The 187336-nt window shown below is 48.1% G+C and carries 189 protein-coding genes, 2 tRNA genes and 2 pseudogenes (1 of these 193 running past the window's edge); 94 read left to right on the forward strand and 99 right to left on the reverse strand.

Going from position 1 to position 187336, the window contains the following annotated elements:
* Both gmd and KME11_09700 read left to right on the forward strand, forming a co-directional pair.
* Positions 1 to 197, forward strand: the end of a protein-coding gene (gene gmd / locus KME11_09695; protein ID MBW4515485.1) for a GDP-mannose 4,6-dehydratase. The gene continues 880 nt to the left of window position 1, outside the view; the window shows 197 of its 1077 coding nt (coding positions 881-1077); its start codon lies off the left edge, out of view; the stop codon is at positions 195 to 197.
* Positions 198 to 219: 22 nt separating this feature from the next.
* Entirely contained in the window at positions 220 to 1170 is a 951-nt protein-coding gene (locus KME11_09700; GenBank protein MBW4515486.1) for a GDP-L-fucose synthase, read from the forward strand.
* A 79-nt stretch (positions 1171 to 1249) separates the two neighbouring features.
* Here the strand turns inward: KME11_09700 and KME11_09705 are convergent, their stop codons facing one another.
* The 7 genes from KME11_09705 to KME11_09735 all read right to left on the reverse strand — a co-directional run bounded on the left by KME11_09705 (position 1250) and on the right by KME11_09735 (position 5938).
* On the reverse strand, positions 1250 to 2092 hold the full coding sequence (locus KME11_09705; GenBank protein ID MBW4515487.1) for an ion transporter: 843 nt from the start codon (positions 2090 to 2092) through the stop codon (positions 1250 to 1252).
* Positions 2093 to 2111: 19 nt separating this feature from the next.
* Positions 2112 to 2567 carry a glyoxalase gene (locus KME11_09710; protein MBW4515488.1) on the reverse strand — a complete coding sequence of 152 codons (456 nt, stop codon included), beginning with the start codon at positions 2565 to 2567 and terminating at the stop codon, positions 2112 to 2114.
* 113 nt (positions 2568 to 2680) lie between these two features.
* Complete coding sequence (locus tag KME11_09715; protein ID MBW4515489.1) at positions 2681 to 3493, reverse strand: DUF3153 domain-containing protein; 813 nt, start codon at positions 3491 to 3493, stop codon at positions 2681 to 2683.
* Positions 3494 to 3505: 12 nt separating this feature from the next.
* On the reverse strand, positions 3506 to 4036 hold the full coding sequence (locus tag KME11_09720) for an NUDIX domain-containing protein (GenBank protein MBW4515490.1): 531 nt from the start codon (positions 4034 to 4036) through the stop codon (positions 3506 to 3508).
* 32 nt (positions 4037 to 4068) lie between these two features.
* The gene (locus tag KME11_09725) at positions 4069 to 4305 is read right to left on the reverse strand and encodes a hypothetical protein (GenBank protein MBW4515491.1); all 237 of its coding nucleotides are present in this window, start codon (positions 4303 to 4305) and stop codon (positions 4069 to 4071) included.
* A gap of 35 nt (positions 4306 to 4340) precedes the next feature.
* Positions 4341 to 5651 (reverse strand): TldD/PmbA family protein, encoded by a 1311-nt coding sequence (locus KME11_09730; GenBank protein ID MBW4515492.1) that lies wholly within the window; start codon positions 5649 to 5651, stop codon positions 4341 to 4343.
* The gene (locus tag KME11_09735; GenBank protein MBW4515493.1) at positions 5648 to 5938 is read right to left on the reverse strand and encodes a hypothetical protein; all 291 of its coding nucleotides are present in this window, start codon (positions 5936 to 5938) and stop codon (positions 5648 to 5650) included. Before KME11_09735 ends, KME11_09730 begins: the two co-directional genes overlap by 4 nt.
* Positions 5939 to 6106: 168 nt before the next feature.
* Here KME11_09735 and KME11_09740 point away from each other — a divergent pair, with 168 nt between their 5' ends.
* Both KME11_09740 and KME11_09745 read left to right on the forward strand, forming a co-directional pair.
* Positions 6107 to 6406, forward strand: coding sequence for a type II toxin-antitoxin system HigB family toxin (locus KME11_09740; protein MBW4515494.1), 300 nt, complete (start codon positions 6107 to 6109; stop codon positions 6404 to 6406).
* A complete protein-coding gene (locus KME11_09745; GenBank protein ID MBW4515495.1) occupies positions 6390 to 6800 on the forward strand; it encodes a transcriptional regulator in 411 nt (136 codons plus the stop codon). The genes KME11_09740 and KME11_09745 overlap by 17 nt, the downstream gene beginning before the upstream one ends.
* Before the next feature lie 120 nt (positions 6801 to 6920).
* On the opposite strand, the gene KME11_09750 is transcribed toward KME11_09745, so the two are convergent.
* Positions 6921 to 7121 (reverse strand): hypothetical protein, encoded by a 201-nt coding sequence (locus KME11_09750; protein ID MBW4515496.1) that lies wholly within the window; start codon positions 7119 to 7121, stop codon positions 6921 to 6923.
* Between KME11_09750 and KME11_09755 the strand changes: the two genes are divergently transcribed.
* The 3 genes from KME11_09755 (at position 7112) to KME11_09765 (ending at position 8792) form a co-directional block, all read left to right on the forward strand.
* On the forward strand, positions 7112 to 7270 hold the full coding sequence (locus KME11_09755; protein ID MBW4515497.1) for a hypothetical protein: 159 nt from the start codon (positions 7112 to 7114) through the stop codon (positions 7268 to 7270). The two genes, KME11_09750 and KME11_09755, sit on opposite strands and share 10 nt — an antisense overlap.
* Positions 7271 to 7274: 4 nt before the next feature.
* Positions 7275 to 7436 carry a hypothetical protein gene (locus KME11_09760; GenBank protein ID MBW4515498.1) on the forward strand — a complete coding sequence of 54 codons (162 nt, stop codon included), beginning with the start codon at positions 7275 to 7277 and terminating at the stop codon, positions 7434 to 7436.
* 261 nt (positions 7437 to 7697) lie between these two features.
* Entirely contained in the window at positions 7698 to 8792 is a 1095-nt protein-coding gene (locus KME11_09765; protein ID MBW4515499.1) for a site-specific DNA-methyltransferase, read from the forward strand.
* Here KME11_09765 and KME11_09770 read toward each other — a convergent pair.
* Positions 8762 to 9766, reverse strand: a complete 1005-nt coding sequence (locus KME11_09770; protein MBW4515500.1) for a BstXI family restriction endonuclease — start codon at positions 9764 to 9766, stop codon at positions 8762 to 8764. The two genes, KME11_09765 and KME11_09770, sit on opposite strands and share 31 nt — an antisense overlap.
* Positions 9767 to 9817: 51 nt before the next feature.
* Positions 9818 to 10063: a helix-turn-helix transcriptional regulator gene (locus KME11_09775; GenBank protein ID MBW4515501.1), complete on the reverse strand. Its 246-nt coding sequence runs from the start codon at positions 10061 to 10063 to the stop codon at positions 9818 to 9820.
* A gap of 191 nt (positions 10064 to 10254) precedes the next feature.
* Between KME11_09775 and KME11_09780 the strand changes: the two genes are divergently transcribed.
* The 3 genes from KME11_09780 to KME11_09790 all read left to right on the forward strand — a co-directional run bounded on the left by KME11_09780 (position 10255) and on the right by KME11_09790 (position 12858).
* Positions 10255 to 10512: a hypothetical protein gene (locus tag KME11_09780; GenBank protein MBW4515502.1), complete on the forward strand. Its 258-nt coding sequence runs from the start codon at positions 10255 to 10257 to the stop codon at positions 10510 to 10512.
* Between the two features lie 93 nt (positions 10513 to 10605).
* The gene (locus tag KME11_09785; protein MBW4515503.1) at positions 10606 to 11772 is read left to right on the forward strand and encodes an FIST C-terminal domain-containing protein; all 1167 of its coding nucleotides are present in this window, start codon (positions 10606 to 10608) and stop codon (positions 11770 to 11772) included.
* Positions 11773 to 12858, forward strand: coding sequence for a HAMP domain-containing histidine kinase (locus KME11_09790; protein ID MBW4515504.1), 1086 nt, complete (start codon positions 11773 to 11775; stop codon positions 12856 to 12858). It begins immediately after the preceding gene.
* A 55-nt stretch (positions 12859 to 12913) separates the two neighbouring features.
* Here KME11_09790 and KME11_09795 read toward each other — a convergent pair whose 3' ends face one another.
* Entirely contained in the window at positions 12914 to 15325 is a 2412-nt protein-coding gene (locus KME11_09795) for an endonuclease MutS2 (protein ID MBW4515505.1), read from the reverse strand.
* A gap of 197 nt (positions 15326 to 15522) precedes the next feature.
* Here KME11_09795 and KME11_09800 point away from each other — a divergent pair, with 197 nt between their 5' ends.
* On the forward strand, positions 15523 to 18147 hold the full coding sequence (locus KME11_09800; GenBank protein ID MBW4515506.1) for a 5'-nucleotidase C-terminal domain-containing protein: 2625 nt from the start codon (positions 15523 to 15525) through the stop codon (positions 18145 to 18147).
* Positions 18148 to 18383: 236 nt separating this feature from the next.
* Here KME11_09800 and ureC read toward each other — a convergent pair whose 3' ends face one another.
* Complete coding sequence (gene ureC, locus KME11_09805) at positions 18384 to 20093, reverse strand: urease subunit alpha (protein ID MBW4515507.1); 1710 nt, start codon at positions 20091 to 20093, stop codon at positions 18384 to 18386.
* A gap of 455 nt (positions 20094 to 20548) precedes the next feature.
* On the opposite strand from ureC, the gene KME11_09810 reads away from it, so the two are divergent.
* The gene (locus tag KME11_09810) at positions 20549 to 21727 is read left to right on the forward strand and encodes an FIST C-terminal domain-containing protein (protein ID MBW4515508.1); all 1179 of its coding nucleotides are present in this window, start codon (positions 20549 to 20551) and stop codon (positions 21725 to 21727) included.
* A 32-nt stretch (positions 21728 to 21759) separates the two neighbouring features.
* Entirely contained in the window at positions 21760 to 22800 is a 1041-nt protein-coding gene (locus tag KME11_09815) for a sensor histidine kinase (protein ID MBW4515509.1), read from the forward strand.
* Between the two features lie 33 nt (positions 22801 to 22833).
* On the opposite strand, the gene KME11_09820 is transcribed toward KME11_09815, so the two are convergent.
* From KME11_09820 to leuC, 5 genes are all read right to left on the reverse strand, one after another.
* Positions 22834 to 23955, reverse strand: a complete 1122-nt coding sequence (locus KME11_09820) for an aldo/keto reductase (GenBank protein ID MBW4515510.1) — start codon at positions 23953 to 23955, stop codon at positions 22834 to 22836.
* Between the two features lie 30 nt (positions 23956 to 23985).
* Positions 23986 to 24495, reverse strand: coding sequence for a bifunctional nuclease family protein (locus tag KME11_09825; protein MBW4515511.1), 510 nt, complete (start codon positions 24493 to 24495; stop codon positions 23986 to 23988).
* 376 nt (positions 24496 to 24871) lie between these two features.
* Entirely contained in the window at positions 24872 to 25474 is a 603-nt protein-coding gene (gene leuD, locus KME11_09830; protein ID MBW4515512.1) for a 3-isopropylmalate dehydratase small subunit, read from the reverse strand.
* Between the two features lie 41 nt (positions 25475 to 25515).
* On the reverse strand, positions 25516 to 25890 hold the full coding sequence (locus KME11_09835; GenBank protein ID MBW4515513.1) for a Uma2 family endonuclease: 375 nt from the start codon (positions 25888 to 25890) through the stop codon (positions 25516 to 25518).
* 121 nt (positions 25891 to 26011) lie between these two features.
* The gene (gene leuC, locus KME11_09840) at positions 26012 to 27415 is read right to left on the reverse strand and encodes a 3-isopropylmalate dehydratase large subunit (GenBank protein MBW4515514.1); all 1404 of its coding nucleotides are present in this window, start codon (positions 27413 to 27415) and stop codon (positions 26012 to 26014) included.
* A 246-nt stretch (positions 27416 to 27661) separates the two neighbouring features.
* Here leuC and KME11_09845 point away from each other — a divergent pair, with 246 nt between their 5' ends.
* Positions 27662 to 28246 carry a Uma2 family endonuclease gene (locus tag KME11_09845; GenBank protein ID MBW4515515.1) on the forward strand — a complete coding sequence of 195 codons (585 nt, stop codon included), beginning with the start codon at positions 27662 to 27664 and terminating at the stop codon, positions 28244 to 28246.
* Positions 28247 to 28250: 4 nt separating this feature from the next.
* Here KME11_09845 and trpS read toward each other — a convergent pair whose 3' ends face one another.
* Positions 28251 to 29261, reverse strand: a complete 1011-nt coding sequence (gene trpS / locus KME11_09850) for a tryptophan--tRNA ligase (protein MBW4515516.1) — start codon at positions 29259 to 29261, stop codon at positions 28251 to 28253.
* A 101-nt stretch (positions 29262 to 29362) separates the two neighbouring features.
* A complete protein-coding gene (locus KME11_09855) occupies positions 29363 to 29812 on the reverse strand; it encodes a DUF29 domain-containing protein (GenBank protein ID MBW4515517.1) in 450 nt (149 codons plus the stop codon).
* A 138-nt stretch (positions 29813 to 29950) separates the two neighbouring features.
* Here KME11_09855 and KME11_09860 point away from each other — a divergent pair, with 138 nt between their 5' ends.
* The 6 genes from KME11_09860 to KME11_09885 all read left to right on the forward strand — a co-directional run bounded on the left by KME11_09860 (position 29951) and on the right by KME11_09885 (position 36964).
* Positions 29951 to 31402: a 1-acyl-sn-glycerol-3-phosphate acyltransferase gene (locus KME11_09860; protein ID MBW4515518.1), complete on the forward strand. Its 1452-nt coding sequence runs from the start codon at positions 29951 to 29953 to the stop codon at positions 31400 to 31402.
* A 45-nt stretch (positions 31403 to 31447) separates the two neighbouring features.
* On the forward strand, positions 31448 to 32095 hold the full coding sequence (locus KME11_09865) for a Uma2 family endonuclease (GenBank protein ID MBW4515519.1): 648 nt from the start codon (positions 31448 to 31450) through the stop codon (positions 32093 to 32095).
* A gap of 31 nt (positions 32096 to 32126) precedes the next feature.
* Entirely contained in the window at positions 32127 to 32807 is a 681-nt protein-coding gene (gene ispD / locus KME11_09870; protein MBW4515520.1) for a 2-C-methyl-D-erythritol 4-phosphate cytidylyltransferase, read from the forward strand.
* A 345-nt stretch (positions 32808 to 33152) separates the two neighbouring features.
* Positions 33153 to 33989 carry a FecR family protein gene (locus KME11_09875; GenBank protein ID MBW4515521.1) on the forward strand — a complete coding sequence of 279 codons (837 nt, stop codon included), beginning with the start codon at positions 33153 to 33155 and terminating at the stop codon, positions 33987 to 33989.
* 43 nt (positions 33990 to 34032) lie between these two features.
* Positions 34033 to 34374, forward strand: a complete 342-nt coding sequence (locus tag KME11_09880) for a hypothetical protein (protein MBW4515522.1) — start codon at positions 34033 to 34035, stop codon at positions 34372 to 34374.
* 151 nt (positions 34375 to 34525) lie between these two features.
* The gene (locus KME11_09885; protein MBW4515523.1) at positions 34526 to 36964 is read left to right on the forward strand and encodes a CHASE2 domain-containing protein; all 2439 of its coding nucleotides are present in this window, start codon (positions 34526 to 34528) and stop codon (positions 36962 to 36964) included.
* Positions 36965 to 36972: 8 nt separating this feature from the next.
* Here KME11_09885 and KME11_09890 read toward each other — a convergent pair whose 3' ends face one another.
* On the reverse strand, positions 36973 to 37638 hold the full coding sequence (locus tag KME11_09890; GenBank protein MBW4515524.1) for an MBL fold metallo-hydrolase: 666 nt from the start codon (positions 37636 to 37638) through the stop codon (positions 36973 to 36975).
* A 177-nt stretch (positions 37639 to 37815) separates the two neighbouring features.
* On the opposite strand from KME11_09890, the gene KME11_09895 reads away from it, so the two are divergent.
* Both KME11_09895 and KME11_09900 read left to right on the forward strand, forming a co-directional pair.
* Positions 37816 to 39285 (forward strand): site-2 protease family protein, encoded by a 1470-nt coding sequence (locus KME11_09895; GenBank protein MBW4515525.1) that lies wholly within the window; start codon positions 37816 to 37818, stop codon positions 39283 to 39285.
* A 72-nt stretch (positions 39286 to 39357) separates the two neighbouring features.
* A complete protein-coding gene (locus KME11_09900) occupies positions 39358 to 39963 on the forward strand; it encodes a hypothetical protein (GenBank protein ID MBW4515526.1) in 606 nt (201 codons plus the stop codon).
* On the opposite strand, the gene KME11_09905 is transcribed toward KME11_09900, so the two are convergent.
* From KME11_09905 to KME11_09920, 4 genes are all read right to left on the reverse strand, one after another.
* The gene (locus tag KME11_09905) at positions 39908 to 41029 is read right to left on the reverse strand and encodes a threonine synthase (GenBank protein ID MBW4515527.1); all 1122 of its coding nucleotides are present in this window, start codon (positions 41027 to 41029) and stop codon (positions 39908 to 39910) included. The two genes, KME11_09900 and KME11_09905, sit on opposite strands and share 56 nt — an antisense overlap.
* 54 nt (positions 41030 to 41083) lie before the next feature.
* Entirely contained in the window at positions 41084 to 41335 is a 252-nt protein-coding gene (locus KME11_09910; GenBank protein ID MBW4515528.1) for a hypothetical protein, read from the reverse strand.
* A gap of 11 nt (positions 41336 to 41346) precedes the next feature.
* Positions 41347 to 42588, reverse strand: a complete 1242-nt coding sequence (argJ, locus tag KME11_09915) for a bifunctional ornithine acetyltransferase/N-acetylglutamate synthase (protein MBW4515529.1) — start codon at positions 42586 to 42588, stop codon at positions 41347 to 41349.
* A gap of 194 nt (positions 42589 to 42782) precedes the next feature.
* Positions 42783 to 43202: a peptidylprolyl isomerase gene (locus tag KME11_09920; protein ID MBW4515530.1), complete on the reverse strand. Its 420-nt coding sequence runs from the start codon at positions 43200 to 43202 to the stop codon at positions 42783 to 42785.
* 183 nt (positions 43203 to 43385) lie between these two features.
* On the opposite strand from KME11_09920, the gene KME11_09925 reads away from it, so the two are divergent.
* The 3 genes from KME11_09925 (at position 43386) to KME11_09935 (ending at position 45560) form a co-directional block, all read left to right on the forward strand.
* Positions 43386 to 44228 (forward strand): alpha/beta fold hydrolase, encoded by an 843-nt coding sequence (locus KME11_09925; protein MBW4515531.1) that lies wholly within the window; start codon positions 43386 to 43388, stop codon positions 44226 to 44228.
* Between the two features lie 145 nt (positions 44229 to 44373).
* Positions 44374 to 44940 carry a pantetheine-phosphate adenylyltransferase gene (gene coaD, locus KME11_09930; GenBank protein MBW4515532.1) on the forward strand — a complete coding sequence of 189 codons (567 nt, stop codon included), beginning with the start codon at positions 44374 to 44376 and terminating at the stop codon, positions 44938 to 44940.
* Positions 44937 to 45560 (forward strand): hypothetical protein, encoded by a 624-nt coding sequence (locus KME11_09935; GenBank protein MBW4515533.1) that lies wholly within the window; start codon positions 44937 to 44939, stop codon positions 45558 to 45560. The genes coaD and KME11_09935 overlap by 4 nt, the downstream gene beginning before the upstream one ends.
* A 139-nt stretch (positions 45561 to 45699) precedes the next feature.
* Here the strand turns inward: KME11_09935 and KME11_09940 are convergent.
* The 3 genes from KME11_09940 to KME11_09950 form a co-directional block, all read right to left on the reverse strand.
* A tRNA-Ser gene (locus KME11_09940) sits at positions 45700 to 45784 on the reverse strand.
* 69 nt (positions 45785 to 45853) lie between these two features.
* Entirely contained in the window at positions 45854 to 46804 is a 951-nt protein-coding gene (locus tag KME11_09945; GenBank protein ID MBW4515534.1) for a TIGR04168 family protein, read from the reverse strand.
* A gap of 47 nt (positions 46805 to 46851) precedes the next feature.
* A complete protein-coding gene (locus KME11_09950) occupies positions 46852 to 47358 on the reverse strand; it encodes an NYN domain-containing protein (GenBank protein ID MBW4515535.1) in 507 nt (168 codons plus the stop codon).
* Between the two features lie 528 nt (positions 47359 to 47886).
* Between KME11_09950 and KME11_09955 the strand changes: the two genes are divergently transcribed.
* The gene (locus KME11_09955; GenBank protein MBW4515536.1) at positions 47887 to 48495 is read left to right on the forward strand and encodes a hypothetical protein; all 609 of its coding nucleotides are present in this window, start codon (positions 47887 to 47889) and stop codon (positions 48493 to 48495) included.
* Positions 48496 to 48885: 390 nt separating this feature from the next.
* Complete coding sequence (glmU, locus tag KME11_09960) at positions 48886 to 50325, forward strand: bifunctional UDP-N-acetylglucosamine diphosphorylase/glucosamine-1-phosphate N-acetyltransferase GlmU (GenBank protein MBW4515537.1); 1440 nt, start codon at positions 48886 to 48888, stop codon at positions 50323 to 50325.
* Here glmU and KME11_09965 read toward each other — a convergent pair.
* Positions 50276 to 52114, reverse strand: a complete 1839-nt coding sequence (locus tag KME11_09965; protein MBW4515538.1) for a penicillin-binding protein 2 — start codon at positions 52112 to 52114, stop codon at positions 50276 to 50278. The genes glmU and KME11_09965 overlap by 50 nt on opposite strands.
* Before the next feature lie 47 nt (positions 52115 to 52161).
* Entirely contained in the window at positions 52162 to 52704 is a 543-nt protein-coding gene (locus KME11_09970; GenBank protein ID MBW4515539.1) for a hypothetical protein, read from the reverse strand.
* A 467-nt stretch (positions 52705 to 53171) separates the two neighbouring features.
* Between KME11_09970 and cofH the strand changes: the two genes are divergently transcribed.
* Positions 53172 to 54305, forward strand: a complete 1134-nt coding sequence (gene cofH, locus KME11_09975) for a 7,8-didemethyl-8-hydroxy-5-deazariboflavin synthase subunit CofH (protein ID MBW4515540.1) — start codon at positions 53172 to 53174, stop codon at positions 54303 to 54305.
* 86 nt (positions 54306 to 54391) lie between these two features.
* Here the strand turns inward: cofH and KME11_09980 are convergent, their stop codons facing one another.
* Positions 54392 to 54565, reverse strand: coding sequence for a hypothetical protein (locus KME11_09980; GenBank protein ID MBW4515541.1), 174 nt, complete (start codon positions 54563 to 54565; stop codon positions 54392 to 54394).
* Positions 54566 to 55054: 489 nt separating this feature from the next.
* On the reverse strand, positions 55055 to 55546 hold the full coding sequence (locus KME11_09985; GenBank protein MBW4515542.1) for a M67 family metallopeptidase: 492 nt from the start codon (positions 55544 to 55546) through the stop codon (positions 55055 to 55057).
* Between the two features lie 214 nt (positions 55547 to 55760).
* Here KME11_09985 and KME11_09990 point away from each other — a divergent pair, with 214 nt between their 5' ends.
* The 5 genes from KME11_09990 to KME11_10010 all read left to right on the forward strand — a co-directional run bounded on the left by KME11_09990 (position 55761) and on the right by KME11_10010 (position 61969).
* Complete coding sequence (locus tag KME11_09990) at positions 55761 to 56855, forward strand: putative 2-aminoethylphosphonate ABC transporter substrate-binding protein (protein ID MBW4515543.1); 1095 nt, start codon at positions 55761 to 55763, stop codon at positions 56853 to 56855.
* A gap of 143 nt (positions 56856 to 56998) precedes the next feature.
* Entirely contained in the window at positions 56999 to 58210 is a 1212-nt protein-coding gene (locus KME11_09995) for a putative 2-aminoethylphosphonate ABC transporter ATP-binding protein (protein MBW4515544.1), read from the forward strand.
* A gap of 73 nt (positions 58211 to 58283) precedes the next feature.
* Positions 58284 to 60065: a putative 2-aminoethylphosphonate ABC transporter permease subunit gene (locus tag KME11_10000; GenBank protein MBW4515545.1), complete on the forward strand. Its 1782-nt coding sequence runs from the start codon at positions 58284 to 58286 to the stop codon at positions 60063 to 60065.
* Positions 60066 to 60090: 25 nt separating this feature from the next.
* The gene (locus KME11_10005; GenBank protein MBW4515546.1) at positions 60091 to 60813 is read left to right on the forward strand and encodes an HAD hydrolase-like protein; all 723 of its coding nucleotides are present in this window, start codon (positions 60091 to 60093) and stop codon (positions 60811 to 60813) included.
* A gap of 34 nt (positions 60814 to 60847) precedes the next feature.
* On the forward strand, positions 60848 to 61969 hold the full coding sequence (locus KME11_10010) for a TIGR03364 family FAD-dependent oxidoreductase (GenBank protein MBW4515547.1): 1122 nt from the start codon (positions 60848 to 60850) through the stop codon (positions 61967 to 61969).
* A gap of 70 nt (positions 61970 to 62039) precedes the next feature.
* On the opposite strand, the gene KME11_10015 is transcribed toward KME11_10010, so the two are convergent.
* The 5 genes from KME11_10015 to KME11_10035 all read right to left on the reverse strand — a co-directional run bounded on the left by KME11_10015 (position 62040) and on the right by KME11_10035 (position 65686).
* Positions 62040 to 63524, reverse strand: a complete 1485-nt coding sequence (locus KME11_10015) for a hypothetical protein (GenBank protein ID MBW4515548.1) — start codon at positions 63522 to 63524, stop codon at positions 62040 to 62042.
* Between the two features lie 109 nt (positions 63525 to 63633).
* Positions 63634 to 64389: a Uma2 family endonuclease gene (locus KME11_10020; GenBank protein ID MBW4515549.1), complete on the reverse strand. Its 756-nt coding sequence runs from the start codon at positions 64387 to 64389 to the stop codon at positions 63634 to 63636.
* A gap of 106 nt (positions 64390 to 64495) precedes the next feature.
* A complete protein-coding gene (locus KME11_10025; protein ID MBW4515550.1) occupies positions 64496 to 64834 on the reverse strand; it encodes a TMEM165/GDT1 family protein in 339 nt (112 codons plus the stop codon).
* Between the two features lie 57 nt (positions 64835 to 64891).
* Entirely contained in the window at positions 64892 to 65254 is a 363-nt protein-coding gene (locus tag KME11_10030) for a TMEM165/GDT1 family protein (GenBank protein MBW4515551.1), read from the reverse strand.
* A gap of 81 nt (positions 65255 to 65335) precedes the next feature.
* A complete protein-coding gene (locus KME11_10035) occupies positions 65336 to 65686 on the reverse strand; it encodes a YkgJ family cysteine cluster protein (GenBank protein ID MBW4515552.1) in 351 nt (116 codons plus the stop codon).
* A 140-nt stretch (positions 65687 to 65826) separates the two neighbouring features.
* Here KME11_10035 and KME11_10040 point away from each other — a divergent pair, with 140 nt between their 5' ends.
* Together KME11_10040 and KME11_10045 are read left to right on the forward strand one after the other, a co-directional pair.
* Positions 65827 to 65958, forward strand: a complete 132-nt coding sequence (locus KME11_10040) for a photosystem II reaction center protein Ycf12 (protein ID MBW4515553.1) — start codon at positions 65827 to 65829, stop codon at positions 65956 to 65958.
* 355 nt (positions 65959 to 66313) lie between these two features.
* Positions 66314 to 67306, forward strand: a complete 993-nt coding sequence (locus tag KME11_10045) for a ribose-phosphate pyrophosphokinase (protein MBW4515554.1) — start codon at positions 66314 to 66316, stop codon at positions 67304 to 67306.
* A gap of 6 nt (positions 67307 to 67312) precedes the next feature.
* On the opposite strand, the gene KME11_10050 is transcribed toward KME11_10045, so the two are convergent.
* Positions 67313 to 68089: an MOSC N-terminal beta barrel domain-containing protein gene (locus KME11_10050; GenBank protein ID MBW4515555.1), complete on the reverse strand. Its 777-nt coding sequence runs from the start codon at positions 68087 to 68089 to the stop codon at positions 67313 to 67315.
* Between the two features lie 125 nt (positions 68090 to 68214).
* Here KME11_10050 and rpiA point away from each other — a divergent pair, with 125 nt between their 5' ends.
* A complete protein-coding gene (rpiA, locus tag KME11_10055; protein ID MBW4515556.1) occupies positions 68215 to 68925 on the forward strand; it encodes a ribose-5-phosphate isomerase RpiA in 711 nt (236 codons plus the stop codon).
* Between the two features lie 60 nt (positions 68926 to 68985).
* Here rpiA and KME11_10060 read toward each other — a convergent pair whose 3' ends face one another.
* Positions 68986 to 70035 carry a DUF2325 domain-containing protein gene (locus KME11_10060; protein ID MBW4515557.1) on the reverse strand — a complete coding sequence of 350 codons (1050 nt, stop codon included), beginning with the start codon at positions 70033 to 70035 and terminating at the stop codon, positions 68986 to 68988.
* Positions 70036 to 70251: 216 nt separating this feature from the next.
* Between KME11_10060 and KME11_10065 the strand changes: the two genes are divergently transcribed.
* Entirely contained in the window at positions 70252 to 71433 is a 1182-nt protein-coding gene (locus KME11_10065; protein ID MBW4515558.1) for an aldo/keto reductase, read from the forward strand.
* A 2-nt stretch (positions 71434 to 71435) separates the two neighbouring features.
* Here the strand turns inward: KME11_10065 and KME11_10070 are convergent, their stop codons facing one another.
* From KME11_10070 to KME11_10095, 6 genes are read right to left on the reverse strand one after another with little or no spacing between them, the layout of a single operon-like run.
* Complete coding sequence (locus KME11_10070; GenBank protein ID MBW4515559.1) at positions 71436 to 72152, reverse strand: molybdopterin-dependent oxidoreductase; 717 nt, start codon at positions 72150 to 72152, stop codon at positions 71436 to 71438.
* A 58-nt stretch (positions 72153 to 72210) separates the two neighbouring features.
* Positions 72211 to 72816, reverse strand: coding sequence for a cytochrome b/b6 domain-containing protein (locus KME11_10075; protein ID MBW4515560.1), 606 nt, complete (start codon positions 72814 to 72816; stop codon positions 72211 to 72213).
* A 30-nt stretch (positions 72817 to 72846) separates the two neighbouring features.
* The gene (gene msrA / locus KME11_10080; GenBank protein MBW4515561.1) at positions 72847 to 73557 is read right to left on the reverse strand and encodes a peptide-methionine (S)-S-oxide reductase MsrA; all 711 of its coding nucleotides are present in this window, start codon (positions 73555 to 73557) and stop codon (positions 72847 to 72849) included.
* Positions 73558 to 73573: 16 nt separating this feature from the next.
* Entirely contained in the window at positions 73574 to 74257 is a 684-nt protein-coding gene (locus KME11_10085; GenBank protein ID MBW4515562.1) for a sulfite exporter TauE/SafE family protein, read from the reverse strand.
* Between the two features lie 3 nt (positions 74258 to 74260).
* A complete protein-coding gene (locus tag KME11_10090; GenBank protein ID MBW4515563.1) occupies positions 74261 to 74857 on the reverse strand; it encodes a thioredoxin family protein in 597 nt (198 codons plus the stop codon).
* A 13-nt stretch (positions 74858 to 74870) separates the two neighbouring features.
* Positions 74871 to 75278 (reverse strand): pentapeptide MXKDX repeat protein, encoded by a 408-nt coding sequence (locus KME11_10095; GenBank protein MBW4515564.1) that lies wholly within the window; start codon positions 75276 to 75278, stop codon positions 74871 to 74873.
* Between the two features lie 377 nt (positions 75279 to 75655).
* On the opposite strand from KME11_10095, the gene KME11_10100 reads away from it, so the two are divergent.
* Positions 75656 to 76222, forward strand: a complete 567-nt coding sequence (locus KME11_10100) for a GNAT family N-acetyltransferase (GenBank protein MBW4515565.1) — start codon at positions 75656 to 75658, stop codon at positions 76220 to 76222.
* A gap of 405 nt (positions 76223 to 76627) precedes the next feature.
* Positions 76628 to 76807, forward strand: coding sequence for a hypothetical protein (locus KME11_10105; protein ID MBW4515566.1), 180 nt, complete (start codon positions 76628 to 76630; stop codon positions 76805 to 76807).
* A 50-nt stretch (positions 76808 to 76857) separates the two neighbouring features.
* Here the strand turns inward: KME11_10105 and KME11_10110 are convergent, their stop codons facing one another.
* From KME11_10110 to KME11_10125, 4 genes are all read right to left on the reverse strand, one after another.
* Complete coding sequence (locus tag KME11_10110) at positions 76858 to 77814, reverse strand: threo-3-hydroxy-L-aspartate ammonia-lyase (GenBank protein MBW4515567.1); 957 nt, start codon at positions 77812 to 77814, stop codon at positions 76858 to 76860.
* A 36-nt stretch (positions 77815 to 77850) separates the two neighbouring features.
* Positions 77851 to 78069, reverse strand: coding sequence for a hypothetical protein (locus KME11_10115; protein MBW4515568.1), 219 nt, complete (start codon positions 78067 to 78069; stop codon positions 77851 to 77853).
* Positions 78070 to 78261: 192 nt separating this feature from the next.
* The gene (gene leuB, locus KME11_10120; protein MBW4515569.1) at positions 78262 to 79341 is read right to left on the reverse strand and encodes a 3-isopropylmalate dehydrogenase; all 1080 of its coding nucleotides are present in this window, start codon (positions 79339 to 79341) and stop codon (positions 78262 to 78264) included.
* Between the two features lie 60 nt (positions 79342 to 79401).
* Complete coding sequence (locus tag KME11_10125) at positions 79402 to 79740, reverse strand: hypothetical protein (protein ID MBW4515570.1); 339 nt, start codon at positions 79738 to 79740, stop codon at positions 79402 to 79404.
* Positions 79741 to 79835: 95 nt separating this feature from the next.
* On the opposite strand from KME11_10125, the gene KME11_10130 reads away from it, so the two are divergent.
* Positions 79836 to 80729: a CoB--CoM heterodisulfide reductase iron-sulfur subunit B family protein gene (locus KME11_10130; GenBank protein MBW4515571.1), complete on the forward strand. Its 894-nt coding sequence runs from the start codon at positions 79836 to 79838 to the stop codon at positions 80727 to 80729.
* Here the strand turns inward: KME11_10130 and KME11_10135 are convergent.
* From KME11_10135 to KME11_10145, 3 genes are all read right to left on the reverse strand, one after another.
* Positions 80726 to 81379: a superoxide dismutase gene (locus KME11_10135; protein MBW4515572.1), complete on the reverse strand. Its 654-nt coding sequence runs from the start codon at positions 81377 to 81379 to the stop codon at positions 80726 to 80728. The genes KME11_10130 and KME11_10135 overlap by 4 nt on opposite strands.
* A gap of 303 nt (positions 81380 to 81682) precedes the next feature.
* Entirely contained in the window at positions 81683 to 82126 is a 444-nt protein-coding gene (locus tag KME11_10140) for an Hsp20/alpha crystallin family protein (protein ID MBW4515573.1), read from the reverse strand.
* Between the two features lie 204 nt (positions 82127 to 82330).
* Positions 82331 to 83161 carry a class I SAM-dependent methyltransferase gene (locus KME11_10145; GenBank protein MBW4515574.1) on the reverse strand — a complete coding sequence of 277 codons (831 nt, stop codon included), beginning with the start codon at positions 83159 to 83161 and terminating at the stop codon, positions 82331 to 82333.
* A gap of 373 nt (positions 83162 to 83534) precedes the next feature.
* Here KME11_10145 and KME11_10150 point away from each other — a divergent pair, with 373 nt between their 5' ends.
* On the forward strand, positions 83535 to 85280 hold the full coding sequence (locus tag KME11_10150; protein ID MBW4515575.1) for a T9SS type A sorting domain-containing protein: 1746 nt from the start codon (positions 83535 to 83537) through the stop codon (positions 85278 to 85280).
* Between the two features lie 34 nt (positions 85281 to 85314).
* Here KME11_10150 and KME11_10155 read toward each other — a convergent pair whose 3' ends face one another.
* Positions 85315 to 85575, reverse strand: coding sequence for a DUF2584 domain-containing protein (locus KME11_10155; GenBank protein ID MBW4515576.1), 261 nt, complete (start codon positions 85573 to 85575; stop codon positions 85315 to 85317).
* 312 nt (positions 85576 to 85887) lie between these two features.
* Here KME11_10155 and KME11_10160 point away from each other — a divergent pair, with 312 nt between their 5' ends.
* The 6 genes from KME11_10160 (at position 85888) to KME11_10185 (ending at position 91160) form a co-directional block, all read left to right on the forward strand.
* Entirely contained in the window at positions 85888 to 86040 is a 153-nt protein-coding gene (locus KME11_10160) for a hypothetical protein (GenBank protein MBW4515577.1), read from the forward strand.
* 74 nt (positions 86041 to 86114) lie between these two features.
* Positions 86115 to 88316, forward strand: a complete 2202-nt coding sequence (gene recQ, locus KME11_10165) for a DNA helicase RecQ (GenBank protein ID MBW4515578.1) — start codon at positions 86115 to 86117, stop codon at positions 88314 to 88316.
* Positions 88317 to 88357: 41 nt separating this feature from the next.
* Positions 88358 to 89134 (forward strand): Uma2 family endonuclease, encoded by a 777-nt coding sequence (locus tag KME11_10170; GenBank protein MBW4515579.1) that lies wholly within the window; start codon positions 88358 to 88360, stop codon positions 89132 to 89134.
* Complete coding sequence (locus KME11_10175) at positions 89124 to 89708, forward strand: shikimate kinase (GenBank protein ID MBW4515580.1); 585 nt, start codon at positions 89124 to 89126, stop codon at positions 89706 to 89708. The genes KME11_10170 and KME11_10175 overlap by 11 nt, the downstream gene beginning before the upstream one ends.
* Positions 89709 to 89741: 33 nt before the next feature.
* Positions 89742 to 90623 carry an acetylglutamate kinase gene (gene argB / locus KME11_10180; GenBank protein MBW4515581.1) on the forward strand — a complete coding sequence of 294 codons (882 nt, stop codon included), beginning with the start codon at positions 89742 to 89744 and terminating at the stop codon, positions 90621 to 90623.
* 18 nt (positions 90624 to 90641) lie between these two features.
* Positions 90642 to 91160, forward strand: coding sequence for a hypothetical protein (locus tag KME11_10185; protein MBW4515582.1), 519 nt, complete (start codon positions 90642 to 90644; stop codon positions 91158 to 91160).
* 68 nt (positions 91161 to 91228) lie between these two features.
* On the opposite strand, the gene KME11_10190 is transcribed toward KME11_10185, so the two are convergent.
* The 3 genes from KME11_10190 to KME11_10200 form a co-directional block, all read right to left on the reverse strand.
* Positions 91229 to 92074 (reverse strand): MBL fold metallo-hydrolase, encoded by an 846-nt coding sequence (locus KME11_10190; GenBank protein ID MBW4515583.1) that lies wholly within the window; start codon positions 92072 to 92074, stop codon positions 91229 to 91231.
* 140 nt (positions 92075 to 92214) lie between these two features.
* Positions 92215 to 93018: an SDR family NAD(P)-dependent oxidoreductase gene (locus tag KME11_10195; protein ID MBW4515584.1), complete on the reverse strand. Its 804-nt coding sequence runs from the start codon at positions 93016 to 93018 to the stop codon at positions 92215 to 92217.
* Positions 93019 to 93407: 389 nt separating this feature from the next.
* On the reverse strand, positions 93408 to 93995 hold the full coding sequence (locus tag KME11_10200) for a Uma2 family endonuclease (protein ID MBW4515585.1): 588 nt from the start codon (positions 93993 to 93995) through the stop codon (positions 93408 to 93410).
* Between the two features lie 148 nt (positions 93996 to 94143).
* Between KME11_10200 and KME11_10205 the strand changes: the two genes are divergently transcribed.
* Positions 94144 to 94959, forward strand: coding sequence for an ABC transporter permease (locus tag KME11_10205; GenBank protein MBW4515586.1), 816 nt, complete (start codon positions 94144 to 94146; stop codon positions 94957 to 94959).
* 71 nt (positions 94960 to 95030) lie between these two features.
* Positions 95031 to 96536, forward strand: a complete 1506-nt coding sequence (gene lysS / locus KME11_10210) for a lysine--tRNA ligase (GenBank protein ID MBW4515587.1) — start codon at positions 95031 to 95033, stop codon at positions 96534 to 96536.
* On the opposite strand, the gene KME11_10215 is transcribed toward lysS, so the two are convergent.
* Positions 96533 to 97114: a VOC family protein gene (locus KME11_10215; GenBank protein MBW4515588.1), complete on the reverse strand. Its 582-nt coding sequence runs from the start codon at positions 97112 to 97114 to the stop codon at positions 96533 to 96535. The genes lysS and KME11_10215 overlap by 4 nt on opposite strands.
* Before the next feature lie 235 nt (positions 97115 to 97349).
* Here KME11_10215 and KME11_10220 point away from each other — a divergent pair, with 235 nt between their 5' ends.
* Complete coding sequence (locus KME11_10220; GenBank protein MBW4515589.1) at positions 97350 to 98045, forward strand: response regulator transcription factor; 696 nt, start codon at positions 97350 to 97352, stop codon at positions 98043 to 98045.
* A gap of 20 nt (positions 98046 to 98065) precedes the next feature.
* Here KME11_10220 and KME11_10225 read toward each other — a convergent pair whose 3' ends face one another.
* Positions 98066 to 100075 carry a serine/threonine protein kinase gene (locus KME11_10225; protein MBW4515590.1) on the reverse strand — a complete coding sequence of 670 codons (2010 nt, stop codon included), beginning with the start codon at positions 100073 to 100075 and terminating at the stop codon, positions 98066 to 98068.
* A gap of 139 nt (positions 100076 to 100214) precedes the next feature.
* Between KME11_10225 and KME11_10230 the strand changes: the two genes are divergently transcribed.
* The 3 genes from KME11_10230 (at position 100215) to KME11_10240 (ending at position 102419) form a co-directional block, all read left to right on the forward strand.
* Positions 100215 to 101144, forward strand: a complete 930-nt coding sequence (locus KME11_10230; protein ID MBW4515591.1) for an alpha/beta fold hydrolase — start codon at positions 100215 to 100217, stop codon at positions 101142 to 101144.
* 196 nt (positions 101145 to 101340) lie between these two features.
* Complete coding sequence (locus KME11_10235) at positions 101341 to 101913, forward strand: ISAs1 family transposase (GenBank protein ID MBW4515592.1); 573 nt, start codon at positions 101341 to 101343, stop codon at positions 101911 to 101913.
* A complete protein-coding gene (locus KME11_10240; GenBank protein MBW4515593.1) occupies positions 101838 to 102419 on the forward strand; it encodes an ISAs1 family transposase in 582 nt (193 codons plus the stop codon). The genes KME11_10235 and KME11_10240 overlap by 76 nt, the downstream gene beginning before the upstream one ends.
* Positions 102420 to 102478: 59 nt before the next feature.
* Here KME11_10240 and KME11_10245 read toward each other — a convergent pair whose 3' ends face one another.
* Positions 102479 to 102895 (reverse strand): HNH endonuclease, encoded by a 417-nt coding sequence (locus KME11_10245; GenBank protein MBW4515594.1) that lies wholly within the window; start codon positions 102893 to 102895, stop codon positions 102479 to 102481.
* A complete protein-coding gene (locus KME11_10250) occupies positions 102888 to 103304 on the reverse strand; it encodes an STAS/SEC14 domain-containing protein (protein ID MBW4515595.1) in 417 nt (138 codons plus the stop codon). The genes KME11_10245 and KME11_10250 overlap by 8 nt, the downstream gene beginning before the upstream one ends.
* A gap of 238 nt (positions 103305 to 103542) precedes the next feature.
* Between KME11_10250 and KME11_10255 the strand changes: the two genes are divergently transcribed.
* The 6 genes from KME11_10255 (at position 103543) to KME11_10280 (ending at position 109646) form a co-directional block, all read left to right on the forward strand.
* Positions 103543 to 105735, forward strand: coding sequence for a phosphoketolase (locus tag KME11_10255; protein ID MBW4515596.1), 2193 nt, complete (start codon positions 103543 to 103545; stop codon positions 105733 to 105735).
* A 400-nt stretch (positions 105736 to 106135) separates the two neighbouring features.
* The gene (locus KME11_10260; GenBank protein MBW4515597.1) at positions 106136 to 107104 is read left to right on the forward strand and encodes an SDR family oxidoreductase; all 969 of its coding nucleotides are present in this window, start codon (positions 106136 to 106138) and stop codon (positions 107102 to 107104) included.
* A 145-nt stretch (positions 107105 to 107249) separates the two neighbouring features.
* Complete coding sequence (locus tag KME11_10265; protein ID MBW4515598.1) at positions 107250 to 108626, forward strand: UDP-glucose/GDP-mannose dehydrogenase family protein; 1377 nt, start codon at positions 107250 to 107252, stop codon at positions 108624 to 108626.
* A 179-nt stretch (positions 108627 to 108805) separates the two neighbouring features.
* Positions 108806 to 109081 (forward strand): hypothetical protein, encoded by a 276-nt coding sequence (locus KME11_10270; protein ID MBW4515599.1) that lies wholly within the window; start codon positions 108806 to 108808, stop codon positions 109079 to 109081.
* A 73-nt stretch (positions 109082 to 109154) separates the two neighbouring features.
* Complete coding sequence (locus tag KME11_10275; protein ID MBW4515600.1) at positions 109155 to 109349, forward strand: hypothetical protein; 195 nt, start codon at positions 109155 to 109157, stop codon at positions 109347 to 109349.
* A gap of 141 nt (positions 109350 to 109490) precedes the next feature.
* A complete protein-coding gene (locus KME11_10280; GenBank protein MBW4515601.1) occupies positions 109491 to 109646 on the forward strand; it encodes a hypothetical protein in 156 nt (51 codons plus the stop codon).
* 104 nt (positions 109647 to 109750) lie between these two features.
* Here the strand turns inward: KME11_10280 and KME11_10285 are convergent, their stop codons facing one another.
* The 4 genes from KME11_10285 to KME11_10300 form a co-directional block, all read right to left on the reverse strand.
* The gene (locus KME11_10285) at positions 109751 to 111220 is read right to left on the reverse strand and encodes a trypsin-like peptidase domain-containing protein (GenBank protein MBW4515602.1); all 1470 of its coding nucleotides are present in this window, start codon (positions 111218 to 111220) and stop codon (positions 109751 to 109753) included.
* A gap of 403 nt (positions 111221 to 111623) precedes the next feature.
* Positions 111624 to 112532 carry a Ycf66 family protein gene (locus KME11_10290; GenBank protein ID MBW4515603.1) on the reverse strand — a complete coding sequence of 303 codons (909 nt, stop codon included), beginning with the start codon at positions 112530 to 112532 and terminating at the stop codon, positions 111624 to 111626.
* On the reverse strand, positions 112522 to 112722 hold the full coding sequence (locus tag KME11_10295; GenBank protein MBW4515604.1) for a Ycf66 family protein: 201 nt from the start codon (positions 112720 to 112722) through the stop codon (positions 112522 to 112524). Before KME11_10295 ends, KME11_10290 begins: the two co-directional genes overlap by 11 nt.
* A gap of 230 nt (positions 112723 to 112952) precedes the next feature.
* Positions 112953 to 113072, reverse strand: coding sequence for a photosystem II reaction center X protein (locus KME11_10300; GenBank protein MBW4515605.1), 120 nt, complete (start codon positions 113070 to 113072; stop codon positions 112953 to 112955).
* Positions 113073 to 113483: 411 nt separating this feature from the next.
* Between KME11_10300 and KME11_10305 the strand changes: the two genes are divergently transcribed.
* From KME11_10305 to KME11_10330, 6 genes are all read left to right on the forward strand, one after another.
* The gene (locus KME11_10305) at positions 113484 to 114215 is read left to right on the forward strand and encodes a response regulator transcription factor (GenBank protein ID MBW4515606.1); all 732 of its coding nucleotides are present in this window, start codon (positions 113484 to 113486) and stop codon (positions 114213 to 114215) included.
* Between the two features lie 106 nt (positions 114216 to 114321).
* Positions 114322 to 115356, forward strand: a complete 1035-nt coding sequence (plsX, locus tag KME11_10310; protein ID MBW4515607.1) for a phosphate acyltransferase PlsX — start codon at positions 114322 to 114324, stop codon at positions 115354 to 115356.
* Entirely contained in the window at positions 115356 to 116366 is a 1011-nt protein-coding gene (locus KME11_10315; GenBank protein ID MBW4515608.1) for a beta-ketoacyl-ACP synthase 3, read from the forward strand. Before plsX ends, KME11_10315 begins: the two co-directional genes overlap by 1 nt.
* Positions 116367 to 116419: 53 nt before the next feature.
* The gene (gene fabD, locus KME11_10320) at positions 116420 to 117310 is read left to right on the forward strand and encodes an ACP S-malonyltransferase (GenBank protein ID MBW4515609.1); all 891 of its coding nucleotides are present in this window, start codon (positions 116420 to 116422) and stop codon (positions 117308 to 117310) included.
* Positions 117310 to 117948, forward strand: coding sequence for a 1-acyl-sn-glycerol-3-phosphate acyltransferase (locus KME11_10325; GenBank protein MBW4515610.1), 639 nt, complete (start codon positions 117310 to 117312; stop codon positions 117946 to 117948). The genes fabD and KME11_10325 overlap by 1 nt, the downstream gene beginning before the upstream one ends.
* Before the next feature lie 21 nt (positions 117949 to 117969).
* Positions 117970 to 118275 carry a DUF2288 domain-containing protein gene (locus KME11_10330; GenBank protein MBW4515611.1) on the forward strand — a complete coding sequence of 102 codons (306 nt, stop codon included), beginning with the start codon at positions 117970 to 117972 and terminating at the stop codon, positions 118273 to 118275.
* On the opposite strand, the gene gshA is transcribed toward KME11_10330, so the two are convergent.
* Entirely contained in the window at positions 118272 to 119408 is a 1137-nt protein-coding gene (gshA, locus tag KME11_10335; protein MBW4515612.1) for a glutamate--cysteine ligase, read from the reverse strand. The two genes, KME11_10330 and gshA, sit on opposite strands and share 4 nt — an antisense overlap.
* 413 nt (positions 119409 to 119821) lie before the next feature.
* Between gshA and speA the strand changes: the two genes are divergently transcribed.
* From speA to KME11_10360, 5 genes are all read left to right on the forward strand, one after another.
* Positions 119822 to 121834 (forward strand): biosynthetic arginine decarboxylase, encoded by a 2013-nt coding sequence (speA, locus tag KME11_10340; protein MBW4515613.1) that lies wholly within the window; start codon positions 119822 to 119824, stop codon positions 121832 to 121834.
* A 104-nt stretch (positions 121835 to 121938) separates the two neighbouring features.
* Positions 121939 to 122649, forward strand: coding sequence for a tRNA (guanosine(37)-N1)-methyltransferase TrmD (gene trmD, locus KME11_10345; protein ID MBW4515614.1), 711 nt, complete (start codon positions 121939 to 121941; stop codon positions 122647 to 122649).
* A 120-nt stretch (positions 122650 to 122769) separates the two neighbouring features.
* Positions 122770 to 123132 carry an NAD(P)H-quinone oxidoreductase subunit 3 gene (locus KME11_10350; GenBank protein ID MBW4515615.1) on the forward strand — a complete coding sequence of 121 codons (363 nt, stop codon included), beginning with the start codon at positions 122770 to 122772 and terminating at the stop codon, positions 123130 to 123132.
* Positions 123123 to 123848 (forward strand): NADH dehydrogenase subunit K, encoded by a 726-nt coding sequence (locus KME11_10355; protein MBW4515616.1) that lies wholly within the window; start codon positions 123123 to 123125, stop codon positions 123846 to 123848. Before KME11_10350 ends, KME11_10355 begins: the two co-directional genes overlap by 10 nt.
* Entirely contained in the window at positions 123841 to 124389 is a 549-nt protein-coding gene (locus KME11_10360; GenBank protein ID MBW4515617.1) for an NAD(P)H-quinone oxidoreductase subunit J, read from the forward strand. Before KME11_10355 ends, KME11_10360 begins: the two co-directional genes overlap by 8 nt.
* 92 nt (positions 124390 to 124481) lie before the next feature.
* Here the strand turns inward: KME11_10360 and KME11_10365 are convergent, their stop codons facing one another.
* The 7 genes from KME11_10365 to KME11_10395 all read right to left on the reverse strand — a co-directional run bounded on the left by KME11_10365 (position 124482) and on the right by KME11_10395 (position 130943).
* Positions 124482 to 125075 (reverse strand): peptidoglycan-binding protein, encoded by a 594-nt coding sequence (locus KME11_10365; protein MBW4515618.1) that lies wholly within the window; start codon positions 125073 to 125075, stop codon positions 124482 to 124484.
* A 243-nt stretch (positions 125076 to 125318) separates the two neighbouring features.
* Entirely contained in the window at positions 125319 to 125903 is a 585-nt protein-coding gene (locus KME11_10370) for a peptidoglycan-binding protein (protein ID MBW4515619.1), read from the reverse strand.
* A gap of 308 nt (positions 125904 to 126211) precedes the next feature.
* Complete coding sequence (locus KME11_10375; GenBank protein MBW4515620.1) at positions 126212 to 126388, reverse strand: hypothetical protein; 177 nt, start codon at positions 126386 to 126388, stop codon at positions 126212 to 126214.
* Positions 126389 to 126592: 204 nt separating this feature from the next.
* Positions 126593 to 127675, reverse strand: a complete 1083-nt coding sequence (locus tag KME11_10380) for a phosphotransacetylase family protein (protein MBW4515621.1) — start codon at positions 127673 to 127675, stop codon at positions 126593 to 126595.
* Positions 127676 to 127769: 94 nt separating this feature from the next.
* The gene (locus KME11_10385; protein MBW4515622.1) at positions 127770 to 128039 is read right to left on the reverse strand and encodes a hypothetical protein; all 270 of its coding nucleotides are present in this window, start codon (positions 128037 to 128039) and stop codon (positions 127770 to 127772) included.
* A gap of 14 nt (positions 128040 to 128053) precedes the next feature.
* Positions 128054 to 130510, reverse strand: coding sequence for a phenylalanine--tRNA ligase subunit beta (gene pheT, locus KME11_10390; protein MBW4515623.1), 2457 nt, complete (start codon positions 130508 to 130510; stop codon positions 128054 to 128056).
* Between the two features lie 359 nt (positions 130511 to 130869).
* Positions 130870 to 130943 (reverse strand) — tRNA-Arg (locus KME11_10395).
* Positions 130944 to 131090: 147 nt separating this feature from the next.
* On the opposite strand from KME11_10395, the gene KME11_10400 reads away from it, so the two are divergent.
* The 4 genes from KME11_10400 (at position 131091) to KME11_10415 (ending at position 134505) form a co-directional block, all read left to right on the forward strand.
* Positions 131091 to 131768 (forward strand): hypothetical protein, encoded by a 678-nt coding sequence (locus tag KME11_10400; protein MBW4515624.1) that lies wholly within the window; start codon positions 131091 to 131093, stop codon positions 131766 to 131768.
* Positions 131769 to 131864: 96 nt separating this feature from the next.
* On the forward strand, positions 131865 to 132965 hold the full coding sequence (locus KME11_10405; GenBank protein MBW4515625.1) for a hypothetical protein: 1101 nt from the start codon (positions 131865 to 131867) through the stop codon (positions 132963 to 132965).
* A gap of 137 nt (positions 132966 to 133102) precedes the next feature.
* Positions 133103 to 134116, forward strand: a complete 1014-nt coding sequence (locus KME11_10410; GenBank protein ID MBW4515626.1) for a hypothetical protein — start codon at positions 133103 to 133105, stop codon at positions 134114 to 134116.
* Positions 134117 to 134274: 158 nt separating this feature from the next.
* Complete coding sequence (locus KME11_10415) at positions 134275 to 134505, forward strand: hypothetical protein (protein ID MBW4515627.1); 231 nt, start codon at positions 134275 to 134277, stop codon at positions 134503 to 134505.
* Positions 134506 to 134565: 60 nt separating this feature from the next.
* Here KME11_10415 and KME11_10420 read toward each other — a convergent pair whose 3' ends face one another.
* Positions 134566 to 135378 carry a TIGR01548 family HAD-type hydrolase gene (locus tag KME11_10420; GenBank protein MBW4515628.1) on the reverse strand — a complete coding sequence of 271 codons (813 nt, stop codon included), beginning with the start codon at positions 135376 to 135378 and terminating at the stop codon, positions 134566 to 134568.
* Between the two features lie 105 nt (positions 135379 to 135483).
* On the opposite strand from KME11_10420, the gene KME11_10425 reads away from it, so the two are divergent.
* Complete coding sequence (locus KME11_10425) at positions 135484 to 135783, forward strand: 30S ribosomal protein PSRP-3 (protein MBW4515629.1); 300 nt, start codon at positions 135484 to 135486, stop codon at positions 135781 to 135783.
* 203 nt (positions 135784 to 135986) lie between these two features.
* Here KME11_10425 and KME11_10430 read toward each other — a convergent pair whose 3' ends face one another.
* The 5 genes from KME11_10430 to KME11_10450 all read right to left on the reverse strand — a co-directional run bounded on the left by KME11_10430 (position 135987) and on the right by KME11_10450 (position 142364).
* Positions 135987 to 136997 (reverse strand): glycosyltransferase family 2 protein, encoded by a 1011-nt coding sequence (locus KME11_10430; protein ID MBW4515630.1) that lies wholly within the window; start codon positions 136995 to 136997, stop codon positions 135987 to 135989.
* A 29-nt stretch (positions 136998 to 137026) separates the two neighbouring features.
* Positions 137027 to 137938 carry a flippase-like domain-containing protein gene (locus KME11_10435; protein ID MBW4515631.1) on the reverse strand — a complete coding sequence of 304 codons (912 nt, stop codon included), beginning with the start codon at positions 137936 to 137938 and terminating at the stop codon, positions 137027 to 137029.
* Entirely contained in the window at positions 137938 to 138543 is a 606-nt protein-coding gene (locus tag KME11_10440; GenBank protein MBW4515632.1) for a hypothetical protein, read from the reverse strand. The genes KME11_10435 and KME11_10440 overlap by 1 nt, the downstream gene beginning before the upstream one ends.
* A 10-nt stretch (positions 138544 to 138553) precedes the next feature.
* Entirely contained in the window at positions 138554 to 141307 is a 2754-nt protein-coding gene (locus KME11_10445; GenBank protein ID MBW4515633.1) for an SMC family ATPase, read from the reverse strand.
* Positions 141308 to 141398: 91 nt separating this feature from the next.
* Positions 141399 to 142364 (reverse strand): protochlorophyllide reductase, encoded by a 966-nt coding sequence (locus tag KME11_10450; GenBank protein ID MBW4515634.1) that lies wholly within the window; start codon positions 142362 to 142364, stop codon positions 141399 to 141401.
* 215 nt (positions 142365 to 142579) lie between these two features.
* Here KME11_10450 and KME11_10455 point away from each other — a divergent pair, with 215 nt between their 5' ends.
* Positions 142580 to 143248: a Uma2 family endonuclease gene (locus KME11_10455; GenBank protein MBW4515635.1), complete on the forward strand. Its 669-nt coding sequence runs from the start codon at positions 142580 to 142582 to the stop codon at positions 143246 to 143248.
* A gap of 43 nt (positions 143249 to 143291) precedes the next feature.
* Here the strand turns inward: KME11_10455 and pruA are convergent, their stop codons facing one another.
* The gene (pruA, locus tag KME11_10460; GenBank protein MBW4515636.1) at positions 143292 to 146258 is read right to left on the reverse strand and encodes an L-glutamate gamma-semialdehyde dehydrogenase; all 2967 of its coding nucleotides are present in this window, start codon (positions 146256 to 146258) and stop codon (positions 143292 to 143294) included.
* Between the two features lie 181 nt (positions 146259 to 146439).
* Positions 146440 to 147231, reverse strand: coding sequence for an SAM-dependent chlorinase/fluorinase (locus KME11_10465; protein MBW4515637.1), 792 nt, complete (start codon positions 147229 to 147231; stop codon positions 146440 to 146442).
* 63 nt (positions 147232 to 147294) lie between these two features.
* On the opposite strand from KME11_10465, the gene KME11_10470 reads away from it, so the two are divergent.
* Positions 147295 to 149442: a sensor histidine kinase gene (locus tag KME11_10470; GenBank protein ID MBW4515638.1), complete on the forward strand. Its 2148-nt coding sequence runs from the start codon at positions 147295 to 147297 to the stop codon at positions 149440 to 149442.
* Here the strand turns inward: KME11_10470 and KME11_10475 are convergent.
* The gene (locus KME11_10475; GenBank protein ID MBW4515639.1) at positions 149394 to 150689 is read right to left on the reverse strand and encodes a GAF domain-containing sensor histidine kinase; all 1296 of its coding nucleotides are present in this window, start codon (positions 150687 to 150689) and stop codon (positions 149394 to 149396) included. The two genes, KME11_10470 and KME11_10475, sit on opposite strands and share 49 nt — an antisense overlap.
* Positions 150690 to 151105: 416 nt before the next feature.
* Between KME11_10475 and KME11_10480 the strand changes: the two genes are divergently transcribed.
* Both KME11_10480 and msrP read left to right on the forward strand, forming a co-directional pair.
* Complete coding sequence (locus KME11_10480; GenBank protein ID MBW4515640.1) at positions 151106 to 151423, forward strand: DUF3155 domain-containing protein; 318 nt, start codon at positions 151106 to 151108, stop codon at positions 151421 to 151423.
* 717 nt (positions 151424 to 152140) lie between these two features.
* On the forward strand, positions 152141 to 153115 hold the full coding sequence (gene msrP / locus KME11_10485; protein ID MBW4515641.1) for a protein-methionine-sulfoxide reductase catalytic subunit MsrP: 975 nt from the start codon (positions 152141 to 152143) through the stop codon (positions 153113 to 153115).
* Between the two features lie 93 nt (positions 153116 to 153208).
* Here msrP and panB read toward each other — a convergent pair whose 3' ends face one another.
* Together panB and KME11_10495 are read right to left on the reverse strand one after the other, a co-directional pair.
* Entirely contained in the window at positions 153209 to 153991 is a 783-nt protein-coding gene (panB, locus tag KME11_10490) for a 3-methyl-2-oxobutanoate hydroxymethyltransferase (protein ID MBW4515642.1), read from the reverse strand.
* Position 153992: 1 nt separating this feature from the next.
* Positions 153993 to 155153 (reverse strand): metallophosphoesterase, encoded by a 1161-nt coding sequence (locus KME11_10495; protein ID MBW4515643.1) that lies wholly within the window; start codon positions 155151 to 155153, stop codon positions 153993 to 153995.
* Positions 155154 to 155209: 56 nt separating this feature from the next.
* Between KME11_10495 and KME11_10500 the strand changes: the two genes are divergently transcribed.
* The 4 genes and pseudogenes from KME11_10500 (at position 155210) to KME11_10515 (ending at position 161465) form a co-directional block, all read left to right on the forward strand.
* Positions 155210 to 156004, forward strand: a complete 795-nt coding sequence (locus KME11_10500) for a hypothetical protein (GenBank protein ID MBW4515644.1) — start codon at positions 155210 to 155212, stop codon at positions 156002 to 156004.
* Between the two features lie 352 nt (positions 156005 to 156356).
* Positions 156357 to 157574 (forward strand): annotated as a pseudogene (locus KME11_10505) (esterase-like activity of phytase family protein).
* A 72-nt stretch (positions 157575 to 157646) separates the two neighbouring features.
* Positions 157647 to 161090: pseudogene (locus KME11_10510) on the forward strand (phytase).
* 15 nt (positions 161091 to 161105) lie between these two features.
* Positions 161106 to 161465 carry a hypothetical protein gene (locus tag KME11_10515; protein ID MBW4515645.1) on the forward strand — a complete coding sequence of 120 codons (360 nt, stop codon included), beginning with the start codon at positions 161106 to 161108 and terminating at the stop codon, positions 161463 to 161465.
* Positions 161466 to 161527: 62 nt separating this feature from the next.
* On the opposite strand, the gene KME11_10520 is transcribed toward KME11_10515, so the two are convergent.
* Positions 161528 to 162703, reverse strand: a complete 1176-nt coding sequence (locus tag KME11_10520) for an MFS transporter (protein ID MBW4515646.1) — start codon at positions 162701 to 162703, stop codon at positions 161528 to 161530.
* Between the two features lie 289 nt (positions 162704 to 162992).
* Between KME11_10520 and KME11_10525 the strand changes: the two genes are divergently transcribed.
* Positions 162993 to 163661, forward strand: coding sequence for an NAD(P)-binding domain-containing protein (locus KME11_10525; GenBank protein MBW4515647.1), 669 nt, complete (start codon positions 162993 to 162995; stop codon positions 163659 to 163661).
* A gap of 136 nt (positions 163662 to 163797) precedes the next feature.
* Positions 163798 to 164013 (forward strand): type II toxin-antitoxin system HicB family antitoxin, encoded by a 216-nt coding sequence (locus tag KME11_10530; protein MBW4515648.1) that lies wholly within the window; start codon positions 163798 to 163800, stop codon positions 164011 to 164013.
* Here KME11_10530 and KME11_10535 read toward each other — a convergent pair.
* Entirely contained in the window at positions 163966 to 165162 is a 1197-nt protein-coding gene (locus tag KME11_10535; GenBank protein MBW4515649.1) for an MltA domain-containing protein, read from the reverse strand. The genes KME11_10530 and KME11_10535 overlap by 48 nt on opposite strands.
* A 105-nt stretch (positions 165163 to 165267) precedes the next feature.
* Entirely contained in the window at positions 165268 to 165615 is a 348-nt protein-coding gene (locus KME11_10540) for a winged helix-turn-helix transcriptional regulator (protein ID MBW4515650.1), read from the reverse strand.
* 116 nt (positions 165616 to 165731) lie between these two features.
* Between KME11_10540 and KME11_10545 the strand changes: the two genes are divergently transcribed.
* Positions 165732 to 166466 (forward strand): glucose 1-dehydrogenase, encoded by a 735-nt coding sequence (locus KME11_10545; protein MBW4515651.1) that lies wholly within the window; start codon positions 165732 to 165734, stop codon positions 166464 to 166466.
* 114 nt (positions 166467 to 166580) lie between these two features.
* On the opposite strand, the gene KME11_10550 is transcribed toward KME11_10545, so the two are convergent.
* From KME11_10550 to KME11_10560, 3 genes are all read right to left on the reverse strand, one after another.
* The gene (locus KME11_10550; GenBank protein ID MBW4515652.1) at positions 166581 to 166835 is read right to left on the reverse strand and encodes a hypothetical protein; all 255 of its coding nucleotides are present in this window, start codon (positions 166833 to 166835) and stop codon (positions 166581 to 166583) included.
* A 78-nt stretch (positions 166836 to 166913) separates the two neighbouring features.
* Positions 166914 to 169139, reverse strand: a complete 2226-nt coding sequence (locus KME11_10555; protein ID MBW4515653.1) for a tetratricopeptide repeat protein — start codon at positions 169137 to 169139, stop codon at positions 166914 to 166916.
* Between the two features lie 258 nt (positions 169140 to 169397).
* Positions 169398 to 169568: a ssl1498 family light-harvesting-like protein gene (locus KME11_10560; protein ID MBW4515654.1), complete on the reverse strand. Its 171-nt coding sequence runs from the start codon at positions 169566 to 169568 to the stop codon at positions 169398 to 169400.
* Positions 169569 to 170052: 484 nt separating this feature from the next.
* Here KME11_10560 and KME11_10565 point away from each other — a divergent pair, with 484 nt between their 5' ends.
* The 4 genes from KME11_10565 to grxD all read left to right on the forward strand — a co-directional run bounded on the left by KME11_10565 (position 170053) and on the right by grxD (position 174125).
* A complete protein-coding gene (locus KME11_10565; protein MBW4515655.1) occupies positions 170053 to 172662 on the forward strand; it encodes a CHAT domain-containing protein in 2610 nt (869 codons plus the stop codon).
* 124 nt (positions 172663 to 172786) lie between these two features.
* Positions 172787 to 173443, forward strand: coding sequence for a hypothetical protein (locus KME11_10570; protein ID MBW4515656.1), 657 nt, complete (start codon positions 172787 to 172789; stop codon positions 173441 to 173443).
* Positions 173444 to 173489: 46 nt separating this feature from the next.
* Positions 173490 to 173744 carry a BolA family transcriptional regulator gene (locus tag KME11_10575; GenBank protein ID MBW4515657.1) on the forward strand — a complete coding sequence of 85 codons (255 nt, stop codon included), beginning with the start codon at positions 173490 to 173492 and terminating at the stop codon, positions 173742 to 173744.
* Positions 173745 to 173801: 57 nt separating this feature from the next.
* The gene (grxD, locus tag KME11_10580; GenBank protein MBW4515658.1) at positions 173802 to 174125 is read left to right on the forward strand and encodes a Grx4 family monothiol glutaredoxin; all 324 of its coding nucleotides are present in this window, start codon (positions 173802 to 173804) and stop codon (positions 174123 to 174125) included.
* Between the two features lie 126 nt (positions 174126 to 174251).
* Here the strand turns inward: grxD and KME11_10585 are convergent, their stop codons facing one another.
* Entirely contained in the window at positions 174252 to 174500 is a 249-nt protein-coding gene (locus tag KME11_10585; GenBank protein MBW4515659.1) for a hypothetical protein, read from the reverse strand.
* A gap of 372 nt (positions 174501 to 174872) precedes the next feature.
* Between KME11_10585 and KME11_10590 the strand changes: the two genes are divergently transcribed.
* Positions 174873 to 175649, forward strand: coding sequence for a response regulator transcription factor (locus tag KME11_10590; protein MBW4515660.1), 777 nt, complete (start codon positions 174873 to 174875; stop codon positions 175647 to 175649).
* A gap of 86 nt (positions 175650 to 175735) precedes the next feature.
* Here the strand turns inward: KME11_10590 and KME11_10595 are convergent, their stop codons facing one another.
* Positions 175736 to 176512, reverse strand: coding sequence for a class I SAM-dependent methyltransferase (locus KME11_10595; protein MBW4515661.1), 777 nt, complete (start codon positions 176510 to 176512; stop codon positions 175736 to 175738).
* Positions 176513 to 176561: 49 nt separating this feature from the next.
* Between KME11_10595 and KME11_10600 the strand changes: the two genes are divergently transcribed.
* A complete protein-coding gene (locus KME11_10600) occupies positions 176562 to 177536 on the forward strand; it encodes a DUF362 domain-containing protein (GenBank protein MBW4515662.1) in 975 nt (324 codons plus the stop codon).
* A 63-nt stretch (positions 177537 to 177599) separates the two neighbouring features.
* Here KME11_10600 and KME11_10605 read toward each other — a convergent pair whose 3' ends face one another.
* The gene (locus KME11_10605; protein MBW4515663.1) at positions 177600 to 178394 is read right to left on the reverse strand and encodes a DUF502 domain-containing protein; all 795 of its coding nucleotides are present in this window, start codon (positions 178392 to 178394) and stop codon (positions 177600 to 177602) included.
* Positions 178395 to 178698: 304 nt separating this feature from the next.
* Between KME11_10605 and lptC the strand changes: the two genes are divergently transcribed.
* Positions 178699 to 179832, forward strand: coding sequence for an LPS export ABC transporter periplasmic protein LptC (gene lptC, locus KME11_10610; protein MBW4515664.1), 1134 nt, complete (start codon positions 178699 to 178701; stop codon positions 179830 to 179832).
* Positions 179833 to 179917: 85 nt separating this feature from the next.
* Here the strand turns inward: lptC and KME11_10615 are convergent, their stop codons facing one another.
* The 7 genes from KME11_10615 to KME11_10645 form a co-directional block, all read right to left on the reverse strand.
* Positions 179918 to 181054, reverse strand: a complete 1137-nt coding sequence (locus KME11_10615; GenBank protein MBW4515665.1) for a citrate synthase — start codon at positions 181052 to 181054, stop codon at positions 179918 to 179920.
* A gap of 121 nt (positions 181055 to 181175) precedes the next feature.
* A complete protein-coding gene (locus KME11_10620; GenBank protein MBW4515666.1) occupies positions 181176 to 183959 on the reverse strand; it encodes a CBS domain-containing protein in 2784 nt (927 codons plus the stop codon).
* A gap of 29 nt (positions 183960 to 183988) precedes the next feature.
* Entirely contained in the window at positions 183989 to 184441 is a 453-nt protein-coding gene (locus tag KME11_10625; GenBank protein MBW4515667.1) for a hypothetical protein, read from the reverse strand.
* An 11-nt stretch (positions 184442 to 184452) separates the two neighbouring features.
* Positions 184453 to 184707, reverse strand: coding sequence for a hypothetical protein (locus KME11_10630; GenBank protein MBW4515668.1), 255 nt, complete (start codon positions 184705 to 184707; stop codon positions 184453 to 184455).
* A gap of 202 nt (positions 184708 to 184909) precedes the next feature.
* The gene (locus KME11_10635; GenBank protein ID MBW4515669.1) at positions 184910 to 185113 is read right to left on the reverse strand and encodes a hypothetical protein; all 204 of its coding nucleotides are present in this window, start codon (positions 185111 to 185113) and stop codon (positions 184910 to 184912) included.
* A 261-nt stretch (positions 185114 to 185374) separates the two neighbouring features.
* Entirely contained in the window at positions 185375 to 185797 is a 423-nt protein-coding gene (locus tag KME11_10640; GenBank protein MBW4515670.1) for a hypothetical protein, read from the reverse strand.
* Positions 185798 to 185932: 135 nt separating this feature from the next.
* The gene (locus KME11_10645) at positions 185933 to 186286 is read right to left on the reverse strand and encodes an iron-sulfur cluster assembly accessory protein (protein MBW4515671.1); all 354 of its coding nucleotides are present in this window, start codon (positions 186284 to 186286) and stop codon (positions 185933 to 185935) included.
* Positions 186287 to 186534: 248 nt separating this feature from the next.
* Between KME11_10645 and KME11_10650 the strand changes: the two genes are divergently transcribed.
* Positions 186535 to 187227: a hypothetical protein gene (locus KME11_10650; GenBank protein MBW4515672.1), complete on the forward strand. Its 693-nt coding sequence runs from the start codon at positions 186535 to 186537 to the stop codon at positions 187225 to 187227.
* Between the two features lie 21 nt (positions 187228 to 187248).
* Here the strand turns inward: KME11_10650 and KME11_10655 are convergent.
* The coding region (locus tag KME11_10655; GenBank protein ID MBW4515673.1) for a transposase at positions 187249 to 187336 on the reverse strand (88 nt) is incomplete at its 5' end.

The following is a 187336-nucleotide window of genomic DNA, read 5'->3' on the forward strand; positions in this document are numbered from 1 at the left end:
TAGAACTGTTAATTGGTGATCCTGCAAAAGTTAAGCAAAAGCTGGGCTGGGAGCCTTCAGTTACTTTTGAACAACTCGTTTATTTAATGGTTGAAGCTGACCTCAAAGCTCTAGGTTTAGTTCCTCTCAACGGACATACCATTCAATCGACTTCTGATAATGCAACTGTTCGCCATAGCGTCAGCCTGATGGCTTAGTCCTCCTTACCTCCTAAAAGCTATGACCTCAACTCCACTTGAATTAAAAAATCAGCGCATCTTGGTGACAGGTGGTGCTGGGTTTCTCGGTCGGCAGGTAATAGACCAGTTGTGTCAGGCAGGAGCCGACCCCAGCAAATTTACTGTGTTGCGATCGCGCGATTACGATCTCCGTCAGATGGAAGCCTGTCAGCGCGCCGTGGATCAACAAGATATTGTCGTTCATCTGGCAGCCCACGTTGGCGGCATCGGCTTAAACCGTGAAAAGCCTGCCGAGTTGTTCTACGACAACTTGATGATGGGCACTCAACTGATTCATGCTGCATACGAAGCAGGCGTGAAGAAGTTTACCTGTGTCGGTACCATTTGCGCCTACCCCAAATTTACCCCCGTTCCCTTTAAAGAAGACGATATTTGGAATGGTTATCCTGAGGAAACAAACGCACCTTACGGTATTGCCAAGAAAGCGCTGTTGGTGCAACTTCAAGCCTATCGGCAGCAGTATGGTTTCGATGGCATTTACCTCTTACCCGTCAATCTGTATGGCCCTGAAGATAACTTCGATCCTCGCAGTTCTCACGTGATTCCAGCACTGATTCGCAAGGTGTACGAGGCACAGCAACGGGGCGACAAACAAATTCCGGTTTGGGGCGATGGTAGCCCTACCCGCGAGTTCCTGTATTCGACTGATGCGGCACGAGGGATTGTGATGGGCACTCAGCTTTATAGCAATGGTGAACCCGTGAATTTGGGAACAGGTATCGAGATCACAATCAAGGACTTGATTACCTTGATCTGCAACTTGATGGAATATCAAGGGGAAATTGTTTGGGAAACTCACCAACCTAACGGTCAGCCTCGACGCTGTTTGGATACGGAACGAGCAAAGCAAGCGTTTGGCTTTATGGCTGAAGTGGGCTTTGAGGCAGGTTTACGCAATACGATCGCCTGGTACCGCCAGAACGCTGTGTAAATCCAACTCATCTTCAGCGTTAAAAATCCTCGACTGTCCAAAAAGGTCGAGGATTTTTATAGTTTAGGGCTGAGAAGTATCAAGGCTTAGAGGTGTGATTTTCTGTAGGATAAAGAATCTTTTGAGTGGAGAGTTCACAAGATAACCCAGTTGTGAGTAACGTATTGCCACAAGACTTACAGTATTGAGCATCAGCATCATGCGCTGCTAAACCACAATCACAGCGAATTTCGATTTGTTTAGAGGTTTTAACCAACTGTTTAATCAAGTCTCCTAATTGCCAGGGAATCAGGGCAATGCCCGTTAAAATCATCAGCACTGTCAATAATCGACCTACTTCTGAAATTGGTGTGATGTCGCCAAATCCTACCGTGGTCATGGTTGCAACCGAAAAGTAAATGGCATCTAAGAACGTGTTGAACTGATCAGGGTTGACAGAATGTTCAACTTGATAAATTAAGCCAGAATACACGAAAACAATAGTAGATAATGTGAACAGAATTCTGATAAATATAACGCTGTCTTCTCGGCTGATGTAACCAAAAATAGTTCTTCCTTCAACAAAGCGAATTAGGCGAAGAACTCGGAACCAACGAAAGATTCGGATGAAGGAAATATCGACAGTCGTTAACAAGAACGGGAGAATTACAAGAAGATCAATTACCCCGTAGAGGCTAAAGACATAGTGAATCCTCCGTTCAGTGCTCCAAAGACGCAACAGATATTCGATGGAGAACAGAGCTAGGATAATTTGGTTTAGGCTATCTAAATAAAAGCGAATATGAGTTGGGATGGCATAAGTCTCTGCTACAAAGATTGCGGAAGAGATGAGCACTAGTCCGGTAATACCCAGATTAATCCATCGTCCCACTGGGGTTTCAATGTCTTCCAAATAGAACCTGATTTTTTGTTGTAGTGACATGAATGGGGAGGGTTTGGAGCTAGGGGCGATCGGCTTCGCCGTTACCGCGAGGGTCGCCAATTTGAGCACAGCTTTCTTCTCCAAAAATTGCGGAAGCGTGAACGTAAAACTTAAACTCCAGTAAATTATAAAAAGGATCTTCTAAAAAAAAAGTGTAATGTTCTAATGGCGAATCGACAAAGCGTTGTTTGGGCATTTGGTAGAATTTTAATTCTTGATGCTGCGATCGCTTCACCAAGGTTTCCCAATCTGTTTTAGCCGTGAACACTAATCCAAAATGCCGAGGATATACGCCTCGCTGCGGTGCCAGTGGCTCATGGGTCATGTGGGCAACGAGTTGGTGTCCATAGAGATTTAGAATGACTGAGTTGGCGTTCTCTCGCCCGACCTGACAGCCCAAACCTTCTGCGTAGAAGGTTTTGGTTTGGGCAATATTGCTAATTGGGAATGCCAGGTGGAATAAGGTAGGTTGCATAAAATTAACGGTAGAGTGTGTCTTTTTAGGATATTGGCGATCGCTAATTTTGCGGAATTTTTTGTGGGATTACTCATTTTCTGATAAATCTTCTCTGCTCTAAATTGAGCCGATTAATCCATTTCAGCAGCCACAATTTCAGCCCCCGACAACAACAGAATTTTTACGATTGCTCCCCCAATGATCATTAAACTAATGACGCAAAATCCAATTCCTACAAAGTTAGGTACCCAAAAGATCGCTTCAATATGATTCATGGCCCCTGGCTTTAATCTCCATGCTAATTGCCCCTCGCTTTTACGAAGTTTAGAAGACAATTTGTCATCAGTTATGGGTGATTGTGCCCACCAAGGAGTTTTGAGCTTGAATTCGAGATCTATCGACTCACTAAGATTGCCCTGGAGTGTGGCTCGGAGCGATCGCAAGTCCAAGTCATACTGCAAGTGCTGACGCTGCCACATCAGCCGATTTTTCGTTTTAATTTGCAACCGAGAAGTGGGCAATTCCGAGTTTTGTGCTGATTGCGATCGAAATAATTGGTTAAACTTTGACTCTAAATCTTTGGCGTTATGAAACGGAATAGTCATGAGCCATTCTTGCGCTTGAGGATGACGAGTGCTACCACCTAATGCTTTTGTGCGTTGTTCTAAGCTCTCGACCCAAGCAGTGGCGATCGCGTCATTAAGATCAGAACTAAGATGGATAGAACCCTGAGGTTTAAAGCGAATATGCTGTACAATTTCGCCATGATTAGCATCATAAAATTTTATGGCTACATCATTGTGAACACAGCCAGAGAGGAATAAAGCTGCAACTAAAATAAACCAGAGAAGACGCAGTTTAATGAACTGATGGAGGATAACATTTGAGATAGATTTGGAAATGGAGTAGGGCGACCTTTTTAGTCTCTGCGAAGCATCACGCATTATCTTAGTTCTCTAATGCAAAAGTTCATGCAATCTGTAATAACCAATTTGACAGCCCGAATAATCACAGGTCTTCAAAAAATCAAGCGGTTTCCATTCATTTTTACTAATAGATTCAAAAAATGATCCATCCTGTGTCGCGGCTTGAGGCTCCATGCCTGTTACTTCTTGCCAGAACAGATAAACCGTTTCATCGGTTTGAGTACCAACAATATATTTACCCAAATCTTGCAGTTCAGAAAGCGCATAGCCCGACTCTTCTAGCACTTCTCGGATAACGCATTCATCCAGCAATTCATCTGGAGTGTCCAAACCTCCAGTAATTGGGCAAGGGTACAGCCGAAAGTCATCATCTAAATCTGCATTGTGAACAGGTAACGGCTGCATTCTCACTAAAACTTCCCAAGTCTGCTCTAGAGTTTTACGGACTAGAAACACACCCACAGAATCTCTATGCTTGCGACGTAAATAGTAAAACCGTCTAGGTGTTTCAATGACCTGAACCCAAGCTTTGGGGCTTTCAAAAATTACCTTCTCTGCCATCTTCTCATCCTTCTTCATCCCCTAGGTTAGAATTATCCGCCCTTTTGTTGAATCAACGTCTCTACAATGCCCACCAGTCGCGTAATATTTTGCTCTTGCCGCTCTGCGGTGAGCCGAATCTCAGTCAAGCCCATCGTCATTAGCCCTACCTGCTCGGTCAGGGCTTTTACCCCCTCTGAAATGGTCTCAACGTTGTCGGCTGTCCGTTCAGCAACAGCCGTCAGCCGCTCTAATCTAGCGTCGATTACATCCAACCGCTCTGCACTCATATTCTGTCCCTAAACGAAGTTCTTAGCATTTTATATCAACCTTGTCTTGCAGAAACTCCTAGCTTTGAAAACAGCAGGCTAGGCAAGTAAGAGCCGCCGCCCACCCATTCTGGCGTATCACCCAAATCTGCTAGGTTTTGGAATGCCTCAAAAATGCTGCCCGCTACCATTGTGTTTTTCACCCGTCCGACAATCTTGCCCTGCTCAACCTTGTAGCCTAAATCGAGGTTGACTGAAAACTCTCCGGCGAGTTGGTTCGACTGCCCGGCTCCTAGAACCTGATCGACAATAATGCCTTCATCTATGCTGGCGATGAGGTCGGCGGTGGAAGTGCTGCCCGGAGCCATGCAGATGTTAACCATGTCGGGAGAGGGACGAGATAAGCCGCCCCGGAAGCCATTGCCTGTGGATTCGCGTCCGGCACGGGCTGCCCAGCGGCGATCCCAGTAGAAGCCTTTGACGGTGCCGTTTTTGATGTAGGCTTTGCGGCTAGTGGGGGTGCCTTCGTCGTCGAAGGTGCGGGCGCTGATGCCGAGGCTGGGGTCTTCAAAGAGGGTGAGGCGAGGGTCGAAGAGGGTTTCGCCAATTTTGTCGGCAAGGGGAGAAGATTTTTGGACGACGGTTTGCCCTGAGAGAACGGTGTCGAATAGTCCGGCGATCGCACTAGCCACTGCCCTGGGGGTAAACAGCACAGGATAAGATCCGCTGCTAATCGTGGCGGTCTGCTCTGCCCGTCGATATTTTTCTAATAGCTCTGCCAAAATGCGATCGGTGTTGAGGGGGCGATCGTTGGCGACATCGAAGCTATAGGCTTGTAAAAAGTCTTCGCCTCGCACCAGGTTTCCTGAAATGCTGACGCTGGTGGTGCGGCTGGTGCGTTCGGCGTATACGTCGTTGCTGGTAACAATTTTGACGGTGCCAGAGCGGGCGTGAAAGCTCACGTCTACCAGAATTTCGGCGTTGTAATCGTGGACTTGTTGAATGAGGCGATCGCCTACTTCGACTAATTCTTCGGTTTTGGGGGGTGCATAGTTTGTGCCACCACTCTCTACCTGATGGAAATTTGCAGCAAACTCAAACTCTGCTGCGCTGCCAATTTCAGCAGTCTGCACGGCAGCATCGACCAGATCTTCTAGTCGAGTCAGATCAGTGGAACTGGCAAACCCAAACCGACCGTTGCAAATGACCCGTAGCGCTACGCCTTGTAGTGCCTTGGTTTGCAGCGACTTGAGACGATTATTCTCAAATTCGATCGGCGTGTCTTCGCTAGAGACAAAGTAAATCTCAGCCGCTTCTGAGCGTGGTTTGGCGAGTTGCAAAATGGTTTCTAGGATGGAATCGTTCATTCGTTTAAGTCTTCTCTATTAATTAGATGATCCAGAATTCTACGATTCTCGGTTTGCAAACCCCTGACTTCACCTTGCACCTCTCGAATCTCACCCTGCATCTCTCGCATGATAGCCCGATCTTCGTCAGCGCTTTGGGCTAGAACTGTAATCATGCTCACCACATCACTAATGTTGGTGCGCATTTCTTGATGATTGCTGGCTTGCTGGTGGGCAAGCTGTTGGACAGCAAGTAAAGTGGTTTCTGCTAGTGCTTCTAGTCGATCCAGGCGTTCTTCAGTGGTCATACTTTCTGCGTTGCTCGATAACTTAATTTTAGAGGAGTTTCAGCTAAACCAGATTAATCCCATCTCTAAGATAGTCAGATCAACACCTTGACATTTTTCTCTCAAAATGAGAGCATAGCATCATTATTGATTAATTTATACTTTTAACAATGAAAAACAACATAGAACATGCACCTGATTTCAATTCGCAATCTTCGAGCTAATGCAGCGCAGTATCCTGACGTAAAGACTAATATCGACCACTGGTTTGCAACGGTTAGCAAAGCGGAATGGCAAAATTTAGAAGATGTTCGTCTAGTTTATCGAGATGCTGAAGCCGTAGGAAACTTTACTGTTTTTAATATCAAAGGCAACACTTATCGACTGATTGTGGGAATCGACTACGAAGATCAAACGGTATATTACAAATACTTCCTCACCCACGCTGAATACGATAAAGACAAGTGGAAAAATGACCCTTACTTTTAATCCTGTTACCTATAGCAACCTGCTGGCTGAAGTCGCTCCAATGGTGATTGAAACAGAAGCTGAGTACGATCGCGCCTTAGCAGTGGCAGAGCGACTAACGTTTACCAAAAATCGCACTCCTGAAGAACGAGCTTTACACAAGCTCATGGTGATGCTGATTAAGGCTTATGAAGTAGAGCATTATCCAACAGAAAAATCTCCGCCGCACGAAATCTTGCAGCACATTATGGAATCAAGTGGAACTCGGCAATCTGATTTAGTTGGAATAATCGGATCGAGCGGGGTTGTTTCTGAGGTGGTTAACGGTAAGCGATCGATTAGTAAAGCTCAAGCTAAGACACTGGGAGAGTATTTCAAAGTGTTACCTAGTTTGTTTATTTTTGATCACGATTAGCTGAACTCAGCGCGATCGCTCTCCTATTCAACCCAGCGGAATGCACCGAAGTCATAAAGAGATAGATGCATTCCGCTGTAGAGTGGGCGACCCCTTGCAGGTATCTCGAAGAGCGCGCCCTTACACTGCCATGCGAGAACGGATCAGCACGCTCATCACTTCACCCGGATTAGGGGCAGGTAATAACCCGCTCCAGTTCCCGGCTTCGGCGTAGCCGCGCTGGTGTAATTCGTGAATGTTCTCGCGCACGCCTTCGGGAGAGCCAATCAGTAATACTGCTAGTTGTTCTCGGTGGGGAGTGGGCTGAGGCAATGCAGCCATCTGAGCGTCAACTGCTGACTGAATGGGCAGTTTGCTTCGTAGCTTGTTTCTCAACGTTGTATTCATTTGGCAATCATCCTTTGAGTTTCTGGGGACAGAAAACCCAAAACCTAGCCGCCCATCAAGTCGAAGCGAATCAGGGCGGCTAGGAGAATGTTAAAATCTCCGACAGCCACCATCCTGCTAGTGACAGTTTGGGGGTTAGCCGTCCATCTGCTGCTCGTAACAGCGATGGGCGGTGCTAGGTTTTTGGGGTCTGACTGTGTGCAATGCCACACAGCCTTAGCTTTGGAGAATACCGAGGATTGTTGGTGAAAGTCAAGGGGATGAAGGATTTTTATGCCATAATGCTGTCACCTCACCCCATTGAAAAAAGAGTAAATTCTGTTTAGCTCCGTAAAAAATAAGATATTTAGACAAACTGCGAAGGCAAATTGAGACTAAAAACTCTCTAATGACGGGTCATGCCTCTAGTCTACAGTGGCTGATTCATGGCAGAGGCACTCAAGATAGGTTGATTTTTCTTGTCCGAAATTGTAGACTATAAGTCACCTTTCGATGAATAGTTGCTGATAAATGTCTACAAGAGAACAAGATTTTGAACAAATTGCCCTTGCATTGTCTAGCAGCATTCGAGCCTCTGCACCTGGTGGCATTCTTGCAGAAGGTGATTCATTACTATTGCTTCAAAAGATACCTGCTCACAGTATTTCGCTGATTTTGACAGATCCGCCTTATCACTCTACAAAGAAGCAAAATATCTACGGCGATACTCAATTTGAGGAAGATCAGCATTATCTCGAATGGATAGAATCATATTCTTCCGAATGGCGTCGGGTGCTTCGTCCAAACGGCTCCTTATTCTGTTTCTGTGACTCTTCAATGGCTGCGCGGCTTGAGATGCTATTTACTAAGAGCTTTAATATACTCTCTCACATCGTTTGGACTAAGCCAAATGATCCAGGATTTGACGGTTGGAAAGGAAAAATGAAGAAAGAGGCACTCCGACAGTGGTATCCTCACTCAGAGCGTATCCTATTTGCCGAGCCAGCAGTTGAAGGAAATCTTCATCGTTCGCCATTTGCTAAGTTTCTTCGTGATGTACGGAGTAAAGCAGGCTTATCACAACATGAATTGACTGCTATGGTTGGTGCATATGGAAAAGTCAATCATGGCGGTGCAGTTTCTAATTGGGAAGCTGGTCGTAATACACCTAGCCGAGAACAATATGAAAAGATATGCTCCGCAATAATTAGTACAGGTCAGGTAGACTACATGCCGCCTTATGAAGATGTCACCCGAGTCTTTAAAATTGACGGCTCCAAAGAATTTACTGATGTCTGGACTTTCCCATCTGTTCGCCCCTACAAAGGTAAACATCCAGCAGAGAAGCCTTTGGCTATGTTGGAACATGCTATTGGGGCAACGACCAATCTAGGCGACATAGTACTAGACTGTTTTTCTGGTTCAGGAAGTACAGCTTTAGCTGCTCTCAATCTAGGAAGACGTACTATTGCGCTAGAAATTGATCAGAAGTGGGTAAAAGCTGTTGCTGCGCGTTTAGAGGTGGAAAATATGAAACGCAATGGGAAAGAGCTTAAATATCAACCACAAGAGAACGGTAGCTCAACTTTAGTGCATCAACTTGGATTGTTCTCAGGAGTAAAATGACCGTCATTGATGTTAATTTTAACGACGCCATACATCCACTCAAGAGTCTCCATAATGCCAGAATCTTTGACAACTACGTTGCAGTGATGGTGTCCCCAACCGAGATTATAGGGCCTATGATTATAGACTCCATACCTCAACTCTTCGATATGGAAAAGGTTTATCTGAGTTATGGTTAAGTTGTGAACTCCCCGACCTTCTGCCTGCTCTAGTCGGCTGAAGAAGCCTCGACTTGAAAGCTGCTCCAAGCACAGTGGACAAATTGTGAACCCATTTCGATTGATAGTACGAGCTTCGGTTAGTCGATCTTTGTCCAATAGATAAAATTTTTGACACTCTGCTTGAATGTATTGCTTTCGTATTGTAATGTCAGCAGCGTTCATGCCTTTCTCTATGGAAACATTATCTGAATCACAACAAGACCAGTAAAGGGCCTCAAGCTGAAGGCGACACTCTGCATTCATTTTCGAGCTTGCATACTCATATAATCTAATACCTGCTCCTTTTGAAGATGTCGAATCAAATCCCCGTATAATCTTTCCTCCATCTTCCGAGGAAGTTGTTGCAGACACTCGTGCTACGTACTGTCCGCCAAGAGGTTCTTGTCTAAATTGTGCAGCAGTCAAACCATTTATTTCAGGATTGTATAGGTTCCATTGAGTCCGAGTTTCATAAAATATCAACGTATTTCTACCAAGATATAATCCATGGGACTGAAGTTCTTGAACAATATTATCGGTAGTAAAGTAGATTTCTGGACTAATAAGAACAATAAACCCATTGTCAAAGGTCAATTCGCCATTAGGCGGGCTAGAACATTTTCCCCAGAGAGTATGAGGAATTAATACTGTGCTGTTTCTAGAAACACGATTTTGATATATGACATCATCATCTGCTCCTCTTGTCTGTCCTGTTTTATATATTTTCCTATCGAGGAGTTGAGGTAGTTTCGGTCTTCTTGCTCTAAAATCCATTTAGCTTGCCACTCATGTCGTGCTTCAGAAGTCTAGATGTTATCGGTATGATTATGAGCCATGTTTTTGATTAAATTCATCGAATAACTTTGTGAAAAATATTGGTAAGTCTACACCTAGTGCATATACTATCTGCTCTAATGAATCGAGTGTAATATTACGAACTCCTCTTTCAACTCCTGAAATATAAGTTCTGTCCAAGCCTGCTTTATCAGCAAGATCTTCTTGGCTCATACCGTTTGCCTTACGAAAATGTCTTACTGTAGAAGCGACGGCAGTGATCAGTACTTTTTCCATTCACAATTGACGTTTCCATTAATAGCCAGTAAAAAGCTGAGTGTTGTCACATTGTCTAAAAATGTAGATTATTAGTCCACGGACTATAAGTCACACAAGACATCAAAACTCCATCACACTTGACCTCCAAGAGGTTAGCTGTAGGAATTCGGGAGTGATTCACGGCAAGTGAAGTAAAACATTAGCATTCTATGCGCAATCGCCCTTCACACCACAGCAGCGATCGCCCCTACCCTAAGATCAAGACACTGAATATTGCAAGATTTACCACTCCTCAACAATGCCTGAACTGCTTTGACAAGCAATCGCACTTCCCGATACCGCAAGCAATCGCCCAAATTAGCAAGTCTCTATCAGCGCGATCGCACTTCTCATCACATCAGCGCGCTGCTTCGCAAATACCGCAAGGGTCGCTAACCCAGCCAAAACTTAGACCGCCAAGCCGATAAAATCGACTGCTTAAAAGAAATTTACTAAAACGAAGAGGGAACTCTATGAACAGGTAATAGGCAACCTAGCCTTGGATTTCTAGGAAAGAAGTAATGTTAAAGTTTGTCGTTGGTCATAGTAACGATCCCGATTCTCAAACTGCTGTCTTGGAAGTTTTAGAGCAAATACACTCTACTCTAGCAGGCATGAATCCCCAGGCAGGTATATTGTTTGCTGCCATTGATTTTGACCATACCCTCATTCTGAATCGAGTTGTCCAAGCCTTTCCAGAGATCGAGTTAATTGGCGGAACCACTGATGGAGAACTGTCTTCTGTGTTGGGGTTTGAGCAGGATTCTCTGACTCTCATGGTATTCTGCTCAGACAATATTACTATCAGTGCTGGAATTGGACGGGGTGTCTCTAAAGATCCGATCGCCGCTTCCGAGGCTGCTGTGCAACAGGCAATTGCGGCTCATCAAGAAGAGCTTCAGTTCTGCATTGCCTTACCCGAAAGCTTAACCACCAGCGGAGTTTTAATGCTGGATAGCCTCAAGCAGGCTTTAGGAGAACAGGTGCCGATCTTTGGCGGACTTACCGCCGATCAATGGCGATCGCAGCAAACCTATCAATTCTTTAAAACCGAAGTGTGTAGCGATGCGGTAACAGTTCTATTGTTTTCTGGCGCTATTTTATTTTCCCATGGAATTGCCAGCGGTTGGCATCCCATTGGCAATTCAGGACGAGTGACCAAAGCCGAGAACAACGTCGTTTATGAGATTGACGACCAACCTGCTCTAGCGTTTTACCATCGCTATTTAGGAGCCTTGCCCCCTTCCTCAGAATATCCACTAGCACTGTTTGACGCAGATAGCGATCGCCATTATATGCGCGCCCCTACTGGCATCTATGACCCTAGCATCGGCAGCATTACCTTTTTTGGCGATGTTCCAGTACAGTCTACAGTACAGATTACAGAAGCAACCCATGATGAAATTCTCTCTGCATCCCAACAGTCAACGATGCAAGCATTAGAGAACTATCCAGGTCAAGCTCCTGCGGCTGCCTTATTTTTTTCTTGTGCAAGCCGCCGCCAGATCTTAGGCAGTCGAACTAAAGAAGAGTACGAGCAAGCGCAATCCTGTTTAACTCAATCTTTGCCGCAATTGTTACCCAGTTGTGGGTTTTATACTAACGGAGAAATAGCCCCCTTACAGCAGAAAGGAGCAGCCCATTATCACAACGAAACCTTTATTACCTTACTGCTGGGGGAAGCCTAAATGTTATCGAATGAAACCGCTCTGCAAGTCAGAGTTCAGCAGTTGGAAAAAGAAAATCGACTTCTCCGAAAAAAGTTAGAGCGATCGGATGCGACCTGTCTTCAACTGGAAGAAACCACTCGAAAGAAAGAATCCTTACTGAGGCAAGTCATCTATGAGCTAAAAGAATCGCAGACAAACTTAGAAGACCAAAGCCGCGAACTAGAGCAAACCCTCGCAGACCTCAAACGCGCACAAACTCAACTGGTGCAGGCTGAAAAGATGTCAAGTTTGGGGCAGCTTGTGGCAGGGGTAGCCCATGAAATCAACAATCCGGTAAACTTTATCCACGGCAACCTAAACTATGTGCAGGAATATGCCCAAAGTTTATTGAGCTTTATGCAACTTTACCGAGATCACTATCCTGACTCGGCACCTGAGATCCAAGCTAAGGCAGAAGACATTGATTTAGAGTTTATCCAAACGGATTTGCCTAAGATCATAGATTCCATGAAAATAGGGACTGAGCGCATTCGCCAGATCGTTTTGTCGCTGCGCAATTTCTCACGCATGGATGAAGCAGAATTTAAAGCTGTTGACATTCATGAGGGCATCGACAGTACGTTATTGATTTTGCAGCATCGCTTAAAAGATACCCCGGAGGCTCCGGCGATCGAGGTCATTCGTGACTATGGTAATTTACCCATTGTAGAATGCTATCCAGGTCAACTCAATCAAGCATTGATGAACATTCTGGCAAATGCAATTGATGCACTTGAAGAAGCCAATATTGAACGAACCTACCCAGAAATTCAGAAAAATCCTGGTCGTATTACTATCCAAACTTCCGTTGTAGACTTAACGTGGGTAAAAATTGCAATCTCTGATAACGGCATAGGTATGCCTGAATCCGTTCAGCAACGAGTTTTCGATCCATTTTTTACCACAAAATCTGTAGGAAAAGGAACGGGCATGGGAATGTCAATTAGTTATCAGATTATCACTGAGAAACATGGTGGTAAACTAGATTGCTTTTCCCTCCCTGGCGAGAAAACAGAGTTTGTCATCCAAATTCCTGTCCAGCAGCAAGCGAGTTATGCAGGTTAATCAGCCCGTTGTGTGCTTATTAAATAGGGAGTTTTGTTAATTCACTCTCCTTAATTCAGTCAATGTAAGCCACCGTCACCCCCGTCCCACCATCTGCCTGTGCTGCCGCCTCAAACCTGGCTACTTGCGGATGCCGCTTCAAAAATTCCTGCACTCCTTGCTTCAACTTGCCCGTACCATGACCATGAATAATCCATAGGCAACCTGCATCCGCCGCCGCGATCTTTTGCTCTAGAACAACTTCAGCATCTGCGACACGACTGCCCCGAATATCCAGCGTATTGCGGGAAGTGCGAACTTGGGGGGCAGGTGCCGGAGGTGCAGACGGCTCTGGTAGAGGCTTGAGTGGTTTGGGCGGTATGTCCACTTTTTCGCCTTGAAGCGACTCTACATCTTTTAGCGAAACCATCATCTTCATCAGACCAAACCGGACGGAGAGTTCGCCATCGTCATTGGGATTAGTCAGAACTTCGGCAGTTTGCCCTAAGCGGGGAATGCGAACACGATCGCCCATTTTCGGCATAAATCCTGGCTTGGGCAACTTCACTTGCTGGCGCGAGGGCAAGCGATCGGCAATTTGGTTTAGCCCTTCGGTTGCCTGTTGTGCGTCTTGAGCCGTCACTGAACCTTTTTGCAGTTTGCGAATGACCTGGGCAATTTCGCCTTTGGCTTGGGCGATCGCTTGCTGCACGGCTTGTTCCTGCTGCTGTTGCAATTCTCGTTCTCGCAGTCGCAGCATTTCGGCTTTCTGAGTAATTTCTTGATTCAACCGTTCTGCTTGTTCCACAATCTGCGTGGCTGCCAGTGCCTTTTCTTCCTGCTGTCGGCGCTGTGCCTCTAGTCCAGCAATGACCTGGTTAATGTCTTCCGAAGAGCTTAACCCCACATGACCTTGGGCGCTTTCAACGATCTCTGCCTTTAGCCCCAGTCGCCGCGCGATCGCCAAAGCGTTCGATCGCCCCGGAATGCCCCACAATAAGCGATAGGTAGGCGACAGGGTGACATCGTTAAATTCTACTGAGGCGTTTTCAAAGCGATCGTCTTGATATTTAAGAGCTTTGAGTTCACCAAAGTGAGTGGTGGCAACGGTGAGTTGGGCATGGTCGGCAAGATAGTTGAGGAGAGCGATCGCCAGGGCGCTACCTTCGGAAGGATCGGTGCCTGCGCCCACTTCGTCTAGTAACACCAGAGAATTTTTTTGCGGTTCCGCTTCGCTCTCTGACCCTAACGCCTCTAATACCCGACTAATGCGGCGGATATGACCTGAGAAAGTAGACAAACTTTGCTGCAAAGATTGTTCATCACCAATGTCTGCCAAAATTTGGTCGAACCAGGGCAATTCTACAGGCTCACGGGCTGGCACAAATAAGCCAACTTTTGCCATTAATACGGCTAGTCCCAGAGTCTTGAGCGTGACAGTTTTGCCGCCTGTATTGGGGCCTGTAATGGCGACTACTCGAATATGGGGCTGAATCACTAAATCAATGGGTACAACTTCTGTGCCTTGCTCATGGCGCTGTTGCCAAACGAGTAGGGGATGACGAAGACGACGGAGCGTAATAGATTCGTTCTTTTGCAGTCCAAAATCGATAAATCTAGGTGGATTCGCCTCTAACCATAGGGAATATCGTGCTCTGGCTGTGGCTAAATCGAGGGTAGTGACGATCGCCAAAAGCCTTTCCAAATCTGGCTTTACTTCTGCCACCTGCTCCGTTAAGCCTCGCAGCACTAACTCTTCTTCCCGCTGTTCTTGGCGGGTGAGTTGACGCAGTTGGTTACCCAAACTGACAATGCTGTGCGGCTCAATGTACAGCGTCATGCCGCTGGTAGACGTGTCGTGGACAATACCGGGAATGGCATCTTTTTGGGGCGCTTTAACAGGGATAACAAAGCGATCGCCCCGCTGTGTAATGACTGCTTCTTGAATTGCGTTGGAATGACGCTGCAATATTTTGTGAAGGGTTTGATAAATGCGATCGCGCACTTGCCGGAGTTCGCCCCGTACCGCCTCTAATTTGACACTGGCGCGATCGGTAACTTTACCGCGATCGTCAATGCAATGATGAATGGCTTGTTCTAGCTCTGGGTAAGTCCGCAATTCCGACACCAGTTCATTCAAAACAAACAAATTAGGCTGATTATCAATCATCCGGCGCAACTGCCTTGCACCCGCCAAAGTTGTGGCGAGTTCCAGTAGCTCAGTGCCGTTTAAGATGCCCTGTAGCTCTGCCCGTTCTAGGGCATCACCAATATCATAAATGCCTTCAAACGCAAGCCCGTAGGATAGCTCGCTCTCAAGCTGATAAACCTCTTGGGTCTGTGCCAGCAACGCTTGGCTTTCGGTCATAGCGGTTGGAATCCGTAAATGGCTAGCGGCTCTTGTCCCTAGCTTTGTGGCGGCAAAGGTGGCAAGGTGCTGGCACAGGCGTGACCATTCCAATAGTTCTAAAGTTTCGGCTTGAATCAAGAGGCGTAAGGGGGCAGTGGGAAGGGGGCTACAGACATCGACTAGTCTACATTCTATCGAAATCTGATGTTCCTAACAGCACCTCTAAAGATCTGTAGCTTAATTACTCTTAAGCAAAAGATTATAAGTCGTTAATCTTGCCATGAGATTTTATGTGGAGGTTACTTGCCACCGAAAATCTCACCCAGAAAAAAGTTATGGCTATTACTTTACAGATTTTGCACGCCTCTGATTTTGAAGCGGGCATTCCAGCGATCGATGATTCCATTGGCTTTTCTGCCATTTTGGAAGGCTTCAGAACCAACGACGTTGCCCCTCAGTTCCAAGCTTCCCCTACGGCTCTAGCGAACACCCTGACGCTCTCATCAGGTGATAACTACATTCCGGGGCCCTTCTTCAACGCCTCCAGCGATACGAGCCTGAATGGTGTAGGTGGCTTAACCACCTCTACAGCCCCTACGATTGGACGGGCAGACGTAGGCATTTTGAACGCCCTAGGAATTCAAGCCTCGGCTTTTGGTAATCACGAATTTGACCTCGGCACTCGACAAGTTCAGGATATTTTGCGATCGGGCGGCGGCAGTCCTGGGCTAAACTTTCCCTATCTCAGCACCAACCTTGACTTTGCCCCCGACCCAAACCTAAGAGGTGAGCTAGCAACCAACCAGAATACCGCAGAAGCTAGCACCATTAAAAGAAAAATTGCCAAAAGCACCATTATCACTGTGGCGGGTGCCGACAACATTTTGGGCACACCCGATGATGAAAGGATCGGCATTGTGGGCGCGACAACCCCAACTCTGCGCAACATTTCATCGCCTGGATCTGTCGGCGTGCGTCCGGCAAATCCCATCGACTACGTTGCCCTTGCCGCAGAAATTCAAGCATCAGTCAATGCCTTGACTGACACAGGCATTAACAAAGTGATTCTGCTGGCTCATATGCAGCAGTTAAATATTGAACGCGATGAACTTGCCCCTCGCTTGAGAAATGTAGATGTCATCATTGCAGGAGGATCTAATACAACCTTATTGGATGCCAACGATCGCCTCCGTTCTGGTAGCACCGATGGTGGCGACTACCCCATCCTTAAAAAAGATGCCAATAATGAAGACGTTCTAGTTGTTAACACCGACGGAAACTATCGTTATGTGGGTCGAACGGTCGTGGGCTTTGACGACGCGGGCAAGCTTGTTCTCAGCAGTCTCAACGACACGGTCAATGGTGCATTTGCCACCGACGACGCGGGCGTGGATTTACTCTACGGTCGAGATGTGAACCCACAAACCGAGGCTAATGCCAATGTGGTCGCCATTTCCAATGCACTGCGAACTGTCATTACCAATAAAGATAACAACATAACAGGCAACACCAGTTTTTTCCTCAATGGTGGGCGGGAAGATTCGCGGACGCAAGAAACTAATCTGGGCAACCTCACCGCCGATGCTAACCTTGCCTATGGTCGTTTAATCGATCCAACGGTGACGATTTCGCTCAAAAATGGCGGCGGCATCCGAGACAATATTGGCGTTATTTCAGCAGGCAGCGGCGCAACCACTGCGGGCGACGTTCAAAAACTGCCACCCCAGCCCAACCCCCTCGCCCCTAATAAGCAAGTCGGCAGCATTTCTCAACTCGATATTGAGAACTCTTTGCGGTTTAATAACGGGCTTTCCCTCATTACCGTTACCGCTCAGCAATTGCTGCAATTGCTCGAACATGGCATGAGCGATTCGGGCCCCGGCAGAACTCCAGGTCGCTTCCCACAAGTGGGAGGTATCACCTTTAGCTTTGACCTATCTAGACCTGCGGCTGAGGATGTCAATGGGGATGGAATTCTTAACCCAGGAGAGGATAGGAACAACAACGGCGCACTGGACGCGGGGCAACGAGTGCGATCGCTCGCTCTCATCAACGAGGACGACAAAGTCACTCAGGTGCTAGTAGAAGACGGCGCAATTGTGGGCGACCCCAATCAAGCTTTCCGCATGGTCACCCTCGACTTTTTGCTAGGCACCACCCTAACCACAGGTGGCGACAGCTATCCTTTCCCGCAGTTTATCGCTGCTAATCCTGCCCTCGCTAACCGGGTTGATATTAGAGGCGAAACTACCGTTGACCTTAATCGCAACGGCATAATTGACGGCACTGTAGCATTTCCAGTAGGTCAGTCTACCTTCTCTGGTGTTGGCACCGAGCAAGATGCTTTAGCAGAATATCTGCTCCAAATCGGCACATTTGATCAAGAGGATACTGCCCCCACTGAAGATTCACGCATTCAAAACCTGGGTGCGCGTCAAGATACCATTCTCACGACCGGACGAGCTTTGACTGGAACAAGCAGCCGAGATGTAATCAGAGGGACGATCGGGGATGATGAGCTAAGGGGTCTGGGCGGCAGAGATACCCTAATTGGCTTTGCTGGCAACGATATCCTGACAGGCGATGCTGGAAACGATAACCTCAAAGGCAACGACGGTGACGACCAACTTCTAGGCGGCAACGGTAAGGATAAGATGTTTGGCGGCAACGGGAAAGACACGTTCTTTGGTGGTCGAGGCAACAACTTGTTTGTGGGTGGAAAAGGTGCCGATGTCTTTGGCTTAGAAACGGGGGGACGTGTTCTCATCCGCGACTTCCAAGATAGAATCGACAAATTGGGGCTGACGGGCAGACTAAGGTTTGGGAACCTGTCCATTGAGCAGTCTGGAAGAGATACAGTCATTAGCCGGGGTAATGATGTGTTGGCAGTTCTCAAAAAAGAGTCGGCTGACAACATCACCAAGGCTGATTTCATCAGGTTGGCACAACCGTCCTTCTAAGGCTTGAGTATGCTGAGATGATCCTCCCCAATCTTTTGTAAAAAGGAAACAACCGAACCCTCAAAGCCCCCTTTATCAGGGAGATTTGGGAGGATCTTCAAACCTCAAGCACTCATCGTGGAGCTATTAGAACAAGCCCGAAAATTAAAGGTGCTGTTTACCTAAGCAGCACCTTCTTGCAATTAAGAGGCTAACTGAGTTGCTTTAATCTTGTGATCATCGAGACTTTTTGATGATCAAAACAAGAAGTATCGCTGTGCCATCGGTAATACCGTTGCGGGTTCACAAGTGAGCAGTTCTCCGTCTGCTCGAACTTCATAGGTTTCTGAATTAACTTCCATGCGAGGCATTGCATCATTCAATTTCATGTCTCGCTTAGAGAGTTGACGAATATTGGCAACCGCAACGGCTATTTTTTGGAGCTTTAGTTGTTCAGGAATGCCGTTTTTGAGGGCAGCTTGGGAAACAAAGGTAAGAGAAGTAGCGGTTCTGGCTCCGCCATAGCTGGCAAACATGGGGCGCATGTGAACGGGTTGAGGGGTGGGAATGCTGGCGTTGGCATCGCCCATTTGTGCCCAGGCGATCATGCCACCTTTCAACACCATTTCGGGCTTAACGCCAAACATAGCGGGTCGCCATAGGCACAGGTCAGCGAGTTTGCCTGCTTCAATGGAGCCGACGTGGTTAGCAATGCCGTGGGTAATGGCGGGATTGATGGTGTATTTGGCAATGTAACGTTTGGCGCGGTGGTTGTCGTTGCGATCGCTATCCTGCGGCAAAGCACCCCGCTGCACCTTCATTTTGTGCCCTGTTTGCCAGGTGCGAATAATCACTTCGCCAATGCGTCCCATGGCTTGCGAGTCAGAAGAGATCATGCTGAAGGCTCCCAGGTCATGAAGAATATCTTCAGCGGCGATCGTTTCTCGACGGATACGAGATTCGGCAAATGCCACGTCTTCTGGGATGCCGCGATCGAGGTGATGGCAGACCATGAGCATGTCCAGGTGTTCTTCGAGGGTGTTGACGGTGTAGGGACGGGTGGGGTTGGTGGAGGAGGGCAAAACGTTGGCTTCGCCGCAAACTTTAATAATGTCCGGTGCATGTCCGCCGCCTGCGCCTTCGGTATGGTAAGTGTGAATGACTCGGTTTTTGAATGCCGCGATCGTATCTTCAACAAAGCCCGATTCGTTGAGCGTGTCGGTGTGAATTGCGACTTGAATATCGTAGTCTTCGGCAACATTGAGGCAATTATCGATCGTCGCGGGAGTCGTGCCCCAGTCTTCATGCAGCTTTAGCCCGATCGCCCCAGCTTCTACTTGCTCCACCAAGCCCTGGGGCAAGCTGCTATTGCCCTTACCCAAAAACCCTAAGTTAATTGGGAACGCATCGGCAGCTTGCAGCATTCGGTACATGTTCCAGGGACCGGGAGTGCAGGTCGTAGCGTTGGTTCCGGCTGCGGGACCCGTACCACCACCGATTAAAGTAGTAACGCCTGACGCGATCGCGACTTCGATTTGTTGCGGGCAAATAAAGTGAATGTGGGTATCTATCCCACCCGCCGTCAGAATCATGCCTTCCCCGGCGATCGCCTCGGTTCCAGGGCCAATAATAATATTCACATGGTCTTGAATATAAGGATTTCCGGCTTTACCAATGGCAAAAATTTTGCCGTCTTTAATCCCCACATCGGCTTTGACAATGCCCCACCAATCTAAAATCAGCGCGTTCGTGATCACTGCATCCACCGCACCGTCGGCATTGGTAATAGGCGATTGCCCCATCCCGTCTCGAATCACCTTACCACCGCCAAATTTCACCTCATCGCCATAGGTCGTGTAATCTTGCTCTACTTCAATAATTAGCTCAGTATCGGCAAGGCGAACGCGATCGCCCACTGTCGGACCAAACGTTTCGGCATATGCTCGACGATCCATGCGGTAGCCCATGTTTTTCTCCTCTCACTGATGCAGTCAGCCTTTTATTATCGGTCAAATGGCTAAATATTTTCAGTTCAAATGATCAAAGGCAAAAATTGCGACTTAAGACGGTGAGTCAGGTCTGCTGAAAAGACTGGAGGGAACAATTTTTTAACAAATTTTTAACCTAGAAAAATACTTTAAATGAACAAGTTGATGAATCGCGATCGATCATTAAATTATCACTAAAAAGAGTGTTATTAAAAGTGAAAAACATTACCACGAATCTTTTATTAAAACAAAAAATAGAATAAACCATTACAGTTTTATTAAAACCTGATCTAAAGCCTTTATGAACACCTATTACTAAAATACACAGTCGTCACCATACGATTGACCAAAGGCGTGATTCTGTTTGAACCAATGGGCACACTGAGAATACTGAGTCATCCCGACAGTTACAACGTTTTAGGTAGAAAATTAAGATGCTTAAAGTAGTAGTAGGTCACAGTGACGATCCAGATAGCCAATCTGCTATTGAGAGCGTTTTGGAACAATGTTTGGAAGACTTGCTCCCCTTGTTGCCCCAAGCTGGAATCTTGTTTGCGGCGATCGACTTTGAACATGCTCTCATTCTCAAACAAATTCATCAGGTGTTCCCCAATCTTGAACTTATTGGTTGCACTACCGATGGTGAAATGTCTTCTAAATTGGGGTTTCAGCAAGATTCTTTAACGCTAATGCTTTTTTGCTCCGATACAGTGCAGATCAAGGCTGGCGTAGGATATGAAACACAGAACGATCCTACAGCCGCAGCGAAACAAGCGGTACAGAAAGCGATGCAGCCCAGCGCCGAGCCTAAACTCTGCATTGCCTTACCGTCTAGCTATACAGCAAACGGTGCCACCACCAGCGGCGAAGGAATGATGGCAGGATTGACTCTTGCTTTAGGGGAACAAGTACCTGTTTTAGGCGGAACCGCCGGAGATCAGTATCGCTTCAAAACAACCTACCAGTTTTTCCGCACTGAGGTACTAATCGACGCTCTGCCCATTTTAATTTTTTCGGGAGATCTCCACGTCTCCTACGGAACAGCTTGCGGCTGGACACCAATGGGAGCCAAAGGTGTAGTCACCAAAGCTCAAGGTACAGTTCTTTATGAAATCGACGGAAAGCCAGCAGTGGAGTTCTATCAGCGCTATTTGGGCGATCGCCCGCCTTCTGCTGAAAATCCACTGGCTGTTTATGAAGCGGGGAGTGATGGTTCTGATAGCTCCTACTATATGCGCGTGCCTAATGCCTCCGATCCTGAGGTTGGAAGTATTCATTTCTTATGCGATATTCCCGAAAACTCCCTAGTACAGCTAACTGAGATTAGCCGCGATATCTTGATTGCAGCATCCGAAACATCTTTTCAAACTGCTCTCTCTCGCTATCCTGGCACTACGCCTACGGCAGTGTTGCTGTTTTCCTGTTGTTGTCGGCGCTGGCTGTTGGGCACCCGTGCCAAAGAAGAATACTTAGTGGTAAAAAACGCATTAGAGACCCCACTTCCCATCTGTGGATTCTATACCTATGGCGAGTTCTCACCGCTAGAATCGCACGGCAAAACTTATTATCACCAAGAAACGTTTGTCACTTTATTAATCGGCACAGAGTCATAATTTTTATCGGAACGGGTAGACGCAAGAAATTTATGGAACCAACCGATGACACCACCCGAATTAAGGAGCTAGAAAGGAAGGTTCGGACTTTAGAACGAAAGCTGACCCGTTCTGAAACCGATCGCCAAGAGCTTGAGAAAGCCAATGAAGTCCGGGAAGTTGTCCTTAAAAATGTTATTCGAGAACTTGAAGAGTCGAAAATAGTCTTGGAAGATAGGGGAGACGACCTTGAGGCGACTCTGATAAACCTCAAGGCTTTACAGGTTAAATTGGTTGAATCTGAGAAAATGTCGGCGTTAGGGGTTTTAGTTGCGGGCATTGCTCATGAAATTAATAACCCGGTAAGTTTTATTTATGGGAATATGCCTTATGCCAAAGCCCATATTCAAGATTTGCTGAAGCTAATCCGTCTTTATCAACAACAATATCCTGAACCTACTGCAATCTTGCGGCACGAATTAGAAGCGATCGATTTAGAGTTTATAGGATATGATGCGGCGCGAATGTTTCAGTCGATGACCGTAGGAGCCGAGCGGATTCGGGAGATTGTTAAATCGCTCCGCACGTTTTCGCGGTTGGATGAATCAGGATTTAAAGTTGCTGATATCCATGCGGGGCTGGAAAGTACGTTAGTGATTTTGAATAGTCGGCTGAAAGCGTTTTATCCGAATGGAATTCAGTTAATTCGAGAGTACAGTCCATTGCCCTCGATCGCTTGTTATCCAGGGGCGCTCAATCAAGTCTTTCTAAATATTATTGTGAATGCGATCGATTCTTTAGAAGAGCGGGTTGCTTTTGATCCTTACCCAGATCCCACAATTTGCATTCGGACTGAACTTGAACAAGAAAAGTGGGTCAAAATTGCAATGGCAGATAATGCTTTAGGCATGAATGAAACGGTGAAATCGAAGCTTTTTGATCCCTTTTTTACCACAAAGCAAGTAGGCAAGGGAACTGGGCTGGGATTGGCGATCGCTCGTCAAATTATTGTTGAACAGCACCATGGCTCTCTCGAAGTTTCTTCTGTGGTGGGGCAAGGTTCGGAATTTACGATTAAGCTGCCCGTTCATTAACTCCGCTATCTCTTTGTTAATTCCAAAGCCGTGTTAATTCCAAAGCCGTCGCCTCGGTGATCCTTTGAGGCGATCGCTAGTATCTCGTAATAACTTAGGAATATCTAAATTCTCGGGGCACCGAGGCAAACAATCGCCGCAGTCGGTACAGCGATCGCCTTTGCGTCCTGCAAACCAATGCCCTGCATTTTCAAACATGCCATAGCGGTATTGCCCAAAGGCAGTCATTTCATAAGCTACTGCCAGATTTCGTAGACGCAACACTTCAGGAATATGGATGGCTTCAGGGCAAGGCAAGCAGGCATAACACTGGCTGCATTGATCAGTTTCCAGAGCTATTTTTTGATGGGTTTGCAGTCGTTCCAAGATCTCTTTTTCTGACGTGTTGAGGGGCTGATCTGCGTCGGCAATGGGGAGAAGCAAGTCTAGTTCGGTCGGGTCGGCTGCCCCCAAGCTCAAGGTTGTGATGCGGCGATCGCTCAAGAGAAACCGATAGTTGAGGGTTAAGGGCGAGTAAGGATGGCACAGATCGACCAGAACTGAGGAAGGGCTGTGCAGCATTCCGCCTTTGTCGGCAGGAGAAATGATGAAAATGCCCATCTGATTCTGGGATGCCAGGGCGATCGCAGCTTCATTTCTCTGAAAAAAGTAATTGTAGTGAAGGTTAACAAACTCAAATTGGTTAGTGGCGATCGCCCGTAAAATCACCTCTAGTGAGGCATGAGTCGAAAAGCCAACATGCCTGATTCGTTGATCTGCCACAGCTTGCCGTACAGCCTGCATACAGCCATCAGGAGCTTCTATCCAAGCCAGATGTTCCTCGGTGTTTAGTCCATGAATCGCAAGGCAATCGAGGTAATCAACCCCCAGCGTTTCTAAAGATTGGTCAATGCTCTGTGCCATCGTGGCAGCATCGGCACAAGGGGGCGCTTTGCTGGTGATGTAGAGCGAGGCGCGATCGATCCCATGGAGGGCAGTTCCTACATATTGTTCAGCCTGACCATAACCTCGTGCTGTTTCAATATGGTTAACGCCTAGGGCGATCGCGCGGTGAATGGTTTCTACAGCATTCTCCTGAGATGCTAGGCAGCGCATGGTTCCTAGAGAAAAGATGGAAAGGGGAAGATTGGTTTTTCCAAAAAAACGATATTTCATGGTGCCCAGGACATCCACGGGAGAACGCCGCTACTGGAACTCTCCGGGGCTGCTAGATTTACCACCCTGTTTAAAGTCTTGGGGTCGCAAATTAGAAATGAAATCTCGGAAAGCCCGACGTTCAGCTTCATCTGCATCGCGATCGACGGGCATTGAGGCATCAGCCACCACTTCTTCCATTACCCAAATGGGGCTTTTAGTGCGGATGGCAATGGCGATCGCATCACTAGGACGAGCATCAATCTCTTTATGGGTTTCCCCGTGGCGCATTTGAAGAATAGCGTAAAACGTATTATCTTGCAACGAGTGAATAATAATGCGCTCTAGCTCCATGTCCCACTCATCCATCATGTTAACCATCAGGTCATGGGTGAGAGGACGAGGGGGTGCCTGATTTTCCAGGGCACTAATAATGGCTCTCGCCTGGTCTTGCCCAATAAAAATAGGGAGTTGGCGGCGTTCTGTGGCATCTCTGAGCAGGATGATGGGACTGCGTGAGACTGCATCCAGGGCAATTCCAGCGACTTTCATCTCTATCATGGGCTTAGCCTCTAGAATCCTTTAAGGAAGGGAAGGGACAACGGAACCGACGCACCAAAGCAATTATTTAGAACCTATCGACTTCTATTATGGATGTGACGAAGCACTTACAGACTTTGTGTCAATGAATTTATCTATTTTTAACTATCTGTAAAGTATTCGTCAGTGCAATTAGGGAACTTTTCCAGGTTTGCTAAACAAGCTTAGGTCAGTCCTCTAAAAAAATGTTAGTCGCTTGGTGAATTTTTCTGACTTCCAGTATGCCCTGAACTTCTGCTCAGTCCACAGCCCCATATTGAAATTTCCTGACTTTCAGTGATTGATTTATTCCATACTTGCGATGGAAACAGGGTAGATGTAAGGATATAACCTCAACCTAAGCGATCGCCTTCCCCCAGCTTACATAAGGCAAGCGAGTAGCCGTAGCTCGAATTTTCTCAGCCTGGGCAACCAACTGTCCACAAGCATCCCAAGTACCGCTGATAAACATATTACGAGAGCCTTCGCCCATTGCTACAAGAATAGAAAAGTCAGGGGTGCTGACCTGCATGGCTTCTAGGTCGAGGGTAACCGCAGTTTGGGGATTTGCCGCGATCGCCGCCTGCAATTTCTGCACATCAGCAGGATCAGCCGTAACGCAAGGAATCCCCATTGCTACGCAGTTACCAAAGAAAATTTCAGCGAAGCTTTCACCGACCAAAGCTTGAATCCCCCATTTGGCGATCGCTTGAGGTGCGTGTTCGCGTGAAGACCCGCAGCCAAAGTTTCGGTTTACCACTAGCAGATTTGCCCCCTGATATTGAGCTTGATCGAAGGCATGCTGTCCGGTTGCCTGAGCGCGATCGTCGGCAAAGACTTGAGCGCCCAAGCCATCGAAGGTAACGCAGCGGAGGAAACGGGCGGGAATAATGCGATCGGTATCAATGTCGTTACCAACGAGGGGAACGGCGCGACCGGAAATAGATTTAACTTGACTCATAAAATTTTCCTTTTTTGATGACAAGATTTTCGATGACAAACTTAAACTTCAGTAGATCCAAAAGATTCAAAGGATTCAAAATTAACGCGATCGTAAAGATCTTTGAGAGAAATTTGAAGGGCGATTGCGGGTAACACGAGTTGATCGTCTAAAGATTCATATTCAGTTAATAACCATTTCCCTTCCTCAGTTTTGCTAAAGTGCTCCACGTGACAGGTGTACTGATTAATCAGCACATATTCCCGCATCTCAGGAATGAAACGGTAGTAAGCGAACTTGTCACCGCGCGCTGCTTCGCAGATACCGCAAGGGTCGTGAGCGCTAGTGGATTTAGATAATACTTCCGCAATCAGTAAAGGATTAATGACAGTATCAGAACGTTTCTCCTGAAAGATAGGTTCTCCTGCCATGACCATGACATCTGGATAAGGTTTGGAGTTGCATTGTACTGTCCTCAAGGTTAATGACTTTTAGCAGATGTTCGGCAGATGGCGTTTAATCTGGGCGCATCAGCTTAAACGCCTTGAAATTGACGATTTATAACATCTCTCGGACATCGGTTACAGTCCCTGCGATCGCCGCGGCTGCGACCATTGCCGGACTCATTAACAGCGTTCGCCCCGAAGATGAACCCTGCCGCCCCTTAAAATTGCGATTAGAAGAAGAAGCGCTAATTTGCCGCCCCTGCAATTTGTCAGGGTTCATTGCCAAACACATCGAGCACCCCGCTTCTCGCCACTCAAAACCCGCTGCCTCAAAAATTTTGTCCAATCCTTCGGCTTCGGCTTCCTGCTTAACCCGCTCAGAACCAGGAACGACAAAGGCTTTGACTCCATCGGCGACATGGCGACCTTTGGCAATTTTTGCGGCTTCTCGCAGATCGCTCATGCGTCCGTTGGTGCAGCTTCCGATAAAGCACACGTCAATTTTGGTGCCGCTGATGGGCTGTCCTGGTGCTAAATCCATATAGCGGTAAGCTTCGGCGGCAAGTTCCCGATCGCCCTCTGCCATTTCTTCAGGCTGAGGCACCGTTTGATTAACCGCAATGCCTTGACCTGGTGTAATGCCCCAGGTCACCGTTGGCGGAATGGTTGCTGCATCAAAGGTGACCACATCGTCGTACTGAGCATCGGCATCACTGTGAATGTTCTGCCACCAAGCGATCGCTGTATCCCAATCGGCTCCTTTAGGAGCAAAATCTCTGCCCTTAAGATATTCAAACGTAACAGCATCAGGATTAACGTAGCCACACCGAGCGCCGCCCTCGATCGCCATGTTGCAAACGGTCATTCGTTCTTCCATCGTCATTTGCTCGAAGGTGGTTCCGGCAAACTCGTAAGCAAAGCCCACACCGCCCGTCACGCCCAGCGTCCGGATAATGTGCAGAATCACGTCTTTGGCATAAACGCCTATGGGCAAAGTGCCGTTAACCTCAATTTTGCGAACTTTGAGCTTGGAGAGAGAAAGGGTTTGGGAGGCTAAAACATCACGAACTTGGCTGGTGCCAATCCCGAAAGCGATCGCCCCAAATGCGCCGTGGGTTGAAGTATGGCTGTCTCCACAGGCGATCGTCATGCCGGGTTGAGTTAGCCCTTGTTCAGGAGCAATCACATGAACCACGCCTTGATTGCCAGAGCCAATTTTATGAAAAACAATGCCGTTGTCTTGAGTATTGCGCTCAATTTCTTGCATCATGGTTTCCGCCATGTCGTCGGCGAAAGGACGAGATTGATTTTCAGTCGGCACAATATGGTCAACAGTGGCGACAGTGCGATCGGGAAACAACACCTTCAAGCCCCGTTCGCGCAGCATGGCAAAGGCTTGAGGACTGGTGACTTCGTGGATTAAATGGAGACCAATGAAAAGTTGGGTTTGCCCGGAAGGTAGTGTCCCTACTGTATGCGAGTCCCAAACCTTGTCAAATAAAGTGCCTTTACTCATGATGCGATCGCCTTCTCAAAAACAGTGTTCTGCTTCGGCAGCAGTTGGCAAAATTGTAGCGTTACGGGTGCTGTAATTGCCTGCTGTCGATAGCTCTACAGTAAGGAATGGCGTTGTGATTGTCCAATATATCTTTGGAGTGCTATTAAGATCTCACAGGTATTAGTTCTTTAAATGTACGGTCTTAGGAAGGCTCTATTCAAGTTCGGTATAATCCAGTTGCAAGGATAGCTTTACTGAGTCGCCATGACGATCGCCCTTTCCAAGCGCTTCACTTTAGAGGAGTACCATCAGCTAACTGAACTGGGCTTTTTTAACGAAAATAACCGAGTAGAATTAATTCGCGGAGAAATTATTCAAATGATTGCCAAAGGCACGCCCCACTCGGTTTGTGGAACGCGCCTCAACCGCGAAATTACAAAGCTCATTGGCGATCGGGCTACCGCTAGAACGCAGGAACCTCTTCAACTTCTGCCCAATAGTCTGCCGGAACCGGATTATGCGATCGTGCAAAATCGAGAGGACGACTACCTAGCCTCTCATCCTGCACCCGAAGATGTGGTACTAGTCATTGAGATTTCGGATTCTTCATTAAGCTATGACCAGGAGATTAAGCTCAAACTTTATGCTGAAAGCGGCATCCAGAACTACTGGATCTTTAATCTCAGAGAAACTATTTTAGAAACCTATAGTGACCCCTATCAAAACACTCAAGGTGGTTTTGGATATCGTGTCAAACGGATTTTACTGCCGCTCGACAAAATCGCCCTGCCAGGGTTCCAAGATGCAGTGCTTAATCTGGCTCAGGTTTTCCCGACAGAGCTAAGTTGAGCTTTTACAGCGGCACTGAATATCCCAAAGCCGCCTTCACTTTAGCCAGGGTTTGATTGGCGATCGCCCCTGCTTTTTCTCGTCCGTCCTTTAGCACCGACTGAATATAGCCCTCGTCCGCCATGATGGCATGGTACTTTTCCTGGATCGGTTGAAGGGTGGCGATCGTTGCCTCGGTCAGCAGCGGCTTAAAGTTTCCCCAGCCCATATCCTGACATTCGGCAGCAACTATGTCTTTGGTTTGGTTCGACAAAATCATGTACAAATTCAACAAGTTATTGCATTCTGGGCGATCGGCATCGTCAAACACCAAGCCTCGAATCGGGTCAGTTTTACAGCGCTTAATTTTGTGCTGAATCAGGTCGGGTGGATCGAGAAGATTAATGCGGCTCAGGTCTGAAGGGTCAGACTTCGACATTTTGCGGGTGCCATCAGTCAGACTCATCACCCTTGCTCCGGCTGCCCGAATCATCGGTTCTGGAAGTTTCAACACTGGCTGATCTTCTTTGCCAAACAGGTAATTTAAGCGGGCGGCAATATCGCGGGTGAGTTCTAAATGCTGCTTCTGGTCTTCTCCAACAGGGACTTTATCCGGTTCGTACAGCAAAATATCTGAAGCTTGTAGCACTGGATAGGTGAGCAATCCTGCACTAACATTCTCAGATTGCTTAATGGCTTTTTCTTTAAACTGCACCATATCTTCTAGCCAGTTCAGCGGCGTAATGCAGTTAAATAACCAGGCTAGTTCGGCGTGTGCCGGAACGTGAGATTGCACAAAAATTGTGGCATGTTCTAGCTCAATACCGCACGCCAGATACATTGCTGCTACTTCGTAGGTGTTGGCGGCTAGTTGGGTGCGATCGTGGGGCACGGTGATGGCATGGAGATCTGCCATAAAGAAAAAGCTGTCGTAATCGCGGTGGATTTCGACCCAGTTACGAATTGCGCCTAAATAATTGCCCAGGTGCAGATCGCCCGTGGTCTGAATTCCAGAAAGAATGCGCGGCTTACCCATAGATCTTATGTCGCTTCCCGATGATGTCACTGTCAATATGTATCTCTAAGATATTGTGCCTGAAATTATTGGGCTTGAAACCTGCGAATGAGGAATACTCTCTAGTTCTGTGCGATCGCCCCAGGCAGAAACTTAGAATCTAACGCTTGTTCCAGTTCATAGGGAGACGTTTTTGGAAAAACTTCTTCATTCAACAAGGTTTCTCGAATCGCTAAGGCTACGCCGAGTTCATAGGCATCCGCAAAAGTCTGTTCTAGATAAGATTTCAGGCTAGGACTATCTTTTAGCAACAATTTAATTTGAATACGCTGCTCTCGAATTGTACCGATCCAGCTATTAATCCGCTGTTGAGGCTGAAACTGCCATTTGAGTAGATGTCCTAGCAAAATACCTAGACGATTTCGCAATGCTTGTCGCTCTTTTCGTCCCAACGACTCAATTTCCTCCACTAGATTAACTAAATCCAATTGGGCAAACTGCTGAGATTGGAGCAAGTCCACTTGTTCTAACGTCCAAGCATAGAAGTCTGTGTCATACGAATGAGTTGTCATGGCTTTCCGCTGGGCTTCTAACGGGCTTCGACCCACAAATACTAACCTAGTGTAAAGACAATCTAAATCCTTGGTCAGCTACTAGATAGGCTAGGGTAACCTGATGTCATCTGCGCCCCTGTCCTGGAGGAATTATCCTTGCCCAATCCCATTACCCAAGCCCAGCCGCCTCTAGAGTTTATTGAGCCAGAGTTTAACCCCTTGGTCTATAAAACAACGCAGCTATTGCAGCCTGCTTGGGTGCGTTGGCGGGCAAAAATTGCTGATGTTCAGGTGAGCAATCCTGAAGTGTTGGTAGATCTATATCGCCAGTTCCAGGAGGGCAAGATTCGCTTCATGATGGCGTTTCGGCATCCCAGCACCAACGATCCGCTGTGTATGAATTACCTGCTGTCGAACTATTTGGGCAAAGTAGCAAAGCAAAAGGGCATAAAGCTACAGCATCCCATTCATGCTCACTTTATTTACGATCGCGGCATTCCGCTTTGGGCGGGCAAAGGGGTGGGTTGGTACTATGCCCAAATGGGCTGCACACCGATTCGGCGGGGCAGGGTAGATTTGGTGGGGCTGCGATCGATCCGGCAATTGTTTACATCAGGGCAGTTCCCGATGGCAGCGGCTCCTGAAGGCGCAACCAATGGTCACAACGAAATCATGAGTCCGATCGAACCGGGCATTGCCCAGTTTGGGTTTTGGTGCATTGAAGATTTGTTGAAGGCGGGGCGACCCTCGCGGTATCTGCAAAGCAGCGCGCAACAGGTGATGATTCTGCCGATTGGATTGCAGTATCACTATTTATCTACGCCGTGGGAAGCGATCGCCAATCTACTTACTCAACTTGAAGCCGACAGCGGTTTACAGCCTTGCGGCGAGGCTGATTTGAAGGTAGAGGCTAATGGGGAAGGGTCTAATTTGAGTGAGCCACAGCAAATGGTTCTTTACAAACGGCTGATCCGTTTGGGCGAACATTTGCTGCCCATGGTAGAAAAGTTTTACGCCAAGTTTTACCATCAAAATCTCACATTGTCTGCGCACAGTGAGCCACCGCAACCTATCCTATTTTCTACAAATCGAAACTTAGCTGAACGCCTCCAGGTTTTGATGAATGCAGCGCTGAACGTGGCAGAACAACACTTTGCGATCGCCCCCAAAGGCACCATTACCGATCGCTGTCGGCGGCTAGAGCAAGCGGGCTGGGATTGGATTTACCGAGATGACTTGAAGAACGTTGAGAACCTGTCGCCCGTCGAGAAGGGTCTGGCAGACCGAATTGCCGAAGAAGCTAGCTTGCGGCTGTGGCACATGCGGTTGGTCGAAAGCTTTGTCAGTGTGACAGGGCAGTACGTGATTGAGAAACCGACGGGCGATCGCTTTGCCGAGATCCTGCTGATTTTTTGGGATATGGTGACGCGCATTAAAGGCGAAGTGCCGTTTCCGCGTCCGCAGCTTGGGGTGCAAGGGGTGAAAATTACCATCGGTCAACCCCTTTCAGTCAGCGATCGCTGGGAGACTTACCAAGTCAGCCGTCGCCAAGCCGTAGCAGGATTAACCCAAGACTTGCAAACGGCTCTAGAAGCAATGATCTTCTAAAATGACAGCATTTCTATCTTTCTTTACCCAGCCATCGAGGTCAACATGGTTACTCTGCAACTCCGTCAAATTGACGTGCCACCCGGACATCGCGTTCTCTTTAAAGATGTCAGTTGGCAGGAGTTTGAAGAAATTCTAGAAGAACTGGGCGATCGCCGTGCCTCTCGACTGGCTTATAGCAAAGGGATGCTGGAGATTAGAATGCCATTACCTAAGCATGAAAAAGCCAAAGCCATCATTGGTGATTTGGTCAAAATTCTTTTAGAAGAAACAGAGACAGATTGCGAAAATTTTGCATCCAGTACGTTTAAGCGTAAAGACATAGCGCAAGGGATAGAGCCTGATGATTGTTTCTACATCCAAAATTATGCTCAAATGATTGGCAAAGATCGGGTTGATCTCAGCCTTGACCCGCCGCCAGATTTGGCAATCGAAGTAGATGTTACCTCTCGAACTCAATTAGATGCTTATCAAACCTTGGGCGTACCTGAACTATGGCGCTATGAAGAGGGGAATTTGCGGATCGATGTATTAGCCGATGGTAAATATGTGGAGTCTCAAGTTAGCCCCACGTTTCCAAATTTTCCTGTACCTGTAATTGTCCAATTTGTTGAGCAAAGTTTGAGTGCTGGCAGAAGCGCGACTCTAAGAGCTTTCCGCCAATGGGTTCGGGAGCACCTCAACGGTTTATAGTGAGTAACGGCAATTCCTGAGATTTGGCACTATGCATTTACTCATTCCAGCCGCTGGGTCGGGGCGACGCATGGGCAGCGATCGCAATAAATTACTGCTGCCATTATTAGGGCAATCTTTGCTAGCTTGGACGCTTCTTGCGTCTGAGCGATCGCCTGCTATTACCTGGATTGGCATTATTGGACAACCCGAAGATTGGACAGACTTTAAAGAAGCGATCGCCTTTCTCAATCTCAGCAAGCCAGTCCAATTAATCCAGGGAGGAGCAACGCGCCAAGAGTCAGTGTATCGCGGCTTACTAGGATTGCCGAGCGACTCAGAACGGGTGCTAATTCACGATGGAGCCAGATGTTTAGCCACACCCGAACTATTCGATCGCTGTGCTGCTGCTCTGTTGCACTGCACTGGACTCATTGCCGCTGTTCCTGTTAAAGACACCATTAAAGTAGTGGGCGCAAATGGTTTGATTACCAGTACGCCCGATCGCCGTCAGCTTTGGGCAGCCCAAACCCCGCAAGGCTTTGTTGTGAAAGATCTTTTAAAGTGCCATGAAGAGGGCATTCAGAAGCAATGGGAAGTGACCGATGATGCTATGTTATTTGAGCAATGCGGTTTGCCTGTCACCATCGTGCAAGGTGAAGATACAAACTTGAAAGTGACGACTCCTGTGGACTTGGCGATCGCTGAATTTATACTGCGGCAACGGCAGTAAACTTATTCTTTTAATTAAACGATCGTGCGTGCTAAATTTCAGTATAAAACTCTAGTTCTTGCCCTCTCAGGAAAGGAGGTTAAAGGTTAATTCGGCAACGTAGCTAGAGAGACTGCTCCCTCAGTGCCTCTCCTCAGGAAAGAGACTTTGAACAGGTTCGTACTTTTCTCAGCAACGCCAAATTAACCTCTCTTCTTTTTAACGAAAGGAGCTTTGAACGGCTCATCCTCACTTCGAGCAGGTTTATATTTCTATTTAGCAATGCCTATTTTCTTAGCAAACTATTTTAATAAGCCAAGACTTTTCATCTATAAAACTGATGGATTTCTGTTCTCAATCAAAGCTGTGCGACTTAAATCCATACTCCTAATTATTAGTCTTTTATTGCTTCTGGTCGGACTTCATTCAATAGCTTTTGCCCAATCGACTTTACCCGTCAGAGTCGATCGCTGGTTAGAAGTTCAATCTGTTTCAGGAACAGTTACTTTTTACCGCAACCAAACTTCACAAGTTGCCAAAGTTGGAGTTCGTTTAGGAGTCGTTGGAGATACCCTAACAACCGGGAAAGACTCTAGCGCTGTTCTGACGGTTGATACGGGAATTGGTACAGTTCGCATGTCTGAAAGCACGACTCTTCAAGTGAAAAGATTAGAAATGCTTCCTAGCGGCGGCATAGTGACCCTGTTAAACATTACAGAGGGGCAAGCTCGGTTGCAGTTGCGCCCGTTTACCAACTCTGATTCAGAGCTTGAAATTGAGACCCCGGCAGGAATTAGCGGCGTTAGAGGCACAATTTTTGGAGTAAGCGTTCAGCCCAATGGAACCACAGGCGTTGCGACATTAGAAGGGCGAGTTGTTGCTGAAGCTCAGGGGCAAGCGGTTGCGATCGAGGCAGGACTGCAAAGCTTGATTGTTCCAGGCGACCCCCCAACCCAGCCGACTCCATTGCAAGAGAATACTCAGCTTACTGTGCGATCGCTTATCCAGACCAGCGATCGCACAGTAGAGATCGTAGGACAAGTGGATCAGGTTAATCTTTTAGTAATTGAAAACGAGGTGCAAAATGTTGAACCTGACGGGACTTTTATCCTTCAACGATCGCTCCCGCGCGATCGTCGGATTAGGGCAACCGTCACTACGCCTTTAGGAAAAAAACAGGCTTATGAAATTGTTGTCCCATAGAAAGTTGAAGAGATTGGGGCTTTGCTTCTTAGCAGGCTTATTTTTGTCACTTGCCAGCTTTACCCATCCCTCGCTTGCCCAAATTGCTGACCTGCCCCCACCTGTGTGCGCCCGCTATAATTTTGAGCAGCAAGAGGACGTGATTATTTTGGGGAAATTACCCAATGCGCCCTATGTGGTGATCGTTCCTTTAAACGGTGATGCAGACAGTAACGCGGATGTACTTTCAGAAGTTCAGCAATGTGTCGCAGACTCATTTCAAGCTGAGTCTGGGTTAGGAAAGTACATTCAGGCAGGTGCCTTTGCTCGACGCTCAGCGGCTCAACAATTGACGCAACACTTGTATTCTTTAGGTCTAGATGCCCGTACTATTTATTCTCCGTAACCCGTTTCTCACCAAGCAATCAGGGTTTATGCATAATGTTCACCTCAACATCTGCACGACTCTCTAAATCCCTTATAGTGGGTAAAAGTCTACGGGAATCTAGAGAAACTGCAATGTCAAAATAGTTAGGCTATAAGCTGGGTGAAGGAATATGCACAATTGGCGATTCTTCAACAGAGGCGATGCTAGAAGACAAAATTCTTTAAGCCGATGGCAGGACGGCATTGGCAGTATGCTGCCTGGAATTGTTGCAGCGTTGGCGATCGTAGGTTTGCTAAAGCTTGGCGTATTGCAGCCTTTAGAAAATATTGCCTACGGTCAACTGTTTCAACTGCGCGGAGCAATTTCCTGGGATGAGCGCGTAGTAGTCGTTGCCATTGATAATGCCAGCCTTAAAGCCTTAGGACGATTTCCTTGGTCTAGGCAAAAATATACTGAGTTGCTCAAACTATTAACCCACGGTGCAGCCAGTACGGTAGTTCTAGATATTCTATTGACCGAGCCTAGCTCCGAAGATAAAGCCCTTGCCGAAGCAATGATAGAGCAAGGGCGAGTCGTTTTGCCCCGAGCCTGGGATTTTAATGGTGCACCTTTACAAGCCACGCCTACCTTGCGACAAGCTGCCTTAATAGAAGGGCATATTCATCAGCGTCAAGATGGGGACGGGCTCGTGAGAACCCTTGAGCCACAGTTGGAGAATGTCCCGATGTTGGGGGTTGCTGCTGCCCAGGTATATAGCCTAGTACGCGAACCTGTACAACTCCCCGACCTGAGCCAGCTTGTATGGCTGAATTGGGCAGGTTCCGTTGCTAATATTCCCACTTACTCCTACGCCGATATTCTGCAAGCTCGTATTGCGCCCCATGTGTTTGAGAACAAGATTGTTGTTATTGGTGTCACGGCATCTGGCTTTGATGCTTTGCAAACCCCCTTTAACCGCAATCCGTCTACCACCAATGTTTATCTGCACGCTACCGCTATTAACAATCTTCTTCAGCAAAATTTTCTGCGCGTCCCTTCAGAAAACTGGGTAATTGTCAGTTTATTGCTGAGTGGAACGGTGTTAAGTACGATGATGTGGGGTTGGAACGTTCGGCAGCAAATGTTTGGGTTGCTGGTTCTGTGCTTGGGCTGGGGCAGCGTTTGTTTACTGCTGCTAGAGCGCAATTACTGGATGCCGTTAGCTTCTCCGCTACTCTTAGGAGTGACGACAACTCTAGCCCTGCGGGTGAAGCAACATCTCCGAGAAGAAGAACTGTTTCAGCAGGAGGTGGAGCGGCTTTGGAAAACCTATCGCCAAGATTTGGTAGTGCAAAAGAGCTTGTATACGACGGTGCCGACTCAACCTGAGGGGCTATTGCAATCAACAGTGGCACTGCGAATTACACAACTTTCGTCGTTGGCTGAGCAGTTTGGGCGATCGCAATCGACCCAAGCTGCCATTTCTAGAAGCCTATCCATTGGGTTGCTGGCGGCTGACCTAGACGGTTGGATCTGGTTCTGCAACCCGATCGCCGCTGAATGTTTAGGGGTGCAAGTGGGCGATCGCCTGCAATATCGCCTGATTCCTGAATGGTTTACCCTCGAACAATGGCAAATTGGGCTAGAGAGACTCTTTCAGCAAATTCCCTTTGTGTCTCACGAACTGCAACGAGACGATTGCTGGTTTGAAATTCGCTTAGAGCCGTTGCTTGCTCCACCTGTTCCTACCCCTGAGCCTCTCAGTGGTTTTGACTGGGGCAATGATGATTTAAGCTCTAGTCTCGATCGCTGGGGAGACGGTACTCCCCAGGGGTTACTGCTGCTGCTAGAAAACATCACCACCAGAAAGCAGGTCGAAGATAGTCTCATCAAACAGATGCAAGAACTCCAGATTATTAACCAGCTTAAGGATGACTTTCTAGACACCATTTCGCACGATATGCGCGCGCCTTTAACCAACATGAAAATGGCGATTCGGATGCTAAAAGTTGCCACCACAGAGGAGCAGCGACAACGATATCTCCAGGTATTAGAAGGAGAATGTCTCCGGGAAACCAACTTAATTGAAGATTTACTCACGCTTCAACAGCTAGAAGCAGGTGCAAAACAGCTTGTTTTAGAAGAAATTGATCTAGCTCATTGGCTCCCGCAGCTTTTAGAACCGTTTCGGCAACGAGCGCAAAGCCGTCAACTGACCCTCGACCTTAAGCTCCCGGTGCCGATGCCGCCCTTTCTTTGCGATCGCTCTAGCCTTGAGCGCGTACTGGTCGAGCTGATCAACAATGCTTGCAAATACACCCCACCCGAAGGCAAAATTAGGGTCGAAATTGAGGGGGGAAAGGAGGGGATACAATTTGTGGTGCGCAACTCAGGGGTCGAAATTCCTGCCGCAGAGTTAGGTAAGGTGTTTGATAAATTTTATCGGGTCAGCAGCAGCGATCGCTGGCAACAGGGCGGCACTGGATTAGGTTTAGCTCTTGCCAAAAAAATGGTTGAGCAGTTGGGCGGTGATATTTGCGTCATGAGTCAGTTTGAACAGACCACTTTTACTGTGCAAGTGCCAGTTCAGAAACCTAGGACAGTTAACAGAATTTTTCAGAATGACTGAGCTATTGGCTATAGCATGGGCTTTATTTGCAACTGAGCCTGCCAATTCAATGCTGCCAGACGTTCATAGGCTCGATCGATGCTGCGTTGTCCGCGCAAGAACCCAGTATTGGCACCAGGACAAATGTGGCTGAGCGTGGCTGAGGAGAAGCGATCGCTCAATGCCTTAACGCTCTCAATCTGCCGTTTCCAATGAAATGTTTTAGAAATTCGTAGGGGCACAGGTTCACCTCGCTGATTGGGCAACAAATGCCGCCCTGTAAACAAGATGCCGCCTTCATGGTCGCAATACAAACACGCTGAGCCGGGTGAATGTCCCGAAGTCCAAATGGCTTGACAATGAGGGCTAAAGCGGAACTCTTGCTCAAACGCGGTGACCTTTAGCCCAGGGAGCAAATAAGCCTCTTGTTCTTGAATTACTATTTCACAGCCAAGAGCCTGCTGGATTTCTTTTACTTTGCCCATGCCGCCCCGATGGGTCATAAACAACCAGCGAACGCCCTGTTCCTGCAAAAATTCAGCATTGACCTCGTCCCAAACCGGACAGTCGATTAAGAGGTTCCCAGTCTCTTCTAAAAGTAAGTAGGCGGTTCCGCCTAATGTGTCTCGATTGGGGGGAAACGCGTACACCGTTCTGAATACTGGGCGCGGTAGTTTAGGGAGAGAAGAAACCATAATTAAGTACGGGAATAGATAAATTCGCCAGTTACTTAGCGTAACAAGTCTAGTGCAGGACGGATGAGGATTGTTTGAACACGTTATGCTGGAGCTCTGGCGATCGGCTAACCAGCTAGACATATTCCAGCTAGACATATTCCAGCTAGACATATTGATGTATTGACGAGCTACAGCATGTTTTTTTGGCTAATCCTTCTTGGAATTTTGACTTATGTTGTGGTGCGCCGGAGTGTCGCAGACGTGACCCGCACGCCCATTTGGATATTGTGGTTGGTAATGATGACTCCAGCATTTATCTGGACAGCATGGGTGTTGCTGAAGGGAGACGAGCAGGTTCCTTCTTTGCTGCTGCTGATTCCGTTTGTGGCTTGCCCAGTCCTATATTGGACGTTGGTACAGGCTGGCCGTCGTCCGGCACGGGCAGGGGCAAAGCCTCAGAAGGATCTGGCGATCGCTGCCCCCGCTGCAGCTACCGCTCAGTCCACTGTTCGACCGATTACACCAGAAGAAGAAGCCGATCTGAAAAACTGCTTTCCCTGGTCGGTTTACTATTTGCAGGATATTGAGTATCGCCCTCAGTCCTTAATTTGCCGAGGGCAACTCCGCACTCAGGCAGATGCAGCTTACAAAACAGTGAGTGAGAACATATCGCGGTATTTTGGCGATCGCTTCCTCCTCGTTTTCCAAGAAGATCGGCATGACAAACCTTTTTTTGCCCTAGTTCCCAACCCCCATGCCAAAACCGCGAAAGAAACAAAGTTTCGATTAAGACCCGTCTTAGCGTTGGGGTTAGCAATAGCTACTTTGCTGACTACAACCCTCGCAGGCTTCATGATTCTGAACCGACCCAGTATCGCGATGCCCAAGGATCTGACACAGCTTTTGACCGGACTGCCCTATGCCGTGTCATTGCTGGCTATTTTAGGCACTCACGAGATGGGACATTTTCTAGCAACCCAGGTCTATCGGATGCGGGCAACCTTGCCTTATCTCATTCCTGTACCGCCTGCGGGTATTTTTCCTTTTGGTACGTTTGGCGCATTCATTCAAATTCGATCGCCCATTCCTAATCGCAAAGCACTGTTTGATGTGGGAATTGCAGGCCCCTTAGCTGGATTTGTGGTCGCAGTACCGATTTTAATTTGGGGCTTGATGCACTCTACACCGATCGCCCTAGAAGAAACATCCAGCTTGCTCAATCCCAATTCTTTTCAGCCTAGTGGCTCTCTGTTTTTAACCGTAGTGAGCAAACTAGCTTTGGGCAACCAACTAGCCTTGGAGCAAGCCATTAAGCTGCATCCAGTGGCGATCGCGGGTTGCCTAGGCATCATTATCACTGCCCTTAACCTTATGCCAGTGGGACAGCTTGATGGCGGACATATTGTTCATGCCATGTTTGGGCAAAAAAACGGAGCCAGAATTGGTCAAGTTGCGCGGTTTTTAGTATTGGCATTGGCGCTGGTGCAAACTGAACTGTTGCTCTGGGCAATTCTGCTATTTCTCATGCCCGTCGTTGATGAACCTGCCTTAAATGATGTCAGTGAGTTGGACAATAAGCGAGATCTGCTAGGATTTTTGGCTTTGGGCTTGTTAATTTTAATTATTCTGCCTGCCCCACAGTTCTTAACTAGACTGTTGTTCTGAACCCTAAATTTTGTTCTACACTCAGCTTCAAGCGCCTTTTAAGAAGAACCCTACCCATCTAAGAGCAAAGCCATGATTCAGGAAGTCAAGCAGTGGATTGATGAAATTCAGATTCTGCAAAAGAAGTTGACCGAGGCTGCGCAAGAACGAGAGGAGGCGTTTGCCAGTGCGGCGAAATGGCACAATCTTTATGAAACCGAAGCGAAACAACGACGCGCCGAAGCAAATTTGGCTCGGCAAAACGTCAATGTCTTAAAAGCCGAAATTCAACAGCTTCAAGAGTCACCGATGATAGGCTTTGAGGGTAATTTTGAAACGTCTGGGGTGATAAAAAATCGCCTACCCGAAATTCAGGAAGCGGTTCAGCAAACGGCAAAGTCCCTACAAAGCAGTGACGACCTCCAGGCACAACTCATGCAGGCTTGGGTAGAGCGCGATCGCCTAGCTCAAGCTCTCAAAGCCGAGCAAGCGAACCATGCGCAAACGCGACAGGCACTGACCACCGCCCTCGGTGATACCATCGAATACCTCAACCGAGAACGCACCAATCGTTACCAAACTGAACAAGCAGAAATACAGCGTCAAACCGTTGTAATCACTCACGAAACCGTTCAGCCCCAGTCTAAAACCCCATCACTTGCGCTACCGCCGACAAGTTTGGCTCAATCCCGGTCTTAAATTGGTTTTGGCAATGTTTAATGGCTGTGTCAGGATCTTTCAAGCCGTTCCCAGTCAGCACACAAACAATCTTTGCGCCTTCTGGAACTTGATCTTTTACTTTCAGTAAACCTGCCACCGAAGCAGCACTGGCTGGCTCACAAAAAATTCCTTCTTCTGATGCCAGCAGCCGATAAGCCATTAAGATTTCTTCGTCAGTGACCGCATTAAACTGTCCCCGGCTGGCTTCTTTAGCCGCTACAGCTTTATCCCAACTGGCTGGATTGCCAATGCGAATCGCAGTTGCTAGGGTTTCAGGATGCTCGATCGCATGACCCAGAATGAGCGGAGCCGCTCCTGCTGCCTGGAAACCCATCATTTGAGGCAGGCGATCGCACTGACCTGCCTGATGATACTGGCAAAAGCCCATCCAGTACGCCGAAATATTGCCTGCGTTGCCCACTGGAATACAGAGCCAGTCCGGTGCATCTCCTAAAGCATCCACAATCTCAAATGCCGCTGTTTTCTGCCCCTCTAACCGATAGGGATTGACCGAATTTACCAGCGTCACGGGATAGCGTGCCGACATTTCTCGAACAATGTTTAACGCGCGATCGAAATTGCCCTGAATTGCCAAAACTTCTGCTCCATACAACAGCGCCTGTGCGAGTTTGCCCAGCGCCACATAGCCATCGGGAATCAGCACATAAGCCCGCATTCCGGCACGTCGGGCATAGGCGGCGGCGGCGGCTGAAGTATTGCCTGTGCTGGCACAAATCACGACTTTTGCGCCCTCTTCCTTGGCTTTAGAAATCGCCATAGTCATCCCCCGGTCTTTGAAGCTACCTGTGGGGTTAAGACCGTCATATTTGACCCAGACCTGAACATTTTTGCCAACATGAGCGGCGATCGCTGGAGCTGGGATCAGGGGCGTATTACCTTCTAGCAAGGTTACGACTGGTGTGGCGGCAGTCACTGGCAAGTAGGCGCGATATTCTTCAATCAGCCCTCGCCAGCCTTTTAAGCGGGACGGGGCGGCAGGCTCAACGGAATTAACAAACGAAAGACTAGCAATCACGGCTGGCAACCTTAAATCAACAGGATGATTGCGTCAGTATACCCAATCACCGTGTTTACCAGTTTAGCTTGATGGGTTAATTTCATCTTCCAGATTGCCGGATTTGTCTTGCATTTGCAGAAACAACCGTGGGTAAACGCCTACGAAAAAGATCATCCAGGTCAAAATAGGAACAGCCATAAGGAGCGTCACCCAAAGAGTATGCAACAGTACCCAACTGCCACTAATGAGCGTAGTTCCGGTGAGTAAGATCGACCAAGGCTGGCACCACCAGGGTTTGTAATGCCAGACAGATTGATTGGGAGAGGAATTCATAAGTTTGTCTATCAAGTCGTGTATTCGGCGTTGATCTTGACATAGTCATAGCTGAGGTCGCAGCCCCAGGCGATGCCGCTGCCACCACCACTGCCCACGCCGACTTTGACTAAAACAGTATCACTCTTTAGATATTCCCCGGCGGCGGCTGTTTTCATGTAAGCACTGGCAGCGGGGCGATCGAACGCTAAGGGTTGCCCATGTTCCATCAGCAGGAAATCTCCAAGCTGCACGCGCAAATTGTCTTGCTCAAAAGGTACCCCCGCCCGTCCAGCCGCCGCCGCAATTCTGCCCCAGTTAGGGTCACGTCCAAACACAGCCGACTTAAAAAGGGCTGACCCCGCGATCGCTCTTGCAATTTGGCGAGCTGAGGCATCATCGACTGCGCCCGAAACTTGGATTTCAAGCAGACAAGTTGCCCCTTCACCATCCCGGGCGATCGCTTTTGCTAAGTAGATACAAACCTCGGTCAGCATCGCTTCCAACTTGTCAGCATCGGCTCCCGGTTCTGTGATAGCAGGGGTGCGCGACTGTCCATTGGCTAAAGCAATCAGCGAATCATTAGTGCTGGTATCGCCATCTACAGTGATTTGGTTAAAGCTTTTATCTGCCGCTCGGCTCAACATTTGTTGCCAAAGGTTCGACGAAACTGCGGCGTCGCAGGTGACGAAGGCTAGTAAAGTCGCCATGTTGGGATGGATCATGCCAGAGCCTTTACAGATGCCGCCAATGCGGACAGGGCGACCGTCAAACGTGGTTTCGAGGGCGATCGATTTGGGCACTAGATCAGTTGTGACGATCGCCCCTGCCGCTTGGTCTGAGCCAGTCGCGGAAGCCGCTGCGACCAGTTGAGGCATGTGAGCGCGCAGCCCCTCCATTTTGATCCGTTGACCAATGACCCCCGTCGAAGCCACTAGAACAAGGTCGGGGGAGACATTAAGAGCATCTGCCAGAAGTTGAGCACTTTCCATAGCATCTGCCCAGCCCTGTGCCCCTGTCGCCGCATTAGCTTGTCCAGCATTGCAGAGGATGGCACGGGCAGAAGGCTTAACCTGAAGGCATTGGCGACAGTAATCAACGCAAGCGGCTCTGACTTGACTAATCGTAAAAACGCCAGCGGCGATCGCATCCACATCAGACAAAATCAGAGCCAAGTCTGGGGCCCCAGAGGGTTTAAGCCCTGCTGCAATGCCTGCGGCTTGGTAGCCTTTAGGGGCAGTTACGCCGCCAGAGATGAGTTGCCAGTCTGCCATTTTTAGTTCCTCTGCTGTAGGGGTAAGACTGTCCAAGGAAGCAAGTCTAAGGGAGCAAGTCTACTGGACTAAGACTATCTCGATCGTGCTTTCGTCCCTGCTCTCCCGCGATCGAGATGGGATGAGGGTTGCAAGAATTTGGGGTAGGCACGGGGGCTACCCCTGGTATCTAGTTGGATTCCTCGATTAAAAATTTATCCCTGAATGGTGACAGACACAATTTTGTCACCCTGACGGATAGCATTCACAACATCCATATCATTGGTTTGTCCAAAGGTGGTATGAACACCGTCTAGGTGGGGCTGGGGAGAGTGGCAAATGAAGAACTGGCTCCCTCCAGTGTCGCGTCCGGCATGAGCCATGGATAAGGTGCCAGCTTTGTGCTTAAGAGAGTTGATTTCACACTTAATGTTGTAGCCTGGACCACCCGTACCCGTACCTTCAGGACAGCCACCTTGAACCATAAAGTTGGGGATCACGCGGTGAAATTTGAGTCCGTTGTAGAAGCCTTTGTTGGCTAGATCTGAGAAGTTTTTGACGGTGTTGGGAGCTTCAGCATCAAAAAAATCAATGTTGATGGTGCCTTTGTCGGTTTCCATAATGGCGCGAGTCATGGTTTGATCCTCTTTTTTACGTGAAGCCTAGTTTACGTTAATCTCTGAATGATTTGACTCCATTTCTAAATTTGTAGAAGCGTCTAAATCCCAGGAAGGCGATTCGCTTAGTCGTTACCCCTAGCCCTCGTACCCTGGGTCAGGGTAAGCTCAAACACAATATAAAAATTTGGGAAAATATCTGTGACAACGCAAGAGCATCGCCTTGAGGTGGGGGCACTAACCTGGTTTTACCGGGAGGCAGTGCCGATCAATGTGTCGGACAAGCCGCCTGTAGTTTTGCTGCATGGGTTGCTGTCACAGAGCTACGGATGGCGACATGTGTTACCCGCCCTCACGGAGTATGGGTTCCGAGCGATCGCCCCTGACTGGATTGGGTTTGGCTACTCATCAAAGCCCGATCGCCGCACCTTTACCTACACCCCAGAGGCATATATCACGGCACTGGAAGCTTTCTTCGATGCTCTCAAGCTAGAGCGGTTCTCATTAGTTGTTCAAGGGTTTATGGGATCGATGGGGCTGCAATACGCCCTACGCCATCCTGAGCAAATCGAACGCCTGGCAATTTTAAATGCCCCAATTGCCCTAGAGGCAAAGCTTCCCTGGAAAATTAAGCTATTTGGACTGCCGCTATTGGGCGAGGTGCTGACCCAAGATCCCTTATTGGTCGATCGCACCCTTGAAGGCGGCGGCGGCTACCGCATAGAAGACACTGATTTAGATATCTACCGCCGTCCATTTCTCAAAAGCTCAGAAGCCGGACGTTCTTTGCAGGCAGTTATCCAAAACATGCAGCTTTCACAGGTAACTGCTGAGCTTGCAGGGTTTTCTCAGTGGCAGCATCCCACGCTAGTCGCTTGGGGTCTTAAAGATCCTTGGCTGCCGTTAAGTTTGGCGCAAAGTTTTACTGCCTCCCTGAAAGAGGGAGAATTAGTTCAACTCGAAGAAGTCGGACATTATCCCCAAGAAGATTGGCATGAAAAAGTGAGCGATCGCCTACTTCCCTTCCTCCGTCGCCAAGCTTAAAAGTTGGATTGGTGGGTTTCCTGTCAAAGGGTTCCCCCCAACGTGTGATGATAGAAACGTTTGATACAGCCGCCTGATACAGTCGCCTCAACGCTATAGCAAGCTACATTCGACGAACGCTAAAAAGAGAAAGCAGCCCCTTACTGTGATTGCAATTTACCCAGGCAGTTTTGATCCCATTACCCTAGGTCACCTAGACATCATTGAGCGCGGCTGTCAGCTTTTTGAGCGGGTGATCGTGGTAGTGTTTCGCAATCCCAATAAAACTTCCCTTTTTTCAGTGGAGCAAAGAACCCGCCAAATTCGCCAGTCTACAGGGCACTTACCTAATCTTGAAGTCGATAGCTTTGAGGGCTTGGCAGTGACCTATGCAAAAATTCGGCAAGCTAAGGTATTGCTTCGAGGGCTGCGCGCCGTTTCAGACTTTGAGCTAGAGCTACAAATGGCACACACCAACAAAACCCTAGCAGCCGATATTGAAACCATCTTTCTCGCCACTTCTACCGAACAAAGCTTCCTGAGCAGCAGCGTCGTCAAAGAAATTGCCAAGTTTGGCGGCCCGATCGAACACCTTGTCCCTCCCCCTGTCGTCTTAGATATTTACCAATGCTTCGCCAAGAACAAGATCTTAGAGGAACGAGCTCCCATAGCCCCACCCACGGTTCAAGCAACGGAGGGGCAGCCCATCGATCCATCCCTGGAGACACTATGAGACTAGGAGGCGTAGACCTACAGCGAGAACTGAATCGGCTAGAAGAAATCCTTCTAGACAGCCCGCGCGTGCCCTTGAGCCGACGAACCCTGATCAATGAGGAGCAGTTTTTAGAACAGTTAGACCTGGTGCGGTTAAACTTGCCCTCGGCGTTTCAAGAAGCTGCCGAAATTGTGGTTCATAAAGAAGACATTCTGCAAGAAGCCGAGCAGTACGCCCAAGAAATTATTGCTGCCGCCGAGCAGCGTGCCGCCCAAATTTTAAACGACATGGGTTTAGTGCGCCAAGCGGAGACGGAGGCAATGCAAATTCGGCAGCAGGTGCAGCAGGAATGCGACACGATTCAGCAACAAACCCTGGCGGATATTGACCAAATGCGACGGCGGGCGCAGCAAGAACTGGATGAAATGCAGCGGCGAGCATTGGCAGAATGTGAGGAAATTCAAGCGGGAGCAGATGATTATGCCGATCGCGTTTTGCAAGACATGGAGCAACAGTTAACCGAAATGATGCGAGTCGTGCGCAATGGTCGTCAGCAATTGCATTCAGAGCCGCCAGCTACCAAGAATCCGCCGCGCCGCGTACCTGAGTCACCCTCTCGTTATCCTGATTATCGCTAGGGTAGGGAATTCATTAGAATTAGGAGTTTCTGCAAACAATCAATAAAAAGAGCACCAGGTTTTTCACCCAGCGCTCCAAGCTCTAACGAACCGATGACCCACGAACCAACGACCCACGAACCAACGACCCACAAACCAACGGAGAGGGAGGGATTCGAACCCTCGGTACCTTTCGGTACATTCGATTTCAAGTCGAACGCATTCGACCACTCTGCCACCTCTCCAAGGCGGCACTGCTTATCTTACCCCATTTTGGGTTTCGGATTTTAGATTAGAGCCTGCATTTAACTGAATCAGCGTTCTGATAGCTTCTGCACTAAGAAGTGTTGAGCAGGCTGCTGGTAAAGGACTTCTTGGGAAGCGATCGCCCAATCTTGATCGATCCAAACTAAATCCGCGGTCTTCACCCTGCCATCCACTAGCGTCACCACCGAAAAATTTCGCTGCCAACCCGCCTCCGTCTGAATAATGCGGGGCACGCTAGCGGCGTTGAGGTAAATTGTCCCATCGCGCTGATCGAGGCGCTTGCGGATTTGTTTTTTGGTATGGCGAAGGGTGTGGTGCATATGCCCAAATGCAACTAAGGGAACTGTTTTGCCGATCGCCTGGGTTTGGGCGATCGCTGCTGCAAAATCTGGATCACCATGATCCCCCCCCAGGGGCTGCCAATCTCTGCCACAGAGATCTTCGGGTGCTGCGCCTAGCCCTAAAGGACCACAGTGTCCCATAAAAATGATGGTATCGTGGGCAGCACCTACGACGTTTTCCATCATGCGCTGGGTCGATTCTTCAAAACTTTTCACGCCAAACTTAGAATCATAAAACTCTTCATTTTTCCAGACAGAACCGCCCCAGCTAAACGGGCGAGCGCCCACAATTGTAAAGCCCCATGTTGGGAAATCTAGTTTGTTGTAACCCACATGAACCGCTGCCATTAAGTCGATCTGTTGCTGAAGGCGGTCTTCTACTTGGCGATCGTAGGGACATTTTTTTCTACCCCAATCAGTTGCCGAGTACCAGGCATCGTGGTTGCCAAAAATAACGGCTTTAGGCAAATTAACCTGAGCGATCGCCCGCACCACGCTCACGGCTTCATTACCGAAATCACCCACAAACAGCACTAAATCAATCCCTAAATGCTTCAGGGCAATTTCGTCATTTTCATCCCAGCGATCGTGAACATCGCCGACCACCGCGATTTTGCAGGATGAGCGTTCCTGTTCTTGATGAAGCCTGTTATTCATGCCCTCTCCCAAACTCGTCCTACTCGTTCTAAAAGCCACTCAATTCATTAACTCTCTACTTTCTCAATCCGATCTCGAATATCGTTCAAATCAACATAGCGATCGGTGGCATTGCGCAACTCTCGAGCAATCATGCCTTCAGTTGAAACAACAGTAATATGAGTACTTTTCGATCGCAAAAATTCGATCGCCCGTTCAAAATCACCATCACCACTAAACAAAATGACGCGATCGTATTGATCAACGGTATTAAACATATCTACGACAATATCAATATCTAAATTTGCCTTCTGTGAATATTTCCCAGAGTTATCGTCATAATATTCTTTAAGAACTTTAGTGCGAACGGTGTACCCTAAACTAATCAGCGCATCTCTGAAGCCTCTTTGATCTTGTGAATCTTTGAGTCCGGTGTACCAAAAAGCATTGATCAACATTAAATCTGGATCGTTGGTGAAGTGTTCTAACACTCGCCTTGGATCAAAAAACCAACCATTTTTTTGCTGAGCGTAGAACATATTGTTCCCGTCTACAAAGATTGAAAGGCGGCTCATTGGCGATAAAGGCATAGAGGTTTAAGACCTAAAAATTTGAGTAGAAATTTCAATTAGATAACTTTAGATCGAATATTTGCTAAGGCAAAATATCCAAGTGATTGAACGTTGAACCGATAAGTTTAAGTAAAATAATAATTGGGCTATTCTAGCTTAGTGGGGCTTTGCGAATCTAACAATCAACTCTTATCTAGGCTTGATTAGTAACAAAGCAATGGTTTGACGGCTCAGGGAAAACAAATTCAAGAGATAAACATTATTCTTTGCATTAATTTTTAGATTCAAAGGTAGCAACGCCAATCGCTTCAACTTCCTGAATAGAGCTTGGCATCAGCTATTCCCGCTACCTTTAAAGATAGCAAGCAAGCACAGTAGTTACTTCCAGTCCATAGATTCAAATCATGCCTCTCATCCATAGGAGATCTATCTTTAGGATGATAAGTAACTCTCTCTAAGTACTGACTTGAATGAATTGTTGCCAAGGCTACATTGTGGACAAGGCACTCATCCAAGGATATTGAGAAAGTTATGACTAACAAGCGTCCCGCTAATTCATTTGACAGCAATGATTCTCAAGATAATGTTCATGGTCGTAAAGTGACACCGGATGAAGTTTCATACCGAGATGGCTACGTTGACGGACAGTCTACTGATCGTTCTCAGGTTGTCAGCGATCAATATGCCAGAGAGGAAATCCGTGAGAGTAATGGAGTCGCTAGTGGTCTGGTCATTGGTTTAGCTTTTGCAGCCATAGCGGGGTTGGTTGCTGGCGGGTTGTATCTCACCACTCGCAGCGAGACAAATACTGCTCCTGTGGCTGCGCCTGTAACTGCGCCTGCCTCTCCTCAACCCCAGCGCAACACCACAATTATCGAACGCACGATCGAACGCACTAAAGAAGCTGCACCAGTCATACAAGCTCCAGATGTGCAAATAAATGTGCCGCCTGCCCCTGCCCCTGCTGCCCCTGCCCCTGCTGCACCTGCTGCACCTGCCCCCGCTGCACCTACCACTCCTGATTCTAGTAACAGCGAACCAAGCGCTACTGAATCAAATAGTGTAAATGATTCAAGTCAAGAGCCTTCAGGAACTTCTGAGAATACACCTGGGAACGCTGCTGGAGATCCAGATCAGTAAATCTGAAGCTGAGGCTTAATAGATGGCGATTCGGGTTTTGTGGTGCGCATCATAAAACCCGATATTTCTGACGATACTATTCTTCAGCGATCGCAGGACTTCCCCAGAGCCAGAACCCTAGCTGCCAGAAATCTGCTCGAATTAGCATTGCCGCGCCCTGCCTAAGCATTTACGAAGATCACTAAGCGAGCATAACTAGTTAAGGTGCTGTGTAATGAGCTTGAAGCCAAAATATAGACAAAATCGAGGTAGGCGCCAGTAGGAACATTCTATAAAACTTACTAGGGCACAGATTTTACCAGGGCACAGATTGCAGCAGCTTGATATACTTTGCTGGGTAAAGAATGGGCTGGGTAAAGAATGGGCTGGGTAAAGAATGGCAGGTACAGCATGGTAGCAGTAGCAATTTTGGCGGCGGGAAGGGGCACTCGCATGAAGTCTCGGCTGCCCAAGGTTTTGCATGAGTTGGGGGGGCGATCGCTCTTGGGGCACGTTTTGAAGTGTGCCGCGACGCTTCAGCCTGAAAGGCTGCTTGTGATCGTGGGTTACGGCAGCGATCAAGTACGAGCCGCATTAGCTCAGCAGGACTTAACGTTTGTAGAACAGACCGAGCAATTGGGGACGGGGCACGCAGTTCAGCAAATTATTCCGCACCTGCAAGACTTTGAAGGCGATGTGCTGGTGCTGAATGGCGATGTGCCGCTGCTCCGTCCTCAAACCCTGGAGTCACTGCTAAAAACCCACCAAGAACACGGCAATGCCGCCACTATTTTGACAGCGCAAATGGCAGAACCCAAAGGCTATGGGCGGGTGTTTTGCGAAGAGGGCGATCGGGCGACCCCGCTTGTAACCCGAATTATCGAAGATCGAGATTGCACACCAGAGCAGCGGCAAAATCGGCGGATTAATACCGGGATTTATTGCTTCCGCTGGCTGGATTTGGCTCGGGCACTGCCCCAGCTTCAGACTGACAACGATCAGCAGGAATATTATTTAACCGATGTAGTCAAGTTTATGTCGCCTGTTATGGCGGTTGATGTTGCTGATGAGCAGGAAATTTTGGGTATCAACGATCGCCTGCAACTTGCCACTGCCGCCGAAATTTTGCAAACTCGTATCAAGTCTGGCTGGATGGCGGCTGGAGTAACATTGATTGATCCCCAAAGTATCACCATTGACGATACGGTTCAGATTGAGCCAGATGTAATTATTGAACCCCAAACTCACCTGCGAGGACAGACGGTGATTGCAACAGGCAGCCGAATTGGGCCTGGTAGCCTGGTGGAGAATAGCGAGATTGGGGAGAATGTGACTGTTCGATACTCTGTGATTACAGATAGTGCGGTTCAAGCCAAAACCAAAATTGGCCCCTACGCTCATTTGAGAGGACACGTCGCAGTGGGGCAAGGCTGCCGGGTGGGGAACTTTGTAGAACTAAAGAATTCTACCCTGGGCGATCGCACCAATGTGGCGCACCTGTCGTATTTGGGTGACACGACTGCTGGCACCCAGGTCAATGTGGGTGCAGGAACCATTACCGCGAATTATGATGGCGTGAAGAAGCACAAGACTGTCATTGGCGATCGCACTAAAACTGGCTCAAACAGCGTCTTGGTCGCACCCATCACTATCGGCTCAGATGTCAATATTGCTGCTGGGTCAACCTTGACCGAGGATGTACCTGATCAGTGCTTAGTCATTGCTCGTGCCCGTCAAGTTCTGAAACCCGGATGGCGGTTGTCCACGGCTACGGATTCTGAGCAACCGCCAACTCATGAGTCTAGGGAGAAGGAGGCTGAACCTCAACTTGAGCCTCGATCGGATCTTTGACTGGCACAGTAGGTGGAATTTGTTGCAACAAAATCAGCCGCTCGATTACCGCTTTCACAACCGGAGCGGCTACTGTTCCCCCAAAAGCATTCTCTCCTCGCGGCTCATCAAACACTGCCAGAACCGCGTACCGGGGCTTTTCGGCTGGAAAGATACCGACAAAGCTGGTAATCCTAGCCCCATCAATATATCCACCGTTGGCAGCCGCCTTCTGCGATGTTCCTGTTTTACCCGCAACCCGATAGCCCGGAATTTGCGCTGCTTCCCCTGTGCCATCGGTTACAACTTCTTCCATCATCTTCAGCACCGCTCTGGTGGTTTGGGGTGAAAAGATTTGGCGAGGCTGAGGACGAGTTGGCTCCCATTGCATCTCGCCGTCTGGACTATAAAGCCCTTGCACCACATGAGGAACAATCAGCTTGCCGCCATTGGCGATCGTGCTGTGCAGTTGGAGTAACTTCAACGGGGTTAGCGAAAGCCCTTGCCCAAAGGCAGTTGTTGCAGGTTCAATAGGTGACTCGGTAAATTGCTCATAGCCTTTGCTTTGCCCCGCCGATTCCGCAGGGAGGTCAATGCCAGTTTCTTGGTCTAGCCCCAGTCGTTCTAGCCAGCCGTAGTAAAGCCCTGCTTGCAGCTTATTCATCAAATGCACCATGCCGACGTTGCTGGAGTATTTAAGGATATCAGCGATGGTCAGATTGCCCCGTCCGCCCTGAGATTCAAAGTCATTGTTTTGAATCGTCCAGCCGCCCACTTTAATCGCGCCCTCGTCGTAGAAGGTATCCGTAGGCTGAGCCGCACCTGCCTCCAGAGCGATCGCCACATTGATGGGCTTAAAGGTCGAACCTGGCTCATACAAATCGCTCAAGATCCAATCTTTACGGCTCTCTGGTGAAGCCTCGTAATACTTGTTGGCATCATAGGACGGCTCTGAAGCCATCGTAATCAACGATCCGTCCTGCACATCCATCACCAGCACTGCACCCCGTTTGGCGCTATATGCCTCAAGCTGCTGCTTCAAAATAGACTGAGAAGCTCTTTGTAACTGGCTGTCTACAGTCAATTTGAGCCGCTGTTCATCTTTTTTGAGAAAATCTTCTGGTAAGTTAATCGGAATAATCGAGCCGTCGCCCGAACGATTCAACTGCATTGCGCCCGTTGGACGCTGCAATAGTTTTTCCGACGATAATTCTATCCCAGCCTGTCCTTGGCGGTCTTGGTTAACATAACCGACCACATTCGCGAATAAATTTTGTTGAGGGTAAAGCCGCTGCTGTTCTTCAATTAAATCCATGCCATCTAGCTGCAAACGGTTGATGCTGCTAGCGGCATTTTCGGTGAGCAAATCGGCAATCCGAATGCCTGTTTCAGCAGTGCCAAACTGTTGCAGCAAATCCACAGCAGGCTTGTTAACCAGAGGAGAAAGAGCCGCCGCGATCGCTTCTTTCTCTTTTTTAAACATGACGGGATGAACAAACAGCGTATAAACGGGGCGATCGATCGCCAGCACATTATTAGTGCGATCGATAATAGGACGACGCGGTAGCGCAGCGCTCATCGAGATCATTTGCTGCCCCTTTGCCCGCTCCTGAAGCATGGATGCCTCGAAAATCTGAATGCGCAGCAGGTTCACAGTCAGCAGCGCCATGCCAAACATCAGCACGCTCCAAACGATCACTAGGCGCGATTTAGAGATAGCGTCAAGAGTATGGGCAGGTCGTCGAATAGGCGATCGACGTTGATCGGGTCGCCGCCGCCGCGCACCTGAAGGAGGAAAAGAAAGAGCCATGTTGTCACTACGTTGTCACTAAATGTTATCGCCAAGCGGACAAGCCCTTAATAGCCCAGGGGTTTATTAGGCAGAAGATCGGGGGTAGAGGCTTCGATATCGGGCTGGACAGCAGGACGAGGGGCAGCAGGTGCCAAAAAGATCATGCTGCTGGGGCTAGGAGCCACTAAGCCCGTCTTTGGGGTTTCTGCCTGTTGCGCCATCTGATTTTTCAAAACTTCGTTAGTTGCCATCAACTGCTGCTCCTGTTTTTGCAGCGCTCCCCACCGACGATATTCCTGCCCCCAGCGCTGCTGCGTAAAAACCGTCCAGCCATAAATTGCCAGGACAGCACCCATCAGTACCAAGGTCATCACCGTAGAGCCTTGCTGCACCTTCATCAAAAGCTTTAGCCACGCTGGCACAGGTCGCGGCTGAGGCAGCGGGGTGACCCTGGGCGTAGGGCGAACCTGCGGCTTCAGGTCAAACGCATTAGCAGACTCTGGGCGGCGAGGCTCAGGGGGGCGAAGGTTGGGCAGTGTAGAGGTTCGGTAAGCTGTTCTTCGAGCCGATCGCCGATCTGGAATATCTTGTCTGAGAGCCGCCGTCATAGGGGTTATGTCCTGCTGATAAAGATGCACTGATTGAGTGCTGATATTTGGGGTAAATAGATGGATTAAAGAACATGCCGATCGCCTTTGTACTCACTTCTGTACTCAAGAAATAGTACGAAAATTGAACGGCTTGAACAGTTCCACAAAGTATAAGGGGGCAAAGGGAAAATATCACACAATTCTGAACAATTTTATGGATTGTTTCTCAATTAAAGAACATAATCAGCCTAATAAAAAGGTAGAGACGATGAGCCGGACAAAATACTAAAATCTTTTACACTTCAAAAATTGTTTTTTAGGGTTTTTCCTATCAGAATTAAATAAGCTGAGCTAGTGTAGGTCAACTGATCCTAATTGGGGAGATGGGGTAAAACCCCTTACTTAGAGCTTTGGATTTTCCGTGCCTGTATTATTTGAATTATTTGAACGATTTTTAACTCAAGAAACTTTTAGCTAGGTAAGCTGTGCAGACTCAAACGGTTGAGGCTATTTTGAACCGGGCTTTGGCAAATCATGATCTCTCAGAAGCAGAGGGCGTACTGCTGTTGCGGCAAAAAGAGGCAGGGGCGATCGCGGCAATTCGCCAAACCGCTGACCAACTGCGCCAGCAACAATCGGGTGAAACGGTCACTTACGTGATCAACCGCAACATCAACTTCACCAACATTTGCGAACAGCACTGTAGCTTTTGCGCCTTCCGCCGCGACGAGGGGGCAGAAGGCGCCTACTGGCTAGATGAAGCCAAAATTTTAGAAAAAACTATCGATGCAGTTGCCCGCAACGCCACCGAAATCTGTATGCAGGGTGGTTTGCACCCAGGGGCAAAGCTAAATGGTGGTTCTCTCCCTTACTACTTGCGAATCGTCCGCACTATTAAAGAAAGTTTCCCTCATCTGCATCTTCACGCCTTCTCGCCCCAGGAAGTAGAATTTATTGCGCGGCAAGATGGACTGAGTTTTTCTGAGGTGATTGATGCGTTTCAAGAAGCTGGGGTTGGCTCAATGCCGGGAACTGCCGCCGAGGTTTTGGATGATGCGGTGCGGCGAGTCATTTGCCCTGAAAAAATCAACACAGAGGTTTGGTTAGAGGTCGTGAGAACTGCGCATTGCTTGGGTATGCCGACAACAAGCACTATCTTATCGGGTCATATTGAAACGCCTGAGCAGCAGATGCGGCATTTGGGGCTACTCCGATCGCTGCAACAACAGTCTTTAGAGCGTAGCGATCGCGGCTTTAGCGAATTTATTGTGTTGCCCTTCGTTGGGCAAGAAGCCCCCAAGCCTCTGCGTAGTCGGGTCGGACGCGATCAACCTATTCTAGAAGATGCCTTGCTGCTGATGGCAGTCGCTCGGATCTTCTTAGGGAATTGGATTAGCAATCATCAGCCGAGTTGGGTGAAGTTGGGCTTGGCAGGGGCAACAGAGGCGCTGAACTGGGGTTGTAACGATATTGGCGGGACGTTGATGGAGGAACATATCACTACCATGGCAGGCGCAACTGGCGGCACTTGCATGGAAGTGGAAACCTTGCGATCGGCGATCGAAAGCATTGGGCGATCGCCCCGCCAACGAGACACGCTCTATGGAGTGATTGCTTAGTTTCCCTTCAAGTTCCTTTTTGGGGGCTGATTGCTCTTGCTCTCCGGCTTTAGCAAAGAATTTACTGCCTTCAGCGATCGCCTCTGCTAATCTGCTTGTTGCTCACGAGCTTTTTGTTTCGTCTCAATTAGTTCAGCCAAATGCTCCATCGATCGCACTGGAGTTCCAGGCACTGAACCCACCCGATCCATCAATTTGTAGAATGCTTCGTTATCGCTGCGATGCTGTAAGACGTAAGACCAAAGTTCTGACTGAGACATCGTTTCGAAGTTTGGCTGGTTCATAGAAAAGTTGTCTCCCCATTTTTGTTGAGAGTCACAACGAACTCTTCAGTTGCTAGAATAACAGTATTTCTCGTACGCTCGTCTATCCGGACGAGGTAGATCAATCGGTACATTGTAGTCAGTTGATAGCAAACTCGGAAGCATTCTAGAGCTTGAGCCGAGGATGGCAATGAGGGAGTTTGCATAAACCGAGTTGTCTAAGAGGATGTCTGAGAAGTATCAAAGATTCTTACACTCGCCCCCCATCCCCCCATTCTGGGGGACTTCCGAACCAATGCTCCTTCAAAGTCCCCCAAAATGGGGGATTCAGGGGGCGGATCGGATAGCAATCTAGACTTCTCAGACATCCTCTAAGGCTGAGTGAGCAAATATCATCATCCTACAATTTTCCAGACCCTCTATTTCATAATACCGAACCCGAGAGAGCAGGAACAGAAATGACGAAGGGCGACAGAAGACTTTAGTTTACTGCTGCGTCCTCACCTCTTCTGCCCGAAACTGCTGCTGATCATCTAGCGTCCAGCAGCGATAGTCTGAGACAACGCCCGATCGCACAGACAGAATTAGATAAGAATAATCTGACCAGGCTAAGCGGCGATCGCTCTCGGAAGGCACTGCCGGATGATCGGGGTGAGAGTGATAGACCCCCACAATATTAAGTTGATGATCGCGGGCGTAGCGCTGGGCAGTGAGAAGATCTTGAGGATCAATCCAAAAGCGATCGCGTTTGCCGATGCCAATGTGATGAATGATCGCCGTTAGCTCTGCGCCTACTTCTGGGTTCCAAGCATTAACCGTTTCCCAAACTTTGGTGACTTTTTTAGTTTTGGTGGCTTGTTTAAAGAGGCGATCGGGCGTGAGATGCCCGAGCAGCAGTCCGCAGCATTCTTCGGGGTAGGTGCGAGTAGCGTGGGCAATCAGCTGTTGAACCTGTAGAGCGGATAGTTGAAGAACCATTTTCACTTAAAGAACTGTAGAAACAAGCATTTTAATTCTTAAGTGAAAGACAAGCTGGACTTAATACGGCATTAACCCACGAAATTACGTTTAATCATATGATTCGCGTGAAGATCTAGACAAAATGAGTAGGTTTGATTCTTCAGCCACCAGATGTCTAGACATTTCTAACGATATTCACACTATGCAATTCACAATATTTAAGTGACAGAAAATGTTTAGAAGAAATAAGTGGTTCAATTTTAGCTCAAAAGTCTTGATGGCTTGGGTGCTTACCTTTGTCGTAGCTGCATGTGTGACTCAGCAACCCGATGCTTCAACTTCTGCTGATCCTGCGGCAGTAACAACAGGAAATTCCTCTTCTCTAGTTGTCTACACGGCTCTTGAGGATGATCAAATTAAGGAGTATCTTTCCTCGTTCAAAACCCAGCACCCAGATATTACGGTTAACACGGTTCGAGATTCTACGGGCATTGTGACCGCTAAACTCATGGCGGAAAAAGACAATCCTCAAGCGGACGTGGTTTGGGGATTAGCAGCCACAAGTTTACTGGTTGCCGATCAGGAAGGTATGTTGGAACCTTACGCGCCCAAAGGGCTGGAGCAAGTGCAGGCGCAATTGCGAGATCCTCGTAACCCGCCGACCTGGGTTGGCATTGATGCCTGGATGTCTGCTTTCTGCGTCAATACCGTAGAGGCGAAAAAGAAAAATTTAGCCATCCCCACATCCTGGGCAGATTTGACGAAGCCAGAGTACAAAGGGCAAATTGTCATGTCTGATCCGGCGGCATCGGGCACAGGTTTCCTGTCTGTTTCGGCGCTTCTGCAAATGAAAGGAGAGGAAAAGGGATGGCAGTATCTTGATGCGCTCGATCAGAACGTTGCAGAGTACGTCCCGTCTGGCTCCAAGCCTTGTAAGTTGGCAGGAACAGGTGAGCATCCCATTGGTGTTTCTTTTGATTATCGGGCGGCAAAGGCAAAAGCTGACGGCGAGCCAATTCAAGCGGTTTTTCCTAAGGAAGGATCGGGTTGGGATATTGAGTCCAATGCTTTAGTCAAAAAAGCGCAAATTAAGCCAGCGGCTAAGACATTTTTAGACTGGGCAATTTCGATTGACGCTAGCAAAAAGTATGCCGAAAATTTTGCTGTAACTGCTGTGAAAACGGATGTGCCAATTCCAGCCGGATATCCTGCTGACCCTCTTGCGCAGATGACTAAAAAGAACGACTTTAATTGGGCAGCAAAAAACCGCGATCGCATTCTTGCCGAGTGGACGAAGCGGTATGGTTCCAAAACAAACAAGGGCTAGAGAGACTAAGCGCTCTTGCTCGTTAGGGTTACGTCGCGATCGGTAGGTTGTAATAGGCAGTGAAGTTAGAACTCAGCTTCATTGCTACCTGCCGATTAAATACTCACGTTCCATTGTCCTCCCCGAAAGGAGCAACAGACACTATGACCTTCTCAGAGCAATCATCCGTAAAGTCAATTCAGGAAAGCCCATCTTCTAGCACCACTTCACTTTCCAACACCGCTTCAGAACAGTCACAAACAATCCGCCAACTTGGAGAAGCTCCAGCCCGGAATTTAGGAGAGCCTTATCTCCAAGTAGAAAATGTTCATAAAACCTTTGGACAGTTCGTTGCCTTGCGTGATATTCATCTGAATGTTTATCCGGGTGAATTTGTCTGCTTGTTGGGCCCAAGCGGTTGTGGCAAAACCACCTTGCTGCGAATTATTGCTGGGCTAGAAGACCAAACGAGCGGACGGATTATTCAAGCAGGCAAAGATGTCTCCAAGCTCCCGGCAGCAAAACGAGATTTTGGCATTGTGTTTCAGTCTTATGCCTTGTTTCCAAACCTGACGGCGACTCAAAATATTGCTTACGGATTGCAAAATGCCAAAGAGTCCAAGCAGAAAATTCAAACCCGAGTGGAAGAATTATTGGACTTAGTGGGGTTGGAAAGCTTTGGGCAAAAGTATCCTTCTCAAATGTCCGGTGGACAGCAACAGCGGGTAGCGTTAGCCAGAGCGTTGGCACTGTCGCCAGGACTTCTGCTGCTAGATGAACCGCTTTCTGCGTTGGATGCTCAAGTTCGAGTGAAGCTGCGCACTGAAATTTCCCAATTGCAAAAGCGACTGGGAATTACCACTGTGATGGTGACTCATGATCAGTCTGAAGCTTTGGCGATGGCAGATCGAGCGGTTGTCATGGACAAAGGGTACATTGCCCAAGTGGGAACGCCTCGAACTATTTATCAGCATCCGAATACGCCTTTTGTTGCTAACTTCATTGGGGTGATGAATTTTCTCCATGGGGGTGTGGTCGCACCTAGTCAGATCCGTTGCGGCAATATTATCTTTGACGTGTCTCAAAATGAAGCTTCGCCCAATCAAGCGGTTACCTTAGCGATTCGTCCCGAAGATATTCAGATTTTGAAACCCGATTCGCCTGAATTATCTCTTTCTAATGTTGTAATTGCCGAAGTACAAGCGATCGAATTTTTGGGTTCAGCGTACCGTGTCACTTTGTGTCCTGAAGGCAATGCAAAAGAGTTAATTGCGATCGAGCTTTCCATTCAAGAAGCGAGTAAGGTCGATCTCACTACCCATTCATTGCTCAAACTGCGGTTTCCACCCGATCGCATTCAAGTTTTTGCGACTTAGGTACTTTGAACGTTGTAGAAAAAATTTGGTCGTCAAGAATCCAAGATCGTAAATCTAAAATTGGTTAATTGCCATGACTGCATCTACAGACCAAAAAGGGGCGATTCAATTAGCCCTGGGGAAGGTTTTTCCAAAGCGGCAGCACATTGTCACGACTGAAGACTGGATCATGCGCGTTTTGCTGGTCTTGGCGACATTTTGGCTGCTGTTAGGCGTGGTCTTGCCACTTTACCCCACCATTACTCGCAGCTTTCAGGATACTGACGGCAACTGGATTGGGCTGGCAAACTATGTTCAATATTTCACGACACCTGCTCTAGGTGTGTCGTTATTCCATAGTTTTTATGTGGCGATCGCCACTACTTTGGTTTCCGTCGGTCTAGCTTTTGCCTACGCCTATGCCATTGCTCGGACAAAAATGCCAGGTAAGAATTTCTTTCGGATTTTGGGTCTTTTGCCGCTCTATATTCCACCGTTGGCTCATGCGATCGGTTTAGTCTATTTGTTTGGAAATCAAGGATTATTCACCACAGGACTGTTTGGACTCGTTCCAGGATGGAACATTCAGCTTTATGGTGCCAACGGCATCATCATTGGTTTATCTCTTTACTGTTTTCCCCAAGCCTTCGTTATCATGATGACCGCATTACGGTTAACCGATGCTCGGTTGTACGAAGCCGCCGAAGTTTTGGGGAGTTCTCCCATTCGCACCTTCTTTACCGTAACGTTACCTGGCGTTAAGTATGGGCTAATTAATGCCATTTTTGTTTGTTTCATTTTGGCATTCACTGATTTTGGTGTACCCCAGGTTGTCGGTGGTAGCTATAACGTTCTTGCTACAGATATTTATAAGCAGGTGGTGGGTCAGCAGAATTTTTCCATGGGAGCAACCATTAGCGTATTTTTGTTGATTCCAGCACTGCTAGCATTTGTTGTCGATCGCTTGATTAATCGTCGTCAAACGTCTCAAGTAAGCGCCAAATCTGTCCCGTTTCAGGCTAAGCCGAGTCCTATACTAGATCGAGCAATGCTGATTTTTTGTAGCTTGGTAGTGCTGTTTGCTCTGCTGGTTTTTGTCACTATCATCTTTGCGTCATTGGTTCAGTCCTGGCCTTATAACCTGACCCTGGGCTTAAAAAATTACGACTTTAGCACGGTCGGCGGCGGTGGCTATAATGCGTTTTGGAACAGTATCCGGATGTCGCTTTACACGGCAATATTTGGGACAATTATTGTGTTTATCGGTGCTTATTTAATAGAAAAAAGTAAAGAGTTTCAATGGCTGCGATCGCTCAACTATTTTCTATCGACGCTGCCTCTGGCTTTGCCAGGTCTGGTGCTGGGCTTCTCCTATGTGTTCTTCTTCAACAAGCCACTTTGGTCAATTCCGTTTACCAACTATGCTTTGGTTAATCCGTTTAATTGGCTGTATGGAACTATGACGCTTCTGGTGATTGCGACCACCATTCACTTCTATGCGGTCAGTTTTTTAACTGCAAGTACCGCTTTAAAGCAAATTGACCCAGAGTTTGAATCTGTCTCTGCGTCAATGCGAGTGCCATTTTACAAAACCTTTTGGCGGGTGACTATACCCCTTTCTCTAGCCGCCATTCTAGAAATTGGCATTTACTTCTTCGTCAATGCCATGATCACGGTTTCAGAAGTAATTTTCATCTACCCACCCACTTTGCCCTTGGCATCTGTGGCAATCATCAACATGGATGATGCTGGAGATACGGCGGCGGCGGCGGCGATGTCTACTCTGTTAGTTTGCACCAGTCTAGGCGTTCGGTTGCTCTATTGGTTACTCACACGCGGACTGCAAAAGCGCACTCAAGCCTGGTTAGTTCGGTAGTTTTTTAATCATTTGGAGGTGCAGAATGGCTCAGGTACAACTCGTTGTTTTTGATATGGCGGGAACAACCGTTAAAGATGAAAATGAAGTTCAAGCTTGTTTTTTTACAGCCGCTGAATCGACAGGATTGCAGGCAGAGCGCGATCGCATCACTGCTATGATGGGTTGGGCAAAAAAGCGAGTATTCCAAACCCTTTGGCAAGAACAAATTGGCGTAGAGCATCCAGATTACGCCGCCAGCGTTGAGGGTTCTTATGCCAAGTTCAAAGAGGTTTTAGAACACCATTATCAAACGCAACCCGTTCAACCCACAGAAGGTTGCTTGGACTTATTCACTTGGCTCAATTCTCAGAACATCAAAATTGCCCTAAACACAGGCTTTTATCGAGAAGTCACTGACATTATTCTGAATCGTCTGGGCTGGGATCTCGGACTCAACGAGAACTATGTGGGTTCGGACTCAATCATTCAAGCTTCCATCACTCCTTCAGAAATTTATAATAGCGAAGGTCGTCCTGCACCTTACATGATTCAAAAAGCCATGTACTTGCTGGGAATAAAAGATCCAAAAACGGTGATCGCGATCGGGGATACACCGTCAGATTTAGAAGCTGGCATCCATGCAAACTGCTTGCTTGCGTTGGGCGTTACTAACGGCACTCACACCAAAGCGCAGTTAGAGTCATACCCCAATCATGGATTACTCGGCTCTTTATCAGAACTGAAAGAAAAAATTATTTCTTTGTAACCTCTTTCTTTGTAACCTCTATTCTTTGACTCAGATGAATCAGGCAGACGTTTTAATTGTGGGTGCGGGCATCGTGGGTTTAGCACACGCTTTAGCCGCTGCCAAACGAGGACTTAAAGTCGTGGTGTTTGAGCGAAGTCCTTATGCTGTAGGTGCTTCAATTCGTAATTTTGGCATGATCTGGCCGATCGGACAGCCTCAAGGAGAATTAAGCGATCGCGCCCTCAAAGCCAGAGAAATCTGGATCGAAGTTGCTTCTAAAGCAGACATTCATTTAGAGCAATGCGGCTCTTTACACCTCGCTTATCGGCAAGACGAGATGGCGGTCTTGGAGGAGTTCATCCAGACAAACAGCAGCGATTTAACCCGGCTTATTACTTCTACTGAAGTGGCTGAAAAAAGTCCGGCAGCCATTACCGAGGGACTGCTAGGCGCACTCTGGAGCGCGACCGAAATGACGGTTGATCCGCGAGAGGCGATTCGGAAGCTACCCGGATATCTGTCAGAAGTTTACGGGGTCGAGTTTAACTTTGGCACCGTCGTCACTGAAATTGCTAATTCCCAGGTGCTTGCAGGCAATCAACAATGGACAGGCACCCACATTTTTGTCTGTAGTGGTGCAGATTTTGAAACACTCTACCCCGCTCTGTATACTGCCAGCGGTTTGACCAAAGTGAAGCTGCAAATGATGCGGACTGTTGCCCAGCCCGATCGCTGGCGGTTGAAACCTTCCCTGTGTGGCGGCTTAACTCTCACCCACTATCTAGCTTTCGCAGATTGTCCCTCCCTAGCGGCTCTGAAAGAACGAATTGCCACTGAAACGCCTCACTTTCCCCAGTGGGGCATTCATGTGATGATGTCTCAAAACGGCTCTGGAGAACTCATTCTAGGGGACTCTCATGAATATGGCTTGAACCCCGACCCGTTCGATCGCGCAGAAATTAACCAGTACGTGTTGGATTATCTGAAAGGCTTTGCGAAAGTTCCCTCATTTGAAATTGCTGAAACCTGGCACGGAGTTTATGCCAAACTTCCGGGACAAGTGGATCTGATTGCTCATCCAGAAGAAAATGTGACAATTGTTAATGCGCTGGGGGGTGCCGGGATGACCTTATCCTTCGGCTTAGCAGAGCAGGTTATGGGAGCTTTAGTATAAGGAAGCGTGCTCTTCGAGATACCCGCAAGGGGTCGCCCAGTCGCCGCTTGCTGAACGCAGAAACTGAAAGTTACTTCTCATCGGGCTTTGCTCCTGTCCCGCGGACTTGAGTAAACCGATTCAACAGGTCATACCAAAACGCAGCCCCCATCGACAACGCCAGACCTGTTACAAACCAGCCGAGGACTCGCTGCGGAATTGGCAATAGCCAGCCTTTCTTTTCATCTTGTACCTGCTCATCCACGACAATTTTGTTCCAGCCTACAGGCAAAGGTAGTTCGTCCAACACATCATCTACAGCCGTTTTGACTGATTTCAAATCTGTTTGAATCGGGCTGTTGGTTGGCGTAGTGCTGTTGGGCGATCGCGTGGTTGAGGTGCTCACGACAGCCTGGTCAGCGGCTTGGCTAATGGTGGAGCGCAGCAGAGTGTCTTTAGAGAGGCGGCTGACCATATAAAAAGTGTCAGAGTTGGTGGCGATCGCAAAGAAAAAACCAATCAAAATCGCAATGCCCTTGGCGTTCCGCCGATAAACTCCAGACGCTCGATCCATCGAAGTGTCGAACCAATCTGACACTTCCTGCTCTAACTGATTTACCCCTTCTTGCAAGTTTTTGCTCTTAATCTGCGACTGCTGGGCTAAGCTTAATAGGCTCATTTGAAGTTGTTTGGGTAACTCAGATTGACTGAGTAACTCAGGATTTTTGGCTTTTAGATCAGTCAAAATATCGGAGAAGCCAGGATTCTGGGCTGCGTTACCTTGATTAAAAATTAGCTGTAAAACTTCAGTAACAGTTGGTTCTAAGAGACGTTCGGCGATCGCTTGTTTAAGATATGCCAACTGACTGCGAATCATTGGAGTGGCGCGATCGCTTTGAGATTCCAAATCAATGCCATCAAGAAACAGCGCCATTTGCGCCGAAAGTTGCTCAAGGCAACTCGACAAAATAGAACGACCATTGACCAGATCAGCGATCGTTTGATCTAAGCTCTGTTGCAGATTTTGGTACTGCTGTTTTAGGACTAAACCTTCGCCGTCTAAGCTGCGATCGGACTGAGGATAGAAGGTATTTAGAAATGCGCAAATTTGAGCTAACTTTTGAGTACTAAATTTACGGGCAGTGAGTTCACTTACTTTTTGGCTCAATTCTTTGATCCGAACTTGTTGTAAAAGCGCGGCTGAGAATGTTTTTGCAGGAATATAAGAAGGACCGCTTTTTTGATTGCGAAATACGCTTCTAGTTTTTGTGACGAAATAGTAGAGAGCCGCGATGGATTGAACTCCCTTGCGAAAGGAAACGGCTAACCGCCCCTTTGCTTCTTGGTTCAGTGCCTTAATGAGGGGACTGTTATAAAATTTATCGGTAAATTTCTGATAGAGCGGATCATCTACGCTGTCACCTGTGAATAAATTTTCAATCGATCGCTTCAAATGCTCAGCGCGCCACTGCAACAGAATTGTAATCAATTCCTGAATTTCAGAAGTTAATAGGCTGAGAATTAAGTAGATAAAAATTAAGCCAATGGCAATATCAATCACGACAGGTAGATTCATCTCTAACGTGCCTCCAGTGGCATAAGAGAAAGGCTTGAGCAGCGCTCCGCCACAATTCTACCCGCAGCAGACCTGCCCGCAAGTTACATTCCAAGCTTGAGGGCAGCACTCAGACTTCATCTGGGTTGACTCCCATTGCTCGTAGCTGTGCAGCAAGTCGCTCTGCCCGTTGACTTTCGGCATCTGCCCGTTGACCTTCAGCATCTGCCCGTTGACTTTCGGCATCTGCCCGCTCAGATCCAGTGGCGATAACTTGTCCCTGTTGATCACACCAGCGGAGCCAGATTCCAGATTGCGCTTCAAATGTTCCTTCCCAAAGTTTTAGTCCCAATCCAACGGACTCCAACCAGAAGGGTTCAGGAAGCTCGACGTATTTCTTTCCCGTTAACTCCCATACCTTCAAAAGCGACCCGTTCAGTTCGTCTTTGCCCTGTAGCTGCTGCAAAGGATCAAACACCGCATAGTAAGCCATGCCAATGCGAGCATAGTCTGACTTTTTCGAGGTCAACTCATTGCCTTTACGGTTCGAGACAATCTCAATGGCAACCTCTGGCAGCTTACCAAACTCCCATGCTAAGTAAGAGCGATTTTGCCTTTGACTCCAGTCGCTAGGCATCTTGACATTTAAGCTTAGAAAAGCATCTGGAACGATCGGCTCAAGCTTTAGTCCGTAGAACAAGCCGACATTTGCCGCCGCGACGAAAGAGGCTCCCGGTAACCAAGAACTATAGAGTGGTTCTACTAAAAGCCGCTGCTGCTTTTCCGACTGAAAATTGTCCACAGGAATATCGTCTTCAATGACCAGATGGCTGATGTCAAGCTCATTAACAATTTCTTCAGGATATAAAAAAAGTTGTTGAGTCATGGGCAGTAACCAGAATCCTATAGCTCATTATCCTCTGATTTGCACGAACTTGATTGCCAACTTTTTTTATTCTTAGATAGCAAGCTTATTCTCAGTAGCAAAGGTGTTATTCTTCAGACCTTAAATTGGGCAGAGAATCTGAAGCTAAATCAGGCGTTGAGTCTTTGGGTTCGGCATCACCAAAAAACAGCAGACGAATTGCCATAACAGCAAAGCCTACTGCCGCGATCGCCTTGACCCAGCGCGTTGGAAACACCTGAGAGAGGCTGTCACCCAAAAAAACACCCAAAAAACTTGCCAGCACCAGCGCTGCGGTCGAACCCAAAAAAACAGCCCGCAGCGAATTAGAACGACCACTAATGGCGATCGCGGCTAACTGGCTTTTGTCTCCTAGCTCCGAAATAAAAACCGTAACAAAGCTCAAACCCAGCAAATTCCAATCCATCTTTTTGCTCCTGCAATAGCCCTACTCCCGCGATAGCTCTAGGCTTGTAACAGTCTTCTAGCCTCGTATCACATCCCAAACCAACAAGACTGCCAGCACTAGCAGCAAGACCCCTGCCGCTACCTCCAGTGTCCGAGGCGGCACTCGCTGAGCTAACCAACGACCCAGCAACACCCCAACCAGACTGGTTGCCACCAGCGCCGATCCAGCCCCAGCAAATACAATCCAGGGGGCGTGGGATTGGGCACTCAGCAGCAGTGTTGTAACCTGAGTTTTATCGCCTAATTCGGCTAAAAAGATGGTGAAAAAAGTGGAGGCAAATATCCTGAGCTCTTCGCCCCAGGGAGATTGCGTCGATTGAGAAATATTCGTTGCTGGGTCTGGGGCAGGGTGTGGTGAGTTCTCTGCACCAGTGGAGATTGAAGAAATGTTCACAGGTTAGAGAAGAATAGTTTTCATATTCCTTTCATTTTATGTTGTATTTGACAAAGTGAAGCAAGTTCATAGACCAATTTCACGATCGAAGCGGATCATTTCTAGGCTGCGATCGCCATACACATCTTCAATTTGCTCATGGCAGCAATCAATCGCAAAGTCACTCAGTTCTTCAGGTTGAATGCCAAACATCTCATGAAACGTTTCGGGTTCGACTCGGCAAAACTGAGGGCGATCGGCATAAATTTTACAGGCGCGATCGGTATGGTCAAAATTTATGCACCAGCCATCGTCTCCAACCAAGTCTAAATATTGCTCAAGTTGAGCCGTCGTCAGATACACATCTAAGTCAGGGCGCTCGGATGGCTCTAGATAGCAGCAAGCCCCACATTGTTTAACACAGCACCAAGTTGACATAGGAAAAGCGAGGAAGGAGTTTCTTTAAAAGTGTAAGAGATCAAAGTGTAAGAGAGTGGGGCACTTAACGGTTAAAATGTGGGGTTAGAGGCTCGCGTCTATATCTATCAAAATTAATCAAATGATTTCTGGGAGGAACAATGGATTTTCTAACAAACTTTTTGGGTGGAATCAATTTTGAGGCGATTGTACAGTTGACTTGCTTGGCGCTGATTGTCCTTGCTGGTCCAGCCGTCATTTTTGTGCTGGCACTTCGGGGGGGCGACCTGTAGAGTTAGCGATCGCATTTTAACTCAAGTTTTAGGGAGAGGGACGCTCGGTCTTCACTGCCTCCGGTCTCACATTTCATCGGCTTGAAACTGTTGTGAGCATTTGTTAAAAGGGAGCAACTTTGAAAAAACGGACTGAATTTCGTTCAGCCTAGTTTCTCCCTTTTTTCAGCATGTAAAAATTCAAGATTGCTAAATAATAAGGTTTTGTCTGCGCAAGCTACCCAAGTCAAAAACTTTACAAAGTTGTATCGATCGCAACATGAATTTTTTGATAGTTGCTAGAAGAAATTACTGAGCGCCTTTTGTATGCCGATAATGTTAGTATTTCGGTGTTTGTAGCGTCAGAGGACATTCTGTGACCCGCTCTGCAACTCTTCCTGTTTTGTCTTCTTTTCCACCAGTTACGGACAATAGCCGCCTTCGGCTATTCTCGGGTTCTGCTAATATTCCGCTGTCTCAAGAAGTTGCCCGCTACTTGGGAATGGACTTGGGCCCTATGGTGCGCAAGCGGTTTGCCGATGGCGAAATTTATGTTCAAATTCAGGAATCTATTCGGGGGTGTGATGTTTATCTCATCCAGCCAACCTGCTGCCCAGTTAACGATCACCTGATGGAACTGCTGATTATGATAGATGCCTGTCGACGAGCCTCGGCGCGGCAAATTACAGCAGTTCTGCCTTACTACGGCTATGCCAGAGCCGATCGCAAAACTGCGGGACGAGAGTCGATTACAGCCAAGCTGGTGGCGAACTTAATTACCCAAGCAGGAGCAAATCGTCTGCTAGCAATGGATTTACACTCTGCCCAGATCCAGGGCTATTTCGACATCCCTTTTGATCATGTCTACGGGTCGCCCGTCATGCTGGACTACCTGATCAGCAAGCAGCTGGAAGACATTGTGGTGGTTTCGCCAGATGTGGGTGGAGTTGCCCGCGCTCGTGCCTTTGCTAAAAAGCTGAACGATGCCCCCTTAGCCATCATTGATAAGCGCCGTCAGGTGCATAATGTGGCTGAGGTGATGAATGTGATTGGCGATGTTGCTGGAAAAACCGCAATTTTGGTCGATGACATGATCGATACAGCAGGCACAATATCTGAGGGAGCTAGGATTCTGCGGCAGCAAGGGGCGCGTCAGGTTTATGCCTGTGCTACCCATGCGGTTTTCTCGGGGCAGGCTGTGGAGCGGCTGTCGAGTGGCTTGTTTGAAGAAGTGATTGTCACCAATACGATTCCGCTGGCAGAAGAGCTACATTTTGAACAACTCAAAATGCTGTCGGTAGCTAACCTACTGGGTGAAACGATTTGGCGAATTCATGAGGATACTTCTGTCAGCATCATGTTCCGCTAAATTGGGTCAGAGAGACACTAAATCGTTGAGGCGTAGGGTCTTGCCTGCTTGGTCAGGCAGGACTTGGGTGTTGAGGCTGAGGCGGTAAAAGTGGTCGAAGCGCGAGGGCTTTGCCCAGGCGGGTAGGGTTGCTTTTCGTTGAGCGATGAATTCTTTTTGAAAGTGACGATCGCGCGCTCCAACCCAGGGGTTTCGAGTGGGCACAATACACCGAGCACAAGGATTGCTACCCCAGAATGCGACTTCCCCAATTTGAAATGGCAAAAGCTGCCCCGGTTCACTCATCAACTGGTCTTCCCAAAATGCCGGAGCGTCTTCTATTTCCAAATTGGCACGAAATCGTTGCCGTACTTCTTCCAGGGTCATGCCAGGAAACCAAGAGGCGATCGCTCTCAAACTTTCCACTGCTACCACCGTTGCACCCGAAGCGAGGGTGTCGTCGGGAAAGCCCATATGAAGGTTTTGCTGGAGGGTGATAGGAGTGCCAAAGTAGTCGCTTAGCCAGGATCCTAGGGCGGGGCGATCGCTATCTAAATGAAAGGCGTGGGATTGCCCTTGCCCTTCAACCCGTAAGGTGACCGTGCGGGCGGAAAGGTCAAAGCGCGATCGCACGGAATGAATTTTCTCAGTGCGCTTGCCGTGAACAAACTGCCCTTGCTCATCCACCATGGCAAACTCTCGATCATGGGCGATCGCTCCGCCAGGCAGAATTTGGGCTGCGGGCACTTCCACGGCATCAAAGGATTTGATCGGGTAAATCAAAATTTTGCTGAGGTAGGGCATCGGGAATTTGCTCCTAAATTAAGAAGTTGGGCAACCAGACAAGGGATAATAAACCTTGGAGGAAGCGCCTCAGAAGTGCGCCTCTAGTTTACTAAAGAAGTTTGTTAGATCAAGGAGATTTTAGAATGACGGCAGAAATTGATCCCGTGAAACTGATGAAGCAAGAGGTTGGCAGGGCTGCTGCTAGCTGGGTCAAGTCAGGGTCGATTGTGGGACTAGGCACAGGGTCAACGACGGCATTTGCTATTCAGTTTCTGGGCGATCGCCTTAAATCGGGCGAACTCACCGACATTAAGGGCATCCCCACTTCTTTTCAAGCCTCAATGCTGGCAAAACAATACGGCATTCCCCTCATCACCCTCGATGATGCCGATCGCATTGACGTTGCCATTGATGGAGCCGATGAAGTCGATCCACAAAAAAATCTAATCAAAGGCGGCGGCGCGGCGCATACCCGCGAGAAGGTGATAGATGCCTTAGCAGATCTATTTATTGTAGTGGTGGATAGCTCTAAGCTAGTGACCCAACTGGGGACAACTTTTGCGCTGCCTGTTGAAGTCTTACCCATGGCAGTAGCTCCAGTGACAAGAGCGATCGCCAAGCTAGGCGGCAAGTCGGAGTTGCGCATGGGCATCAAAAAAGATGGCCCTGTGATTACCGACCAGGGCAACATGGTCTTGGATGTAGATTTTGGGGCGATCGAGAACCCGGTTGAACTAGAGAAAACTCTCAATAACATTCCTGGCGTACTGGAAAACGGTTTGTTTGTGGGTGTGACAGATGTCGTTTTGGTGGGTGAAGTGAAGGATGGACAAGCAACGGTGAGAGAGCTTTAGAGGTTGGGACAAAATGGGATAGCTAAGAGGTCTATCCCACAGTTCCGAATACTTCTAAATTCACGCCTGTTTCGAGAAATGCCCATTGCCGTTCAGTTGCTTTGCCAACTGCAAACTTTTTAGTCCATATTCGATCGCTTCTAAAACCCGCACGACTCCTGTAGTATTGACCATTTCCACTGCTTTTCCGGCTCGTTGAGCCGATTGCATTGCCTTATCCGTTAACTTATGGCTGGTATATCCTGTCACTACTAAAACTAAATCAGCTTTGCAAATATGGCTCTCGGCTTGTTCTGCCAGTTGCGGCCCTGCTTGCGCAGTACACCAAACCAGGTTGACGTTAGATTCACGCAAGCGGTTACGGATCGAGGTTTCTAGGCGATCGTGTCCGCCAAAAATGACAACTTTGCCTTCCAGTACGCCGTAAGGATTGGGGCGTTTTTCGGTAGTGCGATGACGCACCCGAGGTTGCACATCCGGGGCGCGATCGACGCGGGCGCGGTTCTCCAAAGCCTTGTTGTAAATAAAAGAGAGGGTTTGTTCGTGGCTGCCCCTCAGTCGAGCAACAGGGCCTTCTTCGCTATGTCCATTGATTTGGTTAATCAGGGCATCGACAACTTCTTCAAGGGCACCGATCGCTTTCAGGTCGTGAATATGGACGCGGATGGCAATAGAAGTGTCTGTGGCACTATAGAAATCAACTTGCTCGGCAATCATTTCTAGCAAATCTGCCTTTAAGCCTTGCCGCCATCGGTTAGTTTGCTCTGTAATTCTTTCATCCAGTAATCGCTCTTCGTTCAGAATCATTTGGCGATCGACAATTTGCGAGGCTAGTAAAGGAGCATCCGCTAACTTTTGTCGTAAATCTGTTGCCTTCGCCTCTAGCTTTTGCTTAGTAGTACTTTCGACAAAATCTTCGTTGGTTAGCTTTGCCAACATTTCTTCAATTTGTAGCAAAAGTGGTTCTAACCGAGCTTGAATGCGAGTAATTTCCTGACTAACTTGTTCCTCTCTCTGTTGCTGAAGGCGGTTCTCTTCTAGCTCTATTTTGGCGAGGGAGAGTAAATCTTGAACAGAGTTTTCTAAGTCATCTAATTCAGATATATCCATAAACTTTAAGTAAAGTAATGTGTAGTTAATAACATTCAATGATTGTATGCAGCATAGCTAACAGCAGTTCCTAACGGGCTGAAGTTTAGATAGTTTCTCTATTATTGCTACTTTTAAAGGGGATAAATATCGAGGTTCTTTAGAATATCACTTTGACCCCTGACTTTTTTGACTGGTCAATTTCCTCCTTTGTAACTCCTTTCTTAACTCCTTAATATGCAATACCGAAGATTTGGGCGTACTGAGTTGCTAATGCCTGTTTTCTCTTGTGGCGGAATGCGTTACCAGTACAAATGGCAAGATTTGCCTCAGCAGGATGTCCCACTCGACAATCAGGCAAATTTAGAAGCAACGATCCGGCGATCGCTTGAGGTGGGCATCAACCATATCGAAACCGCCAGAGGATACGGATCTTCAGAAATGCAGCTTGGTGAGATTCTACCCAAGCTACCGCGCGAAAAACTCATTGTTCAAACCAAAATCTCTCCTAGCGCAGATGCAGCCGCATTTCGCAGCACGTTCGACCAGTCTTTGGCTTATCTGAAGCTCGACTCTATAGATCTGTTGGGGTTGCATGGTATTAACACCCCCGAATTGCTGGAATATAGTCTTCGTCCTGGTGGCTGTTTAGAGGTAGCGCGTCAGCTTCGGGCGCAGGGTAAGGTGAGATTCATCGGGTTTTCGACCCACGCTTCTCCAGCAGTCATTCAGCAGGCGATCGCCACGGATGCTTTCGACTACATCAATTTGCATTGGTACTACATTAATCAAACCAATTGGGGGGCGATCGCCGCTGCTAATCGGCATGATATGGGGGTGTTTATTATCAGCCCCTCAAACAAAGGCGGAATGCTTGAAAATCCACCCCAAAGGCTAGTCGATTTATGCGCGCCTCTTAGCCCCATGGTGTTCAACGATCTGTTTTGTCTGAGTCGTCCGCAAATTCATACGCTTAGCATCGGCGCTGCCCGCCCTCAAGATTTTGACGAACATCTCAAAACCCTAGATTTATTGGATCACGTTGAGGAAGTATTGCCACCCATTTTGCAACGGTTGGAGCAGGCAATGATTGATCAGTTTGGCGAGGCTTGGGCTAAAACTTGGCAGGTCGGCTTGCCCAGCTACGAGCAAACACCAGGAAATATCAACATTCCAGTGGTCTTGATGCTGCGGAATTTGGCGATCGCCTACGACATGATGGACTACGGCAAAATGCGCTACAACCTGCTGACTAATGCTGGGCATTGGTTCCCTGGCGCAAATGCGAGTCGGGCAACAGAGCTTGATTTGCGCCCCAGTTTGGTACATAGCCCCCATGCTGAGGCAATTCCAGAGGCGTTAATGGATGCCCATCGGCTGCTAGCCGGTGAGACCGTGAAAAGGTTATCACAGCAGTAGCACTAGACTCCGCCAAACCACTCGTAGCCGAAATCTTCCCAATATCCTTTTTTAGAGGGTAATTGAGAAATGAAGGTAATTTCCGTGACCCATTTACTCTGTTTGTAGCCCAGCTTAACGGGAGAGGCTAATCGCAATGGGGCACCATTATCTACTGATAAAGGTTGCCCATTTTTTTGATATACCATCAGGGTTTGGGGATGGAGCGCCGAGGCAAGATCCCAGCTTTCGTAGTAACCATCGGCAGATTTAAAGTAGACGTAGCGAGCGCTGGATTTGGGCTGAACCAGAGCCGCAAGATCCTGTAACCGAACGCCACCCCATTGCACGATCGCCGCCCAACCCTCGACACATACATGTTGAATTACCATGGAGGTGAACGCTAGTTTTTGCAAATCTGCCAAGCTCAACTGCAAAGGATTGGCGACTTCTCCAGCGATCGCCAATTGAAACTTGGCGGGATCGATCTGGGGTGCTTTATCAAAGGTATTAATGAGAAGTTTATCCGGTTCGATCGCGCTGAGCGGATATTCTGGGGTAGGTTTTTGGGTAAGCAGTAAAGATTCGATCGCTTGGTTGAGCGGCTCAGTGGCTTGACCCACTTCATTGGAAAATAAACTGGTGCCGCATCCATTCAGCAGCAGACCCAGCCCAGATAGCCCAGAAAGTTGCAGCAAGTGACGGCGAGAAAGAGTGCGTTTCGGTAGAATCAGGCTCATGATTTTGTGGGGGCGATCGGTGAGTGGAGACAATTGCAAGCAGGTGATTATGAGAAAACTAGACAAACATTGATTTGATTAAACGAGTGCCGCCAACCCTTAGGGCAAATAAGGAATGAACCAGAGTAAACAAAAGAACCGTAGGCACTGTAATAAAGTGAACGGTTCGTAAGGTTTGCCAGTTTCCAAATAGTGCGGCAAGCCAATACAGTTGAACAGGTTTATACATTGCCAGACCACTGGCGATCGCCAATATGAGAATTGGAATAATCAGGGTATAAATTAGCCGATGCCAGGCATAGTTTTTACGCTTTACATTTTCGCTCACTCGGATCGCTTTGACATCACTAGAGCTCGCAAATCGTCGTTGCCAACGGCGGCTAATAAAAACATATAAACCGTAGCCCAAGAGATTGAGGGAATAGATCCACATCACCGCAAAATGCCAGTCCCGTCCCCCTCCCAGCCAGCCACCGAGTAGAAATAAATTGGGAAAACGCCAACCACCCCGACTACCAAACACAGGATTGGCATTATAAATTTGCAGTCCGCTGCTAATCATTAAGAGCAAACTAATAATGTTCACCCAATGAAATGTTTTTGCCAAAATAGTTTGGCTAGGAGTTGGTAGTGCTTTCTTGCGGGCAGGAGTTGCTGAAGTCATAATAATGAGTCAGAGAGATGGATAAAAAATTTATCTTACTTTGTTCTTATATAGTGTGGGAAACTGGACTTGAAGATTTTTGAGTTTAGGTAAATCGTGAATTACAACATAAGGATAAGCTGGATTGCGATCGATGAAATCTTGGTGATATTCTTCGGCTTCATAAAACCCATTTAAAGGCGTAACTTGGGTGGCAATCGCACCCTTAAAAATCTTTGCCTCATTAAGTTGCTCGATATAGGCTTTCGTGATCTGCTGCTGCTCGGAGTTAGCAAAAAAGACAGCCGAACGATATTGGGTGCCAGAGTCAGGGCCTTGACGATTCAGTTGAGTTGGATCGTGGGCAACAGCAAAGTAAACTTTGAGTAACTGTCCGTAGGAAATCTGCGTAGGATCGTAGGTGATTTTTACTGCCTCAGCGTGCTCCGTGCTGCCAGAACTGACCGCGTCGTAGTTTGCGCTTTTAGCGTCACCTCCCGCAAAACCTGAGACAACATTAGAAACTCCCTTGAGATGTTCAAACACGGCTTCTACACCCCAAAAACATCCACCTGCGAATACTACAGTTTGTTCTCCTTGCACATTTGAGGGAACGGTTTTCGGATCAGGAAAGTTTACTGTTGCGATCGCGCTTGGAGAACTCAATGTTGTTCGAGATCCGCTATAAAGCGCGATCGCAGTAACAGAAAGCAGGGACAGAGTCACAATGAAATAGCGCGATCGCAGAATAGAAACTGACACAGGCGTAGGCTCCTCTTTAAAGCAACGGGTTTGGAAAAAATGGCGCTAGCCAAAGTTGAATTTGCACATCCCAGCCCAAAAGAATAGCGATCGCCGTTATCACCACGATTACACCTCCAACTCGCTGTAATGTTGCACTGTAGGCACGAATCTTAAGAAGTTGGCGGCTGAGGGTGCGTCCTCCATAGGCGATCGCTAACAAGGGCAAGGCTGCCCCAATGCCGTAAACCAACAATAAGCGAAATGCACCTAATATTTGATGATCGACAGCGGCTAATATCAAAATGCTGCCTAGAATGGGTCCAGCGCAAGGTGTCCAGAGGAAGCCCAGTTGGGTGCCTAGCCAAAACTCGCCCAACAGTCCGGGGGACGCAGACGATTGAAATCGCTGAATGCGAAGCACACTGAATACGCGATCGCTCCAATGGGGAAAGATTGCCAACACTCCTAAAACTAACAAGAGGACGATCGCGCCTAGCCGAATGCCATTAGCTAACCCGGTCAACCAGCTTGCAGTGATGCCTAACAAACTTCCTGCTACCGCAAACCCGCTCACTAAACCCGACACTAGCACAACCGGAGCGTAGGGATGAGCTTGCAGCGATCGCCCCACAATAATCGGCAAAATTGGCAAGACGCAAGGTGAAAGAACAGTCAGAACTCCTGCCAACAATGCTAAACCCAGGGGCAACGTCGTCATGAATTAGCCTTCCTGAAGAAGCTGACGAATGGTTTTCTCAGTTTCGTCATAGGCTCCTTCGCCAATGTGGTCATAGCGTACTGTACCTTGGCGATCGGCTAAATAAAGCTGGGGCCAGTAGCCATTGTCGTAAGCTTTCCAGGTTTTGAAGTCGTTATCTAAGGGCACAGGATAAGTAATCTGGTATTGTTGCAATGCCTTTTGAACATTGCGGGGTTCTCGCTCAAAGGCAAACTCTGGCGTGTGAATACCCACTACTTTCAACCCCTGAGCAGCATATTGCTGATGCCATTGAACGATGTAAGGCAACGTTCGTTGACAGTTGATGCAAGCAAACGTCCAAAACTGAATGAGCACAACGCTACCATCCAGATCAGCAACCGTTAAGGGCGAACCATTCAGCCACTCACTAATGCCCTGAAATTCAGGTAAGGTTCTTCCTTCCTTAGGCACTGGGCTAGAAGCTAGGGCAGGAGTGGTGGATGCAGGAGTGGTAGATGTAGATATTTTTTGGCAACTAGGAGCCAATGTTGCAGTACTGGCTCCTAGCAATCCCAACCCCAAATACCTGAGTAATTGTCGTCGTTGAAGACTTGCCATCTTTTTTGATTTCCTAAGGGTTAGTTGCTGGGCTGGGAGACATAGCATCACCCTTCATTGCGTCGCCTTGCATCGCATCATTCTTCATGGCATCATTCTTCATTGCGTCACCCTTCATTGCATCACCCTTCATTGCGTCACCCTTCATCGCATCATTCTTCATCGCATCATTCTTCATCGCGTCGCCTTGCATCGCGTCACCCTTCATCGCATCATTCTTCATCGCGTCGCCTTGCATCGCGTCACCCTTCATCGCATCATTCTTCATTGCGTCGCCTTGCATCGCGTCACTTGGAGCCGCACCAGATGCAGGGCTGCTGGGGGCGGATTGGGTGCTAGTCGGTACGTTGCTGGAGCAGCTTGCGAGGGTAGCGGCTGCTAACACTAAACCTGTGACTAAGCCAATGATTTTGAAGTTCATGTCTTTTGTGCCTTATGGGTGAGTAGAGATGGTGAGTAAGCCGCAATGTCTTTTGACATTCCGATAGTAGGCTTTTGTCCTAGAGATTCTCTGAGGAACACTTAATGATTAGCTGAGAAAATCCAGACAAATAAATGAGAAAACTGAGAAAGATGACTCTAATAGGGCTGATAAAATGGCAGCAATGCTCTCAGGAAGTTTACTGATGTTCTCACTAACAATTCAAAACTTGGAAAAATTGCAGATGCAAAACCCGTCTTACCGAATGGAATTAGTCGATGGGAGCATTGTAGATATTTCGATACTGCCTGATTTGCTGCCAAAGTGCTGAGGTCGGATTACTGAACCGGAGTTGCTTGTATTTAAGGAAGACGAAAATGTTTCTTTATAAAGTTGATGATGAGGTGGAATTAGGCTTACTTCAACATCACTATTCCCAGCAATTGTTTACTCTAGTTGATCAAAATCGGGTTTACCTCAGAGAGTGGTTGAACTGGGTAGATGGAACGAAAACGATCGCTGATACGGAATTGTTTGTTGGGCGATCGCTGCAACGGTTTGCAAACAATAATGGAGTGACTTGCGGAATTTGGTATCGCCGGGAGTTATGCGGCTGTATTGATTTGCATGAAGTGAATTGGAGCGATCGCAAGAGTTCAATTGGCTATTGGTTAGTGGCACCGCTGCAAGGAAAGGGCATTATGACACGGGCTTGCAATGGCTTAATGCGCTATGGCTTTGATGAATTAAACCTGCACCGCATCGTGATTTATGTAGCCGCTGAAAACTTTAAGAGCCGTGCCATTCCTGAACGATTGGGATTTCAGCAAGACGGAGTGTTGCGGCAGTCAATTTGGATGTACGATCGCTTTCTCGATTTAGTCGTATACAGCCTGTTGGCAAGTGAATGGAACGCTCAGAAGCCTGCCACCGTTCGCCAGTAGCAAGTACATAAGTGTTGGCGCTGCTGAATTGCGATATGAAAATCATGTTCCCCTGCCCTCGCAGGGAAGGGGCTAGGGGTTAGGTTTCGACAACGTAGCGAGACAGACCTCTCCCTAAATCCCTCTCCTAAAGGAAAGGGACTTTGAAGGATTTATATTTTGATTTAGCAATGCCTTAGTGCGGTAGGACAGAGTGACAGGGGCGGGGGCGCGCTGCATTGCAGATACCGCAAGGGTCGCTCTCTCGTGTGTCATGTGTGAGCGCTCAACTTTCCAATTGCGCGTCCTAACAATGCCATTGCAACCCCATACAATCGGATTGCAATTCGATCCATTGCCATTGTCCTGCTAACGATTACGATTGTCAGCCGATGCAATGCGACTGTGACTCGATACAATGCGAATATGACTCGATACAGTGCGACTGTGACTCGATACGATGCGAATGTGACTCGATACAATACGAATATGACTCGATACAGTGCGATCGCGGGGCGGTTCCTTGAAGAATTAGATACTGCCAAACCAAGAGATGAGGGTAAACTGAGATCTTGCCCTACTCGCAGATATCCGTCCCGTGGCTAAAGCACGGGTGGGTCGCTGGAATGATAGTTGAGATGGATGCCAGATCTCAGTTAGCGCAAATACTTTCCTAAATCGACATTTCCACCGCTAATAATTACCCCCACTCGTTGCCCTGGGGCAATCACGATGCCTTCTAGTAAAGCTGTTGCTGCCAATACGCCGGTGGGTTCTACCACTATTTTCATTCGTTCCCACAAGAAAAACATCGTCCGTAGCAACGCTTCATCCGAAACTGTCACCATGTCATGAACATAGTGCAGAACGAGAGGAAACGTCAGTGTACCGAGGCTGGCAGTCCGGGCACCGTCGGCGATCGTGTCAGGATTTCCAATCGTCTGAAGGGTTTTGGTATGGAACGATCGCGTGGCATCATCACCTTTTTCAGGTTCTACGCCAATGATTCGGCATTGAGGCGAAAGCGTATGAGCAGCGATCGCACAGCCCGACAACAAGCCGCCGCCGCCACAGCACACCAGCAGCACATCCAGTTCGCCCACCGCTTCAATTAGTTCCTTTGCCGCTGTACCTTGCCCCGCAATAATGTGGGGATGATTAAACGGCGGCACAATCATTGCGCCCCGTTCCGCAGCAATTTTTTGACACAGATCTTCTCGTGCCGACTCGGCGCGATCGTACAGCACGACCTCAGCCCCATAGCCCTGCGTTGCCGCTAGTTTGACCGCTGGTGCATCTTTCGGCATGACAATCGTGGTAGGAATGCCCAAGAGCTTCCCTGCCAACGCCATTCCCTGAGCATGATTGCCCGATGAATAAGCCACGACTCCCCGCTGTCTTTGTTCAGCAGAGAGTTGAGCCAGAGCGTTATAGGCTCCTCGGAACTTGAAGGAGCCTGTGCGTTGAAAATTTTCGCATTTGAAAAAGACTTGGCTTTGAGTGCGATCGTCCACCGTCCGAGAGGTGAGCACAGGAGTTAAGATTGCTTGCTCCTTCAGACGGGTCGCAGCCGATTGAATATCTTCGTAAGTAACGGCAGAAAGTAGAGACATGACGCGCCTGAACTGAGAAAATAAATTAGTTTTTACCTAGCTCAATTCAGACTCAATTTGGTTAAGGGGCACAAAGCATTCACGAGGCAACAGAACAGGTTTGCCTGTAAAAATCAGCTTGCCGCGATGGGTACTGCGATCGATCGCTACACCCAGTGGGCGCTGAATTTCTTCAGGATGCACTTCGTAGTAGGTGCGGTAGATTTGCCGTGCAGTTTGCAGGATAGCCGGATCGAGCAGATCAGAAAAATCCATGGGTTCTACAGGGCTAGTAGGCTGCGGTTCTTTGAGCGGAGCATATACCATTGATGGAATCCAATTTTCGTACTGCTAGACTCTAGTAGATTTCTGCGATCGCAGCAAGATCGTTATGGGAATATAACAATTCTTTACGAAAGGTTGGTGAGCGGTTGCTACATACAGCCCTAACGCCTGCATAACGCCTGCCTACAGTGCCGCCAGCAACGCCTCGCCCATTGCCTGACAGCCCACTGGCTTCATCCCCACCGACATAATATCTCCTGTCCGATAGCCCGCATCCAGCACAGTCTGGACTGCCTGTTCCATGACATCAGCAGCGGCAGGTTCGTTCAGCCCATAGCGCAACATCATGGCTGCACTCAGGACTTGGGCGATCGGGTTGGCTTTATCTTGTCCGGCAATATCTGGGGCAGAACCATGGACGGGTTCAAACACGCCTGGAGTGCCTGCTGCTCCTAAGCTTGCTGAAGGTAACATGCCAATGCTGCCCGTCAGCATGGCGGCGGCATCGGAAAGAATATCTCCAAACAAATTGCCCGTCACGATGGTGTCAAACTGCTTGGGGGCGCGGAGAAGCTGCATCGCAGCGTTATCGACGTACAAATGGGAAAGCTCTACGTCGGGGTATTCTGCCGAAAGTTGGGTAATGCGATCGCGCCACAATTGCGAAACCTCCAGCACATTCGATTTATCGACTGAACAGAGCCGCCCGCTCCGTTTCCGCGCTGCCTCAAATGCCACTCGCCCAATTCGCTCAATTTCGCTTTCGGAATACACCATCGTATTCACTCCGCGCTTTTCTCCAGTTTCTGTCTCAAAAATGCCTCTAGGCTGACCGAAGTAAATTCCCCCTGTCAACTCCCGCACCACCATAATATCTACGCCTTCCACCACCTCACGCTTTAGCGAAGAGGCATCAATTAACTGGGGCAAAATACTTGCCGGACGCAAGTTGGCAAACAGTCCTAGCCCGGCGCGTAAGCCCAAAAGCCCTCGCTCTGGACGCAAACTATTGGGCAACGTATCCCACTTATAGCCCCCGATCGCCGCCAACAAAACTGCATCACTGCTACGGCAAATCTCTAGCGTCTCATCGGGTAACGGAACGCCTGTTGCATCGATCGCGGCTCCGCCCATCAGCGCCGTCTTAAACTCAAACTGCAACCCCAGCTTTTCCCCGACCCGGTTCAGCACTGCCACCGCCACGTCCAAAATTTCGGGACCAATGCCATCGCCAGGAAGAAGCGTAATCCGGTAGTTCGTCATAGGTTTAAGTGAAGATAGATAAAATAGGTCTTGCGACTGTGTATTTTATCGTGCATTCGTTCACTCGTGCTGTAAAAATTCAATACGCGGCAACAGCGGATCTTGCACCATCCCCATCCCCATAAATCCCCATCGCTTTAACAAATTTCCTAGCTGCGTCCCCGCGATCGACTCCACTGCAAACCGATCTGCTACATCCGCTCCATGGGTATTGATATAGCTCAGCGCATCATAATGCTCTTTAAATACCAACAGGTACTTTGCATCAACAGCCCGTGCGTCAGCAGGCTTTGTATCACCTGTCCGGTCATTATCCTGCTTCGGTTCAGCTTTAGTCCGAGCGACCAAATACTGACCATCTGCCTTAGAGCGAATTAAATAAAAAACTTGAGAAAGCATGAACGATAAAAAGTGAAGATCAAAAAAGATTTTCCCTCACTCCCCCCTACATGAATGCATCATATACATAGCCCAGTCAATTGTCAGCCTAAACCATGACCTTACGATACGCCTATTTTCCCGGCTGCGTCGCTCAGGGAGCCTGCCGCGAACTCTACCTTTCTACCCAAGCCCTGACCCAAGCCCTGGGTATTGAACTCGTCGAACTTAAAAAAGCCTCCTGCTGTGGTTCTGGCACCTTCAAAGAAGACTCCCAGCTTTTAGAGGATACCGTGAATGCCCGCAACATTGCCCTAGCCGAATCGCTCAATCTGCCTCTCCTCACCCATTGCAGCACTTGTCAAGGCGTGATTGGGCACGTAGACGATCGCCTTAAATCAGCCCAGCAAAACAACCCAGCTTATCTAGAACAGGTTAACGGACTGCTCAAGCAAGAAGGTTGCTCTCCCTATAAAGGCAGCACTGATGTTAAACATTTGCTTTGGGCATTGGTTGGAGACTACGGCTTAGAAGCGCTTCAACAAAAGGTCACCCGCAAGCTCTCCGGCTTAAAGTGCGCCTCTTTCTACGGCTGCTACCTTTTGCGATCGCAGCCTCTGCCCTACGACGATCCCCATGCCCCCGAATCAATGGAAAACGTCTTCCGAGCGATCGGGGCAACTCCTATCTATTATCGAGGGCGCACTCAGTGTTGCGGCTGGCCTCTGTCTAGCTATGCCACCGAGCAATCGTTCAAAATGGCAGGTGGGCACATTCAGGAAGCGATCGCCGCTGGAGCCGATTGTATTGTTACGCCCTGTCCCCTCTGTCACCTCAACCTCGACTCTCGACAACCCGAAGTCGCGCAAGTAGTCGGCAAAAAGCTGGGGTTGCCTGTGCTGCATTTGCCCCAGTTAGTGGCGCTGGCGTTAGGAATTGAGCCGAAAGCTCTAGGATTAGATCGTCATGTGGTGTCAACGCGATCGGTATTGGAAAAGTTAGGGATTTAGTAACTCGCACTACTCACAAACCGCTTCTCAATCTCAGCCCAGTTGACCACATTCCACCAGCTTTTAAGATAATCTGCCCGCCGATTGCGATAGGTAAGATAGTAGGCGTGTTCCCACACATCATTGCCCATGACGGGGTACAAACCTTGCATTAATGGATTATCTTGATTGGCAGTGCTGATGATCTGCAACTGTTTTTGAGGATTCATGACCAGCCACACCCAACCGCTACCAAACTGGTTTGCACCTGCCTGATTAAACTTTTCCTGGAAAGCTTCATAACTACCAAAGGTGCTTTGAATGGCAGTTGCTAAAGTCCCAGTGGGCTTACCACCGCCGTCAGGCTTCATAATTGTCCAAAACATTGAGTGGTTAACATGTCCGCCACCATTATTTTGAATGGTTTTGCGAACGTCTTCGGGAATCTGATCTAAGTTTTGCAGCAACGACTCTACGCTTTGTTTTTGCAGTGCTGGGTATTTCTCTAAGGCTGCGTTGAGATTGGTGACGTAGGTCGCGTGATGCTTGTCGTGATGAAGCTGCATCGTTTCTGCATCAATAGACGGTGCTAGCGCTGCGTAATCATAAGGGAGAGGTGGCAGTTGCACCAGTGCGGCGTTAGAGGTGGCAGGGAATGCGGTAAACACCATGGAGGCGATGAGCGCGATCGCCACACCGTTAATCAAAGATTGAACGAACTTCTTCATATATTTTTGAGACTCCCATTCTTAACGGTTAAAGCGAAATCAGCATCGCAATGGATACTATCATGGCTTGCAAGTGGATCGAGTCCACCCTTCGCAGTATTTCAGTAAAAGCCGTTCAAGAGAAATCCTACAAAAAAGCCCTCACTCGATTCTTAAGGATCAAGTGAGGGTAGATGAGGCATCTGATGTCAATGCCCCCTCTAGGAATTAGCCAAGGCTCATGGATTAGCTAAGGCTTAGGGACTACTAACCAAGATTGACTTTAACAACCTTGTTTTTCTCTTCTTCAGCTTTTGGAAGCATGAGCTTTAGAATGCCATCTTTGTAATTAGCTTGAACGTTAGTGTTTTGAACGCGTGCAGGAAGAGGGATCACACGTTGGAAGCGACCATAGCGAAACTCAGTACGAGTCATGCCTTTTTCTTCGGTTTTAGTTTCTTCCTTGCGCTCACCACTAATAGAAACTGCATCAGCGCTCACATTAATGTCTAAGTCTTCGGCAGTCATTCCCGGCACTTCTAAGCTCAAATGAATCGCATCAGGCTCTTCTTGAAGCTCTGCGGGAGGAACGAATGCTGCCCGATCCATATCACCATTGGTTGCAGTACTAGCCAAGCGATCGAACAAACGGTTCATATCGCGTTGTAAATAGTCCATTTCTTGAAACGGTTGCCAACGAATAAGAGCCATAACAATCACCTTTGAATTAAGTTAAGTTCATCGTCTAACGACATGCATTCAATTTAACGTGCCCTTGAGTAAACCCTAGTTCGGTTATTTGGAATAGTCGCTGTCGTTTTTCCCGAACAAGTTGGAGATAGCTAGCTTTATTGCTCAAGCGGTAAAATAGGTAACTTCTTACAAAGTAGATTTACTAGACAAAATGAACGACTGCTAAACTGAATCCCTACTTCGGTGATCAGTGACTGTATGACTCATTTTTTTGATCATGCACAGATAATACAACCATAGATCAGAATGACAGCCTACTTGATCTGCTGGGACTTCCAAGCCATTTTTCCAGGAATACACTTTTACTGCACTAAAATTCGACTGGAGTTGGCTGATCTGTTCTTGAGGTCTAATGTAGTAGGTTTTCAGGCGAAAATTGTGCGATTCATCTTTAAGGATTAAGTAAGCTGAGCTTTTAAGCTGTTTAAGACTAATGGGAAAATTGAAAGCGTGTAGCAAAGCTGTCATTATTAAATTGACGTAAGTTTTAAGCAAGTGAACGCTGAACTGTTGCTTAAAGTCAAATTCTTGTTCAAAGCCTGTTAGATTATGGCTTGAAAAACAAAAGTATCCACCTGGTTTTCCAACTCTCTGGATTTCTTTAAAAACCTGCAAGCGATCGGCATGGGAAATGTAGTCGATGCCATTAAAACTAAACAGAATAAAGTCAAAAGAATTATCCTCAAACTGGCTCATATCTCTAGCATCGCAGACTCGGAACTGAGTCGTATTAGAAGGGGCTGAAAACCTTTTTTGGCAAGCTGCAATCATAGTTGCCGAATAATCGATGCCTATGTATTCTGCAACGACTTCAGAAAAATGTTGAGTGGTTCGACCGCCCCCAACCCCAATATCTAGCATTTTCATGCTTCCTAATTGAGTTTGAAGAAGATTAAGAACGGTTGCCTCGGCAGGCTGTAGAGCGCTTAGCTGGGCATAGTATTGCACCACTCCTAGAGAAGTGTAGGTATTTTGATTATTGTCGTGACTCATTGCCAGTACCGTTTACAAAAGTGAATTGGCGCTAGAATGTTGTGGATTTCAGGTTTAATCATGCGAGAGGGACAACCCCTTGCAGACCTGTGGGAGCGATCGCTCTTTGAAACAGTTCAGTCATAGTTTTAGAATCGGTCACGTCTCACAAAGCTTCATCATTTTATCCGCAGCTTAGTACTTTTTGATTCTTTCCAGCGAACAAAGACTCATGCTAGAAACGAGTAAAGAGGGAAAAAAGTTGTAAAGTTTTAACTGCTCCATCCTGCTATTAAAACTATATCGTCGTATGCTTTTTCTAAAGAATGAATACAAGGGTGCAATGCTCATTACCTAAAATCCATATTAAATGCCCTAGTGAGGATCATTCACCATGAAAGACTTCGGAAATAATCGCCGGAAAGCCACATTAGTTAGCATTACAGCGCAACCCCAAGTATTGAAAAACGCCATTGGTGGACGCGATCGCGCTGACTGGTTACGCCTTGATCTCTCTAGTCGCAGCAGCGTTCAAGCCACATTGAGCAAACTAAAAGCGAATGCAGATTTAAGCTTGCTGAACGGTTCAGGACAAGTAGTTTTACAATCAAAACGGAAAGGGAAAAAGAACGAAGCGATCGCCGCCACCCTAGATGCAGGCAGATACTTCTTAAAGATTACTCTAGGTAGCCCTCAAGACCAAACTAAATACCGTCTGCAATTGTCTGGCGTGCCTGTCAATGCTGGAACGGGCACAGGCGCAACTCCAGCAGCTAATACTGCACCTGTGTTAGCGATCAATGCTCCGCTGTCACTGACCAAAGGAACGCCCACGATTTTCAACGGTAACTTGCTAAAAGCCACCGATGCCGAACAAAATTCCAGCCAACTGGTCTACACCCTGACTCAATTACCAGAAGCAGGTCTGCTGAAACTTAATGGCGATCGCCTTAAAGCCGGAGGCACCTTTACCCAAGCCGATATTGATGCGGGTCGCCTCGTATACAACAGCCTAGGGCGCACCCAACGACTGACTAACAACAGTACCAATAACTTCTCTCCTCAAATTTCTGGCTCCAATGTCGTCTGGCAAGGCAGCGGCGGCACCGATGGTGGCACAGACGCTGAAATTTTCTTTTTCAACGGCAGCACCACCACCCAACTGACCACCAACAGTACCGGTGACTTCTCTCCTCAAATTTCTGGCTCTAATGTCGTCTGGAGGGGCAGTGGCGGCACCGATGGTGGCACAGACGCTGAAATTTTCTTTTTTAACGGCAGCACCACCACTCAACTCACTACCAACAATACCTTTGACTTCGATCCTCAAATTTCTGGCTCCAATGTCGTCTGGAGGGGCAGCGGCGGCACCGATGGCGGCACAGACGCTGAAATTTTCTTTTTCAACGGCACCACCACCACTCAACTTAGTACTAACAGTACCAATGACTTCGACCCTCAAATTTCTGGCTCTAATGTCGTCTGGAGGGGCAGCGGCGGCACCGATGGCGGCACAGACGCTGAAATTTTCTTTTTCAACGGCACCACCACCACTCAACTGACCACCAATAGTACCAATGACTTCTCTCCTCAAATTTCTGGCTCCAATGTCGTCTGGTATGGCAGCGGCGGCACCGATGGCGGCACAGACGCTGAAATTTTCTTTTTCAACGGCAGCACCATCACTCAACTGACCACCAACAGTGCCGATGACTTCGACCCTCAAATTTCTGGCTCCAATGTCGTCTGGTATGGCAGTGGCGGCACCGATGGCGGCATAGACCGTGAGATTTTCTTTTTCAATGGCAGCACCACCACTCAACTCACTACCAACAGCGCCAATGACTTCGACCCTCAAATTTCTGGCTCCAATGTCGTCTGGCAAGGCAGTGGCGGTACCGATGGCGGCACAGACACTGAAATTTTCTTTTTCAACGGCAGCACCACTCAACTCACTACCAACAGTACCGAGGACTTCTCTCCTCAAATTTCTGGCTCCAATGTCGCTTGGACTAGCATCGTGGGCGTCACCTTTGAGACTTTCTTTGGTAATTTGGCAACGAATGATAGCTTTGGCTTTACGGTTGCCGATGGGGTGGGCGGAGCAACCAATGGCACTTTTAACCTGACGTTGAGATAGAAGGATATTGAGCTATCTGACTAGCTTGGGGCGATTATTTCAGGGCAAAGGGCTGGTCATAGATGCGATGGATGTGAAATTCCAGGACCGTTTGTTGACCAGCCCAACGCAACTGGGTAATCACCACATCAGCATGGGCACACCAAGCCTCATCGACAAGCTGAAGCGGCACGTCGATCGGGAAAATGCGATAGCCCGATTTTGTAGCTTTGTGAACTGCATTGATTTCTATTATCGTTGGAAATTCTGTTCCATTTAGCTTTACGATGCTGTTCACTTGACAAGGCATTCCCATATATTTTCACTTGTAGATTTTGTGTCAGTTTCAAGGTACAACACAAGATGTTTTGTTAAGTTTATGAAAGTGGGCGATCGCGCTCTTGTCCAGAATGTTTTTTCAAGACGTGTTTGATAATTTCGCCCTATCATTTCCGAGGTATTTAGACAACTTACAAATGGTTTCCCAGTCTTCAAATCAACCCGCAGAATAAAGAGTGATTGTCGCATTAATTGATTTTTACTCAGTATAGATGTACCATTTCGGTTAAGCGATCGCCATCTAACTCCCTAAGTTAAACTTAAGATAACCGCATGAGTCCTGCAACTTATGACCATTGCCAAACTTCCTATATCTACCGAGACAATTGTTCTGCCGTACAACTTAGAAAGTGATGAGCCTGAGTTGGAAAGTGATTTGCACCGTGATCAAATTGATATCTTAATTGAAGTGCCTGAAAACACAGTGGAAAAATCGGCATGATTATTATGCCACAGGTAATTTAACAATGACCCGTTTTAAGGCACCATAATGAGGGCAGCACATCCGATTAACCCATGACCGCCAACTTGATTCCCCCTACTTCCGCTGATTCTCTAGAACAATCGCTCAAGCATTTCTTTGGCTACGATCGCTTCCGTTTAGGGCAAAAAGAAATCATTGAGGCGGCGCTAGAGAACCAGGATTTGCTGGTAATTATGCCTACGGGGGGTGGCAAGTCGATGTGTTTTCAGCTTCCGGCGCTGCTGAAGCCAGGACTAATGATTGTGGTGTCGCCATTAATTGCGTTGATGCAAGATCAGGTGCAAGCGTTGCAAGATAATGGCATTAGCGCCACTTTTCTCAATAGCACGGTCACTTCGCCAGAGGTGCGGCAACGAGCGAGCGACATTTTGAGCGGTCAAACCAAGCTGCTGTACGTAGCACCGGAGCGGCTATTTGGCGAACAGTTTTTAGAGTTTTTAGATCAAGTTAAAGAGAAAGTTGGCATCTCGACTTTTGCCATTGACGAAGCGCATTGTGTATCGGAATGGGGGCATGATTTTCGCCCAGAGTATCGCCAGCTTAAAGAGATTCGTCAGCGCTATCCCGATGTACCCGTGATGGCATTAACGGCGACCGCCACCGAGCGTGTGCGGCTCGATATCCATAATCAACTGGCACTGCGATCGCCCCTCGTCCATGTTTCTAGCTTCAATCGTCAGAACCTTTACTACGAGGTTCGCCCCAAACAAAAACGCTCTTACGAAGATCTGCGCCAAATTATTCGGCAAACGCCTGGCTCAGGAATTGTGTATTGCCTCAGCCGCAAAAAAGTAGACGAAATTACCTATCGGTTGCAGCAAGATGGCATTGAGGCGTTACCTTATCATGCTGGATTGGGTGACAAAGAGCGATCGCAAAACCAAACTCGCTTCATTCGAGATGATGTTCGAGTAATGGTTGCTACCGTTGCATTTGGCATGGGCATTAATAAACCTGACGTTCGTTTTGTCGTTCATTTTGATTTGCCGCGAAACTTAGAAGGCTATTACCAGGAGTCAGGACGAGCCGGACGGGATGGCGAACCCTCGCAGTGTTTGCTGTTTTTGAGCTACGGCGATGTTAAAACCGTCGAGTATTTAATTGAGCAAAAAACCGATCCTAACGAACAACAAATTGCCCGTCAGCAGTTGCGCCAAGTCATTGACTATGCCGAGGGCACCCATTGCCGCCGCAGCATTCAACTCAGCTATTTTGGTGAACGTTTTGAAGGCAACTGCGGCAACTGCGATAACTGCCTTCGCCCCCAACCGACTGAAGATTGGACACTAGAAGCCCAAAAATTCCTATCCTGCGTGGCTCGGTGCAAAGAGCGCTTTGGCATGAAGTACATCATTGATGTGTTGCGCGGCTCCAAGGATAAGCGCGTATTGGCAAATAGACACAACGAGCTTTCTACTTACGGCATTGGCAAAAATCACACTGCCGACGATTGGCGCGTGTTAGGGCGATCGCTTTTACACCAGGGCTTGCTAGAAGAAACCACCGATGGCTACTCGGTCTTACGCCTTAATGCCCAAAGCTGGGAAGTGATGCGGAAGCTGCGTACCGTCGAAGTGGCTCTGCCTAACCAGGTCAGCGAAGCCAAAGAAGAAATCTCCAGCGCCCGTCGTGCTAATGCCGAGCTATTGTTCGATCGCCTCCGGTCGCTGCGCAAGTCGATCGCTGACTCCCAATCAGTGCCGCCCTACGTAGTTTTTGCCGACTCTAGCCTCAAGCTGATGTCGCAACAGCAACCCCAAACGATTGAAGAATTCTCCGAAATCTCTGGCGTGGGAAGCCACAAATTAGCGCAATATGGCGATCGCTTCATCACCGAAATCCGTCTTTTTTGTGAAGAACAGGGCATTCCTCTACAGCGGTCGGCAGGGGTAGCGCCGCCACCTCCGCCACCCCGTGAAACCACCCTCAACGCGACACATTTCCTCACCCTCGAACTCTATCAACGAGGGCATAGACCCGCTGAAATTGCTGAGAAACGGGGCTTGCGCTTAAGTACCGTTATGGATCACTTAGGATCACTTGTGGAAGCCGGAAAAGAGGTTGATTTAGAAGGGTTGGTGTCGGCAGAACGACGATCGCACATTGAAGGAGCGATCGAAATAGCGGGAGCTGCCTCGCTGCGGGCAATCCGCGATCGGCTTGACGAAACCTATGACTACAACGAGATTCGCTTAGTGCGGGCGCTTTGGCGACGCACCAGTTCCTCAGAATAGCGCCACAGGATAAACTAAATCTAATGATTTCAGGAGAAGCCATGCCGATCGACATCGAAGCTGCCCTACTCGCCGAGTTCCAATACTACGGAATCGAAGTTTCCCCTGCCGACATCACGGCTCTCACCGAAGATGACCTCCCTTATGATGACGGTATTCCAATGGAAACTCCGCGCCACGCGTCTCAAATGCACTTGCTCATTGAACCGCTGCAATTGTACTTACCGCGTCGACGCGACTGCTTCATTGGGGGCAATATGTTTGTATACTACAGCCTTGATCAAGCTCGTAACAAAGACTTTAAAGGGCCAGATTTTTTTGTTGTGCTTGATGTACCTCAACGGGAGCGTAAAAGCTGGATCGCTTGGCAAGAAAACGATCGCCTCCCTAATGTGATTGTGGAACTGATGTCGCCCAGCACCGCAGAAAATGATAGAGAAGAGAAAAAACTAACCTATCAAAACAAACTGCGGGTTCCTGAGTATTTTATATTTGAGCCGTTTCTCTACGAATGGTCGGGTTTTAGATTGCAAGAGGGCGTTTATGAACCCATTCAGCCCGATGCCTCTGGGCAGTTGTTGAGCCAAGAACTAGGATTGGTGCTGCGAAGATGGGAAGGCAGCTATGAAGAAATTGAGTCCAATTGGATTCGGTGGGCATTGCCGGATGGAACTTTGCTACCGATTCATGCAGAACTCGTTCAGCAAGAAAAACAACGGGCAGAGCAAGAAAAACAACGGGCAGAGCAGGAGAAACAACGGGCAGATCGATTAGCAGAACGTTTAAGAAGTATGGGAATAGATCCGGATGAACTTTGATTTCAAGAAAGTCAATCTTTATTTAGTTGGTATGATGGGGGCTGGAAAATCGACGCTAGGAAAGCTGTTGGCGCAGGAGTTAGGCTATCGGTTTTTGGATACTGATGCGGTGATTGAGGCGGCAGCAGGGCAACCTGTAACCGAAATCTTTGCAACATCGGGAGAAGCGGCGTTTCGAGAATTAGAAACCCAGGTTTTAGGACAGGCAGCAGCTTATCAGCAAATGGCGATCGCCACAGGCGGCGGTATTGTTCTACAACGCCAAAACTGGAGCTATCTTCGCCACGGCATTGTCATCTGGCTGGATGTATCAGTAGAGCAACTGTGCGATCGCCTCCAAGGTGACAGCACCCGTCCTATCCTGCAAGGCGTTGACCTCTCGCAAAAACTCCAGACGCTTTTAGAACAACGCCAGCATCTCTATGCCCAAGCTGATGTGCATATTATTGTCGGGGCTGATGAATCGCCTCAACAGTTGGCAATCCGAGTCTTAGAAGAAATTCAGAAATCTCTAAAGCCCGAAGTGCGTCCTCCGTCTGCATCAGAATTCACAGTTGAATACACCCAAAATTGATAGACTGCCAAGATATTATTTGCCATCCGCCCCATGAAATGTGACCCTAATCCAGTTCAAATCAACGATGCTACTCGCGTCCGAGTTCTAGGCGAAGCCCTGCCATACATTCAACAATTTGCTGGGCGCACGGTCGTTATTAAATACGGCGGCGCAGCCATGAAAGATAGCCTCCTCAAAGAACTCGTACTGCGAGATGTAGTGCTGCTTTCTAGTTTTGGCTTACGTCCTGTTATTGTTCACGGTGGCGGCCCCGAAATTAATTCCTGGCTCGATAAATTGGGCATTGAGCCTCAATTCAAAAATGGTTTGCGCGTTACCGATGCTGCCACCATGGATGTTGTGGAAATGGTGCTGGTGGGTCGAGTCAATAAAGAAATTGTGGCATTAATTAATCAGGCTGGCGGCTTGGCTGTGGGGCTGTGTGGCAAAGATGCCAATATCATCATGGCGCGTCCTGAAGGGCAAGAGGGCATTGGCTTTGTGGGAGAAGTGAGCAGCATTAACGTTGAGCTAGTAAAACTGCTGGTAGAGAGTGGCTATATTCCAGTTATTTCTAGTGTTGCTGCCGATAGAACTGGGCAATCGTACAATGTTAATGCCGATACGGTAGCGGGTGAACTGGCGGCGGCTTTAGGGGCAGAAAAACTCATTCTATTGACCGATACCCCTGGCATTTTACGCGACTATCATGATCCTTCTACCATCATGACAATGTTGGATATCAGTGAAGCCCGCAAATTGATTGACTCTGGCATTGTCGGTGGCGGTATGATTCCTAAGGTGAGTTGCTGTGTACGATCGCTAGCCCAGGGCGTTCGGGCAGCCCATATTATCGATGGTCGCATTGCCAATGCGCTGCTGCTAGAAATTTTTACTGATGATGCTGGAATTGGCACCAAAATCGTGGCATAGATAGAAGAACTATTGATGATGACAGAAAACTTAGAACTTGTTCGCCAACAGTTTCAAACTGGACAAAACGCTTTTGAACGCGGGCTGTACCGCCAGTCGATAGAAGCACTAGAAAAGGCAGTAAGTTTTGCCGATCGCAACTCGTCGCTAGGCGGAGAAGTGCAAATTTGGCTAGTGACTGCTTATCAGGCAGCAGATAAAAATATGGAAGCGATCGCCCTTTGCGAATCTCTAAGCAGCCACCCTGATGTCAAAGTCCGCAAACAAAGCCGCCGAATGATTGCCATTCTAAAAGCTCCTAAGCTCAAGCTGCGGGAAGAATGGATGACTAAGATTCCTGACCTGACTAAGCTTGATGAAGCAAGCGGCAAGAACAAAAGAGCTTCCGGCTATCTGCCTCCTGCTCCGCGTCCACGTCCTAAGCCTGCTCCGGAGCCTGTTGACTTAAGCCAGGTTGAAACCAAGGATAATGGGTTTGTATGGATTGCTTTAGGGGCGATCGTGCTAACAATTTTGGGCTTGATTCTAGCGAGCTAATTAGTCTCGTTAAAAACAAAAACTTATAGATGTTACTACGTTAAGACATCATTTGCTTAGAGAAGTTACTAAGAGAAATGATTGCTGACCTTCTGCTCAGTGAATGCTTTGAACTCAATTGCGTCATGACTACAAAATAAACGGACTTCTTGAACGCGATCGTTTGCTAAGGCATGAAGCCGATCTTGATTATGCAACCGCGCCTCGCGGTCTACTTCCATCAGCCACTGGTAAGCCGTTAGTCCGGGTGTACAGTGACGATTTTCTGCGTCCATTTCGTGTCGATAAAAATAAGCATCTCCCGCATTTAACAACCAGCCTTCTGAAGTTGCAATTGCCACACCTGCATGACCCTTCGTATGCCCTTTCAGCGGAATCAGAAGAATTTCCGGGGGTAAGCCTTCCAAATCACGAACGGCTTCAAAGCCAAACCAATGTTCGCCTCCTGGGGCATAATACTTCCAGTTTTTAACTTCATCCCATTGTTTTGGGCGGTAGCGTCCACTGGTAACAAAACCATGCCGATTCTGTGCGGCATCCTTTTCAGTTTGCATGACATGAACCGTTGCTTCAGGAAAATCCTCTAAACCACCTGCATGGTCAAAATCGAGATGAGTGAGGATAATATGCTGCACGTCATTTCTAGAAAAACCAAGTGCCTCAATTTGGGCGATCGCCGTATATTTGCGATCGAATTGCACGTTATTAAAATGTACAAAGAATGGACTAAGCCGCATGTAAGGAGATTGTACATCCCGCAGTCCAAAACCAGTGTCAACCAGAACTAATCCCTGATTCGTCTCAATCAACAGACAATGGCAAACCAGTCGAGCCGTCAGCCCTTGACTAAAACCATCAAAGAGCGCACCTCCAACAGGACACATACAGCCACAATTTAGATGATGAATATGCATAGCGCTAGTGCTACTTCCTGCTTACTGAAACGAGAAATCAAAAATTGTACCTTTAGTCAAAAAGCATAGTAGATAAAACCATAACTCCTTCAAAGCCCCTTTCCTTTAGGAGAGGGGTTTGGGGAGAGGTCGCTCTTAGACTACTCCTTACCTGATCCTGGCTCATTCAGTAGGCGGTTCGCTTCAGCCTTTACCGTGTCGGGCAAAACCTTGCTAACAGCACCCTGAACTTTAGTCATCAAAGATTCTGCTAAAATTCCGTCTTTACCTGACATTAGGGCTTCAAACCCCTGTTTAGCAACTTCAGCCGGGTCGTCTTTCTTCATCGCACCTAATCTTGTATCATCTAAACCAGCACGATCAAAAAAGTTGGTGTCAGTCGGACCCGGCATGAGCGCAGTCACAGTTACACCCGTGTCTTTCAACTCGTTACGAATAGCCTCAGAGAAGGAATGAACGAATGCTTTGGAGGCAGCATAAACTGCCTGAAAGGGGCTAGGAGTTTGAGACGCGATCGATGATGTGAAGAGAATCTTGCCTTCACCGCGATCGACCATATCTTTCACGACCCGTTTGGCAAGATGAACCGTGGAGGCAATGTTAAGCTCAATTAAATTGAGTTCTGCTTGCAAGTCGGTTTTAGAAAACTCACCACCAACCCCAACTCCTGCATTAATCGCGATCGCATCTACAGGTCGTCCCACCGTCTGAATTTGGCTATAAAGCGTCTCGACTCCATCATAGGTAGCCAGGTCAGCCTGCACAGTTTGAACTTTAGCACCCAGCCCACTCAATGCTTGAGCCACCTCATCAATGCTGGAACCCGTAGACGTAACAACTAGATCAAACCCATTCTGAGCAAACTGTTTAGCAAGCTCATAGCCAATACCACTAGAAGCACCCGTAACCACAGCCAAAGGACGAGTTAATAGATTATTCACGATCGGTCACTCCTGTTAGTGTACTTAAATTACTACTCAAGTTATCTTTACGGGGTTTAGTTCTATGCTTCATCCAGTCATTGAGTGCTTTTTCATCGTGTGAAATTGTGCGCCATAAATCTATCCCAGCGACGATGGATCTTAATTTTAGGGACGATGAATTACTGTACAAACAGGACTATTTTGAGACAAAAAATTGAGTGCGATATGCACAAAAGAAAACCCTACAGGCACTTAACGTAATCCCGTACAAATCAATTTATAGGGCTACAAGCAAACTTTCCTCTAGCGTTAGAGAGATGTTTAACTAACTAGATGCGTGGAGAGGGGAATCGCTAAATCTTTAATATCGAGTAATCTGCAATCTTTTTCTGAGCAGGCATTAAACTTTTTCACTCAATGTTAGCGATCGCCTCTCCAATCACAACATCCTCATAAATTTCTTCGATCGTGGTGTAAAAGTCCACGCTCTTAAGATGAACTTTGTCACCCAGCTTGTAAGACTGTAAAACCCAAAATCCTTCATCGTTGCGCCGAAAACAATCAAGCCGTTGTCTAGTTTGGCTAATTAAAACATACTCTATTAACGTTTCCATTTCTTGATAGTCGGCAAACTTATCGCCTCGATCAAAGGCTTCTGTAGAATCAGACAACACTTCTATAATTAGACAGGGATAGCATTTAAAGAGAGTCATGGAGCGATCGCGATCGTCGCAAGTCACCATCACATCAGGATACAAAAAACGATTCGACCTGTTAAGCCGAGCCTTCATATCTGCCATAAATACTCGACAGCCGCTTCCCCGCACGTGAGTTCGTAGAAGAGACGCGCAGTTAAGTGAAATAGTCACGTGGGCATCAGAAGCCCCTGCCATCGCGTACACATCGCCATCAAAATATTCGTGTTTAACGAGACTAGTGGCTTCTTTTTCTAGATATTCATCCGGAGAAATGAAAGGATAGCTTTGGTTAGCAACCATAGTTTGGGGGCGCTAGGAAAATAGGAATGCAGTTTGATTCGCCCCTTAATTGTATTGCATGAGCCAGCCGCTGATATTGCTCCATCATCGTGTTATAGATGTAAAGGCTTGCTTAACAGTTCACTGAATATTCTTAACGGTATCTCCTGTGGCTTCTCAGTCTTCACTTCACTTCAACCAAAGATTCACTCCATCATTGGGTAACCTTTTGTCTGATAGCCTCACCGTGTTTTGGGGCGATTGGCTTGATCTGCGAGTTCGCATTCTCCAAGTTGTTGCTTCCGGCTTAATTTCGCCGCTAATCTACATTTTGGCGTTTGGGTTAGGTCTGGGCAGCGCGCTCACTGTGAAGCCGCCTGTGGGTGATACCTACCTTCAGTTCATTTTGCCAGGGATGGTAGCGTTATCTTCTATGACCATTAGCTTTGGCGGTACGACGTTTTCAATCTGCGGCGAGCGGCTTTACTCTAAAACTTTTGAAGAAATTTTGCTTTTGCCTGTGAGTCCTTTAGCGCTGTTCCTTGGCAAAATGCTAGCGGGTATTGTCCGAGGGCTATTAACGTCTTCTTCGGTGCTGCTATTGGCAATATTGTTTACAGGACAATGGAATTTTCTGAACCCACTGTTTTTACTAATTCTTGTTCTCAACTGTGCAGTTTTCTCAGGATTGGGTGTCATTGTAGGACTGAATGTTAAGTCATTGGAAGGTGTAGGGATTTTGAACAATTTTTTAATTGTGCCAATGTCTTTTCTAGGCGCAACCTTTTTTGACCCTGGCACTTTACCGATCGCCCTAAAATTTATCGTCTATCTGTTGCCATTGACCTATACTAGCTTGGGTCTAAGAGCAGCGGCTTACCTACCATTTAACCAGTTTCCCTGGTATGTTTTGCCAATTTTGCTGGTCGTGGCAATGGTTCTTTGCTTCATTGGAGCCCGTCAGTTTTCTAGTCAAAAAGACTAGCCAGAATAGGCACGAGAGCGTTACTCTTGCTTGTCTATCCTTCACTATTTACCTCTTATTCCTGTATATCTATGGCTTCTGATGATTTGCGTGCCACTCGCCTTGAAAAAGTTTCTCAGCTTAAAGCGCTAGGACTCAATCCTTACGCTTATCGGTGGGATGTCACCCATCAGGCACAGGCGTTGCAAGAGCAATATTGTGAACTAGCGGATGGGGAAGAGGTTGATGTGGAAGTGGCGATCGCCGGACGCATCCTGACGCGCCGAGTATTTGGCAAACTCGCTTTTTTCACGCTGCAAGATGAGACAGGCACCATTCAGCTTTACCTCGACAAAGCCCAAATTGAAGCAGCAATGCCAGACTTACCAGATGCCTTTAGCCACCTAAAGCAACTCACCGATGCAGGTGACATTTTGGGCGTTAAGGGCAATATTAAACGCACCGAGAAGGGTGAGCTATCAGTCAAGGTGAGCCAATACAGCATCCTCACCAAATCACTGTTGCCATTGCCCGACAAGTGGCACGGTTTAACAGACGTAGAAAAACGCTATCGTCAGCGCTACGTAGACCTGATCGTGAATCCAGAGGTGCAGCAAACCTTCCGGCGACGGGCACTCATTACCGCTTCGATCCGTAGGATGCTGAACCTTAAAAACTTTATTGAAATTGAAACACCCGTCTTGCAGTCTGAGGCAGGCGGTGCAGATGCTCGTCCCTTCGTTACCTATCACAACACGCTGGAGATGGACTTGTATCTAAGAATTGCGACCGAACTACACCTGAAGCGGCTGGTAGTCGGCGGATTTGAGCGCGTGTTTGAAATGGGGCGAATTTTCCGCAATGAAGGCGTTTCGACGCGGCATAACCCTGAGTTTACTTCTATCGAAATTTATCAGGCATATGGCGACTACGAAGACATGATGACGCTGACAGAGGAAATGATTACAACTCCGGCACAAGAAGTTTTGAAGACTTTGCAGATTACTTATCAGGGTGAGGCGATCGATCTCACTCCGCCGTGGCGCAAAGTAACCATGCATGATCTGGTTAAAGAGCACACAGGGTTGGACTTTGAAGCATTTACAACCCTAGAGGAAGCAAAAGCCGCAGCAAAAGCCGCAGGAATTCATGGCACTGAAGACTGTGAGGCGATCGGCAAGCTGTTAAACGAAGCCTTTGAGCAAAGGGTAGAAGCCACCCTCATTCAGCCAACGTTCGTCACCGATTACCCAGTGGAAATTTCGCCCCTCGCTAAGCCTCACCGCAGCAAGCCTGGACTAGTGGAACGGTTTGAGCTATTTATCGTAGGGCGAGAAACTGCCAATGGTTTCTCAGAGTTAACTGACCCGATTGATCAGCGGGAGCGACTAGAGGCACAGGCAGCGCGGAAAGCTGAGGGTGACTTAGAGGCACAAGGTGTAGATGAGGACTTTTTGACAGCGCTGGAGTATGGAATGCCGCCTACAGTGGGCATGGGCATGGGCATCGATCGCCTGGTGATGCTGCTATGCGATTGTGCCAGCATTCGAGATGCGATCGCCTTTCCGCTCCTCAAGCCCGAAGTCGGGGAGGCTTAATTCGAGACTTCCGCCATCTCAATCACTCGCCCATCCAAATCCTTGACCAAAAAGTTCAAAGGCTTTTCCCGCCGAATCTTATACTTCACACGGTAAGACTGGGTCCGCATGAGCAACAGTTCCAAGCAATCGTGATCAAAGCAAACGTGGCGCTGCCGATCTTTCTGCCCCAGACTTGCCCCCGAAATAACGTGCAACTGAGTGTTTTTCTTAAGCTGATACCAAAGCCCCTCTGGATTGGTGAAGCTCGTGGTGGCAGGTCGCCCGATCGCCGCTGAAGCATACATCGGGTCAATCCCAACGGTTCCTAAGGTTTGTTCGTAGTTGTAGTAGTAGTGCAGTGGCACATCTGCCACCGTTAAGTCCAGCAGCCCTTCATAAAATCTTTTTGCCAACTCTAGGTCAGATACCATAATGGTATGGACTTTGGGAGCGCTTGTTAAAAACATCCACATTGCCCCAGCATAGGCAACCAACAGCGCCACCATGATGCCTTGAGTAGAAAGCAAGCTGTCGAGGGGAAGGAACGTTGCTAAAGTCTGAAACATAGATGAGGTAAGAGTACTAGCAATGACCATGAATGGAAATAAAGCGGCTTTGAATAAGTTTGCAACTACAGATTCAAATCACAATGAACCTAGGTAGAGGCTCTTTATAGCCCCTAGTCTACCAAGGACTTCCCAATTTCGTCTAAATCTCAACGTCTGCTTTAGTTCAGAACATTAGATAATAGAGTGAATCAAACCTGGTATTGTCTTCGGACTTGCGCCGTCTTAATCAGGAATTTTTGAACTGGAATCAAGAGGGATATCGATGGCAGGGCAATTATTATTAGTAGACGACGAACCCGGCTTACGGCAGGCAGTCCAAGCCTATCTGGAAGAAGATGGCTTTACAGTACATGTTGCCAGTAACGCGCGGGAGGGATGGGATATGTTGCAGCGCATTTCCCCCGACCTAGTCATTTCTGACATTATGATGCCGCAGGTCGATGGCTACCAATTTCTCAAGCAGCTTCGAGAAGATCCTCGGTTTGAGGCATTGCCTGTCATCTTCCTCACGGCGCGAGGCATGACGTCCGATCGCATTTCGGGTTACAACGCAGGGTGCGATGCCTATATCTCTAAGCCTTTTGACCCGGATGAATTAGTGGCGATCGTCACTAGCATTCTAGAGCGTCGAGCGGCTGCAAGTAAGGTCGCGGCGGGCGATGGCGAAGAAATCGACATTGCCGACTTAGCCAAACAAATGGCAGAGATTAAAGCCATGCTGACTCAACGCAGCGGCATTGTCCAAACGCCTTCTCCCATTAAAATAGACTTTACGCCGCGTGAACAAAGCGTTCTAGAACTGGTGGCGCAAGGGCTAATGAACAAAGAAATTGCTCGACGGCTAGAAACGAGCGTCCGCAATGTGGAGAAGTACGTAAGTCGCTTGTTTAGCAAGACGGGAACGAATAGCCGTACAGAGCTAGTGCGCTATGCATTAGAGCATGGCTTGGCGAACTAGGCTTTCCATATCATTTTCATTTACTGTTTAATCTGCCAGATTCTGATGGTTTTGCTGCCGCTGCCTGTGGCGATCGCTCCCTCTAGGCTAACCACAAAATAGTTAATCTCTTCCTCGTAGCCTGTTAGCGTTTGCTTTACTTGCCCTGTTTCCAAATCCCAAATTTTGAGAGTTTGATCCCCACCGCCACTAATTAAGGTTTTACCATCGGGTTTGAGAACGATCGCATTAATAACACCGTTCTGTTTGGTTAAGGTACGCGGTGCGGCAGCGTTGTCTAAATCCCAGATTTTAATAGTTTTGTCGGCGCTGCTGCTAATCAAGGTACTGCCATCAGGGCTAACCGCCAACGCATTGACAAAGCTAGTATGACCTTTGAAGGTGCGAACATTCTTGCCAGTGTCAACTTCCCATTGTTGGATAATGTTGTCCACACCACCACTAAAGAGCGATCGCCCATTGGGGCTAAAGACCACTCCATTCACAAAGTCTTTGTGCCCCATCAATGTCCGTATGGCAGTACCCGTTGTTAAATCCCAAAGTCTGACTGTTTTATCTGCACTTCCACTTGCCAGAATTTTACCGTCGGGGCTAATATCTAGGGCGTTGATATAGCCTTGATGCCCTTGCAGGGTCTTAAGTTCTTTTCTAGAGGCTAAATCCCAAAGTTTGATAGTAGTTTCGGAACTGCCACTCACCAAAGTTTTTCCATCAGGCGTGATGGCGATCGCATTAATATAGCCTGTGTGTCCCATTAGAGTCTGAAGAGGTTTTCCAGTCTCAAAATTCCACAGTCGAATACTACTATCGGCGCTACCACTCACTAAAGTTTTTCCATCGGGGCTAAGGGCAAGGCAATTGACGAAACTTGTGTGCCCTTTCAACTCCCTGAAACCAGAAATTTTTTCGGTACGATGATTTGAAAAAAATTGAGCATAGTAGGTTTGCTTCAGTCCGTAGCCACCAATCATCAGGATGGTCAGAGCAATCGCGCCTCCTAGCCACCAGGGTTTTCCTGCTTTTTGAATTACTTCACCTTGACGCACTGTCTCTTTATTGATCCGTCTGACAATAGTAGAAGGCGTGAGTTGTGTCGGATGGAGTTGCTCAGCCACACCGATCGCCAGTTTTGGTAGCGTATCGAGAATTTCTTGAGTATCTTGGGGGCGATCGCAGACTCGGTTAGCAACCAATCGATCAATAAAATCTGCAAACGCAGGCGATAAATTAGGCGCATATTTTCGCCAAGTTAGCTCATTGTTAAAATAATCGTACATCCCTATATCAGTTGGCTGGCTACCTGTGAGCAGATAGATTAAAGTGCAGCCCAAAGCATAAAAATCAGACTGAGGAACAGCCTGTCCTTTTTCTTGCTCTGGCGGTGTATAGCCTGCCGAACTAATGCGAGTAATACCGCCCGTTTTACCCACCTGCTCTAGATAAGTGAACGTCATTTCGCGGGCAGTGCCAAAATCAACCAGAACGATTTGTCCAGTCGATCGCAGCATAATATTCTCAGGCTTAATATCTCGATGGAAATAATTTTTTTGGTGTACTAAGTGGAGTACCTCTACCAATTGCTTCAACCAGTTCAAAGCCTGTTTCTCGCCAATGGGATTATGCCCTTGTTGTCGCATCCACTCGCGTAAGTTCAACCCATCAATTTTTTCCATCATTAAGCAATGCAGTGGATCATGGCTGCCATGAGGAAAGTATTGAAAATATCCATCCGACTCTATCGCCGGAACGCTAGGATGAGCTAACTGACTTAGAACTAATGCCTCTTGGCGAAACAAATCTACTGCTTTTGAGTTGTTTCCGTATTCTGGCTTTAAAACTTTGAGCAACTTAGGCACGCCGCGCTCAAATGCCTCGTAAACAATGCCAAAGCCACTCTTATTATTAATAAGGCGCATAACACGGTAGCGCCCTTGCAAGAGTAACTCTGAACGGCAGCTTTGGCAAAATAGCTGAACCTCGTTCTCTGGGTGCTCAGGCTGAGGACATTGGGGGTTAATACAAAGGCTCATGGGAAACTGGCTTGTAGATGCATCTAGATAAGGGCAAAGCTTACGATATCAATATACCCAGAGGGATAAATTCTACGACTTGTTCACGGGTAGCTTGTTTATCAGTCAGATTTATTGGTCAGATCAGGGAGCAACAGGCATGACAGAATTTCAGCAATCCTTAGCAGATCTCTCGAAGGCAGAGGTCTGGAATTTGCCCCTTGGCTCACAGCGTGATTGGGTTTGGAGAGGTTGGCAAGTTCGCTATACCCATCTTCGGGGCGGCAAAGACCACGCGCCGATGCTCTTGCTTCACGGGTTTGGTTCGGCTCTGACCCAATGGCAAGAAAACTTTGTGCCTCTTAGCCAATTGCGCACTGTCTATGCCTTGGATCTCCTAGGATTTGGGGGTTCGGAAAAGGCGACTGCACCTTATAAAATTAGCTTTTGGGTCGAGCAGGTTTACGAGTTTTGGCGCACTTTTATTCATCAGCCTATTGTGCTGGTAGGGCATTCTCTGGGGGCATTGGTGGCATTGGCAGCGGCGATCGCTCATCCTGAAATGGTGCAAAATTTGGTGTTGGTTACCTTGCCTGCTGCCCGACAAGAGCTATTGCCCACCCTACCTCACTGGCTCCAATCGATCGCGGGCGAAGCCGAAAGTTTCTTTGCCTCTCCTTTGTTGATAGGAGTGTTGTTTCAATTGATCAGCCGACCCAAAGTGATTCGGGCAATTTTGCGAACGATCTATGTCAACAAAGACCGGGTGACAGAAGAATTGGTAGAAAGCTTCCTGGCACCAGGGCGCGATCGTGGGGCAGCCCAAACCCTGAGCCGCCTCACCAAAGCCAGAACCCAAAACGACTTTAGCCCCCTCACTAAAGAACTGTTGCCTCAAGTTCAAGTCCCCACGCTTGTCCTTTGGGGCACCGAAGATCGAGTCATTCCCCTAACTTGGGGGAGACAACTCCCGGCTCTTAACCCACTCCTCAAGCTAGTCGAAATTCCTAATGGGGGTCACTGTGCTTATGATGAGTGCGCTGAACGGGTAAATGAGGAGATTCTGGTGTGGTTACAAGATAGTGTTTAAGAAGGGGATCTTTTTAACGGATGTTCACCCAGAGCAAAAAGCGCGCGGCGTAGATTCATTAAGCCTTGTCGATTTAGGGAGTTGCAATTAAATAACGCCCCGAATCGCCCCCTAAATCCCCCATTTTGGGGCAGGGCTGATCTACTGATGAGAGAAAATACATACTGAAAGAGTCTTCTCGTTGGAGTTTACGCTCATGAACCTCATCCAGCATCTTCAGACCGTCCGAGACTATCGCACGCAACCCGAATATCCCCTCTGGGTCATTTTGGTCTTAGTGATCATGGGCACCATGAGTGGCTCTACAGGCTATCGCCCCCTGGCTGATTTCGTTGAGCGGCATCAAAGCGACCTTTTAGATCTCATGGGTCTGCCTCAAGAGAGACTCCCGAGTTTATCGACCTTGCGACGGATCATGGTGCGAGTCGATTTTGTCTCCTTCACCGAGGCGTTTAATCAGTGGGCACAAGAGCACTGTCCACCCGCCCCCACTGAGCAAGTTGCGGTGGATGGCAAAGGCATCAAAGCCAGCTTGCAAGATTATGACCAGTCTTATCAAGACTTTGTCAGTGTCGTTTCCGCCTTCAGTGTTCAGCAGGGCGTGGTGCTAGGCTTAGAGCCAATGCGCAATGGTGAGTGTAGTGAAATCAAGACCGCTCAAGTGTTGCTAGAGAAACTGCAACTCCAGGGTGTTTGCTTCAGTCTCGATGCCCTCCATACTCAAAAAAAACAACGCAGCAGATCATTGCCAGTGGCAATGATTACTTGATTACGGTGAAAGGCAACCAGCAGACTTTGTTTAACCAGTTGCAGACTCAGTTTGAACAACTGCCACCGCTCAGTGTTGACCATCAAAGTGAACGGACGCGGGATCGAGTGACGCACCGTCGGGTCAGCGTTTTAGACCAAATTCCCGCCCTCGACCCGCAATGGATGGGCATCCAACGGATTGTTCGAGTGGAGCGAACAGGCACTCGGGCGGGCAAACCCTATGATGAGACAATGTTTTACATCAGTTCTTTGAGGTTAGATGCGGCGGGTTTTGCCCAACAGATTCGAGGGCACTGGCAAATAGAGAATCGGCTGCACTGGGTCAAAGATGTAGTGCTGAAAGAGGATGAATCGCCTCTCTGTGATGGCAATGCCTCGGTCAATTTTGGAATTGTCCGCACTTTCGGAGTCAATCTTTTTCGGCTCAATGGGTTTGATTCCATCACGAAAGGACTGCGCTTCCTTGCCCATGATGTCGGGAAGCTATTTTCCTTCTTTCAATAGATCAGCCCTGCCATTTTGGGGGACTTTGAAAGGTTCGGAAGTCCCCCAAAATGGGGGATTTAGGGGGCTGAAAAGTCAAAGCATCCCACTGGGGTTTTATCTTCACGCAACTCCCTTAGGTGCAATACCTCGATTGTCGCTCGTCCAACTGAGGTCAACCCAATCACCATCATGGAGTCAGCAGTCCAAGTAAAATGCTCTTGCCAAAGCTGTTGGCGAGGGTTAAATAAAGGAACAGTTTGCTCTGTTATGGGATCAATGCCTAGGACTTTAGCATATTTGTGATTATTACAGCCCTGACAAGACAGTACCAAATTTTCTAAAGTTGTCTTACCTCCTTCATGGCGCGGGAGAATGTGTTCGACTGAGAAGGATTGGGTTGCAAAATCCATTTGACTGCAACAGTACTCACAACATCGTCTCGCTCTAGCGATAACGACTCGGCGTTGCTCAGCCGTTACCCGATCTTCAGGCACAAGCAGGCGGACAAATATTTAAATCTTGCATAATTTCAGAGAGCGATCGCCTCCGTAACCGTCCTAGTTCTCCCAAGGATCTAATGCGATCGGCATCTAGGTGCTCTATCTCGTCTGTAAGTTGGATCAATTCTGTGAGGTCTTTATCTGACAGTTCTTCATCTGATAAGGTCAGCCTTTGTTTTTTAGCTACTAATTCGTTGAAACGACCTTGAACTTCATCAGAAATTCCTTGGTTAATTTTTACAAGTAGTTCAGATTCAGAGATCGACAAACTAGGAACCTCTCGCTGAGCACGAAGCTTTAAGACCTCGGTTACAAACGTCTCTAAGTCTTGGGAGGACATTTGTTCAACCGCTTTTAAGATCTCATCTGCTGAAACTTGAGCTTCAACTCGAATAACAGTCATAGGTTAAAAGTTGACGATGTAATCTGAATGCTTTCACGATATCGCAATCAATTCTCGAAAGTGTGAAATCAGTCTTTAAAACTCAAAACCGCAGAAAGCTCAATCCTTTCCATCACAAATTTCTGGGTAGCAAACCACGATCGCAGTCTCGCGCACACCCATCAAGCGATAGTATCGAGTACTAAGCGATTCTTAAGTCCGGGGCGCTTATCCATCCTGCGAGAGGTATTTTTTATTTATGACTGTCACCCAAGCTCCTGCTTTCTGCGAAGGAATTCAATATTTTAGTGAAACACTGCCAGGGTTCGATATCTATGGCAAAACTCCTGCCATTGCCGAAGGCAGTCAGGCGATCGCCAATTCCACTGATCCCAGCGCCGTTTATCAAACGCTGCTCTATGCCGATGCCTTACGGTATTTAACCCTACAAATCACAGCTAGCAAAGCATCGGGGCACCCTGGCGGTTTTGCCAGCCAAGCAGAGGCTTATGCAGCACTGGTAATGCTGGGGCACAAAAATATCTTGACCGAAGTAGGACACCATGCGCCGGGTTTTTACAGCGCCATGTTTTTAGACCGATCGCTAGAAGCAATGGAGATTAAGACGGTGCAGCAGGCGCGCGATCGCTTCCGTGAACAGCACGGGCTACTCGGTCACCTTTCCGGTTATATTCCCGGCATCCTTGCGCCCGCCGGGCCCCTAGGGCAAGGACAGCACTTTGCCATGGCAGCCGCACTCCTCCACCGCGATACCCTTTTCCCTTTTACACTGGGCGATGGTGGCATGGGTGAACCCTACCCCATGAGCAGCATGGCGCACTTTCACACGGCTTATCCTCAGGTTACAAATTTCTTGCCTGTCCTGGTTTGGAACGGCTTTTCCCAAGAGCATCACAGTATGGTGTCGCTGCAATCCAACGATCGCATGACGGCGTACTGGCAAGGCAACGGCTTTGAAGAAGTCATTCTGATTGATGCTAAAGAGTTTGATGACCAAAACCAATCCGGTGCATACATCGACAGCACCATCTTCTCGCTAGAACAGCGAATGGCGTTTGCACAAGCAGTGCTAACAGGTATGGATAAGGCAGCTAAATCTGCCCTGGGTGGCAAACTCACCGTTTTCATCATCAAACAACTAAAAGGCGCTGGGGTTCACGCTAGAGGAGCAAAATCACATAACCTTTATGCCCACCACACGATCGAAAACGCCGATATTATTGCCGGGTTGCAAAGCTGCGCTTTAACGGTTCCAGCGTGGGAGCTAGTCCGGACAAACTGTGAGCGATCGGGCGGTGGGTCTGCCAGTCAAGTGGCGGTGACAGAATCGGTGCTGCCATTGATAGATTTGGGAGAGTTATCGTTAGAAGAATATGCGATGGGAGAAGCGAAGGTTTCAACGACAGCGATCGGGCGGCTGGTAGGAGAAGTAGGAGGACGCGATCGCTCTTACTTAGTGACCAACGCCGATGGCAACGAAGCTTCTGGAATTGCCAACATCAATCAAGCGCTCAAAATTAATCACCCTACCGCCGATCCTCTCTATAATCAGGCTCCAGGCGGTCAGGTCTACGAGCCATTAAGCGAAGATGCCTGTGCTGGGCTGGCAGTTGGGCTAGCACTCATGGGTTCTCGATCGCTTTGGTGTTCCTACGAATCCTTTGCAGTCAACGGGCTACCCATTTGGCAAACCGTTACTCAAGCAATGGCAGAACTCCGCCGTCCCACGCCTTCTACTATGACATTGTTTACGGCAGGAGCATTGGAGCAAGGACGCAACGGCTGGACGCACCAACGTCCCGAAATCGAAGCATACTTTGCAGCAATGATGCGAAACGGCAACATATTCCCGGTCTTCCCACCCGATGCCAACAGTGCCCAAGTCTGTTACGAGTGGGGGCTAACGACTCGGAATAAAGGCATTGTCATCACGGCTAGTAAGTCACCCTTACCCATTCGGACGACGCTAGCGCAAACTCGTCAAGCGTTGCAGGATGGTGCAGTGGTGCTGAAGGAAACGCCAGGAGCCAAAACCGTTGTGTTTGCGGTAATTGGCGATATGACCCTACTACCCGTTTTTGAGGCAGCCACTCATCTCGAATCCCAAAACATTGGCGTGCGGATTGTTTCAGTCATTAGCCCCCGTCGCCTTTACCGTCCTGATGACGTGGCGTGGAGCACTTGCTCTGAGCCAGATGGCGGCTTTTTAAAGGATGATGAATTCGATGCGATGTTCGGTGGCGATGCTGTGATTGGGGTAACGGGTGGACCAAGCAATATGCTAGAGCCAATCATGCTTCGTAGCCCTGCCAAACGCGATACGCTGGCTTGGAAGCGTGGAGAAACCACGGCAAGCGCGGGCGAATTGATGGCGTTTAATGGTATTACGGCTGGAGCACTGGTGCAGCGAGCGATCGCTCTGACTCTTTAAACTTAATCTGCTGACTCATTCCTTAAAGGCGATCGTATCTGACATGGAGGCGATCGCTTTTTATATCAGCCAGAAGCAAATTAGCAACTAGTCCAAAGATGCCTAAAGAAGATTCTCTTGTGCACATTGAAGTTATCCACCCAATAATTTGAAAAGCCTTAAAGATTCTGTAAAATTTGAGACTTACGTTTAAGAGAAATTGGCTCGACCGCATAGACTGTCTATGTATTTACCGTTTAGTAGCTTCAGTACCCACGTAATAGCATTGGCTACATTTCAGACTTACGAATGTTTTAAGATTTTGAGGTTGGCTGTAAAGAATCAGAAGCTAGAGGGAACTCTAGAGCTACCTGGTTCTACTTGCGGAAGACTAGCTGTACACACAGAGCTGTAGAAGATTATGCGAATTTTAGTCACAGGTGGTGCGGGTTTCATTGGCTCTCACCTCATCGATCGATTAATGAATCAGGGACACGAAGTTCTCTGCTTGGACAACTTTTACACAGGGCACAAGCGGAACATCTTCCACTGGTTGGACAATCCTTATTTTGAGTTAATCCGCCACGATGTAACCGAACCGATTCGCCTTGAAGTTGACCAGATCTATCATCTAGCTTGTCCAGCATCTCCAGTTCACTACCAATATAATCCTGTTAAAACGATTAAAACCAATGTGCTGGGAACTATGAATATGCTGGGCTTAGCCAAGCGCGTTAAGGCACGGTTTTTACTTGCCTCAACCTCCGAAGTCTACGGCGATCCCGAGATTCATCCTCAAACTGAAGAATATCGCGGTAGCGTTAACACGATTGGGATTCGGAGTTGCTACGACGAAGGCAAGCGAGTCGCAGAAACCTTGGCATTCGACTACCACCGTCAAAATGATGTCGATATCCGTGTCGTGCGGATTTTTAACACTTACGGGCCCAGGATGCTCGAAAACGATGGTCGAGTCGTTAGCAACTTTATTGTGCAAGCGCTCCGAGGGCAACCTTTAACCATCTACGGCGAAGGTTCCCAAACTCGCAGCTTTTGCTACGCCTCTGACTTAGTTGAGGGCATTATGCGATTGATGAACGGCGACCAAAAGGGCCCTATGAACTTAGGGAACCCCGGCGAATACACCATTCTAGAACTGGCAAAAGCGGTTCAGCAGATGGTTAACCCTGATGCTCCGCTTAGGTTTGAGCCTCTTCCCCAAGACGATCCGCGTCGTCGTAAGCCTGACATCACCAAAGCCCAGTCTTGGCTAGGGTGGGAACCTACTGTTTCCCTTATGGAGGGCTTAAAGCTGACGATTGAAGACTTCCGCCAGCGGATGGGTGAGGATGCTGTGCAAAATGGCTCAGTGTCGGCTCCTAGAGTTTAGAGCGTTAGTTGACTGACAAATCTGTGGAAGGAGGGCGATCGCCCTGCGGCTTTTGAAGCGATCGCCCCTTATCTTCTCCCATCTAGTTTCCTGATTTCTTGTTTCTGTCATCGAACTTAGTTGTTTATCATTGAGGATTAACTCCATGCGCGTTTGTGTCATTGGTACTGGATATGTTGGCTTGGTTACAGGCGTTTGCCTCGCTCACATTGGACATCACGTCATTTGCGTAGACAACAATGAGGAGAAAGTGAAGCTGATGCAATCTGGGCAGTCCCCGATTTTTGAACCGGGACTTTCAGAATTAATGCAAGGCGCGATTCAAGCTCAAAATATTGAATTCACCACTGATTTGGCGGCTGGAGTTTCCCACGGTGAAATTCTATTTATTGCAGTAGGTACGCCTCCTTTGCCCACCGGAGAAAGTGACACTCGCTATGTCGAAGCAGTTGCTAGAGGCATTGGTGAACATCTCAATGGCGGCTACAAAGTTGTGGTCAATAAATCTACGGTGCCCATTGGTTCAGGCGACTGGGTGCGAATGATTGTCTTAGACGGGATCGCAGAGCGGCAGAAGTCATTGGTTCCTGCTGGCGGCGGCATCAGTGACATAGCGGCAGATTTTGATGTTGTTAGTAATCCCGAATTTCTGCGGGAAGGGGCGGCTGTACTGGATACCTTTAATCCAGATCGGATTGTGCTAGGAGGCAACAGCCCACGAGCGATCGCCATGATGAAAGAACTCTACGCTCCGATTGTTTCCCGCGAGTTTGCCCAAGACAAATCCTTGCCTACCGTTCCGGTTGTTGTCACTGACCTTAGCTCAGCAGAAATGGTCAAGTATGCCTCGAATGCTTTCTTAGCGACCAAGATTAGCTTTATCAACGAAGTCGCAAACATTTGCGATCGCGTGGGTGCAGACGTAACTCAAGTCGCTAAAGGCATTGGGTTGGATTCTCGCATTGGTAGTAAATTTCTTCAAGCAGGAATTGGTTGGGGGGGGTCTTGCTTTCCTAAAGACGTATCGGCGCTTATCCATACCGCTGATGATTATGGTTATGAAGCCCAGTTACTCAAGGCTGCCGTTAGTGTGAATCAACGGCAACGCCTGATTGCCATCGAAAAACTACAGCAAGCACTCAAAATCCTCAAAGGAAAAACTGTTGGACTCTTAGGGCTTACCTTTAAGCCAGACACTGACGACCTCCGCGATGCACCTGCGCTGGATTTGATTGAACAACTGCATCGTCTGGGCACCAAGATTAAAGCCTTCGATCCGCTGGTTTCCCAAACCGGAATGCGTCATGGCTTGTCAAACGTGATGGTAGAAACCGATGAGGAGCGCTTAGCAGATGGCTGCGATGCCCTTGTCCTCGTGACTGACTGGAAGCAATTCCGAACCTTAGATTACGACAAAATGGCAAAGTTAATGAATAACCCTGTCATGATCGACGGTCGAAATTACCTTGACCAAGAGACTTTAGAAAAGGCAGGGTTCCGCTATATCGGTATTGGTCGCTAGTCAGTTCCCTCTTCCCATCTTCCACCCTCAGATTCTTACAATCTGGGGGTTTTTAGTGAGCAATCATAGTGAGAATTTTCGGAACATAAAGTTGGTATAAACTTGCGATCGCTTTATATCAGAAAAGCCGTATTTATACGTAGAATAAAGCCATCATTTAGCAACCTTTAAGATCGCTCATGCTGCCGCAGGTTATCAATCAACAATCAGGACAACTATTCAAGTTTTGGCGTAACGGAGTTTATACCGGAATGCGTCATGGCAACGACCTCTACGCCTGCTACCGCACCTATCCTATAGAAGGCAGATTGAAAGCCTATGACTTAGGATGTGGACTTTTGTTAGAAGGCATCCAAACTTGCATTACTTGCTCGGCTTTTCATTACATCGTTTGGATCAGCCTTCGCGCTCCCTTGCCATTAAGTCCTCACGGTCGAAGTTCTTCGGCACTATAGGGTCAAGCTTTAGTTGCCAAACAGGACAGTACTCTGTTACTTGTGGAAAGCTACCCTTTACAAACTGCGTTTCATGAGTCTCGACGAACCCCCTACGCTGCTTCAAACCACAACCCAGACTTCCCAGCCAAATGATTTACCTAGTTTTGGATGGACAGCCTACGCTGAGCAAACTAATGGGCGTTTTGCCATGATTGGGTTTATGTCCCTGCTCCTGTTAGAATTCATTACAGGTCAAGATTTCTTGACATGGATAGGTTGGCGATAGGAAAATTCACTCTGACAGCAATTAGTTGCTTTAGAACATCAATTCTGTAAATTATTTTGTAGCTAAAGCTACAGATTCGTTTTTCTTATAGTATAATTAGGGAAAAGTGATACTACAGAACGTATTCTAGGACTACTTGCTATGAACAAAAATCGTCAGGAAACCATCAAAAAAGCTGCTCAAGCTCATCAAGTTAATATGCAAAGAAACTTGCAGCGTCGATTAGAAGCTGCTCAAGCGAAAGGTGATGAAGCGCTGATTCGTCAGCTAGAAGCAGAAGCGAAGTACATTGGCTAAGCTATTGCTTCACCTGTTCTCTCTTGTGGTCATAGAATTGTTTAATAAACCCTCTCTTGCGCACGTCACAAGAGAGGGTTTACTTCATCTGTATCTTGTAAAGGCTAACGGATGCTTAGGGTGTACTGCCCTCGTCCTGTGCTGTCGTAGGTGTTAGCAATAATACGATAAGTTCCAGTAGAAGGAAGCGTTACTGTTAAGGCTGAGTTCATTGTATTTGCAGAAGCATCATCGTTTTCCGCAATTTTTTTGCCGTCCGGGTCAAGCAGAATTAGGTAGGAATCAAACTCTCGGCTTTCTAGCGAAATTGAGACGCGTTGCCCTGCGTTGCCTTGAAAAGTGTGCTCTTGGTAGGGACTACGATCGCTCTGCAAAACTCGGGAGTTTGCTCCTAAGCTGCCTTGAATTTGTAGCGGTAAACTTCCAGATGCTTGCTGAGAGGCATTGGGTCTAGGTGTCGAGCCGCTGCCACCGCCGTTAACCGTACTGCTCCCACCATTCACCGCAGCTTGGAGGCTATAACGCCCCATTTCTCGAGCACTACTGGTGTTTGCCAGAACCGTGTAGGTGCCATTTTCAGGCAAAGTAACGGTCAGCTTAGCGTTCTTTCCACCTGCACCATTGTCATCTTGTCCCAAATCGTCTCCATTGGGCGACAGCAGAATCAGGTAAGCATCTAACTCGCTGCTGGTCATTGAAATGACAATTCTTTGTCCTGCCTTCCCCTCAAACGTGTACCGAGCGTAGTAGCTATTATCGTCTTCGAGAACGCTGCTGTTAGAATCTAGTCGCCCTTGAACTGGCGCACCATTTAGCGTGATAGATTGTGCGACAAGTCCTCTTCCAGGAGTCTGAGAAGCATTACCGTTTCGCACTGCGGTTAAGAATGGCTGAATGCGATTGGTGTTAATGGCAAATCCAATTCCAATGTTGCCCGAGTCTCTAGAGATGGCGTAAATGGAGGTATTGACCCCAATCAGTTGCCCTTGACTATTGAGTAATGGTCCCCCTGAATTGCCGGGGTTAATGGCTGCATCGGTTTGAATTACGCCTCGCTCATTGTCAAGGCGGCTAACAATGCCTGTGGTAAAAGTTCCCTCTAAACCAAATGGGCTACCGATCGCAAAGGCTTTTTGCCCCACTCTGGCAGTTGCAGAAGCCAAAGGGATAACAGGAAAATTATTGCCCTGAACGCGAACAGCCGCTAGATCTAGCCCATCTCCATAGCCCACAACCCGACCTTCTAAAGTCCTGCCATCTTCTAGGCGAACTTTAACAGTACGAGAGTTACCGATGACATGAGCGTTAGTCAAAATTAAGCCATCAGCAGAGATGATGCTACCGCTACCTGTACCATCATCTGATTCAATAGAGACGACAGCAGGACGGGCATTAGCGTAGACCCGTTCGCTGGTTGCTTCATCGGCATCTTGAGCCCAGGCTTGGTGAGAATACCCAAATTGCTGAAGGCTGAGAATTTCTATAGGTGTAGCCCCGTTGAGAAAGGTGAACCCAATGGCAGTTCCTAAGATGGCAAATCCTGAAGTTGCAAATTGACGGAGTTTGATGTTCATGTTTGTCATTACATAACGATTATTGTATTGGGGACGTTAGTAGCTACTTGGGAGCGATCTCTATGAGATACCCGCAAGGGATCGCCAGTTCCTCACACCTTCTTAGCACTTCACACCTTCTATACCGATATCCAAGCTAAACGTTGAAAAATCTGTAAGAATATACGTCACTCTTCAGAAATACAAGCCAGATGCTCCCTCGATGAAGTATCTACTTCTTTATTACTGCCTATTTATCGGAGAAACTGTCAAGGTTGATCACGATTTAAAGCTTTAGGGTAAGTCTAGATAGTGTGCCCGTCATTAAATAACCAGACTCTACTACAAACTAAAAAGTGCCAAGTCTTGAACTATTGTTCTGACTTAGCACCTCTTGATAGAAATTGTTTGTTGAACTGCAAGCTTATTCGTAGTCTCTAGCGCCACCTGATTCAGGGCGATCGATGGGCTGATAGTCTACGTAGTCTGAAGATGGCTCTGATTTACGTCGCTGGCTTGATGGCGGACGAACTCTCTCAACACGAGATGAGTTAGTGCGGGCTGAATTAGAACGCTCTGAACTAGGACGGACAGAACTTTCACTAGGGCGAGAAGCGCCATCAGCACTATTCTGCCGAGGGCGACGAACAGGCTTCTCGTCCTCATCCCAAGAAGGTGTGTTGCCGGGACGATCGCCAGCTAAAGGTCGCTCAGCAGAACGATCGAGCGGCAAGGAGCGAGCCGCGCGGAGACGGGGGCGACGATCTTCCTCGTTGTCCACTATGGGGCTACCGTTTAGAGAACCTCTGGGGCGACGGGGCACGTCGCCAGCATATTCGTTACGCCGAGTCGTTCGCCGACTGCCTTCCCAATCATCATCCCGACTATCCTGCCCGCCCCGAATCCGGCGGCTGGTGCGCTGGTCTTCCAACAGCGTTAGATCTTCCAATTCTGCACGATAGACGCGGCTGACGGGGCGATCATCATCCACCATCGGAGCACCACGGCGGGACATATCTCTGCCACTACCCCACCCCCACACACCGTCCAGCATTCCACGTCGCGCTCCTACATTTTTTGGCTGGCGAGCCTGGATATTTTCCCACATCAGCGCGATCAACGCGCCGATCATCAGCAACTGCTGGAACGACATTCCCAAAGATAGGTCGAAGGCCGAGCCGAACAAAATCAACGCACAGACCATGCCAATAATGGCGTAAACGCTGTCTGAATCTCGCTGAATTTCGGGCTTGAGCCGCCCAAAAACAAATAGGGCGATCGATGCCACCAATAGGATTAAGCCGAACAACAAGGCGGGTGTATTAAAATTCACAGTGGTTTCCTCTCGTGACGCGGGACGTTCCTAGGGGGAACGTGCCCTGATGCTGGGCGATCGCCGCGAAGAAAATATCTTGATCTCTGGCGAGGGTGGGGCGCAGTGTCCGTAGAAGATAAAGCCCTACGTCCGAAAGCACCAGAATAATGCCTAGTATGCTACCCAGCCCGAAGCTAGAGTTGATCATCGCAGTTCTCCGTGACATGTCCCTATGTTAGCGACTGTAAGAAAAGAATTTCTTGATTTCAGTCAAATACTTTCTTGGATAGACTACCCTAACCTACCCATTCGCACTGAAACAGCAAGTCCGACCAGTCGAAATACAAGCAGTACGACAGACCAGTTTAATTAACTATCCTGTGCTTTAACTTGCAAACAACTTTGTCGGACTTCGCTAGTGATAGATAACCTGGGATTTTAAGAGCGTTGGATTTTGTCTTTTTGGCTAATGAAGATGAGCCCAACGGTAGCGGGGATCACTACAATCACTACGCCTGCAAGAAGACTGTAAAGGAAATTAGCTAAAGAGGGGGTCATAAAGTTTTACCTTTAGGGTTAAAGCAAGGTCTGCATTAATAATCTTATCGATCTGTTAATCCTTTGAGAAGATCTTTAGAGAATTAGGTTGGCGATCGCTCCAGAATTCTGCTGATGATCCCCAAAAGTCTATTGAACTGGGTAGCTTACCCATTGGCTATCAATGCGGAGCCATTCGGTTAACAATCTGCAATGCTAGGGGAAAAGTTTACATTTCTGGCTTAACCCAGTCGGGATAAAATATCAGTACGTCACAAATCTTTGACATGGCTGAGTCAACCTTAAGAAACTCGTAAATGTAGGAGTAATGAGAGATTCGGCGATCGATCTCCATTTAGATGAGTTAGTATCCTAACCATAACGTGACGAAATTTAACAATGGAAGTTGTGCTTTAAGGAGTGTTAAACAAGTTGGAGAATCACAAAGAAAAAATATTAGTGGTTGACGATGAAGCTAGCATTCGTCGCATCTTAGAGACTCGGCTCTCAATGATTGGCTACGATGTTGTCACCGCTGCCGACGGGGAAGAAGCGCTAGAAACCTTTCGTAATGCCGAACCGGATCTAGTTGTCCTGGATGTCATGATGCCCAAGCTAGACGGCTATGGGGTTTGTCAAGAACTGCGCAAAGAATCTGACGTGCCTATTATTATGCTGACAGCGCTAGGAGACGTGGCTGACCGCATTACGGGCTTGGAATTAGGTGCCGATGATTACGTTGTCAAGCCGTTCTCCCCCAAAGAACTAGAAGCCCGCATTCGCTCAGTTTTGCGGCGGGTCGATAAAGTCGGCAGTTCTGGAATTCCTAGCTCAGGCGTTATTTTCATCAATAGCATTCGGATTGATACGAATAAGCGTCAAGTCTACAAAGGCGATGAGCGGATTCGGTTGACCGGGATGGAGTTTAGCTTACTAGAACTTTTAGTAGGGCGATCGGGCGAGCCGTTCTCTCGTTCTGAAATTTTGCAGGAAGTTTGGGGTTACACCCCAGAGCGCCATGTCGATACCCGCGTAGTCGATGTGCATATTTCCAGGTTGCGGGCAAAGTTAGAAGATGACCCCAGCAATCCAGAGTTGATTCTGACTGCAAGAGGCACAGGCTACCTGTTCCAGCGGATTACTGCACCCGGTGAAACAGAGTAGTTCTTCTCCTGGATTTCCCCAATTTGCCTGACTGCACCAAATCTCGGCATCAATGGGGATATTCCATCTGATAGAATTTTTGAGGTTTCTATCACTTTGATTATCAATGGGATCGACTCAGGCAAGGATCGCAGTAGACGCAATGGGGGGTGACTATGCCCCCGATGAAATAGTGGCTGGAGCGCTTAGGGCACAGGCTGAGTTGGGCGTGAAGATTTTGTTGGTGGGCAACCCTCAACAGATTGCGGCATCAATGAAGCACCATAGCTCCTCTCTTCAGTTGGAGGTGGTTCCTGCTGAAAGCATTGTAGAAATGCACGAGGAGCCATTAAGCGCCATTCGCAAAAAGCCCAATGCCTCAATTAATGTGGCAATGAATTTGGTGAAGCAGGGGCAAGCAGATGCCGTTGTTTCAGCGGGGCATTCGGGGGCAGCAATGGCGGCGGCGCTGTTGCGGCTAGGACGGCTGAAAGGAATTGAACGTCCGGCGATCGGCACAGTTTTGCCAACCATCATGGCGGGTAAGTCGGTGTTGATTTTGGATGTCGGCGCAAATGTCGATTGCCGACCTAAGTTTTTAGAACAGTTTGCGGCAATGGGGACGGCATATTCTCAGTATGTGCTGGGCATAGATGAACCTAAGGTGGGGCTGCTGAACATTGGCGAGGAGCCTTCTAAGGGCGATGAATTAGCGCTGCGAACATATCAGCTTTTAGAGCAGAATCCAAACATTCCTTTTATTGGAAATGCAGAGGGGCGCGATGTCCTTTCGGGCAAGTTTGATGTGATTGTCTGTGATGGGTTTGTGGGAAATGTGCTGCTCAAGTTTGCTGAGGCTGTGGGTGAGATTCTGTTGCAAATTTTGCGAGAAGAAATGCCTAGAGGCTGGCGCGGCAAGTTAGGGGCGTTGATTCTGAAGCCAAATCTGCGACGGATTAAGCAACGGGTTGATCATGCAGAGCATGGTGGCGGGTTGCTGTTGGGAGTGAATGGAATTTGCATCATCAGTCACGGTAGCTCTCAGGCTCCTTCTGTATTTAATGCGATTCGGTTGGCGAAGGATGCGGTCGATAACGATGTCTTAGATCGAATTCAGTCGCAGTACCAAAAGATTGAAGCCACTGCCCCCGACGGAGAATAATGTCACAGCAATCAGGAATTGGCATTGCTTTTATAGGGAGTGGTTCAGCCGTGCCGAATATGGCACTGGATAATCACGCCCTGAGCCAGGTTGTAGAAACTTCGGATGAGTGGATCGCCTCTCGGACGGGGATTCGCCAGCGTTATTTGTCTGGAGTGGATGGGTCTTTACGGGCGATCGCCACTCAAGCTGCGCAGAATGCCCTTGACATGTCCGACGTTTCTGCTGCCGAGATTGATTTGATCATTCTTGCCACCTCTACGTCTGATGATTTGTTCGGCACGGCTAGTCAAATTCAGTCAGACTTGGGGGCAATGAAAGCCGTTGCCTTTGACCTGACTGCCGCTTGTTCTGGATTTGTGTTTGGCATGGTGACCGCCGCCCAGTTTATTCGGACAGGCACCTACCGCAACGTGCTGCTGATTGGGGCGGATATTTTGTCGCGCTGGGTGGATTGGAGCGATCGTCGGACTTGCGTGCTGTTTGGGGATGGAGCGGGTGCTGTCGTGATGCAGGCTTGTGCGGAGGGAGAGAGCGATCGCCTTTTGGGGTTTGAAATCCGCAGTGATGGCAGCCAGAACGACTGCCTGACCTTGGCGTATCAAGCCGAAGCAAGAGAATTAACGGATGGCGTAACCGTTGGGCAAGGGACGTATCAGCCCATTGCCATGAATGGTCAAGAGGTCTACCGTTTCGCCGTTAAAAGAGTCCCGGAAGTCATTGAAAAAGCGCTCCACCGGGCAAGTCTTACCACTGACCAAGTAGACTGGCTGTTACTCCATCAAGCTAATCAACGCATTCTTGATGCCGTTGCCCAACGTTTGAGCATTCCCAATGAAAAAGTCATCAGCAACATGGCGAACTATGGCAACACGTCTGCTGCCTCTATTCCCCTCGCGCTTGATGAAGCGGTTCGCCAAGGTCGAGTTAAGGCAGGCGATGTCATTGCGGCTTCAGGATTTGGGGCAGGGCTAACTTGGGGTGCTGCTATTTTTCGATGGGGTAAGTAGCTTCTTTAGACTCGTTTAAGTTCGTTTATTTCACTTCTTTTATTTGAACCGCAATGACTAAAACTGCATGGGTGTTTCCAGGACAAGGTTCTCAGGCGATCGGGATGGGAGTTGATTTATATGATTTGCCTGCTGCTCAAGAAAAATTGACGCAGGCTGAGAAAATTCTAGGTTGGTCGGTTCCTGAAGTTTGCCAGAACCCAGAAGACAAGGTGTCTAAAACGCTCTACACGCAGCCCTGTCTGTACACGCTGGAAGCAATTCTAGTAGATTTACTGCGATCGCAAGGTCAAACGCCGCAGATTGTTGCGGGTCATAGCCTGGGCGAGTATGTGGCGCTCTATGCCGCTGATGTGTTTGATTTTGAAGCGGGGTTACACCTGGTAAAGCGGCGGGCAGAACTCATGGATCATGCCTCAGACGGCACAATGGCAGCGCTATTGGGGTTCGACCGAGAGCAGTTGGAAGCGGTGATTGCCCAAACTCCAGGTGTGGTATTAGCAAACGATAACAATGAGGTTCAGGTTGTGATTTCGGGCAGCGTAGAAGCGGTAGATGCGGTAATCGCCCAAGTTAAGACAAAGCGATCGCTGAAGCTGAATGTCAGTGGGGCATTTCATTCGCCGTTCATGGCAGCGGCAGCGGCAGAGTTTGAGAAAGTTTTAGAATCGGTGCCGTTTCGAGATGCGCGGGTGCCTGTTTTAGCAAATGTGGAACCCAGTCCAGCGATCGCAGCTACAACTTTGAAAGAACGCCTCAATCGCCAAATGACGGGCGCGGTGCGGTGGCGAGAAATTTCCTTGCGGCTTTCTAAAGAGGGCATGACGCGAGTCGTAGAAGTAGGGCCGGGGAAAGTCTTGACTGGAATTATTAAGCGTACTTGTCCAGATTTAGTCTTGGAAAATGTGAGTGGATTGGCTCATGTGTCGTCATGTCTGCCATAATTACCGCTGAACGTGAGCCGTTGATTAGCCAAGTGTTCTATCACTTGTTCAAGTGGGCGATCGTTAGTCCCGTGCTACATGCCTACTTTCGGGGAAGGGTTTATGCAGCGGAACAGGTGCCCCAGAAAGGCGCACTGATTATTGTGGCAAATCATGCCAGCGATTTTGACCCACCGCTGCTGTCAAGCTGTGTTCGTCGTCCAGTGTCATACATGGCGAAAGAAGAACTTTTTCAGGTTCCTGGGTTAAGTCAGGCAATTCAAGTCTATGGGGCGTATCCGGTGAAACGAGGTTCGCCCGATCGCAGTGCCATCCGGGCGGCTTTAGCCCAACTGGAAGCAGGATGGGCGATCGGGCTATTTTTAGAGGGGACACGCACTTCTGACGAGCGCATTCCTACTGCAAAGCTAGGTGCAGCCATGATTGCCGCCAAGGCACAGGTACCGCTGCTGCCTATCAGTCTATGGGGAACGTCAAGAATTATGCCAAAAGGCAGTCGGTTTCCTCAGCCTGTACCGATTACGGTGCGGGTTGGTGAGTTAATTGCCCCGCCTGCTTCAAGCAAACGGGAGGAGCTGGTAGCAGTGACGCAAAAATGCGTAAAAGCGATTCATGCCCTGCATGATTTAGGACGCTAAAAGTAATTGAGGGCTAAAAGCATGGAGAACTTGAGGGCGGATCTAGAAAAGCTGTTGGATGAAGCAGAGTGGGAGTGGCTAATGCCCCATGCCCAGCGCGATGTCGTGGTGGTGGTTGATCCAGGGTTGGATCTGTTGGATGTGGGGGTGGCGATCGCTTCTGACAACACAACGTCGGTGCAGCATTGGATTGGCGAACAGTTGCTCAGTAAGCCTTCACCTGAGCAAATTGTAGAGTGGGCAGGCGATCGCACTCGGCGGTTCAAGGCGTTGATTGTACAGCCCTATGTATTAGTACAAGACGAACTGAGTCTACAGATTAATTAAGCGACCAAAGGCTGGCAGATGTCATCGGAGAGGGCAGCCTCTTGAAATTCCATCGTTCCAATTGCCTGAGTGAGCACTTCAGAAGGGGTTAAGCCCTGATCAATTTTCTTGAGCCATCGCTGCGCTTCATTCCCTTCTCTCAAAATTTTCTTGAGGGGAGAAAGGAAACAGCTAAAGCCTTTAGATTTGGCAAATCCCCAAACTTCTTCGTAGAGATCTGTAATCCAATCTCTAGCCAAAATGGGGCGACCATCTTTCCAGTGGCGCAGTTCGGCATCTAAGCTGCGATGGGCTGCGGCAAGTTCATTGGCATCAGTCAGAGCAACTAAATCCTCAGTGCTGAGTGAGCTTCCTTCCAGCGGATCAAGACTAGGATCTTCTAGAAGCTGCGTCAGTCGGGCTTCTAGCAAGGCAGTGATAGCGAGAAGGGCGATCGGGTCTGTTACTAGATCAGAAATGCGTAGCTCTAGACGATTGAGATTATAAGGACGGCGATCGCCATTGGGGCGCACTGCCGACCATAAATGCCGCACGTTCTGCATCGTGCCTAACACCAACTGCTCTTCCGTCCATTGAATATAGTGGCGATGGCTGTTGAACAACGGTACATGGGCAGGCGTTTTAGGAAAGACGCTCCACCGCGAAGAATGACTGCCTGTAACTTTGCCATCCAAGAAAGGCGAAGATGCGCTGAGAGCCAGATAGAGCGGGGCTTCTACCCGAATTAGACGACAGGCACGCATCAGTTTTTCGGGGTCGCTGATGCCGATGTTAATGTGAATACTGGCGGTCACAACCGTGGTGCCGTAGGTTTGCTCAATGTAGTCATGGTAAGGATTAGCAGGATCAGAGCGGTAGAAGCGATCGCCCCCGCCCAAGGCTAAAGTACTGCCCGGAATCAAAGTGTAGTTGCCCAGCTTTTCTAAGTACTGCCTAAGCCGCACACGCGGACGCACTAGCTCGCACAGCAACCGCTCGTAGCGACAGAAGGGAGCCGTTGTGTACTCAACATTGCGACTATCCGGTTCGCGGATAAAGCCATCTAAGTCCGCCACAATTCTGTCTGAAAGACCGACAATTTCTCCTTGGGGCGTACCCGTGTACATTTCGACTTCAAAGCCTTTGGTTAACATGTCGGTTTCTCTCAAATTGCGCTTTCCATCTTCTCATTATTCAGTATCAAGGAAAATGGATGCAGTATCGAGAGGAATAAGCGTAAGCCATCACGCCACATCACCTTCTGAACTACCAATAGCAACTTAGAATAGGGCTGTATTAATGGGCGATCGCGCTCACAGAAAACTCCAGACGTTTCTAGTAACCAGCTATTTTCGAGCAGACTTACACCTCATACTGCGCGAGGGCTGGGCGGTGAAGCATTTGGAACAACCCAGAGTTCAGTGGTCGCAACATAATGATTTAAGTGCAGCTAGTTTGTCGAGATTAAAGCCGTATTATTTCAAGATTATGAACTTTAGATGGGCAGCGCTTTGGAAAGCGAGTAAGCTATACTCTCAGATTACATCGCGTGCCAGGTTGAAACAGAATGGGAAAGCAGTCTAAAGCAGCAGTTGAGAAAGTGGCTGAAAAGGATGTGGAGCAGAAGGAAATATCCACAGCAAAACCTGTGAACTCGCAAAAAGCTGCGGCAAACGTGGAACAGCCTAAAAAGTCTTGGACGATCGAAGATAGTGAAGAGCTTTATCGGATTCAGGGCTGGGGTGAACCGTATTTCTCAATTAATGCGGCTGGACATGTGACTGTCTCTCCTCAGGGCGATCGCGGCGGTTCTCTCGATTTGTTTGAATTGGTCAATGCTCTCAAACAGCGCAACTTAGGACTACCTTTATTAATTCGCTTTTCAGATATTTTAGAAGACCGCATTGAACGGCTAAATGCTTGCTTTTCTAGAGCGATCGCGCGCTACAACTATCCTGGAGTTTATCGAGGCGTTTTCCCGGTTAAATGCAACCAGCAGCGGCACTTAATTGAAGACCTGGTACGCTTTGGTAAGCCTCATTTATTTGGACTAGAAGCAGGCTCAAAGCCAGAGTTAATGATCGTTTTGGCAATGCTAGATACGCCGGGTGCTCTCGTCATTTGTAATGGCTACAAAGACAAAGAATATATTGAAACGGCAATTCTGGCACAACGGTTGGGGTACACGCCCATCATCGTTTTGGAGCAAGCCGAAGAAGTGGATTTGGTGATTGAGGCTAGTCACAAAGTTGGCATTAAGCCTTTGCTGGGAGTTCGGGCTAAGCTAAATAATAAGGGCATCGGGCGCTGGGGCATGTCGGCGGGCGATCGCGCCAAATTTGGCTTAACGATTCCTGAAATTATTAACGCGGTCGATCGCCTTAAAGCCGCAGACATGCTTGACTCGCTCCAGCTTTTGCACTTTCACATTGGCTCCCAAATTTCTGCCATTAGCGTGGTTAAAGATGCCATCCGAGAAGCCAGCCAAATTTATGTGGAACTGGCAAATCTGGGCGCAAACATGCAATATCTCGATGTGGGTGGCGGTTTGGCAGTGGATTATGACGGGTCTAAAACTAACTTCCACGCTTCTAAAAATTACAGTATGCAGAACTATGCCTACGATGTCGTGGCAGAGGTTAAGGAGGCTTGTGAGGAAAAGGGCTTAACCGTGCCAACTTTGGTTAGTGAAAGTGGAAGAGCGATCGCCTCTCATCAGTCTGTTTTAGTTTTTGATGTGCTAGGCACCAGCGATGTCTCTTCCGAAGTGCCCACTCCAGCACACGACAAAGAGCATTTAATCATTCGGAATCTCTACGAAACCTACCAGTCTATTACCGTTGAAAACTACCAAGAGACATATCACGACGCAACCCAGTTTAAAGAAGAAGCCATCAGCCTGTTTGGATTTGGCTACCTGAGCTTGACCGAACGTGCTAGGGCAGAAAGGCTTTACTGGGCGTGTTGTCACAAAATTCAGGCGATCGTGCGGCAACAAGAGTATGTGCCTGATGACTTGGAAGATCTAGAGAAGATCATGTCTTCTATTTATTACATCAATCTCTCTGTCTTTCAGTCGGCTCCCGATAGTTGGGCGATCGACCAGCTATTTCCCATTATGCCTATCCATCGCTTAGGGGAAGAACCGCTCCAGCGAGGTACATTAGCCGATCTGACCTGCGATAGTGATGGCAAGATTGACCAGTTCATTGATTTGCGAGATGTAAAATCTGTCCTAGAACTCCATGACCTACACCCTCACGAGCCTTATTACCTCGCCATGTTCCTGGGTGGAGCCTATCAAGAAATTATGGGCAATTTACACAATCTATTTGGTGATACAAACGCCATTCATATTAAGCTCACACCCAAGGGTTACGAGATTGAACATGTGGTGAAAGGCGACACCATGAAAGAGGTATTGAGCTATGTTCAGTATGATTCTGAGGATTTGATTGAGAACATTCGTCGGCGTACTGAACAAGCATTGCAAGATCATCAAATTACATTGCAAGAATCGCAAATGCTGCTGCAAAACTATGAGCAAAGTTTAAGTCAATACACGTATTTATCTTCGTAATTAAGTCAGTATTAAAGCCATAGCTAAGAACTATGAAAGGCTTTGATTTCATGTCAACTGGCAAACTCAACGATATGGACTAATGGTTCTTCCAAAATACGACTGTGCGTTTCGACATTATTACTCTGTTTCCTGATTTCTTTACTTCTCCCCTTAGCTCTGGCTTAGTGGGAAAAGCGATCGCCCGCCAAATTGCTGCGGTTCATCTCACGAACCCGCGCGATTTCACCACCGATAAGCACCATAAGGTTGACGACGAACCCTATGGTGGCGGCGTGGGAATGTTGATCAAACCCGAACCTATTTTTGCGGCGATCGAATCGATTCCCATTTTGCCTCGGCGAGAAGTCATTTTTATGACTCCGCAGGGTAAAACAATGAATCAGTCATTATTTCAAGAGCTAACCTGCTACGACCAATTGGTGATTCTCTGCGGGCACTACGAAGGCATTGACGAACGAGTATTGCATGGAGTCACACGGGAAGTATCGTTAGGCGATTTTGTCTTGACCTGTGGCGAGATCCCAGCTTTGGCGCTACTGAATGGCGTTGTCCGCCTCATGCCGGGAACCGTGGGCAAAGAAGAATCTTTGAAATTAGAAAGCTTTGAATCAGGACTATTAGACTATCCACAGTACACTCGTCCGGCAGAGTTTCGGGGGTGGAAAGTGCCGGACGTGCTGCTCTCAGGAAATCATGGGGCGATCGCACAATGGCGCAAGCAGCAGCAAATGAAACGCACGCGCGATCGCCGTCCTGATCTTTGGGAAGCATGGCTCAAAGAAAATCCTGGCTCTCATCTCAGCGATCCTTAACAAACTCAATGGGTTTCATCAATTGTTAGTATGAAGTCGAGGGAACTTTCACCTCTCCACACAGGAAAAAGCGGTAACATACAAGGTGAGTCCACCCCTACTAAAACGGTCGCTCTCATTGTGTTTTCACTTAACGGCTACGAATACTTCTTGGTTTTCCTGCTGGTCTGCACCCTCGTGCCGCTGTTAGCGTTAGGAATTTCCCTCGTCACCGCCCCACGTCGCACTGGCGTTGAGCGATCGACTACCTACGAATCGGGCATGGAACCTTTGGGGGCAGCTTGGATTCAATTCAACATTCGCTATTACATGTTCGCCTTAGTCTTTGTTGTCTTTGATGTTGAGACAGTGTTTCTCTATCCCTGGGCAGTGGCATTTAATCAATTAGGATTATTAGCCTTCGTCGAAGCCCTGGTATTTATTTCAATCCTAGTTGTTGCACTCGTCTATGCATGGCGTAAAGGAGCACTTGAATGGTCATGACACCCCCGATCGAAAATATTTCAGACAGCTTAATTAACAAAGCGGGTAGACCCGAAATTACTCAAGAGCTTTCAGAGAACGTCATTCTCACAACCGTAGATGACATTCATAACTGGGCACGACTCTCTAGCCTGTGGCCTATGCTTTATGGCACTGCCTGCTGCTTCATTGAGTTTGCCGCCCTAATTGGCTCCCGCTTTGATTTCGATCGCTTTGGTCTATTGCCTCGCTCTAGCCCTCGCCAAGCCGATCTCATCATTGTTGCGGGAACAGTCACCATGAAAATGGCTCCCGCCCTAGTCCGGCTTTATGAGCAAATGCCCGACCCCAAATATGTGATGGCGATGGGTGCTTGTACTATCACAGGCGGCATGTTTAGCATGGATTCTCCGACAACAGTCCGAGGTATCGATAAACTAATTCCTGTAGATGTTTACATCCCTGGTTGTCCTCCCCGTCCTGAAGCTATTATTGATGCCATCATCAAACTGCGCAAAAAGATTTCTAATGAGGCTTTGGCAGAACGAGGAAGCTTAGGACAAACCCATCGCTACCACACTAAAGCTCACAAGATGAAAGTCGTTCCTGAGATCCTGACAGGCAATTACCTCAAGTCAGACGCTCGCCAAGCGCCTCCTAAGGAATTGATGGAAGCCATGGGAATGCCTGTTTCTCCTGCATTAGAACAAACTCAAAAGGAGAGCATCCGTGGCTGAAGAAGCAACCCCCTTACAGCCTGAAGCTGTAACTGAACCAACCGTTACTGAGACAGCAGTCGTTGAGACTGGAAAAATCTCTAAATGGCTGGCTGAGAATGGCTTTGAACATGAAGCATTAGCGCCTGACCATTTAGGGACAGAAATCCTAAAAATCGATCGCGAATTCCTCCTTCCCTTCTGCTCTGCTCTCTACGCTTACGGGTTCAACTGCTTACAGTATCAATGCGCCTACGATACAGGGTCAGGTGGTGATCTGGTTAGCGTCTATCACTTAATTAAAATCAGCGATAACGCCGATCGCCCTGAAGAAGTTCGGGTCAAAGTATTTCTCCCCCGCGAAGATCCAAAAGTGCCTTCGGTCTACTGGATCTGGAAAGGGGCAGACTGGCAAGAGCGCGAAAGCTACGATATGTTCGGCATTCTTTACGAAGGGCATCCAAACCTCAAGCGTCTGCTGATGCCCGAAGATTGGGTAGGCTGGCCCCTTCGCAAAGACTACATCTCCCCTGATTTCTTTGAACTTCAGGATGCCTACTAAAAGCACTTACAAAATTACAAAGAAAGAAGGCGAAGGACAACTCCTTCGCCTTCTTTTTTCAAGCTAACACGACTAATTCATACCTCAAAGAATTAGATCCCACCTATTACCGCAAAAACAGCGGGACCGGCAATGCCATCTTCGACTAATCCATTTGCTCTCTGAACTGCCAAAACCGCTGCTTCAGTAACCGAACCAAAATAACCTGTTGCCTCACCGCTGAAGTAGCCTTCCCGCCGCATTAGGTTTTGAAGACCTAAAACTCGGTCTCCACTATCACCTCTTCGTAGCAAAGTGCCTGAAGACTCTGGAGGTCGAACGGCAGGTGCTCCTACGCCAATCCGTTGCTGAATTGCCTCCTGGGTTGCAGGGCCCACTCGTCCATCAGCAGTTAGCCCAGCATCCCGCTGAAAGCGAATGACTGCGTCTTCAGTCACCGAGCCAAAATAACCTGTATTGATGCCACTGAAATAGCCCAAGCTGGCTAGATCTTCCTGCAAATCACTGACTAATGGACCGCTACCCCCCAGACTCATGATCCCAGCTTGGCTAATCAGTTGAGTTGAAGGGGACGAAGCCGAGGGGCTTGTCAGCGCTGGTGCCGACACAGCACTAGCTACAGGAGCTAAAACGGCGGTTGTCAGCAGCAACGACAAGACCGAGAAGCTAGATTGAAAGATTTTCATACTGCAATGACCCATTGTGATGAATTGGTTAGAACGATAAGTAACTCTTTACGAGGAAAGTAACTAACAAGGCAAAAGCTACAAGCTAGTACTATTCACGTCAGCATATCCTACCAATGTATGAAAAATATATGGCTTGGCGTGAATAAAATATTAATCAGGCAGGGTAAACAAAAATTGGAAGTTAAACTTCTCGTTTAGATGAGCATTTAACTCAATTTTAAGCAATAGAACAAACTTAATTTACTGTGCTTGCCGCAAGGCTTCTGCTGTACCTATCCCAACAATTCCATCTGCTGTTATCCCATTAGCTTGTTGAAAATTAATGACAGCAGCTTGGGTCTGAGAACCAAAAAAGCCAGTTGCAGAGCCATCAAAATATCCCAAGGTGATCAGTCTTCTTTGCAACTCAGAAACCTGCGCACCTGTATCGTTAAGCCTTAAGGTTGTGCTGACAGGTACTGGTGTGGATCCTGTGCCAATCCGTTGCTGAATCGCCTCACTGGTTGCAGGGCCCACTCGTCCATCAGCAGTCAGCCCAACAGCTTGCTGAAAGCGTATAACTGCCTCTTCAGTCACCGAACCAAAGTAACCTGTGTTGGTGCCACTGTAATAGCCTAAACTGGCTAGATCTTCCTGCAACTGACTGACTAAGGGTCCGCTCCCCCCAAGACTCATGATCCCGGCTTGGCTAATTAACTGAGGTGAAGCAGTCGAGCCTGAGGGACGCGCTACCGTTGGAGCAGAGGCTGAACTCGCGGCAGGCACTAACGCAGCGGTGACCAGCATCAACGGCAGAACTGAGAAGATAAATTGAAAGATTTTCATAGTGCAATGACCCATTGTGATGAATTGATCAGGACGACACAGTAACCTTCCACGAAGAGATAACCTAGCAATGCAAAAGTTATGAACCAGCACCACTCACGCCAGCGCGTCTTAACCCATGTATGAAAAATATATATAGCTTGATGTGAATGGAATACTTGTCCAACTTTGGATGATTTTGCCCTAGACTTAGCTTTTCTCTTTTCAGGAAAGTATCTTACACGAATTCTAATAATAATGAAGTGATTTTAGCCAAAAAAAACTTCCACATCGTAAGAGTGCAGAAGTCAGAAGGCTGTTTTCTAAAGTTAATTTTTTGGAAGATGGTGATCGATTAGGAGAGTTGCTGTAACCGCGATCGCAGTAATGCCTAAAGCGAGTAAAGGATGTTGCCCTCGACTAATAGCAAAAGAGGTAACAACGCCTGCTCCTAAAGCCGCTGTTACCGCACCACCCAGCCAGTCTTTCTTAGAGTCTTTGTACATTGTTTAAATACGAATAAGTTGATTAAATGTGATTTCATGTCATCTGTTTAACCAACCTATCATCTAAACATTCGGAGATGAATTTGACCCAGTTATCTTGTAACTAAGATACAAACTTAGTTAGGTTTCTTAACCTAGATAGTTGCCTCAATAGTTTTAAGCTGACTGTGGATCAACAAGCTTTAAGCTAGGTTGCACAACGGGCTAAGGAGTTGCCACAGGCTCCAACCCTAACTTTGTCAAAAGCCGATCGCCATCAAAATGATTTGCCATCATCTGACAGATTTCTTGCACTTTGATCGGCTCATGCAGGCGGGCTTGCCCGAAGGCTTTGTCGATAATTTCTACCGTTGTCAGCGTATCGAGATCGACTGAAAGAATGGGGACTTCCAGGTCTTCGGCGCGGCTGAGAATGGTGTCTGTAGGAGGCAAATGTCCTGTCAGGATTAAACATTGCGTAGAAGTTTCCAGCGCCGCAACTTGAATGTCGGTGCGATCGCCCCCGGTCACGACTGCCATATTGTATGCCCGCCGGAAATATTCCAATGCCGAGTTAACATTCATTGCCCCAATTTTGAGGCTTTCTACCATTAGCTCCATGCGATCGGGGCGACAGAGCACCTCAGCATTTAACCGACGAACTAATTCGCCCACGCTAACGCTGCGCAATAGGTCGCTGTGGGGCAGCATTCCTAAAACATCAATACCCTGCTTCTCTAAAAATGGCTTGATCTGAGTATGGGTCAGATCCATCTGCGCTGAGGGAATATCGTTCAGCAAAACCCCAATGAGGCGATCGCCCAACTGTTGCTTTGCCGCCATCAGCCTCTCTACTACCAACCCCGACTGACAGCGCGCCACCAAAACCACCGAAGCGTTCAGCGCCTCCGCCATTTGCGGCATCGCCAAATCAAACAGCCTGCCCTCTTCCAGGCTACTAGAGCCTTCTAGCAGCACTAAGTCTGAGGTAGACGCGTATTGTTGAAGGGCTTGCCCATAATTCACTGGATCTTGCCCAGAAAGCTTTCTAGTAATTGTGGTTTCATCTAGAGAAAGCAGCGTAGGCAGTAGGCGATTCTCCGGCAGATTCAGGGTTTGAGCAATGAACCGCACATCTTCATCTAGCGTATCGACTTGAGATTCACTTAGACAAGTACCGATCGGCTTGCCATAGGCAATATCAATTCCCTTCTCTTTAAACTGACTAGCCAGCCCCAGAACCACAGCGGACTTACCACTATAAGCTTCTGAAGACCCTACTAAAAGATACTTTGAGGACTTAGGCACGACCCCGCTCCTGAGATAAACTTGCCGGACGACTGTTCAACTAGAACTTTAACCAAGACTTTAGTTAAGCATTGTTTAACAGCATAAAGCTAGCTCAGAAGACTTGTATCCATTCCTTAATTTCATACCTTGTCCAAATGCCATTTTGCCAATACGGATCGGCTTCGACCAGGTGCCGCACGATCGCCTCATTTTCTGCGTCGTAAATGCCAAACACTTGAGTTAAATCTTGCGTTGGACCGATCGTCACCAAAGTCCCTGCTGCTTTCTGTTGAGCTAAACCCTCCAGATGCGCTTGACGAAAAGAGACACGTCTTTCCAAAACATCCTGGCAATAGCTGCCCCACATAATGTATTTTGGCATTCTTAAATTTCCGCTTAACTTCTCAAATCCACACTAAACTTTTCAACCAATGCATCCCGAACCTTCTTGTGAATCGGCTCTACGTCTTCATCCTTGAGGGTGCGATCGCCCGTCCGATATACTAACCGGAACGCCAAACTTCGTTTCCCTTCGGGCACATTCTCTCCCAAATATTCATCAAACAATGTCACAGACTCTAGCAACGTTCCACCCGCCTTCTTAATGGTTCGCTCTAGCTCTGCCACGGAAATTTTGACCGAGGCAAAAAAGGCAATATCCCGATCAGAAGCCGGGTAAGGAGAATACACCTGAAAAATCGGAGTGATCTGCTCGTCCTGATCGAGGCGATCGAACATCACATCTAGATCTAGTTCAAAGACATACACTTCATCAGGTAGCCCTCGCTCTTGCCGTAGCTGAGGATGGATTTGCCCAAAGGTGCCCAAGCGATCGCCCTGCACCCACAGCGAAGCCGTCCGACCCGGATGAAGCGAAGTATCCCGGCGATCGGGCTGATATTCTACTCCTAGTCCCAGCCTCTGAAAGGCACTTTCCAGCCGACCTTTTGCCTCAAACCAACTCATCGGCTGCTCCCGTCCACTTTGCGTCCAAAGCCCCTGCTTAGCATCACCGCCCATAATTCCTGCCACCTTATCGGCTTCAGCCAGTCCTTCCTCATCGCGCCAGAACACGCGCCCAATTTCAAAGGCATTCAATGCCCCATTGCCCTGCTCTAAGTTGTACTGAAACGCATCGATCAAACCGGGTACTAACTCAGTGCGAAGTGCCGAATACTCAGCCAGCAAAGGATTAGCCAGGGAGACTTGATCCTGAGACTCTGCCTTAACCAAAGAATAATGAATCACTTCTGTTAGCCCTACCGCCTGAAATGCTGCCTGAATTTTACGGCTCAAGGCTTGTTCAACAGAGAGAAACCCTGGCTCAGTTTTGCTGGGCAGCGTATCGCAAAACTTATTGAATCCATAAAGCCGCGCCACTTCTTCAATTAAATCAATCTCGCGCTCCAAGTCTCGGTAGCGGTAAGGCGGCACTGTGACCGACCAAACTCCAGGTTTGCTAGGGGTAAGCTGGCAGCCTAAAGCAGTTAAGGTTCGTTCTACGTCTGCTGCCTGTAAATCAGCAACTTCTGATTCTTCCTCGTCGTTTGTTGTGAGATTAATCGGTCCCAAAACTTGATTCACTCGCTCTAAACGCAGATCAATAGTGCGTACTGTTTCGGTTTGTCCTGGGCGATTGTCAGTAACGGCTTGCGTTCCAATTATTCCGCCCGCCAGTTCAAGAATTAGCCCCAACGCGCGCTGACAGGCAATCCCAACGGCTGCTTGGTTCACCCCTCGCTCGTAGCGGGTCGAAGCTTCTGTGCGAATGCCCTGCGATCGCGCCGATCGTCGGATTGCCACAGGGTCAAAAATTGCTGCCTCCAGTATCAGGTTTTGGGTCTCTGCGGAGACCTCGGTGGATTCGCCACCCATTACGCCTGCTAGTGCCACAGGCTGATCATTGGCTGTAATTACCAAAGTTTGTTCTTGCAGAGTTCGCTTTTGGCTATCGAGAGTGGTCAAGGTTTCGCTAAGGTCAGCAAAGCGAACGCCCATGTTCAGGGAGGGTGCACTGGATGGAATGAGGGCCTGAAGGCGATCGCGATCAAACGCATGAAGGGGCTGCCCCCACTCCAGCAGCACGTAGTTTGTCACGTCTACCACATTATTGATAGGACGCGTGCCTGCTGCCTGCAATCGTCGCTGTAGCCACAGGGGTGAGGGTGCAATTTTTATCCCAGCGATCGCCGTTCCGATATAAATTGGACAAGCCTGAGTCTCGGTAATCCGAATCGTTAAATCTCCAGATTGCTGGGTCGCGATCGCTGCGGGTTCTGGCAACCTCAACGCTGCCCCAGTAATTGCCGCCACTTCCCGCGCAATGCCGACCATGCTGAGGGCATCTGCTCGGTTTGCTGTTGAGGTCAAATCCAACACTACATCATCAAGTCCTAGAAGCGATCGGGCATCGGTTCCAACCCGCAAATTCTCTTCTGTAAAAATATGAATGCCTTCCGAATCCTTTGTTAATCCTACTTCTGCCAACGAGCAAATCATTCCTTCTGAGGGCACGTCTCGCAACTTCCGAGGCTTAATCTTGAGATCTACAATTGGTAAATAGCTACCTAAAGTCGCCACTGGCACATAGATGTCTGCCCGCACATTTGCGGCTCCGCAAACAATGGTCGAAGGCTCATTGCCGCCAATATCGACCGTACAAACGCTGAGCTTGTCGGCATTGGGGTGAGGCTCACGCGTTAACACTTTGCCAACGACCACGCCCTCTGCCCACGTCCGCCGATCTTCAATCTCTTCGACCTCAAACCCAGCCATGGTCAACGCTTCTGCCAATTCCTCTGGGGTCATGGTGATATCGACGAGTTCCCGTAACCAATTCAAAGAGATCCGCATTGCGCCGCCTGAGAGTGGATATTCATAAGGATTAACCCAATAATTCTATCGGGGAATCGCTGTTTTAGGCGCTATTGTTTGCTGTAATGGCGATCGTTTACGGGAGTTTTAGGCGATCGTCCCGCTTCTATCGAATTCCTAGATCTCATTTTCCTAGGCGAATTCTTCGACGGCTAGTGATTTGAGTTAACCAATCTCTCAAAATTATTGCAATCCAATCATTCCTTTCGCTTTCTGGTGGCAATTCAACCAACTCTCCATTAACTAAAGCGTCCTTCCATCTCAGCGCTGTAGGACAAATACTCTTCAAAAGTGGCGAATCTTGGTTTGGCTTGGGTTATGACAATTACCCTTTAATACGCCCCAGACAGGACTCGAACCTGTGACCGTCTGCTTAGAAGGCAGATGCTCTATCCAACTGAGCTACTGGAGCCGACTTTTCCTGCTTCGTTATGCTAAGCCCCAAACGTGGGCAGACTAGTTGCAATATTGGCAGCTTTGCTGATCTTTCGTGCATCACTATAACATTACAACTGGCTAGTTTGCCCATCCCGCCAAAGAGGAGTCAGGTCGCCACACCATGTTTATCTTAAAAAGGCAGGATGTCCAACTCTCCAGCATTCCACATCCCAAAAAGGATCAGCAGGTGCCGATTCTGACCTATCAGGGACAAACTTTTCGCTTGATTAGCGTGTTCCAAGCTGCCCAGGAAGAGGAGGCAAAATCTTTTTGGCGAGACTTAACCGACAACCGGGGTAAAGCCTGTGTTCTGCTTGAAGAACCCGAGCGCTTTAGCATTTGGGGAAAAATTCACCTTGATCAATTAACTGCCGAAGCTGCACCAGAGCCTCAACCCCAAAAAGGAGAAGCTTCTCCCGCTTTTGTGCAAGCTTCCCTGCTATTGTTGCAATCGGTTTATATGGATATTGAAGATATGCTGGGCACTCGGCAACTCAATGTATTTCACAAAGAAATTACAACGGTCTTTCAGCAAGGTCGTTTTCCTCAAACCGAATCGATCGATGCAATTGACCAAATTCTTAAAGTAGATCCTCTGGAATCTTTACAAGTGCCGCCCTGGCGAGAGCAGCACTTGGTGGCATTGTTGCAAGAGTTGCATCGGCTAGGAAAGCAGCACTTTGGTAACGCCAGCTTTACTCGACGGGTAATGGAATCTTTACAAGATATGCCATCTCACGATCGCAATCAGTTTTTAGGCTGGCTGAAGCGATCGCCTATGGGTAGCCTTTGGCAATAGGCGCTGTTTCACCAATAGGCAAGGTTAGATTCGCTGACCAGTGGGCATGATAATGATGAGTTTTTGCCGTGTATTTCCTTTGTGAGGAACAGTCCTTTGAGCAACAAGTCTTCTACCCAATCTTTCCCATCCATTCAAACTGTTGTCTTGGTTGCAACCGCCTGGTCAGTCGTTGCCTTACTGTTTTTTCTTCTATTTAGCGCTGCCACACCCGATGAAGGTCGCCCAGTTTGGTATACAGTCACCACTTACGTTTTAGAAAATATGTCATTCCTAGGGGCAGGTTATCTATGCTTTCGGAATTGGCGGAGTTCACAAATTGTCAGCGGCGGTCTGGTGTGGTTCTCTATTGGGATGGGCATGTTCTCATATTCGCTAGGCAACTTGCTATTGTCGTATTGGGAAATTGGGTTAGGCAATTCTCCTGAAGTATCACCAGGTGATCTCTTCTTTATTCTGACCTACTTATTTTTGGGCTTTGGTTTGTTTAAAGCGATTACCTCCAAACAGCTTAACTTAGCTCCCTTGCAATGGATAATTGTTGCAGGTATGGCTGCGGTTGGGATTATGATTGCAACTTTGTTTGCTCCTAGTTCAGCGAATGCGGCAACTCCTCTAATAGTCGCTCAAGCCGCGTCATCATCTCAAAAGGCAGTTTCTCCGATCGCCTCTCCTCCATTACAGCCTTTTACTACACCGACTGTATCACCCGCGATCGCCTCTCCCCTTCCTTCTGCCAGTGATGCTCCAGAACTTGTTATTCCAGAACCTGTTGTCCCGGAATCTGTTACTCCAGAATCTGTTATTCCAGAATCTGCTAGCCCACAGCCAGAGAAAACCGCTGAAGAAGTGCCAGCCTGGGCGATCGCACTTGAAAAACAGCTAGAACCCTTAGCCAGCACAGTGGGTTGGCTCTACATTATTGGGGATGTCATTCTGGTGGTTATGGCAACCACGTTACTCTTAGCATTCTGGGGCGGACGGTTCTCGCTATCTTGGCGCTTCATTGCTGCTGCCTCTCTTTCTTACTACATTGCCGATCTGTGGTTCAACTACGCCACCCGATATATTACAAACTACGAAACTGGGGCATTGCCTGAAGTCTTTTGGATCTTTAGTGGCTGCTTGTTCGCCATTGGTGCAGCCCTAGAATTTGACTTGTCTACTCGTCGTCGTAGCGCCCGTAGAAGAGCCTAAAGGTTTCCCCACAAGTTCCTAAATCTGAGATAAAATCGTCAAGCCTGCTGAAGCAAAAGTTATGGTTTGCCATAAGCTGAGACGCTGCAAGCTCGTCATCTCACGATTTAAGATCACTGGTCGAGGAATTTGTCGGTATGGCTCCCCAAAAACTGTCTCAATCCGATAAGCAAGATATCCTCAACCTCTATCGACAAGTGTTAGAAGAATCTACCACTACTCTAGCGAGTCGATATAGCGTTAGCACCAGCACAATTAGCCGACTGTTGAAGCAAACTTTGCCGGAATCAGAGTATGAGGCGCTCATTCAGCAAAAGCGATCGGGAGCCTATAAAGGGCAGGCACAACCTGAGGAAAGTCTTACCATTCCTGGGATTGCTGCCCTAGTCTCGCCTGAGATTTTCAATGAGCCTGAGATTTTTAATGAGCCTGATGCTCTTACTAAACCAGAACCCTCGCCTCCCTCTGAAGTATTCACTCACGCTGCCTCTGAATTAGTTACCCATTCCGAGCAGCCAGAACCCGCGCCAGAACCCTTTAAGAGCCGTGCGCCTGTCATTCGACGAAATCGCCAGGTTGTTGAAGAAGCAATGACAGAGGCTGCGTTGTCACCTTCTACTCAACTACCTACCCCAACAGAGGTAGACGAGTTCTCTGAGCCCTCTCGGTTTGAGAAACCCGTCAGCAAATCTCTGTTGCTGGCTAGTGAGGAATTTTCTGACCTAGATGATGAGCTAGACAGTGATTTAGATGACGACGATTTGGACGATGATGGATTAGACGACGATGAACTCACAGATGACATGGGTTCATTTGGGACAATTCAGGTTGATAGTAAAGGGTTTGTCCAAGTTCAGCCCTTGGTCGAAAATGCGATTCCCAAAATTTGCTATGTCGTTGTCGATCGCGCCTCTGAACTCATTACTCGTCCTCTGAAAGACTTTGCAGAGCTTGGGCAAATTCCTTTAGAGGAAATTCAAGAGAAAACATTACCGATTTTTGACAATCATCGAATTGCCAAGCGCTTTATGCGACGAATGCAACGAGTGGTTAAGGTTCCTGATGGTAGGGTTTTTAGCAAAGTTAGACCTTATCTACAAGCCAAGGGAATTACTCGCCTTTTAATTGATGGGCAAGTTTACTCGCTGTGAGGCTTATTGCTCCTCCTTTGCAGAGGGCAACTAGAATGCTCTTTTATGATCTTCATCTTAAAGTGTCCTGATCCTTTCATAAAGGAACTGTAAACAGAGAAGGATTCATTGCCTTGCAGTGTAATGTTTCGATGAATTAAACTCTTTGGACTAGGATCATGCAAATTTTAATTGCCTTATACCTGCCGATCGCCTCCCTCATGCTCTGTATCTTTTTAGGGGGATTCCTAGCCGATCATTCTGCCTCTAAGGCAGATGTTATTTCGTGGGTAGCTGTATTTGTAGGATCTGTCTTTTTCCCGGTGGTCATTCCTATTGCTTTAATTGAGAGATTGCTGAGGGCTAACTTGCCTAAGCCAGTTCGATTTCTAGAATCTTCCCAGTATTAACCCCACCGCGATCGCCCTCCCTACCGCGATCGTGCTGTTTACTGATTGCACTGGATTGCACTATTGACTATTCAGTAGCCTGCCAATTTGCATAGGATGTAACTGCTCAACATTGCTGAGAACGATCGCTGCACCTGCTTGCTTTAACTTGTCAGTGTAATCGGTTGCGTAGTCAGCAGATGCTTGCGCATGAGGTGGCAAAACGCCGACCCCAACCCATTGGCGATCGGGCTGTTGAGTGCGCGCTTGAGTGACTGTATACATGTCTGCGACCGTATCTCCCACGTAGATTACGGGCAGAGAGTCAGGAGATAATTGGACGCGCTGCTTCGCAGATACCGCCAGGGTTGCCTGGAATAGCCCAGTGGGATTAGGCTTACCTGGTGCATCTTCCATTGCTACGAGGACGGGGGACTGCAACCCCAACCGTTTTTCCAGGACGTAGCGAGCCGACCCTTGTGTAGCGCCGCTAAAAAAGCCCCACAGAATTCCGGCTGCGGTGAGTTGCTGAAGGTAAGCCGATTGCAGTAACAACGGCTCCTGGGTAATGTAGCCGTTCCATTGGTCAGGATAATCTAGCTCCGTGCCCCGGTAACAGCGTTGGAAGTAATCTACGATCGCTTCATAATTGAGGTTAAGTTGCTCTCTAGATTGCCCTTGCCGCTCAAAGTGGCGATAGGTCAATTCTTGCGAGGCTTCCCAATCATTATTCCAAATACCTTCTTCTTTCAGTGCATCAATGTCAGCTTGACTAGGACGATATGCCCCCTGGGTAAATTTCTCGACGGTATCTGCCAAGGCTCGACGGTAAGAGTTACTAACGTCTCGGATGACACCATCAATATCAAAAATTACGATGACAAAATTCTTCACTGCCCCAACACTCCTCCTCAGGCGCTATCTTTTTCTTCAGATCTGTAGATACAATAAGGGATCGTTGTAAAGTTTGGGAACGCAACAGTCGTTCGGGAGGATTGTTTGACAAAGTTTATTCTAAAGGTTCTCTGGCTAGAACAGAATGTGGCATTGGCGGTTGATCAAATTGTGGGTAAAGGCACAAGTCCTTTGACTTCGTATTTCTTCTGGCCTCGGAATGATGCTTGGGAACAGTTGAAGTCTGAGCTAGAAGCCAAGCATTGGATTGCTGAGAGCGATCGCTTCGAGTTGCTCAACAAAGCGACTGAAGTCATCAACTTTTGGCAAGAAGAGGGTAAGCGTACCTCTATGAATGATGCCCAAGCCAGATTTCCTGAAGTTGCTTTTACAGGAAGCAACTAGCAGATTTTTCTTGAGGCGGTTTGAGGGGATGTCTGCGAAGTCTAGATTACTATCCGATCCGCCCCCTGAATCCACCATTCTGGGGGACTTTGAAGGAGGATTGGTGCGGAAGTCCCCCAGAATCGTGGGTTGGGGGGCAAGTGTAAGAATCTTTGATACTTCTCAGACATCCTCTAATAGGGGCAGATTAATTCTGTCCCTTTTTAATTAGTTTTAGATTCTATGACTTCTCGGACTCGGTAGATGGGGCGGTTTTGTGATTCGTGGTAGGTTCGCATTAGGAGTTCGCCGAGTAGACCAAAGCTGAAGAGTTGGACGCCCGTTAGGAACAAGACAACGGCAAGGATAAGTAAGGGGCGATCGCCAATGCTTTGTCCTAATCCCAGCTTCAAAAATGTTAGGTAGCCTCCTAACCCAGTTCCTAGCAATATTGCTAACAGTCCAAACAGCCCAAACACATGCATAGGGCGGGTCAAGAACTTCTTCATAAAGAAGATGGTGAATAAATCCATCAATACCCGAAAGGTTCGTCCTAGCCCGTATTTACTACGTCCAAATTGACGAGCGTGATGAATGACAGGCATCTCAGCAATTTTTGCTCCTTCAATGTATGCCAGAGCAGGCAGGAAGCGATGCAGTTCACCATAGAGGTTCATGTCCATAACTAACTCAGAGCGATAGGCTTTGAGTGAGCAGCCGTAGTCGTGAATATTGACTCCGGTGACTTTGCCGATCAGCCAGTTGGCAATTTTAGAGGGGATGAGGCGGGTGAACATGTCGTCTTGCCGCTGCTTGCGCCAGCCGCTAACCATGTCGTAGCCTTCGTTGAGCTTCTCTAAGAGCAGCGGAATATCGCTGGGATCGTTTTGCAAATCGCCGTCTAGGGTGATGATGACTTGTCCCATGGCATGATGGAACCCGGCTGCCATAGCGGCGGTTTGTCCGTAGTTGCGGCGCAGTAAAACGGCGCGGAGGTCAGTGCGGTCTTGGGCAAGCTTTTTGAGAAGCTCGGCAGAGCCGTCTTTAGAGCCGTCGTCTACGCAGATGGTTTCGTAGGCAATGCGCTGGTCTTGGAGGGCTGTGGCGATCGCCTCAACTAAGCGAGGAATACTTTCGACCTCGTTATAAACAGGCACCACGACCGAAACCTTAAACTGGACGGGGCGAAACCCAGATATTTCCTGTGACCCTTGGGGCACGAACGACGTACTCATAAGACTCGCCTTGTGAAACAGGCTCTATTCTACCGAGTTTTGACCCCCGCTAAACTTGCTCCACCGACTTCGGCAAGGATACTAATGATTCGGTAAAGCGCTACGCCGCCAATAAGGATGCCTGAAGAAATCTGGGAACCGAGCAGGGCGATCGTAGTGGCTTCAAATACACCAATGCCTCCAGGTGCACCTGGCACCACCAGCCCTAGCACCCAGGCAAAACTAAATGCACTCAATATTGAGGAAATTTGAGTCGGAGCGATCGGGCTTAATGCCAATAAGGTCAGCCAAAAACCTAGCCCGCGCAATGTCACAAATCCGGCTTCGCCTAGCAATGGCAGAATGGGATATTGCCGAATTTGAACGGGTGGTTGAAGTTGAGCAACCTGAACATCTTGAGGTTTTCCTTTGAGGCGGCTAGCAAGTTGAAGGAGCGAATTTAGAACTCTGGGATGAATGGCGATTAAGACGGCGCATAGACAGAGGAATTGAATAACACTGTTGGTGCGGTTGCCAGTGATGAGAGCGATCGCCAAGGCGGCGGCGGCCATGAGCAAGGATTCTAGCAATACGCTTACGGTTGCTGCCCCGACGGAAAAACCAGCATTTTTAGCGGCAATGACTCTGCCATAAAAGTGCCAAACGTTGCCAGGAAGATATTTGGCGAGGTTGGTGGTGAGATAGACTCTAATGCTCCATAACCCTGAAGCGGGTTGATTGAGTTCGCGCAAGATCCAACTCCAAACCCAGCCTGACCAAATGTGAGCGAGGAGGGTGACGAGGAGGGCGATCGCCAGTTTAAGATATCCGGTTGCAGTGATCCGAATGGCAGCAACTTCTTGCCAGTTTTGGCGAATAGCACTCGCAATAAAAAAGATGGTTCCGCCCAAAATGATCCAGCGGAGGTAAGGCTTGAGGCGAGAGAGTTTGATGATAGCCATTAGGCGATGGCAGCCTCACATTGTACAAAAACTCCATTAATGGCGTTCATTAAGCAATTTAGATCATAGATTGTATAGACCTTAATATTTTTGACAAACTGATTTGCCACCAATCGTCCAAATTCCCAAACTTTACCATTGGAAACGATTCCAAAAATGGGTTGATGCAATTCGCTATTGAGTTTTTGAACAGCGACCATTTCTGCTAAACATTGTCCCCAGCCTTCAGCAAAATCATCTCGCTTGGCTTCTACAACGATGATGTAAGGTTGGTCGAACACAAATTTACCTAGGGGCGATCGCTTCGCCACAATATAATCTGGAATGCCGCACAGTTTTTCATTAAAGCTAATGGGCTGATGGCTCCAAAGGCTGAAATGCTCTTTATGGCGTTTATAAACTTCCTTGAGGGTGGGATAAATTAAATTTTCACAAACGGCATATTCTGAATTGTCAAAAACAACTTCTCTGAGGCTAAATTCAATATCTGCTTTGAATGCCTCATTATTAACGAAGGAGACTTCTGTTACAAAATCCATCTCCATTGAGACAATCTGATAGTCCTTAAGAACATCGCCTATGCCTTTGTAGGTTGTGAACGGCATTTAAGTTCCTCTACACTTCCCGCATCACTAGAATAACGTTTTCTGTGAATTTCTCGAAGGTGTCGTCGTGGCTGATGACAAAGAGTTGACGGAAGGTTTTGATGTTGGCGATCGCTTCTGCCAAGCTTTCTCGTCTGGGTCGATCCATGTTGGTAGTGGGTTCATCAAAAAAGGCGATGTCAATATCTGCCAATACGCGTAGCAATGCTAATCGTACTGCTAATGCTGCACACATTTGTTCACCACCGGATAAATTGATGAATCGGCGGTTGTGAGCGCCTTCTTGTACAATAATTTCGTAATCTTTTGTCCATTCCAGCGCTACGTTAGGGCGATTCATTAATTCTCGGAAGAGGCGATCGGCTTCGTGGGAGATAGTTTGCACGTAGCGTTCAGTAATGCGGGGCCCTGCCTCTTTGTAGACCTTGCGCGCGAAGGAGATAAAGCGCTTGTTTTTTTCGGTTTGCTGAAGTTCTTCGGCGGCGCGATCGCATTTCTGAGCAATGCCTTGGAGCGTTGCAATTTGAGTACTAATTTCCATAAGTCGTTTACGCTGTTGCGGCAATCCTCCAGCAAGTTGATCAGCCTGACTTCGTCTGTGACTATATGCGGTTTCAGCTTGTTGCCAGAGCGCGGGATCATAGTCTTTAAGGAGGCGATCGCTCTCGGTCTGGATTTCGTTCTGCTCTACCTGCAATTCTTGTAGCTGAATGGTTGCTGTTTGTAGTTCTGGTTCTAGTTTACGAAGTTGATTCGCATCATTTTGATATTGTAGATAAATCAAGTAGGCGGGCTGATGCTCCTGACGATTCTGTTTTTGTTGCTCAATCTCTGTATCCAGGTTGGCAAACTCATTAAGCTGATCATCAAATTCAGCGATCAATACTTGTATCTGATTGCGTTGTTCGACAATGGTTAGTTGTTGGCTGAGCAGAGTAGGACGCTGTTGCAAATCTCTAGATAGAAGCTGACTCCGACCGCGTGGATCCGCGAGGTTTATCAGGCTGGTGGCGAGGTGCGATCGCTTCTGCTGTAGCTCTGGCTCGGCGGCTAACTGCTGGGCGAGTTCAGTGAGGCGATCGTTTAATTGGTTGACTTCTGCTTGGAGGTTAGCGTGCTGCGCTTGCTTTGCCGCCAACCCAGAGAGTTCGGCACGAGATTGGTAAGCAATATCAAGCTTGGTTTTAAGGTGTTGGAGTTGCTGCTGAAGCTTGGGGACAGAGGTTTGTTCTGATAAATCTGCCAGAATTTTCCAGAGTGAATTGATTAACTCGGTGTTAAGTTCTATCCCGGCTTCAATGGTTTCTAGGGCGAGTTGGGCAGCAGGAAGCGGCGAAGTTTGCAAGATTTTTTGGAGAGCATCGATCGCGTCTTCGGCTTGCAGTTGATGGCGATCGCCCCGACTTTCGCCCTCACTCACTAATTGCCGTAATTCGGCTTCAAACTGTTTGGCAGCTTCAACTCGGCTCAGTTGCTCTTGCAGGCGATCGCGCCTCTGCTCCAATTCAGTAATCTGGTCTGCGTCTGCTGCTAATGCCTGAATGCGGACGATTTCTTGCGTCAGCTTAGCTTGCTCGGCTTGAAGCTTTGTAATTTGGCGACTCAAGCTTTGCTGTTCTAACTTAATTGCTTGGATCTGATTAAACTGTTCGGCAATAGCAGATTGCTGCTGTTCTAACGCCACCTGCTGCACAATTAATGGTTGAAGTTGTTCAATTTCTGCTGCTGCTTGGGTCAGGTTTTCTAGTTGTAAATTCAGCTTGGTCAGTTGGGTTTCTTGCGCCACTCTCGCCGCCTGCTGTTTCTCTCGCTGTTTTGCTAACGCCTGTCGTTGTTTGACTTGTTGATCCAATTGTTCTAGCTCGGCTTCGGCTTTCAAAACAGCTTGATAGCTCACTTTGTTTTGGGTGCAAATGGCAACTGCCGATTGCGATCGCTCCACCAATTGCAAAATTCGGCTCTGTGCTTGCTGTGCGGCTGCCGTTTTAATCGTAATTTGCTGCAACCGAGAAGTAATGCTTTGCACAGCCTGAGCGTGGTTTGAAAGACGCTCCTTTTCATTTTGGAGTTCATTTAACTCGGTTTGCAACTGCTGCAAGCTGGCTTCATTAGCAATAATTTCTTGGCTAATCATGTTCTGACGGTGCTGCAAAGGCTGCCATTCTTGCAAACTTTCCTCGTACTGGGCGATCGCCGCTTCTAGTTTTTCTACTTCTGCCTTACTGTGCTTTTCCAACGACAGCATTTGCTGATTTGTTTGCCGATATTCACCTACCTTCAAGATTGCATCAAAAATCGGCTTGCGTTTCTCAGAGGCTTGCAAGAAATCGGCGGTAAACATTCCTTGGGGTACGCCGATCGTGTTGGCAAAAAGCTGTCCTAAATCTGTTCCAGGCGCAACGCCAAACTGCTGCCGCAGCCACGGCATGATTTCATCTTCAATATGTTTATAATCGAGTCGCACATTAAGCTGGGGGTCAAACAGCGTGTAGCCTTTAGTGGTGCAGCGCTCAACCTCGTAGGTACGTCCGTCTCGGCTAGAAATGAATGCCACTCTGGCTTGAGCACTGCCTGAACCGTTGCGAATTAAATCGTCCTTGTTATATCCGCCTCGGTAGTTGAACAGCGTCCAGGCGATCGCCTCTAAAATGCTGGTTTTTCCGGCTCCGTTTTCGCCACAAATGGCGTTAGTTCCAGGCTGAAAAACGAACTGGCGATCGCTGTGCGACTTAAAGTTTTTGAGGGTAACCGAGAGGATTTCCATACGCTGTTCAGTCTGCTGTCTCAAAAGATTGGGCAAAACTCGCTCTGTAGAACAATTGCACCACAGAAAACAAGTTTTGGCACGTAAATTCTTAAGATAGCCCAACTAATTTAGCGCTCAAATCCCAGAGCTTCTTAGCTTTTTCAACATCGCTAGCTTCGTTAGAAACCTCTTGGACAAAGGCTTGTCGCCCCTCCTTTTGCCGATTTCCCCAACTCCAGTACATTCCTGATTGGTTGTATTCAGGCTTGCTAACCACTTCGGCAACGCGATCGCCCGACAGTTCCTCAGAAACATATCCGCCCGTAATATTCTTTTGGAACCAAGGGAAGATCTTCTGAAATAACGGATAGCTGTTGCGGAAAAGCGCCGTAGTTGCAACGCAGCCTGGATAAAGCGAACTGAAGACAATGCCTGTGGAATCGTGGTAGCGTCGGTGCAGTTCTTTCATCGTTAGCACGTTGCAGAGTTTACTGTCTTTGTAAGCCTTGCCTGCTTTAAACTTTTTGCCATCAATCATGGCGATCGGGGCTTTAAATCCTGCCTCAAATCCCTTCAGTTCTCCGAGGTCTGGCGGTGCTGGGATGGGGATTTTGCCGCCCAGTTCTTTTGGGTTCGCGGTGACTGTTCCCAAAATAATCAGCCTTGGCTCTGGGTTGCCAGAGTTCTTCAAATCTTCCAGCATTAAATTACAGAGCAGAAAATGTCCGAGGTGGTTGGTGGCAACGCTGATTTCGTAGCCATCAGGGCTATACATCGGCTCTTTAAGTAGTGGCAGATAAACTGCGGCGTTGCACACCAGGGCATCTAACGATCTGCCGCTTTCCCGGAAAATTTTAGCAAATTGACGCACGCTCTCTAGGCTGGCTAAGTCAAGGCGGATGATTGTGTATCTGTCGGGTGGCAGTCCAAGCGATCGAGCCGCTTTCTCGGTTTTGGGAATATCTCGACAAGCCATGACAACGTGCCATTGCCCCGTTTGCGTCAAAGCTCTGGCGGCTTGTAAGCCCACTCCCGAAGAAGCCCCCGTGATGACGACTGTTGATTGCTGTGCCATGTTCTCTAAACTCCATTGAGCGTCATGCTTTCAGAATCTCACACCCTGGCGCTTATATGGCAATTTGAGTGGCTAGGTTAAACAAATGTAAATAGCAGAGGCGAAGCATCTGCCTCAGTATGCTGAGAATTATTCCAGAGCTTGACCCACAAGGGTTAGGCAGTCAGCACATCATTCGACGGTAAAATAAAGCAAGTGGCACTCAGGTGATCTCCATGACTCACACCCCAGTCAAAGCAACTTTCCCACAACGCGATCGCCCTTCCCAAGGACAACGCGCAACTTGGGCTGACTATCTTACCCTGTGTGATGACCCAAGCATTGAGCGCATTCGTATATTTTTTGATGAAGGATGGATGTGGACTGAAATGGGCGAAGAAGGACTTAATCATTCAAGTGTTTGTGATTTGTTTACGATGCTAATCTTATGTTGGAAAATGAAATATCCAGAGCGGCAAGTTCATTCTTTGGGGCGCTGCCAACTTGAAAAAACAGGTCATAAAGCCTGCGCTCCTGATCTAGTCGTTTATCTGGGAGAACCGCCACCCCGCTGGCAACCTGGACAACGGCGCTTCGTTAACTTAGATAAAGCAGGACTTCCAGCGCTAGTAGGTGAAGTGTCTGATACGACGCTAGCAAATGATTTGGATCGCAAAAAGCACCTTTACGCAGCGCTAGGAATTCCTGAATATTGGGTGATCGATGTGCGGGGAAAACAGGTTTTGGCATTTCTGCTGCAAGCGGATGGCAGCTACGCCGAAAGTGAGACTTCTGAAGCATTTGCAGGGTTGGCGATCGCCTTATTGGAACAAACTCTGGAACGTCTTGATCAAGAAGCAAATACCGATGCAGCACTGTGGTTTTCTCAGCAGTTGGCAACATAGGAGGATACCTCTTTTAGAAAATATCCTCCCCTATACATTCTCGCTATTCCGCTCCTTCAATCGGTGCAAATCCCTGTCGCTGAACATTCTCAGTGATGGCTCGCGGTTCTAAAAATTGCAGCAAATAATCGGGGCCGCCTGCCTTCGAGCCAACGCCAGAGAGCTTGAAGCCGCCAAAGGGTTGCCGCGATACGATCGCCCCTGTAATGGTGCGATTAATGTACAAATTTCCGACCTCAAACTCGGCTTCTGCCCGTTGAATGTGGGAAGGAGTCCGCGAATATAGCCCGCCCGTCAGCGCGTAATCTGTGCCGTTAGCAATGGCGATCGCCTCGTCAAAATTCTGCGCTTTGATCACTGCCAAGACAGGCCCAAAAATCTCTTCCTGAGCCAGCTTAGCCGTGGGCGGAACGTCTTTGAAGATGACGGGCGCAACAAAATATCCAACGTCAGGAGAAGGCATTTCGAGCGCTACCGTTGCCTCTAATTTGCCCTGCTCAATCGATGCCCGAATCCGGTTTTGTGCCGTGGCATCAATCACAGGTCCGACCTGAGTACTAGGATGCTCGGCAACGCCCACGTTGAGCGATCGCGTGGCTTCTACCAATCGTGTCACAAACGCTTCGTAAATGCTCTCCAAGACAATTACCCGCGAACACGCAGAACACTTCTGACCGCTGTAACCAAATGCTGAGTACACTACTCCCTGTACCGCCTGATCGAGATCCGCACTCTCATCAATCACAATGGCATTTTTGCCGCCCATCTCTGCGACTACGCGCTTGAGGTGTTTTTGACCCGGTTGCAAGATCGCCGCATCGGCATAAATGCGGCAGCCCACTTCCTGAGAACCCGTAAAGGTGATCATGTTAACGTTCGGATGTTTGACCAGGTGCGCGCCAACAGTAGAACCTTTACCCGGAATATATTGAAACACGCCCTTTGGCATTCCCGCTTCCACCAAAATTTCTGCCAGCTTTGCCGCAATCACGCACGAAGTTTCAGCAGGTTTGAGTAACGTGCAGTTACCTGCAACAAGCGCGGCAACAGTCATGCCTGTCGGAATAGCTAAAGGAAAGTTCCAGGGAGAAATAACGACCACAATTCCCAACGGCTGATAATGATAGCGGTTGGTTTCACCGGGAAGATCGTAGGCATAACCTTGATTAAGCCGCTCCATTTCATCGGCATAGTAACGACAAAAATCGATCGCCTCTGACACTTCTGGATCAGCCTGCCCCAAAGGTTTACCCGTTTCCAGCACCATCCAAGCCGAGAGTTCTGCCCGTCGCTGTTCCATCAAGTCTGCTGCTTTTCGCAGTATCGCTGCCCGCTGTTGAGGCGGCGTTTTTCGCCATGCCGGAAATGCTGCTTTTGCCGCTTGAATGGCTTCTTCCGCTTGCTCGACGCTGAGTAATCCAATCTGCCCAACCACTTCAGATGGATTAGAAGGATTGACCGAATCAATGCGATCGCTCGTATTAATTCGTTCGCCGTTCACCAGGGGTAAATAGGTTTTACCAAGCTGCTGGCGAACGGCTTGGAATGCTTTTTGAGCGCGATCGCGTTCCCCCAAGGTTGAATAATCCGTATCCGCCACATTCTGAAAAGCAATGCTGTGGGAAGGGACTTCTTCTGCTTCTAGAGTAGGAATAACTAATAATTCTTCAACCGGACGCTCTTCTAAATTTTGTCGTAGGAAAGAACTATTAGCCGTATTTTCCAAAAGACGACGAATTAAATACGCCATCCCTGGAATCAGTTCGCCATAGGGACAATAAACCCGGACTCGATAGCCTTGTTCAACTAACGCTTTTGCTAGCTTGTCTGCCATGCCGTAGAGAACCTGTAGTTCAATGTGACGACGGGGGATTTTTAGCTCTTGTGCGATCGCCATCGCATAGGCTTGCGATCGCACATTATGGCTACCGATCGCTGCATACAAATAATCATGATTCTCTAATAACATCCGCGTCATTTTCTCAAAATTAGCATCGGTCGAAGCCTTTTGAGAGAACACAGGTTTTGCCCAATCCCGCTGCGCCGCTTTAATGGTTTCCTGATCCCAATATGCTCCTTTGACTAACCGAATTGTAATCGGATTCCCTCGCTGTTTTGCCCAGTCAATTAATCCTTTTAAATCTTGCTGCCCAGAGCGCAAATAGGCTTGCAGCGTTACTCCAATGTCTGTGCGGCTGCGAAACTCATCTTCCATCAAAAGCTGTTTCAAGATAGAAATAGTCAAGTCTTTGTAGGCGTATTGCTCCATGTCAAAGTGAACGGCTGCACCCAGTTCTCCAGCACGACGCAACAATATACGCGCTCGTTCCATCACCCGTTCACGGCTACCTGCCTCATCTAATGGATCAAACTGAGAATAGAATGCGGTTAGCTTCACCGAAACTTGTACCTTTGACAGGGATTCACCCTCCGCCCAATCGATCGCCTCTACCTTCGACCACCGCTGAGAGGCTACCGTTAACTGCTCCATCATTTCTAAGTAGCGATCGAGGTAAGACTGCGCTTCTACTTCAGTAATCACAGCTTCTCCTAACAAATCAACCGTAAAGGTCATTTTGTCTTTCCGAAGCTGTTCCAAAGTTTTGATAACTTGCTTGATATCTTCGCCAGAAATGTACTTATGTGCCAATGTTTCCACTGCTGTAGAAACCGTAGTAGCTGCTACTTGACCGGGTAAAGACTCAGGATTAGTGAAGTTCAATAGGCTCTTCAGGGCATTGGGCAACTCGACTGATTCATCTGCCAAGTACTCCTGCATATGGTGAGCAATTTCAGCCTTGCTATGGAGCGCGGGCAAACAATCAATAAATCGAAAAAGCTGTACTCTCAGCCCAGGATTCGCCATTGTCCAAGCTAACAGCTTGTCGTCCCAGCGCATTTGATCGCGCACTTGGGCAAAGAATGAGCGGTTTTCGCGGGTGGCAGATAACAGCCGCCGAGCGATCGCCTGAGTCTGAGTTTCGTAAGTTTCAGAAATTTGCGCAACCATTACTTGTTAAACCTCTTGTGTCGAGCAGCAGTTCAGGGAATGAGCACCCCCCGATCTTCCATTGTGAAGCCATTGTGAGGTAATGGCGAAGCAATTTTTGTTCTGTCAGAGCTTGTTCTATCAGAGCCTGAACACTTTAGATCTCAGAAGAAGTATGCGGTATGCGGTAAGCTTTCAAGCTTTATGTGCCGAAAACCGCTTGAACTTCGTTACCCCAAGTTAGTCGCAGCTGATACTGGGCATTGCCGTTACTCACTGCGATTTCAACCCAGCCATGGCTGCCAATGAGTGCTACTGGCTGACCCGGTTGAACTTCTCCATAGGTGCGGCAACCAGGAATGGTGCGTTTACCCACAAGGACTGACCAGGTCTTTCCCTGAATAAAATGACCGGGAATGTTAGTAATAACGTTGCCAAAGCGATCGATATATTGAACGCTACCTGTGCAGCCTGTAAGAGTAGCAGTACAGACTGGGATAGGTAACTGCACTAACGTTGCCGGATCGATCGCCGCTCCCAGTTGAGCGATCGCCACGCCACTTGCTAGATGGGCACCCACAGGTGCAAAAATATCGCGCCCGTGAAAAGTACTGCTGGGGTTAGCATTGCGCCAGTAATGAGAATCAGTGAGTTCTACCGCCTGCACGATCGCTCTATTAGATAGTAATCCAGTGAAAAGCCCATTGTCGGGATCCACCAAAAAACCATCTGTTAGCTGAAGGGCGATCGCCCGGCGTTTACCGCCTACCCCTGGGTCAACTACCGCCACATGCACCGTATCGGCAGGAAAAAAAGGATAGGCATTCATCAAATTAAACTGTGCCGCCATCACATCTTGAGGCTCAATTTGATGGGTTAGATCGACGACTTTCAGCAGAGAGTTGACTTGGGCAATCACGCCTTTCATCACGCCCACATACACATCATTGAGTCCAAAGTCGCTGAGTAGAGTCAAGATGCGTGGAGATTCCATTAGTTCAAAAAGAGATTTGGGAATGATAAGGCGACCAGTCTCTTAATTTGTATATCTGCCCTCATGACTAAATTTGTTGATCTGGCGCAGCCTCGCTTCCGATTATTACATTCTGTTGGGGCAAAATTATTTTTCTCAGTCTTAGGGGCTACTTTGATCGCCTTGGGCAGCGTTTCCTACCTGTTTTATCGGGCATTAGAAAATAGAGCTAAGGATGAAATGATGGGTCGGCTCAATACCCAAGTCGGGTTAGTTGAGGGACAAATTACCCAAGCAGAGTCGTATACGATCGCTTTTGGAGTAGCGCTTCAACAAATGAAAGCGTTAGGAATTACAGATGCAGCGGCTTACAAACAAGCAACCTTCGAGTTTTTTCAAAAACGCCCCAATTTAACAATGGCGATCGGCGCTGGGCAAACGCCCTACCAACTCATGCCCGATCGCCAATGGATATGGCATTACTTTTCTGCTGATCAAGAGCTTCCAACAACAGTTGGTCAGTTACTGCCAGCCCCTAACAACCGCACTCGATATACAGAACTGTTTGCCGAAGACAACTATCCCACCCAGGATTATTACCTAAGTATTACAACCTCTGGAAAGGGCATCTGGACTGAGCCTTACTACTGGTACGGCGTGACCATGACCAGTTTCATGTATCCCTTCTACGACAATCAGAAAAAAATGCTGGGTGTAATAGGCACAGATATTAATGTGACTGCCATTGGAAAGCTCACGAACATTCCTGTGCTTTCTCAAGGAGGCTACTTTGCTATTTTAAGCCAAGAAGGAAAGCTGCTCAGCTATCCCCCTAATCGGGCTAAAACGCAGGAGCAAGACTATAAAGCAGTTCCAGAGCTAGAAGAAGTGTGGCAAGCGGCTCAAAGCGAAAGCCAAGGATTAATTAATTCTCATGGAAACTTATGGGCGTACCAAAGGGTAAAGGGCACTGACTGGCTCATGATTGCAGTGGTACCCAAGCGCATTATTTTGCGACCTGCCTTAGTTTATATGGCGGTTAGTGCAGGTGGAGCGGGGATGATTCTCCTACTGGTCGTCTCTATGTTTGTTTGGCATTTAAATAGAAGACTCCAGCCTATTTTGGCTGAGTGCAATCATCTAAGAACTGCCGATGCCGAAAGGTTGTCACGTTTAAGCCCGATCGCCCACCAAACCATAGACTCTTTGCCCCCTATTAATCAAGCCCAAGATGAATTGGGTATTTTGATAGACACTGTTCATCAAGTCGCTCGTCAACTTCACCAATCTTTTACGCTTCTAGAAGAAAACAATGAACAGCTAGAGACACGAGTGCAAGAACGGACAGAAGAGTTAGCAAAAACTCTAGAAAACCTTCAAGAAACTCAGTCTCAGCTAGTACAAACTGAAAAGATGTCGAGCTTAGGACAAATGGTGGCGGGAATTGCCCATGAAATTAATAATCCTGTGAATTTTATTTATGGCAATTTAGACTATGCCGAAAAATATGCTCAAGATCTGCTGGTGGCGATTGCCCTCTACCAAAAACACAGCCCGTCTCATCCTGTCATTGAGCAGCACTTAGAAAAGATCGAACTAGACTACGTTGCAGAAGACTTCCCCAAGCTGATTGCTTCTATGCAAACAGGAACTCAGCGCATTCGAGAAATTGTAGTGAGCTTAAGAAATTTCTCGCGGTTAGATGACTCCATGCAACCGACGAATATTCATGAAGGCATGGATAGCACGCTGCTAATTTTAAAGCATCGATTAACGACCCAATCCTATCGGTCTGAGATTAGGGTGACTAAAATCTACGGCGATTTACCTCTAGTTAACTGTTATGCAGGGTTACTCAACCAAGTTTTTATGAACCTTCTCGCGAACGCCATTGACGTTTTGGAAGAGGATGCTTCTCAAAAAAATTTACAACCTGCCATTCATATCTCTACACAAGCCCAGGTAAACTGCGTGGTCATCAGTATTGCCGACAACGGGAGGGGAATGAATGAGGCGACGAAAGCTAAACTATTTAATGCTTTTTTTACCACTAAACCTGTCGGTAAAGGAACCGGACTAGGACTTTCCATCAGTCGGCAAATTATTGTTGAAAAACATGGCGGAACATTAGATTGCATTTCCGAGCCAGGTCAAGGCACTGAGTTTATTATTACGATCCCGCTTCAGGCTGAAGGCAGCCAAACTACTACTGCGGTGCCAGTCATGGGATAGTCGGCAGGCAATAAACCACAGGTGGGCGCAGGGCTAAAAATTTCGAGGTCAGCTTGCATGGCGTGGAGCAGTTCGCGGGCGATCGCCAGCCCCAGCCCCGAGCCTGGAATTGTGGTTTTAGCTTGGACTCCTCGGTAGTGCCGTTCAAACAAACGAGGCAAATCTTGGGGGGGAATCCCGGCACCTGTATCGGCAATGACGATCGCCTGCATTTTCTTTTGATCTTCTACCTGCACCCACACTCCGCCCCCAGCAGGGGTGTACTTTAAGGCATTATCGAGCAAGTTGCTGAGGACTTCGCGCAACATCTTTACGTCAGTTTGAACAGGCGGCAGGGAGGGAATTTTGCTTTGCAGGGTGAGTTGACGATCTTGAGCGATCGCTGCTGCCGATTCTAGCAAGGGTTCTAAAACTTCGATAATGGCATGGCGTTCGAGTTGGCACGCTGCGCCTGTCAGCGATTCGGGCAATAGTGCCACAGAAGCAGGTTGGGCGGGCAGGATGAGGTCATTTAAGTCGGCGGCAATGTCGAGTTGTTTGAGCAAGTCTTCCAGGCGATTGCTTTCGCGGACAATACCATCAGCGACCGGGTGGTTGGTATCTCCAGGCTGAAGGCGACGCATGAGTAGCTTGCCAAAAGTCCGGAGCGCCGTCAGCGGATTGCGAAATTGATGCAGCAAATCATCAAACAAATCTTGCCGTTGTTCCCAGAGCATTTCCTGTTGGCGCAGGTCTTGCGTCATCCATTGCGATCGCTGATCTAACACGCACGCGACTGCCAATGTCTGGGCAACTTGTTTAAGTTGCGTTTGCTCTGCCTCGCTCCATGCCCGGTCAGAGCGCGCTGTCACTAATAAACCCATGACTGTGTCTTCATGAATCAGCGGCAAAACAAGCTGCTGTTGCCGAAGCATGGCTTTTTCAGCAGCTTCTAGCGGTAAGGACGGAGCCTTTGCGCTGGAGGCTGACAAAGCGGTTAATGAAGCAGGATCGTCAGAAGGGACAGTTTTAGCAGAGAGGAGACGGGGCTTACTGCGGCGTTGTCGGCGGGAGAGGAGTGAAAGGATTTGGTCTTCGTCCCAGGTGGCGATCGCTTCAGGATAAGCCACTACCGGAATCAGCTTGGCATCTGCCACCTCAGTCAGTTCTTCAGTGAGGTAAATAATGCTTAGCGCAGCACCTAAACTTTGTGTCAGCAGAGTCACCTGTGCTTGACAAAGAGCAACAAATTCGGCGCTAGCAGGCATGAGCATAAAGCAATCTAGGAAAACGTGAACATCAACTTTAAGGTTTTGACCTAACTGAAGTCTTAATCTTAGAGGTTTTAATCTTAAATATTACTGTCTTTAAAGACAGATCGTCATAGAGCTTGTCATTATCCGTACCCTTAATGTTACTGGGTCTAACTCTACTGATTATATTGATTGAATTGAGATAGTTTTCTATACTCTAACGGCTCAAAGTTTTGCGTCAAACTGACTCTATTGTTTTCACTAAAAGTAAGATTTTGCAAAAAAATAAGTAACCCATGAAATTCTTTTAGATTCTGTATCAAAAATTTAAAGACAGTTGAAATCCCAGAGCCAAGCCTATATACTCTTTCAAGTCTTAGTCATTTTGGTAACTAGGATTACAATAGCAGTGTAGTAAGGAGGTAACAGGGTTGGCAAGAAGACGCAAGCGGAAAAGTCGTCGTCGACTAGAAGGACGCAGAATTCTGGAGTTGGTACCTCAGTTTAGTATTGAATGTGGTGAAGATAAGCCTGTTACTGCCGCTAGGAAGTATATCCAAGCTGAAGGCATTTTGCCACCAGCCTTACTCCTAGTGAAACGCAACGAACATACCACGGATCGGTACTTCTGGGCTGAGAAGGGTTTATTTGGTGCACAATATGTTGAAGAAAATCATTTTCTGTTCCCCAGTCTGCGGGTTCCTGAAGATGAAGCAGAAGAGCTACTGACAACCGCCTCCGTTCGCTGACATTTTGTAAGTGAAAAGAGTCATCTCAGATCTGTTCCGAAGGCGTACTCTCTACAGTCCTGAGGTGAATGTTCAGACTTATTTGGAAGATTAAGCTCTGTCATAGCATTGACAGGGTGGCGCTTATTCTTTTACAGGTCGGAATAGGAGGAAAAAGTTAGACAGTTAATTTCTAACTAGAGAAATCTTAAGATTAAGGCGAAGTCCACAACAGACTTCGCCTTTTTTTTGATTTTTTTGATGAAGTTTAGTAACCAACCTTTGCTCTAGCAACGATCGCATTAGCATAAAATAACTCAATTCAGTTGTCCTCTACCTTCTGAGGGAAGGCGGGGCGATCGCTTACAATTCTTAATAATTGCTTTACCTTACGGTTCTACCCCTAGAAACAACTGAACTGGATTAAAGTCCAACCTTTTTTTGAGGATTCTCTAACTTTTTGTTTTTTAACGCTGTGAAAAAGACAAGGCTATTGTGATCTGCTTGCTAACAAAAATTGAACCGACAATTCAGAATAAAGTTTGGTTCAACAAATTCTTTTTGTTCAAAAGTATTTTAGCTTACCCTAAACATTGCTTTGCTTCAAAATGCTAAAGCGCCTTACCAAGATTTTGAAGGAGTCGATTTCTAAGTTAATTAAAATCTCTTAGCTTAATTTCATCCAGGCTTTATCTCTGCCGTTTATATTAAAAAAAGTAACGAACTATATTTTTAGCTATGGCTTTTATTCATCTTCCTAAACCCTGGCAATCTGAGTCTGAGGTTACTTCTGAAACGGCTTTTCATAACCGGAGAAATTTTTTGAAAGGGCTAATCGGTGCAGGAATTGCTGGGTCTGTTCTTCCCCTTATAGGGTGCCAAAAACAGCCTACCGCAGCAGAAACCCCTTTTCTTGGGACTTATGCTCTTAAAGCGAACTTGAACCCAGCTTTTGCGAAGGTAGAACGTCCCATTACCAACGAAGTTTTGGCAGGCACGTACAACAACTTTTACGAGTTTGGCGGGACTAAGAAAATTTGGCAAAATGCCCAAGCTCTGCCACTAGACAACTGGAAAGTTGAGGTCAGTGGACTGGTTAGTAATCCTAAAGTCTATGATCTAGATGATTTATTAAACTTTCCGCTGGAAGAACGGGTTTATCGGTTTCGCTGTGTGGAGGCTTGGGCAATGGTTGTGCCGTGGCTAGGCTTTCCAATGAACGCTATTTTGAAGCAAGTGGAGCCGACGGCTAGAGCAAAATTTGTTAAGTTCACCTCTTTTTATGATGCTCAGATCATGAAGGGTCCTAGCTTTCCGCCTTCTCAGTTTTTGCCTTTCCCTTATGTTGAAAGTTTGCGGGTGGACGAGATGGCAAACGAGTTAGCGTTTTTTGCGATCGGCAACTATGGGCGATCGCTCCCTAAACAGCATGGTGCACCCATCCGAGCCGTGATTCCTTGGAAATATGGGTTTAAGGGGGCAAAGTCGATCGTCAAAATTGAGTTTGTTGAAACCCAGCCAGCGACCTACTGGAATACCATCAGCCCAGGTGAGTACAAAATTGAGTCGAATGTAGAACCCGATGTTTCCCATCCTCGTTGGTCGCAGAAGAAGGAGCGCTTGATCGCGGAGGGCCCTGATTTTAAGTGGAAAGAAGTGCCCAGCCAACTTTATAACGGCTATGGAGAATACGTGGCGCAATTGTATGCGTAGGGTCAAGGTGTTTGCATCTAGATCTAGCCTAGGTTTCTAAAATCTTGATGCAAAGGCTTTGCCCGACCCTAAAGCCCGACCCTGAAGGGCGACTTAACCTTCGGGAAAGCGATGTTCGCGCACTTCGCTGCCAAAGGTATGAACGGCTTGGGTGATGCTTTCTCGCAGGTTGACGTAGACTTTGGCAAACGAGGGCTGCCAGTCGGATAAGCCCAGCAAATCGGCAGTGACGAGAACTTGCCCATCACATTGCGCTCCTGCGCCAATGCCGATGGTGGGGATAGTTAGCTTTTGACTAATCTGCAGCCCTAGTTCTGGGGGAATATGTTCGAGCACGATCGCAAAACATCCAGCTTGCTCCAGGGCGATCGCCTCTTCTATCATTTTTTCTGCTCCTACTGGCGATCGCCCTTGCTGGCGAAATCCGCCGACCTGATGCACTGACTGAGGCGTTAACCCTAGATGTCCCATGACTGGAATACCCGCTTGTACAAGTCGGGCGATCGTGGTCACCATGTCAGGATAGCCGCCTTCTATCTTGACTGCTTGTGCTCCGGTTTCTTTCATGACGCGACCTGCCGATCGCATTGCCTGTTCTGAACTTTCTTGATAGGTCATGAAGGGCAAATCTACCACCATGAGGGCATGTTTCACGCCTCGGCGGACGGCTTTGGCGTGGTGGATCATTTCGTCTAGGGTGACGGGGAGCGTGGTTTCGTAGCCCAATGTCACCATGCCCAAGCTGTCGCCCACCAAGATTACGTCTATCCCGGCTTGGTCGAGGATCTGGGCAAAAGGATAATCTGAGGCGGTGAGAACGGCGATCGCTCGTCCTTCTTTTTTGAAGCGAATCAGTTGCTGTGTGGTAATTGCCATATTAGTAGCTAGGCGTATACTCTAGCGCTTGTTCTGCGGGTGTGAGTGATGCCCATTCAACATCTCGGCGCAACACTTTGGCGGTAGGAGTGGCAATCAGTTTAGGAAGCTGCTGCTGATTGATCAACTCTAGAGTTGCCATGTCATAGGTGGTGTAGGTTGTGTCGGCTTGAGAGAGGCTGACATCGACAACGGTAAGCGTTTTTTGTGGACGCAAATCGCCGTTGAGTAGAGGGCGTGTTCCTGATCCTAAAATACCGCAGTGGAGAAGCTCTAGGTTGCCTTGGTGTCCTGGATAGTAGGCATGGTCATGACCGCTGATGTAGGTGTGGACTTTGTAGCGTTCGAGGAGCGATCGCAGTTCTTCTGCTTTTTCTAAATATTCTCCGGGTTCATCTCGCCCCACGGTGATGGCGTAGAGCGGCAAATGACCAATGGCAATCCGCAGTTTTGCCGACTGTGCGGTGCTGCTGGCTAAGCTTTTTTCTGCCCAAGCAATTTGCGCCGCAGGAATCTTTGCGGCTGAAGCATCCCACACCAGAAAAAAGATGTCGTTTTGCTGAAAGGTGTAGTGGAAGGGAAACCCAGTGCGATCGACAAACTGTATGCCTGGATTGTGGCTCGGATCGTTCCAATAAGCAGAGGCTGCATCTCGATCTTTGTTGAACAGGAAGCCGCCATCAGTGGCGATCGCCCCGGAAGCATCGTGATTGCCCAAGGTAAAGCCGTAGGGAATCTTAGCCTGCCGCATCGGGGCGCTAACGTGCTGATCAAACCCTGCCCACATTGCCTCAAGTTCGCTGATGGAGAGGGAGGGAGATTGCCCCGCAACCATGTCGCCGCCGCAAAGAACCAGATCGGGTTTCCAGGTCGAGAGCAGGGCGATCGCTTGATCCACTTCGGGTTCATAGTCGGTGGAGCCGTACTGGCTGTTGAGATCACTAATCACAACAATTCGCGCATCGCCCCTGGGCGGATTGAAAATGCCTGAAGTGGGAGAACTTTGGGCGATCGGAGTGCTTGTTACATTCTGTAACTTCTGTAACGGGATTGAATCCTGAGAAGCTCTATTAATCGCCAACAATCGTTGGGCAGCCAGCGCTAGACCCACGCCGCCAAATGCTCCCCCTAAAAGTAAAAACTGACGACGGTTGAAACCCATAATCATTGGTGTAGTAAACTTCAGACATTCCTAAAATAGCAGGAACATTCGCACCCATGACTCAAGATCACACGCCTTCTCCTGACCCTCAGCCTTCTGAACCGTCTCCATCGGTCGCTCCGGTTTCCTCCAAAGCGCCTACCAGAGCCACGACCCAAAGCTCTACGCTGCAAAAAGTGAAGCAGTTCTGGCAAACGGCGCAATCTCTGGTAATCACCATTGGGTCAACGGTGGTGCAGTTGGGAAAGCAAGTCAGATCAGGGTGGAATGTAATTCAGCCCAAGGTACAGCGCGGGTGGGAAGCGATTCTGCCGAAGATTCGGGGCATTCTGCCGCAGTCCTGGAATGATAGATTGACGGATCGAATGATGACGAGTGGGGCGATCGCGCTTTCGGTGTTCTTCTTTTGGTTAGCCACTTCGCTACTATTTCCTAGCCGTCCAACGGTTGCTAAAGCTCCTCCGGCTGGTGTGGTTGCCCGCGATTCTAAAGCTCCTCCACTTGACCCCAAAAAGCTGGCAGTCATTCAAAATCAGCTTGTAGAAGTGGCAGAACCTTATGCGGCAGGGCTGAATGCATCAGGTCTGGACGTATCAGATCTAGAAGCGCCAAAACTCATTGACGGGGTGCGGGTGAACTTGAACAAGGAGCGATTGGCCGTGCAACTGGGAGACGGCTGGTACGGGCTGGCTTCGGCACAGCAGGATCAGTTAGCGAATGAGTTGTGGAAGCGATCGCTCAAACTCAAGTTCAGCCAGTTAGAGCTTGCCGATGCCGCAGGTAAGCAATTGGCAAGAAGTCCGGTAGTCGGTTCCAAAATGGTGGTGTTGCGGCGGGAGCTACAGATTTAAGATTTCGCAGATTTAAGATGCAGATTTAAGATTTCGCAGCCCTTTAAAGTTTAGCTGTCCTCAAAGATTTAGCAGACCTCTCAGGTTTCACAGCCCGGAAGTTTTGTGCTTTTTTAATGCCCTTGTATTCCAGAAGACTCACCCCCTTAGGTAAGGGAATGGTACTTTGCAGAGGTGGGTTCTAGGAAATAAGGTTCGATTGAAGAGCCATTCTTCTTTGATTTCTTATGCGTTCACTGGGCAGCTCTCGATTAGATTTAATTTTTGCGTGCATCTGTTGCTTGGCGATCGCCCTTGAACTCCGCTTTTTGCAAAGGTTATCATCTATCGCGCTAGAGAGCAGAACGTCACTATGTCAGAATTTACGCTGATTAATCCGGTTCTAACGACTTACGAGTGGAGCGATCGCCCTAGCTTGGGCACGACTGCCACTACTAATCCTAGTAATAATAACCAGACTACATCCGGACAAGAAATTACTTTAGGCGGCTTTTCGGGCTTGTACTATGAAGGTAAAGCCGCCAACGGCAATCTCAAATTTATTACCCATACCGATCGCGGCCCCAATGGCGAACCGACAGATTTAATTCCCAGCATTCCGGGCAGCGAGCGCCCTTTTGCCTTACCCAACTTCCAGCCCGAATTGGTGCGGTTTGAACTCGATCGCACGACGGGTCAAATTACCATCACTGAACGAATTGGCTTGAAGCGCCCCAATGGAACAGCGCTGACCGGATTGCCAAACCTGCAAAGTGGCGCAGCCGGAACGGCTTATACCGACGAAGTGCCGATCGATTTATTTGGTAATCGTCTTGCCAATGATCCTTTGGGCGCAGATTTAGAAGGTATTGTCGTAGCGGCTGACGGCACGTTTTGGATGGTGGATGAATATCGCCCAGCGATTTATCACTTTGACGGGACGGGGCAGCTAATTGAGCGATTTATTCCTAAAGGCACGCCCACGGGTAGCGGCGAGTTTGGCACAGCGGCTTTGCCCGAAGTGTATGCTCAGCGACGCACTAACCGAGGCTTTGAGGCGGTGGCGCTAGAAGGCACAAAGCTGTACGCATTTATTCAGAGCGCGATCGATAATCCTGATTCAGCGGCGGACACCACTTCTCGCGCCTCACAGAATTTGAGAATTTTGGAATTTGATGTAAACACCCAAGCTGTTACGGGGGAATATCTTTATCGGCTAGATGACATTAGCGGTAGTGGCACCGCCAGAACCGACAAAATTGGGGATGCAGTGGCGTTAGGCGACGGTAAGTTTTTGGTAGCCGAGCGAGATGACCGGGGCGGCACCGATGCGAATAAGCTGATTTACGAGATTGACCTGAAAGGTGCAACGAATATTAACAGTGTTGCGAACCTCACCAAGATTCCAGCCGGAAAGACGATCGAACAATTGAACACCACCGAATTGCAGAATGCCGACTTGCAGTCAGTCAGTAAGCGATTGGTAACGAATGCTGCAATGCTCGGCTATACGGGAGTTGAGAAGCTGGAAGGTTTAGCCGTAACCGAGAGTGGGGCGATCGTGCTGCTTAACGATAATGACTTTGGGTTGCAGGCGAATCCGGCTAAAGGCGATGGCACCGTGTCTTTAAACGAGGAGCCAACCCCAGTCAAGCTAGGCATTATCGAACCTCAATCAACCATTCGGTTTTCTCAGTTCAACGCTTCCTTGAATCGCAACAACGAAGGGGATTTGGTTAAAGATTTATCGACACCTGATAATGCTCAAGCAAAGGCTGTGGCTGAAATTATTCAGCGATCGAATCCTGATGTGCTGCTGATTAACGAATTTGACTATGTTGCCAGCAATCCGCTTCAGCCCGTTGACTTGTTCAAGAGAAACTATTTGGCGATCGGGCAGAACGGCGCGAATCCTGTTGATTATCCCTACGTTTACATTGCTCCTTCTAATACGGGGATTGCGTCTGGGTTAGATTTGGATAACAACGGCAATATTGTGACCACGGTAGGCGCTCCTGGCTACGGAAACGATGCCTTTGGGTTTGGCAACTTTCCAGGACAGTTTGGTATGGTGTTGCTGTCGAAATATCCCATCGATACCGCCAACGTGCGTACCTTCCAGAATTTTCTGTGGAAGGATATGCCCGGTTCTTTGCTGCCCACCATCAGCGTTGATGGCAGCACTCCCTTCTATTCGGCAGCAGAGCAAGCAATCCTACCGCTCTCGTCTAAGAGCCACTGGGATGTGCCCATTCAAGTCAACGGCAAAACCATTCATGCTTTGGTCAGTCATCCAACGCCGCCTGTATTTGATGGCGTTGAAGACCGCAACGGCAAAAAGAATCATGACGAGATTCGCTTTTGGGCAGATTATATTGCCTCAGAAGATTACATTTACGACGACAAAGGACAGCAGGGCGGACTAAACGCAGGTTCTAGTTTTGTGGTTATGGGCGACCAAAACGCTGATCCTTTTGATGGGGATAGCTTTGATAACGCCATCACGCAATTACTTCAAAACCCCAGAATCAATACTGCGAATGTTCCGACCAGTCCCGGCGCACCCCAACAAGCGGCACTTCAGGCAGGGGCAAATCTGACGCAAAAAGGCAATCCTAACTTTGATACGGCTGATTTTGCAGATACCAATCCGGGCAACCTGCGCGCCGATTATGTATTGCCTTCAGCCGATTTAACCATCACAGATTCTCGGGTCTTCTGGCCCTCTAATGATGATCCGTTATTTCGGCTAGTCGGCACATTTGACCCTAGGCTGCCAGGCGGTTTTCCGAGTTCTGATCATCGTTTGGTTTGGACAGATATCCAGGTGCCATTGCCAGGAACATTGGCTGAACCGGGAAAGGCGATCGCCCAACCTAATCTTCAAGGCGAAGTCATTTTCCCTACCGGCTTTATCCCTGGCGGTGCAGCAGGCACCGTCAACGGTGTATCGGTCGCGGTAGGCGGGCTTTCCGGCGTGACGTATGATGCGGAAAATCAGCAGTACTACGCCATTTCAGACGATCGCTCCCAAAATGCCCCGGCTCGGTTCTACACCTTTACCGCCGACTTTAGCGGCACGCCGACGGTTAATTTTACCAACGTCACCCCACTTAAAGATGCTCAGGGCAATTTCTTTACTCTTAATAGTCTCGATCCAGAGGGCATTGCGTTGACAGAGAACGGAACGGTATTCATTTCTTCCGAGGGGGAAGCGAATCCCAGTACCGGACGAGTAACAGCACCGTTCATTAAAGAGTTCTCACTAGTGACCGGACAAGAAGTGCGATCGCTTCCTATTCCTACCAAGTTTCTACCTATTGTTGAAGATACAAACGGTAGCGGCTTGGTAGATGTTGGTGATCTGCAAAAGTCTGGTGTTCGTAATAACCTGGCGTTTGAAAGCCTGACCCTCAGCCCTAATCAAAAGACGCTGTACACGGCAACTGAGAACGCATTATTCCAAGATGGTGCTACAGCAACGCGAACAGACGGCAGCCGATCGCGCATTTTGCAATACAACTTGGTCACTGGGCAACCCGAAAAAGAGTACTTGTATGTGACCGACGCGATCGCGGCTGATCCCGTACCTGCAACAGGTTTTAAAGATAATGGTTTGGTCGATTTGCTGGCGATCGATAATCGCGGCACCCTGCTGGCGGTGGAGCGATCGTTTGCGCAGGGCGTAGGCAACACCATCAAAATCTATCAAGTCAGTCTGCAAGGCACTACTGATATCAGCACTCTTGGCTCACTTAGCAGCCTAAGCGCCGAAGAATTTGCAGCGATTCAGCCCGCCTACAAGCAACTGATCCTCAACCTGGATACGCTTGAACTACCAATGGGAACCGACAATATTGAGGGCATTACCTGGGGCCCCAAACTGGCGGATGGTCGCCAGAGTATTGTTCTGGTCAGTGATAACAACTTCAGCGCAACGCAGTTTACGCAGGTATTAGCGTTGGGTGCGAATCAACTGCTAACAGCGTTACCAACTGCTGAAACGCCTTCAGTAATTGATAGTGACGATCGCGCCCTGGTTCCCCACCCTGCGTTTCTGGGTGATGCGGATGATCCGGCAGTTTGGGTTGATCCGACCGATGCAGGCAACAGCCTGGTGTTAGGCACACTAAAAAATGGGGGACTGGCGACTTTCAACTTAGACGGGACGGTGGCTCAAGATTTGAGCGTTACGCCCTACGGCGATCGCCGTTACAACAACGTGGATGTTTTGTATAACTTCCAGGTGGGCGGCAAAACTATAGATTTAGCGATCGCCACCGATCGTCGCAACGACACCCTGACGATCTGGTCAATCGACCCGCTCACCCGCCAACTGATCGATATCACCGCGCCCTCTCTCAGCGCTAAATCGGCTTCTATTTTTGGCATCGACGATGGCAGCGAGACAGCTTATGGTCTTGCCACCTACACCAGCGTTAGCGGTCAATCCTACGCTTTTGTCAGCCAGCGCGAAAACAATAAAATTGCCCAACTCGAACTGATCGCCAACCACGACGGTACCGTTGATGCAAAAACAGTTCGCACCCTTTCAGCGCCAATTCCACCCGGTAAGGAACTAGAAGACTCGCAGTTTGAAGGCATGGTGGTGGATAAAGAACTGGGCTATCTGTACGCAGGACAAGAGCAGCGCGGAATTTGGAAGTACCAGGCAGAGCCAACAGCAGACACTCAGGGCACCTTAATCCAAGCCGTGAAGCCGGAAGGGGAGGAACTAACAGCAGATGTCGAGGGGCTGACGATTTACTATGGTAAAAGCGGCACGGGCTATCTCTTGGCATCCAGTCAAGGCGACAGCACCTACGCGGTTTACAGTCGGGCTGGCGATCGCTATTTAGGCTCATTTGCGGTTGGCAGCAATGGCACCATTGATGGCGCACAGCAATCTGACGGTACTGAGGTGATTAACTTGCCGCTGGGTGAGAAATATCCGCAAGGCTTATTTATTACTCAGGATGGCGATAACCTTCCAGCAGTGCTTGAAGAGGGTGAGAATATCAACACCAACTTTAAGTTTGTACCCTGGGAACGAGTCGCCCAAGCCTTGCCTCAGCCGTTGGCGATCGACACTAGCTTTAATCCTCGCAATCTTAAGCCGCTGATGATGAACGAAGACAAGAACGGTCATGATACGCTTTTGGGACTAGGGGGCGATGATAAACTTTCAGGCGGATCAGGAGATGATTTACTGCGAGGTAGATCTGGAAATAATACGTTGCTAGGCAGTTCAGGGCAAGATCGCTTTGCAATTGGCGCAGGCTCCGACATCATCGCTGATTTTAATGTGATGGAAGGCGATCGCACTACAATCATTAACGCTGGTTTTCCGCAGCTTATTACCCAAGGTACTGGAGATAATGCTAAAGATACTTTGATGCAACTAGCGGGTAGTAATAACCCTCTAGGAACTGTCAAAGGCGTTGAAGCGAGTGCATTAATTCCGACATTCCCGACCGTTTAGATCTGGCTATGCGACTGTTGATCTATTGATCTAAATATTTCTTTAAAGGGTGGGCAGCTTGCTCACCCTTCATTAGTTTGTTGAACGTGTTGTTGCTGAAACCATAGGACTGCAATGAGTGCGATCGCCAGTCCTGGCAACGCCGCATAATTCACGACTGCCCAGCCGCCATGGTTTAGAATGTGCCCAGAGCTATATGCCGCGATCGCCACGAAGCTAAACATCAGAAAATCATGGGCTGCCTGGGTTTTAGCCTTTTCAGCAGGCAGATAGGCTTGAGTCAACAGCGTGGTAGAACCGATAAACAAAAAGTTCCAGCCAATACCCAACAACAGCAACGCCGATCGGAAGTGAAAAATATCGATTCCTGATGCATTAATTGCTACGCAGACGAGATTCAACGCAATACCGCATAAAATAATCTTAAGCACACCAAAGCGAGCAATCAAAAATCCTGTAAAAAATGACGGTGCAAACATTCCCAATACGTGCCACTGAAGAACAGTCGCTGCCTCATGAAAAGGATGCTGAAAACCTACGATCGCCAATGGTGTTGCCGTCATAATGAGAACCATGACGCTATAGCCCATGACGCTGCCTAGCAACGCAACCAGGAATACAGGTTGACGCATGATGGTAAGAAGCGATCGCCCGCCCTTTAAATCTATCTTCTCCAACGGCGGCATCTCTATTCCCGCCAACACGCCCAGCGTCAAGCATTGCAACACAATAATAGGCACCAATGACCCTGCAAACGCTGCCGGGAACCAATCTTTCGCCCAATTTGCCAGTCCTGGGCCCACCAATGCCGCTACCACGCCCCCTGCCACTACTAACGAAATTGCCTGCGCCCGAAACTCTTCCTCTGCCACCTCAGCCGCCGCAAATCGATAAAATCCGGTAAACCCGTTAAAGATGCCCAACAAAATCATTGCGATACAAAAGACTAGAAAATTTCTTCCCAGCACTGCCCAAATGCCTACTCCTGCACCCGCAATACCAACCAGGGTGCCGACCACAAACCCAAAACGACGACCTCGGCGTTGCATTAACAGTGAAGCCGGAATTGTGGTGAGCATGACGGCGACTTGTAGCAAGGCGATCGGCAACGTTGCCAATGAGCGATCGCTTGCCAACTGACTACCAATTAAAGCTGCAACAGTAAACAACATGGTAATGCTAGTCATCGATAGTGCTTGGCAGGTTGCGAGGAGCGCCACGTTCTTTTTAGTATGCATAAAAAACTTTCAGGGAGCAGATCGATTGTATCGGGCAATGGCGATCGCATCAAAATTTGAGTGCAGCAATTAAAGCATGAGTAGTGAGGGGGCGATCGCTGATAGCCAGATTAAATCTGAAAATGTGTGGAAAGATTTTTCTGATCCATCTTAGTTCAGCGTATTAGACGGGAAGATTCTGCCGATCCACCCAACTTAGAATGATATGCAGAAACTTTCTTTCTAATAAACAAGTTAGGTATCCTATACCTATCGATTAACCTAAAGCTAGATGAGTTAGGACTTGAGTATGAAGATAGGATTTTGGGGCAGTGGTAACATGGCGCGAGTGCTCGGAGGTGCTTGGTTAGCAGCAGGGCATCAAATAACCTTCGGTTCACGCGATGCGGCAAAATCTCGTGGCGTAGCTGAGGAAATTGGTACAGGTGCGACTGGTGGAACGAATGACGAGGTTGCTGATTCTTGTGAGGTCATTGCCAGCTCTGTACGTGCTGTGCCTTCAAGTTTTCTAGCATCAACCTCAGTGTTGGCAGGCAAAGTCATCATAGATTTGAATAATCGGGATTTTCCTCGTGAGTACAAGCCTGAAGAATTTCTCAATTCTTTAGCCGAAGCAACTCAAAAAGACGTTCCCTCTGCCAAAGTTGTGAAAGCATTGAATAATCAGGCAATGGAAGTTTTCAACTGCAATGCGGTAGCACTCAGAGATGCAGGTATACAAGCTTTTATTGCTGGAAATGATGAAAGTGCCAAACAAATTGTTACCGAACTACTGAACGATATCGGACTTAAGGTTGTCGATTTTGGTTTACTATCTAATGCGTGGTTATTAGAAGTACAAGCAGACATTCTTAGAACTTATATGTTTGCAACTGGAAATGCTCTTGTCACACCCGGCTTTATTGAGGCTCCTCGTGCTGAACCAAGATTTGGAGAACGCCGTAAAGGTACATACTAAAAATGCCTAATAACCGCGCTGTACTAGAACTTAATCAATACGCTTGATAGACTTTCTTTTTTTAGTCCGCAGTGTGAACGCCTACTGTTTAGGCAATATATGCTAGTTTCGTGATCACTATTATCCTTCTAGCCCTATGCGATCGCTAAGAAATTACACTATCGTGTTGCGTCCTGATGATAATGGAACCTTTGTTGCCTATGTCCCGGCAGTTGCAGGCTGCCATGCCTGGGGACAAACTCCAGAAGAGGCTCAAGCTGAACTCGTTCATGTGTTTGAGATGATTCGGGACGAGCAAGCACCTCTATTTCTTCAGCAAAAGATAATAAAGCTGCCCCGTAGTATTAATTAACCCCGCCCGATCGCCCGCCAGCGTTCCCGTTCCCATAAATAAATCGACTCGTCCTGCCCCTCGAATTGCCCCGCCCGTATCTTGATCCAATACATACCGACTTGCAGGCTGCGGCACCAAATTACCCGCCTCATCTCTTTGAGGAATCAGGGTTTGAATGAAAGCCAACGCTCCTGGCGGCATCAAAGATTTATCAGTGGCGATCGATCGCTCTGCCGTTACCGGAACGCCCAAGCTCCCGGTTGCCGGAGTTCCTGTTGTTTCATTGAAAAACACAAAACGGTTATTCCGGGGAATATAAACATCCATATCCGCCGGATTCTGCTGGAAGTACTGAATCAACACGGGCAAACTTAGCTCTTCTAAGCGAAACTTTCCCGCATTAACCAACTCGCGCCCCATGCTGACATAGGGATAATCCGTATGTCCGGCATAGCCTACTGATAAGGTCGAGCCATCAGTCATTTGAAGCTGCGCTGAGCCTTGTACTTGCACCAGATAAGCTTGGAGGCGATCGCGCAACCACACCAGTTCTAGCCCTCGCAGCAGACCCTTCCCGCTTAATCCATCTCGCCCTTCCAGATCTAGCCGCGTCGGGTTGCCCAATCCATCTAAATTGGCAGGCATTCGATAAAGCGGATAGCGAAACTCGGCGGTCTGCACTCGGCTTGCCGCATAGGTTGGCTGAAAGTAGCCCGTAAAACCCACTGTGCCATTGCCATCATTTCCTACCGACTGATACAGATCGAACTCCTGCCGTACCGAGGTTTGCAGTTCTTCGGGTGAACGTGCCACTGTGATAAGCTGCCGAAACCGGACGAGACTCCGACGCACGCGCTCTAAGGAAAAACCCGGAACAGGATATCGCTGATAAGCATTAGCAGCGGAGGGCGAGCGCAAATAGCCCAAGGAATAATCAATAGAATTCAGCAGAGCTTGGCGATCGTTGCCCGTGCCCCAAAGCTGTTGATCCAAGCCCGTCGAGTCTTCGGCGAGTTCAACCCGTTGTAGCGGTAGGTCGGCACTCTGGGCAGGTTGAATCAGTGGCGTAGCAAAGGTTATGGAGATTAGAAGACTGAGGCAAAAGAGGGCGGCGACGTAGCCTCTCTTCCAGGAGTCTCTTTTGAGAAAGGGCGATCGAATAAGCATGGCATTACACTGAATTTCCTATGAACCGCAAGATCCGCTCTCACATCAATAGCATTAGATCAATAGCATTAGAAAGCATCTATATTCTTGATCCTTGAAAATTGATCAACATGAATCGGTTGCTTGTTGGGTCATTCGTTTAAGATGCTCCTGTCCCCATTCACACAAGGGTTGAAAAACGGGTATGAGAGTTCTGCCATAGTGTGTGAAGGAATACTCAACTTTTGGAGGCATCACTGATAATGTGGCGCGGCTAATAATCGTGTCTTTTTCAAGTTCCTTGAGTTGCTGAATCAGCATCTTTTCGCTAATTTCAGGAATCAGCCGTTTTAACTCGCTATATCGTTTGCCACCATCTTTAAGATGCCACAAAATCAAAAGCTTCCACTTACCGCCCAAGACCTTAAGCGTCATCTGCACGAAGGATGTATTATCAGCCTGATCTAATTGCATTAATCATTCTCCTCTGAGCTTGTAGGAGCTTACAAAAAAGTAAGTACTTCTCAAAAATTCAGTAGAAGTATACCTTAGGGTTTGAGCAAAACCTTTCTAGTTCAGGAAACAGGGTAATGGCGTATTTAGCAGGAAAAGTAGCACTTGTTACAGGAGCGTCGCGGGGAATTGGCAGAGCGATCGCGGAACGGTTAGGGCATGACGGGGCAAACGTGGCTATTACCTATGCTGGCAATCGAGATCAGGCAGAAGCAGTGGTTGAAACAATTAGAAGCGACGGGGTAGAGGCGATCGCGGTTCAATCTGATATCAGTGATATCGCAAGTACGCGCAGTCTATTTCAACAAGTTCTCAACACATTTGGGCAGCTTGATATTGTGGTCAACAATGTTGGTGTATCGGTTTACAAACCCACGATCGACATGACAGAATCAGACTTCGATCGCGTCTTTAACACCAATGCAAAAGGCACATATTTTGCGTTGCAGGAAGCGGCAAAACACATTAGCAACGATGGACGCATCATCAGCTTATCGAGTGGTGCAACTCAGCAGAGCATTCCTGCCGGAGGGCTGTATGCTGCCAGTAAAGCTGCGATCGAGCAATTTAGCTTTGCCTTATCAAAAGAACTAGGGCATCGTAGTGTCACAGTAAACCTGGTTGCACCAGGAATCACCAATACTGATGGTTTAATCATGCCTGCGGATACTTTAGAGCAATTGGTTCAATCAACACCATTAGGTCGATTGGGGCAGCCCAATGACATTGCCGATGTTGTGGCGTTTCTGGCATCAGATGAAGCGCGATGGGTAAACGGACAGGTCATTCATGTGAATGGCGGCATTTTATAAATGAGAAAAAAGCGAGAAGAGAGATAGGAACACTGTAGGGATGTGCTCTTAAAAAAATTCCCAGCTTCTTTAAGAAGTCGGGAATCTGCAAGAAAGTACATCTTTTGAGAAGCGCTAATAACCGCGATCGACGCTGCCTGAAAACACGGGTTCGACCCGCAACGCCATGACAGCCGTCGGGCGAACGACCATGTATTCCCCTTGGATGTTTTTAATGGGGACGTTAATAAATTCACTCGAACCCGATTTGGGCACAAGTTCAGTGCTGTACCATTTCTGAAAATCCTGAATCGTTGGGAACCGAATTTCTTCGCGGTGTCCCCCACTAATCAGGATGTGGACTGCAAATTCGTTAGGAGTTCTGGGCATGGGGTTCTCGATCGCCTTACGACAAATGCCTTGGCTAGAGGCTAACCCCGTCAATATGCCCACATTCAAGGCATAGGTCTACAGTTTGGGTAGAACTTCTGGAAGCAGTTGTCCAGGAATGAGAGAAAGCGCCAGGTTTTGACCCACAATTCCTAACTGACTGTAAAAAGCCCGACAAGTTTGCACCATGCAGCTAAAAGCGGTTTGCTGAAGTTCGGGGCGGGCTGTCCAGCCCTGGTAAGCTTGAACATGATGCCGCATTGCCGATTCTAAATAAGCCGATTGCATCACCCCATCTAAACCCGCCTTAGAATCGGTAGCAACTTGGTAGTATGCCAACCCTAAATTGTTAGAGGTCGCAAAAATATCGAAGCTGAGCGTTGCAGGCAGTATCGAGTTATTTTGCTGCCTTGTCATGATTTCGGCTGCCTCTAAAGCTGCTTCGTAAGCCACGATCGCCTGTCGTAAATTATCGAGCTTTTGAGCGGGGCTGTCGGCTTGGTTTGCAATGTGCCAATAAGCAGTACCTAGATTATTTTGAGTAGCCGCAAATGCAGCGGGAGCCGCCTGTACAGTCCGGTATTGCAAAGCCAGTTGATAAGCGGTAACTGCCAAATTTAGCCAATCTTGGGGGCGATCGCCCTCTGCCAAATGGCACTGTGCCAGGTTCCAGTAAGCTGTACCTAAATTGTTCTGAATCATGGCGTAGTTTAACGGCTCTTCCTGGGGGTCGTAGTGGCAAAGCGCTTCGGAATAGGCAGCGATCGATGCCTTTAGGTTCACCTCAGGCTCTTGATGCTGCGCCAAGTTCCAGTAGGTTGTGCCCAAATTATTTTGGGTCGAAGCATAGCGGCGTGGGTCAACTTCCGCCCCTCTCAGCCGCAGCGCTTCTTGATAAGACCGGATCGCCAACGCCAAATTTTGTGACGGATCTTGATAGCGTGCCAGGTCAGTATAAGCCGCTCCCAGATTGCATTGCACCATAGGATAAACGTCTGCCTGAGCGGCTAAATCGACCTTGGTAAGAGCAAGCTGATACGCCAAAATACCTTTCTTGAGGTGGTGTAGGGCAATGGTTAAGTCGAAGGGAGTCCGAGAGAGCATCCAATACAGACTGCCTAAATCATTGAGAACATCGACCCACAGGGTAGACGCTTCAGGCAGTAGTGGCAGAATTTTTTCGTAGGCTTGAATGGCAGTTGTAATATTTTCTGGAGAAGCATCTCCTTGTTCAATGCGATCGCGGTAAAGGTTGCCAAAATTTCGGTACGCCTCTACCAATAGTTCTGGAGCAGCGTTTCGTTGTTTCAGTAGCTCAATTTGATGAGGCAACGGCAAAAGCGCGCGCTGCTTCGCAGATACTGCAATGGTCGCCTCTCTTTCTTCCTCTGCCTCTTCTTCCTCAACCGCCAGAAGCGCCAGAGCAGCGGCACTATCTTTGTCTTGATCTGCCACCACCTGAACTGGCACAGCAGTTGGAAAGGTAACAGCAGCAGCCGGAGCCTTAGAGGGAATAGCGATCGCGATCGGTGCTGACCCCGAGGTAGGCTGTGAGGAATCATCCTCTAAACCCGCCTTTAAAGCTGGATTCCACCGCCGACTTACAGAAGAGAGATTGTCTAGACGAGAGGTTTCTTTGTGTAAGTTTGAGTGTAAGTCCGGGTCTAAATCTGGCTGACTAGGGCGATCGGGCTGGCTGTCGTTGGGGGGCAACTCACCAAGGCGAATATTTGAGCCACTGGTGCCAATTTCCCAAGTCCCACTATTCTGCAAGGGCGTGGGGTCGCCCACAAACTCAAACACGCCTGTCCGACAATGCCAAAAATCTGGCGCAGACTGAGGCAACGTCCGAAACCAGGGCTGAGTCGTCCAGATTAAAAGGCTTGACTCTAGCAAGGGCAGACTATGCTCAATGCTTTGAAGATGTGTAAAAAATAACCTTTGTGTTGCTGCTGACTGCCGCGTGAGTTGCTCAACTCCCATTATTTGGAAAGCAGGCATGGGGGCAACCCGCCGACTGGCAGTAGTAGGAGGATTTTGGCGTAACCACTGGGCAATCTGAACAATGGGGTTAGGATCATTCAGGTTCAGACTAAGGCTGACAAGGCGAGGATAGCGACGAGGTTCTGCCTTTGATTTTGCAAGCTCGGTATGAAGCTGGGTTGCCAGGCGATCGCGCAATAGTAGATCGTCACAGACTGCCACAAAAATCTGACGGCGCAAGTTTAAACTCAGAGAAACTTTGAGCCGCTGGTAAGTAAGCTGATTTTGCCCCAAAATTTTGCGAGAAGAGATGTCTGTCACGGGAGGAAGCTCAGGCAGATGGAGGGATAGTTCTGACTCTGCGGACTCTGATTCATGCACTGCTTGACTGAGATTGAGTGATGTCAAAATCAATACAGCAATACGATGAAACAATCGTGATATCGCTTAGCCCAGATATATCCCTCTACAATCAATCCGTCAAGATTCAGGATTAAGACCCAGGAATTCTGCCACTTGTTGTACTGGCACAATTTTCGAGGCTGCTTAGAGTCTCATAAATCTCTTCTCTTGCCTTACCTAAGATACAGCAAACGCTACGAAGAATAGTCCTACTACCAGGACAACCGCCCCCAATCCTAGAACAACGTACTGAATTTGCTGGCGCTTTGTGGGAGGCTCTGCTTTGTATACCTTCGGCTCCACCGCAAAGTTATTTAACCGCCCGCCTTCTTCTTCGGTGTAGGGCATAGGACTTAATTCCTCAACATTTCAAAAGTTTTACTGATTCTATAAGATTTGTGGGGCAGATTGAACTATTTGCTAGGTAAACCGTCTACCCGTGGCTAAAAAATAATTTGAGATTTCGAGCTAATGAAAAATTAGGAGCTAATGAAAAACCCCTCAGTTCCTAGTGACAGGAATTGAGGGGAGTCATATCAGGGTGCATCTACCATTCCAATCTTCTAGACTTAATGGCGGGTATCCGGACGAATTTAGAGAACTCTGTTGATAAAATTGTACTTGCAGGTCTTAACCACGGTTTTCAACCCAAGAACTTTTTGCTGCTCAAGTCAGTCTAGTTTTTAAGATAGGTCATGCCGAAATAGAGCTTGAGGGGTTCTAATAGAGATAGATTTGCCCTTCAGGAATCTTCAAGCATTTATTTAATGGGGTACCTTCAAGAACCCAATGCTGTATGTGATGAGAACTGACGTGTGGGAGTGCTGAGCCAGTGACACAGGAGTTTCATGTTTCTGTAACCCCAGTGGGGAATGATCGATATTTGGTGCGGACTGAGCGAGTTGAACCAGGAGTTCCGTTGGCGGAAGAACAGGTAACTTGGTCTGTAGAAGATTGGCTGGCACAAGCCCGCCATCTCATGGACAATCCGCTGCTTAGCCTGTTGCAAAGCGATCGCGCTACCTCTGACAAACCGCCCCTCAATCTGCCTACTAACACTAATTTAAACCAGTCTTCTTTAAGTCTTGTAGCCCTTGGGCAGCAGCTTTACAGCGCCATTTTTCAAGGCACTCTGCGCGATAGCTGGGTTACGGCTCAGGGCATTGCACAGCACCGGGGAGAGGCACTGCGTCTACGCTTAGGTGTTAAAGGCGCTCTGCTGCCTCGCTTGCCCTGGGAAGTTTTTTACAGTAACGACATGCCCATTGAGCGAGTCCAGAGCAGTCTGCCTTTAGCCAGTGGTATTAACGTAATTTTTTCGCGTTATCAGCCTGGCGTTAGATTGGTGGGAGATGGAGCATCGTTGACCATTGAGCCAGATCAGCCTTTGCGCATTCTCCTGGTCATTTCCGCGCCAACTGACCAGGAGCGTCTAGAGCTACAGCAAGAGGTAACCCAACTTCAGCAAGAGCTACGAACCCAGCCGATCGCTGATGGCACCTCTTCTCCCGACATTCAATTGACGCTTTTGAGTCAACCTGGCCGTGAGCAATTGACTCAAGCTTTAGAGCAGGGACAGTATCAGATTTTGCACTATGCTGGACACAGCGACCTGGGTGTAGCGGGCGGTAGTCTTTATCTGGTGAACAATCGCACAGGCTTAACCGAAATTTTGAGTGGTGATGATTTGGCAGGATTGCTGGTCAATAATGGGGTGCGATTGGCGGTGTTTAATTCTTGCCGAGGCGCTCATACCGCCGCCGAACCCAAGGGCGATCGCGATCGGAATCTGGCTGAAGCCCTGGTTAGCCAAGGCATTCCGGCTGTTTTAGCAATGGCTGAGCAAATCCCCGATAACGTTGCACTGACGCTGACCTGGTTATTTTATCGCAACCTCAAGCAGGGTTATCCGGTAGACCTTAGCCTGAGTCGTGCTAGGCAGGGACTGATCTCTACCTACGGCTCTAATCAGGTTTACTGGGCGTTGCCCATTTTGTATCAGCATCCTGAATTTGACGGGTATTTGACCCCTGGCGATCGCAACTTCGATAATCCTGCCGATCGATTGGTGCTGATGCCCCATGGTTTCAGTTCACTGCCTGTCGCTGAAGCGGCATCGCTGTCTAACCTGCCTTTGCCTGCTGAGCCAGGTGAAGAAGAAATGGTATGGAATGCAGTTCTAGAAGAAGATGACCTAGAAGATTGGGCAGATGACCTGGAATATCCTGAAGAAAGTGACGAAGAAGATGCCGAACTAGTAGCCGATCTGTTAGGGCAATTAACCCCCCGTGCTGCTTCGCAGATACCGCCACGGTCGCCCCTTCCTGTGCCCGTTCGGCAAACCTCAACCCGTCAAGAGGCAGAACTCACCCTACCCTACTCTGATTCAGATCCTACAGGCATCACTTTAACCAATCCTAGTAATCCTGCAAATCCCAGCACTACTGCCAATCCTAGCAATACTGCTCTCCAAAAAGAGGTGGCAGCAGTTCAGATCAATTCTTCTTTTCAACCTCTCTCTGTTGCGTCTCCAAAGCAATCTCAGGTCAATGTAGAGTCTCAAAAGAGGTCAAGCAAAACCCGACTTGGGACAGCCGAACGAAAAGCATTGCTGCCTTTTGTTGGAGCGGCTGGAGCTTTAGCGATCGCCCTCCTCAGCTACTGGCTGGTGCCCCAAGTGCAATGGGCGGCTTTGCTGTCTAGAGTTCCCCTGGCACCAACCCTTTTAGGCGCAACGCAGGATCTACACAATAAAGAGACGAAAGAGTTGACCGCGATCGCCAGCGATCGCTTTAACAAAGCTCAACTGCCCGAAGCTGAACAGGCTCTCGGCATTCTGCTAGACCGGGGTGCGCTGCTAGAGGCAGCCGCCATTATTCAATCCATCCCTGCCGAAAAAACTGATGCTCCGGGTATCTGCTACCTTCGAGGCAGACTGGCGTGGCAATCAATGCAATCGGGCAATCCTGATTACCAAATTAGCGATGCTGTCCGCGATTGGGAAAGCGCTGTCAGAGCACAGCCTAACTCGGTGGAATATCATGAGGCATTAGGATTTGCCTACTATGCTCAAAATCGTCCTCGCGAAGCCATTCAAGCCTGGGCAGATGCCCTTGATATTTTAGAAGTTCGACAGAAAACCCGCAGCGTGCCTAATCCAGCAACCCCTAGCCCCAATCCAGTAACCCCTAACCCTCCTAGTCTTCCAGATAATACTGACCAAGAAACCCTGACGATTTATGCCGGAATTGCCTTGGCGTTACGTCAGGTGGTCAACGATCCGACTCGACCGCAAACCAATTTGTCGAGTAAAGCTAGCAAGATTTATCAGATGGTGCTAAGGAATGATCCGGTTAACTTTCAACCTCAAGCTCTCAGCAAAAACTGGCTTTGGAGCGAGTCGGCAATTAAAGATTGGCAAATTTTAGCCCGAGAATCGTGAATTATTCTCATGCCGTCTTTGGTAAGCAATTGTACAAAAAGTTTTAATGAATCGTTAGATTGCAATGGTAATATACCCCAAGTTCAAATTCGTTCGCGATCGCACCCCTTTGCTGAGTAATTTCATGGTAGTTTCCCAATTGCTTTATACTTCGTCATTCCTGGGTTTCCTGGCAGCGACTTTGCTCGGTTCAGGCGCACAGGCTCAGACGATTTCTTTGCCCAACAGCGACTTGCAAATTTCTCAATCTCCAACCAATCAGGAGCTACGACCCTTAGCTCAGAACAATAATTTGCTGAGTATTGCAGGCGCACAGGGGCTAATGCAGGAAGCAAAAACTGCTGTATCGGCTCAAAATTATCCTTTAGCCATTCAACGACTTCAGCAATCGCGCGAAGTGTTGAATCAGCTTTCTGGCTTCTATCAAGAGCTTTCCGCGAGCTTCTCGGGTATCGATCCTCGGATTTCAGATGCTCAACGGCAACAGGCGATCGCCACTGCCCAACTCCGAGACGAGGCGACTTATCAGCTTGCCCTAGTACACCGCGCCGACAACAAGCCCGAGCTATCTGTACCCTTGTTAGTCCAAATCGTTCGGAGCCAAAACCCAACCCGTGACTTAGGTAAACGGGCTTACCAACAGCTTTTTGAACTAGGATTTGTCGATTCGCCTTTCCCTAGAAGCGGTGATGCAGCGACTCCTACCGCTCCAGCGTCTCCCGCTCCAGCGCCTTCAGTTCCAGCGGGTGGAGCGGCGGCTCCAACTCCAGCACCTCGATAGAACTGCTAAATTAGGGTGTTGTTTGTCTATTGTTTAGGAGCGTTGGATGGTTAGCCCAGAACAAGTTGAAGCCATGATTAAAGCCGGACTACCGGATGCCGAAGTGCAAGTGCAAGACCTGACCGGAACTCGTGACCACTATCAAGTCGTGGTTGTGTCATCGCAGTTTGAAGGCAAGCGTCTGATTCAACAGCATCAGCTTGTCAATGGCTCCGTGCAAGCAGCAATGGCAACCGGAGCGCTCCATGCGCTGACCATGAAAACCTATACGCCTGAAGAATGGGCGGCTCAGTCTGCTTAGGATTTGAAGTAGCAGGTAGGATAGAACTGTAAAGGCATTTTTGTATTTGTAACTCTTATGACTCCAGAACTCCAACAGCGGATTAATGATCTCCTCCAGCAAAACAAAATCATGGTTTTCATGAAGGGCAACAAACTCATGCCCCAATGTGGTTTTTCTAACAATGTCGTGCAAATTTTAAATATGTTAGGCGCGCCCTATGAAACGATCGACGTGTTGGCAGACCCAGAAATTCGGGATGGCATTAAGGAATTTTCTAACTGGCCCACTATTCCCCAGGTCTACGTCAATGGCGAATTTTTAGGCGGCTCAGATATCATGATTGAGCTTTACCAGAAGGGCGAGTTGCAGCAAATGGTTGAAGTTGCTCTTGCCTCATAACAACTAGCGTGAAACTTAAAAATATCCCCTCTAGATGCTTTGAATACACTAAAGGGGATATTTTGAGAAGGGTCAATTTTCAGATGGACTCAAAGCCAAACCTAACTTCAGACAGAAAAAACGGCGTTAGCGGTAGTCTACTTCTGTTTGAGGTTGAGGCATTTCAAAGTTAGATGGGTCGTACAAGTAACGAGACACCTCTTCCTCTAAACGGTGAATAAGATAGGGTTCCATAGCACTAGATTGGCGCAGGGCAGCTAAGTAGCCATCTAGATATAATCGGAGTTCGTCGTAGCGATATCCTCGATTCCATTGCTCGACCAGAGCGTCGGTGAGCCTTTGGTAATAGCGAATTGTTATGGCATCCTGGAGCATATTGATGTTCTAGAACCTCTCCCAAGTACGACTAATGTGTGAAGCAGCGATCGTCAGGTCAGTAAAGGCACTTATCTGATACCAATATCAATAAGTGCAGTTTACTCAGTAGCCTACCCTAGTGCAATCATCCTTAATATTCATCTATTTCTAGATTCTAAGAATGCCTTGTTTATGAAGTAGTAGATGATGCTTTAAACACATCTTAAACTGTTTATATTTTATGTTATTTCCAACGCTAATTTAGGACTTTTGCAGGTTCGGTTTCTACATCTAGTTTTCTAGAGTAAAGCTAGCGAGTTGAAGTAGCAGTGCTTACAGAACTATGGTTAAGCCTCTGATACGCTTAAAAATGAAGACTCATAACAAATCATGACCGCTGTAGGATCTGTGTGTATCCAAATTGTTGAGGGAAATCCCCATTTGCGATCGCTACTAGGGTGGCATTTGCAACAGGTGGGTCACTGGGTTAATCAGTCGGCTGATTTTCAACAGGCTAGAGAAATGTTCTTGAGTCGTCAGCCCAACCTAGTGATTTTAGATTCTGAGCTATCTGGGGGCGATGGGCTAGAATTTTGCCGTTGGCTACAACAGCAGCGACAAGCATTGATTCTGATGCTATCGGCGCAAGGCACTGAAGCAGATATCGTAGCAGGATTGCGGGCAGGTGCAGATGATTACCTGACTAAGCCCTTCGGGATGCAAGAGTTTTTAGCCAGAGTCGAAGCGCTGACTCGTCGCAGCCGCTCAATCAATGCACCTGCTTCTTTAGATTACGGCGACATCAAAATTGATTTAATTCAGCGGCGAGTGCGGATTAAGTCCGAACATATTGACTTAACGCCTCAAGAGTTCAGTTTACTCTATGTTCTGGCACAGGCAGGGGGGTTGCCCTTAACTCGTACCGAGTTATTGCGAAAAGCTTGGCCTGATGAAATCGATAATCATCGGACAGTAGATACACACGTTCTTTCTCTGCGCAAAAAGGTTGAGATTGATCCGCGCCAACCCAGTCTCATTCAAACGGTGAGGAATGTTGGGTATCGTTTCAATGTGGAGGCGGTGAACGGAAGCAATCTAGCAGATTATGCGGGGCAACGCTTAAGGCACAAGGCGGCTGTACCTGCGCTGAAGGTGGCAGAGAGCTAGGCGATCGCTGCTTAATTTTTCGACGTGGGCTATATTCGGCGTGGCTGTCTAGAAGTCTAAAGGTTCAGGGATAGCAGATACTTTGTCTACAAAATTTTGGCATCAGCTAAATACAAACTTGTGCGATACGCCAAGGACACAAAATCTCCTACCGATCGCCCGACCCACCGATCATATAATGCCTGAAGCTCAGCAATCATTCGCTCATAGGCTGCCCCTTCCTTGGGAATGTAGGAAGAGCTAAGAGCTAAGCCAGTTAAGCTTTCTAGATTAAGGGATTGGACAAAGGGAAACGTGTAAGCTCTGTAGTTGATAAAAAGGGGGCTTTCGGCAAGCGGCGTTGCAGATTTGCGACTGGGAGAATCGAAAAATTGGCGATCGGCAGCCACACGAATGATTTCATTATGCTCCTGGGTAAACGAATCGGTTTCATCTCGTTCGTTCCACATCAGCGCCAATTGGCCGCCCGGCTTGAGAATGCGATGGAACTCTGCTAGCGTGGCGATCGGTTCAAACCAGTGAAAAGCTTGGCAGCAGGTGATTAAGTTAACAGATTGAGGATCGAGTCCAGTTTGTTCTGCCGAACCTTGTCGAAACTCGACGTGCGGATGAGGTTGCGCAGCTGCATACATGGCTGCGTTAGGTTCGATCGCCCAAACCTCCGCTCCCCGGTCTGCCAGAAGCCTTGCCGAAATACCTGTGCCTGCTCCAACATCTGCCGCAACAGGTTGCCTTAACCCTGCCAAAATTTGGTCAATTGCCGCCGCTGGGTAGCTAGGGCGATATTTGGCGTAATCTTCAGCCCGATTGGAAAAGCGCTGCTGAGGATTTTGAGTATGGAGGACGAAAGAGAGATCTTCCATGGGCGATTACTCGTTATGGTAATGAAAGTAATTTGTGAGGAGATAAGCAATGACCTCAACCCTGAAACCAACGGTTAGTTTAGTTCGGGCAGTGTCCTATGAGCAATCGCAGCTTAGAGCCGACTTAGAGCAATTGTTGGAGCCATTGGGCGGCATGGATGCATTTGTTAAATTGGGCGATCGCGTTCTCCTCAAGCCTAATCTTCTCATGGGCAGCCGACCAGGGCGAGAATGCACCACACGCCCAGAAATTGTTTACTGCATTGCTCAAATGGTTCGAGAAGCAGGCGGGAAGCCTTTTTTGGGAGACAGTCCGGCGTTTGGAAGCGCGAAAGGCGTTGCAGTTGCCAATGGCTACGCGCCGCTGTTAGAAGAACTCTTGCTGCCCGTTGTGGACTTTCAGGGCAAGCGCTACCAAAGTATTGGCAAGGACTTTGGGCATCTGTTGATTTCTAAAGAGGCAATGGAAGCAGATGTAGTCATTAATTTACCAAAGGTGAAGTCCCACGTTCAATTGACGCTCACCATGGGAGTCAAGAATCTGTTCGGCTGCGTTCCTGGCAAAATGAAGGCTTGGTGGCACCTAGAGGCAGGCAAAGACAGTGACCGCTTTGGCACAATGCTGGTAGAAACAGCCCGAGCGATCGCCCCTAATCTGACTATTCTAGATGGCATTGTGGGGCATGAAGGAAACGGCCCTAGTGGCGGCGAACCTCGTGTATTGGGGCTGCTAGCCGCTTCCAGCAACGTTTTTGCTTTAGACCGAACCGTAGTAGAAATTTTGAATGCTGATCCTGCTGCCATTCCCACTATCACCGCTGCTCAAAGGCTGGGGCTTTGTCCAGAGTTGACAGAGATTAAATATCCTGAGCGATCGCCCCAAGACCTTCAAGTTTTAGACTGGAAATTTCCTGAGAGGTTAGTTCCTATCGACTTTGGGGCGCCACGGGTACTTAAGTCCACGTTCAAGCATCTTTATATTCGGTTCATCAAAGAGCCAATGGAGATGTATGCCAAGTCATGAATCTTGAACCAAACTCCCCCTCTAGTTTTTTGAGGCGAGCAAGCGGGACAGCCTGCATAACTCCTAGCGTTCTTCTTCGCTAGGTACCCCAGAGTAAACCTGCCGCTTCATTTCAGGGAGAGGAGCTTCTAGTAACGGCTCTAATTTTCGTCCCTCGTAGCCACTCCCAGAAGTTGGAGCGACCAATCCAGGACTGACCATTCCAGGACTGACAATGCCACCCGACACCACTATCTTAAAGGCATCTTCAATCGACATTGAGACGTTAACCACCTCATCTTCAGGAATGATGGCGTACCATCCTGTGGTGGGATTGGGGGTAGTAGGAATAAAGACGCTCAACATATTGCCTGTAAAATGAGGCTGAATTTGAGGACTCAAAACGCCCGTCACGAAAGCGATCGCCCAAATGTTCTTACGAGGATACTCTACCAAGATCACTCGTCTAAATTTAGCACCCGAATCCTTCAGCAAGGTTTCTAGGAGTTGTTTCAGGGTTTTGTAAACGGCACCTGCTAAAGGAATTGCCTGTAACACCCGCTCACCAAAATCTAGTAGCCAGCGTCCAGCAATGTTGCGTGCCATTAATCCCATAATGAGAATGAACAGCAGTGGCACCGCCAACCCTGCGACAAAGTTTAGAAGATTCCCCAAGATAGGGTTGAGATCGTTGAAGGGATTGATCTGTTTGGGAATCCGCGTCAAAAAATCAATGACCCAACGAGCAATGGTGATGGTCAACCAGATGGTAGTTGCCAAAGGAATGACAACTAGCAGCCCAGCAATTAGATCGTTCTTAAAGTCCTGCTTGAGACGTTGGATAACAGACAACTTTCTATGCTCCTTGAGCTTTAACAGCGCTCACTTGATCCTGAGTTCAGGATGCATGAACATTTGTTAAATATATAAACAATTGTATCAAAGTTCTACCTGAGTGGGCTGTATGCGGTTCGGAATTTAGTAGTAAGCTCCTCGGTTGCATCTTGCTCGTTGCGAGTTCATAGTATTATCTCAGGTCAGCGCCAGCCTGCGTATTTAGTATTCTAGTTAACATTTGCCCCATTGGAATCTTCTTGGGTGTATGACGCGTCTGATTAGATCTAATCGCATAGGATGGAGAGGCATTGTCCCGCAATTTGCGGCTTGCCATTGGAGGAAACAAGTGCAGATTCGGAAAATGCTGGCATTAAGCGTTGTCGTATTGATGTTGACAGCGGGTTGTCGCTCGACAAACCGAGCGGCTGATAAGCTGGCACAAGATAGTTCGGCGGCGCAGCAAATTGATACAAACCTAACTTTCAACAACATCACCATTGAGCAGCCTGACGAAAAAGGGCAGACGTTGTGGAAGGTGAAGGCGAAGCAAGCGGTTTATACCCCCGATCGGGCGATCGCCAAAGTTAAAAGTCCTTATGGGCAGCTTTATCAAGACGGCAAGCCGATCTACAAAATTCAGGCAAACGCAGGCGAAGTGCGGAAAGATGGCGATCGCATTTTCCTGACAGGCGACGTAGTGGCAACTGATACGCGCAACGGTGCCGTTCTGCGAGGCGAAGAAATGGAATGGCGACCCAAACGAGATACGTTGGTGATTCGCAAAAATTTACGAGGAACGCACCCTCAACTTAAAATGTCGGCAGACCAGGCAACCGTGTTTAACCGTCAGCGACGGGTCGATCTGCTAGGAAATGTTGTAGCGATCGCCACTGATCCCGCTTTGCAAATGCAAGGTGAAAAGTTGGTTTGGAAAATGGAGGAAAAAACAGTTACTAGCGTTTTGCCTATCCAAATTCAACGGCTTAAAGGTAAGCAAGTCACCGACAACGCGACCTCTGAAAAAGCCGATGTTGATCTTGCTACAAAAATGGTCAAACTTAGGCAAAACGCTAGGCTGATCCTCTCCGAGCCATCGGTACGGATCACAGGCAACTCTCTCCTTTGGAGCCTGGGCGACCAGATTCTCACTGCCGATCAGCCCGTTACAGTATTTCATCAAGAGCAGCAAGTTACCCTCACTGCTGACCAAGGCAGAATGGAACTAGCGCCTAAGATTGCCTATCTTACTGGCAATGTTCATGCGAACGGACAACGCAATCAATCTCACCTCACTGCCAATACTCTTACTTGGGATATCGCTACTCAGAACATCGTTGCAGAAGGCAACGTCATTTACGATCAAATCAATCCCACGGTGAATCTCAAGGGCCCCAAAGCAGTCGGCAAGCTGCAAAATCAAACCATCGTTGTTAGTGGTGGTCGCGTGGTTACAGAATTTATTCCCCAACGTGTTCCGTAGCAAAAGCGCCCTGTCGGTAGGGACAGAGCGCAAAGATTTGTGTAATTTCTCCAAAACAGAGATTTGACTCCAAGCCGATCGCCAACTAGCGATCTTCGATGGGCTTGTAGGGGGTATTGTGTGAACCAGTATAGATTTGGGTGGGGCGGAAAATACGGTTTTCGCCAAGCTGCTCTTTCCAATGAGCCAACCAACCCGAGACACGGGCGATCGCAAACACTGGGGTAAATAAATCTGTCGGAATGCCCAGTTTGCGATAGACCAACCCAGAGTAGAAATCGACGTTGGGATAAATGCCTTTGTCCCCTAAGCGCTTAGCTACGGCGTTTTCAAGGGCGATCGCAATATCGTAATAATGATCGCCTCCAAACTTATCAAACAGTTGCTGCGCCAACTCCTGCAAAATAGTAGCGCGTGGATCTTTAACTTTGTAGACTCGGTGCCCAAAACCCATCACCTTAGATTTATGCTCTAGACATTTATCAACATACAGTTCTACATTCTCAACGGAGCCAATCTCCTCAAGCATTTCAATCACTTCTTCGTTCGCTCCTCCATGCAGGGGTCCGGCAAGGGTTCCCACTGCGGAAGCTACTACTGCATAGGGGTCAGTTAGCGTTGAGGCAGTCACCATTGCCGAAAACGTCGAGGCATTAATAGTGTGTTCGGCGTGCAAGGTCAAGCAAATATCAAAAATTTTAGCTGCCAACGGGTCTGGCTCCCGCTCACTCAGCATGTAAAGGAAGTTGGCAGAATAATCGAGATCGTCTCGGGGCTGCACCGGATCGTTGCCTTTCCGCATGAGTTGAAAAGCCGCTACCATTGTCGGAATCTTAGCTAACAGACGCACAGCCGCGCCTCGGATATAGGCAGGGTCGTCCAAGGCGCGACGAGAATAAAACAGCCCTAGAGCCGCAGCACAGGCTTGTAGCGCATCCATGGGATGACCGCTTTCGGGAAAACATTTCATCATGTCTCGAATGCGGTACTTGAGCCGTCGGTGGTAGCAAATCTCATGTTCAAAGTCTGCTAGCTCTTCTTTCGTCGGTAAAGCGCCCCAAATGAGCAGATAAGAAGTTTCTAGGAAAGTACTTTGATAAGCCAGTTCTGTAATGTTAATGCCCCGATATTCGAGGATGCCCTGCTTACCATCGACAAAACTAATGCTCGATTGAGTGGCTGGAATTCCTTCTAGCCCTGGTTTATATTCGCAGACTGTCATAAACTTCGCCCTGCTTAAAAGAACTTGTGCGTTACGGGTGCGTTAATTTGCTCACTTTATCTCACTCTCTATCTTACGTTTTGTCGGCTAGGAACCGTTTATTTAGGGATAAAGTGATGAATTAAGGAGGAAAGTGTTGCTCTAGAAATGCCTCTGCTTCAGAACGGGTAGCAATTTTTCCCTCTAATGCAGCGGTGAGCAGGGCATCTAAAATTTGCTTATACTGACGACCGGGGGCGTAACCCAGAGCTTTGAGATCATTGCCATCTAGAGGAGACTTGATGTGCCGCCAGTGCGTTAGGTATTTCCAAATGTGCCGACGGATGGGGCGAGGTTGGGTACTGGCAAGCAAAATTAATGTCGGTAAGTCGTTAGAACTGAGGAGATTCACGATCTGACTGGGTGATGCAGAGGAGATTGCCGCGACTTCCAGGAAGCATCTTGCGATCGCATCTTCTCGTTCATCTAGTCTCTGCAGCCGCTCAATGGCATCTCCTGAAAGCTGTAGTCTCTCTGCCGTTTTCCATCGCTGCTCAGGTTCTAACGCACTCAAGAGAATTTCTAACAAAACTTGCCAATGGGGCAGCGTTCTAGTTGGGTCGAACTGCTTCAACCAACGATCGCCCAGCCGCAGCCGCCACCAAAGCTGATCGGTAAGGTTCAAGTCAGCGTGGATACAGCACAGCGCCCCTAAATCCGACAATTTCTGCACCGCTGCCTTCCAGTAGGGCGCTTGCAGAATGTACTTTAGCTCTTGTTTAAGACGGGTTTGCAAGGCTGGAGTTTTGTCGGTTTGAATGCGCTGGTAAACCCCACTGGCGATCGCATAACGAATATAGCCTTCTGTTTGCGGCTCAATTTGAAAGCCCAGCCTCACCGCAAACCGCACGGCTCGATAAATCCGGGTTGGGTCTTCAATAAAGCTGTTGGCATGAAGAACCCGAATCAGCCGAGCTTCCAAATCTAGCAAGCCGCCAAAGAAATCAAGAATTTCGCCCTGACGCGGTTGAGTGAGGCGAACAGCTAGCGCGTTAATAGAAAAATCCCGGCGATATAAGTCCTGGCGAATTGAGCTAGCTTCAACCTCTGGGTTGGCAGCCGGGTAGGGATAAAACTCTGTCCGCGCAGTGGCGATGTCAACCCAAAGCGAGTCTAACAGCGGATCGTTGTGCCAAAGAACCGCTGCTGTTTGAAATTGACCATGTACCTGCAACCGGGCAGCGGGGTAGGTCTGCTGGAGCGATCGGGCAAGGGCAACCCCAGCATCTGAGGGCGCGACCCTTGCGGTATCTGCGAAGCAGCCCGGAGCAGCCATCCCAGCGGTTGGGTGAAAGCCATCGACCACCAAATCAATATCGTCAATTAAAAGCGGTTCCTCTGGTTTTGCCAAGAATAAATCGCGGACGGCTCCGCCCACAAGGTAAAGTTGCCATCCCTGCTGTTCAGCCTGCTGGGCAGCTTCATTTAAGACTTGCTGAATGGAGGGCAGCAATTTGTCTCGTAATAGGTCTTTGCCTATCGTTAAAGCGCCTTTTGAAGGAGGATGGGTAGAGAAATCTTGGCGATCCGATCGCAGTTCCGATCGCTCCCGATGCAGTTGGCGCAATACATCAGTTCGGGTGACAATGCCAACCAATTTGCCTCCTTCTAGAACTGGCAACCGTCCAATGTCGCCAGTCACCATAAGCGCCTCAATGTCAGGCAAAGTTGTGTCGGGCGCAATTGTTTTAAGATTCGTTGCCATGTAGCCCTTAACGGGAGCATGACTAAACCCATGGTGCAAGGCAATATCCAGGTCGCGCCGAGAGATAACGCCTACCAGTTGCTCTTGATCCATCACTGCCAAACCCGAATGCCCATAGCGCAATAAAATTCGTTGGGCTTCAGCGATCGTCGTTTCTGGGCGAATCGTGCGAACCGGGGCAGACATGAGCGATCGGGCGATCGGAGGTTGCGGTATCTGTGCTTTCAGTTGGCTTAGGAGGGTGTCTAAAACGACTTGTGGCTCAACGCTCCGAAGGCTTAAGGCTGCCGCTTTAGGATGTCCGCCACCGCCCAATGGCTCAAACAATTTGTCTAAGTGAATGCCTTCGGTAGAAGTTGCCCCAGCACTGCTTCGGCAGCGACCAATCACCGTTAGCCGTTCCTCGCCTGCTTCGTTGACCGGGTAGTGAACGGCTAGTAACAACACATCGGTATTCGTTAAGCTCATAACCCAGGCAGCCAGGCTCGATAAGCCAGGAATATGGCGATCGACTGTTAGCATGACCCAAGCCAAGGAAAACCCTTGAACTGTTTCGGTTTGCAATTGTGTTAAGGCAAGACTAAGTAAATCCTGAACTTCGGCAGAAAGACCGGGTTCAACATATTCAGCGATCGCCCTCAAGCTAGCTCCTTGCGCCATCAGCCAAGTCAGTGCTGCGGCATCTCGTACAGTGGTATGGTCAAAGGTCAAAGAACCCGTATCAACATGAATCCCTAACGCCATGACGGTGGCTTGGGCAGACGTTAGGGTCACTTGGTTTGCCTGGAGGCGCTCTACTAAGACGGTTGTGGTCGCGCCGACTGCCTCAATGTAAGCTTGAGTCGCCAGAATATCGCTCTCTGCATCTAAGTGATGGTCGTAGACCGTGATGGGGATGGGCAGATCCAGCCATTCTGCTGCTTTGCCCAACCGATCGCGCCATTGGGTATCCACCACAAACAGCGCTCGGATCTCTTGAGGATTGACCGATCGTCGCTCAATAAGGGGATATTCATCGCGATGTAAGGCTAAAAAGTCCCGGACAGTAGGATGCGACCCACCTGCCAACACCACTTTCGACCCAGATTGCAAAAGAGAAAGCGCGATCGCCGCTCCCAGGGTGTCAAAGTCGGCAGTGGTATGGCAGAGAATTAAGTCCATGGGGAAAGACTTTGGGTGGGAATGAAGACTTAATTAAAGAAAATCATCCCTTGCTGGTCAATGTACAGCGTCGTGCGATCGAGGGCAAAATCGTTCGTAGCGCTCACCCTAACGACAATTGTCCCTGCTGGGTCATCGGCTCGAAACTGTACGCGCAGCAACCCTGAATCTGTGCGCCGGAAAGTCAGTGAAGTGGCAACAGGTAAATCTCTCAGGATCATTTCTCCATCACCTGCTAAAGTCCGATACTCAGTATCGCCCACCACCTGATATTCAATATCTGCCCCAGTTTCATTGATAAACCGAATGTTCACCCTGCCATTGACCGGCGTCATGGCAGAATCAGGGGTTGGAGTGACCTGTGCGATGAACTGAGGCTGACTTGCCGATGCAGGAATTGGCACCATGACCAGTCCAGGCAACACGACGGCGATAATCCCGATCATTTGAGTGGCTTGGATGCCGCGATTTAGAAAACTCATTCTGTTACTCGTCACGATGTCTGTTTACTAGAAGCAAAACGCTTGCTAACCCAGCTAGCGGCTCCACTCAGGAGTGCCCCTGCCATTAAAACACCTATTGCAGGTGTAAACACGGGTTCCCAGAGCTGATACCAAAGGTTTAGCCCTAATGGAACTTTAAAAGTGTGCCCGATGACAGCGATCGCTAGCCAAAAGAAACTGAACAACACTAGAAATAAATTCACCATCAATGCCCAATTAATCCATTCCAAAAACTTATGTTTCATAGGTATGGCGATCGCTCCTTAAAAACAAAAAAGAAGTCTTACTTTGGTTTCCTGTCATCGCTTTTGATCTCAGCATAAATTGCCTCAATAAGAAGCAGAACAAATTCTTTCTCCAGCGTACCAAAAATTAATGTCCCAAAAAATATGGCTGCGTTCTTTCAGAAAACAGCCATAATATTAAGAGTTAGAAAATTGATTTAATTTAAGTAGAGGAATTGCTTAATTCAGTGTCCATTCTTGCTCTTCGTAAGTTGTCTGGATCAACGTAGTGACAGGTCGTATCATCTACACAAATTAATGCCCAACCCGACTGGTCTACACCCATCAACTTATATGAAGCATGTTGTACAAAAAAGCCTTTGTGATTCCGAGTCTCCGGTTTAACCCCAACCAGACTGTTTTCCATAATGACAACTCCTGAGAAGCTTATTTTAAAGACAACAAAGTGGTAAAAGCCGTGTATTAAGCAGGCTAATCCCTTAACTTCACTAAAGCTTATCATTAGAAAACTGTGACTTTCATTACTTTTTATGATTGAACATGAAGGGATGTTAATTAAACAGAAGAAATCCCTACTCTTATAGAAAAAAGAGCGATCCCTGCTCTGCTTTGCTAGGAGCGGGATCGCAGAAATTAGAGAGCCAGAAATTCTTGTAAAGTTTTGATGCTAACCTTCAAACAGCCAGGTTTTTACCTGTTGTAAACTTTTCCAGTTAGGGCGGCGGGTAAAGCCTTGCTCGAAGTTATGTGCTACCTCCTCTTTTAGATCTTCGGCAATCATGATGATTTGTCCAGCAATTTCAACGTGCTGACGAACGCCCTTTTGGGCAGTTTCCAGCATGGCGATCGCCAGATTCACCCGCGCTTGAGGATCTTGAGGATTGAGCTTAATCGCTTTCTGGGCTGCTTTGGCTGCCTGAGACGGCTTGCTATCTAGCAAATATAACCAGGATAGGCAAGTCCAAGCAGAACTACTTTTAGGAGAGCGATCGCAAACATCCTTAAACACGGGCAGTAGGGTCGCCGCAGATTCTCCAGCGTTGTAGCGCTCTAGCCCTTGGTCAAAAAGAGCTTCAACCGTTTCAGTCATAAGAAAAATTTAAAGTAATTGTGGAAGAGACGACTCAAAAGAATAACGCAAATCTAGGCACCCTCAACGCACAAGGAGCCGAGATTCTTTCGAGAACCCCGACTCCTTGTGCATCAATAGGCAGCAAGCCCAAAATCAAGAGAAAGACTTACCGCATCCGCAGGTCTGGCTGGCATTGGGGTTAGTAAACTGAAACCCACCGCCAATGAGTGCGTTGCTATAATCCAGCATCAAGCCGTAAAGATACAACATACTCTTAGGATCGCAAACGACCTTAAAACCGTCATAATCAAAAACCTCATCTTTTTCTTGAATCTTGCTGGGGTCTTCAAAATCCATCATGTAAGACATCCCCGAACAACCGCCTTGGCGCACCCCTACCCGTAGACACAGGTCTTTACCTTGTCCCTCGCGGAGTGCCATCACATGCCGAAGCGCCGCTTCTGATATTAAAATTCCTCGCTGTTGGGTCTGAGTAGCTTCTGTCATGTTGGTCTAAGACTCCTTTCGTTAAATGACTTCCGCAACCGGGTCGGCAGGTCGCCAGATAGATTTATTATGAACCCGATCGCCTGTAATCGACTATTTGTTTCAAGTCTACTTCGCTGAACTAGCTATTCTTTTGCCCCTAACGGTTTTGCTCTTAACGGTTTTGTTTTATAGCAACCCCGTCAGGATTGCCCCCCAGGTCGCTAAAATTACTGGAACTAGCAAGTCTCATATCACCTGGTTTTTTTATGACTGCTCTCAATCGCTCTACCCGTCGTCGTCTTCTGCTACTGCGCCAGGTTCCTAGCGTTTGGGAGGGCGATCGCCGCGTTCTTGCCCCTGACACTTCAGTGTTACGAGAATCTAGCACCAGAGGGCAAGGTGAATGCATTATCTGGGTAGACGGGTCTGAAGGAATAGTAAGAGCCATGGACGTGGTAACGGAAGATACAGGCCCTGAGGCGATCGTTCGGACATTGCTTCAAGCAATGGAATACCCCCATAGCTCTACACTGCCTGCCCGCCCCCAAAAAATTATTGTTTGCAACCGAGAAATTCAGTTTTTTCTACGAGGAGCCTTACAGGATCTGGAAATTGCCGTTGACTATGCGCCAGAGCTACCCCTAATTGACGAAATCTTTCGGGGGCTCCAAAACGTCGCTCAAGGCAGACCTCCCGAACTGCCAGCAGACCTCATCCTGCCCATGCTGAGCGCCACTCGTGATATCTGGCTAGATGCCCCGTGGGAGCTTCTAGATGAAGAGAAAATCATTTCCGTCGAAATGAACTATGAAGATGTCGGCACTCTCTATGTTTCCGTTTTAGGAATGTTAGGCATGGAATACGGGCTACTCCTGTACCGTTCCCTAGACTCACTCAAAACCTTCCGCGAACGAGTCCTTGCCGCCGATAACTCTCCTGAAGTCTTAGAGGATGTTTGAAAAGTTATGGCAAGTCAGATTTTACGCCAATCGCCTCACCATAATCCGGATCATCGCCAGATAGATCAGAGTCTCTGAGGTCTGCGGAAGGTGTTCATAATCTTTGTTC

It is taken from the genome of Timaviella obliquedivisa GSE-PSE-MK23-08B (assembly GCA_019358855.1).
Classification (GTDB): domain Bacteria; phylum Cyanobacteriota; class Cyanobacteriia; order Elainellales; family Elainellaceae; genus Timaviella; species Timaviella obliquedivisa.

Excerpts from the sequence above, each read along its gene's own strand:
- KME11_09700 (MBW4515486.1), top strand. The coding sequence starts at position 220 with ATGACCTCAACTCCACTTGAATTAAAAAATCAGCGCATCTTGGTGACA.
- KME11_09705 (MBW4515487.1), bottom strand. The coding sequence starts at position 2,092 with ATGTCACTACAACAAAAAATCAGGTTCTATTTGGAAGACATTGAAACC.
- KME11_09710 (MBW4515488.1), bottom strand. The coding sequence starts at position 2,567 with ATGCAACCTACCTTATTCCACCTGGCATTCCCAATTAGCAATATTGCC.
- KME11_09715 (MBW4515489.1), bottom strand. The coding sequence starts at position 3,493 with ATGCGTGATGCTTCGCAGAGACTAAAAAGGTCGCCCTACTCCATTTCC.
- KME11_09720 (MBW4515490.1), bottom strand. The coding sequence starts at position 4,036 with ATGGCAGAGAAGGTAATTTTTGAAAGCCCCAAAGCTTGGGTTCAGGTC.
- KME11_09725 (MBW4515491.1), bottom strand. The coding sequence starts at position 4,305 with ATGAGTGCAGAGCGGTTGGATGTAATCGACGCTAGATTAGAGCGGCTG.
- KME11_09730 (MBW4515492.1), bottom strand. The coding sequence starts at position 5,651 with ATGAACGATTCCATCCTAGAAACCATTTTGCAACTCGCCAAACCACGC.
- KME11_09735 (MBW4515493.1), bottom strand. The coding sequence starts at position 5,938 with ATGACCACTGAAGAACGCCTGGATCGACTAGAAGCACTAGCAGAAACC.
- KME11_09740 (MBW4515494.1), top strand. The coding sequence starts at position 6,107 with ATGCACCTGATTTCAATTCGCAATCTTCGAGCTAATGCAGCGCAGTAT.
- KME11_09745 (MBW4515495.1), top strand. The coding sequence starts at position 6,390 with ATGACCCTTACTTTTAATCCTGTTACCTATAGCAACCTGCTGGCTGAA.
- KME11_09755 (MBW4515497.1), top strand. The coding sequence starts at position 7,112 with ATGCAGCCATCTGAGCGTCAACTGCTGACTGAATGGGCAGTTTGCTTC.
- KME11_09750 (MBW4515496.1), bottom strand. The coding sequence starts at position 7,121 with ATGGCTGCATTGCCTCAGCCCACTCCCCACCGAGAACAACTAGCAGTA.
- KME11_09760 (MBW4515498.1), top strand. The coding sequence starts at position 7,275 with ATGTTAAAATCTCCGACAGCCACCATCCTGCTAGTGACAGTTTGGGGG.
- KME11_09765 (MBW4515499.1), top strand. The coding sequence starts at position 7,698 with ATGTCTACAAGAGAACAAGATTTTGAACAAATTGCCCTTGCATTGTCT.
- KME11_09770 (MBW4515500.1), bottom strand. The coding sequence starts at position 9,766 with ATGGATTTTAGAGCAAGAAGACCGAAACTACCTCAACTCCTCGATAGG.
- KME11_09775 (MBW4515501.1), bottom strand. The coding sequence starts at position 10,063 with ATGGAAAAAGTACTGATCACTGCCGTCGCTTCTACAGTAAGACATTTT.
- KME11_09780 (MBW4515502.1), top strand. The coding sequence starts at position 10,255 with ATGCGCAATCGCCCTTCACACCACAGCAGCGATCGCCCCTACCCTAAG.
- KME11_09785 (MBW4515503.1), top strand. The coding sequence starts at position 10,606 with ATGTTAAAGTTTGTCGTTGGTCATAGTAACGATCCCGATTCTCAAACT.
- KME11_09790 (MBW4515504.1), top strand. The coding sequence starts at position 11,773 with ATGTTATCGAATGAAACCGCTCTGCAAGTCAGAGTTCAGCAGTTGGAA.
- KME11_09800 (MBW4515506.1), top strand. The coding sequence starts at position 15,523 with ATGGCTATTACTTTACAGATTTTGCACGCCTCTGATTTTGAAGCGGGC.
- ureC (MBW4515507.1), bottom strand. The coding sequence starts at position 20,093 with ATGGGCTACCGCATGGATCGTCGAGCATATGCCGAAACGTTTGGTCCG.
- KME11_09810 (MBW4515508.1), top strand. The coding sequence starts at position 20,549 with ATGCTTAAAGTAGTAGTAGGTCACAGTGACGATCCAGATAGCCAATCT.
- KME11_09815 (MBW4515509.1), top strand. The coding sequence starts at position 21,760 with ATGGAACCAACCGATGACACCACCCGAATTAAGGAGCTAGAAAGGAAG.
- KME11_09820 (MBW4515510.1), bottom strand. The coding sequence starts at position 23,955 with ATGAAATATCGTTTTTTTGGAAAAACCAATCTTCCCCTTTCCATCTTT.
- KME11_09825 (MBW4515511.1), bottom strand. The coding sequence starts at position 24,495 with ATGATAGAGATGAAAGTCGCTGGAATTGCCCTGGATGCAGTCTCACGC.
- leuD (MBW4515512.1), bottom strand. The coding sequence starts at position 25,474 with ATGAGTCAAGTTAAATCTATTTCCGGTCGCGCCGTTCCCCTCGTTGGT.
- KME11_09835 (MBW4515513.1), bottom strand. The coding sequence starts at position 25,890 with ATGGTCATGGCAGGAGAACCTATCTTTCAGGAGAAACGTTCTGATACT.
- leuC (MBW4515514.1), bottom strand. The coding sequence starts at position 27,415 with ATGAGTAAAGGCACTTTATTTGACAAGGTTTGGGACTCGCATACAGTA.
- KME11_09845 (MBW4515515.1), top strand. The coding sequence starts at position 27,662 with ATGACGATCGCCCTTTCCAAGCGCTTCACTTTAGAGGAGTACCATCAG.
- trpS (MBW4515516.1), bottom strand. The coding sequence starts at position 29,261 with ATGGGTAAGCCGCGCATTCTTTCTGGAATTCAGACCACGGGCGATCTG.
- KME11_09855 (MBW4515517.1), bottom strand. The coding sequence starts at position 29,812 with ATGACAACTCATTCGTATGACACAGACTTCTATGCTTGGACGTTAGAA.
- KME11_09865 (MBW4515519.1), top strand. The coding sequence starts at position 31,448 with ATGGTTACTCTGCAACTCCGTCAAATTGACGTGCCACCCGGACATCGC.
- ispD (MBW4515520.1), top strand. The coding sequence starts at position 32,127 with ATGCATTTACTCATTCCAGCCGCTGGGTCGGGGCGACGCATGGGCAGC.
- KME11_09885 (MBW4515523.1), top strand. The coding sequence starts at position 34,526 with ATGCACAATTGGCGATTCTTCAACAGAGGCGATGCTAGAAGACAAAAT.
- KME11_09890 (MBW4515524.1), bottom strand. The coding sequence starts at position 37,638 with ATGGTTTCTTCTCTCCCTAAACTACCGCGCCCAGTATTCAGAACGGTG.
- KME11_09895 (MBW4515525.1), top strand. The coding sequence starts at position 37,816 with ATGTTTTTTTGGCTAATCCTTCTTGGAATTTTGACTTATGTTGTGGTG.
- KME11_09900 (MBW4515526.1), top strand. The coding sequence starts at position 39,358 with ATGATTCAGGAAGTCAAGCAGTGGATTGATGAAATTCAGATTCTGCAA.
- KME11_09910 (MBW4515528.1), bottom strand. The coding sequence starts at position 41,335 with ATGAATTCCTCTCCCAATCAATCTGTCTGGCATTACAAACCCTGGTGG.
- argJ (MBW4515529.1), bottom strand. The coding sequence starts at position 42,588 with ATGGCAGACTGGCAACTCATCTCTGGCGGCGTAACTGCCCCTAAAGGC.
- KME11_09920 (MBW4515530.1), bottom strand. The coding sequence starts at position 43,202 with ATGACTCGCGCCATTATGGAAACCGACAAAGGCACCATCAACATTGAT.
- KME11_09935 (MBW4515533.1), top strand. The coding sequence starts at position 44,937 with ATGAGACTAGGAGGCGTAGACCTACAGCGAGAACTGAATCGGCTAGAA.
- KME11_09945 (MBW4515534.1), bottom strand. The coding sequence starts at position 46,804 with ATGAATAACAGGCTTCATCAAGAACAGGAACGCTCATCCTGCAAAATC.
- KME11_09950 (MBW4515535.1), bottom strand. The coding sequence starts at position 47,358 with ATGAGCCGCCTTTCAATCTTTGTAGACGGGAACAATATGTTCTACGCT.
- KME11_09955 (MBW4515536.1), top strand. The coding sequence starts at position 47,887 with ATGACTAACAAGCGTCCCGCTAATTCATTTGACAGCAATGATTCTCAA.
- glmU (MBW4515537.1), top strand. The coding sequence starts at position 48,886 with ATGGTAGCAGTAGCAATTTTGGCGGCGGGAAGGGGCACTCGCATGAAG.
- KME11_09965 (MBW4515538.1), bottom strand. The coding sequence starts at position 52,114 with ATGGCTCTTTCTTTTCCTCCTTCAGGTGCGCGGCGGCGGCGACCCGAT.
- KME11_09970 (MBW4515539.1), bottom strand. The coding sequence starts at position 52,704 with ATGACGGCGGCTCTCAGACAAGATATTCCAGATCGGCGATCGGCTCGA.
- KME11_09980 (MBW4515541.1), bottom strand. The coding sequence starts at position 54,565 with ATGTCTCAGTCAGAACTTTGGTCTTACGTCTTACAGCATCGCAGCGAT.
- KME11_09985 (MBW4515542.1), bottom strand. The coding sequence starts at position 55,546 with ATGGTTCTTCAACTATCCGCTCTACAGGTTCAACAGCTGATTGCCCAC.
- KME11_09990 (MBW4515543.1), top strand. The coding sequence starts at position 55,761 with ATGTTTAGAAGAAATAAGTGGTTCAATTTTAGCTCAAAAGTCTTGATG.
- KME11_09995 (MBW4515544.1), top strand. The coding sequence starts at position 56,999 with ATGACCTTCTCAGAGCAATCATCCGTAAAGTCAATTCAGGAAAGCCCA.
- KME11_10000 (MBW4515545.1), top strand. The coding sequence starts at position 58,284 with ATGACTGCATCTACAGACCAAAAAGGGGCGATTCAATTAGCCCTGGGG.
- KME11_10005 (MBW4515546.1), top strand. The coding sequence starts at position 60,091 with ATGGCTCAGGTACAACTCGTTGTTTTTGATATGGCGGGAACAACCGTT.
- KME11_10010 (MBW4515547.1), top strand. The coding sequence starts at position 60,848 with ATGAATCAGGCAGACGTTTTAATTGTGGGTGCGGGCATCGTGGGTTTA.
- KME11_10015 (MBW4515548.1), bottom strand. The coding sequence starts at position 63,524 with ATGAATCTACCTGTCGTGATTGATATTGCCATTGGCTTAATTTTTATC.
- KME11_10020 (MBW4515549.1), bottom strand. The coding sequence starts at position 64,389 with ATGACTCAACAACTTTTTTTATATCCTGAAGAAATTGTTAATGAGCTT.
- KME11_10025 (MBW4515550.1), bottom strand. The coding sequence starts at position 64,834 with ATGGATTGGAATTTGCTGGGTTTGAGCTTTGTTACGGTTTTTATTTCG.
- KME11_10035 (MBW4515552.1), bottom strand. The coding sequence starts at position 65,686 with ATGTCAACTTGGTGCTGTGTTAAACAATGTGGGGCTTGCTGCTATCTA.
- KME11_10040 (MBW4515553.1), top strand. The coding sequence starts at position 65,827 with ATGGATTTTCTAACAAACTTTTTGGGTGGAATCAATTTTGAGGCGATT.
- KME11_10050 (MBW4515555.1), bottom strand. The coding sequence starts at position 68,089 with ATGCCCTACCTCAGCAAAATTTTGATTTACCCGATCAAATCCTTTGAT.
- rpiA (MBW4515556.1), top strand. The coding sequence starts at position 68,215 with ATGACGGCAGAAATTGATCCCGTGAAACTGATGAAGCAAGAGGTTGGC.
- KME11_10060 (MBW4515557.1), bottom strand. The coding sequence starts at position 70,035 with ATGGATATATCTGAATTAGATGACTTAGAAAACTCTGTTCAAGATTTA.
- KME11_10065 (MBW4515558.1), top strand. The coding sequence starts at position 70,252 with ATGCAATACCGAAGATTTGGGCGTACTGAGTTGCTAATGCCTGTTTTC.
- KME11_10070 (MBW4515559.1), bottom strand. The coding sequence starts at position 72,152 with ATGAGCCTGATTCTACCGAAACGCACTCTTTCTCGCCGTCACTTGCTG.
- KME11_10075 (MBW4515560.1), bottom strand. The coding sequence starts at position 72,816 with ATGACTTCAGCAACTCCTGCCCGCAAGAAAGCACTACCAACTCCTAGC.
- KME11_10085 (MBW4515562.1), bottom strand. The coding sequence starts at position 74,257 with ATGACGACGTTGCCCCTGGGTTTAGCATTGTTGGCAGGAGTTCTGACT.
- KME11_10090 (MBW4515563.1), bottom strand. The coding sequence starts at position 74,857 with ATGGCAAGTCTTCAACGACGACAATTACTCAGGTATTTGGGGTTGGGA.
- KME11_10095 (MBW4515564.1), bottom strand. The coding sequence starts at position 75,278 with ATGAACTTCAAAATCATTGGCTTAGTCACAGGTTTAGTGTTAGCAGCC.
- KME11_10100 (MBW4515565.1), top strand. The coding sequence starts at position 75,656 with ATGTTTCTTTATAAAGTTGATGATGAGGTGGAATTAGGCTTACTTCAA.
- KME11_10105 (MBW4515566.1), top strand. The coding sequence starts at position 76,628 with ATGACTCGATACAGTGCGACTGTGACTCGATACGATGCGAATGTGACT.
- KME11_10110 (MBW4515567.1), bottom strand. The coding sequence starts at position 77,814 with ATGTCTCTACTTTCTGCCGTTACTTACGAAGATATTCAATCGGCTGCG.
- KME11_10115 (MBW4515568.1), bottom strand. The coding sequence starts at position 78,069 with ATGGATTTTTCTGATCTGCTCGATCCGGCTATCCTGCAAACTGCACGG.
- leuB (MBW4515569.1), bottom strand. The coding sequence starts at position 79,341 with ATGACGAACTACCGGATTACGCTTCTTCCTGGCGATGGCATTGGTCCC.
- KME11_10125 (MBW4515570.1), bottom strand. The coding sequence starts at position 79,740 with ATGCTTTCTCAAGTTTTTTATTTAATTCGCTCTAAGGCAGATGGTCAG.
- KME11_10130 (MBW4515571.1), top strand. The coding sequence starts at position 79,836 with ATGACCTTACGATACGCCTATTTTCCCGGCTGCGTCGCTCAGGGAGCC.
- KME11_10135 (MBW4515572.1), bottom strand. The coding sequence starts at position 81,379 with ATGGTGTTTACCGCATTCCCTGCCACCTCTAACGCCGCACTGGTGCAA.
- KME11_10140 (MBW4515573.1), bottom strand. The coding sequence starts at position 82,126 with ATGGCTCTTATTCGTTGGCAACCGTTTCAAGAAATGGACTATTTACAA.
- KME11_10145 (MBW4515574.1), bottom strand. The coding sequence starts at position 83,161 with ATGAGTCACGACAATAATCAAAATACCTACACTTCTCTAGGAGTGGTG.
- KME11_10150 (MBW4515575.1), top strand. The coding sequence starts at position 83,535 with ATGAAAGACTTCGGAAATAATCGCCGGAAAGCCACATTAGTTAGCATT.
- KME11_10155 (MBW4515576.1), bottom strand. The coding sequence starts at position 85,575 with ATGGGAATGCCTTGTCAAGTGAACAGCATCGTAAAGCTAAATGGAACA.
- KME11_10160 (MBW4515577.1), top strand. The coding sequence starts at position 85,888 with ATGACCATTGCCAAACTTCCTATATCTACCGAGACAATTGTTCTGCCG.
- recQ (MBW4515578.1), top strand. The coding sequence starts at position 86,115 with ATGACCGCCAACTTGATTCCCCCTACTTCCGCTGATTCTCTAGAACAA.
- KME11_10170 (MBW4515579.1), top strand. The coding sequence starts at position 88,358 with ATGCCGATCGACATCGAAGCTGCCCTACTCGCCGAGTTCCAATACTAC.
- KME11_10175 (MBW4515580.1), top strand. The coding sequence starts at position 89,124 with ATGAACTTTGATTTCAAGAAAGTCAATCTTTATTTAGTTGGTATGATG.
- argB (MBW4515581.1), top strand. The coding sequence starts at position 89,742 with ATGAAATGTGACCCTAATCCAGTTCAAATCAACGATGCTACTCGCGTC.
- KME11_10185 (MBW4515582.1), top strand. The coding sequence starts at position 90,642 with ATGACAGAAAACTTAGAACTTGTTCGCCAACAGTTTCAAACTGGACAA.
- KME11_10190 (MBW4515583.1), bottom strand. The coding sequence starts at position 92,074 with ATGCATATTCATCATCTAAATTGTGGCTGTATGTGTCCTGTTGGAGGT.
- KME11_10200 (MBW4515585.1), bottom strand. The coding sequence starts at position 93,995 with ATGGTTGCTAACCAAAGCTATCCTTTCATTTCTCCGGATGAATATCTA.
- lysS (MBW4515587.1), top strand. The coding sequence starts at position 95,031 with ATGGCTTCTGATGATTTGCGTGCCACTCGCCTTGAAAAAGTTTCTCAG.
- KME11_10215 (MBW4515588.1), bottom strand. The coding sequence starts at position 97,114 with ATGGTCATTGCTAGTACTCTTACCTCATCTATGTTTCAGACTTTAGCA.
- KME11_10220 (MBW4515589.1), top strand. The coding sequence starts at position 97,350 with ATGGCAGGGCAATTATTATTAGTAGACGACGAACCCGGCTTACGGCAG.
- KME11_10225 (MBW4515590.1), bottom strand. The coding sequence starts at position 100,075 with ATGAGCCTTTGTATTAACCCCCAATGTCCTCAGCCTGAGCACCCAGAG.
- KME11_10230 (MBW4515591.1), top strand. The coding sequence starts at position 100,215 with ATGACAGAATTTCAGCAATCCTTAGCAGATCTCTCGAAGGCAGAGGTC.
- KME11_10235 (MBW4515592.1), top strand. The coding sequence starts at position 101,341 with ATGAACCTCATCCAGCATCTTCAGACCGTCCGAGACTATCGCACGCAA.
- KME11_10250 (MBW4515595.1), bottom strand. The coding sequence starts at position 103,304 with ATGACTGTTATTCGAGTTGAAGCTCAAGTTTCAGCAGATGAGATCTTA.
- KME11_10255 (MBW4515596.1), top strand. The coding sequence starts at position 103,543 with ATGACTGTCACCCAAGCTCCTGCTTTCTGCGAAGGAATTCAATATTTT.
- KME11_10260 (MBW4515597.1), top strand. The coding sequence starts at position 106,136 with ATGCGAATTTTAGTCACAGGTGGTGCGGGTTTCATTGGCTCTCACCTC.
- KME11_10265 (MBW4515598.1), top strand. The coding sequence starts at position 107,250 with ATGCGCGTTTGTGTCATTGGTACTGGATATGTTGGCTTGGTTACAGGC.
- KME11_10270 (MBW4515599.1), top strand. The coding sequence starts at position 108,806 with ATGCTGCCGCAGGTTATCAATCAACAATCAGGACAACTATTCAAGTTT.
- KME11_10275 (MBW4515600.1), top strand. The coding sequence starts at position 109,155 with ATGAGTCTCGACGAACCCCCTACGCTGCTTCAAACCACAACCCAGACT.
- KME11_10280 (MBW4515601.1), top strand. The coding sequence starts at position 109,491 with ATGAACAAAAATCGTCAGGAAACCATCAAAAAAGCTGCTCAAGCTCAT.
- KME11_10285 (MBW4515602.1), bottom strand. The coding sequence starts at position 111,220 with ATGAACATCAAACTCCGTCAATTTGCAACTTCAGGATTTGCCATCTTA.
- KME11_10295 (MBW4515604.1), bottom strand. The coding sequence starts at position 112,722 with ATGATCAACTCTAGCTTCGGGCTGGGTAGCATACTAGGCATTATTCTG.
- KME11_10300 (MBW4515605.1), bottom strand. The coding sequence starts at position 113,072 with ATGACCCCCTCTTTAGCTAATTTCCTTTACAGTCTTCTTGCAGGCGTA.
- plsX (MBW4515607.1), top strand. The coding sequence starts at position 114,322 with ATGGGATCGACTCAGGCAAGGATCGCAGTAGACGCAATGGGGGGTGAC.
- KME11_10315 (MBW4515608.1), top strand. The coding sequence starts at position 115,356 with ATGTCACAGCAATCAGGAATTGGCATTGCTTTTATAGGGAGTGGTTCA.
- fabD (MBW4515609.1), top strand. The coding sequence starts at position 116,420 with ATGACTAAAACTGCATGGGTGTTTCCAGGACAAGGTTCTCAGGCGATC.
- KME11_10330 (MBW4515611.1), top strand. The coding sequence starts at position 117,970 with ATGGAGAACTTGAGGGCGGATCTAGAAAAGCTGTTGGATGAAGCAGAG.
- gshA (MBW4515612.1), bottom strand. The coding sequence starts at position 119,408 with ATGTTAACCAAAGGCTTTGAAGTCGAAATGTACACGGGTACGCCCCAA.
- speA (MBW4515613.1), top strand. The coding sequence starts at position 119,822 with ATGGGAAAGCAGTCTAAAGCAGCAGTTGAGAAAGTGGCTGAAAAGGAT.
- KME11_10355 (MBW4515616.1), top strand. The coding sequence starts at position 123,123 with ATGGTCATGACACCCCCGATCGAAAATATTTCAGACAGCTTAATTAAC.
- KME11_10365 (MBW4515618.1), bottom strand. The coding sequence starts at position 125,075 with ATGAAAATCTTTCAATCTAGCTTCTCGGTCTTGTCGTTGCTGCTGACA.
- KME11_10370 (MBW4515619.1), bottom strand. The coding sequence starts at position 125,903 with ATGAAAATCTTTCAATTTATCTTCTCAGTTCTGCCGTTGATGCTGGTC.
- KME11_10375 (MBW4515620.1), bottom strand. The coding sequence starts at position 126,388 with ATGTACAAAGACTCTAAGAAAGACTGGCTGGGTGGTGCGGTAACAGCG.
- KME11_10385 (MBW4515622.1), bottom strand. The coding sequence starts at position 128,039 with ATGCCAAAATACATTATGTGGGGCAGCTATTGCCAGGATGTTTTGGAA.
- pheT (MBW4515623.1), bottom strand. The coding sequence starts at position 130,510 with ATGCGGATCTCTTTGAATTGGTTACGGGAACTCGTCGATATCACCATG.
- KME11_10400 (MBW4515624.1), top strand. The coding sequence starts at position 131,091 with ATGTTTATCTTAAAAAGGCAGGATGTCCAACTCTCCAGCATTCCACAT.
- KME11_10410 (MBW4515626.1), top strand. The coding sequence starts at position 133,103 with ATGGCTCCCCAAAAACTGTCTCAATCCGATAAGCAAGATATCCTCAAC.
- KME11_10415 (MBW4515627.1), top strand. The coding sequence starts at position 134,275 with ATGCAAATTTTAATTGCCTTATACCTGCCGATCGCCTCCCTCATGCTC.
- KME11_10430 (MBW4515630.1), bottom strand. The coding sequence starts at position 136,997 with ATGAGTACGTCGTTCGTGCCCCAAGGGTCACAGGAAATATCTGGGTTT.
- KME11_10435 (MBW4515631.1), bottom strand. The coding sequence starts at position 137,938 with ATGGCTATCATCAAACTCTCTCGCCTCAAGCCTTACCTCCGCTGGATC.
- KME11_10440 (MBW4515632.1), bottom strand. The coding sequence starts at position 138,543 with ATGCCGTTCACAACCTACAAAGGCATAGGCGATGTTCTTAAGGACTAT.
- KME11_10445 (MBW4515633.1), bottom strand. The coding sequence starts at position 141,307 with ATGGAAATCCTCTCGGTTACCCTCAAAAACTTTAAGTCGCACAGCGAT.
- KME11_10450 (MBW4515634.1), bottom strand. The coding sequence starts at position 142,364 with ATGGCACAGCAATCAACAGTCGTCATCACGGGGGCTTCTTCGGGAGTG.
- KME11_10455 (MBW4515635.1), top strand. The coding sequence starts at position 142,580 with ATGACTCACACCCCAGTCAAAGCAACTTTCCCACAACGCGATCGCCCT.
- pruA (MBW4515636.1), bottom strand. The coding sequence starts at position 146,258 with ATGGTTGCGCAAATTTCTGAAACTTACGAAACTCAGACTCAGGCGATC.
- KME11_10465 (MBW4515637.1), bottom strand. The coding sequence starts at position 147,231 with ATGGAATCTCCACGCATCTTGACTCTACTCAGCGACTTTGGACTCAAT.
- KME11_10470 (MBW4515638.1), top strand. The coding sequence starts at position 147,295 with ATGACTAAATTTGTTGATCTGGCGCAGCCTCGCTTCCGATTATTACAT.
- KME11_10475 (MBW4515639.1), bottom strand. The coding sequence starts at position 150,689 with ATGCCTGCTAGCGCCGAATTTGTTGCTCTTTGTCAAGCACAGGTGACT.
- msrP (MBW4515641.1), top strand. The coding sequence starts at position 152,141 with ATGGCTTTTATTCATCTTCCTAAACCCTGGCAATCTGAGTCTGAGGTT.
- panB (MBW4515642.1), bottom strand. The coding sequence starts at position 153,991 with ATGGCAATTACCACACAGCAACTGATTCGCTTCAAAAAAGAAGGACGA.
- KME11_10495 (MBW4515643.1), bottom strand. The coding sequence starts at position 155,153 with ATGGGTTTCAACCGTCGTCAGTTTTTACTTTTAGGGGGAGCATTTGGC.
- KME11_10500 (MBW4515644.1), top strand. The coding sequence starts at position 155,210 with ATGACTCAAGATCACACGCCTTCTCCTGACCCTCAGCCTTCTGAACCG.
- KME11_10515 (MBW4515645.1), top strand. The coding sequence starts at position 161,106 with ATGATGAACGAAGACAAGAACGGTCATGATACGCTTTTGGGACTAGGG.
- KME11_10520 (MBW4515646.1), bottom strand. The coding sequence starts at position 162,703 with ATGCATACTAAAAAGAACGTGGCGCTCCTCGCAACCTGCCAAGCACTA.
- KME11_10525 (MBW4515647.1), top strand. The coding sequence starts at position 162,993 with ATGAAGATAGGATTTTGGGGCAGTGGTAACATGGCGCGAGTGCTCGGA.
- KME11_10530 (MBW4515648.1), top strand. The coding sequence starts at position 163,798 with ATGCGATCGCTAAGAAATTACACTATCGTGTTGCGTCCTGATGATAAT.
- KME11_10535 (MBW4515649.1), bottom strand. The coding sequence starts at position 165,162 with ATGCTTATTCGATCGCCCTTTCTCAAAAGAGACTCCTGGAAGAGAGGC.
- KME11_10540 (MBW4515650.1), bottom strand. The coding sequence starts at position 165,615 with ATGCAATTAGATCAGGCTGATAATACATCCTTCGTGCAGATGACGCTT.
- KME11_10545 (MBW4515651.1), top strand. The coding sequence starts at position 165,732 with ATGGCGTATTTAGCAGGAAAAGTAGCACTTGTTACAGGAGCGTCGCGG.
- KME11_10550 (MBW4515652.1), bottom strand. The coding sequence starts at position 166,835 with ATGCCCAGAACTCCTAACGAATTTGCAGTCCACATCCTGATTAGTGGG.
- KME11_10560 (MBW4515654.1), bottom strand. The coding sequence starts at position 169,568 with ATGCCCTACACCGAAGAAGAAGGCGGGCGGTTAAATAACTTTGCGGTG.
- KME11_10570 (MBW4515656.1), top strand. The coding sequence starts at position 172,787 with ATGGTAGTTTCCCAATTGCTTTATACTTCGTCATTCCTGGGTTTCCTG.
- KME11_10575 (MBW4515657.1), top strand. The coding sequence starts at position 173,490 with ATGGTTAGCCCAGAACAAGTTGAAGCCATGATTAAAGCCGGACTACCG.
- grxD (MBW4515658.1), top strand. The coding sequence starts at position 173,802 with ATGACTCCAGAACTCCAACAGCGGATTAATGATCTCCTCCAGCAAAAC.
- KME11_10585 (MBW4515659.1), bottom strand. The coding sequence starts at position 174,500 with ATGCTCCAGGATGCCATAACAATTCGCTATTACCAAAGGCTCACCGAC.
- KME11_10590 (MBW4515660.1), top strand. The coding sequence starts at position 174,873 with ATGACCGCTGTAGGATCTGTGTGTATCCAAATTGTTGAGGGAAATCCC.
- KME11_10595 (MBW4515661.1), bottom strand. The coding sequence starts at position 176,512 with ATGGAAGATCTCTCTTTCGTCCTCCATACTCAAAATCCTCAGCAGCGC.
- KME11_10600 (MBW4515662.1), top strand. The coding sequence starts at position 176,562 with ATGACCTCAACCCTGAAACCAACGGTTAGTTTAGTTCGGGCAGTGTCC.
- KME11_10615 (MBW4515665.1), bottom strand. The coding sequence starts at position 181,054 with ATGACAGTCTGCGAATATAAACCAGGGCTAGAAGGAATTCCAGCCACT.
- KME11_10620 (MBW4515666.1), bottom strand. The coding sequence starts at position 183,959 with ATGGACTTAATTCTCTGCCATACCACTGCCGACTTTGACACCCTGGGA.
- KME11_10625 (MBW4515667.1), bottom strand. The coding sequence starts at position 184,441 with ATGAGTTTTCTAAATCGCGGCATCCAAGCCACTCAAATGATCGGGATT.
- KME11_10630 (MBW4515668.1), bottom strand. The coding sequence starts at position 184,707 with ATGAAACATAAGTTTTTGGAATGGATTAATTGGGCATTGATGGTGAAT.
- KME11_10635 (MBW4515669.1), bottom strand. The coding sequence starts at position 185,113 with ATGGAAAACAGTCTGGTTGGGGTTAAACCGGAGACTCGGAATCACAAA.
- KME11_10640 (MBW4515670.1), bottom strand. The coding sequence starts at position 185,797 with ATGACTGAAACGGTTGAAGCTCTTTTTGACCAAGGGCTAGAGCGCTAC.
- KME11_10645 (MBW4515671.1), bottom strand. The coding sequence starts at position 186,286 with ATGACAGAAGCTACTCAGACCCAACAGCGAGGAATTTTAATATCAGAA.
- KME11_10650 (MBW4515672.1), top strand. The coding sequence starts at position 186,535 with ATGACTGCTCTCAATCGCTCTACCCGTCGTCGTCTTCTGCTACTGCGC.